Raw genomic sequence first — 195,713 nt, forward strand, 5'->3', positions numbered from 1 at the left:
ATTTTTATCAATGTATTGACGATTCACTCCATGATGCACGCGGTGGTGGGATGGTGTATTGAAGACCCACTCCAAAGGTCCAAGGGAACGAATTGACTGAGTATGAACAAAGAATTGCAGACCAAGGTTGAGCAGCACAACAAACACCACCCATTTAGGATCAAAACCAATAATGACCAGTGGTAACCAGAATAACCACATACCCGCTAATGGGTACATTAGGCTTTGACGAAATGCGGTACTGAAGTTCATACGCTCTGAACTGTGGTGCACCACGTGCGCTGCCCACATCCAACGGATACGATGGCTTGCTCGATGGAACCAGTAATAGAAGAAATCTTGCAATACCATGAGTAAGAGGAAAGTAGAAACCGTCATCTCGATATCAAACAAGCGCCAACCAAACCACCACAAATACAGTTTAGCGATCAGCAGCCCTGTTAAGATATCTGTCGCTTGATGAAGCCCAGCCAACACAAAGTTACACACGACTTCTGGCAAGTAATATCGCGCACTCTCAGGTAATCGACCACCACGCTGCCCAAAGCAATATTCTGCCGCAATACAAAGAAAGAATATTGGCGCGAGCAACATCAACAATAAATCAGGATGTTCCGTAATCTGTGACCATTCCATAGTCCGTTCCTACCATTTCGCGTAATGATCTTCGGTGAGTCCCATCACCTCATCGAGTTCGTGTTTATTGCCATTGTCATCAATCAAATAGCCCGAAAAGTAACCGACAAACTGACGAAAGTTACTCTTCAAAAGCCAAAAGTTCTTTTTCTCTGATCGTTGATTTTTAGGCTTGAAGATCAAGTCGATGCGCTTGTCTTGTGAGGTAATTCGCCATGACGCTTCTTGATGCATGCGAGAAAACTCGAATTGCACAGGCGGCATCAAGTGGCGTTCTCCATCAATCCAAATGACGTTTTCACAGTACCCAGTTTCATTCACACCAGCCGCAAGGTTCAGTCCTATCCGTTTGCCTTCCCTTTGGTGATTGATGCTCGCCCATCGCCAACTGGTCTCTCTGCGCATATAGCCGGCAGAGAAGTCATACCCAGCAACTGCGTTGGTTAAATCTTGTGGTTGCCCTTTCACGCTCATTTCACCTTGAACAGCGAGTGCGTTGTGTTTTTGGGTGTAGGTCCAACCGGAATACGCGGTTGGTGTGCAGAGCATCAAAGGCAAGCTTTCTGACTCAGGTTTTAATCTAAAGTCAGCTTGAATAAGGTCTGTTGAAAGCTGTATACGCCAGAGTCCATTTTCAATGTTGAACCGGATGGCGTCATTAGCGAGATAGGCTTGGCTGTTCCAACTAGAAGGCTGTGTTTGATAGCCCATGTTAAGCGGCTTTAGCCACTGCTGCTCAACAAGTTCATGGGTTTCCGTATCGAACACATAGCAAAAGCCAGACGCCAAATAGCGAATATCGGCAATCGCGACGCCAATGATGTATTTATCTGTCACGATCGAGACGAACTGGAACTGCTTATAGTCGAATCGCTTACGCCAACTCGATGCAGGCTGATCCATCTCATTAAGATACTGAAACGCATCCAGCTGAAGCGATTCGGGAATCGATGCTAAATGACCCAATTGGGGTAATCCATTCGCTTGAATAAAGGGATTCAAAGGTGTTTGCACATCCATGCTCGCTATTAATCAATGACACACTATTCGATATTAACATTAATTTAACAACGTACAGTTTGCGCCACTGCACAAGATTGGCCCACATATCGGCGTTAAATGAAAGGAAACGTGAGACCAGTCACCCATATTCAAACTATCAAACGGTTAATTAGAGCTTTAACTTGGGTTTAATAGCAGGCAAGAGTGCCTGCCTTCGGAAAGCTTTTAATGAATCACTCTTCTAATCCAATAACTCTGTCACGACATCAGTCTTCACGGAGTTGGCAATAAAGCAGTTTTCATGTGCCATGTGATGCATTTTTTCTAACTGTTCACGCGTCGGTTGTTTGTCTCCAGAAAAGACAATGTTTGGCCTAAGCGTTACTTTTGAAACCCACTCTTTGCCATTTTCTCCTGCAGTCAGCTCGCCCACCGCTTCATCAACGTAGGAATCAATCACATAACGACGCTTAGCAGCAATAGAGAGAAAGACCAGCATATGACAGCTTGAAAGTGCCGCAATAAACGCTTCTTCTGGGTCCACATTCTCTGCTACTGATAAAGGCAGCGGGACAACATGAGGAGATGGTGAAGCAGGAACACAAAGCCCGCCGTCGAACTGCCAAACGTGCGCTCGGCTGTATTGATTATCACTGAAGATTTCGTCGGTTTGACGCTGCCACTTAATCACTGCGGTGTGTTGACTCATTGCAATTCCCTGCCCTGTCGTCGCGTCCCCAAAAGGAGAAGATGCCAAAAGAGAACTAAGTAAACCACAGTCCGTCGCATACTCCCACCCACAAGGTAGCAAATACAGCTCTCGCGCAACTAAATCACTTGATTTGAATCCGCTTGACGCGTCCGACATCGGTCAATCAAGCGTTGCCCTTGGTGTACGTTAACTTGCAATCGGTTAATCAGTTTCTGCAGTTGCTCAATATCAGGTATCTGTTTGTTCTTCACTTGAGTTTCGATTTCTAGAGCCTGATTCGCTAGCGTATCTAATCCAAGATTCAACGCCATCCCTTTAGTGGTGTGCAAGGTGCTATAAAGTGGCGCTAAGTCTTCAGCCATGAAATACTCAATTAACTCATCAACCGACTTTTCGAAGTCGTTCACAATGGTTTCAAGCAAATCTAAACGTGCATCAGGATCTTCTTTCAGCACTTCTAACATCTCTGATTGAGTTAACTCCTCTTCCGTGAGCCTCAGCTTCTCAATCGGTTCACGGTGCAACTCAATCACGTTTTCAGTCTGCTCTAATACTTCATAATTCTGGACAGGTAAACGAGAAGAGAACTGCTTGAGCGCATCAGAAAAACTCTCACGCTGCAGCGGCTTAGTCAGGACATGGTCTGCCCCCACTTCAATGAAGTTGTCGTGCGCTTCTCTAAATACATCGGCAGTATAGGCAAACAATACGGTGTTGATACCAAGCCTTTCACGAATAAAGCGCGTCGCCTCAACCCCACTCATCTCTGGCATATGATTGTCCATCAATATCAAGTCATATTGGTGTTCTTGTGCTTTCTTAATCGCAATCAAACCATTTTCGGCAATCTCAACCGTGTGTCCTAACTTCTCACAAAAGCCTTTCGCCACAATCGCGTTCACTCGATTGTCTTCCGCAAGGAGAATGTGAAGATTACGTTTACTCTCCCGTTGTTGTTTAACTGCGGTGTTTTGTGTTGTTGGCATTTCTTTCTCTATCCAAGGAATAGGAAGCTCCACTACAAACTGAGTCCCAATGCTCTCAACACTTTTGAGTTTAATCTCTCCACTCATCAATTCCGTGAGCTTTTTGACAATCGCAAGACCAAGCCCGGTTCCGCCAAACTTACGCGTGGTAGAAGTATCAGCCTGTTCAAACGAGTTAAAAATACAACCTTGCTTATCTCCCGGAATACCGATACCAGTATCATTGACTGAGATAAGAAGACATCGCTTTTGCTCATCAAGCTCAGTCCGAATCAATACGTGCCCATCGCCAGTAAACTTCACCGCATTGCCTGCGAGATTAAACAAGATCTGGCGGACACGGGCACAATCCCCCTTAAACTCGATAGTGTCAGGCACTTCATTTTCGACATAAAGCTGGATATTTTTCTCTTCAACAAGCGGCTGAATCGCGCTACAAACGGGAGTTAACACTTGCAACAAATTAAAAGGTGCCGCTTCTAAATCCAGTCTATTCTCTTCCACTTTAGAAAAATCCAATATGTCATTGAGAATCGTCATCAGGTGCTGGCCGGAGTCCAAGATTATTTTCACATGTTCTTTGGTTGTTTTTTCTTGAGTTTCATTGGCAATGATTTGTGAGATCCCCAATACCCCATTCATTGGTGTTCTTAACTCATGGCTCATGGTCGCTAAAAATTGTGACTTCGCTTTGGCTGCGCGCTCCGCTTTCTCTGTCGCTTCTATTAACTCGTCATTGAGATGTTTGAGCTTATTCACACGATGTTGAGTTTGCAGCACAAACGCCGTCACTAATAAGATAATGGACAGGAGAACAAACAGCCACGTCAGCCTGGATTCACGTTGCGCGATTTCAAGTAACTGATGCTCAGAATACTCAACAAACTCAAAGTAATGGCCTTCTAGAATCCTGTTGGTAAGCAACTCTATCTTGCGCTCGCTTTGACGCAGTCTATTCAAAAATAATGAGATACTCTGGCTCTGGGGGTTATCGCCTTGTAACGCTGCATTGGTTAAAAAGTCAAAATAATGCTCTTCCAACCATATATCATCGGTTTGGGCACTAAATTGGTCTTTGTAAATGTTATGTAATGTGAGTAATTCGTATTGATTAGCAACCTGGACACCAATTAGCATGTCTAACGATTGAGTCGCATCTCTAACTTTGCCATCAAACTGAACAACGATACTTTGTGCACGTAACCTAGTGGACGTGATATCAAACCAAATCGACTGTTTGAAATCAGAAATCAATTGTTCAGAAGCAAGCTCTAGCTCAACTAAACTATGCGTGATTTCATAATTCCTCCGCTCTCGGATCGAGTAGGGATTAACCACGCTATCCCGAGCCTCTATCAAATGGTGACCAATCTCAGAAAGCGATGTGTATACCGCTTGAGTATTTCTTGAATTAACATGAGTCATGCACGCCAGAACCGCCATCACGGTAATAATGACGAACAAGGCGGCGTTAGCTAAGCGAAATTTATTCATTTTCAAACACCTCCAAAATTGCAGGCCTTGGGGAACTTAACGTCATGAGGAAGGCTTCGATATCTGCCACTTTGTCGTCGCTCATCGTTACCCCCAACTGGACCTGTGACATAATTTGAATAGCATCCGATAGTTTATCAACTTGCCCATTGTGAAAATAAGGCCCGGTTTGCCCCACATTTCGCAAGCTTGCCACACGAAAATAGAATTTATCCTCTCCATCAGAGGTTCTTAAATGTCGCCCCGTATCAAATTTTTTTTCTCGCGTTTGAAAATAACTAAACTGCTGAATCATTGACCCGCCAATATTCCGCCCTTGGTGGCACTGAACACAGCCCACTTGCTGAAAGGCCGTCCACCCTCTTATTGACTGTTCATTCATAGCGTCCGTATCACCGCGTAAATACGCATCAAATGGAGAGCTTGGCGTCTGGAGCCCTTTAACAAACTCCACAATTGCAAGCTTAATGTTGGTCACATTAATGCGTTTATCCGCTTGCCCAAATAGAGATTTATATAACGAATTAGCTTGAACATACTTTTCTATCTCTTCCCAATTAGAATCCATTTCTAAAGGGTTTTGGACAGGTCCGTCGATTTGAGCCATCAACGAATTTGCTGTGCCATCCCACAGGAACCGATAATTTAAAGCCGCGTTAAAAACGGAGATTGAATTACGAGTGCCAACGCCATGTACTCCAGTAGAAACTTGCGTCTGTTCTGCACCATTAGTGGATAGGTTATGGCAGGTTTCACAACTGATCTTGCCATTCGATGACAGTTTTGGGTCCCTGAATAAATGCCAGCCAACACGAGCCAGTTGAAAGTCAACCTTGGGATCGCCTTCGAGAGGAGGAACTAAGCTGGTATTGATTTTTGTATTTTGTACTCCTGCTAAAGTTGAAGCACTAAAACTCATTAATAAACATCCATATAACACTTTAGTAGTAAGCTTTATCTTCATAGCTGGGATTTCCTTACCCGACCTCTTAATATGAACTTAGTTGCTTTCTAGCTTTTTTCCATTACCTCCTATTTAGATATTGAATCCCCGCTCATAAGTCATTGATTATTCTGGTCTCGATCTCGTTTAATTCACTCACTTGAATATCAAACATCACTTGTCGAAAAGACAAACATCCTTGATTGGCGAATAACGGTGAAAAGCTATACGATTCCGCCCCCTTTTTTGACTCGCGCCCTACTTGGAAAAATAAAACCTTGAAACTGTTTGCCTCAATCGCAGCATTGCTTATCACTCTCTCTTTCAGTGCTTTAGCGGAAGATTTCCTAAGCAAGAATGACCGATTGTTTCTCGACAACCAAAAGAGCTTAAAGGTTGGCGTTCTTGCAGGTGATTGGCTCCCCTATTGGGGAAACTTAGAATCAAAAGAAGGCATTAACATCGAGTATGCAGAAAGCATGTTGCACGATCTGCACATTGACGCCGAGTATGTTCCCTACTCCAGCCTCGACACCCTATTTAATGGCTTAGAAAACAGCGAGATCGATCTCACCGTTGGATTTGTTGCAACCCAAAAAAGAGCGGAGCGTTTTCTGTTCTCTGAGCCGATTTTTCAGACTTTACGCTTAGTTTGGTTGCGTGACGTTGCTTTGGAAAATACTCCTCTCAGCGAACTCAAGTGGGTTTGCGTCAAGGACTCAAGTGCCTGTGACCAGATTGAAACTCTCGGCTTTGAGCATGTTCATACCGTGCGCAACAGCGTCATGATGACAACGTCGTTAAATACCGGGGCAGCTGACGCAGCAGTTGTAGGCCTGTCTACGCTTAGCTCTTATGGTTTTAAAAATCCTCATGGCGAACTCGCAGGTAAAGTGGTCTATGACAACGCCCTCACGCCTGGCGCTGTCACTATCTTCACGGGGAAAGAATCTCAACAATTGATGGGCATTATCAACAAATACATCAAACACTCTAAAGATTCCAAACACAGCCGTATGCATATTGAAGCGAACATCAACGTGTTGCACAACGAGTTAATGCTGGAGATTTTGGAGCAACAAAATGGCCGACAAACCGTTCGCTATACCATTAAAGACAATGTATACCCACTGTCTTACACAGACCCAAAAACCAAAGAGGTCAAAGGTTATGTGCACGATTTAATGAAGCTGCTCGAACAAAAGAGCATGCTCAAATTTGAGTACATTCATCCTAACGGCAGAGATGTGGATTTAATGCTTCAGGAGCATATTGTTGATGTGCTCCCAACACGAAACATCGCAATCACTGACAAAAAGCGTTTTATTGCGACACGTTCGTTCGGAGTTCTTCAGTATGGGTATATCGAGTCACTGAACAAACAAGCACAAAAAAGCGTCGGTATTTTAGACCGTGCGGGAAATTTCTATCCGCACTTTTTAGGTAACCCCGCGTATGCCTCTTCTCCTGTTTATCGTGATTTTAAAAGCCTTAGTAAGGCATTAGAAGATGGAAAAATCTCCCATGCCTTCGTCAATCAAAATTTGATTGATCACCATTTTTATAAAGGGCAAGGGACGCAGTTTAAAGCAGTGGCACCACCGGACGATATGGAATTGGGGGTGGCATTGGGTATGGAGTTAAGGAAGGACTCTGAGTTTCTACACAGAGTGTTGGATACCGTACTTCAAGTCACCACCAAAGAAGAACTTCAACAGCTCAAAGAACGACATGAAAAAGTAACGGTTAATTACGGTATTGAGAAAGAGATCGTCGTCATTTCAGCATTGGCTGGCGTCTGTATTTTGTTAATTGCGGTGCTGATTTACATCGTTAGAACTGGCCACCTGACTCGTACCATTAAACGCAAAGAATACGAAACTCAGATTCGCCAAAAGCAGAACAAGTGGCTATCGTCTGTACTGGATCAGCTGCCTAATAAGATCTTGATATCTGATGAAAATAATAAGCAGATTCTGGCCAATAAGCCGTTCATCAACATGCTTTCGCGCTGCAATGTAGATAAAGGCATTACAGACCAAGAACGAGAGCAAGTGCTTGATCTTACGAGAGAGTGTGTGAGATCAGACTCAGAAAATACGGAAACATCTTTATGCTCTTTGGGCGACAAGCACTACCGTGTGCGTCAGCAGACCCTACTCCATCCAGAGGAAGGGACTCAATACCGGATGACGGTGTTTGATGACATCAGTGAACTAAAACAGAAAGAGACGGCGTTGAAAGCATCAAACTTGAAAGCAATGCAAGCGATCGAGGCTCGCGAACACTTTCTAGCGGTCGTCAGCCACGAGCTCCGTACCCCAATCGCAGCAATGATGGGATTAATGGAGTTGTTAGAGCAAGATTTAGAACGTAAAGAGAGCAAAGAGTTGTTGAAGAGCGCAATGCAATCAGCAGAGCGATTACAGTTGCAAGTTAATGACATTTTGGATTTCTCAAAAATTGATGCAAACCAACTTCAGTTAGATGTTCACAAAGGCAATGTTTATCAAGAGCTCGGGGCAACACTAAGAAGCTTTGAGAAAATCATCGAACGAAAGTCATTGGCGTTTGAGTTGAACTGGACTCCGACACCTCATGCTTTAGTGGCTTTGGATTGGTTGCGCGTCAACCAAATCATCAACAACCTATTGAGTAATGCGGTGAAGTTCACAGAGGAAGGTAAGGTTATCGTGAGTGTGCATGTCAGCCCAAGCCAACTTGAATTCAAAGTACAAGACACGGGATGCGGGATGAACAATGCTCAGTTAGCCACTCTGTTCCAGCCTTTTGTTCAGGGGGACAAAAGCACCAGTCGCCGTTTCGGAGGCACAGGCCTTGGCATGTCTATCGTCAAAAGCTTGGTCGACATAATGGAAGGCACCATTGAGGTTGACAGCCAAACAGAACAAGGAACAACCATCACAGTACGCTTGCCAATGATCAGTCAACCACTCGATATGACGGCGCTAGTTCCGGTCTATACCGAAGACAAACAAGTTCAGCGATGGTTAAACACATGGCAAGTCACTCTGGATGAGTTTGAAAGCAAGCATCACGTGATCGAGCTTGAACCACATTACTCCAACGTGTATCCCGATTTAATTTTGCAGAAGCTAAACGGTGAAGTGATAACGCAAACCCACTCAGCGCAGACAGCAGAATACCAGTGGGACGGACGCGTGTTAGTCGTCGATGATGATGCGATCAACCGACTATTGTTCAAGCGTCAATTTGAAAAGCTGGGGGTCAATTGCCAGCTTGCTGCAAGTGGCTTAGAAGCGATTGAAGCGCTAGAACAAGCACAAAGCGACAACGAACTGGCACCCTTTAATTTGGTGATTACCGACTGTCACATGCCGGATATGGACGGTTACCAACTGACTCAAGCTCTCAAGGCAACTAAGGTTCTCGCGTCCATTCCTGTCGTGACTTGTACGGCAGAGAATTCACGAAACGTGATTGAAAAAGCAGAACAAAGCGGCATTGAAACCGTGTTGTTTAAGCCATACAGCCTGAGCGAACTGCAAACCTTGTGTGAGCAATACTTATCAAGAGTCATTAACGCAGAGCCTCAAGAGGATTGGCTTGAAGCCTACAGCCATGAAGAGAGACTCGAGATGGCACAAGTGATTTGTGAAGCACTAAGCAATGACATCGCGCTGATTCACTCTGGAGAGGAAAGCCTTAAGTCAGTAGCACACCGAATCAAAGGATCAGCGGCCGCCCTCAACTTAACCCAACTTGGGCATGCGGCAATGCAATGTGAATCTTTGGTAGGTAGCGAACAAGAAGTTCAGGCTCGCACGGCACTTATCAGCGAATTAGAAACCATCGTCAGCACGACACAGCAGTGGCTGAATATGAATGAGAGCAATTAAATGAACGTTTTGATTGTAGAAGATGATCGATTACAAGCAACCAATCTTAAGATTTTGCTCAATCGTCTATTTGAAGGCACGATTACCGTCGTCCATCGAGGCTCAGAAGTCGCGACCGTTTGCGAGGCCCAACCAATCGATGTGATGTTCTGCGATATTGACTTACCAGATATCAATGGGGTGAACCTACTTTCAACCCTTGCAGAAAGCTCACGACCAAAAGGCGTGGTGATTTTGAGTGCGATGACCCAAGACGTGCTCGAAATTACCTACAACATGTGCTTGTCTGCGGGCTACGGGTTTGTTCGCGCATTAACTAAACCCATTTCTAATCAGCAACTCACTCAGATCTTCGGTGAGTTCAAACAATACTTATCGCAAGAACAATTCGTGAGCTTGCCAGTGTTAATGAATGATGACGAAATTGACACCGCCTTCAATGAGGGCGGGTTTATCAATTATTACCAACCACAATACTCAACGTCGGATAACCAACTGATTGGAGTCGAAGCATTAGTACGTTGCCGTCACCCCAAGCACGGCATTATTGCACCTGCACAGTTTATTACTGAGATTCAGGTTCGTAATGAGTTGGATAAACTGTTCTGGATTGTGCTAAAGAACGCGCTTCAAGACATGTCCACACTGAAAGTAAACATCAACTTATCAGTCAACATGAACCAAAAGACGCTCAAGCAACCTATGAGTGAGCGACTATTTGCGTTGTGCGAACAATACCAAATAGCACCTGAACGCATCACGCTTGAACTGACCGAAGACGAAGTGTACGACTGCAGCGTCACGTCGCTAGCCAACCTCGCCAACTTACGTTTAAGAGGCGTTGGCTTAGCCATTGACGACTTTGGAACCGGCTACTCGTCCCTGAGCCAGTTAGCAACGCTGCCTTATACAGAGTTAAAGATTGACCGCCAATTTATCAAAGATGCATTGACCAACTTCAAGAGCCAACAGCTCACTATTTCGAGCCTACACCTAGCAAAGTCACTAGGACTTAAATCGGTGGCAGAAGGTGTAGAAGATGATGAAACATTGGCGTATTTACGCGAACTTGGCGTGGAACTTTACCAAGGATTTGTTCGCTGCCGCCCTATCCCCTTTGAACAATTGGAAACGTTGATCTAATTCGAACGTTGCGGCTGTTTGCTATCAGCCGCAACGCTCATTTGCTGAGTCCTTTTTAAATGAATACCAAATCTTTCTCACAGTACAATGTGTTAATTGTCGACGATGCGCCTATCGTGGTGCTGACATTGCGTAACATGCTGACCAAGCTTGGCTTTTCTGATAAACGCATATTCACAGCTCGCTTAGCAAAGGGGGCAGTTTCTATTGCTCAGCAAGAGCGCATTGACCTGATCATTTGTGACTACAACTTCGGTCGAGGCATGAATGGAAAACAGCTGTTTGAAGAGCTTAAGCACCTCAAATTACTCAGCCATGACACCGTATTTATTCTTGTAACGGGTGAGAACTCTGCGACCATCGTACGTGCCATCATTGAGCTGAAGCCGGACGAGTACCTGCTCAAACCTTTCAACTCCATCACGTTGCGAGAACGTATCTCAGCTGCAGTGAAGCGTAAGAGCCTCTTACAGGCCATCTATCAAGCAGACCTCAACAACGATGCGCACGCAGGATTAGAAGCATGCGATGAGCTGACACCATTTCATTCTGAGTATTTTTTCATTATCGAAAAGTTTCGGGCCGACTTCTTAACGCGTTTGAAACTGCATCAAGAAGCCAAAGTCGTTTACGAGCAAGTCATTGAACGTAAAGACGTTAACTGGGCAAAAATCGGCTTAGCAAACACGCTAGTCACACTGGGTGAACACGACGAAGCACAACGCCTAGTACGCGCCTTGTTAGAAGAGTCACCAAACAACGTAGATATACGCGAGTGCGCGGCTAACTTCAGCATGCTTAACCGAGAAGTACCAAGTGCAATTAGGCATTTAGAGTTGGCAAACAGCTTGGTTGAAGGCAATTCGGAGCGTGAACTGGTGATCGTCAATTTATGCTTGGCGGAACATGACTATCATTCTGCGTTAAAGCACTACCATGTATACATGGAGATCAACAAAGACACTTACCGCAACAATACCTTTGCCAAGCTCAACATGATTCGAATCTTGCTCTATTGTGTGCGTAAACTTGAAGGCCGAGAGGATCTTCTTGTTCAAGCCAAAAATTTATTTAAGTCGATCACGAGCGGACCAGAAAACAGGGCAATTCAAGACGAGCTCGACCTGATCGCCGCGCACATTGCCATTGAAGAAAACCAGTACGTTTCAGCGTTTAAAGTGCTCAGTGATTTGTATCGGCGTAAGCCCTTCGCTCACTTTTATGCGCAATTTCACCTAGCGTGGTTGCTGCATGAGATGAACTTTGAATCAGAGTTTTCCAACGCCATTACTTGGTGTTTTGAGAATCTACAAACCGACTCAAGTGACACGATTCTTTCGAGTAAGATTACCCTTGGTCGCGCCCTAGAAACAGACAATGCAGAACGCCAAACTTGGATGCAAGAGCAATACAGAAAAATCCGAGCGGCAGAACAGGACTATCAAGCCTTGATTGATGCTTTGATTGAGCTACAGGCCCGTTGTCCATTACTACGGACGGTGTGCATCAACATCATTAAAGTGCTGACGCGCGCCTTTCCAAGCAACAAGTCATCGTTGGAAGTCGAAGTGTTGATCAAACGATGCGATAACATCGTTAAACAATTGGTTTCTCGTGAGGAACTGGAGCAAAGTGGTTATGACAAGTTCCTCTTCCTCGCTCAAGATCGCTGTCAACACATGTCAGTGGTGAACAGTCACCTTCCAGAACCAGAACTGGCAAACTAGACATGCAAAAAGGGGCGCTTTAGCCCCTTTATCTTTCGGATTACAGGTTGAAGAAACGGTTAATCCAAGTCACCTCACCAAATGCAATCAAATCGTAGATGGTAAAGAACACCGCACAGATAACGGCAAGCTTCACCAATCGAATCGCAATTAACATCATAACTTCCCACTTACCTTTTTGTCTGAGTGTCGTTGATTCCTCGCAGTTTACTGGTTTTCTTACGAACCACAACGCATGAAAACCCAGATTACGTGAGAAAGTGTGTATCACTGCTAAGCCTCACTTTTGTAAATTTGCTTATACATTTGGAGGCGACGGATAAATCGATTCTCTTGTCCACGCGTATCTATACTTTAAATAGTGTTTTCAATAAGTCCCAGTGGTTACACAAGGATGGCTGTATGAAACAGATACGATTGTGGCTTCTTCCCCTGCTCTTGTTTGCAAGCCAAGCGCTAGCAAGCACGGTTTGGGTATTGCCTGTCAAAGGGGCAATTGGGCCCGCTCTGAGTGATTATCTGTCACGAGAAATTGAAGAGGCTCAACAAAACGGCGTTGACCTTGTCATTTTAAAAATGGATACCCCCGGCGGGCTTGATAGTTCAATGAGGGATATCATACACGCCATCACCACATCCACTGTCCCTATCGCGACTTGGGTTGGTCCTTCAGGCTCTCGCGCTGCTAGTGCTGGAACATACATTCTGCTCGCCAGCCATGTCGCAGCTATGGCAGAAGCCACTAACTTGGGCGCCGCAACTCCCGTAGCCTTGGGTGGCGCACCACAACAACCGTCTTCAGACGAAGGTAACGACTCAACAGATTCACAACCGGAATCCACAGAAAAAGCCTCGGACGAAGTGCCTGCCAAAACCGCAATGGAAAAGAAGGTCATTAATGATGCCAGAGCCTACATCAAAGGCTTAGCGCGACTACATGATAGAAACGCCGAATGGGCAGAAAAAGCAGTCAGTATGGCGGCCAGTTTAGACGCAACCGAAGCGTTAGAACTCAACGTCATCGACTTCATAGCCAACTCACCGGAAGACTTGGTTTCAACGATTAATGGCATCGACGTCAAACTCAACGGCAACCCGTTTAAGCTGGCGTTAGATAACCCAACTTGGGTGGAGCGCGTTCCAGACTGGCGTGCAGAAATGCTGGCGGTGATCACCAATCCCAACGTAGCTTACATCCTCATGCTGATTGGTATTTATGGCTTGCTTCTGGAGTTCTACAACCCAGGTATCGGCTTACCCGGCGTGCTCGGCGGGATTTGTCTGTTGCTTGCCATGTACGCGCTTCAAATGATGCCTGTGAATTACGTTGGTTTGGGACTACTGCTGCTTGGTATTGCTCTGATGATTGCTGAAGCCTTTAACCCGAGCTTTGGCATACTCGGTTTAGGCGGTGTCGTTGCATTTGTGCTTGGCTCAATCTTCCTAATGGACAGCGATATACCCGGTTTCCAAATTGCCCTGCCACTGATTTTCGGTATCGCGATTTTCTCTGTGGGGCTCATCGTCATTACGGTTGGCTTGCTTCTTAAAATTCGCAGTAAAAAAGCCATTACAGGGCTCGAAAACTTCCCGGGTAAACTCGCCGTTGTGAGCGATGATTTTGTTGATGGTACCGGTCGAGTGCAATTAGACGGAGCGCTATGGCAAGCCAAAGCAGAACAGAAATTGAAACAAGGTGACCACGTGACTGTGGTGAAAATTAAAGGGTTGACCCTAACCGTGAAACCCAGTGACCGCCCTAAGGAATAGGAGGCGCTTATGATGCTTTACACTGTTGCCGTTATCATCGTTTTATTGTTTGCACTGGCAACGCAAATGTTCAAGGTGCTGCGTGAGTACGAGCGCGGCGTGGTGTTCTTTCTCGGTCGCTTCCAAGAAGTGAAAGGACCAGGTTTGATCATCTTGATCCCCTTCATTCAACAAATGGTTCGCGTCGACTTACGTACCATTGTTTTGGATGTTCCAACTCAAGATTTAATCACCCGTGACAACGTATCGGTCAGAGTCAACGCCGTGGTTTACTTCCGAGTGGTCGACCCACAAATGGCAATCAACAATATTGAAAGCTATAGCGACGCCACTAGCCAGCTAGCACAAACAACACTGCGTTCAGTGCTTGGCCAACACGAACTGGATGAATTGCTTTCAGAACGTGAACGTCTCAATAAAGACCTCCAAGCCATTCTTGATCAGCAAACTGACGATTGGGGAATCAAGATAGCAACGGTTGAAGTGAAACATGTCGATCTTAACGACAGCATGGTGCGCGCCCTTGCCCGCCAAGCCGAAGCAGAACGTAACCGCCGAGCGAAGATCATCCACGCAACCGGTGAGTTAGAAGCATCTAGCAAATTGAAAGAAGCGGCAGAAATGCTCAATGAAGCGCCAAATGCGTTGCAACTTCGATACATGCAAACGCTCACTGAAATCACCACAGACAAGACATCAACCATCATCTTCCCGATGCCAATCAATCTTGTCGAAGCGGTTTCCGATATCGCCAAGGCTGTGAAGAAAAATCAGGGAGAATCGGAAGAAGGGAAAGAGTAAACGGGAGCAACAAAATAAAAGGGAGCAAAATGGCTCCCTTTCTTTTTAACTTCGCTCGAGGCCCCTTTTGATTTTCAATAAAAAATAGAAAGTGATTTAAACGAAACACGTATTATCAATTCGATAAAAGTCGATATGATGGACTCACTTTCGAGGTACGCATGGTTACCGATGCTAAGCGCATCCTCATTTGTCTAATAATATTAAGAGGATATAAACGTGTCTCATCAAATCATTACAGACCTAAACAACCGTTACACAGCGAAAAAATACGACGAAGAGAAACGCATCTCTCAAGAAGATATGGCAATCATCAAAGAAGCGATTCGCCTATCTGCGTCTTCTATCAACTCTCAGCCTTGGAAATTCATCGTAATTGAGAGCGACGAAGCGAAACAGCGTTTCCACGACACGTTTGCTAACATGCACCAGTTCAACCAACCGCACGCTAAAGCAGCGTCTCACACTATTCTGCTAGCGTACGATCCAAAATTCACTAAAGAGAAATTTGCGAAGCGTGTTGATGCTGAAGTAACTTCTGGCCACCTACCAGCCGAGATGTACGACACTTTCATGGGTGCTTACGCATTTGCTGAGGCAAACACAGATGAGAACGGCTACAACGGTGGCTGGACGAAGGCGCAAGTTTACATCGCGCTTGGTAACCTAATGCACACACTAGCGCGTCTAGGTATCGACTCAACTCCAATGGAAGGTGTAGACCCAACACTGATCGGCGAAGAGTTCAAAACAGAACTAGACGGTCACGTATGTGAAGTTGCACTAGCAATCGGTTATCACAAAGACGGCGAAGACTACAACCACGGTCTACCTAAAGCGCGTCTACACATGGATGACGTGATTACTACTCTTTAATGAGCATCGTCTCCTAGCTCCATGGTTCCTAGCCTAGAGCCTAGCTATCTAAATCATTGTTCAAATTGAAAGAGCCGTACGTCTTAGTGTCTTTGTCTAAGAGTACGGCTCTTTTTTTGTTTTGCTGAGGGGGGCTCAACAAACGTTTTGAGTGAGAGACAGCTACGCTACTTGCTTGGACTTAAAGTTACCAAGCAGCGCGTCATACAATTCATTATCACTCAGTACGCCCACTAGCTTGTTCTCTTCTACTAGCAAGATAGGTTGATTACTGCGTTGCTTCAGTTCAATCGCCTCACGCATGCTGATATCTGGATTGGCTTGAACGACCGTGCTTTCGCCGATGTCGTCGAGTGTGGTTGAATCGCTTTCCCAATTCACCAATGACTTATCGGAATCCACTAGCGTGACACCCTTCGGCTCTTGCTCGATCCAAATCTGCTTATCTGCACACACCAACACACGGTCATTTTGCTGCTTAAGCTCGGTGCTGGCTTGCATCAATGAACGACCTTTCAAAACATTGAGCGGATTCGTGTGAGCCACAAAATCTGCAACATAGTCGTTTTCCGGCGCAAGGATGATTTCCTCAGGCTTGCCGTGTTGAATCAGTTTGCCCGATTCCATAATGGCGATGTTGTTGCCGATTTTCAGCGCTTCATCTAGGTCGTGGCTCACAAACAAAATCGTCTTGTTGAGCTTCTCTTGCAGTTGAATCAATTCATCTTGAAGCTGAGCGCGAATCAAAGGGTCGAGCGCAGAAAACGGTTCATCCATTAACAAGATGTCGGTATCCATAGCAAAAGCGCGAGCCAAACCAACACGCTGCTGCATGCCGCCAGAAAGCTCATGTGGGAACTTGCTCTCCCACTCGCTCAGCCCAACCATTTCTAGTTGCTCGCGTGCTTTTTTACGTCGCTCAGCTTTGCCAATGCCCTGCATCTCAAGACCAAATGCCACGTTATCCAATACCGTTAACCACGGCATAAGCGCAAACTTTTGGAACACCATCGACACGCGATGAGTACGCAGGTTACGTAGAGTTTGTTCGTCACAGTTGGCAAGCTCTACCATGTCGTCGCCATCTTTGATTTTGAGTGAGCCGCGAGAGATCTCATTCAAACCATTAACGGCACGAAGGAGGCTGGATTTACCCGAACCGGAAAGCCCCATCAATACACAGATCTCACCTTGTTTGACGCTCATTGAGACTTTATCAACACCAACCACTTGTCCGGTCTCATCAATGATCTCTTGACGAGACTTGCCTTGGTCTAATAGCGCCAATGCTTGCTCTTGCTGCTGACCAAACACAACGTCGAGGTTTTCAATCGTAATTGCATCCATGTTATGCCTCCTTTTGGTTTGGTGCTTTGCACAAACGGTCGAGAATAATCGCGACTAACACAATCGCTAAACCCGCTTCAAAGCCTTGAGAAATATTCACGGTGTTCAGTGCTCGTACGACTGGTTTACCCAAGCCATCGGCACCGACTAGCGCAGCAATCACCACCATAGAAAGTGACAACATAATGCACTGGGTAACACCTGCCATAATGCTTGGCAATGCTGCTGGGAGTTCGACTTTGAATAGCAATTTCATGCGGCTTGCACCAAACGCTTTACCCGCTTCAATCAGCTCTTCTGGCACTTTGGTGATGCCAAGGTAAGTCAAACGAATCGGCGCGGCGATAGCAAAGATAATAGTGGAAATCAGCCCCGGAACGATGCCTAAACCAAACAGAACCAATGTTGGGATCAGGTACACAAACGTTGGTACGGTCTGCATTAAATCGAGTATCGGGCGCAATAAGGTATACAGCCATGGGCGATGCGCCGCCATGATGCCAAGCGGCACGCCAATTAATACGGAAATCGTTGTCGCAGCGAAGACGAGAACAAAGGTTTCCAGCATTTCTTGCCAGTAGCCGAGGTTAAGGATAGTCAGCAGCGCCAGCACGATAAACACAACTAAAGGAATGCTACGGTGTAGGAACCACGCAATCGCTGCCGTCATGATGATTGGTGCTGCCGGTGGCATCCATTTAAAAATATCCACCACGAATAGAATGATGGTTTCGAGAAAAATAGAGATAGCATCAAAGAAACCCGACGCGTTCATGGTTAACCAATCTACGCCTGTTTCCATCCATTCGCCCAACGGAAGTTTGTTGTCCGTAATAAAATTCACAATAAAACCTTTGTGTTAAAAGGCGGGCATCGCTGCCCACCTTTTCCTAAAGAGAGGAATGATTAAGCGTTTGTTTTTAGGTAAGAAGTAATCGCTTGTTTTGCATCTTCGCCGTCCAGCGTCTTCACGCCTTCTAGCCACGCTTCAAATTGTTGTGGGTTAGCATTCAACCACTCTTGTGCTGCTTTCGCTGGCTTCTGTTTTTGGTTCAGAATCGCTTCCATCAACTGGTTTTCCATCTCTAGGCTGAACTCTAGATTCTTAAGCAGTTGACCCACGTTTTGACACTCAGATAGGTAGTCTTGGCGCACGTTGGTGTAAACATTTGCACCGCCGTAGTTAGGACCAAAGAAGTCGTCACCGCCAGATAGGTATTCCATCTCCACATTGCTGTTCATTGGGTGCGGAGCCCAACCTAGGTAAACGATCCATTGGTTACGACGTACAGCACGAGACACTTGAGACACCATGCCCGCTTCGCTTGATTCCACTAGGCTGAAGTCTTTCAAGCCGAATGCATCGCTGTCGATCATATCTTGGATCAAACGGTTGCCATCGTTGCCCGGCTCAATCCCGTAGATGCGGTCTTTAAATTTGTCGGCATGTTTTGCCAAGTCAGCAAAGCTTTTCACACCAGCGTCATACACGTACTTTGGCACAGCTAGTGTGTATTTCGCGCCTTCAAGGTTTGCGCGAACGGTTTCCACTGTGCCAGCTTCACGGTACTTGGCGATATCGCCTTCCATGGTTGGCATCCAGTTACCTAGGAATACGTCAATGTCGCCGTTTGCCATTGAAGAGTACGTCACAGGTACAGACAGAAGATCGGTCTTGGTTTTGTAGCCCAAGCCTTTTAGCAGCTCAGAGGTAACAGCAGTAGTTGCAGTAATGTCTGTCCAGCCGACATCGGCAAATCGAACAGTTTCACATTGGTTAGCGTAAGCACCTGTCGCTACTGCACTCAGCGCGATAGATGAAAAGATTTTTGTCATCGTAGACATGTTTAAATTCCTTGTAATAATTACTGACTTTATGAGATTGAGCTTAAGTCTCTTTTCGGCGGACGCATTCTTTGCGTCTCTTGCCAGTTCGGAGCAATCCAAACCGGTGTGTTATTCGATTCTTCGAGTACGTTCCCCAAGATCATGTCCGCAGCACGCTCTGCGACCATGATGGTTGGTGCGTTTAAGTTGCCATTCGGAATGGTTGGGAATATGGATGAATCCACTACGCGCAAGCCTTCAATGCCGCGCACTTGGCAGGCTTCATTTAGAACTGCCATTGGGTCATCGTTCGAGCCCATTTTGCAGCTACACGATGGGTGATAAGCACTTTCTACATTTTGCTTCACCCATTCATCAATCGCTTCGTCACTGGTGATGTTAAGACCAGGTTGAATTTCTTCACCGCGGAACGCATCCATTGCAGGTTGATTGAGGATTTCACGCGTTAGGCGAATACAGTCTCGCCAATCCTGCTTATCTTGTTCCGTCGAGATGTAATTGAACTCGATTTTTGGTTTGTCATTTGGGTTAGCAGAAACCACTTCGACACTGCCGCGACTCTCAGGCTTGTTTGGACCAACATGCACTTGGAAACCGTGACCATCAAACGCAGCGCGTCCGTCATAACGCATTGCTGCAGGTAGGAAGTGATATTGAATATTTGGTGATTTCAACCCTTCACGAGAGCGGATGAACGCACACGATTCAAAGTGGTTGGTTGCGCCCAGACCTTTGCGCGTCAGAATCCACTCCGTACCAATCAAACCTTTGCTGATCAAACCTAACTTGCTGTTAAGCGTGATCGGCTGTTTACAGTGGTACTGGAAGTACACTTCAAGGTGGTCTTGTAAGTTCTTACCCACGCCTTCTAGTGCGTGTTTCACTTCAATGCCCGCTTTCTCAAGCACAGTCTTAGGACCAATACCCGAAAGTTGCAGCAGTTGTACCGAGCCGATGGAACCCGCACTCGACACAACCTCTTTGTTAGCAAAGCACTGTTTGATTTTGCCAGATTGCTCAAACTCAATGCCGACCGCTTTCTTGCCTTCAAGCAAAATACGGTGAGCAGTTACGCCTTTCATCAAGGTGAAGTTGCTGCGCTTTTTTGTACGGCTTAAGTAAGCGTTAGAGGTGGAAGCACGCACGCCTTTGTCTACCGTCATGTGCATTGGACCGAAGCCCTCTTGCTGATAGCCGTTGTAATCTTGCGTTTCTGGGTAGCCTGCGTCTTTACCTGCTTCAATAAACGCTTGGTAAAGTGGATTCAGCTTCATGTCGTTGCCGTTGCACGTACCTACCGGACCATTGTCGCCACGGTATTGGTCTGCGCCACCTGTCCATGTTTCCGCTTTACGGAAGTACGGCAGACACGCTTGGTAGTTCCAGCCTTTCGCGCCTTCTGCTTCCCATTCATCAAAGTCACAAGCATGACCACGAACATAAACCATGCCATTGATCGAAGAGCTACCACCTAACACTTTGCCGCGTGGACAATGCAGTTGGCGTCCGTCTAATCCCTCTTCCGCTACAGTTTCGAACTGCCATGCGTACTTTTCGGTGTTCATTGGGTAAGACAGCGCCGTTGGCATTTGGATGAATATGCTCTTGTCTGAGCCACCCGCTTCCAGCAGTAAGACTTGGTGCTGACCGCTTTCACTCAGGCGATCCGCCAAAACACAACCTGCCGAGCCAGCACCGACGATGATGTAGTCGTAGTGTTGTTGCATTACAAATCCTCCAGACTGATTACGCGTAAGGGCTATCGAAATCACCCAAATGCACTAACACGCTCTTGGTTTGGGTGTAATGCTTAAGGGTTTCAACGCCGTTTTCACGTCCAATGCCAGACAGTTTGTAACCGCCAACGGGCATTTCGGCTGGGGAATCGCCCCACGTATTAATCCAACAAATGCCTGCTTGGATTTGATGAATAACGCGGTGTGCACGAGAGAGGTTTTGCGTGAACACCCCAGCCGCAAGTCCGTAATCGGTGTTGTTAGCGCGTGCAATCACTTCGTCTTCATCACTGAACTTAAGCACTGACATTACGGGACCAAAGATCTCTTGCTTCACATGCGGCATGTCGTCTTCGCAATCAATGAAAACCGTTGGCACAACAAAGTTACCGCTCGCCAAACCATTGTCTGTGACTTTGTAGCCACCAGTCAGCAACGTTGCTTTGGTTGCTTTCGCTTGTTCAATTGCGGAAAGAACTTTTGATTCGTGTTCTTTGGAAATTAGCGCGCCAATTTGAGTTTGTTCATCAAGCGGATCGCCAACCACCAGCAACTCAGTACGAGTTTTTAGTTGAGCGACAAACTCATCATAAATACCTTCATGAACGAACACGCGAGTACCGTGCGTACAAACCTCCCCTTGTGTGTAGAAGTTCGCCACCATTGCAGCAGAAACCGCGTCGTCTAGCTTGGCATCATCAAAAATGATCATTGGCGATTTGCCGCCAAGCTCCATGGTGACTTGCTTCAGCGTATTAGCACTGTCACCCATCACGACTTTGCCCGTACCAGATTCACCCGTGAAAGAGACTTTGGCGATATCTGGATGTGCGGTGAGCATCTGCCCCACTCGGTAATCACCTTGAATGACGTTGAACACGCCATCTGGCAATCCCGCTTCGCTGTAGATTTCTGCCAATTTGAGTGCGGTTAACGGAGTTTCTTCTGATGGTTTAAAGATCATCGCATTACCCGCAGCAAGCGCAGGGGCAGATTTCCACATTGCGATTTGAATTGGGTAGTTCCATGCACCAATGCCAGCACAAATACCCAGAGGTTCGCGGCGAGTGTAGAAAAACTGCGATTCATTCAGCGGTTGTTGTTCGCCATGCATGCTAGGCGCAAGACCTGCGTAGTATTCGATCACATCTGCGCCCGTTACAATGTCTACGCAATTCGCTTCTTGGATCGGTTTGCCTGTATCCGCAACTTCTAGTGCCGCCAATTCATCATTCCTTTCACGAAGTAGCGCCACCGCTTTAAGCAAAATGCGGCTTCGTTCTGTCGCCGTCATGGCAGACCAAATCGCAAAACCACGTTTGGCAGATTCAATTGCTGCCTGCATATCTTGCTGGTTAGCCTGCTTCACATTTGCAAGCGGTTCACCATTGGCGGGATTGTATGTAGTGAAGTGTTCTTCTGAGCATCCTAGGTGCATGGCACCATCGATGTAGTGTGCTTTCATATCCATTTGAAGGTTTGACTCTTTATTTTTGTTTTGAGTAGAACGTGAGTTGTTTATCGAGATAGTCGTTGATGATGACGCGTGCTTTCTCGGCATCGATGCCTTGCGGGTTGAGCGTTCCGCGCAGCCAAATGCCATCAATCAGTGACGCAATACCATGCGCTACTAGCTCTGCTTGGTCTTGATCCAGCAAAGCTTTTAATTCTTTTTTTAGGTGAGAAAGGAGGCGTCGTTCATTCACTCGTTGCAAACGTTTGAGCTGCGCGTCATGCATGGAGTACGACCAGAACGCCAACCAAGTTTTTGCCACTTGGTTCTCGGCTTGGAAACCCACAAAGTTGCCGTCGATGATGGCATTAATACGTTGATGATGCGCATCAGCTGGCAGCTGGCTTAGGTTCTCTTTGATGGTGGCAGAAAGCTGGCGCAGGATCTCACGCATTGTCTCTTCTAACAGACCGTGCTTACCACCGAAATAGTGATTAATGATCCCCGTTGATACCCCTGCTTCTTTGCTGATCAACGAGATACTCGCGGCGTGTAAACCAACTCTGTCAATGACCGACATCGTCGCTTTGACTAGCTGCGGTTTTCTGATTTCAGGCATCCCAACCTTGGGCATTTTACATCCTTGTTATTTTTAATTGAACGGTTAGTTAAATATAAAATGCCTTAAATTTAGTTCGAACTCAAACTAATTATCTAGAAAAAATGACAGATACAGCCGAATCATTTCGACTACAATCATTACTAAAACTTGAGAAAAGATAGATTTTACGAAGATTTAACACGTAAAAACAGAAAAACAAAAACCATAATAATCAGCAATTAAACTACATTTAATGCAAGTTATAGAGATACCAGCTCATGAGCAATTCGTGCGCATCAAAAGTATAAATAAAGACAAATACAATGAACTCAAATAATTTCAGCACGTTTTATTTTTAGAGTTGTCAATTGAGTGAAGGTCATTCGACTATCCTCTATTCTGCTTTCAAATGTAAAACAAGCTGCCCCCAAGCATGCTAGCTATATTGCGTCGCCTCCTACAATTTTTCCTCAAGATCAAAACTCATTTTCTCTTTCCTAAAAACTAATGTCGTTTAATGGCAATTTTTGAAAGTCATTCCCCTTTATCTTACTTATCAACTTGTTTGAATTAGGAAAGAGAAATGAAAGCACGCAATGCCCTTTTAATTTTATTGACGAGCACGATTGGCTTTAACGCATACGCGATTACAGACGCTAGCAAGATTGGTGCGAACGCAGGTGCAATGAGTTACTGTTACGATCACATTGCATCTAGCAAAGACAAATCAAAATATCGCTTGCTCAAGCTGAAAACCTTGGAAGAGTATCAAGATCTGGATAGTGGTGACCGCGCAAGAGCGCTGGTAATGAAGAAAGCCGCTGAAGACGGAGATTACCTAGGTGATCCGTTGGATAGATCTCGTTGCAACAGCTTAAGAAAAATGTTGTTTGTGAAATACTAGTAATACCAAAATACTACAAAGCCATCACTGTTTAGTGGTGGTTTTTTTGTATCTATAACCCACTCATCACAGAATCAACCTATCTATCAGTGACCAACCCAATCGATATCATTTCGCTATCTTTACACTAAAGATGGCGCTAAATGGTAAGTCCTTACCCCCTCTTATTCCTACTATATCGCTACAGGGTATGCATTAAGCGACAGGAGTCCCCCACTTAAAAATGAGAGACCAACATGACTTACACAGAGTTCAAAAAAACTGATTTACACACCTGCCTTACCGTTGCTGGCGAATTGATGATAACGGTTGGTAAAGCTGCTTTTAAAACCGTAAAGGCGCTAATCAAGGCCTTTAGCTGGTTGGTAATCAAAACCTATCGCTATGTGATGAAGTAAATCGTGTAAGCCCTTTAACCAAAAGCTTTTTAGTCCGAACCGCGCCTTATTTAAGGCGCGTTTTTTGTTCGCCGTGTATTGCATTCAATCCTTTTATTCTTTACCCAAGTAACCTTAAAATGCTTGGGTATCTCCTTCTCGTTCCCCTATCTTTTTCTTTACGCCTGCCATCTAATAACCAGCCAGTAACGACTTCGTTCTGAGAGATGAAATCTGTGCCTCTTTATTCCTCCTATACCGTTTAATTTAAGGTGTTCTACCTCCTACACTACCGTGGTAGAACACAACTAAACTCAATGTGAGAAGAACATTGAGGCGCTCTCGATAGCCACTACGAATGAGTTTAAAAGGGGCACTATGGTTTCACACGAGGGATGTTGTCGAAAAGATTCAAAGGCGTGGAACGAATCCATTGACTAGCCAATAACGCTTTTGAAAAATGACACCTGCTCTTTTCCTAAGATGCAAAAAAGGCGCTCAGTGAGCGCCTTTGGTAATGAGTTGTTTAGCCTATAGTGTGTTCTTATACACAACACCGTCTTTCATGATGACTTTCTTGGTCTCATCCTGCATCACGCAATCGACACCTTCTAGTGGATTCCCATCGACGATAAGCAAATCTGCATACGCACCTTCCACAATTTGACCTAATTTGCCTTCTTGATATGGGTGTTTGTAAGTCGACAATTCAAATAGACGACCACAGTTTGAAGTTGCCATGCGCAGCGCTGTAATTGTGTCGAATGTTTTTTCAATCGCACCAAGCTCTTGCATCTGACTTTCATGCACGTTTGCTTTACCAACACAGTCGGTACCAAACGCTAGGTTTTGAATATCGTATTTCTTGATAAGCTCAGCAGACTTAAACATTGCCTTACCAACGCGCTCTGTCTTACGGTAAGTCTCTTCGTTTGGCAACGGGATCTTACGTTCTGCAATCAATGATGACGTGAAGTATGAAGGAACCAGCCAGATGCCTTTCTCTTTTACAATTTGGGCGATTTCATCGTCCATAATAGTAGCGTGCTCAAAGGACATGACGCCCGCTTCTGCTGCTCGTTTCATCGCTGGTGCTGTGTGAATATGAGCCGCCACATAGGTACCATAGTCGCTTGCCGCTTCTACCGCCGCTTTCATCTCATCTAACGTGTATTGCAGCGTGTCCAAAGGGTCAAATGTCGAAGATGCACCGCCCCCCGCCATCACTTTGATTTGAGATGCGCCCATAAACAACTGCTCTCGAACCGCTTTCAACACTTCTGCACGGCCATCCGCGACTTTAAATGCGCCCGTCTTCATTAGTGGGGAGTCTTCATGACCGTTCGTTAGACGTTCTTGCGCTTGGTTTTGACGGTAGTCTGAGTGACCACAAGTTTGCGAGATCGCCGCCATACAAGGCAAAATTCTGGGACCTTTGGCATAACCTTTATCGATGCTGTTCTTCAAACCTAATGTATTGCCAGCAACATCACGGATGGTAGTAAAACCACGCATCAACATTTCTTCTGAAATTCTCGCGGAACGAATCGCAATCTCTTCGCGAGTCATGCCATCCAGTTCATTAAAGCCAGCTGAAAGCGTGATGTGTACGTGCGCATCAATCAGACCTGGCATCACCGTTTTGCCCTCTGCATCAATGATTTGCTCAGCCTTCGAGTCATCCACTTTCCCGATTTGTGTGATTAAGTTGTTTTCAATCAGAAGGTCCACGTTCTTCAGAAGTTGCTCATCCACACCGTTAAACACGTTTGCATTTTTAATTACGATACTCATGGTTTCTATCTCCGAGTCAGTTGTCTCAATACAGGTGCATCATATCGAGTAACTCGGGATTAGAATTGCCATTTCACGACAGCTGAATATTCAAGATCTAAGCACGTTTCTGAGCCAATAAACAAACAGCTAATTACTTCAGGCTATGATCCGTAGGGTATAAAGGTATAAAAAGAGCCACAAACTGTGGCTCTTGGTAACGATCGTCTATGGTCTATATCGTTTAGTTCATACTCACCATACAAATGAGCTTGTTCTTATCAAACGCTTTATCTAGCTCTTGGTGTTTTACCGATGAATAGACTTTTCCTTGTTCAGTCCAATAATCTCCGTCAGCGAGGTTGGCATACTGTTCCAAATACTCATAAGCCGCTTTACTCGGCAAACTTGAGGACAAACGCTCACAGTATTGCGACGCCTCTTCACGATTCAAGAAAATGTCATGAGACTTTTGGTTTCCTTTGAATTTAGGTAATAAATAGGTGAATGCTTCGTCTTTGTAGAGCACCTTGTTGGCATAACGTTTCACATCTTGCGCTTTAGTCGTATTCAGTTCCGCCACTGCTCGAGAAGGCAACAGGCTCTCAGAAAACTTTGTCTTGGTTTGAGCATCACTCTGGCCGCTATGCGTACTCTTCGATTCTTCGGCAATTAAATTGGCCGGGGCCGTTTGCGCTGGATTCGCCTTTTTTGAAAATGGAAAGAAATAATCACCGCCATTCTTAAGGTTGAGTTTAAGCGACTGGGTTTTATCTTTATTCACTGCACGCACACTATAAATCCCAACGTAATTGCCCGTTACATCGACGCTTTCACCACTACCGACTTCTTGATCGTTGATGTAGAAGACCGTATTTTTTGAGTTTGAACGAAACACAAAGCGCACTCTATCTAAGTTTAACGCCTGTCTAAGCTCTACTTCTGTATTTGCACTGTAGGCGTATTTGTAGCTCGCGTCTGCAGTAAAAGACAAGTCACCATTTAATCTTTGGTTTGCATCCACCACTCTAAAACTCGTGAGTTGAATGCGTGACAAGCCGCCTTTACTCAGTACGAAGGCGTTCTTAATGGAAGGAAGGTTTCTGTTCACACAGGTCGACAAACTCTCAGCGACGTTACACTGCAAATTACCATCGTAGGAGTCATGAAGGATGCGTTTCGATTCATCCAAATGACGAGCTTTGATCTTCTCGTAGAGGACGAGAAGTGCGTCATTTTTCACTCGTTCTATCTGACTGGCAGCCTGTTGATCTTCTGAAAGCTGGTGTTTGGTCTCAACGAGCAACTTCCCTGCCGTTTCGATTTCCTTCTTCATGGTGTTCACTTTGGCAGACATATTACGCAAAGTGAGAATGAGCGAGTCATCGTAAACGCCATCGACTAACTTATCTTTTAAACGATTTGAATCCGATTTGATCATCTCGACGTTATTGGCCAAATTGATCTTGGTCGACTCGATCTCAGCACTTAACTTGTTGTAATGCGAGATAGTTTCGTCAATATTGAGCGCTTTATACTCTTGTTCGTACGTAGCATTAATACTGTTTAGTTTATCTTGCTCGTTAAAGTTAATCAGCTCTGAAGCAGAGGCCACACCACTCCACGCTACCCCTACCATTATCGCTATTATCGTTTTAGATTTACCCACTGCCACACCAATTTGTCCCACCAACACACCACTCTTTTGACGCTTCACCCCACTTCGTTAGCAAGATGAAGCGTTGTGATTGAATCCTAATCTTCAGTTTTCACTGAGTCGTTTTTTGAAACCCATACTTCTGATCGTCTGTTTTGCGCTCTTCCCTCTACCGTTGAATTAGATGCGATAGGCTGGGTTTCACCTAATGAACGAACGACAATGCGAGTTCTCTCCACGCCATCAGTACTCAAAACTTTGGACGTTGTTAAGGCTCTTTGCAGTCCCAGTTCTTGGTTGTAACCTTCAGAACCTTTGCTGTCGGTATGACCTTCTACTGTAATTGGGCTATCACCTTCGCTTAAAGACGACGCTAATTGGGTTAGCGCTTTATTGCCCATAGGAGTTAGGCTGGATTGATCAAAACCAAAATGCAGACGCGCAACCAAACCGTCGCTTTGTTGATGGTTATTTTGGTTACTGATCCAAGTCATACACCCAGACTTATCCAAACCTAGCTTTGACTCCTCCGCTAGGCGCTGTCTGAGTTTGCTACTTTCGGACTGTTGTTCGATTTGTAGAAAGCCCTGTCGATGTTGAGCAATCCCAACGGCATCATCCACACTCACACTATGTTGATACTCGCTGAATGTGTTGTCGCAATAGACGTTAAGTCCTTCCTCCGCCTTAATGGCAACGCTAAATGGCAGCGTTGATAGAGCGACTGCACCAATGACTAACTTCTTCATATTTTCCTCTAGTACAACTTAGTTATTCCGCTTGTTTTTGAGCCTTTGCGGATAAGTTCTTCAATCTTTTCAATTAATTCGTCTAGATTAGAGACATCAATAATATCTTCACGAGGGTCAACAACGCAGTCTTGAAAACCACTTTGTTGAGACGCGCGAAAGTCGATACCAATAACCCCTATGTATAAACCCGGAATCTCTTGCCTTGCTTTGTCACACATCCCCCAGTCCACAAGACCTTTGAGGATGCCGTTGTCTGGACTTTCCTGACCATCACTTAAAATCAGCAGCATTTTGATTTTCTTGTTGTACGCTTGCTGCTCTTCTTGGTCGGAACTGTTTGGATCACCTTCATGTAGGATCTGGGCCCCTCTCAAGATGCCTTGAAAAGCGGCAGTGCCACCATCTGCCCACATAGCATTGATGGGATTTAAGTCAGACAATTTGTTCGTTAGACGAAGATTGTAGAATTGCCTCGAATCATTCCTTCCATGCCCATTAAAGAGTTGGCTCTGATTAACACCATAATAATTCGACCGACGTGCTGACTTATCGGTAAACATCGTCGATACCGAGGAAGGTAAATCGACATAGTTGTATACATCTGCAACTTGGTATTGATCTAAGCGGATTACGTCTGCAATTCGTCTAGCGTATTGTTGGTCATTCCAACCGGGGCTAGGACAAAAAATTTGATTGTTAGCACAATTGATCACATGATTTTGCGAAAATCTACTCCAATAATCCCAGTCTATGTCGTTGTAAGTATAAGGAGATAGGTGGGTATTATAGCCATTGGTATAATTGAGCTGACTGGTCGTATTCGCTTGATTCCAGCCTATGATTTCTCTGGTTCTTACGTTATATGGTACGAAGCCAACACGATTAAGCAGTTTATCGCTGGTTGTATCTTCTCCTGGCTCATCACAAACGTCTTTCCACTCTCCATCAACATACTCTTGACGAGTTGATGTACAAAGGATGTTATTCGATATTTGACTAATCGCTGTTTTCAAATCATCGATTTTTTTATGTCGATTGGATCCCCACTTGTCTTTCATCGAACCTGAGAAATCGGACACAAATACAATGTCAATATTGTTGTCTGCAAGATAAGCCGGGTATTTCCTAGCCAGCGAACGTCCCGCTAAATCTTGCTGTTTATCAAATGAGGGAATAAAGCTACTCGCGAACCAAGAATCGTGTGTCGTTTTTGCATTCACCGTGTATTGAATATATTCCAGCACGCCTGCTCTATCGTCTGCGGCTTGGTAATAACGCTGAGCAGAAACGTTCATCGATTTAATGTCTCGTACGTAGCTTTCTACGTATTTCGCAGCCAATGTGCTAGCTGAGCCTGCTTGATCCTCAATAGTCACCGCCATAGCTGCGGCCTCGGCCGAATCTCTTAACCGGCTGGTCTCTTGCACGTAACGAGTCCCTTCAACGGCCCAAAAGGTGAATCCCATAATGGGTACAAGCAATAAGCCCATCCAGACTGCAGCCACGCCTTTCTGCCTGTGTACACTTCGATACTGATATTGCTGAGTTTTCATATCATTATCTCCCCGGCATTATTGAAGAGGAGGTAATAGCAACTGTCGTGCTTTTACCGCCGTTAAAGAAGGGTTTAAACCAAGAGGTCTGCTCTTCACACAAACTGACTCGATATAATGGGAACACAACCGCGTTTTCGACTGGCGCCAACTCCGCGTAGGAACGAATAGATTCGGTTTTGCAATTTAGGCTTTTGAATTTGCTACTCGTAAACACTGCGAGGTTCGTCTTGTTAGTTAGGGACTCTATTCTTATCGCGACATCCTCTGGTGGCATATCTAACATTCGGCCTGCCACTTCCGCTAGGTCCTTTAGATCAGCGTTGGTCACCGATAAGTTCTTCCCTGCCAGCACGTCCGCATCGAAATAACGGGTGCGCTCTTTAATAACATTGACCAAAGCGAAACTGGATCGATCAAGCTTGGCACGCACGAACAACTGATGACTCAGGTCAGCACCAAACAGATACACGCCCCATAACGCAGTAAGAACAAAAACTAGCTCAATCATAAATGAGCCCTTTTGGTATTTAATCGCCAATGCGGTTCGTTTACGGAGTGTCATCTTTCCACCCCTCATGTTCTAAGTTCAGAACCATAGTGCTCGATATATCTCTGTCTGAAGCGCCTGATAGTTTCAGTACCGGCGAATAACGGTAAGTCACGGTGATCTCTGCGAGGTCATAATTGAAACTCAAGGCTTGGCCGGAATGCCCCCTATCTCGAATAAAATCGTCGTAGGTTTGGTAGTAACGACCTTTAATAGAAAATCGCGAGCTATCAATTAAAAAATGCCACAAGTTCTCATCGTCTTCGATCAAGGATTTGAATTTGTCCTCGTACTGCTTGTTGACCCCTTTACCTTCATGAATTTTGGTATTTCTGATGGTTTCTCGAAGCGAGTATTCCGTCATATTCACAACGTAGATTTGGTAACTCGACTCAAAAATCGCGAAAGTAGCAAAAAACAAAATGAGCGCACCCATGACAAACTCAATCGCCGTCACTCCTTTCTGCCTATTAAAACTTCTCATCATTAACCCCTAACTTGAGTTAATTCTGTGGTAATGTTCAGAATCTCTTGGTCTGAGAAATCACCCTTGAGCAGCTTTCTGGCTGCATTCACTTGTTGCGTTTTAATCAAGGCGATGGCTAGATTTGCCTTAACTACTTTATTTGCCGGATTGTCTTTTAAAACTGGCGTGAGCATTGCTATTGCCTGTTCGTATTCACCATTAGCCATGTGAATCATCGCGATGTTGTTTTTGATTACGACATCGTCATAACCACGCAAACGGGCATTATTCAATTCTTGATAAGCAGCATCGTATTGGCCTGCTTTGGTATAGGACACCGCAAGCAAAACATGCACTTGCCCTGATGAGTTGCCAGACTTGATGGAAGACAAATAGGCCGAGATCGCACTAGCCATGTCGTTCTTAGCATCAAATACTTGTCCCGCTAGCTGATACAAGCTTGGCGTTTCAACGCCTTCTTTTTGTAGATGCTGAACATAGAAATTGGCCGATTCAATATCCCCTTTATGGAAATACGCCCACGCCAATTTTTCCTTTACTTGTGGATCTTGAGAACCTTGCTCTAACATGGATTTGTAATGGCTGATTAAGCCGTCGTAGTTTTTCACTTTTTCCATGTTAGTGACGTCGTCTTGTACCTGGCTCTGTTGCGAAGAGGTCGACTGACAGCCCGCCAAAATGCCCAACGTAAGCAATACAATAGAAATACGTTTTCCAATCACTGGTTATTCCTCTATATATTTAGCGTCATCTGCATGATTCCCGGTGCGAGAATCAGAATCACGATTGGAAACATGATGAAAAGGATCAAAGGCACACTCATCTTCGCAGAGAGTTTTCCGACCTTTTCTTCCACAGTAAGAATTTGAACTTTTCGCATGTCCTCCGCGAGATCACTCAATACTTGAGCCACAGACGTACCGTATTGCAGGTTTTGAATAATGGTCAGCACAAAGCTTCGTATCGGTGGCGTTGGTATACGCTCACTAAGATCGTTTAACGCCTTTTCTAGGCCATGTATTTTCGCGGAGTCCGATGTGCGTTTGATTTGATAACAAAGGTCTGAATCAAACTCGGCCAATTCTTTTCCGAGGTAAACTAATGCAGCCTCTATCGTCATACCGGTTTGAACACAAACGGACATCATGTCTAACAGATATGGTAGTTGAGCAGACGTCTTTCTAATCAAGATCTTGCGGCGCATTTGAAGCAACGAGTCTGGGCCAACAATCACAGCAATAAGCGTGAAAGTAATGACGATAAGTTGGTTGCTCTGTGTCATGTCCGACAGCAACACAAACCCTGACACCAAGCCCAGTACCAACAATTTGGCAGGAAAGTAAAACTTCGCCCACTCCGTGTTGTAGTAGCCGGCCTCTATCATTTTCTGTTCTAATTCTTGGCGGTGTTCTTTACCAAAACGAACAAAAAATCGATTAACACGAGATGGCGAACGATGCGCATTCCCCCCTACATATAACGCAATCTTCTTGCGTCTTTGTTCTGTACGAAGTGAATCGAATATCAGAAAAAGTAACGATACGAACAGCACAATAAGAGCAGTCAATAGCATCATGCGCGCACACCTCTTACCAACAGCCAAACAATAAATAACCCGAAGAACTCACTGCCAAGAACATAAAACAGCACGAGTCGGCCAGATGGGTCATACAAAACAAAATTCACGTTATCTGGGTTTACGTAGTTAAGGATGATCATGAAAATCAACGGAATCGCTGCAACGATCTTGGCCGAGATTCTTGCTTCCGAGGTCATCGCCATTTTCTTTTTCTCTAGCGTTCTGGCATCTACGAGTACGCGAATAAGCCTTGCTAACACGCCTTTTAACTGGCCGCCTCGAGCAATGTTTGCTCTTAGTGTTACGGTAAAGAACAGAAATTCCGGATATGGGTAGTTTTTACACGAACGCTGCAATACAACCTCAGGAGACTCACCTAATTTCAGTCGGTCTCCCATCAACTTGAATTCACGACCAATCGAGTTATCCATCACGTCGCCAACGTAGCTGATGGCTTGCATTAAACTGTCACCAGCCGTAACTGCACTCATGAGAATATTCAGAGCATCTGGAAAAGTGTTTTCAAAGTCTCTGCGTCTTCTTGTCACCAAATACCGGTAACCAAACAAGGTTAGTAACACTGACAACCCTAGCGTTAGCCAGATGCTGGACATCAAGAGCAACTTAACGACAAAGTACCAAGAGACAATAAGGCTACCTGTAATGTACAGAGCGATATAAAGAGATGAACGCGGTCCCAAAACTTTAAGAGTTGGCGAGATCGACTCTTTAAACTTCTGCCAGCTTTGTTTGCGTACCAGAGATTTAACGTTGATTGCGTTGAAGTTTTCCGCTTCAACTTCTTCAATATTGAAAAACTGATCGACCTTTTTAACCTTTGAATCTCGGACTAAAAGCAGAACGAAGGCAAAGAGGATAAGCGAGAGCCAAAGCATGCTATATCCCCTTAAACGATGCCATCAGCTCATCATAAAGCCCGAAGAATTGGGCTTTTTTCACAAGCTCAGATCGTTGCATGATGCCACTCGTTACAAAGTCACCTTTAACGGTTTCTCCAAAGTGGGTATCGTCGTAACGGAAACGGTAGATCTCTTCCATCACTACGCTATCACCCTCTAACCCAACGATTTCAGAGATGCTAGTGATCTTACGAGAACCATCGCGCAGTCGGTTAACCTGCACAATCATTTGCACCGCACTGACGATTGTTCTTCGAATTGCATCAAGAGGTTGGTTTAGGTTCGCCATCATGACCATGGATTCAACACGAGCAATCGCATCACGTGGTGTATTGGCGTGCAACGTCGACATCGAACCATCGTGGCCGGTGTTCATCGCTTGCAGCATTTCAAATGCTTCAGAGCCACGACACTCACCAAGAATGATGCGGTCCGGGCGCATACGCAGCGCATTGATAACCAAGTCACGCTGGTTCACCGCGCCAGTTTGTTCAACGCTGGAAGTTCGCGTTTCTAATCGAACCAAGTTTGGTTGTTGCAAACGCAGTTCGGCTGCATCTTCAATCGTGACAATACGTTCATCTTCTGCAATGTATTGAGATAGCGCGTTGAGTAACGTGGTTTTACCCGAGCCTGTACCGCCAGAAATAAGAACGTTCATTCGACAGCGAGAAGCGATCATCAGTACTCTTGCCATGTCTGGTGACATAGAACCAAAGCCAATTAAATCTTCAAAGCCGATGTTCTGCTCTCTGAACTTACGGATAGAAATTGAGGTTCCGTCCAGAGCAATCGGTGGAATAACGATGTTTACACGACTGCCGTCTTCAAGCCTTGCATCAACTGTTGGAGACAACTCATCCACACGTCTGCCAACACGCGATGCAATACGTTTTGCGATCGCCAATAACTGCTCTTCATTGACAAACGAGACTTCTGATTTTTGCACCTTACCGTGTCGTTCGAAGAAGATGTTATTCGGCCCGTTCACCATGATGTCTGAGATCGACTGATCTTCCACTAATGGTTGTAATGGCCCCAAACCAAACAGCTCATCAATGAGGCTTTTCACCAACCCAGACTTCATCATAGACGTGATCGGACGCTGGTAATTGTTGGCTAACAGATCAACTGCGGCTTGTATTTGTGATTCGAGGTCACGGCGGCTCATTTTCTGAACCGCTTCGGCGTCTAGCGCTTCGAATATCTGACCACGAAACGCGAGGTATAAGTCTTTGTTAGAACTCATTTAACACGTACCCTTTTCAACCAAGAACCCATGCCCTTTTGAGTCACAGGCTGACCATTGATCAACTTCACCAGCTGTTCCATAGAACGACTGATGTTACGGTCATGTTTGTGTGCTCGCTTCCCATCAATAATGATGTGCGACAATGATTTGCAATAATCGACTTCCAGATCGACAGAAGCACCTAAGTATTTAGGTAGATCGGGCTTTTGTAGTACATAAGCGTTTTCCGGGCGATGGTAGTTCACAACGGTGATGACTCGAGTACGAGACGATAGCGTAAGCTGCAAGTTGGCCATTTTTTCAAACAGTCGCTTTGCGCTTCTTGTTGACGACACAGAAGCATCAAGCACCAACACAACCACATCAAAGTTTTCTACCAAGAGTTGAGGTTCAACCTTAAAATCAACACCACCAGAAAAATCTTCAATGATGAAGTTGGTATTACGAGCTAATAGATCACAAAGCGTTTGGTTGTAGTTGAGGATATCGTTCTGGCTCATATCGCCATCAATCGCCAACACACGTAGATTTTTTCGTGCATTGAACAGGTAGCTCAATGCTCCTTCCTCATCCATCTCATGCAATGGCGCAGTGAACTCGTCTATGGCACGGGATTTAAAGTCTTTTAGTCCCAGCAGAACGTCGATATTGGTGTCCGCATATTGATGGTCGACAAGAATCGTATCGCTACCTTGAGTAGAGAGCAGTGAACTCAACTCGGTAGTAATGAAGGATGCTCCAACCCCGCCTTTCGAACCAACAACCGCGACACGCTTTGCTTTACGCTTCTGACTTACGCCAGAAAATGTCTTGAGGTTTTTATTCACGTGATTCAAGAAGTCAGCAAACTCTTGTTTATTGACTGGCCAAAAAACGTAATAAAAGCCCATCTCTTTGAGAGAACGAAGCGTCGAGATCGCGTCTTCCTTGCCAATTACGACCACCCCTTTATGAGTTGGCACTTTACTGGCAAACGCTTTAGCATCTTCAACAACGCTGCGGGATTCATTCAGTTCAAGGATGACGATGTGACTGCTTTGTTGCTCTGTCAGCTTGGTTGAGCCCGAGTTCGCTTTTACGCAATCAGGATCATTCCAGCCTTCAAAACGGAACACTTCTTGAACTAGGTTCAAACACTCTTGTGATTGATAAAATAGCGTACAACCAGCGACCCCTGTCGTTGTGGATGGTGCGGGCTTTGCCTTGGTCGTTAGGGCTTTCGTCAGATCAAACATGATTATTCACCTATCAATCGAGACTTATCGGATACTTGCTTTAAACGCATCGATTCGACAAAACAATCTGGTTGTCCAATTCGAGCCTGAAACTTTGCTGGCAAGCATTGTTGAGTCTTCAAACGCGTTAACGTCACATGAATATTGAGATCGCTCGACAAAGAAGGCCTAGAGCGGTACTCAACTCTTTGTGGTGCGATGATATGTGCCGGATACTGCCTAAAGATCGGCTCCAACATCGTTTTAGCGCGTGTGGATTTGTACTCCACGACGTAAGTAGCGCCTTTATCCATCGACTCAATATCGCGAATAAGTTGCTCAATCTTCTTAGCAGTTTCAGTGCGCTTTTTGATTGCAAACTCAAAACTGTGGTTTTCTTTATAGACAATCGCTTCTGCGCCATTGCCTCCGAAATACCGCTCGTTTGCACAACCTAGGAGTGATGATGTCAACAAAGCAATGAATACAAGGTTCTTCATTGGATAAACCCTCCTTCCGACAACAAACGAATCGTGGCATCAGACGACGCAATAGAATCTTTATTGGATTCGATGTTCAACCAACGAGCCAATGTTGACGTTTTTTTGATGTACGGTAGTTGCACATCTTTCGGCTTAATAGGCTCAACTAGGTTTACCGTTGCCACGATAATCAATTCCGTGCGCTTTCTTTCAGTCGTGGCTTTGCGAAACGCAGCACCTAATATTGGGATATCGCCGACAAAGGGAATTTTTTGCATTTTTTCTAGGTCAGCGCTGCTCATCAAGCCACCTAGAATAAAGCTGTCGCCATCGGCCAACTCAACCGTTGTTAACGCTCGTCGTGAAGCCAGTTGGGGCACTTTTACACCCGCTGCTTCTACGTAGCTTTCGACCTCACTCACTTCCGGTGCGAGTTGCATGCGAATTTTGTCTTGGCTTAGAACCTTCGCTGTCAGGTCGAGTTTTATGCCGAACTCTTTGAACGAAATGTTTACGTTGTTATTGGTCGAAACGATAACCGGCACTTCTCCACCAACTAAAAAACTAGCCGATTCACCAGATAGCACCGTCAGGTTTGGTTCTGCCAATACTTCAGCAACTTGATCATTGCCTAAAGCGGTAATTAACGTACTTAGATTCGCGGCATCAAACTGGTCGAACACAAACTCACCAACGCTCGAACCGACAGAGCTCCAATCCACACCCACTGTTTTACCGAAGGATTCTGTCACTTGTGCCACTGAGATCTTGACGTTCACCTGCTGCGTTGTCGCAACCTGAATACGCTCAACAATCCCTTTCCAGGTCATGTTACGTGCGAAAATCATTCCTTCGGGCTCTTCGTACTGGGCGTAGTCAGATTTGAATTCAAACTTATAAGTTTTATCCCACTTCTCTGTTTTTTCGCGCCCAAGTAACGTTGCAACTAAACGGTAGATTTCGTCACGCGTCTCTTCTGAGTCAACAACACCACTCACAGCAACTTGCTCGCCTACCGACTGAACCGTAACCTTTGCATCCGGGAAATGAAATTTGAGCTGACGTCTAATTTCGGTTAAATCCAAATCCACAATAATTCGGTCTGAAAGCAAGACATCCTCATCAATGCCATAAACAATCAAGCGGGACTGCCCGATACCATTGGCAAACACGACCAAGGTGGTGTCGTTAATAACTTTATAGTCCGCAACATCAGGGTTACTAATGAACACTTTGCCAATCGGCTGTTTAACCGAAATGTGCTGACCGTCATTTAGCGTGATTGAACGATCAGCAGCGTGAGTTTTTGTCACAAAAAACAAGCAAAAAAACAGGGACGCGATAAATATTGAAAGTGATTGGCTAATTCGAGGTTGTATTACCATTACAAAGCCTCCCTTCGATCAATGACATTGCCACGTAGTTCTTCAATGCCGGTGTAATTATCAATAACATTGCGCACTTCAGCGTACTCTGGTTTGTTATAAGTTTGGCTTCGATATATTTCGATGTGCATGGTTCGTTGCGCCAAAGCAAGCTTCGCCAAGTCGTCCGGTTTCACCTCAATAACAACCGTTGTCAGGCCGTTTTCCTTACTTGGAGAGCGGGCAGTAACAGAACTGTCACCCTTGGCATCATCACCGATGTTAAGTACCTTGACATGCTTTAAGAACATTGACGCTTTAACGCCCTTAAAACGTTTAGGCTTATCAATATTCTGAGCTAGGTTATCGTTAGGAGAACTGACCGTGAGAATGTCAATGAACGACCCAGGACGAATGTAATCATTGATTAAGTTCTGGTCGCTTACTTCAAGTGGATATAATGTCATTCCTTCCGTTACCAGAAGATCGATATACCCAGGTTGTCCGGGGCTCACTTGATATTCCGGTAATACGACATCACCTAGATCCAAACTTCTATTGAGCAAAATAGATGGTGAGAAACTGATTTGAGCATCTTCCCTAACGCCCAGTGCCAATGCTTCGTTTAGAGGAAGCTGTTGTTTAACCACACCTTGGGCACTGATAGCATGCCCTTTTTCATAAGCTTCTGTGGTCATCCAAACAGCAACGTATTCTTCGTTTGTGTTCTCCACCACTGCAGCAGTCGCTATCGGTTGAGGGTCGCTTTTGAATAAGTCGATAACGCCTAACGCACCCACTATCAAAGCGACGATAGCAACAAGTAATACCAGTCGAGATCTCATATTGTGCCTATTCTTGGAGGTTTAAATATGTGGCGTGTTTTGAGTTAAAATGATTAAGTAAAATCCAATGCTTATTGCTATCCCATATGGAATGCCTTCTTGCGTGTTAGACGTATTAGTTACCAATTTTCGGCTAACTAAATAAATAATCGCCAAAAATCCACCAGCAAACGCCGTCATAACAAGGCTCCAAGGTAAATCTTTGAGCGGGATGACTAGGGACAAAACCGCTGCGTATTTAATATCACCGGCTCCAACCCAAATCAGAGCGTATAGAATTAGCCCGCCTCCTAACATCAGCAAAAAGGTGATAAATTGAAGGTCTAGTGGTGACAAAAAGCACTGAAACAAAAGCAGTATAAACAAAGTATGGTTGTGTATTTTTCGATGAAGCAGATCAACGATGGATACATATAAACACACTATGAACAATACCAACAAATACAATTCATAACTCAAAACAAAGACTCTTGCCTGAATATATATTAGTTAATAATAATATTTTTAAGACATCAAAAATTAACAGAGCCAGACCGATGAAAACAAAGGTCTGGCACAAACATCTATCGATATTATTTATACTAGTAAGTAAGGTTTTCTTTTACTTGCTAGCAGTATCAATGGCACCTGCCACTTGATCAAATGCGCCTTCTAGTTTGCCGATAAAACCATCAGAGCCTACTGCAGTAGTTACTAATACAGCCATTGCTACTGCAATCAGACCATATTCAATCGCAGTTACACCACGTTCGTCGTTCTTGAATTTTGATAAAAATAGGCTTGTTTGTACGTATAGTTTAGTGATCATGATCGTTCCTATGAGTTAAATTTATAAAAGAGGCGCCAGTCTAATTAATACCTTTAACCAAGAAAAAATAGCACCTATTGATAAAATCGATAGGATGCGTAAATAACACTCAAAATTACCAAATAAATACCGAACACTTTTTAAACAAAAACTTAAAATACAATACCTTAGCTTAATTTTTTACACTGCGATGACAGTAAAAATGACTATTTGATAGTTTTAAAAATTGGAACAAGGGTCATCAATAGAGTGATAGCTCTACATATTAATTAATAATTCAACACAAACCAATTGATACGAGTGATAATCAATTATGCCATATAGGAATATGTTGGCGACGGTTTAATGTAAAAATAATTAACCATGGTTTATAAAACCTGTTGAAATATGAGAATCATCACGCTATATATACGAACAATAAACCTAAAACTATAAATTACTTGCTTTTAAAAAGGTTGGTAGAATCATGAAACTACAATTCGAAAATATTGTTTCGTTCGTAGCTGTAGTTGAGGAAGGTTCATTTAGCTCCGCAGCTCGGAAGCTTGGCAAATCCCAATCTACTGTTAGTACTGCTGTTCAGAACCTGGAATCAGACTTAGGCTTCAATTTATTTAATCGACAATATTCTAAAGTCTGGCTGACCGAGAAAGGGAAACGTCTATTCCATTTGTCTGCCCCTGTTGTTTCAAAGTATCGAGAATTGATGACAACAGCACAGCAAATGAATATATCAGAGCAAATCGTTTATCGTGTAGGCATTGATCCACTGGTATTCAATAAAGAAGTAAAGAAAACACTACTAGACTTTTCAGAAGCATTTCCTAATGTAGACTTGCTTGTTGTCACCAAACCAAGCTTTGTTTTGGGTAACTACATAAACGAAGGGAAGATCGATCTAGCCTTGGGAAACCCCTACCACAAAACAGGGAACGACTTTAATATTGATGAGTTGTTTTACGTCAACTGTTGGTGGGTGGCACACGAGGCCTTGACGAATATTGACAGTAACCCGTCGCAACGAGTCCTCTTAATGGATGGCAGCGAAGAGTTACTCAATTTATCTAACATAGCAGCCTATAATTTATGGCGTCTGGATGATTTGGGAACCATCCTAGACCTATGTAAAGCCCAAAAGGGCATTGCTTTTTTGCCAGAATTTCTCATCGAGGAAAATGAAAAAGAGAGCAAGCTAAGACGGATTAACGACCACCCAGATTTATTTGGTAAGCGAGTGACCGCTTCTCTATTTTGGCCAACACATTCCGATTTTAGTTTGTTCAACCAATGGATAAAAGGGGAGCTAAGAAGTAGTGTAGCCCCTCAACCAAAGTTCATGGCAGATTTAGCACAATAACCCACTCTATTTCTCTTTTTTCTAAACCTGCTTTCCAGAATGTAAAAGAGCCGCAGTTTGCGGCTCTTGTTCTATTCAATTGTGTTTAAAAACAGCTGATTCTTTACCCCGCACGATTAGAGTGCAGGTTCTACGTACCTTTAAAAATACAAAAGAAACTATAACAACGTTTTCGAAAAGAACTTATCAAGTTTGACTACGGCTTGATCAACATACTTGTTTTGATCGTAAAGGTCGAAATGTTGCGCCCCTTTAATCTCAAACAACTCAGCGTCAATGCCAGCATCTTTACCACGTTTTACCGCCACTTCGCTAAAATACGCCGATAGCGCTTCAGTCCCAACGACAGCCAAGAAAGGAGTGTCGCCAAGTAGCGCCATGTTTTCTGATGGGTTATAAGCGTAGCGTGTATCTAGAGACATAGCAGCGCGCATTGGCGAATAGTTCTCAGCACTGCCACCACGCTCAGGGTTACGATAGTAATCAGCAGCGCGAACCCAAAACTCATTCATGGATTTGGCTTTTTCTGCAGATGGAATGCCATCAACAAGCACGACCTCACCTGTTTCGTAATACTTTTGACGTGCCTCGCTCGCCATTTGGATCTGCTGACGATATTGCTCAACCGGATCGCCCGTAAGTTGGTCCATATACTGAGTTGCCCCCCCCATACCATAGTCAGTAAAGTCAACAAAGCCACTGACTGTTGCTACAGAGTCTAAACGGGTATCCTGCATTGCAACTTGTAAGCTGTAACCAGCACCAGAGCAAATGCCTAGCTCACCGATGCGCTGAGGGTCAACGCCTGGAAAATGACTCAAGAATGTAATGGCATTCTTAATATCTTCAACCTTCATTGGCGCATTTTCCATACCGCGAGGATAACCACCACTTTCACCGTAAGTACGATGGTCAAAAGCTAGGGTAATATAGCCTTTTTTTGCCATTTTCTCGGCGTAAATACCTGCGGTTTGCTCTTTAACACCACTGGCTGGCGTAATCACTACAAGCGCTGGATAGTTTTTGCTTTCGTCATAATTGGGTGGCAAGAACACATTGCCAGCAATACGAACATTCTCACTAAGAAAAGCAACTTTATTTTTGCCATCGTGATAGTCAGCACCCAAGAAGGTTTCCGCAGCAACAGATGTTGTTCCTAAAACGGCACTCGCAACTAACGAAAGGGGGATTAATTTAGTAGTTTTCATATCTTACTCCATAGATTTCTGAGGTTTGCAACGTTCCCCGCTGCAACAGATGTATGTTATGAAAACCATAAGTGTTGATATATAGCACTCAAATCAATTCACTGTTGCTATTAAACAACAATTAAAGAGATACATTTATAGAGATAGTCACAGATATACGCAAGTAAGGCATGACTTAATTACTTGGAGAGATAGTTTAAAGCATGACAATTTTTGCTAGCTATAGCCTGCCGCCGTTTTTTTATTCGACTTCATGCGCCCGGGGTTGAACTAACCGGTATCCTCTCGCTAGCGTCACTTCTAAACAAAAAAGCCAGCGTTGAATCAATCAACACTGGCTTTTGTTTAGTTAAACCGAAACGGGAATCAGTCTACAAAATACGGCAGTTGTTCTTCAGTCAGAGCACTGTCTCTGGCAAAGTCAGTATGCACCAGTACCCTGCTAACGTTCCAGTTAGTTAATTAAGTCTTGGTTAAATACCTTAGACTTAGCAAACATGTTTTCCATACTCGTCACATTAGACGTATTCCAATGACATATATCTTGGCTAAAGGCATGGGCAGACAAAACGGATGGCGTTATATGCTGCGCGAGCAAACGATTGATGAGTCGATCACGGACCAGTAAATCCAAGGCAGGATGTTTATGGATGCCGTAAACAGTGACCCTGAGGTACCAAAACGCCTGCATTTAGCCTTTAATCTCGACAACGTTGCCACTTAAGAACTGCGATATTTCTTGCAATTTTTTGCACTCTTCGCAATTTTATTAGACACAATATAAGCCATTCTGAGCACTATTAACTCTCGGCAAGCTCCGTTATTTCAAAAGGGCTAACGGCTCGTTAACTCTCATAAGCGGTGGCAGAATTGCGAAAAAATGAGTTCGAAAACACTGCAGGTGAGCAGGAGTGCGTTTTACGTGGATTAGGCATAGTTACCTTAGCTCTTGAAGAACCGACCTCATATCATTTACCTTTCTCACTACCCGCTCCACCCACATATGCAATAAGTGTTACATAAGAGCATTAAGCAATCTCACTTAAATATACATATCAATTAGACATCTTTATATTCAAATTGACTATACAAACAACTCATAACAATGGAGTCAGTTATGCTAAAAAATACCCTTTTATTATCAAGTTTTATATCTCTAGGTGCTACAGCTTCACCTATTCAGATTGATAGCTGCGAACAGTTGCTCAATCTTGAAGACAAAACCAACTCTGATTACGTGTTACTTCAAAATATTGATTGCTCAGGTTTTATTCATACCGAGCCAAAGTCATTCGCCGGGAACTTTGATGGTAATGGTTACGCGATATCAAACTTAACAATTTCAGCAACCAAAGGTGATGTGGGATTATTTTCCAGAATTAATGCTGGGGAAATCAAAAACCTTACCATCAGTAATTTCCAAATAAATACACAAAACAAAGAAGCCAAAACCGTTGGAGCTTTGGCCGGGTTACTAAACGGCGGGCTTATTAAAAACGTTACAATTACCGATTCAGCAATTTCAAACTCTGTAGGTTCTTGGGCTGTAGGTTTGCTTGTCGGTAGAGCCGATAGTGCTATGCTACAAGATATTGTTGTTCAACATAGCGCCTTAAGTTCATCCACAGATTCGAACAAAATTGGGGGCGTATCAGGTTGGTTAATAGAGGGCGCTGGCGCAAACAACATTAAGGTTAACGATGTTAAAATAACTGTCAAAAATAGTGGTTTTAATTACGTTGGTGGGATATTTGGAAATGTAAAACAAACAAAACTTGAATTGCTTGAGATAGCAGATAGCTCACTTAAAAGAAATGATTTAGGAAAAAGTGGGAGAAACGGGCTTTTAGTAGGACAACTAGATAAATCAACCATCACCAATGGCAGCGTCGTAAACGTTGTCCATAATCTAGTGCTTGGTAAATATAACGGTATTGCGGCTGGAACAATTTTACAGTCAGCAGATGATGAAGTTTTACTCGATAACATCTCTCACAATGATGTCGATAACTCATTACAGTGGCATTACGTTAACCCGAAAGAGACTTATAGAACTAACAATCTGTACCTCAATTTGAGTAACGAATCTACATTACCACCTTCTGTGTGTCGCTTCTAAGCGTAAGTATTTAGCTTTCATAATAAATAATCAGTACAATTTAGTGCCATGAGCATATCATTTAGATAGGTTCATGGTGCTATATGAGAGTAATTTGCCAGGAGTGTAGCGAGAAAGCCCGCATACAAAAGCCAAGCCGTATTTCAGCAGGATATGGCGATTTATATTATAGTTGTGGTGACCCTGAGTGAGACCATACCTTCTTAATGAGTCTCTCTTTCAGCCATACCCTTAGCCCTTCTGCTAAAACGACTTCAAAAAGGGCCTTTAGCCTAGTTAGAGCACTAGCCCCAGAACAACAGAAAGTGCTGAAACAACAGCTCTCGATGCTGTAGCTTAAATTCATAGGGCTATTCGCCTCATCGGCCATTTGAATGAACATCTTAATGGCTTTCACCCTGTTCGCTATCAAGCTTGCCTTGATTATCAGCGACAACCAATCCCATCAACGGCTGTCAGTTTCTGTAGTAATTGCGCTGAATATAATCAGTGTATTTTTTCTACCTTTACTTGAGTAACGGCTATTTACCGTATCAGTCTTTTGGCATTTCGTTTTTTGTTCAAAAAAAGAGCCGCAAACTGCGGCTCTTAATTTATCTATTTCAATTTAAGCAAAAACTTATTCTTTACCGAATACGTTGTTTTCCTGCTCTTGTACGCGGATGAAGGTAGTACGCTTGGTTAGCTCTTTAAGCTTTGCTGCACCTACGTAAGTACATGTTGAGCGAACACCGCCAAGGATGTCTTGGATAGTACCGTGAACGCTGCCACGGAATGGTAGAAGTACAGTTTTACCTTCAGCGGCACGGTAGCCAGCAACACCACCAGAGTGCTTGTCCATCGCGCTCTTCGACGACATTCCATAGAATTTCATGAACTTCTTGCCGTCTTGTTCGATCACTTCACCGCCTGACTCTTCGTGACCTGCTAGCATACCGCCTAGCATTACGAAGTCAGCGCCGCCGCCGAATGCTTTTGCAACGTCACCCGCACATGAACAGCCACCGTCACCGATGATCATGCCGCCAAGGCCGTGTGCAGCGTCACCACACTCAATGATTGCAGAAAGTTGAGGGTAACCAACACCTGTTTTAACACGTGTAGTACATACAGAACCTGGGCCGATACCCACTTTCACGATGTCTGCACCCGCTAGGATTAGCTCTTCACACATATCGCCAGTCACTACGTTACCTGCAGAGATAACTTTGTCTGGGAATGCAGCACGTACACGTTGTACGTACTCGACTAGGTGCTCTGAGTAACCGTTAGCGATATCGATACAGATGAAGATAAACTCATCAGAGATCGCCATGATGTCTTTGGTTTTTTGGAAGTCTGCATCAGACGTACCAGTAGACACCATAACGTTGTTTAGCGTTGTTTTGTCAGCTGTTTTCGCAAACTCTGCCCAGTCTTCTACTGTGTAGTGTTTGTGAACAGCGGTCATTACACCATGCTCTGCTAGTGCCTTCGCCATTGCGAAGCTACCAACCGAATCCATGTTCGCCGCAATTACAGGCACACCAGACCATTGACGGCCACTGTGCTTGAATGTAAAATCGCGGGTTAAATTTACTTGAGAACGGCTCTTAAGGGTTGAACGTTTCGGGCGAAACAGTACATCTTTGAAACCTAACTTAAGTTCTTGTTCGATACGCATTGTGTAATTCCTTGATTCATAAGTATATGTGTCATCTCAGAGTGCGTAGTGAAGTCGTTGGCAGACGAGTTCACTGTTCTTCGGACACAAAAAAACCGGAGCGTTGGCAGACGCTCCGGTTTTCAGCATTATAGGTCGTGATTTATTTCCTACAAGTCTGATATTTGAATTTTTTTTGTGATACCATCTTGGAAATCGCATATCAAAAACACCGCACCTCTCCCCAAAATCATAACTTCATTAACAATATCAGATAGTTAAAACCCACCACCATTTAATCCTTTGCGCAAACCTTTGCGTGAAACCGATAGCTTTTTACCGTTCAGATTCTCATAAATGCTCAAAATTGCATCAAACGGTCTTTAATCCTTGGATCAAACAAAAAATATTTCCTGATTTTTTCACGCTTCACATCACTCTTTTGCCATTTTTAGCGCTGTTTTCTCCGTTCAATAATCGTTTTTTAAGTTAATGGCATCTCGAAGTGATTCAATAACATCACTTGCCAATAACCCAATTTCGCCTTTTTGTTGAACATTAATGTCCGCAGCGTGACTATGAAGCATCACTCCCAAACGTGCAGCAACAGCAATAGGTAACCCTTTGGCAAGCAGCGCGGCAATCACACCAGAGAGCACATCACCCATTCCACCACTTGCCATTCCCGGATTCCCAGCAAGACACACGTACATTTTTACCCCATCATAGATAAGCGTCCCTGCCCCTTTCAGAACAACAACGCCGCCATAACGTTCATGAAGTTGTCTTGCTGCGGCAAAACGGTCTTGCTCTATGTCCTTTGTAGAGACATTAAGTAAACGGGCCGCCTCTCCGGGATGCGGTGTCATTACACGCTGTTCATCTCGTAGAACCACGACATCATTACGTTGATTCAGCATCGCAAGAATATTGAGTCCGTCTGCATCAACGACTTTCAGTTTGTGCTGCTGAGATAAGTATTGATAGGCTTGATGCGCCCATTCATCCTCACCGAAACCAGGACCAAAAGCTAAGGCATCCGCCCAACGTGTCCGTTTAATCAGTTCGTTGTCCTGCTCTTTTAGCTCATCAAACGTAATAGCCTGACTCATGACTTCTGGAGAGCCAACTTGCAATGGCAATAAAGAGCTCGGGTGTGTCAGAGCAGCCGTAAGTCCTGCGCCTGTTCTTACTGCAGCTGAGGCGCACAAGCGAATGGCGCCAGACATGCCTTGATTACCACCTATACATAAGAGCTTGCCATTATTCCCTTTGTGGGCTGTGGCTTTTCTTTCTGGCAGTAACCTTCTGATAATTAGATGATCGATGCCTAACGCACTTTCTTCTTCAATCGACTCAAACTCGACGTTTACACCCAAGCCAGAAAAATGCAGCTCACCGACGTAGTCTCTCGCCTGCCCTGTGCATAAGCCTTGCTTCACACCAATAAAAGTCACCGTATGATCCGCTTGTATGGCATCTCCGAGCACGGAACCTGTGTCTGCACTTAACCCCGAAGGAATATCGATTGAGATGACTGGACAATGAATTTGATTAACTTGATCAATGTAGCGACGATATTCATGCCTTACTTCACCAGAGAGCCCTGTACCAAGCATGGCATCAATGATAACGTCCGCCTCCAAAAGCGCTGTGTGCCAATCGCTCCAGCTGCTGTTCTCACCATCGATCGTTTGCCAATCTTCGAATGCTCGCAGCGCATCCCCTTTCAATGCTGTGGTGTCCCCTAGCTGGAAGACTCGGACGTTTAGCTGCGCCTGTTTTGCGAGAGTAGCAAACACATACCCATCCCCACCGTTGTTCCCTTTTCCGCAAACCACCAGCACAGTTCGAGCCTTTGGATAAAGGTGGAGAAATCGCTCGTAAACCGCCATACCAGCACGCTGCATCAAACTGTACATTGAGACTCCAGCCATTTGAGCTGCGATCACTTCTCCATTTCTGACTTGCTCTGCGGTATAGAGCTTGAGGGCGAGATTAAAATCCATAACGATATTCTACGGTTCAAAAGACACGATTTAAGTATACGAAAAAGCCGAGGCGAACCTCGGCTTTTGCGCGTTTATTTTCTCAAGCTTTATTTTTGCTGTTGCGACGTCAAGTTTGCTGCTGCGACGTCAAGTTTGCTGCTGCGACATCAAGGCTTCGGCAGTTGCATCTTGAATCGATAAGAACAACGAGTTGATTTTCCCTGTTGGGGTTCGCATTGGGTTTAGCGTCACGTTTTGGTACATGAACTCTGCTTGTTGCGTCACTGGTCGAACATTTCGGCAACGGAACAGATATGGACGCTGACGCCACGTGATGAAGCTTCGACACCCCAAATCGTAAACAGGCTTAGTTTTCAATTTGAACCACTCTTGCGGGATCTCAGGGAAGATATCAAAGATCGAGCGCCCAATGGCTTCGTGAGATTGCAAGCCGCTGTGGTGCGTCATAAAGCCGTTCCACACTTGAACGTTATAGTCTTTATCGATCACAACTAAACCCATTTCGACATTCTGCACCATGTCGACCATCCAATGGAATTGTTCAAATTCTGCAGGTAAGTTCAGCATTAGAAGTCCTCCATTAGGTACGACAGTTTGTTATCCAGTAACGGCAGTGACTCATCAACAAACATAAACAGTAGATCACAACGGATAGAGGTGCCTTCAATGTTGTAGCTGACCTCGAATGTCATGGTTCGGCTAAATGCCCCTGTGGTTGATTCGATGATGGAATCAATGGAGATATGTTGTCCAAGCAATACTGGAGAGCTTTGGAAGAATCGCACCTCAGATTGCTCACCTAAACCATTTAAGAATGAACCGACTAAGATATTGGATATGTCCATCAACAACTCAAGCTCTTCTAACTCTTCGCTGTCCGCTGGCACCTTCATCAGTTTCTTAAGATCGGAAACGCTGGAGTCACTGAGAATGACCAGTGCCTCGCCTGCAATGCCTTCGCCACAAAAACCTTGGCAAACACCGGAGACGTTATCGTGAGAAGCTAAGTCTCGTAGCGCCATGTGCAGCTCACTGACTTCAAAGATATTCACGTTTGGAAGAGGGAGCTGAACAAACACATCAAAGTGGCGAGCTAGCGCGTCGGCCGCACGACCAATAGAGACGTTAGCCACTTCCATATAGATGTCGCGGCGACGCAGAATGGGTAATTCAATCGTGGTAGGAGTAATGACTTGGGGACGATCATTAGGCTCTATCAGCTCTTTTAACGTCGCCTTAAGCTCATCTTTACCAATCGGCTTTTGGATAAATGCTTTCGCACCGAGCGCAAAGACACGCTCTTTCGCTTTAGGTTGAATATCACCAGACACAACCACCACGGGCGTTTGGATCCCCAAGCGTTTCATATTTTCTAATGTTTCAAAACCGTCCATTTCTGGCATAGTGAGGTCGAGAAACATCAGCTTGAATTCTTTTTGCGCCAACTCTTCAAGCGCATTTTTACCATGGATGGCAAATGTCACGTCTGCATTCAATGTTGCTGGCAGTGATCTTGCCATCTGCTTGCGTGCTAACGCTGAATCATCACAGATGAGTACAGGAAAAGACATTCTACCACCTTTAATATTCAACAATCTGCGCAGGAGTCTAACAGATTGATACCGCCTATAATACGAAGAAACTGACGAGGAGTTTTTTCTTTGTTGTTTACCGGGTAAGCATACGCAATATGAATAGATGAGTGAACCAGTGAAACGAGAAAATCCCGAATTCCCTATACATTTAGTGACATTGCGCAGGAGTGATTAAAACTTCTACAGAGCTTGATACGCAAGGGGTTGCCTTTATCGACCCCAGCTCTTTCAACTGAATCGCAAACAAAAAAGGCACCCGATGAGGGCACCTTACTTTTCGTTTGATTATTGTGCTTTCTATGGCACACCGTGACCTTTTGATGCTACCCAAACTCGGTACCATTGCTCACGAGTGAGTTCAATGTTCAAAGCATTCACTGCTGCGTGAACACGCTCAATTTTACCAGAACCGATAATTGGCATTGGTTTAGAAGGTAAGCGACGAACCCAAGCGTAAATGACCTCATCAATACTGTTTGCGCCCACTTCTTCTCGAATAGCTTCCAGCTCGTTACGAACACGAACCGCTTGCTCTGTATCACCCGTGAAAATGGAACCACCACCCAAACATGACCATGCCATTGGACGAACACGATGTGTTTGAAGTAGGTCTAACGTACCATCGTGTGCCACTTCAAAATTCAGTGGGTTGATTTCCACTTGGTTAGTCACAAGAGGTTTGCTTAAACGAGATTGAAGAAGTTCGAATTGACGCGGCGTGAAGTTAGAAACACCAAAGTGCTTAACTTTACCCACTTTATGTAGCTCAGAGAACGCTTCTGCAACCTCATCTGCGTCCATCAACACGTCTGGACGGTGAATCAGTAGAACGTCAATCTCGTCGACTTTGAGTCTCTCAAGCGAGTTGTTCACGGATTGATAGATGTGTGCAGCGCTGGTGTCATAGTGGTTAATCTTACGCTCTGGCGTTTTGTCACCACATAAATTGATGTCGCACTTTGTCACGATCTGAATTTCCTCACGAACGCTCTTGTCTAGTGCTAATGCTTCACCAAACAACGCTTCACATTCGTAATTACCGTAAATGTCAGCATGATCAACGGTGGTAATACCTAACTCAATGTGTTGCTTTAGGAACGACAAACGCTCTTGCGCTGTCATGCCCCAATCTACTGCACGCCAATATCCTTGAACCAGCTCAGAAAACTCTGGACCGTTTGGTGCAGTCACTACTTTTGCAACCATGGGTTTCTCTCCTTTTCTTAATCTGCATTCATCCTAGTCTTGTTTTACCGCTTGCTCAACGGGTAAACTTTCGCAATTCGAACTGGAGTACGAAATATGTCTTTTGCCCAACGACTCGCCACGTTAATTGGCGAAGAAAGCATCAGCGGTTTTGCCCGACGCGTCGACGTCTCCGAGGCTTTAATTCGCAAATACCTCAAAGGAAGCGAACCCAGCTTAACCAAAGCCAACCAAATCGCAATGCGGGCCAATTGCTCATTGGAGTGGCTAGCCACCGGCTGTGGCTATTTATACCGTCAGGCAGAGGTTGTGGATATGGAAGCCTACAAACTTGCCTTCCAGCACGTCATGAGTGGAACGATCTCTCAGGTTGAAGAAACACAACATCGCAAACTGATTGCGGGTTACCAGTATCTGCGTGCTCATAAAAAGTCGGATGGATTTTTGGACGAGTCAGCAATGGCTACATTTTTAGCCTTGCACCATGAGAATAAAACGGAAACATCAGAGAGCTAAAGCATGGCACTTTAGAAACGAATCACCTCTAGCTCAATCATCTCGCCATCACTGTTTAAGGTGACGTTTAATCTTGGCGCTGGAGAACCAAACTCTTGTGCTAAAACCCAATCAATACGACGTGGTACTTGCTGAGGGTAGCGGTTGATAAATAGGACCAGTGCTTTATCGACCACTTCTGGCGAGTTGTGTTTTAATGCTTCAGCAACATCGTACTGCTCACCTTGTATTGCTATTCGCTTCATCACCAATCCATCTTTTCTCAGGTTCAGTATCAGCTCACTTAGATTTTGAGGTTGGTAGTCCGTGAGAAAGATAAGACGAATCGCTTTTGCCCTTGCGTTTGCTTCTCCATAGAGATGTTGCTGATAGTAGTGAAAGTCATCCAAACAGAATGCACCTGCACTTTCTTGCGCCTCACAGGTATACCACTCTCCGCCCTCTTGCAAAGTCTGTTGAACCTCAACGACAGATGCGTCCGATAATATAACTTGCCACCATGCCCCCTGCGCATAAGCAGTTTGCGTCAATAAACAGAGGGAGAGCAACGAACAAAAAGAAAAACGCAGCATGGCCTTACTATTAAGCTAACTCAAGAAGATGAATAAGAGCTTTATCTTTGCTGCAAGCCGAGCGAGAAGCAAGCTGCGATGTCGAATTTCAGGTACAAAAAAGCGGACCTTCTAGTCCGCATCAATCTTTGTACAAAGCCTAAACTGCGTAATCCATCACGCTGAGAACCATTACGACAAACAGAATATCATACCATTTAAATTTATCAACATTGCATTCTGTTTTTTGTAGGGAATGGAACGTTCAGGATCAAGCAGGCATTAAAAAGGCGCACAGTGCGTGCGCCTCTGCCTCGTGACTCAATCGTGAGTATGCGAATCGGGAAGACTATTGATGCGTCCCGAACAAATGACGAGGAATTTCTGTAGGGTTTGAATCCATCCAAATTGTGTGTAAAACCTCACATCCCTCCTTCTGAAGCAGTCATGTTGCTTTACACTTAAAGCATGGTTCATTTCGCTCAGAAAACAAGTTTTACTAATAAAAAAATAGCGTCGAATATGGGACCAATAGCACAATATTAATCAATATTTAGACAATTGATGCTTGAACCGCTCAATAGTGGAAAGCTAAATTGCATCTTTATTGATTAGGTCTAGACTCTCCGAGGCGTATAATTTCTTTCGTCCCTTCCAATTAGTAGTCTAGGAGAATCTGTTAATGACCAAACGCGAGAGAATTGTGAAATCTGTGTTAGCGCACGTACCGAAAGATGCGATTAACCAGTTTGTCTCTCGAGGGTCAACGCCAACATCATTTTCCGTCCTCTTTATGGCCGCGATTGTTGGTACGCTAGCAGGCCTTGTTGGAACCTACTTTGAAATCGCGGTTCACTTTGTATCCGAGACTCGTACCGAATGGCTAAAGAGCGAGATCGGTAGCGTACTGCCTTTGTGGCTCGCTGCAATTTTGATCAGTGGCGCGTTAGCGTTCATCGGTTACTACCTTGTTCACCGTTTTGCTCCTGAAGCATCTGGCTCAGGCATTCCTGAGATCGAAGGTGCAATGGATAACATTCGTCCAGTACGCTGGTGGCGAGTCATCCCTGTGAAGTTTTTCGGCGGTATGGGTGCACTTGGCTCAGGTATGGTACTAGGTCGCGAAGGTCCAACAGTACAGATGGGCGGTGCGGTTGGTCGTATGGTTACAGACATCTTCCGAGTAAAGGACGATGATACCCGTCACTCTCTATTGGCATCCGGTGCTGCCGGCGGCTTGGCGGCGGCATTTAACGCACCGTTGGCAGGCATCATGTTTGTGGTTGAGGAGATGCGCCCTCAGTTTCGTTACTCTTTGATTTCGATTCGCGCAGTGATCATCTCAGCCATCATGGCGAACATTGTGTTTCGAGCTATCAACGGTCAAGAAGCCGTTATCACCATGCCACAATACCAATCTCCTGAATTGCAATCGTTGTGGTTGTTCCTGCTTCTCGGTTCTTTGTTCGGCGTGTTTGGTGTTGTATTCAACAAACTGATAACCATTGCACAAGACAGCTTTGTTGCATTACATAAAAACGACCGTAAACGCTACCTAATCACAGGTACCATTTTAGGCGGCGTATTTGGTCTGTTGCTGCTTTACGTGCCACAGCTTACCGGTGGTGGTATTGGCTTGATCCCAGATATTACCAATGGTAATTACTCGATCTCGATTTTAGTCATGCTGTTCGTTGGTCGCGTGATTACCACCCTACTTTGTTTCGGCTCTGGTGCGCCTGGTGGTATTTTTGCACCAATGCTGGCGCTTGGTACTCTCTTTGGCTACGCATTCGGTGCCAGTGCAGACATGCTGTTGCCTTCACTGACTATCGAACCGGGTGTATTCGCAATTGCAGGCATGGGGGCGCTATTTGCAGCAACAGTGCGTGCACCGATTACTGGTATCTTGCTGGTTATCGAAATGACGAATAACTACTACCTAATCTTGCCACTCATTATTACCAGTTTGGGCGCAGTAATCGTAGCGCAGTTACTTGGCGGGCAACCGATTTACAGCCAGTTGCTACATCGTACGCTTAAAAATGACAAACTACGTCAACAAGACCTACCAGAAAACCAAGCATAAGTTGATATATCCAAGTAACTTCGAGATGCTTGGCTAAACAGGCTCCAAATTATCTTTCATAAAGAACCATGATTTGGAGCCAGTAATTTTGCATTTTTACATCTCTCTACAAAAATAACCTATCAAACTCACAAAATTCCCACTCTCTGATATTTACTTATAATAACTAAGGGTAAGAAGCCGTTAAACTTGTTAGTATTCGCGGCTCAAATTAGAGTAAATCACCCAATCTCGGAGTAGTTTTGAACTGGAGAAGACTTGTGCAGTTTTATAGTGTCCCGCCATCACAAGCGGCGCTGGCACTAGGCATGATAGGGCTTGGACAAGCTTGGGCTTTATATCTCCCAGAGATTGGTGAGCCAATCAGACCATTCCTTGCTGCACTCGGAGCACTGCTTCTTACCCCTGTTCTGCTGAAATACGCCACCAGCCCTCGCCTATTTATGGCGGACATCAAGCACCCTCTGAGCGGCAGCTTAATGGCTCCGATGAGTATGGCGTTACTCATGCTTTGCGACTACCTTGCTGCGGTTGCGCCCATCATAGCTTATCCACTTTGGTTTATGGCGGTGTTACTGCACTTTACGATGATGGTGTTGTTCTTTGGTTTCCAGATCATCAACTTCAAGATGTCGAACATTGTGCCAAGTTGGTTCTTATATCCTGTTGGTTTGATCAGCTCTTCCCTTGCAGGTTCTCAATTCGGCCATAATGTATTTTCTGAAACCTTGGCAATGATGTGTATTGGCATTTACTTCTTTATGTTGCCATTAGTCCTTTATCGCCTTGTGTTCTTTGGTTCTCTTCCGCGTCGCGCACGCCCAACATTGGCGATCATGGCAGCTCCGGTGAACTTGTCTTTAGCGGCTTATTTGGTCAACTTTGGCGAGCCAGATCCGATACTGACAGGCGCATTAGCAGGCATCGCCATCACTATGACGTTGTTGATTTACCTGTGTTATTTCCGTTTGATGCGCTTGAAGTTCCAGCCATCTATTGCTGCAGTTACCTTCCCTTCTGTTATCAGCGCGATTGCGATGCATCGTCTTACCACTTTTTTTGCAGAATCTTACCCACAGTGGCATTGGTTACATGATTTTGGATTTCTTGAATTAAGTGTTGCCACCGTGCTCGTGATTTGGGTTTCCGCTGGCTATGTAAAAATGTACTGGCCAGAACTCATCAGCACACCCTCCAAGCAAATGTAAAAAAGGATGGCGTTTGCCATCCTCTTAGAATATTGCTTTGTTACTTAGCGTAAACCGTGCAGAAACTCGGCACGCGTTGCTGGGTTGCTTTTGAAGATGCCACCCAATGCTGTTGTTGTCGTTTCGCTAGTTGCATCCATCACACCACGAGATTTCACGCAGTAGTGTGTTGCGTCAATCGTCACTGCCACATCATCAGACTCAAGCAACGTTTGAAGTGCAACAAGAATTTGCTGTGTCATACGCTCTTGAACTTGTGGACGCTGTGCGAAGAAGCGGACAATACGGTTGATCTTTGATAAGCCAATGATCTTGCCACGTGGAATGTAAGCCACAGCAGCTTTGCCATCGATGGTCACAAGGTGGTGTTCACAAGTGCTGGTCACTGTGATGTCCTTCACGCGAACCATCTCGCTCACGTTCATCTTGTTCTCAATCACCGTGATTTTCGGGAAGTTGGAGTAATCCAGACCGGAGAAGATTTCGTCAACGTACATCTTAGCAATGCGGTGAGGGGTTTCTTCTAGGCTATCGTCGGTAAGGTCAAGTTGAAGCAGACCTAAGATCTCACGCATGTGGTGTTCGATCTTCTCTTTCTTCTCTTCACGACTTACGTTGTTTGGACGCATTGGCGTTTCCAAACCGCGTTGCTCTAGCGCTTCTTTTACTAACTTCGCTGACTCGCTAAGACCTGACATTCCACTTCCTCTTTTGTTACTTCCGCTTTAATACAAACCCAACCAAAATTGCATTCATATTTTTCGCTTTGAGTTGCTCAGTTTCGTGTCTTTACACCAAGTCACATCAAATATAGGTACTGAGCTGATTTTATTGAGCTCCGCGGGCTTTTTACCCCTTTCGGATGGCTGACAAGGATACTCGGATTTTTGAATAATTACACCCATATTTTATAGGTGGACATTCTTACTCGGTCCCCTTTTTATGGTAAAGTTGCCACAAAACAAAAGAACACAGGACTTTCTTAATGGGCTGCTGCGACGCACCTGGCTTGATGCCAATTGAAGAAGCGATGGACAAAATGCTATCGCGAATCAAACCTATCCAAACTACGCTTTCTCTTCCACTTGCTGAAGCTCTCGGTTTTGTACTGGCAGAAGACATCTTGTCTCCTATTCACGTACCGCCATTCGATAACTCAGCAATGGATGGTTACGCAATTCGCATTCAAGATCTTGAGTCGTCTTCTGTATTGCCTCTAGCAGGTAAATCATTTGCAGGACAACCTTTTGAAGGTGAATGGCCACAAGGCACTTGTGTTCGTATCATGACTGGCGCCAAAATCCCTGAAGGTTGCGACGCCGTTATCATGCAAGAAAACACAGAAGTCACGGATGCTGGCATTCAGTTCAACCAAACTGACGTGAAACCGCAAAACAACATCCGCCCAACAGGTGACGACATCAAGCAGGGCGACATCGTGCTTGCACAAGGTGCGCGTTTAACACCTCGCGATATTCCGATGATTGCGTCTCTTGGTGTAAGCCATGTGACGGTAGTGCGTAAACCAAAAGTTGCTTTCTTCTCTACTGGTGATGAACTTAAACCACTGGGCGAACCATTAGACGAAGGTCAGATCTACGACAGCAACCGTTACGGTATTAAACCGCTTATCGAGAACTTCGGTTGTGAGGCGATTGATCTTGGCATCATTCCAGATTGCCCAGAGACTCTGAAAGCAACTTTTGAACAAGCGCAAACGTTGGCTGATGTCGTTGTTACCTCTGGTGGTGTTAGCGTCGGCGAAGCGGATTACACCAAAGACATTCTTGAAGAGCTTGGTGAAATTGGCTTCTGGAAGCTAGCAATCAAGCCGGGTAAACCTTTTGCATTTGGCAAGCTAAGTACAGCTTGGTTCTGCGGTCTGCCGGGTAACCCTGTTTCTGCCGTACTTACCATGTACGTGCTTGTTCAACCAATGCTGGCAAAACTTGCAGGCCATACAGAGTGGAAAGCACCTGAGTCTATTCCTGCAACAACCAAAACCGCCTTTAAGAAAGCACCGGGGCGTACCGATTACCAACGTGGTATCTACACATTGGAAGATGGCAAGTTTGTAGTTGAAACAACGGGTAACCAAAGCTCTGGCGCATTCCGCTCCATGAGCCTAGCGAACTGTTTTGTTGTGTTAGAGCGTGAGCGCGGCCGTGTTGAAGTGGGTGAAACGGTTCAGATCCAACTATTCAACTCAACCCTATACTAGGAAATCGTTGTGGATATTCTTTCCGATCAGGAAATGCTGCGTTACAACCGCCAAATCATTCTTCGTCAATTTGACTTTGAAGGGCAAGAGGCGCTCAAACAAGCGTCAGTATTGATGCTTGGTGCTGGCGGCTTAGGTTGTGCATCAAGCCAATATTTGGCCACTGCCGGTGTCGGTAAAATCACGCTGATTGATGATGATATCGTCGAGTTGTCTAACCTTCAGCGCCAAGTACTGCATCACGATGCGGATATTGGCCGTAAGAAGGTAGAATCGGCGGCAGATGCACTACGCGAACTTAACCCGCACATCATTGTAGATACCATCGCAAAGCGTCTTGATGATACAGAGCTAAAAAGCTTGATCGAGCAGCACACAATTGTTGTTGATGCATCAGATAACGTAGATACGCGTAATCAACTTAACCGCCTATGTTTTGCGACCAAAACACCGCTAATTTCAGGCGCCGCCATTCGCATGGAAGGCCAAGTGAGCGTGTTTACTTACGATGACCCAGCGCAACCATGTTACCAGTGCTTGAGTGCCCTTTTTGGCAGTGGCGCATTAAGCTGTGTCGAAGCCGGAGTCATGGCGCCTGTTGTTGGTATTGTTGGCGCAGTACAAGCGATGGAAGCGATTAAAGTGATAGCTGATTACGGCCAACCAAAGAAAGGCAGAATTCTGATTTTGGATGCGCTCAGCATGTCTTGGCGAGAAATGAATCTGATGAAAATGCCAACCTGTCCGGTTTGCAACTAGTAGGTTTGCAACTAACCACCTTATATCAATAAGCCCGCTTTTGCGGGTTTATTTTTGACTTCTGCAAAACAAAAAAACCGCCCGATAAGGGCGGAAAGTCAGCTAGGCGACTGAACAAACAAAGGAACTTTAAATACTAAGACCAACTCACTTCACACACTAAGCCACTCTCATATTCATTTCTCAGGTCGATGCCCGTTCGATAATCGACGATATCTTCAATAGTGAGAACTGGCATTCCATGACGCCTTGCAAACTCAATGGTCTCTGGCAGTTTCGCCATGGTTCCATCAGGGTTAGTCAGTTCACAAAGGATCCCTGACGGGACTAAGTTTGCTAGATACATCAAATCGATCGTACCTTCGGTATGACCTCGACGGGCCAACACGCCATTTGTTTTCGCAACCAGTGGAAAAACATGGCCTGGTCTTGCTAAATCTTCTGGTTGAGCATCAAAATAAGTGGCCGTTTTAACCGTTGTAACGCGATCTTTCGCAGAGACCCCTGTCGTCACTCCTTCTTTCGCTTCAATCGAAACCGTAAAAGCGGTCTGGTTTTTACTGCGATTATCTTTCACCATAGGAGGAAGCTCTAACCAATTGGCGCGTTCCTCCGTTAAGCACAAACACACGATGCCGCTGCATTCACGAATCATGAGTGCCATTTGCGCTTCGGTAAGATGCTGTGCAGAGAAGATAAGGTCACCTTCGTTCTCGCGATCCTCATCATCCATTAATAGAACACCAAGGCCATTTTTCAGAGCCTCAATCGCTCTTTCTACCCTTTGTACTGGAGTGCCAAACTCATCTAGTAGTGACGTTGAGCTCATCGTTTCTTCTCCTTGATAATGATTACAAATAAGCGAACGCGTCCGCGTAAAGTTGCTCTGGTTCTGCCCCTCTTTTGTCACAGAACCAATCACGAGCCACTTCAACCATTTTGCAAGGACCACACAAGTAGATATCGAACTCAGATAAATTACGGAAATCACTCATCACACACTCCAACACCTTTCCTTGCTTAGCGTACTGGGGACAGGTTGATATTTCAGTAACTGGCACGTAACTGACGTTTTTGTTTTCAAGCGCAATATCCACCAGTTCGTCATGCACATACAGGTTATCCATATCCTTAGCACCCCAATAGACGTAAATCGGCTGGGTAAACCCTTGCTCCAAGCTATTTTTCAAAATACTTAGGGTGTAAGACATTCCGGTCCCGCCTGCGACCAATAACAAGGGTTTGACACTCTCATCACGCAGCCAAGCGTCGCCTCGTGCCTCACTGACTTCAACCATGTTTCCGCAGATCCACGAATTAGTGAGTTCTTCCATCACAAGCGTATTTTTCTTGCTGATATCTGAGCCACCAATATGGAGTTCTAAAAACGCACCATTAGAAGGACACGAGGCTATAGAAAACGGTAAACTACCAAAGCTTAAACTGACGTTAATGTACTGCCCTGCCCTAAATTCAAAAGGCTGATCCGGCTTGAGCAACACTCGGAATATGAAGCTAGTTAACGGCTCAATTTTTTCTATCGAACATAACATGTCAGTTGCCTCCTTCATTCTTAGCGGTAAACGCTTGAGACATACTGAGAGCACACCCCTTCATACCTCGCGTCTTAACTCTTCTAACGATCTCAATAGTAGTTCCCGGGCGATCGCCTTCTTCTTCTCGCACAATGCCGATGTCATCCGTCACTAGAAAACATGGATAGCTGACTGCCGAGGCATCCATATAGCTCATCAGTCCTGGCTGGCCATGCGGAAGCGGCTTTAATGTTTTAGGATCCAGAGCTCTTGCAAAGACCCAGGGCGGTACACGCTTTTTGTGTTCTGTATCTTCAAAAAAGCAGGTGTTCAGTTCAACTTGATTAAATGTGTCTCGAATCTGCTCTGCGCTTTCTAAGGTAAAAGTCTCACACAAAAGTTGGTTGAACTCGTCTCTATCGAGCGATTGATCCTGATGTTTTTTCCAGCCGCCGCCAGTGATGATGTAAAGATCGCGACCACCATTGAAAATTTGACCTTGCTCGCGCATGAAACAACACAGTAGATAGATAAAATAAGGAGGGCCGATAAGACAAATGGTTTTACCAGACTGCTTAATACGATTCATATTGGCTAGCGTCGCCTCAAAGTCGATCTCATCCTCAGTGACAGTAAATGCGGTCGGATAAAGGAGCTCGACTAAGCTCATGACGTACTTGAACCAAATATTGTTGGCATTAAAGCGATCTGGGCCCAAGTTCACCAACTCCATCTGATGGTCAAACCAATCACCTACGTAATTCATACCGAAATTTACAGAGCCAAGAAGCCGTTCAATACTGAGTCTATCTCGTGCGACAATACTTTTGATGCCACTAGTACCGCTGCTAGTAAAGCGATTCTCAACCTCGTCATCGTCAAGTGTTAATAGGGTCTTCAACTTAAAAATAGAAGTAGGGAAAACGGGGATCTCGTTGAGATCTTCCACCACCTCTCCGACTCCCAGCCTCTCGCAGAACTGACGATAGTCGTCATTATTGTGGTAATGGTATTGATATGCCCCTTTAACAAGGCGAGATGTCAGCTGTTTTTGTTCCTGCAATGACCATTGCTGAGGAGTTCCCATGAAAATCAAGTCATCGATTTCTGTGCTCGCTGCGATATTTTCCTGCTTAACCGCTGAAAGTACGTCCATATAAATGCCTCTATTAGTTAGCGCTATCGCGCGAAAAGAATGGTGATATAAGGGGCATAGCTGCCCCTTCAGCATCAGTTAAACGTTACGAGTGGTATTTAACGATGTTGGCGTTTACCACATCGATAACCGCTCTTTGCTGCGCTTTATCTTCCATCGACTCAAAAGACATCAATAGGTCCGCGGCACCACAACACTCAATCGCAACTCGCGCTGCCTGAGTACTTTCTTCATAAGTACCGATGGCATTTTCTGACAACAGCTCTGCCATTTTTTGCTCAAAGTCGGTATTTGGGTAAGATTCACGGACAAACTCTTCCAAATACACGCATGCTTCTGCCCTTGCTGCTTCACCATCTACATTTTGGTTGACCAGCAGCGTCAGCTTGTGTCGAACCTGACTAACATCGACACCATGTGCCTGAGCAACTTCGTGGTACAAACCGGCGTATTCTTTTCTTTGCGCGTTTGAGTCGTCCCATTTAAACACGAGTGGAAGCCCTAACTTAGCCGCCCATTCAACCACTTCTTTGCTCGTCGCATTCACAAATTGCGCAGGACCGCCTTCAGTGAACGCGTGTGGGTTAACAGAGATTTTAGGAAAACTATAAAAATCATTGTTTGGATGGCAGTACCCAGTAGTGAATGCATCATTGATGATCTTGTGACACTCACTGAACAACTGAAACTGAGAATCCGTTGGTCGATTAAAGAAGCGCATATCTGCACTCTTTTCACAATCACTAAAGCCAAAGACAAAACGGCCTTCACTCATTTGGTCGAGTAGACACGCTTCTTCCGCCACACGTACTGGATGATGTGTAGTAATAACGTGATTCAACGAAGCCACTTTGGCGTTCTTTGTCATACCAAGTAAAAAACCAGCCACTGTTAATGGGGCACCAACCACACCATTGTTCGAGAAATGGTTTTCGTAAACAGCCAACGTGTCAAACTTCAACTGATCTACGTAATGTGCGGTATCTAACATTTCTTCGATGACTTGATCAGAAGAACGCTTTGAATTCATAAAATTGAGGAAGAATAATCCAAATTTCATGTCTCTTTCCTTTTAGAAAATATTAATTACTGTTTTTCTTTGAGATATGGCATCACATCGGACTGGAATAGCTTCATAGATGCGATAATTTCTTCTTCAGAACCATTTGCTTCAAAACCACAACAAATATTGTCAATACCCGTCGCATCGATATCTTGCTGGATAATCGCGATACACTCTTCAGGCGTCCCTACTGGGTTGATTTCGTAGCTATAATCAATTCGGCGGTTGGTGTCTTTGTGGCCTTTCAAGACAAAATCGCGCCATTGGCCTTTATTGAAGTCGTAGCCTTTTGTTTGGTCAGAGTCGTCAAAAATCTTGGTGGCATTCACGTATGAGTCGTACCAATGACCCAAGAAGTTGCGGCAAATATCTTTGGCTTTATTTGAGTCATGATCGACGGAGGTGATGTAAGACAAACAGTGGTCAATCTTAGTCACATCGTAGCCATGTTCAGTCGCGACTTCGTTGTAAAGATCAAGCTGCGCTTTCTTCTCGTGAGTGTTGATGATCCAGCTTAGAATCATTGGTAGGCCACGCTCTGCAGCCCATTCTGTCGTTGATGCTGACTCCGCGACGACATAAACAGGAGCGCCACCTTGTGTGTAAGCCGATGGATTCAGTTGGATTTTCGGGAACTTAATATGCTCGTTATCCGCCGCGATATAGCCTTCATTGAAGCCTTCTTTCATCAAGTCATACCAACAATCCATTAAGGCTCGGCTGTTATCCATGTCTGTACCAAAGACACGGAAATCTTTGTCGTACAAACCGCGACAAATACCAAAACGGAATCGTCCTTTTGACATTTGATCCAGTAGGTTTACGTCTTCTGCTTGTCGAACCGGATGGGCAGTCGGCAATACGATGGCTGCGGTGCCAACATTGAGCTTTTCTGTCGCACCTAATAGATGTGCGGCAGCAACATAAGGATTCCCTAACAACCCAAATTCAGTGAAGTGGTGCTCTAGTAACCAAACAGTGTCGAAACCACAACCTTCAGACGCTTTGCCCAGATTAACCAATCGCTTCATCACTTCGGTCTGAGATAGCTCAGGTGGCTGATAAGTGAGAAGGAAGTTTCCAAATTTCATAACATTTCCTTATTTGTTGGTATTACGATAAGACCTAAGCCATTTCTGGCGTACGGCTTTCAATTTCCGCTTTCAAGCGACGTTCATTCACAGTCGCGATGGTGAGTTGTTCAAAATCAGGCTCGATAAAGTCGACGTCGATTTCTAAGCTGCCTCCATCCATTGCTATGGCGGCTTTGGTGACGGATTGGTAGAAATTACGTAACACGACCAAGTTTTCACCCAAGTCATGAGAGCTACCAAGCAAGGAGTAGAGCTTGCAATGCCCACTGCGGATATGCGCTAACATGTCATAGACTTCTTCTTGCTTAACCCAATCATCGTTGTTAGCGGTAAAGGCGATTAAAGGAACCGAGGTATTGGCTACTTTGTCGAGAGTAGAATCTAAGGTATCCCAGTGATGCTCGAAGCAGTCGCGAACGAACACTTCAGAACCAAGCTTATGGCCTTCAAAATCAAGATCGTTTGGTAGCTCATCGATAGGCAAACTGAGGTAATCAAAACCAAGCGCTTTTTCTAGTGTGTCACGCAAGTTCACCACGCCAACCGCAGTAATCAGAAAAGACAGCTCAAGGTCAGAGATAACTTCATAGGCGACACGAGCTGAGAGACTTGCCGCAATCAAGCCAATGTTTTGTGTACCCTTGGTCTGCAGCCAGTGATAAACAGTGCACAAACTATTTTTGCCCGTCGTCATGGTGAATTCATCAATCGAACCCGAGCTGAGCCCCACATGATGAAGAGAGTCATAACGGAACACATGGAAACCATTTTCAGATAGATACTCGGCCAACCCAGCAAAGTGATCCATTCTTCTGGCAAAACCAGAAGCAATTAAAATGGTGCTATTTTTAGAAGGCACATTTTCTTTTGGGGGCGTTTCCCAGACGTGAAGTTCCTGACCATTGTTCACGCGCAACACGTGTGCAATAGTCTTGCATTGATTATTCATTGTAAATTTCCTTATTTAAGGGATGAAAACCAAGAATTTATCTTCTTCAAGAAAGCGGGTTTGCTCTATTTCGACAGATACATCCTTAGTGGTGAAGTTATATGGTCTTTCATGAGAAACAAATCGAACTAAACGTTGAAGTGGACGCATTGCATCATGTGCGCCACCAGCTCTAAATATATTATTCATCCCAGATTCAACGATTCTTTCTACTCCTTTTGCGGCGAATGCATCTCGATATTTCTTGGAAGATTCCCATGGATAAAAAGAAATCGTTTGTGTTTGATGTTTTTCTATATATTGAACAACATCATCAACCTTATTTATTTTGTGGACATAAACGCAACGACTTAATGGATGGTTATATTCAACCCCGGGCTCTGACTCGATGATCATCCAGTTATTTTCCGGTTCTGATATAACTTTTAACCCAGAAAATTGACACTCAAGACGAGTCATAGAAAATAAAGCTTCATCATCAAAACTTTGCTTTGATTTTGGTAAAACTTCTTGATAAAGATTCAGTTTTTCAACAAGTTTTGATTTAAATTCTTCATACTTATCTCCAGAAAAATAAATATTCTGAGTCGAAAAGCAGGCATTTTGGTCATAAAAGCAAATATCATGAGCAACACCCGAGGCGGCTTCTTCTAGATCGGCTGGATGGTCTAACACGGTAAAACTCTTCTTTGGACCAAACTTCAAAACATCGATGTGTGAAGGAGAATGCTTAACCGCCCAATCAATGGCATCTCGGCCCCCCCAAGCAACCACTGCATCCATATGACTGAGTAACTCTTCAGCGAGTGTCGTATCCGATGTATGAGGCCAATACAATACGGAAATAGAACGAGAAATAGGATGGTTGGGATCGACGTCAATAAAGCTCATCGCTAGCGCATGGGCAGTAAATGGATCCGATGCTGACATTCTCACAATACATTGGTTTCTCGTCAGTATGCCTCGTAGTATTGAGGTCACACCGGAGAGAGGAACGTTCCCCGCAAGCAAATGCATCGTGCGTCCTTTAGGAAAAGCCCTCACATAACACTCACCCTGCGGTAACCATTCATCTTGTATATGCGTAGAGCCAAGTTCGGTATCAATAATGTCGTAGAGCGCACTCTTGGAACAAAGGATCATTGCAATCCAATTTGCTTCGAGTTTCGCCATTTGTGGTGAATACCCCAAATAAGTAATAAGAGACCGAATATATGCCCTTCTTCTTGAATACTCTTCGCTCTTCCAACGCTGCCCTGTTGTATAAAGAAAGTTGATGATGTTATTTATATTTAGATCATTTAAATAATCATGAGTCACCATCTGAGTTAAATGAACATGATTAAAGGAATCAATCTTAACTTTTTTTTCTTCAAAACTGATCTCAAATCGATTTTCTTCAGTAGAAACTATTTGCCCATTTATTATTAAAGGTAAGTGTTTTTCCATATCAAGAGCTTCTCCTTTGAATTTGAAAAAACATTAATATCTTGGGTTATTTTTTTAAAGTTAATTAACAACTTTTAACCAAATGCATTAAGCAGATCAAAATAATGAGAAGCATTATCATTTAATCTAATTATAGTTTGCCTTATTTATAATTAGCCATAACATTTAACAAACAACAAAATTTCAAACACTTTAGTTTTTTATTTTGTCAGTGCGATTAAACACTAAAGCAACCATACTCATAAATATTGCATAAATTATTAATGTTATTTGTAACACTATAAATAAGTAATGGTATTTAAGTGGTTGCTGCTACTAGAGTTAATTGTAATTCTTCAATAATATCCTCTCACCTAGATAGCACTTTCAGTGAAAAAGTATGGACTTCATAAGAAACCACAAGTGGGATCGTTCCCAGATACGTGCGAGCTAGATAGGTGACGGGGTACGTGCGCAGATCTTGGCAAGACAGCGGTTTTGAAAACCGCTTAAACCGAGTGTCATTTTGAGATTCATATTAAAAATAGTGGTGAACGTATATTTAAAGTATTGATATGCCAAACGTTACCGGTTGGTACGTTCCTTTCATTGCATATATCACCAACCAACGAGAGGGCGAATTATGAAAGGGATATCATTGTTACTTGGGACTCTGATGGCGAGCACTTACGCTCAAGCCACGCCATTCGATACTTGCCCAAGCAAAGCATTCCTATTTCAGTCAACCCCGGTTCAAATCTATAGCGTCAACTTGGTTACGGGCTCTACTACTCTATTAGAAGATGACACAGGTTTAGCGTCAGGTATTAACGGCGTGGGTTTTGACTTCACTGACCGTTACATTTACGGCTATGACACTACAAACAAGAAAATCGTTCGATTAGGTAAAGACTTTCAAGCTGAAACACTCAGTGTTTCGGGTCTGCCTACCGACCACACTTTCTTTGTGGGTGACGTCTACAATCACGTTTACTATTTGTACCGTAAAGGGAAAGGTCTATTCTCCATTGACCTCTCCCCACTAGATTCTGATCCAAACGCGACGCTAAACATAGTTAGAATCACCTCAACAGCCAGCGTTAACCTGACAGACTTTGCTTTCCACCCGGGTGACGGCTCACTCTACGGCATTGATAACAACTCAGGCATCCTATACGAATTCGACCCAAGCAATGGCAACGCGACTGCCATTGGCGATACTGGTGAGTTAGGCACATTTGGTGCTGGCTATTTTGATGTGAATGGCAACTATTATGTCTCACGCAACCAAGACGGTAAGATCTATCGATTGGACTTATCTGAAGATAACGCAGCCAACATTGCTGCTGGTATTGTTCCAGCAGTTGAATTTGTCTCTAACGGTCCAAGCTCAAGCCAAAACGATGGTGCCCGTTGCGCGAATGCTCCAGTGATTGATGAAGACGACCCCATCGATTTTGGTGACGCTCCTGATAGCTACAGCACAACACTTGCTTCCAATGGGCCACGCCATGAAGTCGATGATGTCACTTGGTTAGGTGCTGTCGCGCCAGATGGTGACGCTGACGGTCAAGCCAATGACAACTCTGTGGGCACGGCCGATGAAAATGGCGTCGGTTTTGTTTCAGCACTCGATCCGGGCTTAAGCTCCATCATCAATGTCACAGCATCCACATCTGGGTACCTATCTGCTTGGTTTGATTGGAACCGCGATGGCGACTTCGATGATGCAGGCGAACAAGTCTTTACCGATGAGCTGCTCTCTGCGGGTAATAATCCTCTGCCATTCGTGGTCTCCACTGCCGCTACTGAGGGCGCGAGCTGGAGCCGATTCCGCTTTAGCCAACAAACGGGTTTGAACTATTATGGCGGCTCTACATCTGGTGAGGTAGAAGACCATCCAATTACCATTACTGGTAATGGATACACAGTAGAATACTTCCCAAGCGCAGAAGATTACGCGACCGTCGCTTATGAAGACAACTGGCCATACACTGCTGACTACGACATGAACGATGTAGTAGTGAAGTTCCGTATTACCGAAACCAGCCTTGCAGGTCACGTTGAAAATATCCACATTACCGGTGACTTAGCCGCTTACGGCGCGGGTTACAAAAACGGCTTCGCAATCCGACTCCCTGGTGTTTTAAGAAGCGCTATTGAGAATGGACTCACTACCCTATCCTTCAATGGTGTGGAACAAGCATCAAACGGTTTGGAAAGTATTTCTAACGAGGCGATTTTCATCATCAGTGAAGACTTGAGCACGCACGCCACAAGCAGCTGTAGCTATTTCAGAACTGAGTCTGGTTGTGATGACAGTGTTTCACTTACCTTTACTCTGAATGTCTACTTCACCGAAGATTCTGACCGCTCAGCCATTCAAGCTATGCCATACGACCCGTTTATCTTTGCAACTCCGGGGACCTACCATGGCGATGGCATTACGTTCCAACCAGGTCGCAAGTGGGAAGTACATCTCGCTGACCAGGCACCAACAGAACAATTTGATGACCAAAACCTCTTCGGCGTTGGCGTTGATGCAAGTGACCCTGCACAAGGTAAGTACTTCAAAACCGCCAACAATTTACCATGGGCGCTATTGATAGTAGAGGATTGGAGTTGGCCTCTTGAGCGTGTCGATATGGTGGATGCTTACCCACAATTTCGAACTTGGGCAGAATCTGCTGGCGAACAAAGCACTGACTGGCACACGGCTCCAGCACCAAACAAAAGCTACATTCCATAGGAGATAACAGCCACCCAGCGCCTCCGAAAAATACCCAAGCAAAGTTGCTTCTGTTCCACTCGATAAAGGGACAGCCAACATTGACTTTAACGTCTCTGATAGCCAAGGCAGCCTGCTTGTTGAAATTTGGTTCTATGATGGCAGCGACCCAATCCAGAAAGTCATTACTTCTGGTGACAGTTCTTGGGTCATGTAGCCAAATAGGAGTAAGGTCTAGAAAACGACCTTCCAATATAATTCCTCACTCTTTTACTTCAAAATCGCATCGTTCTTTTGAACATGCGATTTTTTTGTTGTAAAACAGTAGGGTTACTCATTTGACGGGAAAATACGTTGGACAATCCGAAAACCTTCATTTTGGTCTTTGTTGCTGCCATCGTCGCATTATGTCTGGCTCTGTGGCTAACATCTTCTGATGAAACACAGACCATTACCGCAACCGTCATTTCAAATACGTTAACGCAATCACTCGATGGTCAAAGACGTTATCTAACGATTGAATCGGAAGAATCAGGAATCAAACGCGTCGCTGTACCAACTTCCACCCATTGCCCTAAAGGTGCATTGGCAACATTCAGCCAACCAACAGATTCACTCTTCGAGCAACCGCTCACGTTTTTAAGCTGTGAATAAGCTTACTCTTCACAGTTATTTAAGGCGCCATACTACTTTGAGGAAACAAAAGACGATGCAAGCACTGATCAGTACTGAAGAACTTAATAGCCTACTCGGCCAACCTAACGTCAAACTCCTCGACGCGAGTATTGCGTTTCAAATCCCTTCAGAAGGCGAAAAAGTTAAAGATAAGTGGCTTCCTAATTCCCTACGCTTTGATTACGACAACGACTTTTGCTTACCTGATTCATCTCTGCCACATATGATGCCAACAGAAGAAGGCTTCAACCAAAGCGCGCAACAGCTCGGATTGAACAACGAAGATTTGATCGTGGTATACGACAACTCAGGGACACTTGCCGCACCAAGAGCATGGTGGATGTTCAGAGCAATGGGTCATGAGAATGTTCGAGTTCTGAATGGCGGTCTTCCCGCTTGGATTAAAGCCGGGTTTTCTGTTACGAGTGCTTTATCGCAACCAAGCGGAAAAGGAAACTTTTCAGGCAAGCTCAACCAAGAAGCGTTTTCGAACGCCCAAGCTGTGCTTGCTCATTCGAATAACCAAAGTGCAAACATCATCGATGCAAGAGCCAAAGCTCGTTTCCTTGGTGAAGTGCCAGAACCACGAGAAGGGCTACGCAGTGGGCATATTCCAAATTCGGTTTGCTTACCGTTTCAAGAACTCTTAACCAACGGTCACATTAAACCGAATTCAGAGTTGCAACAGATATTTAGCGCACTAACAATAGATAGTGATAATTCAATCATTTTTAGTTGTGGCTCCGGTGTAACCGCATGCATTTTGTTACTTGCGGCGTATCAAATTGGTCTGAACAACCTGTCGGTGTACGACGGTTCTTGGACCGAATGGGGTGCAGACCATTCTCTACCTATCGAGCGTTAAGGCTAGGAAGTGTGGAAACTCGCCATCAACGTGATCAACTTACTGCTTGTGGGTGTGATTTGATTCAAGGCTACTTCTATTCCAAACCACTCCCTTTCGAACAGTTGGTTAGCTTTGCTGAAGAGAACCACAACGAAAAAGCCGTCGAACAATTACGACGGCTTGATTTACGTAGCTATAGCCTAAGGGACAGAGACTAGTTCTGCATTTCCTTATACATCACTTCGACTAACTCTCCTTTCGGATCTCCTGACAGTTCCCATGTAAAGATTCCACCTAAGTTAGATTGTTTCGCCCAGTCTGCTTTGGCTTTGATAGAGCGCTGATCTTCAAATGAGATAAACACCTTCTTGTCTGGGTTCCATAAGTATGGCGCTTGAGCTTGCTCATCATATTTATACTCATATCCTTGTTTCGCACTGTAGTTCTTCATCAGATCCCAGAACATGAAGTAGCCATTCTCACCAGTACCAAACTGCGCGCCTTTCTCTGACAATAAGTCTTGAGTTGGCAAACCACCGGCAAAATCTTTAGTTCCTTGCCAACCGCGACCATAAAACGCCGCACCAATCACCAACTTCTCACTAGGAATACCCAGCTCAATCATTTGATTAATGAACACGTCTGCGCCCATTCCCCACCAACTGCGGTCGGTCGCATGTAGGTTAGTCGTATGCCCTGTTTGCTGCCCCCAGCCACCAAGGAAGTCGTAAGTCATCGCAAACATGTTGGTTAGGTAAGGCTGCGCCGCTTTCCAATCGATGCCCGCCGCTTTTGGACCAACACCAACCGCTGTTGAAAGCTCGTACTCGCGCTTGGTCTTTTTCGCTAACGCATCTAGATCACCACGCATGGTTTTAACTAGGTAAGTGAAGGCATCACGCTCTAATGCTTTTTGCTCATCTGTTAGCTTGGTATCTGGATTCCAAGGAGACGTAGTCAAACCGCCACCACCTGGATATTCCCAGTCCAAGTCAATGCCGTCAAAGAAATCGTACTTTGCAATCAACTCGACCGCCGTTTTAGAGAACTGATCCATTGCTTGCTGGTTTTTAGCCATAGCGTGGAAAGGTTCAGACATGGTCCAGCCGCCAAAAGAAGGAAGAATTTTTAGATCAGGATGTTGCTTCTTAAGTTCGGCCAATTGGGCGAAGTGCCCTTTATATGGAACGTCTACAGAGACTGGACCAAAGTCTTTTTCAAGGGCCGCCTCGGTATCAACCAAAATCGCCGTATACGGTTCTTTGCCTTCACAGTGCTTTGCAACCAGCTTTTGAATATTTTCCGAGGCACCAGTGTGAGGACCACACATACTTAAAAATGCGTAGATAATGTGAGTTAGGTTATCAGCCGGAATGTCTTTAACCGTGTATGGGTTGTCTGCATTTGCGTACTGCCAATCAGCAAAATAGCCTGCCACGACTTTTTGCTCAGCTTGTGCAATACCTGTAAGCCCCGTAAATAATGCAGCTGCGAGAAGTGTCTTTTTCATAATTTCCTCCAGAGTAATCAACTACAAATTACCCCTGAGGATTATTTTTAACTTGGAAACGAAATCAGGCTGCGAGTCATTTATAAATCCTCACAGCCAAATTACATTAGTTGCATATTATTTGTGCTAAACCTCTTATGTGCTGTTGCCATGCATCTGCTCATCTAAGTTAAGAACTGTTAATGCGTTACTTACACTGGTTGCAATCACATCAATGGCTCCGGTTCTTAAAGCCCCAAGTAGCGCCAATGGTTTACTGTTTTCTGCCGCAATCGCAATCACTTCTGCAATTGGACGAAATTCTTCAATACCTAAGCCGATGACTCGGTCACTCATTACTGTGTTTGCTACATCGCCGTGGATGTCAAAGAAGTCATAACCCGCAAAGTCCCCTACGACGCCTTGCATCAAACGGGATTGCACCACTTCATCTGGTGTAAACCAGCCAAGGTCAACCATGTAGCTGTTTTCACTCATATCACCGATACCAACAAGAGCGACATCCGCCTTGCGCGCCAAGTCCAGTGTCTGTTTAACCGTGGCGTTTTGCATGAAGGCGACCTTCTGCTCTCGGTTTTCAGCGTAGGCAGGGGCATACAGAGTTTCTGATGTGCCGCCGTATTTCTTGGCGAATTGTCGGCAAATGTGGTCCGCATTGTACATACCGCCACGAGGGTGAATCCCGCCAATACCGCACACAAACTTACAATCGCGCGGCGTGATAACGCCAATGTGGTGAGCCACAGAAGAAACGTTACGCCCTTGCCCTACCGTCACGACCATGCCGTTCTTTAAGGTACTCGTCAGGTAGTTAGAGACCAAACCAGAGACTTGGAGACGCTGCGCTTCTTCATTAGGTTGATCCAAAGCGACCAACGCTCGCTTCACACCAAAGCGTTCGATGAGACGCTGCTCTATCTTCGCGCTAAACACAGGGTGATATTTTACGGTAATCTCGACAATACCTTCATCACGAGCCTGTTTCAGCATCCGCCCTACTTTGGCCCGTGATATGGAAAACTTTTTCGAGATCTCTTCTTGGGTCGCACCGTCTTGATAATAGGCAACGGAGATCTCCGTTAGTAAATCTGTGCTTTCAATAGAAATGTCTTGATTAGAACTGCTCATGTTTTTCTCGCCCTTTTAGAGGATCGACATTGTATGCATTAGTGAGCATCTGCTCATTGACTTAGCATATGTTACCTTCCAATTTTACTGCGACATTTGCTCACTGCAATGACATTTTCTCACTACGTAATTTTATTAATATCAGCACTGCTCAAGCCTTGAACAATAAGGGCAAACGTTTATTTAGGCCATGCTCTGAACACACAGCAAAAAAACGTTGATGAACTTCACTTAAAGTCGGTTTCGGCGATTGACTTTCAGCATGGATAGGATAAATATGGATTCATCATTTACTCAGCTACCGATCAAATGTTCATGGCAAATGTTCGGTACCGAAATTTTCCGTAGTTGGCTGAGCAGATGTCTCGTTAAATATGATGAGACGATTAGCCGACACGCTTGCAAATGCACAAGCTGTGGTACTCAAAACCACACTTAAGCCCATTTATATAGGATGATCGATTATGAGCAACAAGTTAGAGCAACTTCGTAAACTAACAACTGTAGTAGCGGACACTGGTGAAATTGACGCAATCAAAAAGTACCAACCTGAAGATGCAACAACGAACCCATCTCTTATCCTAAAAGCGGCTCAAATCGAAGAGTACGCACCTCTAATCGACGCTTCTATCGAATACGCAAAAGCACAAAGCAACGACAAAGCACAACAGGTACAAGACACTTGTGACATGCTTGCAGTAAACATCGGTAAAGAGATCCTAAAAACTATCCCTGGCCGTATCTCTACAGAAGTCGATGCTCGTCTTTCTTACGATACAGAAGGCAGCGTTGCTAAAGCTCGCCAGCTTGTAAAAATGTACAACGACGCAGGCATCACTAACGACCGCATCCTAATCAAACTGGCTTCTACTTGGGAAGGTATCCGCGCTGCAGAGATCCTAGAGAAAGAAGGCATCAACTGTAACCTAACGCTTCTATTCTCTTTCGCGCAAGCTCGTGCATGTGCTGAAGCAGGCGTTTTCCTAATCTCGCCATTCGTTGGCCGCATCATGGACTGGTACAAAGCAAAAGAAGGTCGTGACTTTGAAGCTTCAGAAGATCCAGGTGTAATCTCAGTAACCGACATCTACAACTACTACAAAGACTACGGTTACAACACAGTTGTTATGGGCGCAAGCTTCCGTAACATCGGCGAGATCCTAGAGCTTGCTGGCTGTGACCGTCTAACTATCGCTCCTGCTCTTCTTGCTGAGCTAGAAGCTGCTGAAGGCGAAGTGGTAGAGAAACTGGTTGATTCTAAAGGTTCTAAAGAGCGTCCAGCTCCAATGTCTCACGCTGAGTTCCTATGGGAGCACAACCTAGACGCAATGGCTGTTGAGAAAGTAGCTGAAGGTATCCGTAACTTCGCGGTTGACCAAGGCAAACTAGAAGACATGATCGCAGCTAAGCTTTAATTGCTTACCAAAAGCGAGTAGCCAGCCTACTCGCTTTTAGCATCAGCGCTTTATTCAAAAAATTCTATTTGAACTTGTTCCGACGAGTTCCCTCTATTTAAATCAAATATCGAGAAGTAACTACTATGGATCGTAAATATCTAGCTAATGCAATCCGTGCACTAAGCATGGACGGTGTTCAACAAGCTAACTCTGGTCACCCAGGTGCACCTATGGGTATGGCTGATATCGCTGAAGTACTTTGGCGTTCTCACCTAAACCACAACCCATCAAACCCAGAGTGGGCTGACCGCGACCGTTTCGTACTGTCTAACGGCCACGGCTCTATGCTTATCTACTCTCTACTGCACCTTGCAGGCTACGAGCTATCTATCGACGATCTTAAGAACTTCCGTCAGCTTCACTCTAAGACTCCTGGTCACCCAGAGTACGGCTACGCACCTGGTATCGAGACAACAACGGGTCCTCTAGGTCAAGGCATCACTAACGCTGTTGGTATGGCGATGGCTGAAAAAGCACTAGCGGCTCAGTTCAACAAAGAAGGCCACGACATCGTTGACCACTTCACTTACGTGTTCATGGGTGATGGCTGTCTGATGGAAGGTATCTCGCACGAGGCTTGTTCTCTTGCTGGTACGCTAGGCCTTGGCAAACTGATCGCATTCTGGGATGACAACGGTATCTCTATCGACGGTCACGTTGAAGGTTGGTTCTCTGACGATACGCCTAAGCGTTTTGAATCTTACGGTTGGCACGTAATCCCTGCTGTAGATGGTCACGACTCTGAAGCGATCAACGCAGCAATCGAAGCGGCAAAAGCAGATCCACGCCCTACACTTATCTGTACTAAAACTATCATCGGTTTTGGTTCTCCAAACAAATCTGGTTCACACGACTGTCACGGTGCGCCACTAGGTGCTGAAGAAATTGCAGCGACACGTAAAGAACTAGGTTGGGAGCACGGTCCTTTTGAAATTCCGCAGGAAGTCTACGCAGAGTGGTCAGCGAAAGAAGCAGGCGCAGCTAAGGAAGCAGCGTGGGACGAGAAATTTGCAGCTTATGAAGCAGCGTACCCTGAGCTGGCAGCTGAATTCAAACGCCGCGTAAACGGTGACCTACCGGCAGAGTGGGAAGAGAAAGCGAACCAAATCATTGCTGACTTTCAAGCTAACCCAGCAAACATCGCATCACGTAAAGCATCTCAAAACGCACTAGAAGCGTTTGGTCAAATGCTTCCAGAATTCATGGGCGGCTCTGCTGACCTAGCGCCTTCTAACCTAACTATGTGGTCTGGTTCTAAGTCTCTAGAAGCAAACGACTTCTCTGGTAACTACATCCACTACGGTGTACGTGAATTCGGTATGACAGCGATCATGAACGGTATCGCGCTACACGGCGGTTTTGTTCCTTACGGCGCAACATTCCTAATGTTCATGGAATACGCACGTAACGCTATGCGTATGGCTGCTCTGATGAAGATTCAGAACATCCAAGTTTACACGCACGACTCTATCGGTCTTGGCGAAGATGGCCCAACTCACCAACCTGTTGAGCAAATCGCGTCTCTACGCCTGACTCCAAACATGAGCACGTGGCGTCCATGTGACCAAGTTGAGTCTGCAGTAGCATGGAAACTGGCGATTGAACGTAAAGATGCGCCATCAGCACTTATCTTCTCTCGTCAAAACCTAGCACAGCAAGAGCGTACTGCTGAGCAAGTTGCAGACATCGCAAAAGGTGGCTACATCCTGAAAGACAGCGATGGTAAACCTGAGCTAATCCTTATCGCGACTGGTTCAGAAGTTGAGCTAGCTGTGAAAGCGGCAGAACAACTAACGGCTGAAGGTAAGAAAGTACGCGTGGTTTCAATGCCAGCTACTGACACTTTCGACAAGCAAGACGCAGCTTACCGTGAATCTGTACTGCCATCTGACGTAACGGCACGTATCGCTGTAGAAGCCGGCATTGCTGACTTCTGGTACAAGTACGTTGGCTTCGACGGTCGCATCATCGGTATGACAACATTCGGTGAGTCTGCACCAGCTGACCAACTGTTCGAAATGTTTGGTTTCACTGTAGAAAACGTAGTGAACACAGCAAAAGAACTGCTAGCTTAATCGCTTAGAATTATCAGTTTTCTCTATTGCGAATTTGAAAACTGAAAAGCCCCGCTCTCTGTAGCGGGGCTTTATTTTATCTGTTCATTTTGAACAACGATTCAACGATCTAGTTCTAGTTCGTATCACTTCTCTTCAAACTGATTCGCAAGTCGGTAGAAGTCTTGAACCTGCTCTTTTAACTGCTTACTGTTTTGCTCTACAGAATATGTCGCGGCCAAGTTCTGCTCCGCGGTAGAAGCAATTGAATGAATGTGTTGATTCACATTGCTAGACAGTTGCAGTTGCTTGTTAGCAGAATCCGCGACATTCACCATCAACCCACTCATGGTTTGCATCATCTGCTCTACTTCCGACAAACGCAACGCACTTTGCTCTGCAACTTGTGAGCATGTATCCGTTTGATCTTTGTTAGCGATAATGTCTTTCTGCCAGCCCTGAATCGTCATCAACATGGTTTCAATGGATGCTTTAATTTGCTCAGTAGCATTCGAAGTACGTCCAGATAGCGCTCTCACTTCATCGGCAACCACAGCGAAGCCACGACCTTGTTCACCCGCTCGTGCTGCTTCAATTGCTGCATTAAGTGCTAGCAGATTCGTTTGATCGGCAATACCACCAATCTCTTCCATTAATTGACTTACCTTCTGCGCTTGATCACTCAGTTGATAAGTCGTCTCGGTGGCTTTCTCCGCCTGTAAACTAAGCTGCGCTAGGTTGGTATGAGTTTGATCAATCGTGTCTTTCGCCATCAAACAAGATTTCAAAGTGTCATCAATCAATACATGGGCTTCATGAGAACTAGATGAAACTGAATTGGCAGATGCTTCCATTGAATCAGCCGCATCACGAACCTCGTGAATATCGTTGTTTTGCTGAGTCAGTGCAGACAAGACTTCCGCTGTTGTGTGACTCAACTCTTCAGCACAGTTTTGTAATGGCACAGCTGAATCTGTCATACGTCCAAGGACAGTACGAATACGAGCAGAGAGCATCTTTATATGAAAATCTGCAATCGAGAACGGTTTATTACCTGAATACACTAAACGACTCACGCTATCGTATTGGGCTTGCAGCTTTTTAAATTGCAGTGGTGTATCAATAAGCTCTTGGCGGAACAACATTGCGAGCACCCCAGCCGGGAGCAATGTCGCAAGCCAAGCCAAAGGTCCTTCAAGTGAAAAAGCGAAGCCAGCTGTTGGTGCCGCAAGCGCACCAAGTAGAATCGCATAACGCAACGTATCACTCAGTTTCAAGGTCCAAGCACGGCCAGATTTTTCAGACTTCAATAAGCCCTGATATGCTTTAGAAGCAATGTCCACCCACTCTCGCTTTGGCTTTACACGAACCGACTGATATCCCACAATTTGGTGGCCTTCATAAATGGGCGTTACATAAGCATCCACCCAGTAATATCCACCAGACTTCGTGCTATTTTTTACAATTCCGCGCCACGCTTTGCCTTGTTTTAGACGAGCCCACATATCACCGAATGCCGCTTTAGGCATGTCACCATGGCGTACGACATTGTGGTTTTGTCCGAGCAGTTCATCGTGACTGTATTCAGCGATTCTGCAAAATGCATCATTGCAATAAGTGATAACACCTTTGAGATCGGTAGTGGAGACCAGTTCGTCAGAATCTCCTACGAGAGTTTCTTGAGCTTTATTGGAAGTTAAGGCTGACATAGATGAGGCTTCTATAGTTATTATTAAATTGCGACAGGATATATACACGATTGTTATATTTATTACAAAATGCTAGAGAAAAAACCTTACTAATGCGACATTTCGAGCTCGAAAAACTTACTTAGATAACAATAATTAACCAATTATTTTGTGGGTTGTGAGCCGATAGACAAAAAAGACCCAGCGTACATAACTGGGTCTTATAAAATCTTGAAGTTGATTTACGCAACTTGAGATTCAGAGTTATTATTTGCTTTGATCAAAAATATTCCCATTACCAATAGTACAAAAGGCAGGACATACAAATTCAAGTTCTGCCACCCTACCGTCGACTCCAACCAACCAGACAAAAGTGCGGTAATAGTGACGCAGCTAAAAACGAAAAACTCGTTAAACGCCTGTGCTTTACTCTTGTTCTTTGCTTCATAACTCTGACTAAACAAGCTTGTGGCGGCGATAAACATGAAATTCCATCCAACCCCGAGTAAGATCAACGCGGCACTGAAATGCCAAATAGAAAGCCCATGCATGTTAATGGCGATACACGCAATAAATAGAACTCCACCAGCCAATATCATCCTCTTCGCGCCAAACTTCTCAATCAAGCTGCCAGTAAAGAAAGCGGGAACAAACATGCCCAAGACATGCCATTCAATCACGCCAGCCGCTCTGGTGAAGTCAAAGCCACAGCCAATCATCGCTAACGGAGTTGCGGTCATTAAGATATTCATTACGGCATAAGCAACCATCGCAGCTAGAACTGCGATCATAAAATTTGGACGACGCACAATCACATTGATCGAGTCTACTTTTGCACGAGAGCTCTGAGTATGCGCAGCGGGAAATCGAATAGTTTGGAGTAGAATTAGCGCAACAACATACAAGACAATTAAGACGGCAAAGGCACTAATATATAAACCATCACTTGACCACTTCTGTGAGTAGACAGCGAGGTTTGGTCCCAGTACTGCCGCCAATACTCCCCCCGCCATAGAGATAGAAATTGCTCGGTGCCTCGCAGATTCATCACAAACTTCAATCGCAGCAAATCGATAGAGCGTACCGAATCCAATCCCAACACCTAATAAAAAGGTAGAAGCACAAAACAAAGTGAAGTTTTCTAACAAAAGCGCATAAGTTGCTAATGAAGCGCCAAAGATGCCAATAACATTACCCAAGCTAAAGCCTAGACGACGCCCTAGTTTTCCCATTATTAGAGAGGCAGGAATGGTTGCTGACATCAAACCAAGAAACTGCAGCGCCACAGGGAGAGTGATCATACTGGATGAGGGCGCAATTTGTTTGCCGATCAACGCAATAACGGAAATCAGCAGTATGTTCCCTGTCATCAATAAAGCTTGGCAAAGCGATAGTAGCCAGACGTTTCGATTCATCTCATTCCTTGAGTCTTTTTTAACCTATTTAGACACCATAACGGATTTAAAACTAAAACACATCGAATATGTGCAACAGGTGAGTTTTCATATTGCCGGGATATTAAAAAAGCCAGCGAACTGCTGGCTTTTGAAAGATTAGAAACGCTTATGTTTACTTAGCGCGACGTGCTTTTACTGCATCCGATAGCTGACGAAGAACGGTTTCAGTATCTTCCCAACCGATACATGCATCAGTAATGGATTGCCCGTAAGTTGCAGCCTTACCGTCAACTAAGTCCTGACGATCTTCAACAAGATGAGATTCGATCATCACGCCAAAAATAGCATCTTCGCCGCCAGAGATCTGCTCTGATACGTCATCAGAAACCAACATCTGACGTTTGAACTGCTTAGAGCTGTTAGCGTGACTAAAGTCGATCATCACTTTCTTAGGTAGACCCGCCGCGTCTAGCTCGTCTTTGATTTGCGCTACATGAGACGCACTGTAGTTAGGCTCTTTACCACCACGAAGGATGATATGACAATCCGGGTTACCCGCCGTTTCAACAATAGCAGAGTGACCGTACTTAGTAACTGACAAGAAGTGGTGAGATGCGCTTGCTGAACGGATTGCATCACTCGCGATTTTGATGTTGCCGTCTGTACCGTTTTTGAAGCCAACTGGGCAAGACAAACCTGACGCTAGCTCACGGTGTACCTGAGATTCAGTTGTACGCGCACCTATAGCACCCCAGCTGATAAGGTCCGCTACGTACTGTGGCGTGATCATATCTAGGAATTCACTTGCAGTAGGAAGGCCCATGTCTGTTAAGTCAAGCAACAGCTTACGACCAATACGAAGACCGTCGTTTAGCTTGTAAGTGTCATTTAGGTACGGGTCGTTAATTAGGCCTTTCCAACCTACCGTTGTGCGCGGTTTTTCAAAGTAAACGCGCATCACTACTTCTAGTTGATTACCGAGTTCGTCGCGAAGTACTTTCAATTTCTTACCGTACTCAACCGCGGCTTCTGGATCGTGAATAGAACACGGGCCAACAATCACCAGCAAACGGTCATCTTTACCTTCAAGAATATTGTGGATGGCGTTGCGACATTCAAACGTCGTTGTGGAAGCAGTTTCGGTTGCCGGAAATTTCTCAAGCACTGCAACAGGTGGCAATAGCTCTTTTACTTTATTAATTCTTACATCATCAGTTTGAAACATTACTTCTACTTCCTAATTACTATCCCTGACCCACTATTTTGCCCTAACTTTACTCAGTGCAACATTGTTCACAAAGCAAGCAATAACAAGGGCTGTAGGCTCATTTAATTGTGTCGATGGAAGTAACTTATCGACTTAACAGTAGACTTGCAATCACTTTTTCTAAAAAAATGCAAATTAACAACTAACGTTCATTTCAAAACACGGCGTACATTTAAGTTTACGAAAAAAGTTCAATAAAATTAGTTATTTTCTTAAAAGTTTAAAAATCTTGTCTACAATGTAAGAAATATCAGAAGTTTGTGAGGAAGTTCGCGACGAAAATTGTAGCAAGTTCTAAGATAATGTTGCTTGATGTTAAATTAAATGAATATTAAACTAATTTCTTATAACTACCTAGTTTTACTCTAATTGTTAAAACAAAGTAGAAATTAATATGCAATCAATACAAGGAAACACTATGAAAAAAGTAGCAATTGCAGTAGCAGCAGTGGTAGCTGGTGGTTTAATTAACTCTGCTCAAGCTGAAATGTATATCGGGGGCAAAGTGGGCATGACTACTTTAGATGATGCTTGCTATTTAAACAGCCCTTGTGATGATGATGCTTTCGGTGCCGGAATGCACATCGGTTACGATTTTACCGATATCATCGGTCTTGAGTATGGCGTTGATTACTTAGGTGACTACAAAGCTAACTTCAAGTCAGGGGCTAATACAGTTGATACGATTGACGGCGACCTTTGGGCACTAACTCTAGCACCTAAATTCAACTGGCATCTAAACGATACGTGGAACCTATTCGCGAAAATCGGTGGTGCTTACATGATTTCTGGTGATGAGAAAGACTTTGTACCAACGGGTTCATTGGGTGCCGAGTACACTATCGACAGAAACTGGAGCGTTCGTGGTGAATACCAACGTTACCAAGGTATGTCTGATAATGTGATAGATGACATGGATGCAAACTTCTTCGGTATCGGTGTTAATTACAAATTCGCGGCAGCGCCAGTTGTAGCTGCAATCGTAACAGAAGAGGTTCTTGAAGAAGAGCCTGTTTTATTAACGAAGACGCACCAAGAAGAGTACGGTTCAGGCACATTTGAATTCGACAGTGCGAAACTAACTGACTCAGTATCTGAGCGTCTAGACAACTTCGTTAACTTCTTGAACGAATACCCACAAGCTCAAGTTGAGATTACAGGTTACACGGATAGCTCTGGTCCAGCAGCTTACAACCTAAAACTGTCTGAGCGCCGTGCACAAGCTGTTGCAGATTACCTAATCGCAGCAGGTATCGATGCGGACCGTTTCACGGTTACAGGTATGGGTGAAGAAGATCCAGTTGCTGACAACAGCACTCACGAAGGTCGCGAGCAGAACCGTCGTGTTGTGGTACATGTACCTGAGTTCCAATACGAAGAACTTGTACAACCAGAATAAGATTTTCCACTCTTTTCTCTAGAATAAGGGGTGCTTCGGCATCCCTTTTTGTTTGCTTCGTATTTGTTCACTCCAGCACCATTTGCAGCTCAGAATCCCTCAACTCGCTTCCTGCTTAAATCAAACCTCGTACTTCCGCTCCCACCGCTTCTGGTTCAGGCTGTTTTCCCAAACGTGACGGACAATGTAACCAACAAGTTAAGTTTTTGTGCAGCAATACCCGACTGGCTCAAACGGAAAACCGTGTTGCTCTACCCAACTCAAACTTCCCCCTCCTGCTTCCATCACTAAAGAAAGAGTGTTTTATAGTCTCACAGATAATAAAACAAGGGATAAATATGGAATGAATAAACGGTTTAGAGCGCACCGCTAAGAGTTACCCAGCAAAGTAACTTTCGATATATACACCAACAAAAAACCGCACCTAATCAGTGCGGTTTGAAACAACAGCTAAACGGCTTTTATGGCGTGAAGAACAGACCAAGATAATGATCCGCTAACAAAGCAACAAACAAAGCGAGTAAGTGATAAATGGAGAATTTAAAGGTTTCCATAGCGCTGTTCTGCTCAGGAGAAAACTTCAATTTCCAAGCGTGATACATAAAACCTGCATTGAGAAGCAGCGACGAAAAAAGATAAACCGAGCCAACCATACCCACCAGAACAGGAAGAATACAAACAAGTGTGAGTAGTATCGTGTAAAGAAGAATCGAAGTTTTGGTGTATTCAATGCCATGAGTCACAGGGAGCATCGGGATATCCACTTTTCGATAGTCTTCGACGCGATGAATCGCGAGCGCCCAAAAATGTGGTGGTGTCCAAATAAAGATAATCATCACCAGTAGCCAAGCATGGGCGTGCAGTTCTCCGGTTACAGCCGTCCAACCAAGTAGTGGTGGCATTGCACCTGCAATTCCCGCAATCACAATGTTTTGCGGCGTTGCTCGCTTTAGGTACATGGTATAAACCACCGCATATCCTAGCAAACTTAAGAAAGTCATCCATGCTGTCAGTGGATTAACCAAGGCATAAAGCAACACAAAACCAATCACACCCAAAGCAGTAGAAAAAATCGCGACAGATATAGGGTTGGTATCGCCCGAAGGCAATGGTCGTTTGTGCGTTCGAGCCATACGCGCATCAATACGTCGGTCGATGAGATGATTAAACGCTGCCGCCGACCCCGCCATCAAACCAATGCCAACGAGACCGAACGCAGCTTGTAGCCATGGGAAGTCAACGACTGGGGCCAAGCTCATACCAACAACTACTGTGATAAGCATTAGGGCGACCACTTTAGGCTTTGTCAGTTTTAAATAGGTTGAACCAATCTTTTTCTTACCACTTTCTAGAGGTAACGCGATTTCTTTACTCATAGCGAACTCCTTTCGCTTGATGACTCCAATAAGCCTTACCTTGCCATAGATAGAACTGACTAACGCAGATAAGTGTAAGCATGATGGCTGCACCGAGATTATGCGCAACCGCTACATAGATAGGCAGTTGGAACACAACATTACTAACGCCTAATAGGATTTGGCAAACCAAAGCTAAGCCAATCCAAGCACCCAAGCGCTGAGAATGATGTGAGTCTTGTTTTAATAGTAATACGCAGTAAATCAGCACAATACATGCAGTAATGATGGCACCAATACGATGACTGACATGAATTGTCATTCGTGCTGGGTAATCTAGAACACCGAACTCATAGTTATCAAACCCTGTTTGCCAGAAAGAAAACGCCTCTTTCCAAGATAAGTAACTGGTCCAGTTCCCCTCACAAATCGGTAAAGCTGTGCACATAAGAGCGGCGTAGTTAGATGATGTCCAACCGCCAAGCAGTACCTGCAACAACACCACGCCAAAAGCGATAAATGAGAAGACTCTCAAGCTCTTCGAAGAGGGAGAGAAATAGAGGCTACGTTGAGATTGTAATTGACAATAGAATACCGCTTGGAGTGCAAGTAGCGTAAAACCACCCAGTAGATGCAGCATGACAATCACTGGCATCAGCTTTAATGTCACTGTCCACATTCCTAATGCCGCTTGCCCCAGGACAAGAATGCACAGCAAAACCGGAATTGTCGGATCGACACGCTCGGCTCTCACTGCCATGATTGCCATCACCAGAATAACCAAGCCTAAAGTTCCGGCGAAGTAACGGTGAATCATCTCTAACCATGCTTTCCCTTGCTCAACTGCTCGTTCCGGAAACAACGCATTTGCCTTCGTGACTTCGGCTTCGGTTTGAGGAACGAATAATTGACCATAACAACCCGGCCAATCTGGACACCCCAAACCTGCATCAGCCAGTCGCGTATATGCGCCTAACATGATGACCACAAGAGTAAGACACAGGCTGAACCTAACCAAACCATTTAACGTCATATTGCCCCCTCCCTAGCCTACGCGTGACAACTTCAATAGTTTTCGTAAGTCCGCCAAGACATCCTTACTTAACCTTACTAAATCCTCATTGGCTTCAGGCGTGTAAGACATCACAAGCTGCCCGAGCGGATCGACGATCAACATCTGGCCTGCTTTTACTCTCGATGAAAGCGCGCCATTCATTTGCATCACGACAATGCTCTGGTCAACATCATTCGCCTCTTCCAAAGTCCATATAACAGGTACAACACGCTCCTGATATTTACCTAATGCAATATGGCTTTGCTGCATCAAGTGTATTTGCTGCTGACATTGTTTTTGGCAATCTGAGGGCAATACATACGCTAGTTGCCAACCTTTTTCGTCTAGCGGGGATGGCTGACCTAATTGTTCGAGCGTGACATATGGCTCTACCAGTTCACCTCGATTGGTTACTCCCGTTTCGTACCAACCTTGACTCAATACAACCTTGGCAATAATCGCGGGGAGCGCAAATAGACAAACCAGAGACACCAATACAATTCGTCCTTTCGTGACTGCATTTGTCATTTCTCACCTCCTTGTGAGCGTGGTTGTCGAATCCAACGAATAAAAATCAGGATTGTGATAAGCAAAAATACACCAGCCATAGCAAACCATTGAAAAGCATAACCAAAGTGCTTTGCACTGGTTAAAGGTAATGGATTCCAAGGAAATGAATATGGCCACTGCGTTAAATTGTCGGGTTGAAGGACCGTTGGCATTAACTCAATGTTAAGTAGTTGGCTAAGTTGATTGATGTTGAGGTTTTGCACTCTGATCGTATCGCCGACTTCGGCCATCAGATCTGAACTTAACGGATTAGTCGATTTACGATACAAACGCCCAGTGATGTCATATGGTGCAGGCAGATGTTCAACCTTCGGTAACACGGCTCTGGAGCGTTCTCCCTTCACAAACCCAAGTTCAAGCAACGTCAGAGTCGCAGGATCATGAGACATCGACACGATTTGAAACGCAAGGTAACCCACTTCGCTCTGATACGTCTGGTTATCTAATAAAATAATTGGTAGTGGTTCAGGTGTCACATTCGCTTTTACTTTAATCCCTATAACACTCTCTTCTCGCCAATCGTTCATTTCCAATACTTCAGACATGTCCTTATATGAGGTATTTGCCCTTGCTAAAATGGCTTGCTCCAAAAGCTGCTTTTCATTGCCACGTTCCAATTGCCAAAAGCCCAGTTTGACCAATAGAGAAAACACAGCCACAGTTAAAAAGACAGCAACCCAAACCCATTTCGATAATATCGACGACGAAACCGGAGGTGCTATGTCCACCGTATTTCTGTTCAAATTAACGCTTGTCCTTTTGCTGCTTTTCATCATCTTTAACCTCGCAAAAGCGCTTATCGAAATGGTTCGCGAAGACCCAGAGGATTCATCGAAAAAAGGTAAGCCAATGAGTCATTACCTCGGTCGTCGTGTCATGTTTTCTGCGTTAGTCGTGATACTCCTCCTGATTGCTCTAGGGGCTGGATGGATAGCCCCTAACCCTCGACCTTACTAGCTTTACAGCACATAAACGAAAACAAACAAGCATAGCCAAACCACATCAACGAAGTGCCAATACCAACTGCCCGCTTGGAATGCAAAATGGTCTTTCGGCGAGAAATGGTCTTTGGCGATGCGGAACAGCAATACAATGAGAAAAATGGTGCCGAGACAAACGTGCAATCCATGAAAGCCCGTCAGCATAAAGAAGGTGTTTCCGTAAATACCGGATTGCAGCGTTAGTCCAATGTCTTGATAAGCGTGCGCATACTCAACGGCTTGGTAATAAAGGAAGAAGCCCGCCAAGACGATAGTGATTTCCAACCAAACAATCAGTGCAGTTCGTTTATCTTGTTCTAAGCTGATGTGTGCCATATGTAAGGTAATCGAAGACAATAACAGCAAGATAGTGTTGGTTAATGGAATCCCTTGCCATGGCATAGCTTGCGTTGTTTCCCCACCTGGCGTCGTGGTGAGCGGCCATATCGCCTCAAAACTTGGCCACAACACTTCATGGGTCATGAAGTTGTTATCCGCACCGCCTAACCAAGGTACCGAAATCATTCTCGCGTAAAACAGAGCACCAAAGAACGCGCCAAAGAACATCACTTCTGAAAAGATGAACCAACTCATCCCTTGTCTAAATGAACGCGTGATTTGCGCACTGTATTTTCCGGTAAGGGACTCCGTGATAACGTTACTGAACCACCCTGCTAGCATGTAAAGCAGAAACAGCATACCAACCGCGAGAATAATGCCGCCAAGTGTGCCAACCGCACCATCACTTTGGGTACCTTGTACCGTCATCCCAGCACCGACCGCAACCAGGAATAACGCAAATGCCCCAACAATAGGCCAGCTGCTCTGTGCAGGAACATAATAGGTCTCAGGCTTGTTACTCATAAGTTCTCTCCTTACAGACGCTCACCCGCCTGTTGCTCACTCCTTGAGAGGCTAACTACCGACGACTCGCCCGATTGAGGAGGAAATTTGTAGAGTGTGTAAGACAAGGTCAATGTATGGATTGAATCCGGCACATCCGGTTCAATGTAGAAAATCAGAGGCATACTCGCTTGTTGCTTACCTTCCAATGGTTGTTGATTGAAGCAAAAACACTCGATTTTATTGAAGTAAGCCGCACCTGTGCCCGGCGATACGGAAGGTACTGCTTGCCCTATCAAGTCTTCGCCACTTTGATTAAATGCAAGATATTCAGTTTGAATCACTTCGCCCGGGTGAACATCCATGGATACAACCTTGGGTTTGAATTCCCAAGGCATATCTGGGCTTACGTGAGCCATAAACTCCACACGAATGGTTCTGGTGATATCCGCTTGCATGCCCGTTGGTTGAATCGCTGCCACATCACTGGTTTTACCGTTAATGCCAAGCGCATCGCACATGATGTCGTAGAGTGGCACAAGAGCAAAACCGAAGCCGAACATCAGCGCAGTCGCTAACAGCAACTTGATAGTGAGTTTCTTATTGGATGAATTACTTTGCATCTCACTCACCTCACGCTTGCTTAATCAACTTTCGGCGGTGTTGTGAACGTATGATGAGGAGCAGGACTTGGCACCGTCCACTCCAAACCTTCTGCACGTTCCCACGGTTTGGCTGTTGCTTTTTCACCACCACGAATACATTTGATCACCAGCCACAGGAAGATAAGTTGAGACAAGCCAAAGGCGAAACCACCTATCGATACGATCTGGTTAATGTCCGCAAACTGGATGGCGTAATCAGGAATACGTCTTGGCATCCCCGCTAAACCCAAGAAGTGCATTGGGAAGAACAAGACGTTGACCGAGATGATGGAACACCAGAAATGCCACAGACTGAGCTTTTGGTCGTACATATTGCCCGTCCACTTCGGTAGCCAGTAATACGCCGCTGCCATAATCGAGAACACCGCACCGGATACCAAGACATAATGGAAATGAGCGACAACAAAGTAAGTGTCATGATATTGGAAGTCCGCAGGCACAATTGCCAGCATCAAGCCGGAGAAACCACCTATCGTGAATAAGACAATAAAGGCGATGGCAAATAACATCGGTGTCTCGAACGTCATTGCACCTCGCCACATGGTCGCTACCCAGTTAAACACCTTCACCCCCGTGGGTACTGCAATCAACATGGTGCAGTACATAAAGAAGAGTTCGGCGAATACCGGCATCCCCGTGGTAAACATATGGTGTGCCCAGACTAGGAATGAAAGCAACGCAATACTACAGGTCGCGTAAACCATCGAATGATAGCCGAACAGTTTCTTGCCACTAAACGCAGGAATGATTGCCGAGATAATCCCGAACGACGGCAAGATCATGATGTACACCTCAGGGTGACCAAAGAACCAGAAGATGTGTTGGAACATCACCGGGTCACCGCCACCAGCGGCATCAAAGAAGCTGGTACCAAAATACTTGTCGGTTAAAACCATGGTCACCGCACCGGCTAATACCGGCATCACCGCAATCAGTAAGAACGCAGTAATCAGCCAAGTCCAGACAAACATAGGTAGCTTGAACCAAGTCATGCCCGGTGCACGCATATTTACAATCGTCACGATGACGTTGATAGCACCCATGATGGAACTGATACCCATGATGTGAACTGAGAATACAAACAATGCCGTGCTGTCAGGACCATAAGTTGTAGAAAGCGGCGCGTAGAAGGTCCACCCGAAATCTGGACCACCACCCGGTAAGAACAAAGAGCCGATCAAAATGAGGAAAGCAAAAGGTAAGATCCAAAAGCTCAAGTTGTTCATTCGTGGCAAAGCCATGTCCGGCGCGCCAATCATCATTGGAATCATCCAGTTGGCTAAGCCAGTAAACGCAGGCATGACGGCACCAAATACCATGACTAGCCCATGCACGGTTGTCATCTGGTTAAAGAACTGAGGATCAACCAATTGCAAACCCGGTTGGAACAGCTCAGCACGAATGATCATCGCCATTGCTCCGCCAGTAAGGAACATGGCAAAACTAAACCACAAGTAAAGCGTACCGATGTCTTTATGGCTGGTGGAGTAGAGCCAACGCGTTAGTCCTTTCGGCGCGTGATGATGGTCGTGATCGTCTTCAATCGCTATGGTGGTATTTGCGGTCGTTTGCGCTTCTGCAGGAGCAGACTTCACCGCTTTTTCAATTGGCTTACTCATATTTCCTCCTTGGCACTGTCTTGTGCCTTAAAGGCGTTAACATCGGATGCTTGAACGGTATCGCCAGTGTCATTTCCCCAAGCATTTCGTTGATAGGTAATAACAGCAGCAATTTCCTGGTCGCTAAGTTGGTTAGCAAAAGCTTGCATCGCTGTCCCTGCACGACCGTTTACTAGTACATCGATGTGAGCCATAACCGGGCCTTTAGCTATTTCGCTGCCTTTAATCGCCGGGAATGCGCCCGGAATGCCTTCACCATTTGCTTGATGACACACGGCACAACGCGCGGTGTAAATCGACTCGCCTTGCCCCATCAAATCTTCCATCGACAGATCTTGCGTCAACGCTTCTTGTGCGGCCGCTTTTTGTAAAGCAAGCTCTTGCTTCTTGTCTGACATCCACTGTTCAAAGTCGTCTTCTGCCATTGCATGAACAACTACTGGCATAAAACCATGTGCACGACCACAAAGCTCAGCACACTGACCGCGATAGACGCCCGGCTCATCAATCTTGGTCCACGCTTCATTGATAAACCCCGGGATGGTGTCTTTCTTAACCGCGAAGTCAGGTACCCACCATGAATGAATCACGTCATCTGAGGTCATTAAGAAGCGAACTTTACGATTGATAGGCAGAACGAGCGGGTTATCCACTTCAAGTAAGTAGTGCGCCCCTTTTGCTTCAATGCCATCAATTTCTTTTTGACTGGTTGCGAGCAGACTAAAAAATTCGACATTCTCACCAAAGTAGCTGTAATGCCACTTCCATTGAGAGCCAGTGATCTTAATAGTGAGGTCAGATTGGCTAGTATCTTCCATTGCCACCAGTGTTTTGGTTGCTGGAATCGCCATCGCAATAAGGATAATGACGGGGATGACAGTCCAGATAATCTCCACTTTGGTGCTTTCGTGGAAATTAGCCGCAACTGCCCCTTTTGACTTGCGGTGTCGGAAGATGGAATAAAACATCACGCCAAATACAACAAAGGCAATGGCGCAGCATATATAGAAGATCAGCATATGTAATTCATACACTTGCTCACTGATCCCCGTAACACCCCGCGTCATGTTGTAATCATTTTGCTCTGACCAACTTGACGAAGAAAATGTGATAAAAATCACATTCGTTAATAAGGCTAGAGTAGTTGCTAATCTTTTCAAAAGATCTCTCCTCTGCTCAGCCGCTGCGCTTGCGCGAGCTTCCTTGCTTCCCGATGCAAATATCGAACAAATTTACAAAAAATCATAAAAACTACGATTTCAGCACTCTTTGTTATATTTATGTTAAAAGGCTAGTTATAGTTCAATAGTTCTTCAAGAAATTAACTGTGAATAAATTCTGTACAGACTGAAAAATAAATTTGGTTTATCGATTGCCCTCTTTGAAATGTAATTGAGAACCATTTACATTGTAAAAAAGAAAACATTGGGACACTTTCCGTATAAAAGTGTCTAAACAAGTAGGCTCCCCCTGCTAAGGAAAGATGAATATGACAACACAAATTACTCAGTGGCTAGCACGAGACCCAGACCCTAAAACCCGCGAAGAGCTCCAGCACCTAGTCGATGCAAATAATGAACAAGAACTGACAGATCGATTCGGCTCACGTTTGGCTTTTGGTACTGCTGGTTTGCGTGGCAAAGTAGGTGCAGGCCCAAACCGAATGAACCGCTTAGTGATTCAAGAAACAGCTACTGGTCTCGGTCACTATCTGATTGAACAGGTGAAAGATGCTTCGTCTCGTGGCGTGGTTATCGGTTACGATGGCCGCCCTGACTCCAAACAGTTCGCACACGATACTGCTTCAGTACTGACCGCCCTAGGCATCAAGGTTTACCTAACCTACAAGGTAGCGGCAACACCAATCGTTGCTTTTGGTGTCCGTGAACTGAATGCAGCAGCTGCTGTCGTCGTGACAGCAAGCCATAACCCACCAGAGTACAATGGCTTTAAAGTCTACTGGGAAAATGGCGCACAAATCATTCCACCACACGATTCCGGAATTGCTGCAAGAATTGATGAGGCAACAACAAAACCGCTGCCTCTGATGTCACTGGACGATGCAAAACAAAAAGGTTTGTTAGTTTGGCTTGAAGACGAGTACTACCAAACATACCGCAAAACAATGAACGACAATGCCCTGCTAACACCGGACAGCAACACAGATATCTCGATTGTTTACACAGCTATGCACGGTGTCGGAGCGGAAATGGCAGAAACGTTGCTCGCAGATGCTGGCTTTGAAAAAGTGGCAAGTGTTCTAGAACAGCGTGAACCAGACGGCACGTTCCCTACCGTAAACTTCCCGAACCCTGAAGAAGCAGGCGCGATGGACATGGTGATGGCGCTAGGTAAATCTGTTGATGCCGATATTGCCTGCGCAAACGACCCTGACGCAGACCGCTTTGCGGTGGCAGTAAAACGCCCAGATGGCGAATACCAAATGCTGACGGGTGACCAAGTGGGTTCGTTGTTTGGTGATTACTTACTGCAAGGTCAATCAGACGCACTTGTTGGTAATACCATTGTGTCTTCTCGCCTATTGAGCAGCATTGCTAAAGCACACGGAGCAGAATACTACCAAACGCTAACGGGCTTTAAATGGCTAACCAACGTAGCAATGACGCAAGAGACCGAAGCAAATCCATTCCTATTCGCTTACGAAGAAGCGCTTGGCTACACCGTAGGTAATAAGGTATGGGATAAAGATGGTTTGTCAGCACTGGTCGCTTTCTCTCAATTGACAGGTAAGCTAAAAGCACAAGGCAAAACGCTTTGGGATAAGTTAGAAGAGTTATACCGCCAACACGGTTTCTACTTTAACGCACAGCGCAGCATTGCTCTTGATCCTAAATCACCACCAATCGGTGACAAGCTTCGCGCAAACCCACCGAAAGAGATCGCCGGTAAGCGTATTGAAGTGATCGAAGATCTGAAGTCATCACTTCGCTTTGTAACCGATGGCCCAACAGAAGCAATCAACTTACCAGCGAGTGACGTACTGGTTTACCACCTGGAAGACAAATCACGTGTGATTGTTCGTCCTTCTGGTACTGAGCCTAAGTTGAAGTGTTACTACGAAGTGATCAGCGACTTCCCTGCAGCGATGGATTACGCGCAAGCTAACCAAGCAGCGGAAGCGAAGATGAATGCCCTGATCGAAGCACATCAACAAAGTTTGTAATTCAAGCTTGAAGCATCGACTCTGTGATAACAGTAAATAGCAAAAGAGGCGCATCGAGCGCCTCTTTTTTGTTCAATTCAAACCAAATCAAGCAACCTGCTTTTGCAAGAAGTGTTTATCGATACCCGCGGCAGGGTAACCCGAATACTGACCGACTTTTTCAAAGCCCAGTTTCAAGTAAAAGTCGAGCGCTTGGAAGCTATAAGTATCGAGATACAAATGCGTCACCCCGTGTTGCTTTACTTGCTCTTCTAGTAAAGCAATCAGCTTGCTTCCTACCCCCGACGTGCGCGCCTCGGCATCAACCCAAAGGTATTCAACGAACACAGTGTTATTGAACATTTCACCCGTGAGCCCGCCAACAATCTTGCCCTCGTCATTCCGAGCAAAACAGCCAATGGCGTCTACATCCCCATCCGGAAGGTGCATGTTGTTATAAGCGCGGATGCCATCACGGATAAAGTCGAGATCGTTTTGTTCTGGATTGAGTTTAAATTCAAGTTTCATACCGCCACTCCTTGGAAATCGGTGTGATACTAAAACAAAAAGCCAGCGAGTGCTGGCTTTTGTATAAAAATCTGATTGTTCCTACACTTTACATCGCAAAGCTACTGAGCATCCATATCGCAAGGATAATGAACACCAAGCCCATCAGTTTGCCTTGGTACATACGGAATTTGTCATTTTCCAACAACCCTTTACCCAGTGTACCTGCCAGAGCAACCAGCAAGATGTTGAATAGCAAACCGAGTACGTTTAACAGCAAACCAAGCGCAAGCATTTGCTCACCCGAAGATGCAGTAATGTTGCTAGAGACAAACTGAGGTAAAAACATCACGAAGAACACCAACGCCTTAGGGTTCAACAGGTTACTCATCAAAGCACGTTGATAGTAAGTCGATGCCATTTTGTTTTTCTGATCAAGCTCTGGTGCAGCAGAAACATCCGCTCTTAAACAGTCCCAGCCCATTTTTAGTAAGTACGCGCCACCCAGTAGATGAAGCACTTTTAACGCGATTGGGCTCATCGCAATCAAGGTCGAGACACCCATTGCTGCCAATAGGGTCAAAATCACACCCGACGTCGCATTGCCCAAGCTCGCAAACAAACCGACTTTCTTACCATAGCTCATGCTAGAGCTGGCAATCAGCAACATGTCAGGTCCAGGTAACAAGAGAAGTGCAACAACGGCGGTGAGATAAACAGGGAGTACAGATAAATCGATCATGGTGGAACTGGCTTTCAAAAACAGGCGGCGGATCTTATACCAATGAATAGATAACAACCAGACCAAATGTCTTCCCAATAAGGAAAATTCAGAAAATACAAAATGTTTAATGCTCAATTTAAAAACAATTAACCTTTTTGGTGTTTATTTTTAATACCGATAGCAATTTTGTACAAAAATAAGCAGGATGGATCCGGTAGACTCCAAAACCACTGGGCGACACTTGGTAAAATAGAAAGAGATGAAAGAAAAGAATAAGGAAGTTGCGACGTTTAAAATTGCCCAAGAGCTGGGGGGGTTAGAGCTGCTCGAGGCTAAATATGAAAAGCAAAACTTCTCTCGCCATAGTCATGAGGGCTATACCATTGGTGTGATTGAAAAAGGCGCACAACAATTCTTTCGTACTGGCGGCAACCATATTGCGCCGCAAGACAGCATCATTCTTGTCAACGCCGACGAGGTACATAATGGTCACTCAGCATCAGAAGGAGGCTGGGAATATAAAGCCATGTACCCCGTGCCAGAGCAGTTTCAAACGCTCGGGGAGGAACTTGGTGCATCCAATGTCGCTTTGCCCTACTTCCCGCAGCCCGTCGTTTACGATCCGGAACTCGCTAACCAATTACGGTTGGTGTTCGATACGCTGGAGAAGTCAGATAACCGCTTACTGCGAGAAACACTTGTCTACGGCACACTGATCAAACTAGCAAGCAAACACAGTACACATCGAGCCCCGCTTCAAGACGTGACCAAAGCACAAAGGCAGGTGCATCTGGTCAAAGAGTTTCTTGAAGACTTTCCTCAAACCGATGTTTCTTTGGAAGAGCTTGCAAAGCTGGCAGGATTGAGCCCTTTCCATTTGTTGCGTGAGTTTCAAAAACAATTCGGCTTTCCGCCGCACGCGTTTCAGATTCAACAAAGACTGAGAATGGCGAAAAAACTGCTCAAACTGGGGCAAAAGATTTCTGATGTTGCTCAAGAATGTGGCTTTCACGATCAGAGCCATTTGCATCGTCACTTTAAAAAAGCCATGGGCGTAACACCTGGGCAGTACATCAAGCATTGTTAGCAATATTGTACAAGGCAACATTCTGAGGTCAGCCTACCTTAACGGCATGTTTTTCTATTCAAGTTGAAGTTATGGATACTATTTTGCCTACTCATCAAGACTCAAAGTCTTCACTCTTTTTACAAGGTACGCTCGCAATGATGCCATTGAGCATGGCCGTATTGCCTTGGGGGTTACTCGCAGGGTCATTTGCCATCGATACTGGCTTACACCCTTTGGAAGGCCAGGCGCTCTCCGCCATTCTGTTTGCTGGCTCAGTGCAACTTGTCGCGATGGGCATGATTAAAGCAGGCGCTGGCCTAACCAGCATGCTGCTCGCCACGTTTTTCATTACCTGTCGCCACTTTCTCTACGGTGTTTCGATGCGCAGTAAAATATCACCTCTGCCTCTAAAGTGGCGACTTTCGTTAGGGTTCTTACTTACCGATGAGCTGTTTGCCATTGCTGGGCACCAATCCGATAAGCAATTCGATCGATGGTACGCCCTTGGCGCTGGGTTAAGCTTCTATCTGTTTTGGAACTTCGCAACGCTTACTGGCATCGTCGCAGGCAGTTTGATACCTGAATTAAATGAGCTCGGATTGGAATTTGCCGTTGCTGCCACCTTCATCGCGATTGTGGTCCCAACGATAAAAAGTATTCCCGTGTTATGCAGTGTGTTGGTGGCATTAGTTAGCTCTGTGACCTTGAACTATTACCAAGTGGAAGGAGGCTTAATGATAGCCAGTATTCTCGCCATGTTGACGGGCTATTTTGTGGAACAATTTACGATGAAGACACCAAACCTTGAAAGCACGCAGGAGGAACGCCAATGATTTTTTTGTCTATCTTAGCCATGACAGCGTTGGTATTCACCAGCCGTTATCTGTTCTTAGAACCGAAATTGCCGCTTAGGTTGGGAGTAAGAACTCAGAAAGTCTTGAGCTACGCAAGCCCTGCTGTACTCACCGCAATCTGGGCTCCAATTGTGTTTATGCCAGAGGGTGAACTTAGCGTCACGTGGCAAAATCCATTTCTATTGGCCGCCTTATTAGCTGCTGTGATTGCATACCTCACTAAGAATGTATTGCTCACCACCATTGTGAGTATGGTGGTGTTTTTACTGCTTCGAATTTGGTTGTAAGTTTGCGACTAAGCCGCTAACCATTCAATCTCTAATAAGGTGATGTCTCCACACTTCAAACGCCCAAGGAAGACATCGCCTTGATGCACTTCTCCCACGCCCTTTGGTGTGCCTGTCATTACAACATCGCCATCTTCTAGCGTTGTATAACTTTTCAGTTCATCGAGAATATTCATAGGCGGGTAAAGCATCTGTTTAACGTGCCCTTTTTGAACATGAACACAGTTAATCAAAAGCTCTAAGTTAAGATCGTCAATATCGACACCTTGAAGAGAATGGAAACGACTGAATACCGCTGATCCATCAAATGCTTTGGCGCGCTCCCACGGTAGTCCTTTTTCTTTGAGGGTAGATTGTAAGCCGCGTTTGGTCAGATCTAAACCGAGTCCAACTGCAGCATATTGACCATTTTTAATCACAAAGCAGATCTCAGCTTCGTAATGCAAAGGCTCCTGATGAAATGAGGTGAGTTTGGTTGAAACGGAAGTCGCAGGTTTATTGAAAACAACCATTTGCTCTGGCATGGCGTTATTAAGCTCTTGAATATGCTCAACGTAGTTACGCCCCACACACAGAACTTTACCAACTTTGACTTTCTTCTCTTCAACCTGAACGACGCTCATTGCTCTTCCCTGCAAAACAAAACCCATATCATAGTCTAACCGTTTGAGTTGTAGACACTAGTTCTCGATTCAGAATGTTAAAAACAAGACCTTCAGCCCGTTTTGAGTGGCCAAACAGGCCATTAACTCTCGAGATTCTTCAAACGGTTAAAACAAAAAAGCCAGCACGAAGCTGGCTTTTATAGTAACTAGGACAGGTTACTATTATAGGTAGTAACGAGCACCAAGTGCCCATTTGTCGTCTGTTTTACGATCGTTAGCATCGTTTAGGTCGAACTGGTAACCAGCGTAACCAACAAACTTAGAAGTGAAGTTGTATTCAGCTTGAACAGCCATTTCTTCACGATATGTCTCTTCAGCAAAGCTCTTAAGTTCTTTACCTTCAACCATTTCGTAGTTAAGGCTTAGGTTAAGACTGCTTGGAAATGCGTATGCAATTAGAGCTTCGTATGCGTTACTCTCTGCTAATTTAACATTGTCGTTGTTACGCTTAAATGTGTTCATGTTTTCGTTAGATGCAAACACAGCCGCAACATAAAGGCCTTGACCGTAAGAGCCGTAGGCTGCAGAAACTAGGTGAGATTCAGCTGAAGCTTTACCTGTGTACTTATTAGTATCAAGGTAGTCACCACCATTGTACGTGTAACCAATTTTCGCGCCCATGATTGCGTAAGAAAGTGCCACTTGCATACGGTCATCGTATTCAGCGCCGTCTTCTTTAGCACCTTGCCAACCTAGACCGAAGTTGATTGCACCCGCTTCACCTAGCTCGATTGCGTTGCGGTAAGAAAGCATCTTGTCCGCACGACCAGTACCTAGGTTACCGTGGTCATCGTAGATAAAGTCGTTCGCAAACGCGATTGGCATATCAGCAACACCAGCTACATCGTAGTAAGGTGCCCATTGAGTACCACCAACTGCACGACCGTATACGTCGTGAGTTAGGCCTAGGTAGCCAAGACGAGTAGTAAATGTTTCATCACCGCCGTCTAAGTAGTTAAGAGCCCACTCACCACGAGCGTCAGCTGTAAAACCGTTGCCTAAGTCTTGAGTTGCTGTGAAGTTGATACGTGGAGAGTTTGTGCCAACTTCTGTGTCGCCTTGCTCAGAACCGTTTAGGTTAACTGAAACGTGACCACCGATAGAGAAAGTAGTGCCGTCGTTGTTGTAAAGCTCCACTGCTACTGCTTGTGTACCGAATGTTGCTGCTGCGATCGCTGCTGCTAGGAATTTTTTGTTCATTATAAAATCCATGTATTTATTCATTAGTTTATAAGTCAGTCTTATACAAAAGCGGGCTGGGACATCTCTTCCACCAATGTCGCGTCACTTTTGCTTAACAACTACCAATCAATGTATTTCAGAAGTTCCCCAGAGCAGAGTGAAAAGATGTAAGAAAAAAGAAAAATGGCAAACGTTTAGCTCAAATCAATAAACAAATTCGGAAAACAACACCTAAAAAATGAAACATTTTGTTACACACTAAGAATATATAAAATATTAAGTCATTGTTAATTATAAAAATAGTAAAATATTCAAGAAGTAAAATGTTACATTTCGGGTAAAGAAATATGATTAGGAACTTTTTTAAAAACACAGTGTCCACTAGGTGAGACAGAAACATCAAAAAAGATAAAAAACCTCTTCCTTTTACTTTCATGAATGTGAGAGTAGTCATGCATTTGAAATAAAAATGCAATTAAATCATAACTTAACAGAAATCTATCTTTCATTTTCGCGGTTTACCTTAAGCGTCATCGACACAAATCGAGCAAGTAAGCTCATCGATTACAACTAGGGTAATAAGAAAATGAAAAAGGCAGCACTCACTACTGCAGTTCTAACAGCATTAGTATCATCACCATCTTTCGCAGCAACAGTTTACAAAGACGACGGCACTGAATTAAAAGTTGGTGGTCGTGTTGAATTTCGTGGTGACTTCATCGGTTCAGACGGCGCTGAAGTTGACGGTACTATGGAAGACAAATCACGTGCACGTCTAAACCTAAAAGGTAAAACAGATATCGGCAACGGCCTGTCAGCTTTCGGTGTTTACGAGGCAGAACAAAAAACAGGTAAAAGCGAATTCAAAAACCGTTATATGTATGCAGGTGTAAGTGCCGATGCAGGCGACTTCTCAGTTGGCCGCCAGGACATGGCCGCGGTAATCATTTCAGACATGACGGATATCACTGAGTTCTCAGGTGTTCAGCAAGTCATTGATTCATCTTCTGACAAGCAAGACAGCGTTTTTGCTTACCGCGGTGAATTTGACGCTCTGCAAGTTCAAGCGACTTACCAAGCAAACTCTGGTGACAGCCAAGACAAATACGGCATCTCTGGTCTTTACTCTCTGCCAATGGGTCTAGACCTAGGCCTTGCTTACTCTGGTGGCGATGTAGATAAAGATAACTCAGAAGATCAAATTCTAGGCGGTATCGCCTACTCTCTTGAGAACCTATATCTAGCAGGCACCTACTCACAAGGCTCTCTGGATGACTCAGAAGACTTTACTGCTTACGAGCTGGTGGCAAGCTACAAACTAGCAAGCAAGTTCACAGTTGCTGGTCTTTACACTTTCCAAGAAAATGATCCAAATGGCGCGGCGAAATACGACGCTGTTGATGGCTTTGAGCTAGTAGGTTATTACAAACTGAACAGCAACTTCCGTACTTACCTTTCTTACTACATGAACCAACTGGATGAAGAAAAGAACGCAGAAGGTAAAGTAACGGAAGGTGAAGACACACTACGTCTAGGCGTACGTTACGACTTCTAATAAAAACTTGTCCTAATAGCGAGTCTTTTGGCCGGCACTATTGTGTCGGCCTTTTTGATCGTATTCACTGCAGAGGCACTGCCCTCTTTTAATGCACCAAATCCCGAAGTTAGTGCATTTTATCTAGCTCACCCAAGGCCAGACGCCTCACTCCCTTTAAAATCAATAGATTAAAAGTTGGCACACTAGCTGCAATGATTAGATCGAGCAAATGCATGGCAGCGTTTGTGCTTCTCGTTCTTTGTACCTACTTCGGTAGGCACGTCCTTTGAATTGGTAATGTCGCCTCCCTCTGGGGGGCATTTTTTTATTGGCTCCCCCATAAATAGAACGTATGATTCTGGCCATTGTTAAAAATCGGAAATATCCAATTGAATCATAACCCTATTAAAGGCGCATCTTGGATGCTTACCGCAGGTTTGGCATTCACCATCGTTAATAGTTTTGCTCAAGTCGCGAGCATTCACTTTGGTGTGTCATCCACAACATTTGCACTGTTTCAATACGCAATAGCTTTCTTTGCTATCTTGCCGTATCTACGAACATTAGGAATTCGTCAGTCTCTGCGTACTAACCACTTTGGGTGGCACGCATTGCGCATCTTCTTGGCGGTTATTGGTATCCAACTCTGGTTATGGGCGCTCGCTTACCCAGTGCCAATTTGGCAAGGTATCGCGCTGTTAATGACCTCTCCTTTATTCGCAACAATCGGATCCGGTATTATTCTCAAAGAGAAAGTGGGTGCAGCCCGTTGGGTAGCGACACTAACTGGTTTTATTGGCGCAATGATTATCTTAGAGCCATGGTCAGACTCGTTTACTTGGGCCACTCTTTTACCAGTTGGGGCAGCATTCTTTTGGGCTGCGTACGCCATTATGGTTAAGAAGCTTTCCGTCAATGATCCACCTTCAACCATGGTGGTGTACCTGCTTCTACTGATCACCCCATTTAATATTTTGCTGGCCGCACCAACCTTTGTTATGCCTCAGGGTTGGAATATTTGGGGAATCCTGGTCGCGGCTGGGGTACTGACAGCCCTCGCTCAATGGGCCGTTGTAAAAGCGTACTCGGTAGCAGATGCATCATTTGTACAACCCTTCGACCATGCAAAGTTACCACTTAACGTCTTTGCTGGCTGGTTAGTATTTAGCTGGGTGCCACCAGGCCGACTATGGCTTGGTGCAGCAATCATTATCGGCTCAATTGCTTTCATTACTCATTGGGAAGCCAAAAAAAGAAAGTAATTTGAAAGAAATGTTGGGGTTTTGGGTTCTATATTTTCAGGAAAGGAAATGAGGAGCATCTTATGACACAGCCAATCAAAATTACATTGTATCGTTGGGCAGGCAGCTGGGGACCATTTAAAGTCAACATCCCATGTGGCGAATGCACATTAACCAAAGATATTCTTGCTGACACATTTGAAAATGAGCTCGCGGATGTACCAGTCGAGCTAGAAGTGAAAGATTGGTTGTCTCACTGGTGGGAGCCACTAAAGCTTGGAGCTTGGCACGCCCCTATCCTAGTCGTTGAAGGTAAAGTTGTCAGCCAAGGGGAAGCGCTGAATCGAGGCGTGCTCGTTCAATCTGTCATTGCAGAATGGACCAAGCGAGATCAACTGAAAGGCAACATCGTTTATGGTAAGGCAACTTGCCCCTACTGTGTAAAAGCCAAGAAGCTGCTTGACGACGCGGGTATTAAGTACAAATACCACGACGTAGTAAAAGACAGCGCAGCACTTTATCGAATGCTCCCTGAAGTGAAAGCCATTATCGGTGAAAAAACACCGGTGACCGTTCCTCAGATATGGCTGGATGGTCAATACATAGGAGGCGCTGATAACTTGGAAAAGTGGTTAGCAGAGAAAGGGTTAGATAACGTGCCAGATAATGTGGTTGAAATCCCAAGCCAAACGGCTTAGCTCTTCTAAACGAAAAAGACGACCGCAAGAATGCAAAAAGCCCCGATGCATATCGGGGCTTTTCTTATTAATTCGCTAGTTTTTTCATAATACGAGCAAACATAGAAGGCTTTTTCTTCTTCACTTTACCGTAAAGCGCTTTGTGCATCGCATCTTTCGCCAACATTTGGCCAAAGTAAACACCACCAAGTTCGTAACCCATGACCTTCTCCTAAGAAGTAATTGACTGGTTTGTGTTGTAATCTTACACCACAACAACCAGAAAACAAGACATAGATCACACTAAGTTCGTAATTTACTTACAGCATTTTTTATCCTAGCGAATCAGATTCGTAATTAACGCTTAGGCTGTTGGTATGTTTTACCCGCCGCTTTGTAAGTATCTTTTGGCTTAATTTCAAAGAAAGTCTCGAAGAACCATGCCGCAAATTTGATCAAGTGATCGCCTTCGTTCATAACGTGTTCGACAAACTCTTTCTCTTCACCAGACTCGTCCGCTTGGACAGTGATGTGATAAATACGTTTTTCACCTTCGACTTCAGCAAGACCGAATTGACCTGTCAGTGATTCAGCTGCTAGTGCAACTTCCTCTTCCTCTGATGCTTTTAGTAGCTCTAGCGCTTGAGGTAGGTTTTCTTTCTGACCAATTTCTTTCAGTAGTGCTTCGAATTCGTTTTGTTGCATGATTTCACCTAACAATTAACGGGTGTTGCCGATATACCACTTTACTAGCCAAGTGTAGATAACGACACAATAGTTGGCGCATTTTAGAGAGGACCTTCTGCCCTTGCAACCAGATTCAACTATGTTCGTTCTGGCTGCACTAGACCTCCTGAAGGCGTTCGGAACTGCCCAAACACGAGAACTAAGCAGGAGATCACCGCAATCGAAATATAAAAGAACCCCAATTGATGTTGGCTTGTTACCCAGCTTTCGACTAAGTAGCCGCCAAATAAGCCAGCTAAACACATTTGAATCGAACCTGATAAAGCCGATACGGCACCCGCTTGCTGCTTGTGCGGCGACAACAACAGACTGATAGAAACAGGAAAAGACATCCCTTGCGCGAAACTCAAGCAGGTAAACGCAACCAATAATGACGCCACCGTGAACGGCAGTATGAGAAGCATTGCTCCTGAGCACGCCACAATAACAAAGCTGATTAGTAATATTTGCTGCTCTTTATATCGAGCATTAATGAAGTTAAGGACCAAACTCCCCATCAACAGCCCAGCCGAAGGCACGATCATCAAGGTTCCGTAATCTGCCGCAGTCAGCCCAAGTTCTTGCTGCATGAGGAACGGGTAGAGAGACAGGGTCACTAATGCAGATAAGTAGCTAAGCCAGTTATAGCTTGCACTGCCAATGACTTGCTTATTGGTCAACAACTCAAAGTAATTCAGTAACACCCGCTTTGGTTCGAAACGACGCTTTGGATATGGCAGCGTTTCATGCAAAACGACAAAACCAAGGGTAAAAATCGCCGCAAGATAAATGAGAACGAACACGAAAACCGCATGCCAGCTGATGTGATAAGCAATCCATCCACCAAACAAAGGCGCCACAATCGGCATCACAGAAGCTGTCACCGAGATATAAGACAAGGCTTTGGTAAGTTGTGCTCCGTCATAACTATCTCGCAATACCGAACGTCCAAGTACAGAGGCGCTACCCGCACCGAGCCCCTGTAATAGACGCCCCGCTTCAAGGGCAACAATATGATCAGCAAACCCAATACAGATAACCGTACCAACCAAATAGACACTCTGTCCCAGCAGAAACACAGGTCTTCGGCCAATGGCATCCGACAGAGGCCCATAAAACAGCTGTGAGACACCAAAACCAACAAGAAACAGAGTCACGAGGTTTTGAACCGTGTGTTGTGGCAAAGCAAGATCATGACCGATCAGAGGCAAAGAAGGGAGATAAATACTGACGCCCACTTGACCGGTCGCGATGATCATCATCGCCAACAATAATGGTGTTTTACGCAATATATCCTCCTTACAACATGACAGTTTTACGACAGACAGTGTATATTTGTTACTCAAAGATGATAATAAGCCAAAATGGAAAGGGATTGTTTCCCCTGAGGATGGAATAAGATGGACTGGATTCAGAGTGTTAACAGTTACATACGAGTCGTCGAAGAAGGTAGCTTCAACGCCGCGGCGCGAAAGCTCAATACCACCAGCTCGGCCATCAGCAAGCGTATCCAATGGTTGGAAGATAAGATTGGTGTTCAGCTTCTCAAGCGAACTACTCGCTCTATCAGCCAAACGGAAGCTGGTGCACTCTTTTACGAGCGAGCCAAAGTGCAACTCGACTCTTGGCAATCTGTATTGGACGAAACTCGTTCCGTAAACCAATCTCCAGCGGGGTTACTCAAAATTGGGGCGACATTGGCGGTTGGTTCTAAGTTCTTAGTACATTACCTCGATGACTTTCTGGAAAAATACCCAGACATCAAACTCCAGCTGATCACGACCCTACCTGGTCAAATTCCTGAGCTCAGTTTGGATTTGTTCATCAGCAGAGAATTGGAACAACTCAACTCACTGAGCTTTAAAGCCAGCCCATTGTTCGAACACAAAGCTCAGTTTTATGCCGCTCCAAGCTACCTGGAAAAACATGGTGCTCCACAAACTGTTGAAGAGTTATCAAAACATAACGTTCTGATATGGGGCGAAAATCCAATAAGAGAAATAAAAACCAACCGAGGTAAACGCATCAGTTTGTCCGGCAACTTTGCTACAACAAACCCCGAAGCACTCTTTCATGGTGCAAAACGCGGAATGGGAATCTTGCTTTCCAATAACGTCATGATCAAAGAAGACCTGAAATCCGGCGCCTTAGTTCCGATCCTTCCTGATATCACAGCAGATGAGGCGACTGTCTATGCTTACTATCCAAAGCTGGACTATCAGCATACTCGAACCCAATTATTCCTCGACTACTTAAAGAGCCGATTAGAAGAAGAGAAGCGAGCCTAACGAAAGACTTTCTAGTGCAATAAGTACTAGAGAGTAACTAGTCATAATCCACAAAGCTGCCACTTTAATGAGAAAGCCCTTTTGTGCCATCTCACCCTATGGTTGAAAATCGTCCTCAAAGCTCATCTAGAGTTTGAAAAATCACACGAAGTAAACAATAGTTAACGTGATGCATATCTATTAAATGAGAAAAGATCGTGTAAGAGATTCACAATAACACGGTTCGGATGAACACAACGTCGGGTAAAGTATTTGATGGCTCATGAACAAAAAAGTATCCAGTTACTTGATGAAATTCTGAAACTCAATGGCAGCGCATTACTCGACAGAGTAACACTTGAGCTTCATCAGCAATTTCAAAGCTACTGTACTTGCGTAGTTGAGATAGCCCACCTACAACATTGTGCGGTGACGCTTTCTAACTCTAGCGGCGGAACCATTGCAGACAGTATGTGCTATGGCTTAGCGGGCACACCTTGTGAGCAAGTCGCACAAGACATTGGTGAACTCATCTTCTATCAAGATGAAGTTTACAAGCTCTTTCCTGAAGACCAAATGTTTCAAGACCTCGGCATTCAAGCTTATATTGGGCTCCCTTTAAAAACACATACAGGAGAAGTGCTGGGAATCTTAGTCTCAACATTTACCCACTCCATCAGTGAAATTGAAGCCGAAGAGATTATCTTCCATCACCGTTTCTACGCCAACGTCATCATTCATAGTTTGCGAGAGAAATGGATCAGCGAACGCTCTGACAAACTTCTCAACCAACTCAGTTATGAAGTTTCTCATGACAATCTAACCGGTCTGCTCAATCGCAGTTGTTTAGCTGATACGTTAGAAACCTTAACACAGCAGGCTACGCGTCCTTTTAGCCTTGCCTATCTAGATATTGATAATTTCAAATCGATTAACGACATCAACGGTAACTACATTGGTGACCAAATCATCAAGTTTACCGCGGATGCCATTCAACAAAGCTTAACATCACCAAATAACGCCTTTCGTGTCGCAGGGGACGAGTTCGCCTTTATTACTTATGACGAAGACCCTGTCGCGGTATGTCAGGAAATTCTGGATAAAATCGAAGCTGGGTACTCAGACAAGTCCAACCGTATTTCGTTTAACGTTAGCATTGGTATCGCGCGAGCCCCAGTTCATATGCTCAATAGCGATGACTTGATACTAAATGCAAGTTTGGCTCTTAAGGATTGCAAAAAACACCGTGACACACGCATTCAGCATTATGACACGCACTTAAGTGCACTATACCACCGCCAAACACAGCTGATTGAGGCACTACGAGAGCAACTTCGCTTAAGTATTGATGAGAACGAAGAACTGTACGTCGTGGTACAACCCATAGTCGATATTACCAGCGACCGCTGGGATTACTTTGAAATATTGGCTCGTTGGAATAGCAACGTATACGGAAACATTTCACCTGTTGAATTTATTGAAGCCGCAGAGCAATCTGGATTGATCATTGAGTTGGGTGAACGCATTGTGGAGCTAGCTTGTCGTGCGAAACAAACGCTAGATCGACAGCTGGGCTATAACGTCAAACTGTCAATTAACTGCTCAGCACATGAACTGGTCGACTCTAACCGTTATATGAACTTCTTAACTCGTATACTAGAGAAATACGATCACCAAGCGACAGACTTTGTTATCGAGCTCACCGAAACCGTATTGTTGTCGCAAAGCGGGCGCGAACAGATGGTTCTGAATTCACTCCGCTATCTCGGGTTCAAAGTCGCACTCGATGATTTCGGTACGGGTTACTCTAGCTTGAACTACATTCACAACTACCCAATTGACAGCATTAAAATCGACGCCACTTTTGTGCGTAATATGCTCGCGAATAAAACTTCAGAGCAAGTTGTGCTGCTTATCGCTCAACTCGCGCAGCTGCTAGAAGTCGATTTAATCGCAGAGGGGGTCGAGGACGATAGAGCTTTGCAAAAGCTAATAGAAATGGGCTGCCATCACATACAAGGCTATTTCTATTCAAGACCTCACAGCGTCAATGAGCTGGTTGGCATCATTAATGAAAAACAAATGAAGAGCGCATAAAAAAAGACCAAACAGTGTTTGGTCTTTTTCGCATTTTATAGAACTGCTTTTTCTTTATCTTTTAACAGCTTGTCCATTTCGTTACGGTTCGCAATGAAGCTCGCCATTTCTTTCTTAGGCACTGAGCTTGCCATTGGGATTTTCGCGCGCATTGCGTTCACCGGACGGCCGTACTCGATCAACTCGTAGTGAAGGTGCGGGCCAGTTACACGACCAGTCTTACCTGACAAGCCAATGCGTTGACCACGAGAGACCTTCTGTCCTTTCTTCACTAAGATCTTACTTAAGTGTAAGTAACGAGTTTTGTACTTACTACCATGCTCAATCACCACATAGTTACCTGCGTACGGGTGTTTACGAGTCATGATTACGGTACCATCACCCGTTGCCTCTACAGGTGTTCCTGTCGGTACCGCCCAGTCCGTACCGTTATGTGGTGCTACACGGCCCGTTACAGGGTGAAGGCGTTTAGGGTTGAATCCAGAACTGATGCGCCAGCCTCGGCTGACAGGGTAACGTTGGAAAGCACGCTGAAGGCTCTCACCTTTCGCATTGTAGAATTGACCGTCAGTGTGAAGGTAAGCGGTGACTTCACGACCACGGTTATAAATTTTGATTGCTTCTATTTCGTTCTTGCCAGTTGGCACACCATCAATACTTTGAGAGCGGCGAACCACTTCAAATCGGTCACCAGCGCGTAAATCTTTGCCGAAGTTCACTTGCTCTTTAAGTAAGTTAACCACTTGACTGATTTCTGCTGAGCTCAAGCCCAAACGATTTGCGGATGACGAGAAGCTACCTCGAATAACACCGACCAAAGGCTCTTGCTTCCAAACACCAGGAATTGAGATGTCTGAGAAATCGTAGCTGCCATCGTCGTTACGATGGTAAACCACTTTATCTGCAATAGAGAATTGCAGTTCCATCTTTTCAAGTTCGCCCGTAGATTCATTGCGCCAAAAACGCAGTGTGTTACCAGGTTTCAAGGTATCAAGAGCAAGGAAGTTCAAATCCGTTTCCATCACTTTCATCAACGAGCTGTAGCCTAAGCCTAGTTGGCTGAAAATGGTACTCAGGTTATCACCTGCTTGGATTTGGTATTCAAAATTTGGTGGAGTGACAACTTCTGCTGTTGTCGCATCAAGAATATTTTCGACAACCTGCGTTTCAGGCAGGTTCAATGCGATGGTTTTAGTAAGGGAAGACTCTTTGAGAGAGTTGGAAACACCAATCGCAACTAATACTGGCAAGGAGTACAACAGTAGCGCTTTACGACTTGTCAGATTCGGCAACCGTCTTGTTGTAATTTCATTTGTAGACACGGGAATTACTATCTCCTTTATAACAAGGCTCATAGCTTATGCATTCCCGCATAAGAAATCACTAGTAAATTACGAGATCTAGCGCAGAAAACACTTATTTTTTACAGAAGACAAAAAAATTCATTACTGTTGCATATGTAGGTTATTGCCTACACGCTTAAGTGTCGTCGAATTCAATTGATTTGGTTGTTCTGCCATCGCTTGATTTTCGCCATGTTGAAGATAAGACAGAGAAATTTGCGTGTCACTTTCCCACTTCAAAGAAGACATTTTAATTCGGTCACCGATGAAAACACTGTTCAATAAAACAACTCGGCTTGGCACAGCATCAAATTTAAACAAACCGATATAGTAAAACGCGCCTGAGCCCTGTGTCGTTACGATAACTGGAGCCACAATCCATGGGGTTTCATTGATATCACGTTGAGCGATAAACTCGATTGGAACCAGTACTTCACCTTTGGTAGCACCTGCATCGTAGTGACCTTTCAAGAAGCCGTGCTCTTTATCCAATTGTTCAAGAAACGTAACAGCGCTCTGCTCAGGAACCTGAACCGTCCACGGGTTGCGTGACTGAATACCTAGCACTTCCGCTACGATTGGATTTGATTGTGCCTGCACTTGAGGAAATTTCGCCATGATCTCATCGTCAGAAAGGCTAAAACGATAAATGCCCGCGATGATCACCACCACTAATAGAACGATTGGGATCAAAAGAATGAGGGGGATGGGTAGGATTCTCTTACGAGCCATGAAGACTTCCTTGTGTTCTTGTTCTCTTGTCTATGTTCGGAGTATATACCAATTCACCGACCAAGACCTCAACACCTGACCGCTCATTTTGACTCAAGTGTTTCAAAATTAAACTAAACTATTTGTTGGGCAACCAATAGGTAATAACGATGACAAAAATCACCCACACATGTGAATGTGCCTGTGGCTTGGTCCAACTGCGTTGCACGGCGGAGCCCATTCGCACCTCCATTTGCCACTGTTTTGAATGCCAAAAGCGAACCGGAAGCGTATTCGGCGTTCAAGCTCGATTTAACAAAAACCAAGTCATCCTAGATGGTGACATCACCAGTTACACTCGTATTGCTGATTCAGGTAATCACGTTCAATATGACTTCTGCCCGGCATGCGGCACAACCATGCGCTTACAGTTATCGGACGCTCCCGATTATGCAATCATTCCAATGGGACTGTTTAATAACAAAGAGTTTCCAGAACCCACGGTTTCTATCTATGAACAAAGGAAGCATGGCTGGGTAAGCTTTGATTGTACGATGGAACACGCAGGTTGAGTGACAACGCCATATTAAGAAAACAAACATGCAACATGTCTCTCCTGCTCAAAGTTTGAGAACATCATTCAACAAAAGTTGAGATTTTATTGAGAATGATCAACCGAGTACTGGGAGAAAGACTTTCGTTCCGCGCCACGAGCGCTATAATCTGCTCCTAACATTTGGTGAGGTTTTATTGTGATTTCCAGACTTCCTCGTTGGGTGGAATATGGCGCCTTTATGCTTGCTCTCCTAGCAGGCTGCGTCAATGCCGTAGGTCTTCTCGGCTTTCAACATCAAGCGATAACGCATCTTTCCGGAACCGTAACTCAGCTAGGGAATAGCTTACTAACAGGTGTGGACTCAACCATCCACCTGCTTTTTATTGTATTCAGCTTTTTGATTGGCTCTGCGTTTAGCGGATTCTTTATCGAAAGTAGCGCTCTAAAGCTCGGCCGCCGCTATGGTGTGGCACTATGTATCGAAGGTAGCTTACTACTTTTGAGCTTGGGCTTTTTAGTACAAGGTAACGTGTATGGTCAGTACCTTGCTTCTGCAGCCTGTGGTTTGCAGAATGCGATGATCACCACCTTCAGCGGTGCCGTTGTAAGGACGACACACATGACCGGCATCATTACCGACCTAGGTATCATGATTGGAGAAAGCTTACGTGGACGCCAATTCGACCGACGTAAAGCCAAACTGTTTATCTTCATTTTCTTTGGCTTCTTACTCGGTGGTACGGTTGGTGCTGGTTTGTTTAACGTTTTTGAACTGTATGCGTTAGCCTTCCCTGCGCTTCTCGCTTTCGTTATCGCTATCGCATACTGGGGCTACCTCTACCTACAGAGCCGCCATCAACCAGTCTAGCTTTTATCTGACGGTTTAAGCATTTTACTTAAGCCGTCACTCTCTTCGCTTTCTTCACTCTTCATATCCATTAAACGAACGCCATCAAATGGGCTGATTTAGCTTTTTGTTCTTTATTCCCCTATAAACAGTGGAACTACTGGCAGAAAAGCCCGCTTTTAGCTTGAGATCCGAATCACATTTGCTAGGCTTTTTATTGCTTTGGTCACACTGTGTCGCTTAACAGGCTGCTCAGAGAGGCCTACGTGCTACAATTTTCTAACACGAGCAACAATTTCATATACAAGATCCTAGTTTTGATTCAATTGACCGAAAAAACGGCTGAATAACTAGATGTATTTAATGAATAGTATTGCAAAGGATGCAGTTTGCGGGTAATCTCCGCACACTGTGATTAAATACGGATGTTTAGTGAATATTTATGTCATGGAATATGGCGAGTATTGACTAGTAGTAACACGAGACAAACAATGCATAACAACACTAATGCTGCTGAAGCGCCTAAGGGCAACTTTTGGATGTTCTTCATCCCATCCCTGATTGGTCTTCTACTCTTCATGGCACCTATCTCTTACGATGGTGGCCTGACCATTCCTGTTGCGGTTATGGCAAAAGTCATTCCTGCAGTTCTTGGCGATACTTTAATTGCTATCGTTACCGCTATTATTGCTTTCATGGCCGTTGCTTCTGTTCTTTGCAAAATTTTTAAGCCAGCGGCAATTCTGCGTAACGGTTTCCTGAACGGCCTATTTAATCCATCACCATTGTGGCTTATGGTTCGCTTAATCGGTGGTGCTGCAGTACTGATGACTTTCTTCCAAGTTGGTCCAAAAGCCATTTGGGAAGAGAACACTGGTGGCCTAGTGCTTACTGGTCTTCTACCAACGCTGTTTGCGGTATTCATTTTTGCTGGTCTATTGCTGCCGCTACTGCTTAACTTCGGTCTACTAGAATTGTTTGGTGCGCTGCTAAGTAAGGTGATGCGCCCGGTATTTAACCTACCAGGTCGTAGTGCGATCGACTGTATGGCTTCTTGGTTAGGTGATGGCAGCGTGGGTATTCTGCTTACCAGCAAGCAGTACGAAAATAACTTCTACACTCAACGTGAAGCGGCTGTCGTCGGTACAACTTTCTCTGCTGTATCTATTACCTTTAGCTTAGTTGTCATCGCACAAGTTCAATTAGAACACCTATTCCTACCTTTCTACGGCGCTATCTGTCTAGCGGGTATTGTTGCGGCGATCATTATTCCTCGCTTACCACCGCTAAGCCTGAAGAAAGACCGCTACATCGATGGCAGCGCACCTAAGAAAGACGCAGATGCAGTACCTGCAGGTCACACGACTTTCTCATGGGGTATGGACCTTGCTCTAAAACGCGCTGGCCAAGTAACTTCTGTACAGTCAGTATTTAAAGAAGGCGTACATAACGCTATCGACATGGTGTTTGGTGTACTACCTGTCGTTATGGGCTTGGGTACAGTGGCACTAGTGATTGCAGAATACACCTCAGTATTCGAAATCCTAGGTCAACCATTTATCCCTTACCTAGAATTGCTACAAATCCCTGAAGCTGCTGCAGCGTCTCAAACTATCGTTGTGGGCTTTGCAGATATGTTCATCCCAGCAATCCTAGCGGCTTCTATCGATAACGAAATGACTCGCTTTGTGATTGCAGCAATGTCTGTAACACAGCTAATTTACATGTCAGAAGTAGGCGCACTGCTTCTTGGTAGTAAGATTCCAGTCAACATCGTAGAGCTGTTCGTTATCTTCATTCTACGTACGCTGATTACACTTCCAGTTATTGCTGGTGTAGCTCATTTAATTTTCTAAAATCGAGCAATTTTAAAAGGCTCCGCTCTGTCGGGGCCTTTTTTGTATCTAAAGGCTTTCTGTTACATTTCACGCCCTTTTTATCACGCCTCTCGTTATCTATTCAGCTTTCTAATAGCCTTACTTTTAACGCATAACTTATAAATATAACTTTAAATTCATTAGTTTAAATTGAAGAAAAGCGACAACTCAGACTTGTTTATATAAGGCTCAATGATACTATTCTTATGTTTTTAACAGTTTGATGACGAAGTTCAACAAATCAGATCAATCTCACAACTTTATAAAACAACTCGCCTTTTGTTCGCATTTTGATAACGAAAGTCGAAATTAACCTTCAGGTTTCTGATTAATCTGTCGATAAAAAAAATAACAAACACAATAGTGTGTTCACTTCTGCCGAATGTACCCAACAAAATAAGAGGTACAAGCAGAGTAAACCAGCCGGGAGACTCGAGAGGAAAAAATATGAAATTTAGACATAAGGTTGTCACCGCCTCTTCTATTTTATTGCTTGTGACCGTGGCGTTGCTGTCGACACAACAAGTTATGACTATCCGTTCACAGATCGAAGAAAACATCGATACCAGCGTGAGTGAGATCCTATCCAGTGTGGGGAACACGGTAGAATCGGAAATGAACGCTAAGAAAGAACTCGCTCAATCCATGACTGAGATTCTTGAAATTAACCCAAGCGACCACGATTACGTGAAAGAAGTGCTAGAAAAGCCAATGCCAAAATCAAGCTTCTTGGCCATTGGTTATGCTTACGACAGCAACGGATTTGTGATTGAAAACGATGATGGTTGGGAAGCGGGCCCTGATTACGATCCTCGTGTTCGCCCTTGGTTTGTATCAGCAAAAGCAGAAAACAAGCTTGTTGTCACCGATCCTTACGTGGATGTTTCTTCTAAGAAAGTGATCATCTCTATCGGTACTCCAGTGCGCGAAGCTGGCCAGTTTCTCGCAGCCATGTTTTACGATATGGAGCTAACCACCCTTTCTGACTTGGTTAACCAAGTAAACCTATTTGATGCGGGTTACCTTTTCCTTGTAACGGCAGATGGCACGACGATCGCGCACCCAGAAGCCAAATACAACGGCGAGAAACTATCAAGCTACCTACCACAAGTAGAGCTAGCACCAGGAGCTCAACACATCGAGATGAACGGCGACAAATTCATGGTCAGCCTAACCCACATCCCAAGTGAAAACTGGTATGTAGGTGCAGTTGTTGATGAGAGCATTGCGTATGCTGCAGTAGGTAAGCTGCGTAATAGCGCAATCATCTACTCATTGATTGCTGTGATTGCCTCTATCATTGCGCTGACTATCCTTATCCGTACCTTGATGCGCCCTCTTGATGAGCTAAACACCGCAATCCAAGCTGTAGCATCAGGCAAAGGCGATTTGACGCAGCGCTTGGATACCAACACAGATCAAGAATTCTCTGAGCTAGCAAAAGGTTTCAACACCTTTATGGAGAACTTGCAGCATCAAATCATCGAATCGAAGAGCATTTCCGACCAGATCCTAAGTGGTACGCAAATTACCGCTGAAGGCGCTCGTGATTCTGCTTCTGCAATTCAAACTCAGCTGCAAGAGCTTGAACAGTTGGCGACAGCAATGCACGAGATGTCGGTAACGGCAACAGAGGTTGCCAACAACGCACAAGGCGCAGCAAGTGCAGCGAAAGAAGCGGACGAAGCGACAGTGCAAGGTTCTTCTATCGTGAATGAATCTACAGAGACGATTAACCTGCTGTCAGACAGCATCGATCAAGCAGTTGAGGAAGTGCAAGGTCTTGAGTCAGCAACGGCAAATATCGAAACGATTCTAAAAGTAATCAACGACATCGCAGACCAAACTAACCTACTGGCACTGAACGCAGCAATCGAGGCAGCCCGTGCGGGAGAATCTGGTCGTGGCTTTGCCGTTGTAGCGGATGAAGTTCGTACACTGGCGCAACGTACTCAAGAATCTACTACAGAAATCCGTAGCATGATTGAGCAGCTTCAATCTGGTGCTTCTTCTGTTGCAAGTGCTATGCACCAGAGCAAAGGCAGTGCAGTCGAAGCGGTAGAGAAAGCAGAACACGCCAATGACGCTCTACAACGTATCCGCGATGCGATTCAACGTATCTCTGACATGAACTTGCAAATTGCATCTGCTGCTGAAGAACAAAGCTTGGTAGCGGAGGAAATCAACAACAACACGGTTAACATTAAAGATCTGTCGACCCAAGTTGCTGATTCAGCGAACCGCACCAACGATGCAATGCAAGCCCAACATGAAGACGTTCGTAAACAAGACGAGATTCTAAACCGCTTTACGGTCTAACTTCTCCTTTTTAACCCAGAACAAACTTCATCAAACAACAAGCAAAACAGCGAGCCAAAGTGCTCGCTGTTTTTTTGTTTGCTTACAAAACCACATGTATATAGCGATCTTTCGAGCGCTTGTAATAAAAGTCATCCACTTTTAGGTAGGTAAAATTGCCAATCTGAATATAAGTACCGCGTGGTGGAATATGTTTGTAATGGTAGTAATGATGTTTTGGTCGCTTGTGCTTAACCACCACAACCTTTTTATGTTTATGCTTGTGATGATGGTGGTGATGCCCGTGATGATGTCCGTGCTTGTGGTGATGTTTTGGATGTGCAGCGACTTCAACGCTAAACATCCCCAAAGAAAACATCATCCCAACGATCGTGAAAGAAAATCGCTTCGACACTCGGTTCCCCTTTACTCTATAACTTATTGCTTATCATAAAGAGAGAACTCGCTAGCCATGTCAGATGCTCGCGAGGCTGTTTCACCGCCAAGTAAAATATCATCAAGGTTTATCAGGCAACAGTCAGACCATACACAGCGCTGATACAGAACTAACAATTCGGCGCAAAAAAGCCGCTTGTCCAGTGTAGGACAAGCGGCTTTCTACAAGTCAGTTATTGTGTATTGGTCGAGACGGTTTACACCGCTTGAGCAAACAGCAAGAAACAACCGAATAGGAAGATCATGCTCATGCCCATTGCGCCACCACCAGCTTCGTACACGTTGTTGTCTTCCACTGGCACGCGACGCACTTTCATTGTCATCGATAGCGGAACGAATACCGCAAGGAACACAAGGATGATGCCAGCGTAACTAAGAATCGCTAAGAAGTGTTCTGGAGCAAACACCGCGCCAAGTAACGGCAGAATAAACGTTGCCACGAATACAACAGGCTTACTCGCTTTCAGAAGATCCGCGTTTTGATCGTACAACGCCATTGCCACACCCAAGAAAGATGTCAAAAGTGCTAAGCCAGTAAACATAGACAGAATGAACTCAAGACCCGAGTAATGTTGACCAAGAACAGAGATCAACTCAGACACGTTTGAGAACTGAATAAGCTCGTGTGGTGGCAAGTTACCTACTACCGCGAAAAGCCACAGTAGGTAGCAAACAAGAGGAATGGTTGAGCCAACAATAATCATATTGCGCAGTTGGTTCTTACTCGCTTCTTTGTTGTAAGTTACCAAAGAAGGGATCACCACCATAAAGCCAAAGCTTGTGAACAGAACTGAGCTTTGTTTGATCAGCGCCATTTTGTCTGCGTTCACGACTTCACTTAGGCCTTCAAACGATACGTTTGGCGCAAGAGAGAATAACGTCAGAACAAGTGCGACAATCATACCGATGAATAAGCCACGGTTTAGTTTATCAACCACACCGGTACCCGCAGATACGATAAGACCAACCAAAACGGTAAAGCCAACTTGGCTAGAAATGGTAGAAAGTGGTAGGCCAACTGATGAGGTCACTTTTTGTACCAAGTCGCCAGCACCAATGATATAAGCCATCAGAAGACAAACAAGCAGTGCGTACAACAAACCGTTAGTAACAAGCTGACCGCCTTTACCAAGAGTTTCACGAGCGATTGCATTCATGCTGACGCCACCACCTACTTTGCAGCTTGCTTCCAATAAAAGCAGTGCAGCATAAGTGGTACCCGCCCAGATGAACAGCATAAGAAGAGTGCCCCACAGGAGGCCGAATTGAGCAAGCACCATTGGTATAGCAAGCATACCAGCGCCAAGAGCAGTGCCTGCAACGATCAGGGAACTGCCGACAAGTTTTAGGTTCACGGTTAATACCTCTAAAATTTAATCCGTTTTGTTGTGACTTATCGTGCTTTTGGTTCGAAGCACGATCAACGGAAATGCCCTACCTTGCTGCCAATGAATTCGGTGTGATACCGCAACTCAGGATGCATGAAGTCTAAGCTCAAGATGGATCTATCCTGTCTGAGCATTTTAAGGATGTAGGGAATCATTTCCGGGCAGAGTTCGATTAACGGAACGTCTCATTTTGGGTTCGAAGCAAAATCAGCGCATCCTTTTTCGTCAATCCCATTCTCTGCTGAATGGATTTGGTTCCAAGGGATTGTAAGGCATAAATAGGACGATTGAAAAGCAAAAGCTCCCTCTTATAGCTATATATTTTAACAAAAGTAAGTTAATGCAACGGATATGTTGCAAAACAGCCGATTATTTAGCCTTTTGTTGTTATAAAGCATAAGAAGTGAGTTTTGGTGCTCAGTTTTTTGAGGTGTACATGAAAATGTACACTCTATCGAAAGATGTTAGAAACCCGGAGCATAGCCTAGATTCATCAATATCGTTATTATTCGGCTCGTACCGACACGTTTCGGTTCACATACCTCTAAACACTGATTTACGGTTCGAAAACTTAGGTAAATGAGTGTTCCGAATGCTGGGTGTGGTTCCCCAGCATTTGAATCCTTCCTTTCATTGCTTTTAGCACTTTGATTTTGCGCAATTGGTATTGCGGGATTTCGTTCGTCTGTAATTTAGTTCAACGTTTGTTTCAATAAGGTTTGCTTCAATAAGCCCATGTTTCAAAGCATCATAGCTCTTTGTCTAGTGCATCGATGATGTAAGTTAATGCCGCTATGCCCATGTCTGAAACTAAACGCTCCATCGAACTTAGGTTCTCATAGGTTTGATCCAACTCTGCTTGATCAATATAACCTCGATGTAAAAACAGCTCTTTGTACTTCATTAATCGTTTCTGTGATTCACGAGTTAACCAAGTGACGTCCAGCCGAATATCGCGACTGCGATTACGAATTTCAGCAAGCAGTTGTTCTAAAACGCGTTGCATTTTGCGAATGTCTACCTCGCCAGAAATTGATTTATAAATCTGATATTTTTCCATTTTCTGAAACTAACTGAAATTACGTAAATTTTTTGTGGAACGTCATTCTTATCGCTATATCAATTTGGGTAAATACGAGGTGGCTAAACTGGTCCGGTTATTGCGTGGTTAAGGACAAAACTGTCCTCTAAGGAGTGCCAATGCAAGTAGACCCATTGATTGAAGTCCTTATAAAGCGACGCAAAATGAAAGGCGTCTCACGCGAGCAAATGGCTAAAGTCGCAGGGATGAGCGAAAAGACTTATCAAAGAATTGAGAGAGGCGAGTCGGATTTAAAGCTTTCGCAATATCGTTCCATATTACGTGCTCTCAACCTGACCGATTTAGATATTGCCCTTGATGCCAGAGGCGTCGGGAATATCTCCGCAAATGATGTTGCGTCAGCAGCACGACTGCTATCACCAGAGGCGCAATCCATGCTGACAAAACTCATATTCTTGGTGCTAGAGCAGAAAACCAACGAAGGCAAAAGCCTCAAAAAAACATAAAATCGTGACCTAGACTCCCATCTCAAACAACGTTATGGTGAGCTGAACTTACTTATTACCGCTTCGAGACTCCAAACGGTGGAGGAAGGCATTATGAGAAGCATCTGGGTCATAACAACCGCTATTCTCTGGCTGTGTGCGCCTACAGTCGTGTCTGCGCAACAACAAATGAAGACAGCCGTAAAACCGATCACCCAACCGGGAGATAAACACGATTTACATTCCGTCAATCGCCCTTATAGGCCAATCAAGCCGCCCTACTATCACCATCGGCCATATTATCGTCCGCCCTATTACCGGCCACCCTACTATCATCGACCGCCGTATAGCGTGAGACCTCCGCGTTATCATTCGTCATTCATCTATGTGAGGCCAGGGTACTGGTATCCGCCTTATCGCGGGCGTTACTATTATTATCACAGTGATTTAGTGGGCATTGCGACCTTCGCCGTTTTCGCTGGCGTCACCTATGCCATCGTTCATGATTCCTATTACCGTCGTGATGGTGTCCGCTATGTGTATGTTCGTTATCCACCAAGCGGTAACTACACCATTTTACGTGATAACCGTGTAGGGACTTCTTCGGCGGTAAGTGATGCTTCGGCGTCGAAGCAAACCGTCGCGCCACCAATAAGATCACACACTGCAAGAGTGCATCAAAAACCACCAGTGCCGAAACCAGAGCCAAGTCCTTGCAAAATCGGTGAAATCGTAGACTCCTTGCCTCACACTAAAGAAACTGTGGTCGTCAACGGACAGAGCTATTTCAAATACAAGAATACTTGGTTTGCACCACTTAGAGCCGAACGTAAGTATGTTGTGGTGGAGTCACCGCTATAGTGCTGTACTGGATTATCCTGAACGAACAAAAACCCGCAGATTGCGGGTTTATGCTTTCTTGTAGATAGCCGTTTGGGCCACTAGCTTATCAATAGAGTGCTTCGAACTCAGGGATCCTCGCCTTACCTCTCAGCAGTAAGAAGTTCAAGAATCGGCTCGTCGACGTAGTGAGTATCTTCTCTTCTTCAACACCATGTTTTTCCAGCAAAGCAATTGACAAATCTAACTTGGAGATCTCTTCACAAAAGTGAGCATCCGACCCTGTGCTGAAGTAAACGCCAATCTCTTTGCCGAGCTCGACAATGCGATCACAACGGGAATCACTGCCCTTACGGCTTTTGCCCGTCAAAGACGTATTGTTAACTTCAATTGCGACATTGTGTTCTTTGGCACAGCGCAAAACCTGTTCTATATCGAATGGGTAATTTGGGTTACCTAAGTGGCCAAGAACATCCACTCTGCCACTTTTAATGGCATTTATCAGGGCAGCGGTATGCTCAGCTTCCGTTGCTGGCTTGAATACGGGTTCATGGAAGCTCGCAATCACCCAGTCGAGATGTTGGTCAGAGGACGGTGGTAAGTCTATCTCCCCTTTCACATTCAGCGTGTTGGCTTCTACGCCACGGAGAATACCTACATCGTGTAAAAAGCGGGGCAAAATTCTTTGATTGTTGAAATGCCAGTAGTGAGGGGCTCCTGGCATCTCGGGAGCATGATCGGTGGTACAAAGAAGTTTTAGCCCCTTATTCTTGGCAGACAATGCGTTCTCTAAAATGGTGCTGTAAGCGTGTCCACTGGCAATAGTATGGGTGTGGCTATCAATCACGATATCCATGGTGACCTCCTGAGATTGTGGACGAACTATCGAATTTCGAACGAACCGTTTTGATTGAGAAACAACGATAAGTCAGCAGGAATCGAGTGATTCAGAACTTTATCAACGTTGACCGCATCAGAACGTAAATAGAACTCCAATGCGGCTTCTGGATCTGTACCGCCACGAATCTTACGATTGACTAAACGCTCTTGTAGAAACTCCGCTTGGGTATCAATAAACACCGTGAAATCGGCCAAGCGGTGCAGTTCTTTCCATACCGGTTCATCAAGCAGCAGCCAGTTGCCCTCGACGACGACAATATTACGGTTAACCTGAATGGCATCATCAACCGGATCATGTAAGTTGCGGTCGTAGTAAGGCCATTTGCTGTCTTTCACTTTAAGCTGTTTCAGCTTATCGATAAGCTCGGTGAGATTGAACGTTTCGTAAGAACCTTTAATGCTGCGCAGCGGAACAACTTCGCCATTACGCTCAATGGTGTTGCTGTCGAGGATTTCGTTCGGATAGTGAAAACCATCAAAAGGCAGAACCTGAAGTGGCTCTTGGTTTTCATCTTGTTCAGAAAGGTGTTCCCAGAACGCAGCTAAGGTTGACTTACCGCTGCCCGGAGGGGCACACAAGAATACGACAATACGTTCCTGCTTCTCATGATATAAACGGGTAAACTTTTCGATAAGAGGTTGATGGATTCGCTTTACGTCGGCATCGGGAAAGGTAGCTTCGGTTTCAAAACCACTGACGTTTAAATTCACTTTCATGGTGAACCCTTATTGATTGATCTCCCCTTCGATTCTTTCTATCAACATTTCACACGACAGCTTCAACACTGTTTTGATGAGAGATTCGTATCTCATTTGCGAAAAGGACTCAAACGAAGAGAACTTAAGCTGATTGATCGACTCAAGATAAAAGCTGTCTTGCTGAGAAGAGAGTACCGCTTGGTTTTTGATGAAGTCGTAAATCACGTCATCCGCAAATTCGACTTTCTCCGGTTGGCTAACCACGTACTCCAAGACCTGATCGTACAGTCCGATATCGGCGTAAGTTTCCAAAGAGATTTTGCCCATCGCAAACATCAGCTTCGATACCACATCGGTCGTCACCAACGGACCATCTTCTTTCAATAAAGGATCCACAGCATACTCCTTCACCAGATCTCCTTGGACGAACACGCTCGGAAGTAATGCTTTTAACTTGAGGTTAATTATTTTGTTAGAAACCTGAAGAAACGCAGTCGCATTTTCGCACTCGTCCAGTTTCTCCAGTAATTCGTCTTCACGTGACAACGTATTATGACCTCTCCATTATGTGGCAGCGCAAAGGCTACCACACAAATTCGTTGCAACTAAACCGTTAAGCTCACGTCATAAAACTCAAGTAACGCTTTTTCTGCATGTGCGTTCCACACATAGTTATTCGCGTTCAAAATTGCGTCTAATTCGGCGAAGAACGGGTCTTGGTCTGCCAACGATAGGAAATCATCAATCGCGGTCAATGGCAGGTCGATATGTGGGTAAATCAACTTCTTACCACCCGGAATATCCAGTTGATTCAAAATCGTATGTGGTGCAGCTTGCAGGCCACCAACGTGGGTGATCATGAACGATGGATTGATCTTACCTTGTGAAGACAACTCGATAGATTCCACCATGTCACCGGTCGAGCCGCCAGACGTGCCCACAATGTGCGTTGATTCGTAATGCACGTTGTAGAAGTTAAACGGTACTTTGAATTTCTTATCGGTAGGGCCTGCGAAGAAGTTTAGGCAGCCATCGTTACCCAACAGCTCATCGGCTTGTTCTAGCACTTGCGATACCGCTGCATACACCATCACGTCGTCGTAGCCTTTGCCATCGTTCAGCGCTTTCAGATAAGTCACAGGGTCATCGACTTGAGCGGTGTTCACGTAATGCAGTTCAACGCCCTGCTCTTTTGCTTTCTCAACCGGAATTAAGCACTCAGCTCGGTCTAAGCGTGCAGCGTCGATGTCTGTCACCACAATCAGTTTTGGCTTCACTGGGCCGTTAATCGCGTAGTCAATCGCGCCAATCCCCATAGGGCCAGCACACGCTAACAGCGCTAACGCTCCACCCTCTTTGATGCCCATATCGTGCTCGTACACGTATTGCGTAGTGTGGTAACTCGCGTGGTAAGCACCGATGATGCATGACATTGGTTCAGCCAAAGACGCATCTGCAAAGTAGTCTCCGTGGTAAGGCAGTACACAGCCTAAGTCGATAGCAATTTTAGGAATGATGGAATACGTTGCGTTGCCACCAAAGGTTTCGTAGCTGTAACCCGCAGAATAACCACTAGGCAAACCCATTGCTGGTTGCAATACAAAGTAATCGCCTGCTTTGTATTGGTCTTTTAGGTTCTCACCAACTTCAACAATCACACCTGCGTATTCATGACCTGTCATCACTGGCACTTCATCGATGTTCTCAGGTACGCGTTTGTGTTTGCTACCTAACAATGCCGCTTTGTAAGTGGACAAGCAAATGCTGTTTGAAATGTTTTTAACCAGAAGTTCATCGGCTGAAATGCTTGGCAAATCAAAGGTTCTTAGTTGAACGTCTTTCTCACCACAGATAACCGCTGCCGTTGTTTGTACCATGATTTCTCTCCTAAATGGGGTGGAAGGAGCCACCCCATACTGCATTGTTAGGCTGGTTGCTCAGTTGCGACCGTTTGTTGCTTAATCTTGTCCATCAGCTCATCGAGCGCTGGATCGTTGAGGAAGTTCTTAATCGTGACCACTGGCAAGCCTGTTGCTTTGATGGCTCGACTTTCTAAGCTTTCGTGCGTCACGACAATGTCGGCTTCACTTGGGACTTTTTCGATGGCGAAGTTCTTCACTTCAATATCAATCCCGGCTTGAACTAACTTGCGTTTGAAGGTTGAAGCACCCATCGCACTTGAGCCCATCCCCGCATCACAAGCGAATGCGACAAATGAAATTGGTTTGTTTACTTCTTGTGTTGCAGCAGCAACTGGTTTGATTGCGCCTTCTGCTTTCATGTCTTTCATATCAGAGACAGACTGTTCAAACTCATCTTCTTTGTCCTCTGCTTTGCTCATCTTCAGAATCGCACTTGCGACAAGGAAGGAAACAATTGTTGCTGTTGTGACACCTGCGATGGTCGCTAGGAAGCTGCCTTTCGGAGTCAATGCTAGGTAAGAGAAGATTGAACCTGGACTTGGACCTGCAACCAAACCTGCATCAAGTAGGTTAAAAGTTGCGATACCTGTCGCTGCACCCGCAATCATTGCCAAGATCATGATTGGCTTCATTAACACGTACGGGAAGTACAGCTCATGAATACCACCGAAGAAGTGAATGATGATGGCACTTGGCGCAGAGCGTTTAGACAAACCTTGACCAAACTTCGCGTAAGCCAGCAGCATACCAAGACCCGGGCCTGGGTTAGATGCCACCATAAAGAAGATAGACTTACCTGTTTCAGCTGCGGCCTGCAGACCTAGTGGGTAATAAATACCTTGGTCGATAGCGTTATTTAGGAACAGCACTTTCGCAGGCTCGTTGATGATTGCAAGCAAAGGAAGGAATCCCGTCGCCACCAAGGCTTCGATGCCTGATTTCACAAACAAGTTTGCCGCCGTTACCGCCGGGCCAACAATCTCGTAGGCGAACAGACACAGGATCATGCCCACAATACCTAGTGAGAAGTTGTTCACCACCATCTCAAAACCAGAAGGAATACGGTGTTGGATTCGTTTATCCATTTGCACCACAACCCAAGCACTGAGAGGACCCATGATCATCGCGCCGACGAACATCGGAATATCCGCACCAACGATAACACCCATGGTACCGATGGCGCCGGCTACCGCGCCGCGTTTATCACCAACAATTTGACCGCCGGTATAACCGATCAACAGTGGTAATAAGTAAGTAATCATTGGACCAACGAGTTCTCCAAATGCTTCGTTTGGCATCCAACCTGTTGGGATAAAGAGTGCAGTAATAAAGCCCCAAGCGATGAAGGCTCCGATATTTGGCAGCACCATGGCGGTCAAATGACCCCCGAAGGCTTGCACATTGGCTCGCATGTTTGCTTTCACGTTATGTTCCTTTTAGTATGCTTTTATTATGTCTAGCACTTGTTCCTTAGATGAAGCTTGTGCCAGTTTTGCAATGTTCTCTTCGTCCACAAACATCTCGCTCAGCGCTTGAATCACCTCAATGTGGGTATCAGAGTCTTTTGCAGCTAGGGTAATTAGAATGTTGGCAGGACCAAGGTCCGAACCAAAATCAACTGGTGAAGGGAAAATATGAATGCCCAAGCCCGTTTTTAGGACACCGGTTTCTGGGCGAGCATGTGGCATCGCCAGTCCAGGGCACAACACATAGTAAGGACCATTTTCTTCGGTCGATTGGATGATGGCATCCGCGTATTGCTGAGAAACGTAACCTTTGTCTTCTAGGTATTGCGTTGTCTTTTTAACTGCGTCTTGCCATTGGTAAGCGCGGTCATTAATAACATCTACTAGTTCGTGGTCGATTAATTCATACAGCATTTTTAAACCCTATCAACAGTTCGGTTTCGATGGGTTAATTATCAATAAGAGTCGTAGAACCGCGCAAGCACGCCTCTTTTGTGCAACAAATCACAATTAAATGGCTGTCAATTTGTTTTAATGAACGTAGCTCAAAAATAGACAAAGAAAGTTAGCAACAAATTTTCTTTCAGCAACATGTCAATAGGCATAATTTGAACCACCGCACCTATCCAAACATTTCTAGAAATTCGCAATAATTTATCTCGATCACATTACGACTCTTGACTCGCTATTTATCGTGATTAAATTCAAACTTCATTTTTCACTAATTCGGCGCTAGTGAGTTTCAAACAGGGATAATCATCACACTTGTTTGCTAAAAGAAATCGAAACGTTGCTTAGTTTCAGCATAGAGCTAGCGGAAGGTCGGAAGAGAAAAGACACAAAAAACCCGCCGAGCGGCGGGTTTGATTAATCTGCTGACCATACTGATCGAATATCCGGCCAACCCCAGTTAGTGAGAGCGACGTCTTCTAAAACACCTTGGAAACGCAGTGTCTGAGTATGGTGGAACATTGGTGCGATCCAGTATTCACTGACCAGTGTTGAAGCAATAGGCTCAAGCGCAACTAAGTAATCTTCAAGGGGAACCAACGACCTCACCTTTTCCAATTGCTCATCAAGCCACTGCGCATTTTCTTCACCTAATGTATGGTACAAAACATCATTGCTAAAGAAGTTAGTAAAAGCGGAGACATGACGGCTGTCATCAGAAGTGGTGTTAGTCACCACCAGCGTCTCGTCTAGCGTTCCATTTTCCGCTTTTTCATTTAGCTCTCTGTAGGAATACATGATCGTCTCAACTTTACAGCCTTCCAATGCCAGCAGAGAAGAAATAGCACGAGCGCAGCGACGAAGCGCAGTGTAGTTGTAACCCGCGATAGTGATGGTCTTCGGTAACTTGGTTCTGTCCCCAAAAGGACGTAAAACGGGCTTCCAACTAGGTAGTAAGTTGGAAGCAGGAACGCTGCGAAACACTGTATTTTCTTTTCGCATCGCTTCTGCCAAACGCTCAGGTTGAATCAACTCTGCAATATAACGGCGCTGAGCACGAGACAGAGGCTGTTTAGCATGATGGTTGAACAGAGCAAACAAGCAACCATCTTCAGTTCGAGTGTGTTGACCATCATGAGGCGCTTTGTCATCTTGAGTCGAAACATAATGACCACACAAAGTCTCACTAACGTTGATAGGCACACTACCAGTGAGTGAAGGATTCTCCATTTTCTCATCGTTGACGATCCAAATCGTCACTATGTCGGTAAGTACACGGCAAGCGTAATAAGCATCGAAAGCTTTCAGCTTTAGTCGATTCGCATTGTGCTCAATCACCGAAAACGGGCCACTACCAATCACCAAGTTGTTGTTGGCTACGTTTACTTGGCTAACGGGTTGAATGCCGTATTTCACCCCAGATATAAGCCCTGCAAACCCCAAATCTGGCTTGCTCAGGGTAAACACTACTTTAAGAGGGTTTGGTGCAGTGATGTCGGTAACGTGAGCCAACTCTTTCTGGTAATACTCCAACGAACTCAGTTTGGCAAATAGACTCACCACGGTATCAGCATCAATCGGCGCCCCATTATGAAACGTTAGACCGGGGCGAAGGTAAAATGTCCACTCAAAGCTCTTCTCATCATAGCGCCAATGGTGGGCCAACTCTGGCTTTACCACACCGTTGTAGTCACTCGATACTAAGCAACAATAGATTTGACGCAGAAAGAAGCGCTCACTGCTGCGGTGAAGTTGGTGAGGGACGATACGTTCAAACATACGCTTATAAGTCAGCTGGATATTGAGTCGACCTTCTTGAACCGATGCACCTGAAGTGGTTTTGAGCAAACGTCCAAAAGCAGTTTCGTCTTCATCGAGAATCGCTAGCGCTTTTTCGTACTTCCCCAGCTTAATGCGCTCCAAAGCTAAGCTCTCTTTTAGCGCGCTTAACTCTATATTTAGCAGCAATGTCGAACGCTGATTGCGGCCCGCTTTTGGCTGCCAACTTAACCACATTAGTGCCTGCATTTGCGACAACAAGCTGCGCGCATGACGAGGAGAAGTGAACAGCAAATCTGCCACTTCCTGCAACGTGGTTTTGACTTCACTACCAACACCTAATGGTGTCAGTCGTTGGTAGTAGCGGAACAAGTTGAGATCAGACACTGCGTATCCTCAAAAAGTGGAGATAGGTTTATTTTACTCAACTTATCCAAGAGAAAATAAGAAAACTTCCGTTCACTTTGTTCCCCTTTTTGTCTAAACAAAGCCAAAAATCGGAGAGTTAGCTCCCCTTTCGAGCTTATTAGGAATAAACCACAGAAATCTGCTCTCTTTTTCAGCTCCCCTTTTCTTCGCATACTGACCCTGTCAACACGAAGGAGGAAATATCATGCGAATCCATAAAAGACCTGCAAAAGCGTGGCCTAAGATGGCTGCTTATTTCCAACAGCGTATCGCACAATCAAAAAACAAGTTGGAAGTGATCGCGCTACTAAACATGAAAGAGTTATTGAATTGGTCATAACATAACTTACAACTCCAAGCAGAACTTAACTCCTGATACTACACCCCCACTTCGTTGTATCTTTAAGTTCTGCTTTCCTCTTCTAACTGTTTCTTTTTCTTGCCATTCATTATCTAGGTTACCAAAAGTTAACTAGTTGAAATGCCATAAAACTGGGTCTACATTGAAGTCTCACCCCCTACACAATCGCTTTTATTGAGAAGGGGAATCCATGGATATATACCACCAATTCGGGAGTCATTATGGCAACTTCAGTGAAACTTAAAGCAGGCGACAGCTTCCCTTCTCTTCAAGCAACCTTGCTAGATGGTTCAAGCGTGACGTTAGGTCAGCCGAAAGGTGATGCGACTTGGCAAGCCGTATTCGTTTATCGTGGTAAACACTGTCCTCTTTGTACCAAATACCTCAATGAGTTAGAGGGCTACAAGCAAGCGTTCGCAGAAGCAGGCGTTGATATTCTTGCGGTTTCAGGCGATTCAAAAGAGCAGCTTGAGGGGCATCTAGAAAAACTCGAAATCAGCTTCCCGATTGCTTACGGCCTAACCGAAGAACAAATGAAAACATTAGGTCTGTACATTTCACTGCCTCGTTCAGAGCAAGAGACTGACCATAACTTCGCAGAACCAGGTCTGTTTGTAGTAAATGAACACGGCAACTTGCACGTGGTGGATATTTCAAACAACCCGTTTGTTCGCCCTGAGCTTGGCGCGCTATCACGTGGTTTGGCTTGGATTCGTAATCCAGACAACAACTACCCTATCCGCGGTACGTTGGAATACTAAACGGATTACGCCTAATCAGTTCCAGACAACAATCAAACATAAAAAATGCCAGCGACATGCTGGCATTTTTATTGGCTTAAACCGTTAAGTGATGATGAGATACAACAGGCCGCGTTATTTACGCAACTCAATCTGGTGAGTCTCAGACCAGATTCGCAAATCATCAAGAATTTTAAGTGCGGTACGGCCAAAGTCAGTGAGCTCATAGCTGACTGCAATTGGTCGGTCGCTAATCACTTTGCGCACCACCATACCTTCCGCTTCTAGCTCTTTAAGGCGTTGGTCGATCATCTTTTTGCTTGCGCCGCCTAGCATGCGTGCCAGATCATTGAAACGAACTGGGCCATCTTTCAAATGAAAAATCAAAGAGCCTTTCCATTTACCACCAATTAGACGCATCCCTTTCTCGATAGCACATGGCTCCGCACATACGTTCGTCACTGACTTACGACCTTTGCTATCTACACTGATTTTGCTTTCCACAATACACCTCAAGATACGCACCTAATCTAGGTAACGAAAAGTAAGCTAGATACATTTAGTGCTTTAGAGTAATAAAAACGTCACGGCGCCGCAAACAAATAAAAATGGACCGCATGCAGCAGTCGATCTCAATTCATCATTCAGTTCGCACTATGTTTCTAAAAGGATTAGAAGTTTTCGTTAATGTGCGCTTCGAAACGAACAAAATCGTTTTCGATATCTGCGTTCTTCATCACGTCGTAGCAAGCAAATGTAGGCAGTGCTGACATACCAAAGAAACGGAAGTTTGCGTGCATGTGGAACATCAAATCGTCCACGCCTTTACCTTGGAATAGGTATTCGTTCTCATCATCAAACGATTCTTCTGGCGCGTTGAATGTCAGTGACAGCATGTATTTGCTGTTGGTTTGAGTGCCGCCTGTACCATAGTTTTTCTTTGGTTCTTCTGCGCTACGACCATCGAATGCACACAGTGCGCCGCCCATACCCGCAGTAAAAACATCGTCCATGTATTTTTTGAATGACCAAGGCACAGACATCCAGTTGATTGGGCTTTGGATGATCACGCGATCAGCCCATTCGAAGTGTGCGAGTTGCTCATCTACGTTGATCTCATCTTGCATTGTCACAACGCGAACGTCATGGTCTTTTGCTTGTAGAAGCGTCTGTGCTTTATCAACTAGAGAAGCATTTAGACGACCTTCTGAATATGGTGATGGTTCGTGTGCATTGATGATCAGTACGTTGCTCATAGGATTACCCTTAAATAAGTTCACAAGATGACGCGATAACCATTGTGCGTCGCATGTGGTTTATTATGGTAACCTAGAAATATAGTGCAATTAGTTAACTTTTAGTAACCTACTAGACTTTTGATTATACCCCTGTTTTTAAAAGAGATATTTTTTCAACTTTTTATTTATCGTTATTTCCCGATTAGATTTTTCATCGAATTGTTGCATCTTCCACAGAGCAGGCGTACACTTTATCGCAATTCGACGATTAACTATTAAGGCCAGCGAATGAGTGATAAATGCAACGACAAGTGCGAAGTTGCTTTTCAAACAACGCAACAACAACTAGAGAAAGAACAAACTCTAGCAGCACAAGCAAAAGCTTTATCTCATCCAGCACGTTTGCGCATTCTGCATATCCTGCACACGCTCGATACCATGGGCGGTTGTTTGAACAGTGATTTGGTTTCTGAGCTGGGTCTTGCGCAATCTACGGTTTCCGAGCACTTGCGTATTTTAAAGCAAGCAGGCTTTATCAGCGCCGAGCCAAACCCACCTAAGGTGTGTTACCGCATTCAACGCGACGCGTTTGATCAGTTCAATCTAGGCTTTTCCAAGTTATTTGATTAATTCCCTTTGCACGCTGGTCAGGCGTGCAGAGATAAACTATACCTTTAACTATCGCCTTTCGACGATAAACGAATAAGAGAACACTATGACTACTCAAGTTTTAAATAGTGCCAGCGACAAAATGAGCTTCTTGGACCGTTACCTAACGGTGTGGATTTTTGTCGCAATGGCAATCGGTGTAGGTATTGGCGCAGCGTTCCCTCAAGTTGCTGAGTGGAATGAGTCAATGTCAGTCGGCAGCACGAACGTACCGCTCGCGATTGGTTTGATTTTGATGATGTACCCGCCGCTAGCAAAGGTGAACTACAACCTGCTAGGTACAGTGACGAAAGATAAAAAAGCGATCACACTGTCTTTGGTCATGAACTGGATTGTCGGCCCTATTTTGATGTTCATCCTTGCATTGACTTTCCTAGGTGATCATCCGGGTTACATGGTCGGTATCATTCTGATCGGTCTTGCTCGTTGTATTGCGATGGTGCTTGTATGGAACGATATCGGTGGCGGTAACAAAGAATATGGCGCTGCTCTAGTTGCACTAAACAGTGCTTTCCAAATCGTGACTTACAGTGTGATGGCATGGTTGTTCATCACTGTGTTGCCACCAGTCTTTGGTTACGAAGGTTTCGTGGTTGATATCTCGATGATGGACATCGCTGAAAGCGTTCTGATTTACCTTGGTATCCCATTCCTAGCGGGCTTCCTAAGTCGTAAATGGTTAGTGGCTGCGAAAGGTGAACAATGGTACAACGAAGTATTCATACCTCGCATTTCACCAATTACGCTTATCGCCCTACTTGCGACCATAGTACTGATGTTCAGCTTGAAAGGTGAAATGATTCTTGAACTGCCAATGGATGTATTCCGTGTAGCAATTCCACTGGCTATCTACTTCGTATTGATGTTCTTTGTTAGCTTCTTTGTTGGTAAGAAACTGGGCATCGACTACGACAAAAATGCGTCGATTGCTTTCACGGCAACAGGCAACAACTTTGAACTGGCAATTGCGGTTTCCATCGCAGTGTTTGGCCTAAACTCAGACCAAGCTTTTGCTGGTGTCATTGGCCCACTGATCGAAGTACCCGTATTGATTGCTTTAGTGAACGTAGCACTCAAAATGAAGCAGAAATACTATAAATAACCAAAGGTTATAACCCTTAAGAGTATAATCTCTAAGAGCGCCTATCGTTATCGCGATGGGCGCTTTTTCATTTTGGTGCTAGGCATACAGACCTTTACAAAATCCAATATGCTAACTCAAAGTTTTGAACAATGTTTTAAATTAAGAATTCATATAGGAGTTCAAATATGAATTTGGAATATAAAAAACTGAAGTGGCACGCTGTCCTGAAGCTTTCACAACAGACCATCAAATACCTTGAAGAAGAGAACAGCAAGAGCTGGAGTGATGTCGACAAAGTAAAGGCGAACGTTCATGCTTCTGAGTTGCTACAACAGCTTCTATCGGATTTAGCTGTCGCAGATTCTTCCGCTTCACCATCATTGCGTCCGGTCAAGCGCGCATAGGCCACTTTCCAAGGCTCGGCTTAATTTATCACCACCGTTTTGATGTAATCACTCGGGGTAAGACCGAATTTACCTTTAAAACGCTGACTAAAACGACCTTCCGATTGATAGCCACAAAGTTGAGCCAACATCGCAACGTTATAGTGGCCATTTTGCATTAAATACAATGCATGATTTAAACGTACTTCTGCCAACACCTCTCGATATTGAGTCCCTTCTTGCTTGAGTTTACGGATCATGGTCGCCCGGCTCATGGCAAATCGTTCAGCAGCCTCTTCCAACGAATGTTCTTCACCGGGAGAGAAGGATAAGTAACGACTCAATTTTTGGCTGAATGTGATGTTTGAGCTAAGAAACAGGTGGTGTAATGCTCCACGTTCCGCAAGCTGCTGATATAAACCCATGACCCAAAAAGTTTGTGTCTCTTTGCTCATACCATGTTGTTCAAAAGCATACAGCGCATTTAACGTCTCATGTAACGCATTATCTGCGGCTAATCTCGGCGATTCATCCCTTGTTCCGACACGCATGCTCAATTCAAGCATTGCGTCTGTCGGTAAGCAATGGAAGCTAAACATTCTGGAGAGAAACTTCCCTTTCTGTGGCAAGTTCTCAAAGCTCAGCGATGCAGAAGCTTCGCAAAGTAGTAATTCAGAATGGGAAATATCCAGCGCCGATTCCTTCCAGAAAAGGCGCTTACTACCCGTAATGATCTGAATAATGCTTGGGGAATGAATCCTCACATTGCGAAGCTTCTGTAACTGCTCTGCACGAAATATCGTAATTTGATATTGATGACTCATTGTTTCCCCTTGCTTTCGCCTTTGTAGTACCTTAGCGCGTGTAAGTTGCCGTCAGTTTTGCTTTGTCTAGCGCCATGCTATTTAGTGTAAAGCCAACCACCGCCGCAGGTGTATTCTCATCAAGATTTAGTTTGGCCGTTGGCAACGCCCATACTGTGAACTGGTAACGGTGCATACCGTCCGCTTTTGGAGGACAAACACCACCAAAGCCTACGGTGCCGTAATCAATACGAGACTCTTTACCACCCAATTTCTCAATGTTCACACCGCGTGGAAGTTCATTCACGTTAGCAGGAATATTAAACGCAACCCAGTGCCAGAAACCACTGCCAGTAGGCGCATCTGGGTCATAAGCCGTGATTGCAAAGCTTTTTGTGCCTGCAGGCGCATCTTTCCACATCAGCTGTGGAGACTGGTTGCCACCATCACAGCCCCAACTGTTGTATTCAAACGTTTTGGCCATTGGATGGCCTTCTTGGATGTCATTACTGGTTAACTCAAATGCTTGAGCTGAACCCACTGCCAATAAGCTTAATGCCAAAACTGATGTAGTGATTGCTTTCATGATGATGCTCCTATTTCTTAAGTTCGGGATAAGTGTATGCCCCAAAAGAAATAGCAACCACTCATTAAGTATCAATAAGAGTCACTTTAAACCAATAAGTGACACTTTGAGTAATATTTTCAATTTCGTGCTTATCAGCGACCTATTTCGTTTATGCTGATTAGCCCAAAAGCAAACAAGGAAGCGTAAATGGAACTAGATATCTACGTGGTGGACGCGTTCACCGATACGCAATTCAAAGGCAACTCTGCAGCGGTGGTGCCGTTAGAGGAATGGCTTGCTCCAGAGTTGATGCAAAGTATCGCGACAGAAAACAACTTATCGGAAACGGCCTTTCTAAAATCCATTGGCGCAAACCAATATGAGATTCGTTGGTTCTCTCCTATAACTGAAATCGACTTTTGTGGACACGCCACACTGGCCTCGTCGTTAGTGCTGTTTGATGAGCTTGGCATTAGTGGCACGATTGAGTTTCATACTCTGGAAGTAGGAACGCTCACTGTAGAGAAGAATGCGCAAGGTAAGATCGAGATGACGTTCCCTGCTCGTCCTCCAAAAGCCGTTTCTGATATTCCCTCGGCATTAATTGAAGGCTTAAGTTGCGATGTGGAACGCGTACTGCTTAGCCCCCAAGCTTACTTCGTGGTGGTCGACAGCCAGCAGGAGGTAATTGAGGTTCAATACCGTTCCGAACTTCTCAAAACACTCACTCCTTACGATGTGGTCGTTACTGCGAAAGGCGATCAACAAGACTTTGTGTCGCGTTACTTTTGGCCTGCAAATGGTGGCGACGAAGACCCCGTAACCGGCTCGATTCACGCTGGATTAGCACCGTTCTGGGCAGAAGAATTAGGCAAAACATCACTGGTCGCTTACCAAGCTTCTCAGCGCGGAGGTATTCTTCATTGCGAAGTTACTGGCGAACAAGTAAGAGTATCTGGCGACGGCGTGCTCTACATGAAAGGCAAGATTTTTGTGTAGACCTTTAGTTTGTCTTTAGCATTAGACCAATAGAACAAAGCCCAGCGTTATTGAACAACATAACGCTGAGCTGAAGATAACGCTGGGCTTGATGGTTTAATTAGGGTGATGTCGAACTACTGGAACTTCTCACCCGCAGCAGCAACGAACGCCATTTCTACTAACAGTTCAGGGTTCGCCAATTCAACTTTGACGCAAGCACGGCTTGGTGCGCAGCCCTCAGGGAACCACGCATCCCACACTTCATTAAGGGCATCGAAGTTAGCGAAATCCGTCACGTAAATCGTCACAGACAGAATGCGCGACTTATCGCTATCAACACTGGCTAGCATTTGCTCAGCTTGGTCGAAGATCTGCTGCACTTGCCCTTTCATATCCGCAGTTGTATCTGCTTCTGCCACCTCAACAAAGTTGGCAATACCGTTGAACACCGTTACATCAGACCAACGTTTGCATGGATTAATACGATGAATTGTCATGTTATTTCTCTTAATTACGGCTTCTCAACCAAACACACAGGCGCACCGATGTCGCATGAGTATCCGGTTGGAGTGATAACGCCAGTTTCCGGATTCCTCTGGAAGCTAGCGACATTATGTGAATGTTGATTGGCAACGAGCATCCACTGCCCGTCACGGGATAAAACAAAATCTCTTGGGAACGCGCCACCACAATCGGACGCGGCAATTTGAACCGGAGTATTACTCGTTACATCAAATGTACTGATCAGATTTTGCGCGCGACATGAGACATAGACAAAGCGCTCATCCGCAGAGAGACGAATCGCAGACGCCGCTTCTGTGTTCTCTTCATCGGCTAGCAGTTTAACTTGCTGAGTCAGATTCCATTGTCCATTTTGCTTGCGAAGTACCACCAGCGTTTCGGACAGTTCGCAAACAACGTACGCGACAGACTCATCACGATTGAAGATCAAATGACGAGGTCCAGAGCCAGCAGGCATCGCGACGCTTTGAGAAAGTGAAAACTTAACTGCCTCACCATCATTGCCGTAGTCATAGAAGTGAACACTGTCTGTACCTAAATCGACCACAGCCAATTGAGCGGAGTGTTTTAGAAAAGTGACTTGATGGGCATGAGGTGAAGTTTGACGGTCAATATTTGGCCCATTGCCTTCTACACACAATTCTGCAATGGATTTCAACGGTTTACCTTGCTCATCAAGTTGGTAAACACTCACATTGCCGGAACCGTAGTTTGCAACAGCGAGTAACGGTTCTTTAATGTCGATATGGCAAGGGTAATCACCTTCAATTGGCAATGCATAGCTGTCTGTTTTTTCAGCAAATATCAGCTTTGCACCTTCCAAGCGATCGACTTCATTAAAGGTATATAAACCCTCTCCTCTGAGCGCAAGGTAAGAAGGGTTACGAACCGTTTTCACCGCTTCTGGAACAAGTTCATTGGTGAGCGTTAATGCGCCAGTTGCAGTATCGAGAGAAACACACGCAATGCCCTGACTTTGGCTGGGTGAATCGGTATAGGTGCCTACATAAAAATGTAAGTGACCATTTACTATCATGGGAAACCTTTGGGAGATAAAAGAGTGCTTAACCGATAAGATGCCGCCTGCGTTACCAGACGGCAATCCCTTTTAGTTATCAATTGGTTAAAGTGTGAAGCAACTGCTCGGTTGGTGACACTATGGCGACAATGGTTTCATCAAAAATTATCGCATTTTCATTGATGAGACGTTGATACACTTCAGCGTCAGATTGGCTAATATCACTGCCCTGCTTAGCAAGCTCAATCAAGGTTAAACCTAAATCGGCAACTTTGATTGCGGCTTCTGCAACTGGCACCGTTTCTACCGACGCCACATTTGCAGCGAAAATAGGTTTGGCTTGCTGCGCTGCTAACTTAACGCTTTGATAATGCATCGCTAACGCATCCAACGCGGTTTTATCACCTTGAGCATAAGCCGCGACCAAATCTTTCATCTCATACACCGCTAGACTTTCTACTGGCAGTGCATCTGCGAAGCGGTTTAGTCGCTCATACTGATTGTACAAATCGCCTTCGTTTGGCGTAGAGATCCACTTCTCCCAATGACGAGCGTAGTATTGAGCTGGTTCGATGTACTTCGCTAATGTTTGTAGCGGCGTTTCGTCTGCACCATTAGCAAGACGTTTCAACATCATATTGGCATCGGCATGATGGCGTAAGCCAAGCGAAATCTCAGACCATGTATCCATCACCTTCATGCGCTTGTACATGCTGCGCTCATCGGTCAGTTCTTGACTCGACCATAGACGCTCAGCAATCGCGTAGCTTCTCGGCCATAAGCGTTGCTCGATGGTCATTGAATCGAGGTTCTCACCCCAAATGGTGATTTCTCCGCCTAAGATTAGCTGCTGTTCTTTCTCGGTCAGCTCAGCCGGATAGCCCCCATTCGGCTCGGGAATGACACTCCCTTCTATGCCACTGCTCGCGACCAATTCTCCAGTCGCAGGCCAACGAACATTGCCAATCAATTGGTAACTGGTGTCTTTCAACTTGCCATCCGCAAAGTCATAGTTGAATTCGGTGTAAGACATAAAGTTATCGAAGTGGCCTTTAAACTTAACACCCGGCACATACTCTATGATGAACACCTCTTCGCGAGACTTACCGTTGTAATCGGTAAACGCTCGGTAGCTGCCGTCTGTCGCTTCAATAATGGTCAGATTACCTGTACGTGGACCACCTTTGTTGCGTGGTTTCACCCAATCGTAAGTCGCGAATTTCTCACCTTGATGAAGTTGGTCATCAACCGTGATGCCTTTCGGCATTGGATCATTGCGATAGTGGTAACTGGTTGGCTGTGGCTGGTCTAGGTAATAGCCTGTTGAGAGAATGCCTTGGTAGCCCTCTTTTGCCGCACGACCGATACTGTCGTGCCCTTGCCAGCTTTGAATCACAATCGAGGTTGGAAGGTCTTTGTGCCAGATTTCATCCCAGCCAGTCATCTTCTTACCGCGCTGTTCCAGCATCTGTTCTACCTTGGTGTTCAGATACGATTGCAGACCACGCTCACCATCCAGATTGTTGTCTTTGATGAATTGCTGAATCTTCGGGTTGTCTTTCCACTGTTGGTAATTTGGTTCATCGCCGCCGATATGGAAGTACTCATCAGGGAAGAGCTCAACCACTTCGTCAAACACGCTCGCCAGCATCTTGTAAAGTTCGGGATTGGTCGGGTCCATTAACGGCTCAAACACACCCCAGCCACGTTGATGCGGATAAGATTGTTCCCCCATACCAGACATTAATTCAGGGTAAGCGTGCGCCACTGCCGAAGCATGTCCCGGCAGAGAGATTTCAGGGATAACTCGAATACCAAGGTTGCGCGCGTAATTCACTACATAGCGGATTTCATCTTTGGTGTAGTAATCACCATCTGCGGTGTCTTGCCATAGCTTTTGGTAATTATCGAGCTGGATACGAATCGCTTGGTCATCCCAAATATGCCAATGGAAAACGTTCATTTTTGCTGATGCCATCGCATTGAGTTGACGAAGAATCACTTCGAGTTCAATGAAGTGACGAGAAGTGTCGTAAGAAACGCCACGCCAAGGAAAGCGAGGTTCATCTTGAATCGACACCGCAGGCACAAAGTAGCCAGTCGCATCCGTAGTCACTAACTGCAAGAAGGTTTCCAAACCATGGAAAGCACCGTAAGGGCGTTCGGAGCGAATGATGATCTGACCGTTACGCGATTCAAGTTGGTACGATTCATCACTGTTAATGTCTTGCACCTCTGACTTGGGCGCATTAAGAATATCAATCACCAGAGTCGCGTCTTTTTCCGACTCGGCATGCCAGTTCAACATTGGTAAGCCGGTTTGACGATATAGACGGTCCATGGTGCGCTTGGCGTTGAACTGCACGCGCGGTGAGTCGTAGCCTTTGATGTAAATGCTGAAGGATTTATCCAGTGTGATTTTACCCTGCCCCAACTCTACATTTTGTGGGTAAGGCATTAGGTTAAGATCGGTGTTGGGAGTCATCGCCATCGCTGCCGTTGGAATTGTGATTAAGCCTGAAATGAGTAGTGCTAATGTACCTTTGTTCATCCGCGCCATCCTGTCGTTGTTATTATTGTTCAACCCAAGTCACGCTATTTAATGGGGTCTGGTGACTTGGGTATAAGAGCTCTATTTGAGTTACGCAACCAGCTCTACTGCTTCACGAACCAGCTTGCCAATTTCTTCCCACTGCTCGTTTTCAATTAAGCTCGGTGCCACCATCCAAGTACCACCGCAGCAAACCACACGGTCGATAGCTAGGTAATCATTGACGTTGCTTTTACCGATACCGCCTGTCGGCATCAGACTCACATCAACATAAGGTGCGAGTAGCGACTTCACCATCGCGATACCACCGCTCGCTTCTGCCGGGAAGAATTTGAGGAAGTTCAAACCCAGCTCAAGTGCTTGTTCAACCTGACTTGGGTTATTGACGCCCGGTACGATTGGCATATTGATTTCTTGGCAGCGACGCACGGTATTTGGGTTCAACCCCGGCGCGACAATAAACTCTGCCCCCGCATCTTTCGCTTGAGTAATTTGCTCTGACGTCAGTACCGTGCCAGCACCGATGCACATTTGTGGATAAGCATCGCGCATGGCTTTAATCGCATCGGCAGCGGCTTCTGTTCGAAACGTCACTTCTGCGACTGGCAGACCGTTTTCTACCAACACTTTCGCCAGTGGGATCGCGTGCTCAACCTTATTGATTTGAATAACAGGAATAACTTTGAATTGCTGAAGTTGCTTAATCATTGCTTGGGACATAATAGGTTCTCGGAAATTATCGAATTAGATGAGTCATGGCGTCGTTTGGAATAATCGCGCCAGGATATTGAATAACGGTTGCTGCTAGTGCGTGACCGAGTTGGGCAGACTGCTCACAACTTTGTCCGGTCAATCGTCCTGCAAGGTAACCAGCAGCAAAAGAATCGCCAGCGGCACAGGTGTCGATTACTTTGACAACCTTCTCTGCGGCTACGTAAGCGGTTTGCTTGTCATCACCATGCGACCAAACCAGTTTGCAAGGCTCACAGCCACGTTTAATCACGATTTCTTGGCAACCAAAGCGAAGGCAGCGCTGCTCGGCACTTTCCTCTTCGCCCCACACTAAGACATCATCGTCTTCTGTGATAAGCGCAATGTCGACTAATGGCAGAATTTGGCTGTACCAATGCTTTGCCTCTTGTGCAGACCAAAGTTGAGGACGGAAGTTATTATCGAAGATAACCTTGCCTCCAGCTTGTGAGAACTGACTTAACGCCTTTTTAAGCCTTACTATGCTATCGTCATTTAGAATCGCGACGCTGATGCCACTTAGGTAGAGATAATCCAGCTCTCGGTTCGCAATCGCGGCTTCTAATTTGTTGAGTGAAGAAGTTGAGAAGTAGCTTTTGACGGCTGCGCTGTCACGCCAATAAAGAAAGCTGCGTTCGCCCTCTTGGTCGGTCTGCACCATGTACAAACCCGGTAGTTGAGCTGGGAAGATCTCGACAAGGTCAGTAGTAATGCCTTCTTGTTGCCAGTTTTCCAGAAGTTCTTGAGAAAGTACGTCCTCCCCAAGACCTGTCGCGTAGGACACTTGGACAGGTTGCTGAGCCGTTAGTCGAGAGAGGTAAAGTGCGGTATTGAGCGTGTCGCCACCAAAGCCTTTGCGAATTGGGGCGCCGCTCAGTTCAATCATGCATTCGCCAAAGAAAGCAATTTTAGTCTGGGATGAATCGGTCATCGTTCACCTACTTTGGATAAATTTAGAATGGTGGCTCGGGGGAGCCACCAGTTTATCAGGAGCTTATGAGCAAGTTTCTGTTCGAGCCGAAGCTCTTTGCTATTAAGCGTTTTGATTTGCTGTTGTGCGGTTTTTTAATGAAGCATCTTCTTCTAGAACACCATCGTCAGACAGTTCCATTTCCATCAGAGCACGCTCATCATCTAGGATTGCTCGTGCCATTTCTGGTGACACTTGGTTAGCTGGAGTCACTAGGCTCACTGCCACACCAGCAGTTAGAGCAAACAAGCAAGATGGAATCACTGGGTTACCCCAGAAAGCGGTTAGGTCAGGGCTCATCATTACTGCAAATGAAGCGATAGACGCACCTGCCAATGTTGCCAATGCACCTTGCCAGTTGTAACGCTTCCAGAAGCGACCCAACATACCGCACACGAACATGCCAGACATAACTGTCGAGATCATCTTAGTGATGTAGCTAATGATGTCATTAGAAGTTAGCGCGAACAGCAATGCACAACCGATCACTACAACCAAAGCCAAGCGAGAGTAATTCAACATGGATTCTTTGTTTGGCACGCGGCCGGTGAACATTACGTACACATCACGCAGTAAGATAGACACGCCCGCAATCGCATCGGAACTCGCACTCGACATGGTTGCCGATAGACCTGCAATCAGAACGATAAGACCAACGCCTACTGGCAATACTGTTGCCGCGATGTATGGGAAAGCAAAGTTTGCATTATTCAGTTCAGGGTCAATCGCATGCGCCGCCATACCAATGACTGCAGGGATGATAGAGAAGAACAAGTACAGCACACCAGAAGCCACGAACGAACGGCGGATGGTTGATACGTCTTTGCCTGAGTAGATGCGTTGGCGGAATGAAGGCGTCGCAAGTACACCCACACCAATCACAACGGCAAGAGAAACCGCTGGGATTAAACCAAGCTTATCAATCGCAAGGAAGCTAACCGCCTCTGGATCCATGGCAGAGTACAGGTTATCCAAGCCGCCAATGTGCTGCACTGACAGTACCGCCATTAGGATGAAGCCAACGAACAAGATGATAGCTTGAATGGTATCCGTCCAAACCACCGCGGTGTAGCCGCCAATAACCACGTAAATGGTAAACGCTGCTGCGATGATCATCTTCGCAGTGCTCAGCTCAATATCAGCAATCCACGCTAGGTACATACCACCACCAAGGATGTGTGCGCCCAACCAGCCAATAGAAGCGATAAAGATAAGCAGACCAACCACGTTCTTCACGATGCGGTTTGCACCTACGTAGTATGCGAGTTCTTCACTCATGGTCATAAAGTTGAGTTTACGAACTGGCGCGAACCACAGTGCCAATAACAAGATACCAATTGCGCCGCCAATGCCGTAAAGCGCACCAGCCCAACCGTTTGAGTAACCAAAGCCCACCGCGCCCATACTAGAGCCCGTGCCAACCATGGTTGCTACCGTGGTACCTAATACGAGGAACAGAGGTAAGCCTCGACCACCGAGTAGAAAGTCTTCACCTGATTTTTGATTGCGAGAGACAAACCATCCCAACCAAATTAAAAATAAGACATACGCACCGAAGCCGGTAAGAAAAAGTGTACTGTTCATTGAACACCTCTCATATCAAAATCCATCTTTCAGATTGATATAATTCCAGCAGCAAGTATTAGATTTTATTCCAGAAATTATCTAATTTTATTTTTATAGCTTTTGCTAAATATATTAGGCACTACTGCTTTATGAAATTATATTTATGTAGGGAGTGAGAGTGCCCAAAAGATAATAACAGGAAAGTAATTATTTCCGGCACTCAATTTTATTTAATTAGGTAAAATGTGATTTCTATCGGCGATCTTCGCGGTAGCAAGTCACATCGACTTCAACTTTCACGTCAACGACTAGGTCACACACCATGCAAATACGTGCCGGTGGGTAGTCACCGAAGAACTCTCTGAACACTTTATTGAACGATTGGAAGTAACGAGAATCCGTTAGCACCACTTTCACGTGTACCACGTCAGCTAACGTATAGCCTGCTTCTTCCATGATATCGACACAGTTTTGAATCGCTAGACGAGATTGGTCAACGATACCGCCTTCTACCACTTCGCCATCAGTCATTGGTGTTTGACCCGATACGTATAAGAAGCCGCCTGCTTCTGTTGCGCGTGCAAATGGTAAATGTTGACCGCCAGTACCTACGCCGCCTTCTACACCATAACGTTTAATTGACATAATATTCTCCAGTGATAATGCTTAATCTATAAAGTTAATTTATTTAATAAGTTATTGATGGATATTATTTCTATAAATAAATACGCCATTTCTATTTTCGGTGACGTTATCTTTAAAATAAGATAACTCACCATTTACAAATACAGATTCAATACCTTGTGCAACAGAAATTGGATTTTCGAACGTTGCAGTATCTTTAATTGTATTTGGGTTAAATAAAACCAAGTCAGCATATGCGCCTGCTTTTATTTCACCACGATCTTTTAGTTGGTAGCGTGCTGCTGACATCCCCGTCATCTTGTGAATCGCTTCTGCCAATGGGAAAAGCTGTTCTTCACGGCAGTAATGCCCCAAGACTTTCGGGAATGTGCCCCACAAACGTGGATGTGGATGCGGGTCGTTTGGTAATCCGTCCGAGCCCACCATGGTCAACTTATACTTAAGGACACGTTTGACGTCGTTTTCATCCATGCAGTGATAAACCGCGCCCGCAGGTTGCAACGCTTTTGCTGCTTCCATAAGAGGCAGTTGCATCTCGTCAGCAATGTCTTTCAGCATCTTGCCAGCGTGTTCGGGCTTGCTTTCAGACCAGGTGATGAAGATGTCGATTTCATCCGTCACCTGTTTTAAATCCAGCGTTGAAGAACTGGCGGAATATGGGTAGCAATCGCAAGACACGTCTTGATGCTCAGAAACCTTATCCATCAAATCCAGCACTTCTACCGTGCGTCCCCAGTTGCCTGCACCTGCGCATTTAAGGTGAGAAATCACCACGGGCACTTTGGCGTACTGCCCAGTTTCAAAGGCTTCTTCCATTGCGCTGATGATTTCTTCAAACTCGGTGCGCATGTGTGTGGTGTAGATACCACCGTGATGACCGAGAATTTCCGCTAAGCGCATCACTTCATCCGCGTTGGCTTGCTTGGCACTCGCATAAGCAAGACCCGAGCTCAAACCCAATGCGCCCTCTTTCATCGCTTGTGCCAATGTTTGGCGCATTTGGTCGATTTCTTCATCGGTTGCCGTGCGCAGTAAGTCGTCCATCACGTTGTTACGTAAAGTTGTGTGACCAACTAACGCAGCAACGTTGACCGCAGGGCTCGCCGCTTGTACCGCCTTCGCATACTCCGCAAAAGTTGGGTATTTGAAGTCTTCCTGCTTGCCCAATAGGTTCATTGGATCTGGCGGAGTATCACTGAGTACCGCAGGGCTCGCGCTAATTCCGCAATTGCCTACGATTACCGTTGTCACGCCTTGGCTGATCTTTGGCAAGCAGTCAGGGTAACGAATCACATTGGTGTCATCGTGCGTGTGCACATCAATAAATCCCGGAGCCAACGCAAGACCCTGACCGTTGATCACCTTCTTTGCAGAAAGCTCGTCTAGCTGCCCTACTTGCTCAATACGATCTTGACGAATCGCAACATCAGCAATGAATGGTGCTGCACCCGTACCGTCAAATACCTCTACGCTTTTGATAATGGTATCGAACAACATACTTCACTCTCTTCGTCCGTCGTTAACATGATTCCATCTTAATAATTCTTGAAATTTAAACAGTGAAGAAACACACAAAAAACTCAGATTTGTTTGATACTTTCTAACATATTATTTATGGTAGTTAGCAACAAACAATTAATATCAATCACTTAGACCATGTTAGAAGTAGGTGCGCCATGAAAGACAATCGCCAAAAGTGTGATAAAAACTATCATAATGAGTGTGTTACCACGCCAGGTTACGGAGAAAAGGCTCAACCTGTTGCGTGCAATTCCGATGGGTTACACAGTTTGATCCATGAAGAGATCACCTTGCCCGCTGCGGTGATCAAATCTTCTTCATTGAAGAACAACCTCGATTGGATGCAGCGTTTTGCCAATCAGCACAAAGTGAAACTGTCGCCGCACGGTAAAACCACCATGACTCCTGCTTTCTTCCAGCAGCAATTAGAAAACGGCGCTTGGGGCATTACCGTCGCAACGCCGGCTCAGGCAGAGATTGCGGCGCTAGGCGGAGCAAAAAACATCATCATGGCGAACCAACTAGTCGGGCGCGCTAACATGACCATCATCGCCAACTTGATTGAAACCCATGGAATCAACTTCTATTGCTGTGTGGACTCAAGCCGAAACGTCAAAGCGCTAGAGCGTGCGTTTGCTGAACATCAATTGCCTCTGAATGTACTGATTGAGTTTGGAGTCGAAGGCGGTCGCTGTGGATGCCGAAACCAACAAGATGTGGTTGAACTCGCCACATTCATCCACCAGCAACCTCACCTCACGCTAAAAGGTATCGAGGTTTACGAAGGTGTCATTCATGGTGACAATGCTGAGCAGGACATCCGTGACTTCCTCAACACCACATTAGAAATCGCGGCCCAACTACAAAACGACAAGTTGATTGAGTCCAAACCTCTTGTTACTGGCGCAGGCTCTGCTTGGTATGACGTAGTTTCTGAATGCTTCGCCAACCTAGAAGATTTTGATGCCATAATTCGCCCAGGTTGCTACGCAATTCATGACACAGGCATTTACCTAGACGCACAAAACAAAGTCATGCAGCGCGCTGAAAACAACCAAGGTGCGGCGTGTGATTTAGGTGGTGACTTGGAATCGGCACTAGAGCTTTGGGCTTATGTCATTTCTCGCCCCGAGCCAACCAAGCTAGTTGCCGGCTTTGGCAAACGTGACGTGGCGTTTGATGCCGGATTACCAACGCCCGAGCGCGCTTACCGCGATGGTGAGTCAATCTCTATTGAAAGTGCGGTAACGACCGCGGTGATGGATCAGCATGCGTTCATCGAAGTAGACGCAAACAGCGACCTTCAAGTGGGTGATATGATTGCCTTCTCAACCTCTCATCCATGTTTAACGTTTGATAAGTGGCGTGCCGTGGCGGTTTGTGATGATGAGTATCAAGTCACTCATTGGGTGAAAACCCGTTTCTGATGATGAGCTTAGTGAGGCTTTTCGTTATACTTCATGCCAAACCAGTGGAGGCGACACAACCGCCTCCATGCAAAAGATAGGAACACAGCTTGAGTTTAGAAGTCGATATTATCTCTCAAATCACTGAACGTTTCAGTGCGCTGCGCGATGCCGAAAAGAAGGTCGCAAAGTTGATCATGGACGACATTCAAACTGCCGCCAACGCCAGCATTACTGAACTGGCAGAAAGTGCAGAAGTGAGTGAAGCCACCATTACCCGTTTTGCTAAAGCTGTTGGCTGCAAAAACGTGCGTGATATGAAGATCAAACTGGCACAAACCTTAACGGTTGGACAACGATTCATCCTTGAGCCACCTGATCAAAGTGGCTACCAAGGCATTTATGAGTCGATCAAGCAATCCCTTGATGTAAACCGCAGTTTGATTGTTGAAGAAGATATCGACACTGCTGTGAACTGGTTGCACAACGCAAGACAAGTGATCTGTATTGGTATGGGTGGCGGCTCAACCATTGCAGCACAGGAGATGCAGCACCGTCTGTTTCGCCTGGGTTACCCAATTGTCGCCTACAACGATGGCTTGTTATCGCGCATGATTGCGGCGACAGCCGACGCGAACGATGTGTTAGTCATGATGTCTGCGACGGGCTATACCCCTGCCATCATAGAGACCGCGCAATTAGCCAAGCAGTACGGCGTAAAAGTCATTGTGATTACTCCGAAAGACACACCTTTGACTGAGCAAGCCGATTTGGTTCTGCCTATTGAGCACCAAGAGACGGACTTCATCTACAAGCCATCGGCTTCTCGTTACGCGATGTTGGCTTTGGTTGATGTACTTTCGATGGCGTTAGCCGTTAATCATAAGCGACGCTCGCGCGATAAACTTCGCCGACTCAAAGTTGCCCTCGACTCTTATCGTGGCGGTTTGGAAAGACAGCCTCTCGGTGATTAAACCAACGTGATCTAGATAACTAAACTCTCGCTCATAAAACTCAAACAATGAAGCCCGATGTTCAGCATCGGGCTTTTATTTTACCGAGATAAGACTTCAATTCGGTACGTTGTCTTGTTTTAATATTTAGGAAAACTTGCTAACACATAAATAACGAAATTCATCAATAAGAAAATTCTGATTGAATGTAAGGTTATCAAGATTAATACCAATTCGTACTCGAAATAATTTATAAGTTAATTAATTATTTTTCACATCAATATTGATTAACTATTAACTTATTTTCAAACGAAATATGAACATTAAGTTTCCATTTTATTTTCGTTTCCGATAAAACTATTTGAGACTTTCATCACACTAAATTTCAAATCTCAGGAATAGACTCCGAGCCTTTCAAGCCCCCCAATTTGCAGTGAGTCTATGAAACTTTCTAACCTAAGTATTAAAAGTAAAATCAGTGCGTTGATACTTGTTATCTCCGCTGCCGTCATTGCGTTATCTTTCTTCTTTACCTCTCAAATAAAACTTATTGATGGCAAGATGACAGAATTTTCTGACACCACCGTGCCAAGTATTTTATTGGTAAAAAATATTGAAATCGAAATTGGCACCTTAAGAAAAGACGAATTCTCTTTGCTGACTAATGTAAACCATGCTGAATTTAACACTTGGCTTAAAGGTTTGGATGAATCAGAAAATAAAATCGACAACTATATTGAACAATACGGTAAATCACTTTGGGATCAGCGCGACCGTGATGCTTATAATGAAGTATCGAGTGCGTGGTCAAAATACCGTAGCTTCAACGACAAATACTCAGAGCTATTAACCACGAAACGTATTGATGAAGCCAACGCCATGCTGCTGGATGGTTTTTCAACCTTCCAAGCACTTTCTAGCTCGATTAAAGATCTGGTTGAGTTAAACCAAACCTTCATCAAAGAAGACATCAACAGCACTCACGATGTAGTTGCAAACGCGATCACTTATAGCATTATCGCGATTGTTGCTTTATTGGCATTGAGCTTCGTGCTCGGCTTATTCCTTACAAAACAAATCTGTTCTCCACTGCAATACGTGGTCGAGATGGCCTCTAAGATTGCCTCCGGCGATCTAACCTACAAACTTCCGCGCAAAAAAATTGGTAATGATGAGCTTGGTTTATTGGCAGACGCCTGTGAAGATATGCAAGCCAAGCTGCTGAGTCTGGTCGACAGCATCTCTTCTACTACCGCTCAGGTGAGCACCGCTACCGAGGAAGTAAGCGCCATTTCAGAACAAACCTCTTCTGGCATGGATGAGCAGCAGCAACAACTTAACCTGATTGCGACCGCCATGAACGAAATGCAAGCAACGGTGCATGATGTAGCAAGCAACACAGAAGCCGCTTCAGAAACTGCAAACAGTGCCTCTCAAGAAGCCAAAGAAGGCTTAGAAGTGGTTCAGGAGTGTATTGAGCAGATCAACGAAGCCTCAGTCGCGATTCAATCTGTAGGCACCATGGTAAGCGAGCTAGAGCAAGACGCATCGAACATCAGCGTGGTTGTTGACGTGATTCAAGACATCGCAGAGCAAACGAACCTGCTTGCTCTCAATGCTGCAATTGAAGCTGCCCGAGCGGGTGAACAAGGCCGTGGATTTGCCGTTGTGGCTGATGAAGTTCGTACGCTAGCGAGTCGCACACAAGCATCGACAGAAGAGATCATTGCTATCATCAGTAAACTTCAGAATTGCTCGAAAACCGCCGTATCGGCAACAAACAACAGCAGCGATTTGATTCAAGTGTGTGTTGAGCAAGCTCAGCGAGCGGGCACGACGATTGGTCACATCGAACAAAGCGCTGACAACATTGCTGAGAAGAGTATCCAAATCGCGAGTGCCTGCAGTGAGCAAAGCTCTGTGACTGAAGAGCTGCATCGCAATGTCGAACACATCAACCAGTTCTCTAGCGAAGTCGCAACAGGCTCTCGTCAAACCGCGATTGCGTGCCGAGACTTGAGTGAACTGGCGGTTGGTCTACAAGAAATCGTCAGTCAGTTTAAAACGGCTTAAACAGCCATTAAAGGTTGCGTTAACTTTGTCCTAGCGCGCTCTGTAAAGCCCGATGTTCAACCATCGGGCTTTGCTTTATCTAGCCGTTTCTTTATGCGTGCACGGTAAACCTGATCCCTGTCTCGATTCTTTAATTTATCTTTCCTAATCCCACCAACATCACGGTAACCCACTATATTTGAATGAGAATATTCTTAGAGACGCATTCAAGAGTGAGGTCAGTTTCAATAATTAATCAATTGATGAATATTGAAGGAATTAACTTCCTAGCCGGACAAAACTGACTCACGTTACACTGAATGCAGTCCCACACTCTTCTATAGCTTGATACGAATTCGAGCTCACCTTCTTAGAGGAAGCGTCGCATGATGAAGCGAATCATTCTTGGCACCCTAGCCCTGACTCTTTTAACTGCCTGTTCCAGAGATGACGGACAGCAAGCCCTTGGCACATTAGAACGTGACCGCGTAACCTTTACTGCAACCTCTAGCGAGATAATTCGTGCCCTACCCATCAAGGAAGGCAGCCAAGTCACCGAAGGAGAAGTGCTGGTTCAGCTCGATACAAAGAACCAAGAAGCTGTTTTAGCTCACGCCGTAGCCGAACAAGCCAAAGCTGACGCCTATCTTTTGAAATTGACCAATGGTGAGCGACCAGAAGACATTGCCGCAGCGCAAGCACGCGTTGCCAGAGCGGAAGCTCAATTGGTTGAAGCGCAAAAGAACTACCAACGTAAAGCGGAGTTAGTTCGTAAAAAACTCATCAGCCAATCAGAAAAAGACACTGCTTTAGCAGCCAGAGATTCCGCCCGTGCAGAGCTAGACTCCTCACAAGAAGAGTTCAGCAAACTAACAGCAGGCTCTCGCCCTGAAGATATTGAACAAGCGAAAGCCGCACTCATGGCAGCAAAAGCCGATGTGGCACTGCAAGAACAGAAACTGGCAGAACTCACCATCACCGCCACACGAGATGGCTTACTCGACAATCTACCGTTTAACCTTGGCGAGCGCGTCCCTGTCAATGGCGTGGTTGCTGTAATACAAGCCAGCCGCGTCCCATACGCTCGCGTTTATGTTCCTGCTAACTATCGAGTCGACTTTGTGCCGGGTAAAACGGTTAACGTGCATGTAGATGGCGTTGAGCAACCATATAGCGGCACCGTTCGTTGGGTTGCGACTGAGCCTTCATTTACACCTTATTTCGCGCTTACCGAGGAAGAACGCTCACGTTTGATGTACCTAGCAGAAGTCGACCTTCAAGACTCAGCACAATCCTTGCCTTCGGGCATTCCAGCGCAAGTGGATTTGGTGGAGTAAGCCAATGACCGAATACGCGATTCAAGCTGAAAACGTAGTGAAAAAGTTTGGTGACTTCACCGCCATCAACAACATCACGCTTAATGTGCCCAAAGGCAGTATTTATGGTTTTCTTGGTCCCAACGGCTGCGGTAAATCGACAACAATTCGAGTGTTAACTGGATTGCTTAGCCCAAGTGAGGGCAACGTGGATGTGCTTGGGTTAGAGATCCCAAAACAATCTGAGCTTCTGCGTTTAAAGATTGGCTACATGACGCAAAAGTTCTCGCTTTATGATGATCTGACGGTTCAAGAAAATCTTGAGTTTATTGGACAAATCTTTGGTATGGAAACCAAGGCGCTGAAAGCTCGCATCGAAGAACAACTATCCACCTACGGTCTCGACCAACTACGTAAACAGCGCGTCGGCGGAATGAGTGGCGGCCAGAAGCAACGTTTGTCTCTCGCCACTGCGACCATGCACAAACCAGAACTGTTGTTTCTCGATGAGCCCACATCTGCGGTTGACCCAGAGAACCGACGAGATTTCTGGGAGCAATTGTTTGACCTCTCTGACCAAGGCACGACGATTTTGGTCACAACGCACTATATGGACGAAGCAGAGCGCTGTCATCGTCTAGCGATTATGGAATCGGGCGAGATCCGCGCCGATGGTGAGCCAGAAGAGCTCATGGCGCAAATGGGCGTTAACATCGTCGAAGTCAAAGCGGATAGCTTACGCGAGCTCAAAGAGAAAGTCATTCGACGCGAAGAAGTCCGTTCTGCCGCACAGCTCGGCATTCGCTTACGCATTTTGATCCACCAGTACATCGAACAGCCGATCGAATGGTTAACCCAAACCTTTCCAGAGCTTGAGGGCTGCGAGATGAACATTGCTCGTCCTAGCTTGGAAGATGTGTTTGTCAGTGTTACGGGAGAAGGTCGCCAATGATGAAATCTATTGCCCGTATGAAAGCGGTAATGATCAAAGAAATCCGTCAGCTTTCACGTGACCGCATAACCTTTGGCATGGTCGTAATGATCCCGTTGATTCAGCTTTTGCTGTTCGGCTTCGCCATTAATACCGATATTCGTAATATTCCCGTTGGCGTCGTCGATCAAAGTGGCAGTACCGCCGGACGCGTGATTACCGAATCCGTCAAAGTCACGCAAGTGGTCGATGTGGTCGAAACCTTCGCTACCGCGGAGCAAGCAGAACAAGCCATTCAGGATGGTATCGTTCGTGCGGCTTTGATTCTGCCTAGCGATCTAACCCAACGTATGGTGCAAGGTAGAGAGCTTGGCCAGTGGATTGTGGATGGTTCCGACACTATGATCAGCTCAGCGATTCTCTCACTACAAACCATGCCGTTAACGGATTTTGATTTTGAGATACGCCCTGCCCCAACCAAAACCTTTGAAGTTGCGCTGTATTACAACCCGAGTCGGCGCTCGGCGGTGAACATTGTCCCCGGTTTGTTGGGCGTGATTCTGACCATGACGATGATCTTGTTCACTAGTGCTGCCATTGTTCGAGAACGGGAGCGTGGCAATCTAGAGTTACTGATTACCACACCAATCCACTCTATCGAGCTGATGGTGGCAAAGATCATTCCTTACATCTTCGTAGGTTTGATTCAAGTCTTCATCATTCTCGGTTTGGGTCACTGGATATTTGATGTACCGATAAACGGCGCCATTAGTCAGATATTGTTTGGCACGCTGTTATTTATCGCCGCGAGTTTAACCTTAGGTTTGGTGATATCCACTATTGCGACGACGCAGCTTCAAGCAATGCAGATGACAGTGTTTATTCTTCTGCCATCAATCTTATTATCAGGGTTTATGTTCCCTTATGAAGGGATGCCCGTTGCGGCACAATGGATATCAGAAGCCCTACCTGCTACCCACTTTATGCGTATTATTCGTGGTGTGGTGTTACGTGGTGCAGATTTGATGGAGCTTTGGCGAGATACGCTTTGGCTGCTTGGGTTTACCGTTATCGGTCTCTTTGTTGCTTCACTTCGCTTCAAGAAGTCACTCGATTAACCTACCAGGCTCCAGAACTAAAAACGCCTCCAGCATTGGAGGCGTTTTTATTGAATCATTCAATCATCATAGCGAAATCAGTAATACTCACCTAAAGAGCAGTCATGCAGATCTGAAATGCTATAACTTCTTAGCGAATTGATTTTGAAGTTGAACACCACTTGTTTACAGACGTTTCGGCTTCGGTCGCTGTAGGTAATATACCCTTCGCTGTATGCGCGTTTTCCGCTGGTTGAGGTGATGTCTGCGTTCAGCTCCAGATGCGCCTTGTGCGCTTCTACACGTTCCATCATCTCATGTACGTCAAGCCACTCTTCACGGTTGGCCATTTGGATCAGCATCGATTCCGCCTGTGTTTGTAACTTTTGCGGATAAACGTAAAAACGGTTATAGGCAAAATAGGCGCTCATTAAGATTAGTATTAACACTGCTGAGGTAGTTCTTGTCATGCAAGTTGCCTCTTATCGTTATGAATTTTTTTCTTTGCTTCTTTTTCAGTATAGAAAGCTGATGAAGTTTAGGTTAAAGAATTCACACAAATAACAAGCGACGGTCAGAGTCAGTCAATTCCATGACAAGCCGTCGCTTGGTTTAACCTAATTCTAAATAACTAGACACTTTGCAGTTCTTAAGTACTGGATTTTGGTGCTATTTATCGATAGGGAACAACTTGCTTTCAAAGACGGTCGCATAAATCGGCACATCTTTCAGCTTGTTGATGTCGATTTTGTAAGGGTCTTCTTCCAGCACCGTGAAGTTGGCTACTTTACCTACCTCAATACTACCAAGCGTATCTTCCATCCCCCACGAATATGCCGCTTCAATGGTAATGCCTTTTAGTGCGGCTTCACGAGAAAGCGCGAGATCTTTACGCAGCACATTTCCGTTGTTGGTTTGGCGAGTAGCAGCACTCCACGCCAGCAACAGCGGATCAGCCGGAGCCATTGGCATATCCGAATGCAAAGAAACAGGAATCTGCTCTTTTTCAATCGTGGCTAGTCGAACCATCGCGTGCGCACGCTCTTCACCTAACCCGACTTCACCAAAGCGATCACCAAAGCCCGTTACGTAATATGGATTAACACTAATAATCGCACCGAGCTCCTTCAGTTCCTTGACTTGTTCGTCGGTCGAATTGGCAAAATGAACAATCGTAAAACGGTGGTTCTCGCGTGGGTATTCAGCTTGACGACGTTGCAAAATTTCAATCAGCTTTTCAACGCCTTCATCACCGTTTACATGAACGAGGATTTGGTAATCCTTCTCCCAGAACAGCTTGGTGATGTCTTCAACTTCTTGAGGGGTTTGAATCCACTCGCCATGGTGACCATCCAGATAGCCGTCTTTCATCATCATTAACTGAGAGATAATTGCGCCATCGAACAGTAGCTTAACTTGGTTTTTAAAGAAGCGAACTTTGCCTTCATCAGGGAAGGTTTTAGTGATCTCTTCAACCGCTTGAACCACACCCTCTTTGCCTTTCAAGAAGTACGGTGACTTACTTTCTGGTGTAAAGAAGGAATACATTGGCGTTTCATCAGCGCCCAAGATCTCTTTATACAGACCCACCATATCCTCTGGTATAAACGCGCCAGGTTCGTTGTAAGCCGTCACCCCTTTCTCGTGCAGCATTTCCACCATTTGCTCTAGTCCGGCACGGAATCTTGCTTCACTGCCAAGATCTTTGTAGATACGTGGTAACAGGTAAATCAACGCACCACCTTCCCAGAAATGACCATTTTCCAGATCTGACTGAGCTGCTACCTCTTTACCTTGTTTATCGATGTCAGCTTGGTTAAGACCAAACTTCTCTACAAATGCCGTGTTTACATAGAATTCATGTGCCGAACGATGCCATACACCGATTGGACGTGTTTTCGAGATCTTATCAAGATCAGCGCGCGTCAATTCACCATGGAAGAAGTTGTTGTAGCCCCATGTCCACAATACTTCATTTGGATCCTTCATCTCTTTTTCAACGGCAGTCAGCGCGGCCAGATACTCTTCATGTCCATTCACCGCTGGCCAAGTACGACTTGGTAACTGCCACTCTTCAGGAGCAATGACCGGCATGCTCAGCGTAAGTGCACCGAGGAACGGATGCAGGTGCTGCTCAATAAAGCCAGGCATGATCACCTTGTCTTCTAAATCGACTTTATCCGCATTTGGGAACTGCTTCAGCGCCTGCGCTTCTTGTCCAACAAAAACAATCTTGCCGTCATCATCCGCTACCACCGCCTCTACACGAGGTTGGTCTTCATCCATTGTGATGATGGTGTCAGCCAAATAGATCGTTTCACCGCTTTCCGCAGTCGCAGTTGCTTGAGCTTGCTCTTCTACCTGAGCCTCAGGTTTTGGTTCTTGTTGTTTCGCTTCTTCTGCTGGGCTGCATCCTGCCACAGCGCCAATTAACCCTAGGATGGCACCTGCCACTAACGTTCGTTTAAATGGTTTCATTTTTAACCCTTATATCACCAGTTTATTTACTGCTTTAGTTATGGAATCCCGTTCCAAAAAAGAAAAGGGAGCATGGTGTATAAAGTAAAGACCGCTTTTGTCAGGGGTGAACCGATTTCGCTCACAATCTTGAGAATGAAACAGGAATTAATTCAGAACGTTACCTATCACCGTGGTGACCAAGCGGTGATCAGAACCATTTGGTTGACTTGTCGATAGGCGAGTACAGATTTGCCTGTCCGTTTTTTCTGATTTAAGCCAAAGGTGATCAATCCCAATCATGGCAAAGGATGGGACTGATACTCCTTTTATCAATGTTGGCCAACTGGCCACTGGTCGGGATTGGAAACGAGAAAACAGCTTGCTAAACCTTGGGCTTGCAGCAGAAAGGTTGAAGTCCCCAATCACAATCATTTCCGATGTTGGGTACAATTCGGTAAGGGTTTCTATGGTTCGAATCAACGCATTTCTGCGTTGCCACAGCGGCTCGGTTCTTGGTGATGGAGGATGCGCCGTCATTAAGGTAATTGGGTTGTCCACTTGCCATGTTGCTCGAATCACCTCTTGACCATCTGGAGTGTGATAAATCGAAACTGGCTCCAAAGGATAACGGCTCAAAATCATCTGATTTGACGGGTAACCAACACCGCGCTGGCCGCCGTAATAAAAAGGATAAATATCGTCGAGAAGATGAAGTTTCTCCCCCACTTGAGGCGAGAGCTCTTGCATCACCACCAAATCCGCAGGGTGTTTAAGCAAGTAATTAATGAACTGATTGATGTCGGGATTTTCGTAGAACAGGTTGAATTGGATGATCGTCAGCGGATTTTCGCAGGTTTGGTTGCTCGTTATTTGAGTGGGTAAGAGGAATAGAACAAAAGCACCGCTGATCGCGATTGCAGTAAGTGCCTTCACCCAATGACGGCAGACCAAAAGTACCAAAGCAAAACCTAGGTAGGCGAATAAAAGGAGAACGGGAATCGAGGTTAGATTCTCCGCCCACCAAATATCATGATATTGCCTTGCTACCAGCCAAATTAATGCAGGTAGAAACAACACAATCCATTTAATGACTCTCAGCACACGCACTGCTCGTTTAGCGATTACATATCATAAGCTTATATGCAGTTTGCTAACTCGCCAGTGCGTCGCTGACCAATACGCAGTGTATCAGCTTAAATGGTATGAACCGCTTCCGTTGCAGGCTCTGCGTTTCGCGCTTTTTCGCTCACTTCCACTTTAACCGCAGCGACCTTGAACTCAGGGATCTTCGCATGCGGATCAGTCGCCGTTGTCGTTAGGCGGTTGACTGGCGATTCAACAAAGTGGAATGGAATGAACACCACACCTTTTTGAATCCGCTTAGTCACAAAGGCATCAATCTCAATGCTGCCGCGACGTGTAGACACCGTCAGACGCTGACCATTACTGATGCCAAGTGCTTCTGCGTCTTCCACGCTCACCATCGCTCGTGGGCCAGCAAGGTTATCCAACCCTTTGGTCTTACGCGTCATGGTGCCGGTGTGGAACTGCTCAAGCACACGGCCCGTCGTTAACACAAGTGGATACTCTTCATCTGGCAGCTCAGCCGCATAACGGAACGGTACACCCACCATTTGCCCTTTACCACGAGTAAACTGGGTTTGGTGCATGATGCGAGTACCTGCCGGGTAGTTCTTGTTGCTCGGCCATTGCACACCGTTTGGCGTGATCGCCTCCCAACGAAGACCTGCGTATTGAGGTGTCACGCGTGCAATTTCGTTAGTGATATCAGACACGCAGTGGTAGTCCCAATCACTCCCCATAGCATTAGCGATTTCTTGAATAATCCACCAATCTTCTTTCGCTTCACCCGGTGCCGTGACAACCGGATTCACGCGCTGAACACGACGCTCCGTATTGGTGAAGTGACCCGCTTTCTCTGCAAACGAACAAGAAGGCAGAACCACATCCGCGTATTGCGCAGTCTCCGTTAGGAAGATGTCTTGAACCACTAAGAAATCGAGCGCTTCTAAGCCCTCAATCACGTGCGCTTGGTTCGGGTCACTCAATACTGGGTTCTCACCCATGATGTACATGCCACGAACGTCACGATGGCAAGCCGCATCAATGATTTCTGTCAGGGTTAGACCTTGCTCAGAAGGCAGATTTGGCGCGTTCCATTCAATCGCAAACTTCTGACGCACAATTGGGTTGTATACCTTTTGGTAGCCTGGGAAGCTGTTTGGCAAAGCGCCCATATCACACGCGCCTTGCACGTTTGATTGACCACGCAGCGGGTTGATACCACCACCTTCAATACCGATGTTGCCACACAGCAATTGCAGGTTAGCGATAGAACGCACGTTGTCATGACCTGTCGTATGCTGAGTGATACCCATCGAGTAGTAAACAGCCGTACGATCTGCCGTACCGATCATGCGCGCCATTGCTTGAATGTCTTCAGCTTTAACGCCCGTAACCAACTCCACTTTATCGAGGTTGTAAGCTGGCGACATCACTTCTTGCAGTAAGGTATCAAAGCCGTCGACACGTTCTTCGATGTACTCTTGATCGTACCAGCCGTTCTTGATGATCTGCTGCATGACGCCGTTAAGGAGCATCACATCCGTACCCGGACGGTGCGCCATATACAACTCAGCATGCTCTGCCATATCGACACGTTTCGGGTCAGCCACAATCAAGCGAGCGCCGTGGTGACGAATTGCTTGTTTGATGTGTGAAGCGATGATCGGGTGTGCCGATGTAGTATCCGAGCCAATAATAAAGATCACATCCGAGTGCTTAATACTTGGGATGTCGTTGGTCATTGCACCACTACCGAGTGACGCCTCAAGACCCGTTACACTCGATGCGTGACACAAGCGCGCACAGTGATCGACGTTATTGGTGCCCAGTTCACGACGGACAAATTTTTGGAACGCGTAGTTGTCTTCATTGGTGGTTTTCGCTGAAGAGAAACCCGCCAATGCGTTGCTGCCAAAATCTTGCTTGATGCCAGAGAACTTGCTCGCAATCAGTTGAATCGCCTCTTCCCAACTTGCAGGCTGCAACCAACCGTCTTTGCGGATCAATGGCGTGGTAAGACGCTCTTCACTGCCAATGAAATCAAAACCAAAGCGCCCTTTCACACATAGCATACCTTGGTTAACCGGCGAGTCACCGCCTTTCACGTAACGAATCGTATTGGTTGCTTCGTCCACGAACATGGTCAACTTACAGCCCACACCACAGTATGTACAAATGGTGTCGACCGCTTTCAGATCTTCGGTACGACCTTGCGAGCGGTCACGACTATCGACCATCGCGCCTGTTGGACACACTTGAACACACGCGCCACATTGCACACAGTTCGAATCGCCCATCAGAGTTAAGCCATTCTTGTTACTTCCAAAGTGTGGACGATCGTCAGGACGTAATGCCGGACGACCTTGTTTATCGCACACAAAGTTCAGTACACCGTGCACGGCTTTGTCGCGACACGCTTGGATACACTGACCACAGCTAATACAGCGGTTGGCATCAAACTCAATAAACTCAGAGCTGCGGTCAACTTCGTACTTATGACGCAGGTCTTTCGCACGAAGATCTAACCAATCTTGGTGTGATTTAATCTGCAAGGAGAAGTCAAAGCTCTGCTCGGCTTCATATTCGGTGGAGTAATCACGCAGCGCACAATCAGTATTGGCCTGACAGCCACATTCAAGGCAGCGCGCCGCTTCCTTCATCGCTTCTTCGTTATCAAAGCCCAACTCCACTTCAGCGAAGCTTTGCTCACGTTGTGCTGGAGTCAATTCAGGCATGATAGAGCGAGCGACTTTCTGGATGTTCTCGAAGTGAAGCGGATCGACTTGAGAGAGTTTCTTCTCTTTGCGCGAGTTGAACGCCGCCTTTGGCATATCCGCCATATCGCCATTCAAAAATAGGTCAATGGCTTTTGCCGCAACGCGACCATCAGCAACCGCTTCAACTGCCGTTGCTGGACCACGGCGGAAATCACCAATACTGAAGATGTTGCCCGTGCCGGTGTGCATGGTCTTTTCATCTGCATCAGAGGTGTTCCAGCGCGTAAGTGGAATCGACAAGTCTTCGCCTTCGAGGAAGCTCAGATCTGGCTTTTGCGATACTGCCGCAATCACGGTGTCGAACTCTTCGGTAAAGAACTCGCCGGTTGGTTTAGGGCTTCGACGACCAGATGCATCCGGCTCACCCAACGCCATGCGCTCTAGACGAATCGCACTCACGCGTCCGGTTTCATCGGCAAGGTTTTCTGCAGGGTTGGTCAAGAAGTGGAATTTCACCCCTTCGTGTTCCGCTTCAACAATCTCGTAGTCTTCTGCCGGCATTTCGTCACGGGTACGACGGTAAATCAACGTGGTGTCTGCACCAGCACGACGCGCAGTACGAGCACAGTCAATTGCCGTGTTACCACCACCGATCACCGCGACTTTCTGACCCGTGACGTAGTTTTGCTCAGTCACGTAATCTTTCAGGTAATCAACGCCCAGGTAACAACCTTCAAGGTCGCTGCCTGTGTAATGCATTTCAACCGCTTGAGACGCACCGACAGCCAAACACACGGCGTCGTATTCTTCACTCAATTGAGAAAGCGTGAAATCCACACCCAGTTTTTGGTTGGTGCGAACCTGCATGCCATTGCGGCACATCAGTTCGATTTCTTTATCGAGAATGTCTTTTGGTAGGCGATATTCAGGAATACCATAACGCAACCAACCGCCCGCTTTTGGCATGGATTCAAAGACAGTAACGTCGTAGCCTTCATTCGATAAGTAGTAACCAGCCGTTAGACCACCAGGACCACTGCCGACGACGGCAATGTTCAAACCTTTGCTTGGTTTCTTTTCTGGTACATAGGCTTCATGCGCAGACAAATCCGCATCCGCAGCATGACGTTTTAGCTGACGAATAGCGATAGGCTCATCGACTAAAGAGCGGCGACATTCACTTTCACAGAATGCCGGGCACACACGACCAATCGATAACGGCATAGGAAGCGTACGCTTAATCACTTCAATCGCTTTTTGATGATCGTTTTGTGCGATGTGATAAAGGTACGATTGGATATCCACACCCGCAGGACAAGCGGTTTTGCATGGTGCTTCACAGTCGGCGTAATGGTCCGTCATGATGCGGTTTAAAGCTTTTTTGCGATGCTCGCTTAGTTGTTCTGATTGCGTGACCACATTAAGGCCACGGTACACTTCAAGTTCACACGCGCGCTTAGTACCGCCGCTTTCAACTTCAACCACACACAAGTCACACGGTACTTTTTCATTACTTTTGTTCATTCCGCACAGCGATGGAATCTCAACTCCACACACTTTTGCTGCTTCTAGAAGGGTCAACCCCTCTTCTACAATTCTATATTTTCCATCGATGACAATTTCTATCATACAACCTCCGCAGCAAAGCAAATCCACATCTGCACAAACAAAACCATACATTCTATAAGGATAAACATTTGCAAGACAAGGCGGTGTGATACAAAACTTATAAACCACATTTTTTTCGTGTCATAAAAAGAAAGCACTTCTGTCGCGAAGTATCACAAGTAAGAACTCAACAAACGTTTTACTCCCTCGAATATGCAGAAACTGGTGAACGCACTATTTTAATAAGAAGGGCAATAAAACATTGACCTTCCCCTATGGTTAACCTTTAGAATCGAAGGGGTTTCATCATTTTCATCAAACACATGGGAAAGGGTATGCACTTAAAATCGCTGCATACAATCTGGTTAACTCTCTTCACAACACTGGTACTTTTAGTATCGAGTGTGGCGAACAGTGAGCCGCTGATGAATATTCAAATGATGTCTACTGGCATGGCTCATCATCCTTCTATGATGAGTGACAGCGAACACTGCGGTATGCCTGGCATGATGGACGTCTCCATGACTGACGTTTCTATGTCCGAAGCGTCCGTAGCAGAAAATAGCGATGCAAGAGAAACCAGCATGAACTGTGGTGGAGGCTCCGGCATGGTTCATACCTGCTGTACTGCCGCATGTACGATAGTTTTCGTCCCCCTACCGAATCCTATCAATAACCCAATGCCCGTCCTCTATCGCGCAACTATTACTCCTGAAGTTGCTTCCCCAGTCGTACACGTCAGCCGCGACCTGTACCGACCTCCTATAGCCTAAATCCGTCCTAGCATTCGACCCTGCGTGTGTACCGCAGGTTGTTTTAATGCGCCTGAACGATGAGGTAACAAGGCTTTACTGTTCCCGCAATAAAATCCGCACCTCCATCGATCCGGCGAACACTGGATTTAGATTATGGATATCAAACCATACCGCTTAGCTGCACCTATTTTTATGGTGGCTATGGTCGCTGCGCCAACCTTGGTTAACGCCGCAGGTAAAAAGACGCACGCAGCGCAACATTCCGCATCAAGTGAGCGAGCTTCAACGACCAAGCTTGCCCAACTGATCAACGTCGCTTTGAGTAATGATGGCAATCGTAAGCAATACTCAGCGCAATCTGCTGCCATGCGTGAAACGGGCGTCGCGAGTGCGACCTTGATGGACCCAAAACTGAAAGTGGGTTTTGGTGGCTTGCCTGTCGACAGCTTCAAATTCGATGAAGACCCAATGACCAACATTTCCGTTGGTTTAATGCAACAGTTTGAGCGTGGCTCTACGCTTGATTTACAGCAGAAGAAAGCCAATCAACAAGCCGACGGCCTTGGGCTTCAAGTGCATGCTCGTGAGCTTGAGGTAGCCAACAGCATGACTCAGCTTTGGTTAGAGCTTGGTTACCAGCAACGTGCGGAGCAAATCATGCTTGAGAACCGCAAGTTGATGAAGGAGATGGAAAGCTTTATTCAAACCAACTATTCGATTGGTAAGAGTGAAGCGCAAGATCTGCTTAACGCCCAACTTCAAGTCAGCAAGTTGGATGAAAAACTGCAAGCCAACGAACAAATGCAACGTCGTCTTATCTCTCAACTCTCCGAATGGTTGGGGTCAGATTGGTTGGCAAACGAACAGGCTCTGCACGCGAGCAATCAATTGAACTGGGACATGCTGAACAACAAACTTGCTTCCAGCATCGACTCCACCAAGCACTACCAGCAACTCAGCCAACACCCGATGGTTAAGATGGCCGACGTCAGCATTTCTGCCAATAAAACTCAGGTAGAAATTGCGGAGCAAGCCTACAACCCGCAGTTTGGTGTGGAGGTAATGTATGCCTACCGTCAAGCTGACAACATGATGGGTGAGCCCGCTTCCGATTTGGTCAGCGCTTACCTCACCATGGACATTCCGTTGTTCACAGGAGGCCGCCAAGACCGCAGCCTTGCTGCCGCCCAGAACCAAGTTGGTGCTGCGCAATCACAAAAGGACACCTTACTAACGCAGATGAATGCCAAGGTGAACACTTTGCTGGTTGATCGCGGCAACTTAACCCAGCGTTTAGAACGTTATCAATCCACCTTATTGCCTCAAGCGAAAGCGCGCATTCAAGCCGTTGAGCGGGGTTATCAAAACAACACAGCGCAGTTTAACGATGTGATTTCTGCCACGACTGACGAGTTGGCTCTGCAATTAGAGCAACAACGTCTGCTGACCGATCTCAACATCGCAAACAGCAATTTAGCCACCCTGCTCGGTGGTTTCGACTATCAAGTCGAGCAGCCAGAACTGTCTGAATTTAAAAAATAATAAGGTAAAACAATGAAAACATTTAAGATTGCAACCATCGCGCTGATTGTTGGTGGTGCTTTAGGGTTTGGTGCTAATCATTTTCTTACGGGCTCGGCTCACGACATGAGTGCGATGGGTGGCGAATCTGCTACAAGCTCTAATGATCCGCTTTACTGGGTTGCCCCAATGGATCCGAACTACAAACGCGACAAGCCGGGCAAATCCCCAATGGGCATGGATTTAATTCCGGTTTACGCGGAAGATCTATCTGGTGAGAAAAGTGCACCGGGTACTATCACTATCGACCCTTCCGTTGAAAACAACTTGGGTGTAAAGACAGCAAAAGTCACCTTGGAAAAACTGTCCCCACGTATCGAGACCGTTGGTTATATTGCCTTTGATGAAAGCCATCTATGGCAAACAAACGTTCGTGTTGCGGGTTGGGTAGAGAAACTTTACATCAATGCTGTGGGTGAGAAGGTGAAGAAAGGCGATGTTCTTTTCACTCTCTACTCTCCAGAACTGGTTAAAGCACAAGAAGAATTGCTGAATGCTTACCGCACTGGTCGCAACGGTTTAGTGAAAGGTGCGACAGAGCGTTTGGTGACGCTTGGTGTAGACCGTGGTCAAATCAAATCCATTACTCGTCGTGGTAAAGCATCGCAAACCATTGAAATCAAAGCGCCTGCTGATGGTGTTATCGCAAGCTTAAACGTGCGTGAGGGTGGCTATTTGTCCCCTGCTCAAGCGGTGATCAGTGCAGGTCCGTTGGACAATGTTTGGGTTGATGCGGAAGTCTTTGAGCGTCAAGCGCACTGGATGAAAGCGGGTTCTCAAGCCACGATGACCCTTGACGCGATTCCGGGCAATGAATGGCAAGGGGTCGTAGATTACGTGTACCCAATCCTTGATCCAACAACACGTACATTACGTGTACGCCTTAAATTTCCTAACCCAAATGGCGAATTAAAACCAAACATGTTTGCCAACATCGCGCTGCAACCAGTGACCGACGATGCCGTATTGACCATTCCTAAGTCCTCCGTCATTCGTTCCGGTGGTATGACTCGTGTAGTTCTGGCAGAAGGCGATGGTAAATACCGCTCAGCTCGAATTGAAGTTGGTCGTGAAGCCGGAGAGCAAATCGAGGTATTACAAGGTCTGAAGCAAGATGACAAGATAGTCACCTCTGCGCACTTCATGCTCGATTCTGAATCTAGCCAATCTGCAGATCTATCTCGTATTAACGGTGTCGAACCAGAAGCAGAAACGGCATGGGCAAAAGGTGAAATCACCGATGTAATGAAAGATCACCGCATGCTGACCATCAACCACCAGCCGGTACCAGAGTGGGATTGGCCTGGCATGGTGATGAACTTCACTTTCGCTGATGGCGTTGATATGGGTGACTTGAAAAAAGGCCAAGCCATTGAATTTGAAATGCAAAAGACAGAATCTGGCCAGTACCAAATCATCGACTACAAGGCAGATGAAAGCGTCATTGCAGCAGAAGTTTGGCTAACTGGTGACATCACGATGCTGATGGCTGATTTTGGCATGATCACTTTAAATCACCTGCCAGTAGCTGAATGGAACTGGGATGCAGGCGAGATGAACTTCTCTGTCGGTGAAGAGGTGGATTTATCCGGTTTTGAAGAAGGACAAAAGGTTCGATTTCTAGTTGAAAAACAAGGGTCTGACTATGTTCTTAAACAGCTAGTTCCTGCAACAACAGCCGTCGAGGGTTAATTATGATCAATGCTATTATTCGTTGGTCACTGAGCAACCGATTCCTAGTGTTGGTCGCGACCTTAGCCCTTATATTAGGCGGACTTTACAGTGTAAAGAATACGCCTGTTGATGCGATTCCGGATCTTTCTGATGTGCAAGTGATCATCAAGACAAGCTATCCGGGTCAAGCTCCTCAAGTCGTTGAGGATCAAGTTACTTACCCGCTCACCACCGCCATGCTTGCTGTGCCGGGGGCCGAGACAGTTCGTGGCTACTCTTTCTTTGGTGACTCTTACGTTTATATCATTTTCAACGATGATACCGACATGTACTGGGCACGTTCACGCGTGCTGGAGTACTTAAGCCAAGTAGCACCAAAGCTACCACCAAACGCAAAACCGACGTTAGGTCCTGATGCAACGGGTGTGGGCTGGGTTTACAGCTACGTATTACAAGACAAAACCGGTAAGCACGATTTGGCCGAACTTCGTAGCCTGCAAGACTGGTTCTTGAAGTACGAACTGCAAACCGTTGATGGCGTTTCTGAAGTCGCGACCGTTGGCGGCATGGTTAAGCAGTACCAAGTACAAATTGATCCTGCCAAGCTGCGTGCGTACAACCTCACTTTGCAACAAGTGAACATGGCAATCCAAAACGGCAACCAAGAAACCGGCGCGTCCGTTATCGAAGTTGCGGAAGCCGAACACATGGTTCGTACCACGGGTTACCTAACCAGTATTGAAGACATCAAATCATTGCCTCTAAAAGTCACCGAGAAAGGCACGCCTTTGCTACTAGGCGACATCGCAGACATTAACCTTGGTCCACAGATGCGTCGTGGTATCTCAGAGCTGAATGGCGAAGGAGAAGCGGTAGGTGGCGTTATCGTAATGCGCTTTGGCGAGAACGCGAGTGAAGTCATTGCAAAAGTAAAAGACAAGCTTGCAGACCTACAGCGCGGCCTACCAGAAGGTGTTGAAATTGTTGCAACTTACGACCGTTCGACTCTGATTGATGCAGCAGTAGAAAACCTATGGAAGAAACTTGCAGAAGAGTTCATCGTGGTTGCGATTGTGTGTGCGTTGTTCTTATTCCACATTCGTTCTTCGTTGGTTATCGCTCTGAGCCTACCGGTCGGCATTCTCACTGCGTTTATCGTGATGCATTGGCAAGGTATTAATGCCAACATTATGTCCCTTGGTGGTATCGCGATTGCCATCGGCGCCATGGTGGATGGTGCAATCGTTATGATCGAAAACGTTCACAAGCACATTGAACGAACGCCACTGACCGATAAAAACCGATGGCAAGTCATCAGTAAGGCAGCCGAAGAAGTCGGCGCTCCGCTGTTCTTCTCATTGCTGATCATTACTCTAAGCTTCGTGCCTGTGTTCGCCTTAGAAGGTCAGGAAGGCAAGATGTTCTCGCCACTTGCCTTCACTAAGACGTACGCCATGGCAGCGGCAGCAGGTTTGGCAATCACACTCGTCCCTGTACTTATGGGTTACTTCATTCGCGGTAAGGTGCTACCGGAGCACAAAAACCCGGTTAACCGCGGCTTGGTCGCGTTGTACCGTCCGCTATTGAATACCAGCTTAAAGTACCCTAAGACCATGATTATTATTGCATTAGGTCTAATGGCGTCGGCTTATTACCCAACCAGTAAGCTGGGTAGCGAGTTCATCCCGCCGCTGGATGAAGGCGACTTGATGTACATGCCAACAACCTACCCAGGAATCTCGATTGGTAAGGCGCGTGAGCTGCTACAGCAAACCAATAAGCTGATCAAAACCGTCCCAGAAGTACAGACGGTATGGGGCAAGATTGGTCGAGCTGAGACCGCAACCGATCCAGCGCCACTCACCATGATTGAAACCGTGATTCAGTTGAAGCCACGCGATCAATGGCGTGAAGGGGTAACGACAGAATCACTGCGTAAAGAGTTCGATGATCTAGTGCAATTCCCGGGATTAACCAACGCTTGGGTAATGCCAATCAAAACGCGTATCGACATGCTAGCAACGGGCATCAAAACCCCTATCGGCATCAAGATCGCGGGGCCTGATCTGAAAGTGATTGAGAAGATCGGTTCTCAGTTGGAACCAATTCTTAATGGCGTTCAGGGCACAGCATCGGTTTACGCAGAGCGTGTAGCAGGCGGTCGTTATGTCACGATCGACATCAAACGTCGTGCGGCAGCGCGTTACGGCTTAAGCATCAAAGACGTTCAGCAGGTGATCTCGACCGCAGTGGGCGGCATGAATGTGGGTGAAACCATCGAAGGCTTAGAGCGTTACCCAATCAATGTTCGTTACCCACAAGACTACCGTGACTCGGTGGTAAAACTGCAAAACCTGCCGTTAGTCACTCCAAATGGCGCTCGTATTGCGCTGGCTGATGTAGCGGACATTCGTTATGAAGACGGTCCTCCGATGATCAAGACAGAAAACGCACGCCCGAACGGCTGGGTATTTGTCGACATCGATGGTCGTGACCTTGGATCTTACGTCGTAGAAGCGCAACAGGTTGTTGCTTATCAATTGGAGCTTCCTGCGGGTTACTCGCTGGCTTGGTCTGGTCAATACGAATACATGGAACGTGCGAAAGACCGCTTGAGTGTCGTGGTACCAATCACCATCGCCATCATTATGCTGCTGCTTTACTTCAGCTTCCGTCGTGTCGGCGAAGTGATGATCATCATGCTTACCCTGCCGCTCGCTATGGTCGGTGGTTTGTGGCTCATGCATATCCTCAACTACAACTTCTCGATTGCCGTTGGGGTCGGCTTTATTGCCCTAGCAGGTGTCGCGGTTGAAATTGGAGTCATCATGCTCGTCTACCTTAACCAAGCGTGGCACTACAAAAAGCTGGATGCAGAAGAGAGCAAGCAAAAGCTTGAGGCGAAAGACCTAACCGATGCCATTCGTGAAGGTGCAGGCTTACGTGTTCGCCCAGTAATGATGACGGTACTGACGGTCATTATTGGCCTTATTCCAATCATGTACGGTGAAGGTACAGGGTCAGAAGTAATGCAACGTATCGCCGCACCAATGATTGGTGGTATGGCATCAGCATTACTACTGACGCTATTAGTACTGCCAGCCATCTTCAAGCTGTGGAAACAACGTGAGTTGTGCCAAAGCAATGCGACTAATCACCAAGCTAGCATACAAGCTAGTGATGTAAACAACAACGCTTAATCCCAACTTTCCCCTCAAACGTTCAGTTTTGAGGGGAAACAACCAAATTATTAATGAATTAAAACAAGGATATAAAAGATGAAAAAGACACTAATCACTCTTGCTCTAGCCTTAACAACAACGACTGCTTTTGCACAAATGGATCATTCAAACATGGATCATGGCGATATGGATCATAGCAATATGAAGCATGAAAACATGGACCACGGCAGCATGAAGATGGATCACAGCAAAATGGACCACTCCAACATGATGGATATGCCAGGCATGTCTGCGGTAGGTATGCCAGCAAAAGGCGCAAAGCCAGATAAAGTGGTACACGTACTCTTGAGTGATGACATGACGATCAAGTTCAAGAAAGATGTCAAGATTGAGCCAAACGATGTGGTGCAGTTTGTAGTCATGAACACGGGTAAAATCAACCACGAGTTCACGATCGGTTCTGCCAAAGAGCAGCTAGAACATCGTGAAATGATGAAGAACATGAGTGGTGACCACATGCACGATTCAGGCAACGCAGTCACAGTTGAGCCGGGTAAAGCCAAGCAATTACTGTGGCACTTCCACGGAGACAACAAGGTTGAGTTCGCTTGTAACATTCCAGGTCACGCAGAAGCGGGAATGGTTAAAAAGATTGAACTGTAAATAATGACCTGAAGAAACAAAGGAGCTGACAGTTAAGCTCCTTTTTAAAGCAGTATTAATCCCGCACCTGATACTAGCTTCTGCTTCCAAAGGCCAGTAGAGTACCTGCCCCAACAAACATACTGCCAAAAATTCGATTCAATATGACGGCATTTTTCGGCTCTTGAACTGACTTGGCAATACGACTAGCAACCAATGAATAGCCAAACATCACAGTTCCATCAATGAGAATCAAGGTCGTACCTAATATCAGTAATTGCTCGTGATAAGAGTAAGTAGGAACAATAAACTGCGGTAACAGTGCAATCAAAAAAACGATACTTTTTGGGTTAGTGATGTTGACCAATATCGATTGAAAAAACAATTTAGAATAGCTTTGTGTATTTATCGATTCTTCTTTATCAGCAAGATTTGGCAGCTCTTTAAACTTTTTGATACCTAAATAAATCAGATAACCTACCCCAACCCACTTTATCAACGAAAATAACACTTCTGATTTGACTAATAATGCCCCAAGCCCCATACCAACAACTGTGATATTAAATACGTTCCCACACTGCAGGCCTAAATTCGCTATCAAACTCGTTTTTAGGCCATATTTCATCGCAATAGACATACTATTTATGGCACCCGCTCCGGGGGAAATAGCAAGCATCAGACAAGCGATAAAAAAAGCAATCCAAAGGTTATAATCCATAGTAAAACTCCATAAGCTGTAAAACGAACACTGCAAGCTGTCAGTATGTTAAAATCGCACATAGAAAAGAAAAACTATGTTTTAGCATGTTCATTCGTAAGGAAAACTATGGATACTCGGTTCTTGGAAAGCTTAATTTCAGTGGTGGAAGAAGGTTCTATAGCAAGTGCTGCACGATCTCAAATGATCACACCAGCCGCAGTAAGCCAAAGAATCCAAGCACTTGAAGCAGAGTTTAAATGCAAATTGTTCAGCCGAGCTGGTAGTACAGTCCAACCAACTGACGCTTGTTTAGCACTGTTACCGAAAGTTAAACGTCTATTACAGGATGTCAGAATATTGGTTGATTCTGTACAAGATTCAGGTCTGAGTGGCACGTTGCGTGTGGGTGCAAACTCTACGTCCTTAACTGCTTTTATCCCTGGAGCACTAAAGTCCATTCGTCTAGCTGCTCCGAACGCAACATTCCAAGTGATTCCTGGAAATTCGATTGATTTATATCGTGATTTACAAGAGGGATTACTTGATGCGGCGATCATGGTAGAACCACCGACCAGCTTACCCAAATCATTACGTTCTTTGCCTTTGAGAACAGAACCATTAGTTCTAATACATCACCCAAAATACAAAGGCTCTCCTATGTCGATCTTACAAGCATCTTCTTACATTCGTTATGATCCTACGTGCTGGGGAGGACAAATCGCCGAAAAGTACATGATCCACAACCGCATTAAAAAGGCGCCTATTTTCGATTTAGACTCTCTCGAAGCGATCGCACAATTGGTTAGTGAGGATGTGGGTGTATCGTTCGTTCCTATGTGGGCTGGTCTGGAACATTTCTCTAATAAGATCAGTATCACACAGGTTGATAACGACCAACACAATACCGAAATCGTTCTTGTCAGTGCCTTTCATCCACGACAACCCAAGTTGCTAGGGCTCTTCTATGAGCACCTACTTAAGCTAGAGTCTGTCAACGCGGCTTAAGATTCGGAAGTAATAGGTAATAATAGGATATCAATGAAATCGCGAGGATGTTGAAGAACAAAAATTGGCGAACTGAGCTGTACCTCTACACCTCATAAAGGAACCCTTTATCACAATAAGACCAAGTAGACATTGAGGCTTTACCAAATGAAAAGCTGATACGCGTTTCAATGGCAGCTATTGATGAAGCGATATACTACCAAATGGATAAACAACTCGTTTTTGCCAAAACGCTCAACCTCACTGACCATCTCGATTTTTGATACCAAAGCCGTTACGTGCCCACAAAGCTACGTCAATCAGCGTAAAAACGGGGAAAGCTTGGTGTATGAAAAGATTCCTACAGAAAAAAGACAATAATCTAACAGTCATTAGAGTATTAACTCGCTATAGTTCGACTATATTCGCCTGAGTGTGAACCGAAATAAATAACACTAAGAAAATCAATAATGAAAAAGCTATTTCTGCTACTTGGATTGTTAGCCTGTTCGAGTGCAACGTACGCCGCCAAACTTAATGAAGACATCTCCGCGATTGAAGAGCATATTTCGGGTCGAATCGGAGTGTCTGTCTGGGATACTCAAACCGATGAACATTGGGACTATAGAGGCGACGAGCGCTTCCCGATGATGAGCACATTCAAAACGCTTGCATGTGCAACGATGCTTAGTGACATGGATAATGAAAAGCTCGATAAAAACGCCACAGCCAAAGTAGAAGAGCGCAATATGGTGGTTTGGTCACCAGTAATGGATCGTATGGCAGGTCAAACAACGCGTATTGAGCATGCTTGTGAAGCCGCAATGCTGATGAGCGACAATACCGCAGCCAACATTGTTTTGCGTAGCATTGGGGGTCCACGCGGTGTCACTACGTTCTTGCGCTCTATCGGTGATAAAGCAACGCGTCTTGACCGTTTTGAACCAAGACTGAACGAGGCGAACCCGGGCGACAAGCGAGACACCACAACACCTAATGCCATGGTAAATACGCTGCATACGTTGTTAGAAGGTGATGCGCTATCCTACGAATCACGCATTCAATTAAAAATCTGGATGCAGGATAACAAAGTCTCTGATTCTTTGATGCGCTCTGTATTACCAAAGGGTTGGTCGATTGCCGATCGTTCTGGCGCAGGTGGCTTTGGATCACGCGGCATCACAGCAATGATCTGGAAAGAGAATCATAAACCGATCTACATCAGCATTTACATTACTGAAACCGATTTATCCTTGCAGGCACGCGATCAGGTGATCGCTCAAGTGAGCCAGTTAATACTGGACGAGTACAATACTATTTAGCACTCGCTAAATACTAAAAAACGGAGCTTTTCGAGCTCCGTTTTTTGTGGCGGGTAGCCTTACCAGTAAGCAGGACTATCCAAACCTTTCACACAAGAGGGTGTGCCTTGGATTGGCGTCAGCTCACCTGCAAGTGATTGTTCTAACCAACCATGTGGAAAGCTTAAAGTATGATCGGCATTGTGGGCGTTTTTGTATTCTGTTCGTGATTAGGCCGCTACTTCACTAATCCTTGCTCAACCAAGCGTGGGAAGACCTCATTGCGGAAAATTGTGCTTATCGCGATGTCATCCACGTTTGAAGAATCTACCCATTGGCATTCTTCAATTTCGTTACTGGCAACCACCTCGCCCAAATAATCATTTACGAAGAACACATCCATAACCAAAGTAATGCCGTCTTTATCGTGTGCAGGCGCCTCAAAGCGACCAAACAGCGTTAAGGCATCTTCCGCCACGACAATACTTACTTCTTCTTGCAGTTCACGACACAATGCTTGCTCTGATGTTTCACCACTATCCAGTTTTCCACCCGGCGCATAGAAGGTGTCTTTGCCTTTTGATCGCAGCACTAACAACGCACCGTCTTTAATGATGATACCTGCTGACTTATGCATCTTGCTTTCCTTTTAAGTGCTAGAGAAATTTCTCGATCATGACTTCATTGATATATTGGCCGTTAACCTTAGCGTGCTTCTTAGCGGTACCAACCACTTCAAAGCCATGTTTTAGATACGTTGCGAGCGCGTTGGGGTTGTCCTCTCGGACATAAGCAAACAACTTTTCATAGCCTTTGGACTTCGCATCAGCAAAGGTGGCGGTAAACAACGCTGACGCGACACCTTGTCGACGGCACTTGGCATCGACGAACGTACCGATAATACCCACATGTGCGAATGCCTTGGTATAACTGGCGAAAGGCTCTACGTTTTGGAAACCGAGCACGGCACTGTCTTCCTCGTTCCCTTCTTTTACATTCAATGCCACATTGAACACACCCGTTTCAGGAAAGCTTTCAATGAAGCCTTCTTCCTCTTCTGGAGTGAAGGTGGTATCAAGGATTGTGTATAAGCCCTCTTCTATGATGGGATTGAGAACTTCGGTAATGCCTTGAGCGTGCTGTTTTTGTGCCTTTTTGACGACAACTTTCATAGTATTTTCGTTCTTTTTGTAGGGATGAAATAGGAGCTCGATTATCTTCTATCTTGATCGTAAAACCAATGACCTAACGATCGTTCGATCAGTAAGTATCCACTGACAATCTTATCGTTAACGCTCTATAAATAAACCACCGCTTCGATGTTGTTACCATCGGGATCATAAAAAAACGCCGCGTAGTAATTTGGCGCATAGTGCTCACGCAAGCCTGGCTCACCATGACAAGTAAAACCAGCGTCAATACCTGCTTTATGAAATGCCTCGACGGACGCTTTATCATTCGCTTTAAACGCAACGTGGCAAGGGGCACTTTGAGCCCCCTTTTCTATCAGGAAGCGCGTATTGGACTCACCAACTAACCCAAAGCCTGCCGCTGCTTCGTCTGACCATTTTAGTTCGATGCCCAAAGTGATAAGAACCTTGGAATAAAAAGCGACACAGGCATCAAAATCCACAACCTTAATTTCAAAATGATCAATCATACCAATCCCTATTTGATTGAATTTGTTCCATAAAAAAGACCACCTTAGTCAAAGGTGGTCTTGATTGCGAAGTCTATCGTTTTAGCGATAACAAACTTGTCGGTAATGCCTCAGCTTAACTTAAAGGACGGCCTTCATAATCGCCCGTCAGTGTTTTCAAGAACGCTTTGATGGCATCCACTTCTTCATCCGACATTTCCACTCCGACTTGGTATTTACCCATGTCGTAGATGGCTTTTTCTAGCGTATCGGCATGGCCATCGTGGAAGTATGGTGCGGTCAGTTCAATGTTGCGCAAGGTTGGCACTTTGAACTTATGTTTGTCTTCTTTGTTGCCAGTGAAGTTGTAACGACCAAGGTCTGCATCCGTCATGTCGGTACCACGGTCCGCAAAATAATCCGCTTTCATGCCCATGGTTTCAAACGTTTCACCACCCATCGCTTCACCCGCGTGACAGGTTTGACAATCGTACTTCTTGAACAGCATCAAGCCGTATTTCTCGTGCGAGTCCAGCGTCTTTGTATCCCCCATCATGTATTGGTCGAAGCGGCTGTTTGGTGTGGTTAGGGTTTTCTCAAACTCGGCAATCGCATCCGTAATGTTGCTGCCATTAATCTCACCTGAGTAAACCTTTTGGAACATCGCGACCATGTCTGGGTCTTGGCTTAACTTATCGACGATTTCATCCCAATCCATAGAGCCCATTTCAATCGGGTTAAACGGAGGACCACCCGCTTGGTCTTGCAGATCCGCGGCACGACCATCCCAGAATTGCAGCTTGTTGTACACAGCGTTAAACACGGTTGGCGCATTAATGCCACCAACTTGACCATGAATACCAACAGACGTTACGAGTCGGTCCACGCCGCCTGTATCAAGGCTGTGGCATGATGCACATGAGACAGTATTGTCGCCTGAAAGTCGTGTGTCGTGGTAAAGCACCTTACCCAGTTCAACCTTGTCTGCGTCGGTTTCAAACGTAGTGTAAATTGGTTGTAGAACTTTGGCTTTACGTTCTTCAGATACCGGTGATTGTGCGTGGCGCTCAGCACGCTTTTCACGAATCCATTTCAGCAGCGTGTGTTTTTCATCTTTCGACATACTTGCAGACCAGTGCATGGTCAGGTAAATCGCTGGCGGCATAGAATCGTCGTAGAGCACCTTCTCAAGACGAGCCAAAGCCACTTCAGAAACTGGATCGTTCTGCTTCACGTCATCCAGCAAGTTTGTCATGTCAAAGTGACGCATGGCCACTTTTACATCCGCTTCCATAATTTGTTTTGCCACTGGCATTTCAGAATAGAAAGGCATTTCACTGCTCGGCGTATGACAGTAGCCACAACCTTTATCCGCCAATACCTTCATCGCTTGATAATCCAGTGTCGATTGATCTAACGAACTAAATTGCGTTAGATTTTGTTGAGCCACTTTTTTATCGTCTTGGTTCACCATATAGACTGTACCGAAGTACGCCACCAAGCCAACTCCTACAATCCCTAGCGTTATTTTCTTTTTATTCATCACTGTTCCCCTAAATCAGTTGGGGCGAAAGTTATTGAAATGGCGATATTTTTAAAAATGGGAAAAAGGAATTGATATTAATCGAATATTTAGATGAGCAACGAATTTAACATCTAAAGTTCGTAAAAACAGACACTTGGGGCAATAAGTGAAAAATATAACATAAAAACAACAACTTAAAACCGCAACTTTTATTGATATGAGTCAAAAATGACGAGAGCACCAATATATTAACCAAACATATTAAATTCGATTAAAAATAATTCAGAACGAAATAAAGTAGGAATTTAGGAAGGAATTATAGGCATAAAAAAAGGCAGCTCGTGAGCTACCTTTTTTGTAAGTCAGCAAATTAAATTATGCTTTCTTAACATCTTTAGCTGGGTAAGTCAGAGTTGCTTCACCAGCTTGAACGCGTACGTAGAAACCGCCGCTGCTCAGACCTGTAACAACCATTTCACCTAGATCGATACCTTTAGTAGCTACTACTACGTCACCGATTGAAAACATATTTAATACCTTGTTTATGTAGATTATGACCTTAAGTCGTTGGCGGTATTTAATCTGAAATCGCACCCTTAACCTAATCAGGTTTTTTGTCGTTATGATTAACTTTTGTTGTTGCGATAAGCCTTATTTTTAAAGGCATTACAGGGCTATGACGAAGATCGCTTTTACAAGCATAAACTCGAAGAAGTAAAGGGGAGATTTCCCCCTCATAGGCTAAGATGGCATGGTTATAGTCGCATTTAATTATGCTTTTTCTATCCGGAGATAGACGATGAAAAATGGTCTCACAATTCGTGCTTTAGAACGTTCAGACCTGCGCTTTATTCACGACCTCAACAATAACCGTAATATCATGACGTATTGGTTTGAAGAACCGTACGAATCCCACGATGAATTAGAAGAGCTTTACCGCAAACATATTCACGACGACGCCGAGCGCCGCTTTGTAGTGGAAGATGAACACGGCGTATTAATTGGTCTGGTAGAGCTGATTGAGATTAACTACATTCACCGTAGTGCTGAATTCCAAATCATCATCGCACCAGATCATCAAGGGCGAGGTTATGCCGAAGAGGTGATCAATCGAGCTTTGGATTATTCATTCTCAATTCTTAACCTGCACAAAATCTATTTGTTAGTTGCCTTAGACAACGAAAAAGCGATTCACCTTTACCAGAAGTGCGGTTTTATTGAGGAAGGTCATCTCGTGCAAGAGTACTTCATTAACGGTAGCTACCGCGATGTAAAACGCATGTACATTCTGCAAGACCAATACCGCGAAAAACTCGAGAGCAATCAATAACAATAAAACAACGGTAAGCGAAAGCCTGCTTACCGTTGTTTTAAACTGATTTATTGGTTTTTCCAGCTGTAGCCGATGCTCAGGAAGTACAAAGCAGGATCATCAAAGCTTGCAACAGGAATACCCGCCATTTTCACTTCAGACGACTCAATAAGCATTGCTTCAAAGGCAACAGAAACGGTGCTTGCTTCATCAATCTTGTAGTCAATACCTGTACCTAAACGGTAAGCATTGCCTGAAGGAATGGTGAGATCACCATTGGATTGATCTGCAAACATACTAGAGTCAAATGCGAAACCTGCATTCCACATGACTTTGCTGTTCACCTTGTATTGAGTGCCAAGTGCAATTTGGTAAGTGTCTTGCGTCTCAACATCCATCAGCGTTTGGTACGCGCTCCAATCTTGCCAGTTCAAGTTACCCAGTACCGCCAGTTTGTCGTTGAGCTCATGGTAAGCACTGAATACCAACTGCTGAGGCGCAACGGCACTGGTCGAGAAGTCTTTATCGTCGAATTCGAACTCAGTTTCATTCGAGTAAGACAGACCTAAGCGAGTACCTGAATTCAACTCATACAGCACACCAACGCGGCCATTGACTTGAGTATCTGTATCTTCAATGCCACCAGCGATTGCCGTACCATCAACTTTGACATCCATATCTAAAATGCCGTAATGGATGCCCAATGCAGCACCTACAGACCATTGATCGTTAATACGGTATGAAGCAGAAGGTTGAACCGTCACGGCCTGAGTAATTGCATTAGGAATATCAATACGGCTGAACAGCTTGTCGTATTCCAGACCTAAGCCGTAGTTGCCGTACATACCAATACCAAGCGTCCACTTATCGTTCACCTGTTGGCTATAAAATGCAGAACCAAGTGGGACGTAGCCAATGATATTCCCTGCATCACCGCCACCAAGCGTGTCTAGCGTGGTATCGCCATACAAGCTGATCAGATGGCCGGAAAATGACTGGCCTGCCACGTTAGACAAACCCGCGGGGTTCGCCGCCATGACCGAAGCATCCTGCGCCCTTGCGGCCATGCCCGCAGAAGCCAAACCGATATCAGTAGTGGAAGTCTCGTACAAGTACAGACCTCCTGCTTGCGCTGCTGCACACGAGAGGAGGGACCCCGCAACAACGATTTTGGTAAGATTTTTCATATTATATTTATTCCACTTGAACTAACTGAATGCGTTATCCAATCCCCATCAAATAAAGATCTGCAAACAAACGTTGGATAAGTTAGGGATAGACGATTAAACGCTGTAGAAAACTAAGAGGAAGAATAATAGGAAGTTCTATCACCTATGGTTATATGCGTTATAACCTTGTTATTAACTGGCTGAGATAAAAAAAAACGCAGCCCGAAGACTGCGTTGTGATTCATTACAAATGAACTTATGCCCAAGCTTGAAGCTAACCTCTCACTTACAATTTTTCGACGCCCATATTGAACAAAGTGAAGCTGTAAACATCCGCGGTTTTCTCGATAATTTTACTAGTCGGTGTACCTGCACCATGACCTGCATTGGTTTCGATTCGAATCAAGGTTGGGTTTGTACCTGCTTGTTTCGACTGCAACTCGGCAGCAAATTTGTAGGAGTGTGCTGGCACCACGCGATCATCATGATCCCCGGTTGTTACCATAGTTGCCGGGTATTTAACGCCGGCTTTTACGTTATGAACTGGCGAGTAACCTTTGAGGTAATCGAACATCTCTTTACTTTGCTCTGCGGTACCGTAGTCATAAGCCCAGCCCGCTCCTGCCGTGAAGGTGTGGTAGCGAAGCATATCCAATACACCAACTGCCGGCAGTGCCACTTTAAACAGCTCTGGGCGCTGCGTCATCACTGCCCCGACGAGCAAGCCGCCGTTCGAGCCACCATTAATCGCAAGCTTGTCTGATGAGGTGTAGTCTTTATCGATAAGGAACTCAGCTCCGGCAATAAAGTCATCAAACGAGTTTTGCTTCTCTAACTTGGTGCCAGCATTGTGCCACTCTTTACCGTACTCACCACCACCACGGATGTTCGCAACAGCGTAGATTCCGCCCATTTCCAACCATGCCGCTCTGCTTGGACTGAAGTAAGGCGTCAGGCTGATATTGAAACCACCATAACCATACAAGATCGTTGGCGCAGTGCCGTCCATCGGCGTGCCTTTTTTGTAGGTGATGATCATTGGGATCTTGGTGCCGTCTTTCGATTTGTAGAACACCTGACGAGATTCAAATTGTGCCGGATCGAATGGTGCGTTCGATTTGTGGTAAACCTCGCTGTCACCCTCTTTGATATCTAATCGATAGGTCGTGCTTGGCGTCTTGTAGTTGGTGAAAGAGTAGTAGACTTCAGCGTCTTCTTTCTTACCCCAAAAACCGTAAGCACTACCGATGTCTGGCAGCTTGATTTCACGAATGAACTTACCGTCCATATCGTATTGTTTGACCATCGAAAGCGCGTCAACAATGTAGCTTGCGAATAGGTAACCGCCCGCTGTTGATGGGCTAAGCACGTTATCAGTTTCAGGAATTAAATCTTTCCAATTCGTTGGCTCAGGGTTGCTCGCGTCCACCGTCACTACACGTTTGTTTGGCGCATCTAAGTTCGTGACCAAATACAGCTTGGTGCCTTTGCTATCAATCACCCAAGTATCAGAATTGGTGTTATCCAAAATGGTTTGCAGCGGACTGTCTGGCTTGGTCAAATCTTTCAAGAACAGCTTGTTGCCCGACGTTGACGTGCTTGCCGAAATAAACAGGTAACGTTGGTCGTCCGAAGTGTAACCGCGAACGTATCGGTGCTTCTCTGCCTCTGTACCACCGAAGATAAGCTTATCATCACTTTGCTTAGTACCTAGCTCGTGATAGTAAAGCTTATGTTGGTCGGTTTTTGCCGAAAGCTCGCTGCCTTCTGGCTTGTCGTAACTTGAGTAGTAGAAACCTTCATTCCCCAGCCAATTTACGCCGCTGAACTTAATATCCACCAGCGTCTCACCGACAGGCTTTTTGGTCTCGGCATCAAGCACAATCACTTTGCGCCAGTCGCTACCGCCTTCTGAAATGCTGTAAGCGACTAAAGAACCATCTTTGGTGAAACTCACGTTCGCCAGCGAAGTTGTGCCATCTTCACTAAAAGTATTTGGATCGAGGAAAATTTCTGGCTTGCCATCATCGAGTTGGCGGTAAAGCACATCTTGGTTTTGTAAACCATCGTTTTTGTAGAAATAAGTGTATTTGCCTTCTTTGAATGGACGCCCTAACTTCTCGTAATCCATTAACTGAGTTAAGCGTTCTTCAATCTGGTAACGATAAGGAATTTGCGCCAAGTAATCGAACGTGACTTGGTTCTGCGCTTTGACCCAATCAGCCGTTTCTTTGCTGCGGTCATCTTCTAACCAGCGGTATGGGTCACTGACTTTGGTACCAAAATACTCATCTTCCACATCGATTTTCTTTGTCGTTGGGTACTTCACCGCCATTTTGTGTACGTGTTCAACCAGCTTTTGTGTTGAGTCTTCTGCATACGCGCTCGGCAACATTCCCGTCATCGCAAACGCCGTCACCAATGCTAAGGTTTTCTTTTTCATAGACTTCCTTTTCTGTTTTTGTTTTGTGTAATGCATCAAGCATCTTACCTATATCGGAGAAATGATTCTAATCGTCTGAATAAAGCTGTGAATCCACGGAGACAAAGTGAGTCACTTTGCCCCGTGAGATAGACAAACCTCGGTTTATCGCTGATTGGTGTTAGCTCAGTTCAATGCAGCGAGACACACCCGACTCCGCGGCAAAATCTTGGTCATGACTGATAAGAATAAAACCGCCTCGGTAAGCATTTAATGCCTGGGCAAGCATAATTTTCGAATCTAGGTCGAGATGATTATCCGGCTCATCCAAGAGCAATAAAGGCTGAGTTGGTTGATGACTGACAATCAACATCGCGAGCTTCATTTTCTCACCGCCGCTTAATACATTCCCCAAACGAAATACACTGTCTCGACGAAAACCAATGCCTGCTAGCAATGTTCTGGCATCGCTCTCTTTCATTCCCTCACAATGTTGCGTCAGGTTTTCCAACATGGAGAGTTCAGGTTGTATCGCACCAAAGTGCTGGTCGAGGTAATAAAGCGGCGTATTGACTTGCAGCTCACCACTTTGCAATGAGAACTCGCCCAACAGGGTTTTCAGTAAAGTCGATTTACCGCATCCATTTTTGCCCAGCAAATGTACTTTATCATCCGCATGAACTTGCGCAGTAATAGGTTGAGCAGTCCCAAATAGCAACACGGCTTCTAATAACGATACGACTTTTCGTGAGCGACTTTGACTGTCTGCCAAATACAGTTTTTGCCCTTTGATTTGCTCTTTACGCGCTCGCAAGCTCTGCTCTTTCTCCTGTAGATGCGCTTGGCGAAGTTGCTCATTCTTATTGCGACTGGCAGCTCGGGCTGTGGCTTTGTCTTTCATACCATCGAGTAAGATCTTTGGCTGACTGCCATCCTTTCTCAACTTGTTACCTTGAGCAGCTCTTTGCTCCGCTTTCTCGCGATTGCGCTGAGCTTGTTCTTCCAAATGTTTCTTTTGCTTTTCGACACTGGCTAATTGGCGTTCCACCGCTTGCAGTTCTGTTCGCTTTTGCTCCGCATACACATCGTAATTGCCGCCAAACACTTGTAAGCCTAAACCGGATAGCTCCCAGATTTCTTCCATCTCGCGCAGCAATTCTCGGTCGTGACTGATGAGCAAAATCGCGCCTGAGAAACTGCGCATCGAGTCAATCAACCACTGCTTGGCATGCTTATCGAGGTGGTTCGACGGTTCATCAAGGATCAGCAATTCCACCTCGCTTTCAAACAACTGCCACAGTTGCAAACGCGCTAACTGTCCGCCACTCAATTGCGAGCAAGTGAACTCGGGCTGTGGCGGTAAGCCCATATCTGTAAGCTGCTTAGCAAGTTGAATCGGCAAATCCCATTGTTCGCCCACTACCTCAAACAAATATTCAGAGCAATCGCCCATTTCGATCTGCTTGATAGCGCTCAGTACCTTGTCCTTTGCTAAAAACTGGGCAATCGAAAGGTCGCCACCTAACAAGTGCGATGGTTGCTGACGATAGACCGCAAATGACCTTGGTAAGGTGACCGTACCACTGGTCGGCGTTTGCTCACCGCTGAGTATCGATGCAAACACCGCTTTTCCGACACCGTTGCGTCCGACTAACCCAACACGACGTTTGGTCATAGAACATGAGATTTGCTGAAACAGTGTTTCGCCGTTACCAAATTGATGACTGATATTGTAAGCCTGTAAAACTGGCATAATTTGCCTCCTGTATGACAGGGACAACAGCCGTAGCTTGAGATAAATCTAGAGATGAGATCGATGCAATGACACTCGCCCATAAGAACAACTCGAACAGAAGCGAGATGACAGCAAAGAAATATCGGAAAGTGAGCTACGCCTACTAACCCTGTAAATCCAAAAAATAAAATGAGAGTTGGATGACAGGTTTAGTTGTTCATGTTGGCGTAATCTCCTAAAGAAGTGATAGACAAAGTCTAAAGGCTTTCTTGTATAAAAAGCAAGCGACTTCTGTCACGAGCGAGATCTAGGAAAAACGAATTCAAACACAGGAAGTGAACTAAATTCTATCGCTCGCCGTAATATCCAGAGAGTGACACACCAAGGGAAACGGCTATGAATCTTTTGATTGAATCAGTCGAGGGTGGTATCTACCTCGCTTATAACGTAGAAAACCAGACAAGATCACTGATATTAAATGAAAACAAAAGCCCGCTAACGTTCGCGAGCCTTTGTGAAGCAAGGGATCATTTTCGTGGCAGCAGCTACTCATCAGCAAAACTGGTTCACCTCAATGCTTCAGATGAAATGTGCGGCGAGAAAATACGCTGTGATATGCCTTTAGAGATTGAATTGAGCTGGTACTGATACCGGCTCTTTTTTTATTTTTATCAATGCCTTCCATTTGCTCTGCTGATGATAATTTGCCAAAACTTTTTTGAGCAATTTCGGGATCTTAGCAACACATTTTTTCGCCAAGACATACTATGCTATTAGTAACGTATTCCACAAAAGGGCATGGTTATGAAATACAAACATATCCTAGTCGCACTGGAACTGTCTGATGAGAGTACTGTGTTGATTGACCGCGCTGTATCTATGGCGAGTTATCTCGGCTCCGAGATATCATTTATCCATATCGACGGTACTCATGGTGAGATTTATCGTGAGCTTGTTGATATCAAAGCGGACCCAGATCAAAGGCCGTTGAATGAGCACTCTATGGAGTGTTTGAGATCCTTCAGCGATTATATGGAGCAACCGTTGAAGCACTTCTTTGTCGGCACCGGTGACTTGGCAGACAAACTAGAAGTAACCATTAAAGAACAAGAAGTCGACCTACTGATTTGTGGTCACCACCAAGATTTCTGGAGCAAGATCATTTCTTACTCAAGACATCTGATCAACAAGTCTCCGGTTGATATTTTGGTTGTACCTATCCACGACTAGGCTGAACAAAAAGCGGAAAGTAACGACGCGAGAGATAGCCAAAAGATAATCGGAAGCCGCCTGTGATGGCGGCTTTTTTGTGTTCTTTTATTCTTCTTTTATTAGTTACTGAAAACGCGATCGAAATAACTAAGCGGAGCCACCTTAGTATTGGCTCTGCGCTGCCATTTACTATTGTTCGCCACTAGCCACTTTTGCTCCGAGTTAGCCAAAATCGCTTGGCTCACTTTGGCTTCTCGTAATTCGTGTTCCATCGCGAACGGCTGAGTATCAATCGTTGTGCTGCCAAGGTTGATCATGTCGGAATGCGACTGCGCGATGTCGGTCACGCCTGCACAACCAATAATGCCAATATCCGCCGAAAACTGGCCGTAAAACTGCTCTGCGGAGCCTTCTACTACGTCGCGATCGTTGGTACGAATACGCCCACCGGGAATCCAAGTTTCAATATTCTCAAAGTGAGAAAGAATGTGTGCCGCTTCAAAGTTATTCGTCACCACACGAAGCTCGCTGTGGTTCGCCAAACGCTCGGCAATCAACGCGATAGTCGTGCCGATACCCAAAAATAAAGTCGCCCCGTTCGGGATAGCTTTGACCACTTCATCGGCGATGGTCTGCTTTTCTTGTTGATTGGTGACTTGGCGAGAGGCATAACTGCGGTTGGTTAAGGTAGCAGGCAATCCGACACCACCATGATGGCGTCGGGTCAGTCCTAATTGGCAAAGCTGATTGATGTCACGTCGAATGGTTTGCGTCGTGACTTCAAAGCGTTGAGCAAGCTCTTCTATCGAACAATATTCTTGCTGATGAACCAGTTCAATGATGCTTTGCTGGCGGACGTTTAGGTTATTCATTCAGTGCGGGTTCTCGCTTGGCTGAAGGCACTTCTACTTTGTAACGTTGCGGAATGTCGGTAATCATCATATCCACTCCCCACTGCCAATGTGCTTCAACTAATTGGGGAAAGTTCGGTGTATAGCAAAACAGCTGATAGCCAAACTGCTTGATCTGCTTCGCTTGTGACTCAGTCAAGAAACGGTAATCACAATGCACACTGTAAGCATCGATGTGTTGCAACACGATAGAAAAATCGTCTGGAATCTCTTGCCATAACTGCCCTCTTCTCACTTCTGGCAGGTAATTTCTCATCGTCATCAAGGCTTCAGTGTTGAAGCTAGAAAAGAGAATGGCATCCGCCTCGACGTCCAAACGCTCAATGACCTGTGCAACCTTTTCGCACAGCAGATCAATTTCATCGCCTGAGTAGATCTTCAATTCAATATTGAGCTTCACGCCCGCTCTCGAAGTGAGCTCAAGCGTCTCTTCTAAACTAGGAATATGTTCGCCTGCGAAGTCATCGCCAAACCATAAACCAGCGTCCAACAATCTTAATTCGTGCCAAGTCAGCTCTTTGACTTTGCCTCGGCCGTTCGTGCAGCGGTTTACGGTGTTGTCATGAATAACCACAGGAATGTTGTCAGCACTGAGCTGAACGTCGATTTCAATCCATTCGCAGCCGAATTCAATGGCGCGTTGTATTGCCGATAAGGTGTTTTCTGGAGCCAAACTGGATAAGCCACGGTGTGCCGTTATTGTCATTTTTTATTCCGTCTTTTTCATTTGTTTTCAAATGAACTATCTCAGTCCTCAATGACGATTTGATTACAAAATCGTGACGAAAATAATGCTCAAATAAGTTCATTTTTCTGTAACTAGAACGTCATTTGGCTCATTTAATGTTCATTTGAATTTTTTGAAGCGGATTCATTATCAAAGTGAACATCCGCAAGGAATCAACCTGTTCAAATCATCTATGAAAAGGAATCATTATGGCTATGAAACACCTCGCCGGACTTGCTGTTGCAGCGGCATTGATCAGCACACAAGCACAAGCAAAAACTGAGGTTGAGTGGTGGCATGCAATGGGCGGCGCGCTAGGTAAAAAGGTCAACGAAATTGCCGCAGACTTTAACGCAAGCCAATCAGAATACGAGATCAAGCCAGTTTACAAAGGCAGTTACGCAGAAACCATGACAAGTGCTATCGCTGCGTTTCGTGCAAAAGAACAACCTGCAATCGTGCAAGTGTTCGAAGTCGGCACAGCCACCATGATGGGTGCAGAAAAAGCAATTTATCCAGTTTACCAATTGATGAACGACACCAAAGAGCCGTTTAATCCAGATGATTACCTTGCGGCAGTAACGGGTTACTACACCACCAACGGCGGCAACATGCTTTCCCTGCCATTTAACAGCTCTACACCAGTGCTTTACTACAACAAAGACATGTTCGCAAAAGCTGGCGTAGAAAACCCACCAAAAACATGGAAAGAGATGGAAGAAGTGTCTCGTAAGCTGCTGGCATCTGGTGCGAAGTGTGGTTTCAGCACAACGTGGCAATCATGGACGCAGATCGAAAACTTCGGTGCGCGTAACAACGTTCCTGTGGCCAATAACAACAACGGCTTTGCTGGCTTAGACACTGAGTTCAAGTTCAATGATTCTGCGTTTGTTCGTCACATCGAACAGATGGGTAAATGGTCGAAAGAAGGCATCTTCAAATATGGCGGTCGCCAATCTGATGGTATGCCTTTGTTCTACACTCAAGAGTGTGCAATGACTATGGGCTCGTCGGCAGGTCTGGCTGGCATTAAAGAGAACATGAAAGACGTTGATATCGGCGTAGCGCAACTGCCTTACGACTCAGAGATCGTCGCTAAGCCACAAAACACCATCATCGGTGGTGCATCACTTTGGGTTCTTCGTGGCCATTCAAACGAGGAATACAAAGGCGTGGCGAAGTTCTTCTCTTACCTTTCTAGTGCAGAAGTTCAAGCAGATTGGCACCAGTTCACTGGTTACCTACCAATCACCAAAGCGGCTTATGAGCTAACCAAAGAGCAAGGCTTCTACGCTAAGAATCCTGGCACCGACACAGCCGTTCTGCAAATGACCTCGACAGAGCCTACAGAAAACTCGAAAGGCATTCGCTTTGGTAACTTCCTGCAAACACGCGACATCATCAACGAAGAGCTAGAAGCAGTGTGGGCAGGCAAAGCAACGGCACAAGCTGCGCTAAACAATGCGGTTCGTCGCGGTGACGAGCAGCTACGTCGCTTTGAGCGCACGCAGAAGTAACGAACATTAATAACGAACAATAGTGCGCTGAGTCTTATTCACATAACCACTCAGGTACGTACTCTCCCCGCCCACCTTGGGTGGGGAGTTCGTTCACACACCTTGCCTGTTTTACTTTGGTATTTGTATGTCCTCACCTGTTGTTTTTAAACATAAATGGCTTCCGGTTGCGTTGATTGCACCTCAGTTGTTGATCACCTTGGTGTTCTTCATCTGGCCGGCAGGACAAGCCATTTTCCAATCTTCACAACTTGAAGATGCTTTCGGTATGAGCCGTGAGTTTGTGGGTTTGGAGAACTTTGAAAAGCTCTTCCATGATCCACTGTACCTAGATTCGTTAATGACCACGCTGCAATTTAGCATCAGCGTTGCGGTGCTCGCGTTGGTCAGTGCGCTTATCCTTTCCGCTTTTGCCGAGCAAATCATCCGCGGTGCAACCATGTATCGTACATTCTTGATTTGGCCTTATGCGGTCGCCCCTGTCGTCGCGGGTTCGCTTTGGTTGTTCCTGTTCGACCCAACCATCGGTGTGATGACCGAGTTATTGCATCTGTTTGGCGTAGACTGGAACCCAACGCTCAATGGCACCCATGCAATGTGGATGGTGATCATCACCTCGACTTGGAAGCAAATCAGCTACAACTTCCTGTTCTTCCTTGCGGCGCTTCAATCGGTACCCAAGTCTCTGCACGAAGCCGCTGCCATTGACGGAAGTGGTCCAATCAAGCGCTTTATCACTATTAGCTTCCCACTAATTTCGCCAACCAGCTTCTTCTTGTTGGTCGTGAACTTTGTCTACGCGTTCTTTGATACGTTCGCCATCATCCACGCGATGACGCAAGGCGGCCCGAGCAACAGCACTTCCACCTTGGTTTACAAAGTCTACAACGATGGTTTTATTGGTCTGGACTTAGGCTCATCGGCCGCGCAATCCGTAATTCTGATGATATTGGTCGCTTCCCTGACTGTGATTCAATTTAAGTATGTTGAGAAGAAGGTAGCGTACTGATGGTAGAAAGAAGACCGTTTTTTAATCTGTTTTGCCATGTCATTTTGATTCTTGGCATCATTTCGATTGCGCTTCCGGTTTGGATTGCAATCGTAGCAACCACCCATGAGAACAGCGCCTTTGCTACTGGCACTCCACTTTGGTTTGGGGACTTGGGCTTTAGCGTATTTACTGACTTGTTGAGTAACGACACTCAGTACAACAACAATACTTTGCCGATTGGCAGCATGCTGCTGAACTCTTTCATTATGGCGATGTGCATTACCATCGGTAAGTTGAGCATTTCCATCCTATCTGCCTATGCAGTGGTGTTCTTCCGTTTTCCGGGACGAATGCTGGCGTTCTGGATGATCTTCTTCACGCTGATGTTACCCGTTGAAGTTCGCATCATGCCGACGTTTGAGGTGATCACAAACCTCAACATGCTCAACTCGTTTTACGGCTTAACCATTCCGCTGATTGCCAGTGCGACAGCCACTTTCTTGTTCCGTCAGTTCTTCTTAACGGTACCGAATGAGTTAGTGGAAGCAGCACGAATTGATGGCGCAGGACCGATCAAGTTCTTCTTCGATATCTTGTTGCCTCTGTCGCGTACCAACATCGCGGCACTGTTCGTCATCACCTTCATTTACGGCTGGAACCAATATTTGTGGCCGCTTTTGATCACCACCGACGTGCAGTACTACACCATCGTGATGGGCATTAAACAGATGCTCGGAGTGGTTGATGGTGTGATCGAATGGAACAAAATTATGGCCACCACCATTATCGCCATGTTGCCACCAGTAATTGTGGTAATTGCAATGCAAAAAGCCTTTGTTAAAGGTCTGGTAGATTCGGAGAAATAAATGTCCACGTTAACTCTTTCAAATATCGCTAAATGTTATCCGAACGGCTATCAGGCGATCCAAAAACTCAATCTTGATATCTGCGACGGTGAAATGGTCGTGCTGGTTGGCCCAAGTGGCTGCGGTAAATCCACCCTACTTCGCATGATTGCAGGTTTAGAAGAAATCAGCTCTGGTGAGCTCAAAATCGACACCACAATCGTCAACGATCTCGAACCTGGCGAGCGCGACATTGCCATGGTTTTCCAGAACTACGCCTTGTACCCACACATGACGGTGTACAACAACATGGCCTATGGTCTGCGCAACCGCAAAACACCGAAAGCGGAAATCGAACGATTGGTTCACGAAGCAGCAAAGATGCTGGAGTTGGATCATCTACTCGACCGTAAACCGGGGCAACTTTCTGGCGGACAACGTCAACGTGTCGCCATGGGACGCGCAATTGTGCGTGAACCAAAGGTGTTCTTGTTTGACGAGCCTCTGTCTAACCTAGACGCGAAATTGCGTGTTCAAATGCGTTTAGAAATTAAGAAGCTGCAACGTCGCCTTGGTACCACGTCAGTTTACGTTACTCACGACCAAGTGGAAGCAATGACGCTTGCAGACAAGCTTGTTGTCTTGAACAAAGGCAATGTCGAACAAGTTGGTACACCGCTAGAGATTTACGATAACCCTGCTTCTCTGTTCGTCGCGACCTTTATTGGCTCACCATCCATGAACATCTTAGATGGCAATGTTAGCGTTGATGGCATTACTATTGGTGACGCACTGCTTCCTACATCCACAACAAACTTGGATTTGGATGAAGTTAAACTGGGTCTTCGTCCAGAGCATTTACAAATCAGCCAACATAACCCATGGTTGCAGGTAGAAGTCGAATTGATTGAATCGCTCGGTGCTGACTTGCTGCTTTACTGCCGCACAGAAGGCGATGATTCACAAAAGCTGGTTGTTCGTGTTGAGGGGCATACGCCGATTCAAATTGGCGACAAGCTTGGTCTGGATATCAAACCAAAGCATGTTCATCTATTTGATGCCAATACAGAAAAACGCATCGAGTGTACACTAGCCCCAGCGGAATCATTGCAAGACGTCAGTGACGAAACCCAAGCAATCAATCCTCAAGTAAACAATCAAGGAGTGGTGAATGCCTAACCCGTTATCAGAGCTCAATATGGAGAGCCTGAAACAGATCGAATGGCTGCTGACCGACGTGGACGACACGTTGACTTGGCAAGGCAAACTGCCACCAGAAACATTAATTGCGTTAGCCGAGCTAGAGCGTGTGGGCGTAAAAGTGGTCGCAGTCACAGGCGCCTGCGCTGGTTGGTGTGACCAAATGGCAAAGATGTGGTCACTGCATGGTGTAATTGGTGAAAATGGCGCGTTTTGGATGAGAAAAGACGCGACAGGATTCAACACCACCTTTGCCCGTCCGGCAGAAGTGATGCGCAAAGAACAGTATGCATTGCAAGAAAGCATTGCGGGCATTTTGGCAGAGTATCCTGATGTCGACTTCAGCCAAGATCAGAGCTTTCGTTACTGTGACGTGGCGGTGAACATCGCACAAGATAGAACGCCAGTTTACCCTTCCACAACAATGGAAATTCTTAATCGCATCGTGAATTTGAATGTGGAATCTCACCCCGTCAATGCAACATTGAGTTCAATTCACATCAATGCGTGGGTGGGCAATCATAGTAAGCGCACTAGTGGTGAAGCCTACATTAGGCAGTTCAATAATGGCGAGTTGCCGAGCTTAGGGCACATCACGTATGTGGGTGATTCATTGAATGATGAAGGCATGTTTGAATGGTTGCCAACAACCTTTGGCGTGAACAACATTCGCCCTTTACTGGCGAAACTGAACCATCAACCAAGCTTTTTGACTGAGGAAAATGGCGGCTTTGGGTTTGCACAGTTAGCAAATCTTATCGTCAAAGCGAAAAGACAGTAACAAGCTAAAGAAGACACTAAATAACTAAAAAAGACACTCAATCCAAATATCACCATGGAGGGGGGAAATATATTCGGATTGAGTGCAAAGAAGGAGTAAAGACTGCGGCGGATTGCACGAGAAAATCAAACTCTCAATCTTTATTAAGCACTCCAACGAGAAAAATAATATCGCTTTTTGATGTATTTATAATTAGCAGTTATGAACTTTATTCACCGCAAGTGCTTAACAAACTCCCATATCGAAATACCTCTCAAGCCCTTGCTATACCTAGTATTTATTCATGTTAAACGAGTCTCGATGCTCAGAATGACCAAGTCCGCAACAAAAATTGCTTGTTGTCCTCACTAATTATTTTTGTTTGTCGCATCCAGAAGCAGCCCATATTATCCGCAACACAAGGGATAACCTTCCTTGAGCTCTTTAACAATCAAATGCCGTACTTCCTCATCTGGCCACTTTCCTACTCATGTAAAAATTCCCTTTTGATTCTCATTTTCTAATTTTTACAACCACTGAGCAGAGCATTTAACGCTGTGTTCAACATTACAGTCTATTCATGTAGGAAATCATCGTGGATAAATATCAAGCTGCATACGCTAAGCGTCTAGAAAAACTGAAGTGCAATCGTTCACCAAAAGCTATTGCACGTATTTCGGCGTGGGATGCATTTTTTAACAAAGAATACGAGATGCAAGATCTAGAGTCTCAAATGGCAGACTCAGCACGTCATCACTATGAGCAATCTGACGTTAAAAATGAAATCAGCTTTGGTTCATTCAAACGCGCATTCTATAAAGAATCGATCGTGATTTATGACCTAACCGATGGCGCTTCAATTCAGAAAGTATTCACACCGCTACTTGTGCTAACAACAGCATGGGTACTGTTTGTGTGTTTTACCCAGTAATTGAAGAACCCGAATTCATTAAGCAATAGAAAAACGATTGGTAGAGAGTTTAAGGATGAAAGGAAGAAACATTGCGGCATTTGCCATTGTGGTGGCAGCATTTGCGTTTGGTTATGGCTTTAAATCCTACCAAGAAGCAAATGGTGTCATTTACCCAACCTTTAAGAAGGAGTTTAATCTCTAATGCCTAAGATTACCCTTCTGCTACTCGCAACGACTGTCGCCATGGGCGTTACCGGCGCTGCATTCTGTGTTGGCATTACGTATGCGTTTACACAGCTGCCAATCGAACAGATTCTATCGAGCTTATAAAAAAAAGTAGAGCATTTCGGTGCTCTACTTTTTTGCTATTCGAGACTCAATATCTGAGTGTAGGAACGAAAAGCGCAATCAAAATTCTCTGTTCATCTTCTGTAAGCAAGCAAACAAAATCGCCTGATGATCCGGGTCGATATTACGCGTTAAGTCTTGCACCAAATCTAAATGCAGCTGATTGTGATGACGGTGAATCTCCTCACCAGCAGGAGTGAGCTTCACTACAATTGCGCGGCGATCTTCTGGATGCGGACAACGCTCAATAAGCTCCGCTTTTACCAGTTTCTCAATTTGAACCGTTAACGTGCCTGTTGTAATACCGAGCTTCTCCGCCAGTTCTTTCATACGCAACGCACCATGCCCACCTAACACTTCAATCGTGTGGATTTGAGCCAGTGAATAACCCGTGCCTTTTACTACAGATTGCTCCCAAGAAGACATTTTGTCATAGAACTCGGTAAGCGTTTGATTCAGCTTTTCCAATTCGCGCATCACTCAGTCGTTTGAACTTCCAAAGTTAGGTGGTGAATCTTATCAAATTTACCCAGTAATTGCTTAAATTCATCCAGCGTTTTGTCACTGTGATTTTTTAGCGCAATTGCCGCAGAGTAATGGTGACCACTCACCTTCCAGATGTGTAAATCAACAATCTCAGCATAAGGTGCAAGCGTCTCTGTAATCTCATCTCGGTAAGACTTGTTGATGCTCTCATCCAACAACACTGGCGCTGTTTGCTTCATTAAACCCAAGGTCCATTTACCAATCACAACGGCACCAACGATCCCCATCATGGCGTCTAACCAAATCCAACCGTAAAACTTACCGACAATCAGCGCGACAATCGCCAACAGAGACGTTAACGTATCCGCCAATACGTGAAAGTACGCTGCGGTTAGGTTGTGGTCGTGATGATGTTCGTGCTCGTGGTGATCATGATGGTCATGCCCATGATGATGGTGATCTTGCAGAAGCAGCATGCTTGCAAGGTTAACCACTAAACCAATCACCGCCACCATAATGGCTTCGTTAAACTGAATGCTTTCTGGGTTGAAGAGACGATGAATCGACTCGACCATCATCATCAATGCCACAATCCCTAACGCAATCGCACTGGTAAAACCGCCGAGCACACTCACCTTACCCGTACCAAATGAGAAGCGGTCATTATGGGCGTTTTGTTTCGCGTAGCGGTAAGCAAACAAGGTGATACAAAATGCCGCTGCGTGTGTCCCCATATGCCAACCATCTGCGAGTAATGCCATTGAACCAAACATGGTTCCGGCAGCAATCTCCACCACCATGGTGGTCACGGTTAGGATCAATACGTAGAGCGTGCGTTTTTCACCCTTCTGGTTATGAGAAAAGAAATCATGTGAATGTTGCGATACAGCCATTGCGACACTTACCTTCCAATTTTAGTTTGATTATCAAATTATTTGATTTTAATTTAGTTTGACAATCAAACAATGTCAATATGGAAAGTCCACATCACCAAAAGATCATGATCGTGGTGTTAATGAAGAATAGGAATAGGAAAAAACGCAGAGGGAGATAAGAAAGAAGCACGGGCATTAATGAGGATAATGCCCGCTGTTATTAGCCTTAAACCAATTCACAAGACAGAAGCTGTGCCTCAAATTGCTCATCGATGCTGTCTGCAATCAGTTCAATTCGGCTTTCCGCGCAGTCATCCAACTCCACTTCCTGTAGCCCATCAGGCGTGAGGTTGTAGCCATAAATGCCATCGCCAGTAATAAACACCGCTTTCATGCGCTCCACTTCCAGCTCGACCAGAAGAGGGATCAACTTCCGGCGATCGAACACTTTCTCCGGTGAAAAACGCCAACCGACACTCTGGAAACCTTCGCCTGAATTGGTCGCTTTGAGCACACCACTCTCAGGCATTGGCATATCTGAAGCCAACGGCTTGTCACTTGCGTGGTGATGGTGCGGCGGATGCTCATGAATGGTGGTCTCACCTTCAAATTCGGCAAACGGAATCACACCATGCTGAGCAAAAACCACCTTTGTATTCGGGCGCCCAACTTCCGCCACGTAAGCTTCGAGCTTCTGGGTATCACCCTCTTGATAGAGATCGAGCTTGTTACCCACCACTGTATCGGCAATCGCAATCTGTTGGTTGAACGTGTCATGCTGTGTATAGCGCACATCCGCAAGCTTACGCGCGTCGACCAAAGTGATGTTCTTTTGTAGCGAAAGCACTTGGCGATAGTGATCTGTCGACAACACTTGCAGCACTTCTTTCGGGTGACCAAGCCCAGTAGGTTCAATCAGCAGACGGTCTGGCTTCGCTTCATTAAGCAGTTGGTTTAAGGCGATTTGCATTGGCAACCCCGCAGCACAGCACATGCAGCCGCCGGGTACTTCACGAATAAACACTTGCTGCTCTTTGCTTTTTTGCCCATGAACTAAACTGCCATCAACGCCAATTTCACCAAACTCATTCACTAATACCGCCCAGCGCTCGTTCTCTGGCTTGTTCGCCATCAAATTCAAAATCGCAGAGGTCTTTCCTACGCCCAGAAACCCAGTAATGATGTTAGTAGGAACACCAAGTATGGGTTGGTTCTCAGAGCTCATTGGCAATTCTCCTATAGCCTTGCACCAGCTCGTGGTTTGCTGAAACCACAGACTCCGAAAACGCCGAGTATTCTGGCGGCACTTTGGAGATGCTGTTCAAATCAAAGTCGGCGCCGATATTGGTCATCGGCGGAACATGGAAGTTCTCTGGCAAGTCTAGTCCATCCACCACGCAGTTATGGCGAATCACACAACCTGTGCCAATCACAGCATTAAACACCACGGAGTTAAAACCGATAAACACGTCATCACTGACTTCGCATGGGCCATGAATAATAGAACGGTGCGCAATGGATGAGCGCTCACCAATGGTCACGGCAGCGCCTGCTTTTGAGTGGATGACCACGCCATCTTGAATGTTAGTATCACGCTTGATGACGATGGCTTCCATATCGCCTTGCTCGTTCACTTCATCGGCACGAATCACCGCGTAAGGACCAATAAAAACGTTATCTTCAATGATTACTTTGCCACAGATGATCGCCGTTGGATCAATGAACGCCGTTTCCGATACTTCCGGCATGTGACCAGTAGGATTTCTTCTTAACATATTGATTTCTCTTTATTCGGTGCCTCAAAGACACTCAAGCTACGACAACTATACTTCTACAAATAAAGCTCAAAGAAAGCGGATAAATGTAAGCTTTCGAAAATAAACTGAGCTTTCAAATAATCTAAGTTTTTGAAAAACGTGAATCCTAGCGATCAAATACCAATCGCATGGCGTGTGCAGCGCGCTCATTCACTTGTTGGTTGGCATACACTAGGCCGCCATTGACCCAAGTCTTCTGAATTTGTGCCGTGAACTGATGGCCAGCAAATGGCGACCAACCACAGTGGTATAAGCTATTTTCATTGGTGACTAAGGTCGGCGCATTTGTATCCACCAGCACCAAATCAGCAAAGTAGCCTTCACGAATAAAACCGCGCTCCTGAACACCATAACGAATCGCTGGGTTGTGAGCGGTTTTCTCTACCACTTGCTCCATCGTCATGTGCCCGCGACTCACTTGATCGAACAAAGACAGCAGTGCGTGCTGCACCAGAGGTAAGCCCGCAGGTGCTTGGTCGTAAGGCTCTTGCTTCTCTTCCCAAGTGTGCGGGGCATGGTCCGTCGCAATGATATCAATCTGACCTGTGCTTAATGCCTTTAGTAGCGCTTCACGATCGCTTGGGTATTTCACCGCTGGGTTACATTTGATTTGGTTACCGCGTTCTGCGTAGTCTTCATTGCTAAACCACAGGTGATGAACGCATGCTTCAGCGGTAATGTTTTTGTTCTCGATAGAACCAGCCTCAAACAGTGCCAACTCTTTTGCTGTTGTGATGTGCAGAACATGCAACTGACTGTTGTGCTTCTTAGCCAGTTCTACCGCATAAGAGGAAGACGCATAACACGCTTCGTCATCACGCAGTAACGGATGATCTTCAACGGTAAATTCCGACTTCTCTTTAAGTAGTCGCTGTTTGTTTTGCGCAATCACAGGACCACTCTCACAGTGCGTCACAATCAACACTGGTGAATCACGGAAAATGTCATCTAAGGCTTGAGGCGCTTCGACCAACAAATCGCCCGTCGAAGCACCCATAAACACTTTCACGCCGCAGTGCTTCTTCGGATCAAGCTGTTTGATTTGCTCAAGGTTGTCTTCGGTCGCACCAAGGTAGAAAGAGTAGTTCGCGAGGGAGCTCTGCTCGGCAATAGAGAATTTACGTTCTAGCGCCTCAATGGTTGTCGTTGCAGGACTAACGTTCGGCATTTCCATATAGCTTGTAATACCGCCGGCAACCGCTGCCCGGGATTCTGTCGCTATCGAACCTTTGTGCGTCAACCCCGGCTCACGAAAGTGCACTTGGTCATCAATCATACCGGGAATCAAATAGCACCCTTTCGCATAAATCACCGTATCTTCCGGTTTCGCCGCGATGTTGGCTGAGATAGTGTCAATTCGCTGACCGACAATTCGTAAATCGGTCTCAGTAATGGTTCCTTCGTTGACGACAAGGGCGTTTTTAATCAGTGTTGTAGACATAGCGGTTCAGAACTCCTTGCTGATAATGCTAGTAGTGGGAAGGGATAAACGTCATTGAGTGGTGATGAATACGCAGATAGAGGACATTCAAAAACAACTATATTTACTTGGATTTCGCGCAGTCATCACAAACACAATTGATCTCTAATTGAGGACTGACAACGGTGAAACCTTCTTCTTTTGCATGGGATTGCAGACCGTGAATCAAGGTTGGATCGATGGCTTGCTCGCTGATTTTGTTGCATTTGGAACAGATGAGAAATTGAGGAACGCCGTGTTCGTGCTCGCAGAGGATATGGGAGCAGACGATGTATTTATTGGAAACTTTAAGCTTGTGGGCTAAATGCTCGCCTTCAAGAAAATCCAGAATCCGATAAACTGACATCGCCTGAATATTCTTATCGAAGTGAGCTTTGCAATAATCCACTAGCTCATAAGCAGAAAGCGCTTTATCGGCATGAACCAGCGCTTGCAACACCAGCTTCCTCTGCGATGTTAACTGCTTTCCTTGAGCTCTAAAGCTGACCTCTACATGCTTAATAATGGCGTCAATATCGCTCATTCTCCCCCCACACAAGACACTCGCTACCGTTTAATATTTTTGATTATTGTTATGTTATAACATAAACCAAAGATTCATCAAGATGACGATCAAGCGAACACAACTTGGGTATGGGCATTAGATCCGTTACTCTAATTAACTCGTATCCCAAATCAAAATAATCAAAACGGATGGCTAGGATGGAACAAGTTGGCTCTCGAGCGCTGATTGTAGAAGGCGGCGCGATGCGCGGGGTATTCTCCTGCGGCATACTCGATCACTTTATGGAACAAGACTTCTCCCCTTTTGACAGCTTTTGGGGCGTCTCGGCAGGCGCTAGTAACTTAGCGGCTTACCTTGCCAAAATGCCGGGCAGAAACCTCAAGATCTACCTCGATTACAGCTTACGCAAAGAGTTTATCTCCCCCACGCAACTCGTGCGCGGTGGCGATATGATGGATTTAGATTGGATGTGGGACGTCACGCTCAAAGAATTAGGCATTGATCGAGCCGTGCTCTCTGCCGATCCTCGACCGTTCTTTTTAGGCGTCACACGACAAGACAACGGACAACCAGAATACCTAACACCTTCCGTAGAGATGTTGGCGGAGACCATGAAAGCCAGCAGCGCGTTACCAATTATGTACCGCAATGGTGTGCCATTAGATGGCGTAAGGTACGTAGACGGTGGTGTAGCGGATGCCATTCCTGTTGCTGAAGCAATCAAACGCGGCGCGACAAAAATCATGGTGCTACGGAGTCAACCGGCCAGTTATCGCAAATCCAAACCTAAGTTTGAAAAGCTCACTTCTCGTTTACTGAAAGATCATCCAGCGTTGATCGAGCCAATGCTTACGCGTCATGTCCGATACAACCAGAGTTTGGAATTAATAAACAATCCACCAGCAGGCGTTGAGATCATTCAAATCTGCCCACCAGAAGGCTTTAAGTTAAAGCGTTTGAGCCGATCCCCTGAGCCTTTGCGTGAAGCTTATGAACTGGGTGTGGAATATGGTCAGCACGCAATCGAGCGCTGGGAACAAAGCTAAACGCTCGCCCAACCCAAAAAGCGGGCTTCACTCAATCACCGATTCTCGGTCATAAAACCTGAACAACAAAAAAAGCCACACCATGTCGGTGTGGCTGATGCAAATTCGATGGCAGTGGATATCGTCTTTGCTTGCGTATAAGCCCAATTAACGGGCTCCAAATCACTTCGAGTTTTCCTCTCGTACTCAAACCTAGAGCATCATTTTCAAGACTCGGTACTGGCTATCAGGCATTAAACGCCTTAGTAGGTTTCAAACACGCCAGAATTGTAGTCTTGAATCGCTTGTTCAATCTCGTCGATGCTGTTCATCACAAACGGGCCATAGTGCACGACAGGTTCATTAATCGGTTCGCCAATAAAGAGCAAAACGCCACTGGTGTCATTGGCTTGTAGCGCCACCCATTCTCCTTGAGAAAGCAATGCCATCTCGCCTTGCGTGACAACACGTTCACCCGCTTTGATGCTGCCTTTGTAAACATAGACCATCATATTATGATGTTTAGGCGTCATAAGATTGAGCGAGGCGCCTGAATGAGCTCGCCAATCGGCAACCGTCACCGGCACACCCGTTCGGCTCAATGGGCCTTGAATTACCTCATCACCAATGTTCAACTCACCAGAGATAACGCGGACTAAACCATGAGCCTCTGCACGATGCTCGGTAATGGTTTCCGGCTGGAAATCGTGATACTGCGCCGGAGACATCTTGTCTCGTGCTGGTTGGTTAATCCAAATTTGGAAACCATGTAGTTCACCGTCTTCCATGATTGGCATTTCACTGTGAATCACACCACGGCCTGCCGCCATCCATTGCGCGCCGCCGGAACGGAGCTCACCAACGTTGTTCATGTGATCACGATGCTGGAAGTGCCCAGTCAGCATATAGGTCAGTGTTTCAATACCACGATGTGGATGCGGAGGAAAACCGCCAACATAGTCTGCTCGTTGGTCTGATTTCAATTCATCCACCATCAAGAATGGTGAAAAGCTCGTATTGTTGAATCCGGCTACGCGACGAATTTTCACTCCATCCCCATCTGCTGTTGCGTGCGATGGAATGATCTGACGAATCTCTCTCACTGTACTCATAATATTGCCTCCCTTATTGGTATGGATTCATTGTAGGAAGACGGATAAAAATCATGAGGGGATGAAATTGTTCTACTCCATCAGTTTTTTCGAACGAAAAAAATTGAAAAATAAATGTAGCTATTTTTTAAACACCCTGTATAGTGGCGGCTGGCTCTAGAAAAGAGCTGTTAATGCTACATTTAGTTTAAGTTCCCTCTCAGTAACACCCTGAACTCTCGGTTCAGACTCCTGCGTAAAACTTCCTCTTGATTGCACATTCAATAGCTTAAAAAAGATCCACCACAATTCGTATATTATTGTTTAATTTCAGAGGTTTTTATGTCTGGTAAAGTAACTGGTTCAGTAAAATGGTTCAACGAAACTAAAGGTTTTGGTTTCCTAACTCAAGACAACGGCGGCCAAGATGTATTCGTACACTTCAACGCTATCGTTGCTGACGGTTTCAAAACTTTGACTGAAGGTCAGAAAGTAAGCTTCAATGTAGAAGACGGTAAAAAAGGTCCTCAAGCGACTGAAGTTACTCCTCTATAAGATAGCTTTTCTTGGTGCAGCATTTCCTCGCTGCACCAAACTCTCTCCCCCTTCAAAAATTCCTCACACTTAACAACCCGCAAGTATTCTTGCTCGGTTTTCTGCTGCCTAAAATAAATGGGCTGCGGACACGATATCTATCGTTGGAACGTTATATCTATCAAATATAGATAGCCATCGTTGGTATTTCACTTACTTAAAATTAGGAAAAATTATGTCTAAAAGAACAGGTCGCCAAAGACACTGGTACCAATTATTGAATAAAGAAAAGATCACTAAAAAACAGGAGAATAAATGATAGAGATTGAATTCCGTTTAAAACAACCCGACATCTCTTGGAACGCCAAAATTCATCAACTTAACAGTGATATTTTGAGGCGCCATATATTGCCAAAACTCCAATCCGCTTGCTATCTCATTGATTTTAAATACTGTGAGAAAACCTACTCTGGTGACATTCTGTGTGACTCAGGTTCAAAGCTAGGAAGTTTTATTATTAAATAAATCAATTTTCGTGCATTAATGAATGATGCGGAAATTTAGGAAGAAATTCCCAAGGTGAAAAACATGGCAAACAAAAGCAAGAAGCAGATTGAGCAAGAAAAGAAAGAGTCCGAACAAAACGCAGCTGCGATTAAACAAAGAACGCGCCGCCGAATTGAGGACATCATGGAGCAAAGAGAATTTGATAAAATGTTCGAGCTATAATTACATTTCCTTCCAATTCCTTTTCTTTACTCCTCTCAATCTAAAGTATCGATGTGCAAGGTATCGCCACCCCACTTCTCAGTTCACAATGAGCAACGCACAATAAACTCGATATGACTCCAAATGTTTCTCGCGTGATGATATTCAGTTTTAGCCACTGAACGTTCGAAAATCAGCAAGGTGTGTGCTGACAACGAAACCATCATGCGATGAAATCACTGCAACGTTATTTATCCCTTATCCCTTATCC

At 45.4% G+C, this 195,713-nt stretch carries 180 protein-coding genes and 2 pseudogenes (1 of these 182 cut by a window edge); 73 read left to right on the plus strand and 109 right to left on the minus strand.

Features of this window, described 5'->3' with window-relative positions:
• The 5 genes from KIO97_RS13745 to KIO97_RS13765 form a co-directional block, all read right to left on the minus strand.
• Positions 1–636 carry the 5' portion of a sterol desaturase family protein gene (locus KIO97_RS13745; protein WP_285383006.1) on the minus strand. Its footprint begins 222 nt before the window's first position, so the window shows 636 of its 858 coding nt (coding positions 1–636); its start codon is at positions 634–636; its stop codon lies beyond the left edge, outside the window.
• Between the two features lie 9 nt (positions 637–645).
• Complete coding sequence (locus KIO97_RS13750) at positions 646–1,656, minus strand: DUF2804 domain-containing protein (protein ID WP_285383007.1); 1,011 nt, start codon at positions 1,654–1,656, stop codon at positions 646–648.
• 223 nt (positions 1,657–1,879) lie between these two features.
• Entirely contained in the window at positions 1,880–2,347 is a 468-nt protein-coding gene (locus KIO97_RS13755) for an OsmC family protein (RefSeq protein WP_010647090.1), read from the minus strand.
• Between the two features lie 119 nt (positions 2,348–2,466).
• Positions 2,467–4,830, minus strand: coding sequence for an ATP-binding protein (locus KIO97_RS13760; protein WP_285383010.1), 2,364 nt, complete (start codon positions 4,828–4,830; stop codon positions 2,467–2,469).
• Positions 4,823–5,794 (minus strand): cytochrome-c peroxidase, encoded by a 972-nt coding sequence (locus tag KIO97_RS13765; protein WP_285383011.1) that lies wholly within the window; start codon positions 5,792–5,794, stop codon positions 4,823–4,825. Before KIO97_RS13765 ends, KIO97_RS13760 begins: the two co-directional genes overlap by 8 nt.
• A 257-nt stretch (positions 5,795–6,051) precedes the next feature.
• Here KIO97_RS13765 and KIO97_RS13770 point away from each other — a divergent pair, with 257 nt between their 5' ends.
• The 6 genes from KIO97_RS13770 (at position 6,052) to KIO97_RS13795 (ending at position 15,971) form a co-directional block, all read left to right on the plus strand.
• On the plus strand, positions 6,052–9,654 hold the full coding sequence (locus KIO97_RS13770; protein WP_285383012.1) for an ATP-binding protein: 3,603 nt from the start codon (positions 6,052–6,054) through the stop codon (positions 9,652–9,654).
• Positions 9,655–10,797, plus strand: a complete 1,143-nt coding sequence (locus tag KIO97_RS13775) for an EAL domain-containing protein (RefSeq protein WP_285383014.1) — start codon at positions 9,655–9,657, stop codon at positions 10,795–10,797.
• 59 nt (positions 10,798–10,856) lie between these two features.
• Entirely contained in the window at positions 10,857–12,524 is a 1,668-nt protein-coding gene (locus KIO97_RS13780) for a response regulator (RefSeq protein WP_285383016.1), read from the plus strand.
• A 402-nt stretch (positions 12,525–12,926) separates the two neighbouring features.
• Positions 12,927–14,294 carry a nodulation protein NfeD gene (locus KIO97_RS13785; RefSeq protein WP_285383018.1) on the plus strand — a complete coding sequence of 456 codons (1,368 nt, stop codon included), beginning with the start codon at positions 12,927–12,929 and terminating at the stop codon, positions 14,292–14,294.
• A gap of 9 nt (positions 14,295–14,303) precedes the next feature.
• Positions 14,304–15,095, plus strand: coding sequence for a slipin family protein (locus KIO97_RS13790; protein WP_050904460.1), 792 nt, complete (start codon positions 14,304–14,306; stop codon positions 15,093–15,095).
• Between the two features lie 219 nt (positions 15,096–15,314).
• Positions 15,315–15,971, plus strand: coding sequence for an NAD(P)H-dependent oxidoreductase (locus KIO97_RS13795; RefSeq protein ID WP_050919254.1), 657 nt, complete (start codon positions 15,315–15,317; stop codon positions 15,969–15,971).
• Positions 15,972–16,133: 162 nt separating this feature from the next.
• Here the strand turns inward: KIO97_RS13795 and choV are convergent, their stop codons facing one another.
• From choV to betI, 6 genes are all read right to left on the minus strand, one after another.
• Positions 16,134–17,318, minus strand: coding sequence for a choline ABC transporter ATP-binding protein (gene choV / locus KIO97_RS13800; RefSeq protein ID WP_285383020.1), 1,185 nt, complete (start codon positions 17,316–17,318; stop codon positions 16,134–16,136).
• Between the two features lies 1 nt (position 17,319).
• Entirely contained in the window at positions 17,320–18,162 is an 843-nt protein-coding gene (gene choW, locus KIO97_RS13805) for a choline ABC transporter permease subunit (RefSeq protein WP_005425967.1), read from the minus strand.
• Positions 18,163–18,224: 62 nt separating this feature from the next.
• A complete protein-coding gene (locus KIO97_RS13810) occupies positions 18,225–19,163 on the minus strand; it encodes a choline ABC transporter substrate-binding protein (protein WP_285383022.1) in 939 nt (312 codons plus the stop codon).
• Between the two features lie 29 nt (positions 19,164–19,192).
• Positions 19,193–20,893, minus strand: a complete 1,701-nt coding sequence (gene betA, locus KIO97_RS13815; RefSeq protein ID WP_285383024.1) for a choline dehydrogenase — start codon at positions 20,891–20,893, stop codon at positions 19,193–19,195.
• A gap of 19 nt (positions 20,894–20,912) precedes the next feature.
• Entirely contained in the window at positions 20,913–22,373 is a 1,461-nt protein-coding gene (gene betB / locus KIO97_RS13820) for a betaine-aldehyde dehydrogenase (protein WP_285383026.1), read from the minus strand.
• 16 nt (positions 22,374–22,389) lie between these two features.
• Positions 22,390–22,989, minus strand: coding sequence for a transcriptional regulator BetI (gene betI, locus KIO97_RS13825; protein ID WP_041060594.1), 600 nt, complete (start codon positions 22,987–22,989; stop codon positions 22,390–22,392).
• Positions 22,990–23,539: 550 nt separating this feature from the next.
• Between betI and KIO97_RS13830 the strand changes: the two genes are divergently transcribed.
• Positions 23,540–23,860 (plus strand): hypothetical protein, encoded by a 321-nt coding sequence (locus KIO97_RS13830; protein ID WP_005425905.1) that lies wholly within the window; start codon positions 23,540–23,542, stop codon positions 23,858–23,860.
• A 236-nt stretch (positions 23,861–24,096) separates the two neighbouring features.
• Positions 24,097–24,258, plus strand: a complete 162-nt coding sequence (locus KIO97_RS13835) for a hypothetical protein (protein ID WP_167425325.1) — start codon at positions 24,097–24,099, stop codon at positions 24,256–24,258.
• 510 nt (positions 24,259–24,768) lie between these two features.
• Here KIO97_RS13835 and KIO97_RS13840 read toward each other — a convergent pair.
• The 16 genes from KIO97_RS13840 to KIO97_RS13915 all read right to left on the minus strand — a co-directional run bounded on the left by KIO97_RS13840 (position 24,769) and on the right by KIO97_RS13915 (position 39,473).
• Positions 24,769–26,031: an amidohydrolase family protein gene (locus KIO97_RS13840; protein ID WP_005425852.1), complete on the minus strand. Its 1,263-nt coding sequence runs from the start codon at positions 26,029–26,031 to the stop codon at positions 24,769–24,771.
• A 223-nt stretch (positions 26,032–26,254) separates the two neighbouring features.
• Positions 26,255–27,727: a hypothetical protein gene (locus KIO97_RS13845; RefSeq protein ID WP_285383030.1), complete on the minus strand. Its 1,473-nt coding sequence runs from the start codon at positions 27,725–27,727 to the stop codon at positions 26,255–26,257.
• A gap of 38 nt (positions 27,728–27,765) precedes the next feature.
• Positions 27,766–28,416, minus strand: a complete 651-nt coding sequence (locus KIO97_RS13850; protein ID WP_285383032.1) for an OmpA family protein — start codon at positions 28,414–28,416, stop codon at positions 27,766–27,768.
• Positions 28,417–28,424: 8 nt separating this feature from the next.
• A complete protein-coding gene (locus KIO97_RS13855) occupies positions 28,425–29,972 on the minus strand; it encodes a TadE/TadG family type IV pilus assembly protein (protein WP_285383034.1) in 1,548 nt (515 codons plus the stop codon).
• Between the two features lie 4 nt (positions 29,973–29,976).
• Complete coding sequence (gene tadF, locus KIO97_RS13860) at positions 29,977–30,537, minus strand: tight adherence pilus pseudopilin TadF (protein WP_045421221.1); 561 nt, start codon at positions 30,535–30,537, stop codon at positions 29,977–29,979.
• Complete coding sequence (locus tag KIO97_RS13865) at positions 30,524–31,006, minus strand: TadE/TadG family type IV pilus assembly protein (RefSeq protein WP_228175815.1); 483 nt, start codon at positions 31,004–31,006, stop codon at positions 30,524–30,526. The genes tadF and KIO97_RS13865 overlap by 14 nt, the downstream gene beginning before the upstream one ends.
• Positions 31,007–31,008: 2 nt before the next feature.
• The gene (locus KIO97_RS13870; protein WP_285383037.1) at positions 31,009–31,731 is read right to left on the minus strand and encodes a tetratricopeptide repeat protein; all 723 of its coding nucleotides are present in this window, start codon (positions 31,729–31,731) and stop codon (positions 31,009–31,011) included.
• Positions 31,732–31,742: 11 nt separating this feature from the next.
• Positions 31,743–32,585 (minus strand): type II secretion system F family protein, encoded by an 843-nt coding sequence (locus KIO97_RS13875; protein ID WP_005425863.1) that lies wholly within the window; start codon positions 32,583–32,585, stop codon positions 31,743–31,745.
• Positions 32,582–33,484 (minus strand): type II secretion system F family protein, encoded by a 903-nt coding sequence (locus tag KIO97_RS13880; protein ID WP_005425870.1) that lies wholly within the window; start codon positions 33,482–33,484, stop codon positions 32,582–32,584. Before KIO97_RS13880 ends, KIO97_RS13875 begins: the two co-directional genes overlap by 4 nt.
• Position 33,485: 1 nt before the next feature.
• Positions 33,486–34,757, minus strand: a complete 1,272-nt coding sequence (locus KIO97_RS13885; RefSeq protein ID WP_005425931.1) for a CpaF family protein — start codon at positions 34,755–34,757, stop codon at positions 33,486–33,488.
• Complete coding sequence (locus tag KIO97_RS13890; RefSeq protein WP_285383040.1) at positions 34,754–35,995, minus strand: P-loop NTPase; 1,242 nt, start codon at positions 35,993–35,995, stop codon at positions 34,754–34,756. Before KIO97_RS13890 ends, KIO97_RS13885 begins: the two co-directional genes overlap by 4 nt.
• Before the next feature lie 2 nt (positions 35,996–35,997).
• Positions 35,998–36,474 (minus strand): hypothetical protein, encoded by a 477-nt coding sequence (locus KIO97_RS13895; RefSeq protein WP_285383042.1) that lies wholly within the window; start codon positions 36,472–36,474, stop codon positions 35,998–36,000.
• Complete coding sequence (locus tag KIO97_RS13900) at positions 36,471–37,841, minus strand: type II and III secretion system protein family protein (RefSeq protein ID WP_285383044.1); 1,371 nt, start codon at positions 37,839–37,841, stop codon at positions 36,471–36,473. The genes KIO97_RS13895 and KIO97_RS13900 overlap by 4 nt, the downstream gene beginning before the upstream one ends.
• Positions 37,841–38,665 (minus strand): Flp pilus assembly protein CpaB, encoded by an 825-nt coding sequence (locus tag KIO97_RS13905; RefSeq protein WP_105065857.1) that lies wholly within the window; start codon positions 38,663–38,665, stop codon positions 37,841–37,843. Before KIO97_RS13905 ends, KIO97_RS13900 begins: the two co-directional genes overlap by 1 nt.
• A 21-nt stretch (positions 38,666–38,686) precedes the next feature.
• Positions 38,687–39,112: a prepilin peptidase gene (locus KIO97_RS13910; RefSeq protein ID WP_182052326.1), complete on the minus strand. Its 426-nt coding sequence runs from the start codon at positions 39,110–39,112 to the stop codon at positions 38,687–38,689.
• A 154-nt stretch (positions 39,113–39,266) separates the two neighbouring features.
• Positions 39,267–39,473, minus strand: coding sequence for a Flp family type IVb pilin (locus tag KIO97_RS13915; protein ID WP_005425883.1), 207 nt, complete (start codon positions 39,471–39,473; stop codon positions 39,267–39,269).
• A gap of 466 nt (positions 39,474–39,939) precedes the next feature.
• Between KIO97_RS13915 and KIO97_RS13920 the strand changes: the two genes are divergently transcribed.
• Positions 39,940–40,830, plus strand: a complete 891-nt coding sequence (locus KIO97_RS13920; RefSeq protein ID WP_005425953.1) for a LysR family transcriptional regulator — start codon at positions 39,940–39,942, stop codon at positions 40,828–40,830.
• 158 nt (positions 40,831–40,988) lie between these two features.
• Here KIO97_RS13920 and KIO97_RS13925 read toward each other — a convergent pair whose 3' ends face one another.
• Positions 40,989–42,038, minus strand: a complete 1,050-nt coding sequence (locus KIO97_RS13925; protein WP_167424206.1) for an alpha/beta hydrolase — start codon at positions 42,036–42,038, stop codon at positions 40,989–40,991.
• Between the two features lie 454 nt (positions 42,039–42,492).
• A complete protein-coding gene (locus KIO97_RS27040; RefSeq protein WP_373417322.1) occupies positions 42,493–42,555 on the minus strand; it encodes a hypothetical protein in 63 nt (20 codons plus the stop codon).
• Between the two features lie 600 nt (positions 42,556–43,155).
• Between KIO97_RS27040 and KIO97_RS13935 the strand changes: the two genes are divergently transcribed.
• Both KIO97_RS13935 and KIO97_RS13940 read left to right on the plus strand, forming a co-directional pair.
• Entirely contained in the window at positions 43,156–44,157 is a 1,002-nt protein-coding gene (locus tag KIO97_RS13935; protein WP_285383050.1) for a ZmpA/ZmpB/ZmpC family metallo-endopeptidase-related protein, read from the plus strand.
• 83 nt (positions 44,158–44,240) lie between these two features.
• Positions 44,241–44,492, plus strand: a pseudogene (locus KIO97_RS13940) (transcriptional regulator).
• A 284-nt stretch (positions 44,493–44,776) separates the two neighbouring features.
• Here the strand turns inward: KIO97_RS13940 and KIO97_RS13945 are convergent.
• The 5 genes from KIO97_RS13945 to KIO97_RS13965 all read right to left on the minus strand — a co-directional run bounded on the left by KIO97_RS13945 (position 44,777) and on the right by KIO97_RS13965 (position 50,612).
• Positions 44,777–45,820, minus strand: coding sequence for a GMP reductase (locus KIO97_RS13945; protein WP_009704073.1), 1,044 nt, complete (start codon positions 45,818–45,820; stop codon positions 44,777–44,779).
• 449 nt (positions 45,821–46,269) lie between these two features.
• Positions 46,270–47,808, minus strand: a complete 1,539-nt coding sequence (locus tag KIO97_RS13950) for an NAD(P)H-hydrate dehydratase (protein WP_285383052.1) — start codon at positions 47,806–47,808, stop codon at positions 46,270–46,272.
• 129 nt (positions 47,809–47,937) lie between these two features.
• Positions 47,938–48,378 (minus strand): PAS domain-containing protein, encoded by a 441-nt coding sequence (locus KIO97_RS13955; protein ID WP_285383054.1) that lies wholly within the window; start codon positions 48,376–48,378, stop codon positions 47,938–47,940.
• A complete protein-coding gene (locus tag KIO97_RS13960; RefSeq protein WP_005425987.1) occupies positions 48,378–49,382 on the minus strand; it encodes a response regulator in 1,005 nt (334 codons plus the stop codon). The genes KIO97_RS13955 and KIO97_RS13960 overlap by 1 nt, the downstream gene beginning before the upstream one ends.
• A gap of 321 nt (positions 49,383–49,703) precedes the next feature.
• Positions 49,704–50,612 carry an aldo/keto reductase family oxidoreductase gene (locus KIO97_RS13965; RefSeq protein WP_282252548.1) on the minus strand — a complete coding sequence of 303 codons (909 nt, stop codon included), beginning with the start codon at positions 50,610–50,612 and terminating at the stop codon, positions 49,704–49,706.
• A 96-nt stretch (positions 50,613–50,708) separates the two neighbouring features.
• Between KIO97_RS13965 and KIO97_RS13970 the strand changes: the two genes are divergently transcribed.
• Positions 50,709–51,128 carry a helix-turn-helix transcriptional regulator gene (locus KIO97_RS13970; protein ID WP_012129711.1) on the plus strand — a complete coding sequence of 140 codons (420 nt, stop codon included), beginning with the start codon at positions 50,709–50,711 and terminating at the stop codon, positions 51,126–51,128.
• Positions 51,129–51,139: 11 nt separating this feature from the next.
• Here the strand turns inward: KIO97_RS13970 and KIO97_RS13975 are convergent, their stop codons facing one another.
• On the minus strand, positions 51,140–51,700 hold the full coding sequence (locus KIO97_RS13975; protein ID WP_285383058.1) for a hypothetical protein: 561 nt from the start codon (positions 51,698–51,700) through the stop codon (positions 51,140–51,142).
• 661 nt (positions 51,701–52,361) lie between these two features.
• Between KIO97_RS13975 and clcA the strand changes: the two genes are divergently transcribed.
• Together clcA and KIO97_RS13985 are read left to right on the plus strand one after the other, a co-directional pair.
• Entirely contained in the window at positions 52,362–53,768 is a 1,407-nt protein-coding gene (clcA, locus tag KIO97_RS13980) for a H(+)/Cl(-) exchange transporter ClcA (RefSeq protein ID WP_038888437.1), read from the plus strand.
• Between the two features lie 260 nt (positions 53,769–54,028).
• On the plus strand, positions 54,029–54,976 hold the full coding sequence (locus tag KIO97_RS13985) for a TDT family transporter (RefSeq protein WP_285383060.1): 948 nt from the start codon (positions 54,029–54,031) through the stop codon (positions 54,974–54,976).
• 44 nt (positions 54,977–55,020) lie between these two features.
• Here KIO97_RS13985 and folE read toward each other — a convergent pair whose 3' ends face one another.
• Positions 55,021–55,674: a GTP cyclohydrolase I FolE gene (gene folE / locus KIO97_RS13990; protein WP_005373478.1), complete on the minus strand. Its 654-nt coding sequence runs from the start codon at positions 55,672–55,674 to the stop codon at positions 55,021–55,023.
• A gap of 287 nt (positions 55,675–55,961) precedes the next feature.
• Between folE and moeA the strand changes: the two genes are divergently transcribed.
• On the plus strand, positions 55,962–57,197 hold the full coding sequence (gene moeA / locus KIO97_RS13995; RefSeq protein WP_045458392.1) for a molybdopterin molybdotransferase MoeA: 1,236 nt from the start codon (positions 55,962–55,964) through the stop codon (positions 57,195–57,197).
• Positions 57,198–57,206: 9 nt separating this feature from the next.
• A complete protein-coding gene (gene moeB / locus KIO97_RS14000; protein ID WP_285383062.1) occupies positions 57,207–57,956 on the plus strand; it encodes a molybdopterin-synthase adenylyltransferase MoeB in 750 nt (249 codons plus the stop codon).
• Positions 57,957–58,092: 136 nt separating this feature from the next.
• Here the strand turns inward: moeB and ribB are convergent, their stop codons facing one another.
• The 7 genes from ribB to KIO97_RS14035 form a co-directional block, all read right to left on the minus strand.
• Positions 58,093–58,785, minus strand: a complete 693-nt coding sequence (gene ribB / locus KIO97_RS14005) for a 3,4-dihydroxy-2-butanone-4-phosphate synthase (RefSeq protein WP_038888442.1) — start codon at positions 58,783–58,785, stop codon at positions 58,093–58,095.
• Positions 58,786–58,807: 22 nt separating this feature from the next.
• Positions 58,808–59,509, minus strand: coding sequence for an NAD(P)H-flavin reductase (gene fre / locus KIO97_RS14010; protein ID WP_043882945.1), 702 nt, complete (start codon positions 59,507–59,509; stop codon positions 58,808–58,810).
• 1 nt (position 59,510) lies between these two features.
• Positions 59,511–60,647 carry a long-chain-fatty-acid--CoA ligase gene (locus tag KIO97_RS14015; RefSeq protein WP_045379925.1) on the minus strand — a complete coding sequence of 379 codons (1,137 nt, stop codon included), beginning with the start codon at positions 60,645–60,647 and terminating at the stop codon, positions 59,511–59,513.
• A gap of 85 nt (positions 60,648–60,732) precedes the next feature.
• Positions 60,733–61,707, minus strand: a complete 975-nt coding sequence (locus KIO97_RS14020; RefSeq protein WP_285383066.1) for an alkanal monooxygenase — start codon at positions 61,705–61,707, stop codon at positions 60,733–60,735.
• Between the two features lie 26 nt (positions 61,708–61,733).
• Complete coding sequence (locus KIO97_RS14025) at positions 61,734–62,801, minus strand: alkanal monooxygenase (protein WP_045371743.1); 1,068 nt, start codon at positions 62,799–62,801, stop codon at positions 61,734–61,736.
• 34 nt (positions 62,802–62,835) lie between these two features.
• Positions 62,836–63,753, minus strand: a complete 918-nt coding sequence (locus tag KIO97_RS14030) for an acyl transferase (RefSeq protein WP_038888448.1) — start codon at positions 63,751–63,753, stop codon at positions 62,836–62,838.
• Between the two features lie 15 nt (positions 63,754–63,768).
• Positions 63,769–65,202 carry an aldehyde dehydrogenase family protein gene (locus tag KIO97_RS14035; protein ID WP_285383069.1) on the minus strand — a complete coding sequence of 478 codons (1,434 nt, stop codon included), beginning with the start codon at positions 65,200–65,202 and terminating at the stop codon, positions 63,769–63,771.
• Positions 65,203–65,824: 622 nt separating this feature from the next.
• Between KIO97_RS14035 and KIO97_RS14040 the strand changes: the two genes are divergently transcribed.
• The 4 genes and pseudogenes from KIO97_RS14040 to KIO97_RS26960 form a co-directional block, all read left to right on the plus strand.
• Positions 65,825–67,930 (plus strand): LruC domain-containing protein, encoded by a 2,106-nt coding sequence (locus KIO97_RS14040; protein WP_285383071.1) that lies wholly within the window; start codon positions 65,825–65,827, stop codon positions 67,928–67,930.
• Positions 67,931–68,263: 333 nt separating this feature from the next.
• Positions 68,264–68,563: a hypothetical protein gene (locus tag KIO97_RS14045; protein WP_005425945.1), complete on the plus strand. Its 300-nt coding sequence runs from the start codon at positions 68,264–68,266 to the stop codon at positions 68,561–68,563.
• 55 nt (positions 68,564–68,618) lie between these two features.
• Positions 68,619–69,449, plus strand: coding sequence for a sulfurtransferase (locus KIO97_RS14050; RefSeq protein ID WP_285383072.1), 831 nt, complete (start codon positions 68,619–68,621; stop codon positions 69,447–69,449).
• A gap of 11 nt (positions 69,450–69,460) precedes the next feature.
• Positions 69,461–69,649 (plus strand): annotated as a pseudogene (locus tag KIO97_RS26960) (hypothetical protein); the annotation flags it as partial.
• Here KIO97_RS26960 and KIO97_RS14055 read toward each other — a convergent pair.
• Together KIO97_RS14055 and KIO97_RS14060 are read right to left on the minus strand one after the other, a co-directional pair.
• Positions 69,646–70,941, minus strand: a complete 1,296-nt coding sequence (locus tag KIO97_RS14055; RefSeq protein WP_081232719.1) for a glycoside hydrolase family 18 protein — start codon at positions 70,939–70,941, stop codon at positions 69,646–69,648. The pseudogene KIO97_RS26960 and the gene KIO97_RS14055 overlap by 4 nt on opposite strands.
• 135 nt (positions 70,942–71,076) lie before the next feature.
• Positions 71,077–72,069 carry a sugar-binding transcriptional regulator gene (locus KIO97_RS14060; protein ID WP_285383074.1) on the minus strand — a complete coding sequence of 331 codons (993 nt, stop codon included), beginning with the start codon at positions 72,067–72,069 and terminating at the stop codon, positions 71,077–71,079.
• A gap of 464 nt (positions 72,070–72,533) precedes the next feature.
• Between KIO97_RS14060 and tal the strand changes: the two genes are divergently transcribed.
• Together tal and tkt are read left to right on the plus strand one after the other, a co-directional pair.
• Positions 72,534–73,484: a transaldolase gene (gene tal, locus KIO97_RS14065; protein WP_005425862.1), complete on the plus strand. Its 951-nt coding sequence runs from the start codon at positions 72,534–72,536 to the stop codon at positions 73,482–73,484.
• A 125-nt stretch (positions 73,485–73,609) separates the two neighbouring features.
• Complete coding sequence (tkt, locus tag KIO97_RS14070) at positions 73,610–75,601, plus strand: transketolase (protein WP_285383076.1); 1,992 nt, start codon at positions 73,610–73,612, stop codon at positions 75,599–75,601.
• A gap of 125 nt (positions 75,602–75,726) precedes the next feature.
• Here the strand turns inward: tkt and KIO97_RS14075 are convergent, their stop codons facing one another.
• The 3 genes from KIO97_RS14075 to aroG form a co-directional block, all read right to left on the minus strand.
• Positions 75,727–77,289 carry a PAS domain-containing methyl-accepting chemotaxis protein gene (locus KIO97_RS14075; RefSeq protein ID WP_285383078.1) on the minus strand — a complete coding sequence of 521 codons (1,563 nt, stop codon included), beginning with the start codon at positions 77,287–77,289 and terminating at the stop codon, positions 75,727–75,729.
• Between the two features lie 221 nt (positions 77,290–77,510).
• Positions 77,511–78,683: an MFS transporter gene (locus tag KIO97_RS14080; protein WP_285383081.1), complete on the minus strand. Its 1,173-nt coding sequence runs from the start codon at positions 78,681–78,683 to the stop codon at positions 77,511–77,513.
• A gap of 154 nt (positions 78,684–78,837) precedes the next feature.
• Complete coding sequence (gene aroG, locus KIO97_RS14085) at positions 78,838–79,890, minus strand: 3-deoxy-7-phosphoheptulonate synthase AroG (RefSeq protein WP_285383083.1); 1,053 nt, start codon at positions 79,888–79,890, stop codon at positions 78,838–78,840.
• A gap of 460 nt (positions 79,891–80,350) precedes the next feature.
• Here aroG and KIO97_RS14090 point away from each other — a divergent pair, with 460 nt between their 5' ends.
• A complete protein-coding gene (locus tag KIO97_RS14090; RefSeq protein WP_050905928.1) occupies positions 80,351–81,331 on the plus strand; it encodes an OmpA family protein in 981 nt (326 codons plus the stop codon).
• 461 nt (positions 81,332–81,792) lie between these two features.
• On the opposite strand, the gene cyoE is transcribed toward KIO97_RS14090, so the two are convergent.
• Genes cyoE through KIO97_RS14110 form a run of 4 tightly spaced genes read right to left on the minus strand, consistent with a single transcriptional unit; the run spans position 81,793 to position 85,032 of the window.
• Positions 81,793–82,707, minus strand: coding sequence for a heme o synthase (cyoE, locus tag KIO97_RS14095; protein ID WP_285383085.1), 915 nt, complete (start codon positions 82,705–82,707; stop codon positions 81,793–81,795).
• Positions 82,700–83,719 (minus strand): heme A synthase, encoded by a 1,020-nt coding sequence (locus KIO97_RS14100; protein ID WP_285383086.1) that lies wholly within the window; start codon positions 83,717–83,719, stop codon positions 82,700–82,702. Before KIO97_RS14100 ends, cyoE begins: the two co-directional genes overlap by 8 nt.
• A 12-nt stretch (positions 83,720–83,731) precedes the next feature.
• On the minus strand, positions 83,732–84,268 hold the full coding sequence (locus KIO97_RS14105; RefSeq protein ID WP_077201559.1) for a cytochrome oxidase biogenesis cluster protein: 537 nt from the start codon (positions 84,266–84,268) through the stop codon (positions 83,732–83,734).
• Positions 84,265–85,032, minus strand: a complete 768-nt coding sequence (locus KIO97_RS14110; RefSeq protein WP_010452568.1) for an SURF1 family protein — start codon at positions 85,030–85,032, stop codon at positions 84,265–84,267. Before KIO97_RS14110 ends, KIO97_RS14105 begins: the two co-directional genes overlap by 4 nt.
• On the opposite strand from KIO97_RS14110, the gene KIO97_RS14115 reads away from it, so the two are divergent.
• Positions 85,031–85,267 (plus strand): DUF2909 family protein, encoded by a 237-nt coding sequence (locus KIO97_RS14115; protein ID WP_005425979.1) that lies wholly within the window; start codon positions 85,031–85,033, stop codon positions 85,265–85,267. The genes KIO97_RS14110 and KIO97_RS14115 overlap by 2 nt on opposite strands.
• Positions 85,268–85,269: 2 nt before the next feature.
• Here the strand turns inward: KIO97_RS14115 and KIO97_RS14120 are convergent, their stop codons facing one another.
• Genes KIO97_RS14120 through coxB form a run of 4 tightly spaced genes read right to left on the minus strand, consistent with a single transcriptional unit; the run spans position 85,270 to position 89,577 of the window.
• The gene (locus KIO97_RS14120) at positions 85,270–86,154 is read right to left on the minus strand and encodes a cytochrome c oxidase subunit 3 (RefSeq protein ID WP_010452572.1); all 885 of its coding nucleotides are present in this window, start codon (positions 86,152–86,154) and stop codon (positions 85,270–85,272) included.
• Between the two features lie 11 nt (positions 86,155–86,165).
• Positions 86,166–86,756, minus strand: coding sequence for a cytochrome c oxidase assembly protein (locus KIO97_RS14125; protein WP_038889650.1), 591 nt, complete (start codon positions 86,754–86,756; stop codon positions 86,166–86,168).
• A 20-nt stretch (positions 86,757–86,776) separates the two neighbouring features.
• Positions 86,777–88,417, minus strand: a complete 1,641-nt coding sequence (gene ctaD, locus KIO97_RS14130) for a cytochrome c oxidase subunit I (RefSeq protein WP_005425998.1) — start codon at positions 88,415–88,417, stop codon at positions 86,777–86,779.
• Positions 88,414–89,577 carry a cytochrome c oxidase subunit II gene (gene coxB, locus KIO97_RS14135; RefSeq protein ID WP_285383087.1) on the minus strand — a complete coding sequence of 388 codons (1,164 nt, stop codon included), beginning with the start codon at positions 89,575–89,577 and terminating at the stop codon, positions 88,414–88,416. The genes ctaD and coxB overlap by 4 nt, the downstream gene beginning before the upstream one ends.
• A 329-nt stretch (positions 89,578–89,906) precedes the next feature.
• Between coxB and KIO97_RS14140 the strand changes: the two genes are divergently transcribed.
• On the plus strand, positions 89,907–91,601 hold the full coding sequence (locus tag KIO97_RS14140; protein WP_285383088.1) for a phospho-sugar mutase: 1,695 nt from the start codon (positions 89,907–89,909) through the stop codon (positions 91,599–91,601).
• Between the two features lie 87 nt (positions 91,602–91,688).
• Here the strand turns inward: KIO97_RS14140 and KIO97_RS14145 are convergent, their stop codons facing one another.
• Together KIO97_RS14145 and KIO97_RS14150 are read right to left on the minus strand one after the other, a co-directional pair.
• Positions 91,689–92,108: a GNAT family N-acetyltransferase gene (locus KIO97_RS14145; protein ID WP_285383089.1), complete on the minus strand. Its 420-nt coding sequence runs from the start codon at positions 92,106–92,108 to the stop codon at positions 91,689–91,691.
• 88 nt (positions 92,109–92,196) lie between these two features.
• Positions 92,197–92,829 carry a LysE family translocator gene (locus KIO97_RS14150; protein ID WP_038889655.1) on the minus strand — a complete coding sequence of 211 codons (633 nt, stop codon included), beginning with the start codon at positions 92,827–92,829 and terminating at the stop codon, positions 92,197–92,199.
• A gap of 241 nt (positions 92,830–93,070) precedes the next feature.
• Here KIO97_RS14150 and KIO97_RS14155 point away from each other — a divergent pair, with 241 nt between their 5' ends.
• The 3 genes from KIO97_RS14155 to KIO97_RS14165 all read left to right on the plus strand — a co-directional run bounded on the left by KIO97_RS14155 (position 93,071) and on the right by KIO97_RS14165 (position 95,021).
• Positions 93,071–93,898 carry an AraC family transcriptional regulator gene (locus tag KIO97_RS14155; RefSeq protein ID WP_045372588.1) on the plus strand — a complete coding sequence of 276 codons (828 nt, stop codon included), beginning with the start codon at positions 93,071–93,073 and terminating at the stop codon, positions 93,896–93,898.
• 71 nt (positions 93,899–93,969) lie between these two features.
• The gene (locus KIO97_RS14160; RefSeq protein ID WP_285383090.1) at positions 93,970–94,713 is read left to right on the plus strand and encodes an AzlC family ABC transporter permease; all 744 of its coding nucleotides are present in this window, start codon (positions 93,970–93,972) and stop codon (positions 94,711–94,713) included.
• Positions 94,710–95,021, plus strand: a complete 312-nt coding sequence (locus KIO97_RS14165; RefSeq protein WP_012129757.1) for an AzlD domain-containing protein — start codon at positions 94,710–94,712, stop codon at positions 95,019–95,021. The genes KIO97_RS14160 and KIO97_RS14165 overlap by 4 nt, the downstream gene beginning before the upstream one ends.
• Before the next feature lie 8 nt (positions 95,022–95,029).
• Here KIO97_RS14165 and KIO97_RS14170 read toward each other — a convergent pair whose 3' ends face one another.
• Complete coding sequence (locus KIO97_RS14170) at positions 95,030–95,644, minus strand: fumarylacetoacetate hydrolase family protein (RefSeq protein WP_005426005.1); 615 nt, start codon at positions 95,642–95,644, stop codon at positions 95,030–95,032.
• Positions 95,645–95,848: 204 nt separating this feature from the next.
• The gene (locus tag KIO97_RS14175) at positions 95,849–96,886 is read right to left on the minus strand and encodes a porin (RefSeq protein WP_005426007.1); all 1,038 of its coding nucleotides are present in this window, start codon (positions 96,884–96,886) and stop codon (positions 95,849–95,851) included.
• A 568-nt stretch (positions 96,887–97,454) separates the two neighbouring features.
• Here KIO97_RS14175 and KIO97_RS14180 point away from each other — a divergent pair.
• From KIO97_RS14180 to KIO97_RS14190, 3 genes are all read left to right on the plus strand, one after another.
• Positions 97,455–98,423, plus strand: a complete 969-nt coding sequence (locus KIO97_RS14180) for a porin (protein ID WP_005426000.1) — start codon at positions 97,455–97,457, stop codon at positions 98,421–98,423.
• 404 nt (positions 98,424–98,827) lie between these two features.
• A complete protein-coding gene (locus KIO97_RS14185; protein ID WP_010647169.1) occupies positions 98,828–99,667 on the plus strand; it encodes a DMT family transporter in 840 nt (279 codons plus the stop codon).
• A 62-nt stretch (positions 99,668–99,729) separates the two neighbouring features.
• A complete protein-coding gene (locus KIO97_RS14190) occupies positions 99,730–100,344 on the plus strand; it encodes a glutaredoxin (RefSeq protein ID WP_285383091.1) in 615 nt (204 codons plus the stop codon).
• Positions 100,345–100,411: 67 nt separating this feature from the next.
• On the opposite strand, the gene KIO97_RS14195 is transcribed toward KIO97_RS14190, so the two are convergent.
• The 3 genes from KIO97_RS14195 to KIO97_RS14205 form a co-directional block, all read right to left on the minus strand.
• On the minus strand, positions 100,412–100,546 hold the full coding sequence (locus KIO97_RS14195; protein ID WP_010647171.1) for a hypothetical protein: 135 nt from the start codon (positions 100,544–100,546) through the stop codon (positions 100,412–100,414).
• Positions 100,547–100,680: 134 nt separating this feature from the next.
• On the minus strand, positions 100,681–101,028 hold the full coding sequence (locus KIO97_RS14200) for a hypothetical protein (RefSeq protein ID WP_005426002.1): 348 nt from the start codon (positions 101,026–101,028) through the stop codon (positions 100,681–100,683).
• Between the two features lie 119 nt (positions 101,029–101,147).
• Positions 101,148–102,338 (minus strand): multidrug effflux MFS transporter, encoded by a 1,191-nt coding sequence (locus KIO97_RS14205; RefSeq protein WP_086370637.1) that lies wholly within the window; start codon positions 102,336–102,338, stop codon positions 101,148–101,150.
• Between the two features lie 111 nt (positions 102,339–102,449).
• On the opposite strand from KIO97_RS14205, the gene KIO97_RS14210 reads away from it, so the two are divergent.
• Positions 102,450–103,337: a LysR family transcriptional regulator gene (locus KIO97_RS14210; protein ID WP_038889665.1), complete on the plus strand. Its 888-nt coding sequence runs from the start codon at positions 102,450–102,452 to the stop codon at positions 103,335–103,337.
• 255 nt (positions 103,338–103,592) lie between these two features.
• A complete protein-coding gene (locus KIO97_RS14215; RefSeq protein ID WP_285383092.1) occupies positions 103,593–105,413 on the plus strand; it encodes a bifunctional diguanylate cyclase/phosphodiesterase in 1,821 nt (606 codons plus the stop codon).
• Positions 105,414–105,448: 35 nt separating this feature from the next.
• On the opposite strand, the gene KIO97_RS14220 is transcribed toward KIO97_RS14215, so the two are convergent.
• Both KIO97_RS14220 and KIO97_RS14225 read right to left on the minus strand, forming a co-directional pair.
• Positions 105,449–106,735, minus strand: a complete 1,287-nt coding sequence (locus KIO97_RS14220; protein ID WP_045398947.1) for a peptidoglycan DD-metalloendopeptidase family protein — start codon at positions 106,733–106,735, stop codon at positions 105,449–105,451.
• Between the two features lie 123 nt (positions 106,736–106,858).
• A complete protein-coding gene (locus KIO97_RS14225) occupies positions 106,859–107,488 on the minus strand; it encodes a hypothetical protein (RefSeq protein WP_050905790.1) in 630 nt (209 codons plus the stop codon).
• Positions 107,489–107,637: 149 nt separating this feature from the next.
• On the opposite strand from KIO97_RS14225, the gene KIO97_RS14230 reads away from it, so the two are divergent.
• The 4 genes from KIO97_RS14230 (at position 107,638) to KIO97_RS14245 (ending at position 113,066) form a co-directional block, all read left to right on the plus strand.
• Complete coding sequence (locus KIO97_RS14230) at positions 107,638–108,039, plus strand: GFA family protein (protein ID WP_050905791.1); 402 nt, start codon at positions 107,638–107,640, stop codon at positions 108,037–108,039.
• A gap of 180 nt (positions 108,040–108,219) precedes the next feature.
• Positions 108,220–108,891 (plus strand): YoaK family protein, encoded by a 672-nt coding sequence (locus KIO97_RS14235; RefSeq protein ID WP_285383093.1) that lies wholly within the window; start codon positions 108,220–108,222, stop codon positions 108,889–108,891.
• 470 nt (positions 108,892–109,361) lie between these two features.
• Positions 109,362–110,726, plus strand: a complete 1,365-nt coding sequence (locus KIO97_RS14240; RefSeq protein WP_005533370.1) for a YjiH family protein — start codon at positions 109,362–109,364, stop codon at positions 110,724–110,726.
• 468 nt (positions 110,727–111,194) lie between these two features.
• On the plus strand, positions 111,195–113,066 hold the full coding sequence (locus KIO97_RS14245) for a methyl-accepting chemotaxis protein (RefSeq protein ID WP_285383094.1): 1,872 nt from the start codon (positions 111,195–111,197) through the stop codon (positions 113,064–113,066).
• Between the two features lie 82 nt (positions 113,067–113,148).
• Here the strand turns inward: KIO97_RS14245 and KIO97_RS14250 are convergent, their stop codons facing one another.
• The 3 genes from KIO97_RS14250 to KIO97_RS14260 all read right to left on the minus strand — a co-directional run bounded on the left by KIO97_RS14250 (position 113,149) and on the right by KIO97_RS14260 (position 115,949).
• Positions 113,149–113,460 carry a hypothetical protein gene (locus KIO97_RS14250; RefSeq protein WP_285383095.1) on the minus strand — a complete coding sequence of 104 codons (312 nt, stop codon included), beginning with the start codon at positions 113,458–113,460 and terminating at the stop codon, positions 113,149–113,151.
• 238 nt (positions 113,461–113,698) lie between these two features.
• Positions 113,699–114,856, minus strand: coding sequence for an aromatic amino acid transport family protein (locus KIO97_RS14255; RefSeq protein ID WP_285383096.1), 1,158 nt, complete (start codon positions 114,854–114,856; stop codon positions 113,699–113,701).
• Positions 114,857–115,637: 781 nt separating this feature from the next.
• Positions 115,638–115,949, minus strand: coding sequence for a hypothetical protein (locus KIO97_RS14260; RefSeq protein WP_045372548.1), 312 nt, complete (start codon positions 115,947–115,949; stop codon positions 115,638–115,640).
• Positions 115,950–116,089: 140 nt separating this feature from the next.
• On the opposite strand from KIO97_RS14260, the gene KIO97_RS14265 reads away from it, so the two are divergent.
• Positions 116,090–116,437, plus strand: a complete 348-nt coding sequence (locus KIO97_RS14265; protein WP_005425102.1) for a helix-turn-helix domain-containing protein — start codon at positions 116,090–116,092, stop codon at positions 116,435–116,437.
• A 93-nt stretch (positions 116,438–116,530) separates the two neighbouring features.
• Complete coding sequence (locus KIO97_RS14270) at positions 116,531–117,277, plus strand: hypothetical protein (protein ID WP_285383097.1); 747 nt, start codon at positions 116,531–116,533, stop codon at positions 117,275–117,277.
• Between the two features lie 88 nt (positions 117,278–117,365).
• Here the strand turns inward: KIO97_RS14270 and KIO97_RS14275 are convergent, their stop codons facing one another.
• The 7 genes from KIO97_RS14275 to KIO97_RS14305 all read right to left on the minus strand — a co-directional run bounded on the left by KIO97_RS14275 (position 117,366) and on the right by KIO97_RS14305 (position 124,859).
• A complete protein-coding gene (locus KIO97_RS14275; RefSeq protein WP_285383098.1) occupies positions 117,366–118,112 on the minus strand; it encodes a phosphatase in 747 nt (248 codons plus the stop codon).
• Positions 118,113–118,138: 26 nt separating this feature from the next.
• Positions 118,139–118,873, minus strand: coding sequence for a nucleoside/nucleotide kinase family protein (locus tag KIO97_RS14280; RefSeq protein ID WP_285383099.1), 735 nt, complete (start codon positions 118,871–118,873; stop codon positions 118,139–118,141).
• Between the two features lie 9 nt (positions 118,874–118,882).
• Positions 118,883–119,401, minus strand: a complete 519-nt coding sequence (locus KIO97_RS14285; RefSeq protein WP_285383100.1) for an MltR family transcriptional regulator — start codon at positions 119,399–119,401, stop codon at positions 118,883–118,885.
• A gap of 59 nt (positions 119,402–119,460) precedes the next feature.
• On the minus strand, positions 119,461–120,732 hold the full coding sequence (locus KIO97_RS14290) for a zinc-binding dehydrogenase (protein WP_285383101.1): 1,272 nt from the start codon (positions 120,730–120,732) through the stop codon (positions 119,461–119,463).
• Positions 120,733–120,779: 47 nt separating this feature from the next.
• Complete coding sequence (locus KIO97_RS14295; protein ID WP_285383102.1) at positions 120,780–122,201, minus strand: PTS mannitol transporter subunit IICB; 1,422 nt, start codon at positions 122,199–122,201, stop codon at positions 120,780–120,782.
• Positions 122,202–122,213: 12 nt separating this feature from the next.
• Positions 122,214–122,657, minus strand: coding sequence for a PTS sugar transporter subunit IIA (locus KIO97_RS14300; RefSeq protein WP_005425097.1), 444 nt, complete (start codon positions 122,655–122,657; stop codon positions 122,214–122,216).
• A 453-nt stretch (positions 122,658–123,110) separates the two neighbouring features.
• Positions 123,111–124,859, minus strand: a complete 1,749-nt coding sequence (locus tag KIO97_RS14305) for an SgrR family transcriptional regulator (protein ID WP_045379997.1) — start codon at positions 124,857–124,859, stop codon at positions 123,111–123,113.
• A 226-nt stretch (positions 124,860–125,085) separates the two neighbouring features.
• Here KIO97_RS14305 and KIO97_RS14310 point away from each other — a divergent pair, with 226 nt between their 5' ends.
• Both KIO97_RS14310 and KIO97_RS14315 read left to right on the plus strand, forming a co-directional pair.
• Complete coding sequence (locus KIO97_RS14310) at positions 125,086–125,220, plus strand: hypothetical protein (protein WP_005425107.1); 135 nt, start codon at positions 125,086–125,088, stop codon at positions 125,218–125,220.
• 242 nt (positions 125,221–125,462) lie between these two features.
• Positions 125,463–126,002, plus strand: a complete 540-nt coding sequence (locus KIO97_RS14315) for a peroxiredoxin family protein (protein ID WP_285383104.1) — start codon at positions 125,463–125,465, stop codon at positions 126,000–126,002.
• A 114-nt stretch (positions 126,003–126,116) separates the two neighbouring features.
• On the opposite strand, the gene KIO97_RS14320 is transcribed toward KIO97_RS14315, so the two are convergent.
• Positions 126,117–126,485, minus strand: coding sequence for a helix-turn-helix domain-containing protein (locus tag KIO97_RS14320; protein WP_285383106.1), 369 nt, complete (start codon positions 126,483–126,485; stop codon positions 126,117–126,119).
• Between the two features lie 167 nt (positions 126,486–126,652).
• Positions 126,653–127,237 carry an NAD(P)H-dependent oxidoreductase gene (locus KIO97_RS14325; protein WP_285383108.1) on the minus strand — a complete coding sequence of 195 codons (585 nt, stop codon included), beginning with the start codon at positions 127,235–127,237 and terminating at the stop codon, positions 126,653–126,655.
• Between the two features lie 270 nt (positions 127,238–127,507).
• Here KIO97_RS14325 and KIO97_RS14330 point away from each other — a divergent pair, with 270 nt between their 5' ends.
• From KIO97_RS14330 to KIO97_RS14340, 3 genes are all read left to right on the plus strand, one after another.
• Complete coding sequence (locus KIO97_RS14330; protein WP_005425131.1) at positions 127,508–127,849, plus strand: helix-turn-helix transcriptional regulator; 342 nt, start codon at positions 127,508–127,510, stop codon at positions 127,847–127,849.
• An 85-nt stretch (positions 127,850–127,934) separates the two neighbouring features.
• Entirely contained in the window at positions 127,935–128,990 is a 1,056-nt protein-coding gene (arsB, locus tag KIO97_RS14335) for an ACR3 family arsenite efflux transporter (protein ID WP_045380000.1), read from the plus strand.
• Positions 128,991–129,157: 167 nt separating this feature from the next.
• Positions 129,158–129,376, plus strand: a complete 219-nt coding sequence (locus KIO97_RS14340) for a hypothetical protein (RefSeq protein WP_005425122.1) — start codon at positions 129,158–129,160, stop codon at positions 129,374–129,376.
• Positions 129,377–129,396: 20 nt separating this feature from the next.
• Here KIO97_RS14340 and KIO97_RS14345 read toward each other — a convergent pair whose 3' ends face one another.
• On the minus strand, positions 129,397–130,179 hold the full coding sequence (locus tag KIO97_RS14345; RefSeq protein ID WP_285383111.1) for a helix-turn-helix transcriptional regulator: 783 nt from the start codon (positions 130,177–130,179) through the stop codon (positions 129,397–129,399).
• 31 nt (positions 130,180–130,210) lie between these two features.
• Positions 130,211–130,744, minus strand: coding sequence for a YbhB/YbcL family Raf kinase inhibitor-like protein (locus tag KIO97_RS14350; protein ID WP_285383113.1), 534 nt, complete (start codon positions 130,742–130,744; stop codon positions 130,211–130,213).
• Between the two features lie 189 nt (positions 130,745–130,933).
• Between KIO97_RS14350 and KIO97_RS14355 the strand changes: the two genes are divergently transcribed.
• On the plus strand, positions 130,934–131,725 hold the full coding sequence (locus KIO97_RS14355) for a PhzF family phenazine biosynthesis protein (protein ID WP_285383115.1): 792 nt from the start codon (positions 130,934–130,936) through the stop codon (positions 131,723–131,725).
• A gap of 116 nt (positions 131,726–131,841) precedes the next feature.
• Here the strand turns inward: KIO97_RS14355 and KIO97_RS14360 are convergent, their stop codons facing one another.
• From KIO97_RS14360 to KIO97_RS14395, 8 genes are all read right to left on the minus strand, one after another.
• Positions 131,842–132,204, minus strand: coding sequence for a RidA family protein (locus KIO97_RS14360; RefSeq protein WP_005534602.1), 363 nt, complete (start codon positions 132,202–132,204; stop codon positions 131,842–131,844).
• Between the two features lie 14 nt (positions 132,205–132,218).
• Entirely contained in the window at positions 132,219–133,265 is a 1,047-nt protein-coding gene (locus KIO97_RS14365) for a lactonase family protein (RefSeq protein WP_285383117.1), read from the minus strand.
• A 79-nt stretch (positions 133,266–133,344) separates the two neighbouring features.
• Positions 133,345–135,798 carry a family 20 glycosylhydrolase gene (locus tag KIO97_RS14370; RefSeq protein ID WP_285383119.1) on the minus strand — a complete coding sequence of 818 codons (2,454 nt, stop codon included), beginning with the start codon at positions 135,796–135,798 and terminating at the stop codon, positions 133,345–133,347.
• 90 nt (positions 135,799–135,888) lie between these two features.
• Positions 135,889–136,518 carry a bifunctional 4-hydroxy-2-oxoglutarate aldolase/2-dehydro-3-deoxy-phosphogluconate aldolase gene (locus KIO97_RS14375; protein WP_285383121.1) on the minus strand — a complete coding sequence of 210 codons (630 nt, stop codon included), beginning with the start codon at positions 136,516–136,518 and terminating at the stop codon, positions 135,889–135,891.
• Positions 136,519–136,534: 16 nt separating this feature from the next.
• A complete protein-coding gene (locus tag KIO97_RS14380; protein WP_285383123.1) occupies positions 136,535–137,479 on the minus strand; it encodes a sugar kinase in 945 nt (314 codons plus the stop codon).
• Positions 137,480–137,581: 102 nt separating this feature from the next.
• On the minus strand, positions 137,582–139,102 hold the full coding sequence (locus tag KIO97_RS14385; protein ID WP_077201540.1) for a sodium:solute symporter family protein: 1,521 nt from the start codon (positions 139,100–139,102) through the stop codon (positions 137,582–137,584).
• 234 nt (positions 139,103–139,336) lie between these two features.
• The gene (locus KIO97_RS14390; protein ID WP_285383125.1) at positions 139,337–139,729 is read right to left on the minus strand and encodes a RidA family protein; all 393 of its coding nucleotides are present in this window, start codon (positions 139,727–139,729) and stop codon (positions 139,337–139,339) included.
• 51 nt (positions 139,730–139,780) lie between these two features.
• The gene (locus tag KIO97_RS14395) at positions 139,781–141,226 is read right to left on the minus strand and encodes an amidohydrolase family protein (protein WP_285383126.1); all 1,446 of its coding nucleotides are present in this window, start codon (positions 141,224–141,226) and stop codon (positions 139,781–139,783) included.
• A gap of 179 nt (positions 141,227–141,405) precedes the next feature.
• On the opposite strand from KIO97_RS14395, the gene KIO97_RS14400 reads away from it, so the two are divergent.
• From KIO97_RS14400 to KIO97_RS14425, 6 genes are all read left to right on the plus strand, one after another.
• A complete protein-coding gene (locus tag KIO97_RS14400; RefSeq protein ID WP_285383127.1) occupies positions 141,406–142,677 on the plus strand; it encodes an amino acid deaminase in 1,272 nt (423 codons plus the stop codon).
• Between the two features lie 89 nt (positions 142,678–142,766).
• The gene (locus KIO97_RS14405) at positions 142,767–143,630 is read left to right on the plus strand and encodes a MurR/RpiR family transcriptional regulator (protein WP_045372503.1); all 864 of its coding nucleotides are present in this window, start codon (positions 142,767–142,769) and stop codon (positions 143,628–143,630) included.
• A 420-nt stretch (positions 143,631–144,050) separates the two neighbouring features.
• Positions 144,051–145,682: a methyl-accepting chemotaxis protein gene (locus tag KIO97_RS14410; protein WP_285383129.1), complete on the plus strand. Its 1,632-nt coding sequence runs from the start codon at positions 144,051–144,053 to the stop codon at positions 145,680–145,682.
• A 365-nt stretch (positions 145,683–146,047) separates the two neighbouring features.
• Complete coding sequence (locus KIO97_RS14415; RefSeq protein WP_373417321.1) at positions 146,048–146,998, plus strand: HlyD family secretion protein; 951 nt, start codon at positions 146,048–146,050, stop codon at positions 146,996–146,998.
• 4 nt (positions 146,999–147,002) lie between these two features.
• Positions 147,003–147,929, plus strand: coding sequence for an ABC transporter ATP-binding protein (locus tag KIO97_RS14420; RefSeq protein ID WP_285383131.1), 927 nt, complete (start codon positions 147,003–147,005; stop codon positions 147,927–147,929).
• The gene (locus KIO97_RS14425) at positions 147,929–149,026 is read left to right on the plus strand and encodes an ABC transporter permease (protein ID WP_005425148.1); all 1,098 of its coding nucleotides are present in this window, start codon (positions 147,929–147,931) and stop codon (positions 149,024–149,026) included. Before KIO97_RS14420 ends, KIO97_RS14425 begins: the two co-directional genes overlap by 1 nt.
• 77 nt (positions 149,027–149,103) lie before the next feature.
• On the opposite strand, the gene KIO97_RS14430 is transcribed toward KIO97_RS14425, so the two are convergent.
• The 4 genes from KIO97_RS14430 to fdhF form a co-directional block, all read right to left on the minus strand.
• Complete coding sequence (locus KIO97_RS14430; protein ID WP_086015291.1) at positions 149,104–149,475, minus strand: hypothetical protein; 372 nt, start codon at positions 149,473–149,475, stop codon at positions 149,104–149,106.
• Positions 149,476–149,674: 199 nt separating this feature from the next.
• Positions 149,675–151,483, minus strand: a complete 1,809-nt coding sequence (locus tag KIO97_RS14435) for an amidohydrolase (protein ID WP_285383132.1) — start codon at positions 151,481–151,483, stop codon at positions 149,675–149,677.
• Positions 151,484–151,630: 147 nt separating this feature from the next.
• Positions 151,631–152,566, minus strand: a complete 936-nt coding sequence (locus tag KIO97_RS14440; protein WP_285383133.1) for an endonuclease/exonuclease/phosphatase family protein — start codon at positions 152,564–152,566, stop codon at positions 151,631–151,633.
• A gap of 92 nt (positions 152,567–152,658) precedes the next feature.
• Positions 152,659–156,897 (minus strand): formate dehydrogenase subunit alpha, encoded by a 4,239-nt coding sequence (gene fdhF / locus KIO97_RS14445; protein WP_285383135.1) that lies wholly within the window; start codon positions 156,895–156,897, stop codon positions 152,659–152,661.
• A 314-nt stretch (positions 156,898–157,211) separates the two neighbouring features.
• On the opposite strand from fdhF, the gene KIO97_RS14450 reads away from it, so the two are divergent.
• The 5 genes from KIO97_RS14450 to KIO97_RS14470 all read left to right on the plus strand — a co-directional run bounded on the left by KIO97_RS14450 (position 157,212) and on the right by KIO97_RS14470 (position 164,731).
• Complete coding sequence (locus KIO97_RS14450; protein WP_285383136.1) at positions 157,212–157,649, plus strand: hypothetical protein; 438 nt, start codon at positions 157,212–157,214, stop codon at positions 157,647–157,649.
• Positions 157,650–157,784: 135 nt separating this feature from the next.
• The gene (locus tag KIO97_RS14455; protein WP_285383138.1) at positions 157,785–159,173 is read left to right on the plus strand and encodes a TolC family protein; all 1,389 of its coding nucleotides are present in this window, start codon (positions 157,785–157,787) and stop codon (positions 159,171–159,173) included.
• Positions 159,174–159,185: 12 nt separating this feature from the next.
• On the plus strand, positions 159,186–160,904 hold the full coding sequence (locus KIO97_RS14460; RefSeq protein ID WP_285383140.1) for an efflux RND transporter periplasmic adaptor subunit: 1,719 nt from the start codon (positions 159,186–159,188) through the stop codon (positions 160,902–160,904).
• Positions 160,905–160,906: 2 nt separating this feature from the next.
• Positions 160,907–164,086 carry an efflux RND transporter permease subunit gene (locus tag KIO97_RS14465; RefSeq protein ID WP_285383142.1) on the plus strand — a complete coding sequence of 1,060 codons (3,180 nt, stop codon included), beginning with the start codon at positions 160,907–160,909 and terminating at the stop codon, positions 164,084–164,086.
• A 78-nt stretch (positions 164,087–164,164) separates the two neighbouring features.
• A complete protein-coding gene (locus tag KIO97_RS14470) occupies positions 164,165–164,731 on the plus strand; it encodes a cupredoxin family protein (RefSeq protein WP_005425081.1) in 567 nt (188 codons plus the stop codon).
• Between the two features lie 73 nt (positions 164,732–164,804).
• Here the strand turns inward: KIO97_RS14470 and rhtB are convergent, their stop codons facing one another.
• Entirely contained in the window at positions 164,805–165,428 is a 624-nt protein-coding gene (gene rhtB / locus KIO97_RS14475) for a homoserine/homoserine lactone efflux protein (RefSeq protein ID WP_285383144.1), read from the minus strand.
• Positions 165,429–165,536: 108 nt separating this feature from the next.
• Here rhtB and KIO97_RS14480 point away from each other — a divergent pair, with 108 nt between their 5' ends.
• The gene (locus KIO97_RS14480) at positions 165,537–166,415 is read left to right on the plus strand and encodes a LysR family transcriptional regulator (RefSeq protein ID WP_021018142.1); all 879 of its coding nucleotides are present in this window, start codon (positions 165,537–165,539) and stop codon (positions 166,413–166,415) included.
• Between the two features lie 449 nt (positions 166,416–166,864).
• Positions 166,865–167,716 (plus strand): CARB/PSE/RTG family carbenicillin-hydrolyzing class A beta-lactamase, encoded by an 852-nt coding sequence (gene blaCARB / locus KIO97_RS14485; protein WP_050906770.1) that lies wholly within the window; start codon positions 166,865–166,867, stop codon positions 167,714–167,716.
• 217 nt (positions 167,717–167,933) lie between these two features.
• On the opposite strand, the gene KIO97_RS14490 is transcribed toward blaCARB, so the two are convergent.
• From KIO97_RS14490 to KIO97_RS14510, 5 genes are all read right to left on the minus strand, one after another.
• On the minus strand, positions 167,934–168,332 hold the full coding sequence (locus KIO97_RS14490; protein ID WP_050906769.1) for an NUDIX domain-containing protein: 399 nt from the start codon (positions 168,330–168,332) through the stop codon (positions 167,934–167,936).
• Between the two features lie 19 nt (positions 168,333–168,351).
• A complete protein-coding gene (locus KIO97_RS14495) occupies positions 168,352–168,867 on the minus strand; it encodes a GNAT family N-acetyltransferase (RefSeq protein ID WP_050906768.1) in 516 nt (171 codons plus the stop codon).
• A gap of 125 nt (positions 168,868–168,992) precedes the next feature.
• Complete coding sequence (locus KIO97_RS14500; RefSeq protein ID WP_050906767.1) at positions 168,993–169,355, minus strand: VOC family protein; 363 nt, start codon at positions 169,353–169,355, stop codon at positions 168,993–168,995.
• Positions 169,356–169,470: 115 nt separating this feature from the next.
• A complete protein-coding gene (locus KIO97_RS14505) occupies positions 169,471–170,877 on the minus strand; it encodes a cytochrome c peroxidase (protein WP_050906766.1) in 1,407 nt (468 codons plus the stop codon).
• A gap of 357 nt (positions 170,878–171,234) precedes the next feature.
• A complete protein-coding gene (locus KIO97_RS14510) occupies positions 171,235–171,387 on the minus strand; it encodes a hypothetical protein (protein WP_005426336.1) in 153 nt (50 codons plus the stop codon).
• Positions 171,388–171,658: 271 nt separating this feature from the next.
• Here KIO97_RS14510 and speG point away from each other — a divergent pair, with 271 nt between their 5' ends.
• Positions 171,659–172,189 carry a spermidine N1-acetyltransferase gene (gene speG / locus KIO97_RS14515; RefSeq protein ID WP_050904929.1) on the plus strand — a complete coding sequence of 177 codons (531 nt, stop codon included), beginning with the start codon at positions 171,659–171,661 and terminating at the stop codon, positions 172,187–172,189.
• A 50-nt stretch (positions 172,190–172,239) separates the two neighbouring features.
• Here speG and KIO97_RS14520 read toward each other — a convergent pair whose 3' ends face one another.
• From KIO97_RS14520 to KIO97_RS14530, 3 genes are all read right to left on the minus strand, one after another.
• Positions 172,240–173,358 (minus strand): OmpP1/FadL family transporter, encoded by a 1,119-nt coding sequence (locus KIO97_RS14520; RefSeq protein ID WP_285383149.1) that lies wholly within the window; start codon positions 173,356–173,358, stop codon positions 172,240–172,242.
• Positions 173,359–173,626: 268 nt separating this feature from the next.
• Positions 173,627–175,783, minus strand: a complete 2,157-nt coding sequence (locus KIO97_RS14525) for a prolyl oligopeptidase family protein (protein WP_050905905.1) — start codon at positions 175,781–175,783, stop codon at positions 173,627–173,629.
• Between the two features lie 160 nt (positions 175,784–175,943).
• The gene (locus KIO97_RS14530; protein WP_285383152.1) at positions 175,944–177,515 is read right to left on the minus strand and encodes an ABC-F family ATP-binding cassette domain-containing protein; all 1,572 of its coding nucleotides are present in this window, start codon (positions 177,513–177,515) and stop codon (positions 175,944–175,946) included.
• Between the two features lie 378 nt (positions 177,516–177,893).
• On the opposite strand from KIO97_RS14530, the gene KIO97_RS14535 reads away from it, so the two are divergent.
• Both KIO97_RS14535 and KIO97_RS14540 read left to right on the plus strand, forming a co-directional pair.
• A complete protein-coding gene (locus KIO97_RS14535; RefSeq protein WP_005426417.1) occupies positions 177,894–178,145 on the plus strand; it encodes a DUF6482 family protein in 252 nt (83 codons plus the stop codon).
• 156 nt (positions 178,146–178,301) lie between these two features.
• A complete protein-coding gene (locus tag KIO97_RS14540; RefSeq protein ID WP_005426405.1) occupies positions 178,302–178,727 on the plus strand; it encodes a universal stress protein in 426 nt (141 codons plus the stop codon).
• Between the two features lie 101 nt (positions 178,728–178,828).
• Here the strand turns inward: KIO97_RS14540 and KIO97_RS14545 are convergent, their stop codons facing one another.
• Positions 178,829–179,581 carry a DeoR/GlpR family DNA-binding transcription regulator gene (locus KIO97_RS14545; protein ID WP_285383154.1) on the minus strand — a complete coding sequence of 251 codons (753 nt, stop codon included), beginning with the start codon at positions 179,579–179,581 and terminating at the stop codon, positions 178,829–178,831.
• The gene (locus KIO97_RS14550; RefSeq protein ID WP_045372442.1) at positions 179,574–180,326 is read right to left on the minus strand and encodes a glycerophosphoryl diester phosphodiesterase; all 753 of its coding nucleotides are present in this window, start codon (positions 180,324–180,326) and stop codon (positions 179,574–179,576) included. Before KIO97_RS14550 ends, KIO97_RS14545 begins: the two co-directional genes overlap by 8 nt.
• A gap of 230 nt (positions 180,327–180,556) precedes the next feature.
• Here KIO97_RS14550 and ugpB point away from each other — a divergent pair, with 230 nt between their 5' ends.
• The 8 genes from ugpB (at position 180,557) to KIO97_RS14590 (ending at position 186,903) form a co-directional block, all read left to right on the plus strand.
• Positions 180,557–181,864 carry a sn-glycerol-3-phosphate ABC transporter substrate-binding protein UgpB gene (gene ugpB / locus KIO97_RS14555; RefSeq protein WP_050905900.1) on the plus strand — a complete coding sequence of 436 codons (1,308 nt, stop codon included), beginning with the start codon at positions 180,557–180,559 and terminating at the stop codon, positions 181,862–181,864.
• Between the two features lie 127 nt (positions 181,865–181,991).
• Positions 181,992–182,873, plus strand: coding sequence for a sn-glycerol-3-phosphate ABC transporter permease UgpA (gene ugpA, locus KIO97_RS14560; protein WP_038889730.1), 882 nt, complete (start codon positions 181,992–181,994; stop codon positions 182,871–182,873).
• A complete protein-coding gene (gene ugpE, locus KIO97_RS14565; protein WP_038897840.1) occupies positions 182,873–183,721 on the plus strand; it encodes a sn-glycerol-3-phosphate ABC transporter permease UgpE in 849 nt (282 codons plus the stop codon). The genes ugpA and ugpE overlap by 1 nt, the downstream gene beginning before the upstream one ends.
• Positions 183,722–184,879, plus strand: coding sequence for a sn-glycerol-3-phosphate import ATP-binding protein UgpC (locus tag KIO97_RS14570; RefSeq protein ID WP_050905899.1), 1,158 nt, complete (start codon positions 183,722–183,724; stop codon positions 184,877–184,879).
• Complete coding sequence (locus KIO97_RS14575) at positions 184,872–185,681, plus strand: HAD-IIB family hydrolase (protein ID WP_050905898.1); 810 nt, start codon at positions 184,872–184,874, stop codon at positions 185,679–185,681. The genes KIO97_RS14570 and KIO97_RS14575 overlap by 8 nt, the downstream gene beginning before the upstream one ends.
• A 574-nt stretch (positions 185,682–186,255) precedes the next feature.
• Positions 186,256–186,591, plus strand: a complete 336-nt coding sequence (locus KIO97_RS14580; protein WP_005426383.1) for a hypothetical protein — start codon at positions 186,256–186,258, stop codon at positions 186,589–186,591.
• A 55-nt stretch (positions 186,592–186,646) separates the two neighbouring features.
• A complete protein-coding gene (locus KIO97_RS14585; protein ID WP_005426337.1) occupies positions 186,647–186,775 on the plus strand; it encodes a hypothetical protein in 129 nt (42 codons plus the stop codon).
• Complete coding sequence (locus KIO97_RS14590) at positions 186,775–186,903, plus strand: hypothetical protein (protein ID WP_005426395.1); 129 nt, start codon at positions 186,775–186,777, stop codon at positions 186,901–186,903. Before KIO97_RS14585 ends, KIO97_RS14590 begins: the two co-directional genes overlap by 1 nt.
• Before the next feature lie 78 nt (positions 186,904–186,981).
• Here KIO97_RS14590 and KIO97_RS14595 read toward each other — a convergent pair whose 3' ends face one another.
• The 6 genes from KIO97_RS14595 to KIO97_RS14620 all read right to left on the minus strand — a co-directional run bounded on the left by KIO97_RS14595 (position 186,982) and on the right by KIO97_RS14620 (position 192,102).
• On the minus strand, positions 186,982–187,398 hold the full coding sequence (locus KIO97_RS14595) for a MarR family winged helix-turn-helix transcriptional regulator (protein ID WP_012129855.1): 417 nt from the start codon (positions 187,396–187,398) through the stop codon (positions 186,982–186,984).
• A complete protein-coding gene (gene dmeF / locus KIO97_RS14600; RefSeq protein ID WP_285383159.1) occupies positions 187,398–188,300 on the minus strand; it encodes a CDF family Co(II)/Ni(II) efflux transporter DmeF in 903 nt (300 codons plus the stop codon). Before dmeF ends, KIO97_RS14595 begins: the two co-directional genes overlap by 1 nt.
• A 208-nt stretch (positions 188,301–188,508) precedes the next feature.
• Positions 188,509–189,507, minus strand: coding sequence for a GTP-binding protein (locus tag KIO97_RS14605; protein ID WP_050905896.1), 999 nt, complete (start codon positions 189,505–189,507; stop codon positions 188,509–188,511).
• Positions 189,497–190,057 (minus strand): carbonate dehydratase, encoded by a 561-nt coding sequence (locus KIO97_RS14610; protein ID WP_005531901.1) that lies wholly within the window; start codon positions 190,055–190,057, stop codon positions 189,497–189,499. Before KIO97_RS14610 ends, KIO97_RS14605 begins: the two co-directional genes overlap by 11 nt.
• Before the next feature lie 148 nt (positions 190,058–190,205).
• The gene (locus KIO97_RS14615; RefSeq protein ID WP_050905895.1) at positions 190,206–191,540 is read right to left on the minus strand and encodes a dihydroorotase; all 1,335 of its coding nucleotides are present in this window, start codon (positions 191,538–191,540) and stop codon (positions 190,206–190,208) included.
• A gap of 103 nt (positions 191,541–191,643) precedes the next feature.
• A complete protein-coding gene (locus tag KIO97_RS14620; protein WP_038889736.1) occupies positions 191,644–192,102 on the minus strand; it encodes a Fur family transcriptional regulator in 459 nt (152 codons plus the stop codon).
• Positions 192,103–192,281: 179 nt separating this feature from the next.
• Here KIO97_RS14620 and KIO97_RS14625 point away from each other — a divergent pair, with 179 nt between their 5' ends.
• On the plus strand, positions 192,282–193,130 hold the full coding sequence (locus KIO97_RS14625) for a patatin family protein (RefSeq protein WP_005531894.1): 849 nt from the start codon (positions 192,282–192,284) through the stop codon (positions 193,128–193,130).
• 242 nt (positions 193,131–193,372) lie between these two features.
• Here the strand turns inward: KIO97_RS14625 and KIO97_RS14630 are convergent, their stop codons facing one another.
• Positions 193,373–194,221 carry a pirin family protein gene (locus KIO97_RS14630; protein ID WP_045399078.1) on the minus strand — a complete coding sequence of 283 codons (849 nt, stop codon included), beginning with the start codon at positions 194,219–194,221 and terminating at the stop codon, positions 193,373–193,375.
• Positions 194,222–194,542: 321 nt separating this feature from the next.
• Between KIO97_RS14630 and KIO97_RS14635 the strand changes: the two genes are divergently transcribed.
• From KIO97_RS14635 to KIO97_RS14645, 3 genes are all read left to right on the plus strand, one after another.
• Positions 194,543–194,755, plus strand: coding sequence for a cold-shock protein (locus KIO97_RS14635; protein WP_005426339.1), 213 nt, complete (start codon positions 194,543–194,545; stop codon positions 194,753–194,755).
• Positions 194,756–195,049: 294 nt separating this feature from the next.
• The gene (locus tag KIO97_RS14640; protein ID WP_005452681.1) at positions 195,050–195,259 is read left to right on the plus strand and encodes a hypothetical protein; all 210 of its coding nucleotides are present in this window, start codon (positions 195,050–195,052) and stop codon (positions 195,257–195,259) included.
• 63 nt (positions 195,260–195,322) lie between these two features.
• Entirely contained in the window at positions 195,323–195,463 is a 141-nt protein-coding gene (locus tag KIO97_RS14645) for a hypothetical protein (RefSeq protein WP_005426350.1), read from the plus strand.
• Positions 195,464–195,713: the final 250 nt, after the last annotated feature.

This window comes from Vibrio sp. B181a, from assembly GCF_030248375.1.
Taxonomy (GTDB): domain Bacteria; phylum Pseudomonadota; class Gammaproteobacteria; order Enterobacterales; family Vibrionaceae; genus Vibrio; species Vibrio campbellii.

Excerpts from the sequence above, each read along its gene's own strand:
- KIO97_RS13750 (WP_285383007.1), bottom strand. The coding sequence starts at position 1,656 with ATGGATGTGCAAACACCTTTGAATCCCTTTATTCAAGCGAATGGATTA.
- KIO97_RS13755 (WP_010647090.1), bottom strand. The coding sequence starts at position 2,347 with ATGAGTCAACACACCGCAGTGATTAAGTGGCAGCGTCAAACCGACGAA.
- KIO97_RS13760 (WP_285383010.1), bottom strand. The coding sequence starts at position 4,830 with ATGAATAAATTTCGCTTAGCTAACGCCGCCTTGTTCGTCATTATTACC.
- KIO97_RS13765 (WP_285383011.1), bottom strand. The coding sequence starts at position 5,794 with ATGAAGATAAAGCTTACTACTAAAGTGTTATATGGATGTTTATTAATG.
- KIO97_RS13775 (WP_285383014.1), top strand. The coding sequence starts at position 9,655 with ATGAACGTTTTGATTGTAGAAGATGATCGATTACAAGCAACCAATCTT.
- KIO97_RS13780 (WP_285383016.1), top strand. The coding sequence starts at position 10,857 with ATGAATACCAAATCTTTCTCACAGTACAATGTGTTAATTGTCGACGAT.
- KIO97_RS13785 (WP_285383018.1), top strand. The coding sequence starts at position 12,927 with ATGAAACAGATACGATTGTGGCTTCTTCCCCTGCTCTTGTTTGCAAGC.
- KIO97_RS13790 (WP_050904460.1), top strand. The coding sequence starts at position 14,304 with ATGATGCTTTACACTGTTGCCGTTATCATCGTTTTATTGTTTGCACTG.
- choV (WP_285383020.1), bottom strand. The coding sequence starts at position 17,318 with ATGGATGCAATTACGATTGAAAACCTCGACGTTGTGTTTGGTCAGCAG.
- KIO97_RS13810 (WP_285383022.1), bottom strand. The coding sequence starts at position 19,163 with ATGTCTACGATGACAAAAATCTTTTCATCTATCGCGCTGAGTGCAGTA.
- betA (WP_285383024.1), bottom strand. The coding sequence starts at position 20,893 with ATGCAACAACACTACGACTACATCATCGTCGGTGCTGGCTCGGCAGGT.
- betB (WP_285383026.1), bottom strand. The coding sequence starts at position 22,373 with ATGGATATGAAAGCACACTACATCGATGGTGCCATGCACCTAGGATGC.
- betI (WP_041060594.1), bottom strand. The coding sequence starts at position 22,989 with ATGCCCAAGGTTGGGATGCCTGAAATCAGAAAACCGCAGCTAGTCAAA.
- KIO97_RS13830 (WP_005425905.1), top strand. The coding sequence starts at position 23,540 with ATGAAAGCACGCAATGCCCTTTTAATTTTATTGACGAGCACGATTGGC.
- KIO97_RS13835 (WP_167425325.1), top strand. The coding sequence starts at position 24,097 with ATGACTTACACAGAGTTCAAAAAAACTGATTTACACACCTGCCTTACC.
- KIO97_RS13840 (WP_005425852.1), bottom strand. The coding sequence starts at position 26,031 with ATGAGTATCGTAATTAAAAATGCAAACGTGTTTAACGGTGTGGATGAG.
- KIO97_RS13850 (WP_285383032.1), bottom strand. The coding sequence starts at position 28,416 with ATGAAGAAGTTAGTCATTGGTGCAGTCGCTCTATCAACGCTGCCATTT.
- KIO97_RS13855 (WP_285383034.1), bottom strand. The coding sequence starts at position 29,972 with ATGAAAACTCAGCAATATCAGTATCGAAGTGTACACAGGCAGAAAGGC.
- tadF (WP_045421221.1), bottom strand. The coding sequence starts at position 30,537 with ATGACACTCCGTAAACGAACCGCATTGGCGATTAAATACCAAAAGGGC.
- KIO97_RS13865 (WP_228175815.1), bottom strand. The coding sequence starts at position 31,006 with ATGAGAAGTTTTAATAGGCAGAAAGGAGTGACGGCGATTGAGTTTGTC.
- KIO97_RS13875 (WP_005425863.1), bottom strand. The coding sequence starts at position 32,585 with ATGATGCTATTGACTGCTCTTATTGTGCTGTTCGTATCGTTACTTTTT.
- KIO97_RS13880 (WP_005425870.1), bottom strand. The coding sequence starts at position 33,484 with ATGCTTTGGCTCTCGCTTATCCTCTTTGCCTTCGTTCTGCTTTTAGTC.
- KIO97_RS13885 (WP_005425931.1), bottom strand. The coding sequence starts at position 34,757 with ATGAGTTCTAACAAAGACTTATACCTCGCGTTTCGTGGTCAGATATTC.
- KIO97_RS13890 (WP_285383040.1), bottom strand. The coding sequence starts at position 35,995 with ATGTTTGATCTGACGAAAGCCCTAACGACCAAGGCAAAGCCCGCACCA.
- KIO97_RS13895 (WP_285383042.1), bottom strand. The coding sequence starts at position 36,474 with ATGAAGAACCTTGTATTCATTGCTTTGTTGACATCATCACTCCTAGGT.
- KIO97_RS13900 (WP_285383044.1), bottom strand. The coding sequence starts at position 37,841 with ATGGTAATACAACCTCGAATTAGCCAATCACTTTCAATATTTATCGCG.
- KIO97_RS13905 (WP_105065857.1), bottom strand. The coding sequence starts at position 38,665 with ATGAGATCTCGACTGGTATTACTTGTTGCTATCGTCGCTTTGATAGTG.
- KIO97_RS13915 (WP_005425883.1), bottom strand. The coding sequence starts at position 39,473 with ATGATCACTAAACTATACGTACAAACAAGCCTATTTTTATCAAAATTC.
- KIO97_RS13920 (WP_005425953.1), top strand. The coding sequence starts at position 39,940 with ATGAAACTACAATTCGAAAATATTGTTTCGTTCGTAGCTGTAGTTGAG.
- KIO97_RS13925 (WP_167424206.1), bottom strand. The coding sequence starts at position 42,038 with ATGAAAACTACTAAATTAATCCCCCTTTCGTTAGTTGCGAGTGCCGTT.
- KIO97_RS13935 (WP_285383050.1), top strand. The coding sequence starts at position 43,156 with ATGCTAAAAAATACCCTTTTATTATCAAGTTTTATATCTCTAGGTGCT.
- KIO97_RS13945 (WP_009704073.1), bottom strand. The coding sequence starts at position 45,820 with ATGCGTATCGAACAAGAACTTAAGTTAGGTTTCAAAGATGTACTGTTT.
- KIO97_RS13950 (WP_285383052.1), bottom strand. The coding sequence starts at position 47,808 with ATGGATTTTAATCTCGCCCTCAAGCTCTATACCGCAGAGCAAGTCAGA.
- KIO97_RS13955 (WP_285383054.1), bottom strand. The coding sequence starts at position 48,378 with ATGCTGAACTTACCTGCAGAATTTGAACAATTCCATTGGATGGTCGAC.
- KIO97_RS13960 (WP_005425987.1), bottom strand. The coding sequence starts at position 49,382 with ATGTCTTTTCCTGTACTCATCTGTGATGATTCAGCGTTAGCACGCAAG.
- KIO97_RS13965 (WP_282252548.1), bottom strand. The coding sequence starts at position 50,612 with ATGGTTGCAAAAGTAGTGACTGCACCAAACGGTCCAGAGTTTTCTGAG.
- KIO97_RS13970 (WP_012129711.1), top strand. The coding sequence starts at position 50,709 with ATGTCTTTTGCCCAACGACTCGCCACGTTAATTGGCGAAGAAAGCATC.
- KIO97_RS13975 (WP_285383058.1), bottom strand. The coding sequence starts at position 51,700 with ATGCTGCGTTTTTCTTTTTGTTCGTTGCTCTCCCTCTGTTTATTGACG.
- clcA (WP_038888437.1), top strand. The coding sequence starts at position 52,362 with ATGACCAAACGCGAGAGAATTGTGAAATCTGTGTTAGCGCACGTACCG.
- folE (WP_005373478.1), bottom strand. The coding sequence starts at position 55,674 with ATGTCAGGTCTTAGCGAGTCAGCGAAGTTAGTAAAAGAAGCGCTAGAG.
- moeA (WP_045458392.1), top strand. The coding sequence starts at position 55,962 with ATGGGCTGCTGCGACGCACCTGGCTTGATGCCAATTGAAGAAGCGATG.
- ribB (WP_038888442.1), bottom strand. The coding sequence starts at position 58,785 with ATGAGCTCAACGTCACTACTAGATGAGTTTGGCACTCCAGTACAAAGG.
- fre (WP_043882945.1), bottom strand. The coding sequence starts at position 59,509 with ATGTTATGTTCGATAGAAAAAATTGAGCCGTTAACTAGCTTCATATTC.
- KIO97_RS14015 (WP_045379925.1), bottom strand. The coding sequence starts at position 60,647 with ATGGACGTACTTTCAGCGGTTAAGCAGGAAAATATCGCAGCGAGCACA.
- KIO97_RS14020 (WP_285383066.1), bottom strand. The coding sequence starts at position 61,707 with ATGAAATTTGGATTATTCTTCCTCAATTTTATGAATTCAAAGCGTTCT.
- KIO97_RS14025 (WP_045371743.1), bottom strand. The coding sequence starts at position 62,801 with ATGAAATTTGGAAACTTCCTTCTCACTTATCAGCCACCTGAGCTATCT.
- KIO97_RS14030 (WP_038888448.1), bottom strand. The coding sequence starts at position 63,753 with ATGAATAATCAATGCAAGACTATTGCACACGTGTTGCGCGTGAACAAT.
- KIO97_RS14035 (WP_285383069.1), bottom strand. The coding sequence starts at position 65,202 with ATGGAAAAACACTTACCTTTAATAATAAATGGGCAAATAGTTTCTACT.
- KIO97_RS14040 (WP_285383071.1), top strand. The coding sequence starts at position 65,825 with ATGAAAGGGATATCATTGTTACTTGGGACTCTGATGGCGAGCACTTAC.
- KIO97_RS14050 (WP_285383072.1), top strand. The coding sequence starts at position 68,619 with ATGCAAGCACTGATCAGTACTGAAGAACTTAATAGCCTACTCGGCCAA.
- KIO97_RS14055 (WP_081232719.1), bottom strand. The coding sequence starts at position 70,941 with ATGAAAAAGACACTTCTCGCAGCTGCATTATTTACGGGGCTTACAGGT.
- KIO97_RS14060 (WP_285383074.1), bottom strand. The coding sequence starts at position 72,069 with ATGAGCAGTTCTAATCAAGACATTTCTATTGAAAGCACAGATTTACTA.
- tal (WP_005425862.1), top strand. The coding sequence starts at position 72,534 with ATGAGCAACAAGTTAGAGCAACTTCGTAAACTAACAACTGTAGTAGCG.
- tkt (WP_285383076.1), top strand. The coding sequence starts at position 73,610 with ATGGATCGTAAATATCTAGCTAATGCAATCCGTGCACTAAGCATGGAC.
- KIO97_RS14075 (WP_285383078.1), bottom strand. The coding sequence starts at position 77,289 with ATGTCAGCCTTAACTTCCAATAAAGCTCAAGAAACTCTCGTAGGAGAT.
- KIO97_RS14080 (WP_285383081.1), bottom strand. The coding sequence starts at position 78,683 with ATGAATCGAAACGTCTGGCTACTATCGCTTTGCCAAGCTTTATTGATG.
- aroG (WP_285383083.1), bottom strand. The coding sequence starts at position 79,890 with ATGTTTCAAACTGATGATGTAAGAATTAATAAAGTAAAAGAGCTATTG.
- KIO97_RS14090 (WP_050905928.1), top strand. The coding sequence starts at position 80,351 with ATGAAAAAAGTAGCAATTGCAGTAGCAGCAGTGGTAGCTGGTGGTTTA.
- cyoE (WP_285383085.1), bottom strand. The coding sequence starts at position 82,707 with ATGAGTAAAGAAATCGCGTTACCTCTAGAAAGTGGTAAGAAAAAGATT.
- KIO97_RS14100 (WP_285383086.1), bottom strand. The coding sequence starts at position 83,719 with ATGACGTTAAATGGTTTGGTTAGGTTCAGCCTGTGTCTTACTCTTGTG.
- KIO97_RS14105 (WP_077201559.1), bottom strand. The coding sequence starts at position 84,268 with ATGACAAATGCAGTCACGAAAGGACGAATTGTATTGGTGTCTCTGGTT.
- KIO97_RS14115 (WP_005425979.1), top strand. The coding sequence starts at position 85,031 with ATGTCCACCGTATTTCTGTTCAAATTAACGCTTGTCCTTTTGCTGCTT.
- KIO97_RS14120 (WP_010452572.1), bottom strand. The coding sequence starts at position 86,154 with ATGAGTAACAAGCCTGAGACCTATTATGTTCCTGCACAGAGCAGCTGG.
- KIO97_RS14125 (WP_038889650.1), bottom strand. The coding sequence starts at position 86,756 with ATGCAAAGTAATTCATCCAATAAGAAACTCACTATCAAGTTGCTGTTA.
- ctaD (WP_005425998.1), bottom strand. The coding sequence starts at position 88,417 with ATGAGTAAGCCAATTGAAAAAGCGGTGAAGTCTGCTCCTGCAGAAGCG.
- KIO97_RS14140 (WP_285383088.1), top strand. The coding sequence starts at position 89,907 with ATGACAACACAAATTACTCAGTGGCTAGCACGAGACCCAGACCCTAAA.
- KIO97_RS14145 (WP_285383089.1), bottom strand. The coding sequence starts at position 92,108 with ATGAAACTTGAATTTAAACTCAATCCAGAACAAAACGATCTCGACTTT.
- KIO97_RS14150 (WP_038889655.1), bottom strand. The coding sequence starts at position 92,829 with ATGATCGATTTATCTGTACTCCCTGTTTATCTCACCGCCGTTGTTGCA.
- KIO97_RS14155 (WP_045372588.1), top strand. The coding sequence starts at position 93,071 with ATGAAAGAAAAGAATAAGGAAGTTGCGACGTTTAAAATTGCCCAAGAG.
- KIO97_RS14160 (WP_285383090.1), top strand. The coding sequence starts at position 93,970 with ATGGATACTATTTTGCCTACTCATCAAGACTCAAAGTCTTCACTCTTT.
- KIO97_RS14165 (WP_012129757.1), top strand. The coding sequence starts at position 94,710 with ATGATTTTTTTGTCTATCTTAGCCATGACAGCGTTGGTATTCACCAGC.
- KIO97_RS14170 (WP_005426005.1), bottom strand. The coding sequence starts at position 95,644 with ATGAGCGTCGTTCAGGTTGAAGAGAAGAAAGTCAAAGTTGGTAAAGTT.
- KIO97_RS14175 (WP_005426007.1), bottom strand. The coding sequence starts at position 96,886 with ATGAACAAAAAATTCCTAGCAGCAGCGATCGCAGCAGCAACATTCGGT.
- KIO97_RS14180 (WP_005426000.1), top strand. The coding sequence starts at position 97,455 with ATGAAAAAGGCAGCACTCACTACTGCAGTTCTAACAGCATTAGTATCA.
- KIO97_RS14185 (WP_010647169.1), top strand. The coding sequence starts at position 98,828 with ATGCTTACCGCAGGTTTGGCATTCACCATCGTTAATAGTTTTGCTCAA.
- KIO97_RS14190 (WP_285383091.1), top strand. The coding sequence starts at position 99,730 with ATGACACAGCCAATCAAAATTACATTGTATCGTTGGGCAGGCAGCTGG.
- KIO97_RS14195 (WP_010647171.1), bottom strand. The coding sequence starts at position 100,546 with ATGGGTTACGAACTTGGTGGTGTTTACTTTGGCCAAATGTTGGCGAAA.
- KIO97_RS14200 (WP_005426002.1), bottom strand. The coding sequence starts at position 101,028 with ATGCAACAAAACGAATTCGAAGCACTACTGAAAGAAATTGGTCAGAAA.
- KIO97_RS14210 (WP_038889665.1), top strand. The coding sequence starts at position 102,450 with ATGGACTGGATTCAGAGTGTTAACAGTTACATACGAGTCGTCGAAGAA.
- KIO97_RS14215 (WP_285383092.1), top strand. The coding sequence starts at position 103,593 with ATGGCTCATGAACAAAAAAGTATCCAGTTACTTGATGAAATTCTGAAA.
- KIO97_RS14225 (WP_050905790.1), bottom strand. The coding sequence starts at position 107,488 with ATGGCTCGTAAGAGAATCCTACCCATCCCCCTCATTCTTTTGATCCCA.
- KIO97_RS14230 (WP_050905791.1), top strand. The coding sequence starts at position 107,638 with ATGACAAAAATCACCCACACATGTGAATGTGCCTGTGGCTTGGTCCAA.
- KIO97_RS14240 (WP_005533370.1), top strand. The coding sequence starts at position 109,362 with ATGCATAACAACACTAATGCTGCTGAAGCGCCTAAGGGCAACTTTTGG.
- KIO97_RS14245 (WP_285383094.1), top strand. The coding sequence starts at position 111,195 with ATGAAATTTAGACATAAGGTTGTCACCGCCTCTTCTATTTTATTGCTT.
- KIO97_RS14260 (WP_045372548.1), bottom strand. The coding sequence starts at position 115,949 with ATGGAAAAATATCAGATTTATAAATCAATTTCTGGCGAGGTAGACATT.
- KIO97_RS14265 (WP_005425102.1), top strand. The coding sequence starts at position 116,090 with ATGCAAGTAGACCCATTGATTGAAGTCCTTATAAAGCGACGCAAAATG.
- KIO97_RS14270 (WP_285383097.1), top strand. The coding sequence starts at position 116,531 with ATGAGAAGCATCTGGGTCATAACAACCGCTATTCTCTGGCTGTGTGCG.
- KIO97_RS14275 (WP_285383098.1), bottom strand. The coding sequence starts at position 118,112 with ATGGATATCGTGATTGATAGCCACACCCATACTATTGCCAGTGGACAC.
- KIO97_RS14280 (WP_285383099.1), bottom strand. The coding sequence starts at position 118,873 with ATGAAAGTGAATTTAAACGTCAGTGGTTTTGAAACCGAAGCTACCTTT.
- KIO97_RS14290 (WP_285383101.1), bottom strand. The coding sequence starts at position 120,732 with ATGGTACAAACAACGGCAGCGGTTATCTGTGGTGAGAAAGACGTTCAA.
- KIO97_RS14300 (WP_005425097.1), bottom strand. The coding sequence starts at position 122,657 with ATGCTGTATGAATTAATCGACCACGAACTAGTAGATGTTATTAATGAC.
- KIO97_RS14310 (WP_005425107.1), top strand. The coding sequence starts at position 125,086 with ATGCGAATCCATAAAAGACCTGCAAAAGCGTGGCCTAAGATGGCTGCT.
- KIO97_RS14315 (WP_285383104.1), top strand. The coding sequence starts at position 125,463 with ATGGCAACTTCAGTGAAACTTAAAGCAGGCGACAGCTTCCCTTCTCTT.
- KIO97_RS14325 (WP_285383108.1), bottom strand. The coding sequence starts at position 127,237 with ATGAGCAACGTACTGATCATCAATGCACACGAACCATCACCATATTCA.
- KIO97_RS14330 (WP_005425131.1), top strand. The coding sequence starts at position 127,508 with ATGAGTGATAAATGCAACGACAAGTGCGAAGTTGCTTTTCAAACAACG.
- arsB (WP_045380000.1), top strand. The coding sequence starts at position 127,935 with ATGACTACTCAAGTTTTAAATAGTGCCAGCGACAAAATGAGCTTCTTG.
- KIO97_RS14340 (WP_005425122.1), top strand. The coding sequence starts at position 129,158 with ATGAATTTGGAATATAAAAAACTGAAGTGGCACGCTGTCCTGAAGCTT.
- KIO97_RS14345 (WP_285383111.1), bottom strand. The coding sequence starts at position 130,179 with ATGAGTCATCAATATCAAATTACGATATTTCGTGCAGAGCAGTTACAG.
- KIO97_RS14350 (WP_285383113.1), bottom strand. The coding sequence starts at position 130,744 with ATGAAAGCAATCACTACATCAGTTTTGGCATTAAGCTTATTGGCAGTG.
- KIO97_RS14355 (WP_285383115.1), top strand. The coding sequence starts at position 130,934 with ATGGAACTAGATATCTACGTGGTGGACGCGTTCACCGATACGCAATTC.
- KIO97_RS14360 (WP_005534602.1), bottom strand. The coding sequence starts at position 132,204 with ATGACAATTCATCGTATTAATCCATGCAAACGTTGGTCTGATGTAACG.
- KIO97_RS14365 (WP_285383117.1), bottom strand. The coding sequence starts at position 133,265 with ATGATAGTAAATGGTCACTTACATTTTTATGTAGGCACCTATACCGAT.
- KIO97_RS14370 (WP_285383119.1), bottom strand. The coding sequence starts at position 135,798 with ATGAACAAAGGTACATTAGCACTACTCATTTCAGGCTTAATCACAATT.
- KIO97_RS14375 (WP_285383121.1), bottom strand. The coding sequence starts at position 136,518 with ATGTCCCAAGCAATGATTAAGCAACTTCAGCAATTCAAAGTTATTCCT.
- KIO97_RS14380 (WP_285383123.1), bottom strand. The coding sequence starts at position 137,479 with ATGACCGATTCATCCCAGACTAAAATTGCTTTCTTTGGCGAATGCATG.
- KIO97_RS14385 (WP_077201540.1), bottom strand. The coding sequence starts at position 139,102 with ATGAACAGTACACTTTTTCTTACCGGCTTCGGTGCGTATGTCTTATTT.
- KIO97_RS14390 (WP_285383125.1), bottom strand. The coding sequence starts at position 139,729 with ATGTCAATTAAACGTTATGGTGTAGAAGGCGGCGTAGGTACTGGCGGT.
- KIO97_RS14395 (WP_285383126.1), bottom strand. The coding sequence starts at position 141,226 with ATGTTGTTCGATACCATTATCAAAAGCGTAGAGGTATTTGACGGTACG.
- KIO97_RS14400 (WP_285383127.1), top strand. The coding sequence starts at position 141,406 with ATGAAAGACAATCGCCAAAAGTGTGATAAAAACTATCATAATGAGTGT.
- KIO97_RS14410 (WP_285383129.1), top strand. The coding sequence starts at position 144,051 with ATGAAACTTTCTAACCTAAGTATTAAAAGTAAAATCAGTGCGTTGATA.
- KIO97_RS14415 (WP_373417321.1), top strand. The coding sequence starts at position 146,048 with ATGATGAAGCGAATCATTCTTGGCACCCTAGCCCTGACTCTTTTAACT.
- KIO97_RS14420 (WP_285383131.1), top strand. The coding sequence starts at position 147,003 with ATGACCGAATACGCGATTCAAGCTGAAAACGTAGTGAAAAAGTTTGGT.
- KIO97_RS14425 (WP_005425148.1), top strand. The coding sequence starts at position 147,929 with ATGAAATCTATTGCCCGTATGAAAGCGGTAATGATCAAAGAAATCCGT.
- KIO97_RS14430 (WP_086015291.1), bottom strand. The coding sequence starts at position 149,475 with ATGACAAGAACTACCTCAGCAGTGTTAATACTAATCTTAATGAGCGCC.
- KIO97_RS14435 (WP_285383132.1), bottom strand. The coding sequence starts at position 151,483 with ATGAAACCATTTAAACGAACGTTAGTGGCAGGTGCCATCCTAGGGTTA.
- fdhF (WP_285383135.1), bottom strand. The coding sequence starts at position 156,897 with ATGATAGAAATTGTCATCGATGGAAAATATAGAATTGTAGAAGAGGGG.
- KIO97_RS14450 (WP_285383136.1), top strand. The coding sequence starts at position 157,212 with ATGCACTTAAAATCGCTGCATACAATCTGGTTAACTCTCTTCACAACA.
- KIO97_RS14455 (WP_285383138.1), top strand. The coding sequence starts at position 157,785 with ATGGATATCAAACCATACCGCTTAGCTGCACCTATTTTTATGGTGGCT.
- KIO97_RS14460 (WP_285383140.1), top strand. The coding sequence starts at position 159,186 with ATGAAAACATTTAAGATTGCAACCATCGCGCTGATTGTTGGTGGTGCT.
- KIO97_RS14465 (WP_285383142.1), top strand. The coding sequence starts at position 160,907 with ATGATCAATGCTATTATTCGTTGGTCACTGAGCAACCGATTCCTAGTG.
- KIO97_RS14470 (WP_005425081.1), top strand. The coding sequence starts at position 164,165 with ATGAAAAAGACACTAATCACTCTTGCTCTAGCCTTAACAACAACGACT.
- rhtB (WP_285383144.1), bottom strand. The coding sequence starts at position 165,428 with ATGGATTATAACCTTTGGATTGCTTTTTTTATCGCTTGTCTGATGCTT.
- KIO97_RS14480 (WP_021018142.1), top strand. The coding sequence starts at position 165,537 with ATGGATACTCGGTTCTTGGAAAGCTTAATTTCAGTGGTGGAAGAAGGT.
- blaCARB (WP_050906770.1), top strand. The coding sequence starts at position 166,865 with ATGAAAAAGCTATTTCTGCTACTTGGATTGTTAGCCTGTTCGAGTGCA.
- KIO97_RS14490 (WP_050906769.1), bottom strand. The coding sequence starts at position 168,332 with ATGCATAAGTCAGCAGGTATCATCATTAAAGACGGTGCGTTGTTAGTG.
- KIO97_RS14495 (WP_050906768.1), bottom strand. The coding sequence starts at position 168,867 with ATGAAAGTTGTCGTCAAAAAGGCACAAAAACAGCACGCTCAAGGCATT.
- KIO97_RS14500 (WP_050906767.1), bottom strand. The coding sequence starts at position 169,355 with ATGATTGATCATTTTGAAATTAAGGTTGTGGATTTTGATGCCTGTGTC.
- KIO97_RS14505 (WP_050906766.1), bottom strand. The coding sequence starts at position 170,877 with ATGAATAAAAAGAAAATAACGCTAGGGATTGTAGGAGTTGGCTTGGTG.
- KIO97_RS14510 (WP_005426336.1), bottom strand. The coding sequence starts at position 171,387 with ATGTTTTCAATCGGTGACGTAGTAGTAGCTACTAAAGGTATCGATCTA.
- speG (WP_050904929.1), top strand. The coding sequence starts at position 171,659 with ATGAAAAATGGTCTCACAATTCGTGCTTTAGAACGTTCAGACCTGCGC.
- KIO97_RS14520 (WP_285383149.1), bottom strand. The coding sequence starts at position 173,358 with ATGAAAAATCTTACCAAAATCGTTGTTGCGGGGTCCCTCCTCTCGTGT.
- KIO97_RS14525 (WP_050905905.1), bottom strand. The coding sequence starts at position 175,783 with ATGAAAAAGAAAACCTTAGCATTGGTGACGGCGTTTGCGATGACGGGA.
- KIO97_RS14530 (WP_285383152.1), bottom strand. The coding sequence starts at position 177,515 with ATGCCAGTTTTACAGGCTTACAATATCAGTCATCAATTTGGTAACGGC.
- KIO97_RS14535 (WP_005426417.1), top strand. The coding sequence starts at position 177,894 with ATGAATCTTTTGATTGAATCAGTCGAGGGTGGTATCTACCTCGCTTAT.
- KIO97_RS14540 (WP_005426405.1), top strand. The coding sequence starts at position 178,302 with ATGAAATACAAACATATCCTAGTCGCACTGGAACTGTCTGATGAGAGT.
- KIO97_RS14545 (WP_285383154.1), bottom strand. The coding sequence starts at position 179,581 with ATGAATAACCTAAACGTCCGCCAGCAAAGCATCATTGAACTGGTTCAT.
- KIO97_RS14550 (WP_045372442.1), bottom strand. The coding sequence starts at position 180,326 with ATGACAATAACGGCACACCGTGGCTTATCCAGTTTGGCTCCAGAAAAC.
- ugpB (WP_050905900.1), top strand. The coding sequence starts at position 180,557 with ATGGCTATGAAACACCTCGCCGGACTTGCTGTTGCAGCGGCATTGATC.
- ugpA (WP_038889730.1), top strand. The coding sequence starts at position 181,992 with ATGTCCTCACCTGTTGTTTTTAAACATAAATGGCTTCCGGTTGCGTTG.
- ugpE (WP_038897840.1), top strand. The coding sequence starts at position 182,873 with ATGGTAGAAAGAAGACCGTTTTTTAATCTGTTTTGCCATGTCATTTTG.
- KIO97_RS14570 (WP_050905899.1), top strand. The coding sequence starts at position 183,722 with ATGTCCACGTTAACTCTTTCAAATATCGCTAAATGTTATCCGAACGGC.
- KIO97_RS14575 (WP_050905898.1), top strand. The coding sequence starts at position 184,872 with ATGCCTAACCCGTTATCAGAGCTCAATATGGAGAGCCTGAAACAGATC.
- KIO97_RS14585 (WP_005426337.1), top strand. The coding sequence starts at position 186,647 with ATGAAAGGAAGAAACATTGCGGCATTTGCCATTGTGGTGGCAGCATTT.
- KIO97_RS14590 (WP_005426395.1), top strand. The coding sequence starts at position 186,775 with ATGCCTAAGATTACCCTTCTGCTACTCGCAACGACTGTCGCCATGGGC.
- KIO97_RS14595 (WP_012129855.1), bottom strand. The coding sequence starts at position 187,398 with ATGCGCGAATTGGAAAAGCTGAATCAAACGCTTACCGAGTTCTATGAC.
- dmeF (WP_285383159.1), bottom strand. The coding sequence starts at position 188,300 with ATGGCTGTATCGCAACATTCACATGATTTCTTTTCTCATAACCAGAAG.
- KIO97_RS14605 (WP_050905896.1), bottom strand. The coding sequence starts at position 189,507 with ATGAGCTCTGAGAACCAACCCATACTTGGTGTTCCTACTAACATCATT.
- KIO97_RS14610 (WP_005531901.1), bottom strand. The coding sequence starts at position 190,057 with ATGTTAAGAAGAAATCCTACTGGTCACATGCCGGAAGTATCGGAAACG.
- KIO97_RS14615 (WP_050905895.1), bottom strand. The coding sequence starts at position 191,540 with ATGTCTACAACACTGATTAAAAACGCCCTTGTCGTCAACGAAGGAACC.
- KIO97_RS14620 (WP_038889736.1), bottom strand. The coding sequence starts at position 192,102 with ATGAGCGATATTGACGCCATTATTAAGCATGTAGAGGTCAGCTTTAGA.
- KIO97_RS14625 (WP_005531894.1), top strand. The coding sequence starts at position 192,282 with ATGGAACAAGTTGGCTCTCGAGCGCTGATTGTAGAAGGCGGCGCGATG.
- KIO97_RS14630 (WP_045399078.1), bottom strand. The coding sequence starts at position 194,221 with ATGAGTACAGTGAGAGAGATTCGTCAGATCATTCCATCGCACGCAACA.
- KIO97_RS14635 (WP_005426339.1), top strand. The coding sequence starts at position 194,543 with ATGTCTGGTAAAGTAACTGGTTCAGTAAAATGGTTCAACGAAACTAAA.
- KIO97_RS14640 (WP_005452681.1), top strand. The coding sequence starts at position 195,050 with ATGATAGAGATTGAATTCCGTTTAAAACAACCCGACATCTCTTGGAAC.
- KIO97_RS14645 (WP_005426350.1), top strand. The coding sequence starts at position 195,323 with ATGGCAAACAAAAGCAAGAAGCAGATTGAGCAAGAAAAGAAAGAGTCC.